Consider the following 227,217-nt stretch of genomic DNA (forward strand, 5'->3'; position numbering starts at 1 on the left):
GGCGCTCGCATAGCCCTTGTTGCGCTCCCACTGATATGCGGGATGCTGCTCGTGCAGCTCGACCATCAGCGTGTCCCTCGCGACCTTCGCGATCACGGATGCCGCAGACACCGAGGCGCAGTCGCGGTCGGCCTTGATCACCGGCCGCACCTGCAGCCGAGAGGGATGCACCGCCGACACGTAGTCATGGTTCCCGTCCAGGATCACCAGCGTCCGCTCGCTCACCGCGTCCGTGCCGAGCACGCCGATGATGGCGCGGGAGGCGGCGAGACCCAGCGCGCGCATGATGCCGACCTCGTCGATCTCGGCGGCGCTGGACCACCCGACCTCCGAGGCGACCACCCACGCGGCCGCGCGGGATGCCACGTCAGGGCGTCGTCGCTCGGTGACCAGTTTGGAATCGCGCAGTCCCTCGGGCACTCGCCGTCTGGCACCTGCGGCATCCATGACCGCAGCGCCGACGGCCACTGGCCCTGCCAGCGCGCCGCGGCCCACCTCGTCCAGCGCAATGATGAGGTCGTACTCCTTGAGCAGCGACCTCTCCAGCGTGAGCCGGGGCGCGACGACGGTCATTTCTTCGGCTCTGGCACTCCGGCGTACACGTCGTCCTGCGTGTCGATCAGGCCGAAGCGGTCCAGCGGCCAGGTGAGCAGGAAGGCACGACCCACGACGTTGTCGAGCGGCACGAAGCCCCCGCCGGGGAGCTCCTGGTGCGCGCGCGAGTCCTGCGAGCGGGTGCGATTGTCACCCATCACCCACAGCGAGTCCTCGGGCACGGTCACGTCGAACGGTGTGTCGGAGGCGCTCGTGTCACCGGGCGGCAGATTCAGGTACGACGACTCGTCGATCGGGGCGCCGTTGATCGTGATCTGCCCGACCGCGTTGCAGCACACCACGTGGTCGCCGGGCAGCCCGATCAGCCGCTTCACGAGGTGGTCCTGCGAGTCCGAGGCGGAGAGCCCGATGAAGGTCAGGACGCCGTCGATCGCTTTGACCAGCGGGGGCTGCGGCTGCTCGGCCGGGAGCGGCGGCAGCCATCCACCCGGGTCCTTGAAGACCACGACGTCGCCGTGGTCGTAGCCGGTCCAGCGGGGCGTGAGCTCATCGACCAGGATGCGGTCGTTGATCAGCAGCGTGCGCTCCATCGAGCCGGACGGGATGTAGAACGAGCGGACGACGAACGATTTGACGACGAACGACACGAGCGCGGCGATGACGATGATCACCAGCAGGTCGCGCAGGAAGACGAGAATGCCACGACGCCGCTTCGAGGGGGCGGCAGCAGGAGCGGCTTCAGTCGTCATTTCCATCCTTCGCGTCGGGTGCACCGTACGCAGACGGCAATAACAAGGGTCGCACATCCTGACACGACGAAAGCACCCCGGGACGCGTGTCCCGGGGTGCTTTCAGAAGAGCTGCGATCAGTTGTCGCGCTTCTCCTTGATCTTGGCCTTCTTGCCGCGCAGGTTGCGCAGGTAGTACAGCTTCGCGCGGCGCACGTCACCGCGGGTGACGACCTCGATGTGGTCGATCACCGGCGAGTGCACCGGGAAGGTGCGCTCGACGCCCACCTGGAAGCTGATCTTGCGGACCGTGAAGGTCTCGCGCACGCCGTCGCCCTGGCGGCCGATGACGACGCCCTTGAAGACCTGGACGCGGGAGCGGGTGCCCTCGGTGATGTTCACGTGCACGTTGACCGTGTCACCGGGGGAGAATTCGGGAATGTCGCTACGGAGCGAAGCCGCGTCGACGGCGTCGAGGATCTGCATGATCGTCTCTCTCTGCACTCGCCACAGGTCGGATGCATTTAGGAAGGAATACGTTGATGTGTGCCGAACGGCGCGCAAGGCGTCCGCGGGTTCCCCTGAGGCAGAACCGGGTCACGGCACGAGAATCTATTCTGCCATGGATCGCCGAGCGGGCAAAAACGAGTCAGTCCCTGCGGTCGTTCTCCTGCACGATGATCACGTCCGGCTCGCTCGCACTGCGCGCGCCCGGCGTGACGGTCGACCAGGTCGCTGTCTCGCGGATGCTGAATCCGCTGCCCTTCGCCTCGCTCCAGAGCTGCCACAGTTGAAGCCAGAACACGGCCAGCCAGGCGACGATCGCGCCGGTCAACAGCCACCCGAAACCCCCGTCGGGGAAGAACCCGACCGCGATCGTGAGGGCGTGCCAGACGCCGAAGCCCAGCACATCCCACCAGGAGACGGCGCGCTCCGCGCGCACCGACGGTCGCGCGCGGGTGAGGAGCGTGAGCACGATCTCACCGATCAGCACCGACGGCGCGGCGATGAGGATCACCCAGAGGAAGGCCCATCCCCCGGACTGGAAGACGCCCCAGCCGATCAGCAGCCACAGTGGCAGCACGATCGCCGCCGGGAAGAGCCACCGGAAGAACGCGCTGCGCAGCCACATACTCCGATGGTACGGCCGTGGAGGGTCACGGGGTTCTCCGTTCGCTGTGAGCATGGTGACATCCGGATCGGGGAGAATGGATGCCAGGCATCCTGACGATGTCCGAAGAAGGGACACCCCGATGATCGAACTGCGCACCCCCGCCGAGATCGATGAGATGCGCGCCGCCGGACGCTTCGTGGCGGAGACGCTCGCGACCCTGCGCGACGAGACGAAGGTCGGCACCAACCTGCTGGCGATCGACCGCCGGGCTCACGACCTCATCCGCAAGGCCGGTGCGGAGTCCTGCTACATCGACTACGCCCCCTCCTTCGGCAACGGTCCGTTCGGCAAGGTCATCTGCACGTCGATCAACGACGCCGTGCTGCATGGACTTCCGCACGACTACGTCCTCCGCGACGGCGACCTCGTCTCCCTCGACTTCGCCGTGTCCGTCGACGGCTGGGTCGCCGACTCCGCGGTGTCCTTCGTCGTCGGCACCGCGCGCGACGAGGACCTGCGCCTGATCGACACCACGGAGCGCGCTCTGGATGCCGCGATCGCCGCGGCCACCGTCGGCAACCGCATCGGAGACATCTCCGCGTCGATCGCCGAGGTCGCGCACGGCGAGGGCTACTCGATCAACACCGACTTCGGCGGCCACGGGGTCGGCCGCATCATGCACGGCGACCCGCACGTGCCCAACGACGGCCGCGCCGGCCGCGGCTTCCCCCTCCGCGACGGCCTCGTCATGGCCCTCGAGCCATGGTTCCTCGCGACGACCGATGAGCTCGTCACCGACCCGGACGGCTGGACGCTGCGCAGTGCGGACGGCTCGCGCGGTGCGCACTCGGAGCACACCATCGCCATCACCGCCGACGGCCCGATCATCCTCACCGACCGCAGTTTCCTCGGCGTCGACTGACACCTGCTGCGCGCCCCGCGCTGGTAACCTGGCGCCGTTCGTCCTCTCGGGACCGAGACAACCGCTAGGAGTGGTGCGTGGCTGACGTGGTGAACGATCGCGGGATCCCCCGCCGCACAATGCTACGCGCCGCCGCCTGGAGCGCACCGGTCATCACCGCCGCGATCGCAGTGCCGCTCGCCTCCGCGAGCGGCGAGCCGTCCATCGAATTCGGCGGTGTCCCTGCCGAGGTGGCGGTCGGCGACACGGTGGCGGACGCGCAGGTCGTGGCCGCCGACAACGCGGGCCTCGAGGTGACGGTGACGCTTCCCGCCGGCTTCGTCTGGGCCGACGGCGGTTCGGAGACCCGCACCGTCGGCACGGGCCCCGGCACTTTCGCGATTCCGGCGTTCATCGCGGCGTCCGCGTCCTCGGGCGGCTCGTTGACCGCCGCGACCGGCGGAGTGTCTGCATCCGCACCGATCGATGCGACAGCTGCGTACACGATGACCGGTCTGGGCGGAATGAACGTCATCACCGACGGGCCGGATGAGTTCCGCGCAGACCTCGCGATCCTGGTGCCCAAAGGCGTGCGCCCGACGGGTCTGTACTACAACTACTTTCCGACCACGGCGAACGCGACCACTGCACTGGCGCGGCAGGGCGGAGACAACAGCGCGGCGGTGCGCGATTCCGTGGGCGAGGCATACGGGATCCTCACAGTGCAGACCGTCGGTTCCGCGCACGAGCGGCTGTTCATCCATGCGCGTGGTGACTCCGACATCGGCGCGATCGCGACACAGGAACTGACCTGGATCCTCAGGGCGACGTGGTCCGGCCATGCGGACACCACCGTCACGCTGCCGCTGCTCAACGTTGATCGCCGCCCGAGCGTGGGCCGGCCTGTGGCCGTGAATGCATGGGACAGCACGACCAATGGCCTTCCGGGCTACATCGGCCCCAATGCCCAGGCCGGCTGGGGCAACTCCGTCCCCGTCTCCGGCGGCCCCCTCACGGCGAACGTGTTCCACCTCGATTCGCTGAACTCCGGGCGCGCGGCGGCGATCGGCAACGATCAGACCGTCACCGTGTACTACCAGTTCGTGCACGAGGACGGTGCCGCCGCCGCGATCACGCCGGAGCCCAGACCGGTGACCGTCCCCAACCACGCGAGCGGGGTTGCCGGCGTTCTTCTCGGCACGGCCGACCCGTCGCTGGGCGGCACGATCACGCTCGACAAGCCCGGGTACTGGAAGCTGCTGATCTGGCCGCAGAGCTCCAACTCGCAGCCCGCCAACCCCGCGACTCCCGGCGGGGTCGCCTGGAATCCGCAGGGAGACCCGGGAGCGCAGGTCGGGTCCGTGTTCTGGATGATCCCCACCGCCATCTGACGCCGGACGGCCCTGCAGGTCAGGGGCACGACGCCGTCAGCGCGCCCGCTCCCAATCGGCGATGCCGCCGGGCACAACGGTGAAAAGCGGATGCGGATCCGGCGCTTGAACCGAGCCCCACTTATCTGCGAGCTCCGGAATGCGCCCTGCGAGCTTGGCCACCAGATGGTGCCACTCGGCTTCGAGCTGACCCGAGGTCACGTCGAGGCTGCCGTCCGGATCGCCCGGAACGAGCACCCGCGCCCTGTCGAAGCGGTAGCCTCGCGCATCAGCTTCGACAGCGATGCCGGACAGGAACATCCCCACTGCCGCGAGGGGGTCGGGCCGCTCGCGGAAGCGCACCAACTGCGGATGGTTGCGATATCCGTCGGTCCTCCCGGCGAGCACCGCCTGCGCGAGCAGGGCCTCGCGCCAGCACGCGACGAGCGCCTGGCGGTCCAGATACCGCGGGTGCGGCGACCACAGCCTCACGAGACGCCGTAGATGTCGACGTCGGTCGGCTGCGGCGGGTCGAACTCGTCGCCTCCGGCCGCCTCAGGAGCGGTGTCGAGGACGCGCGCCACATCTGCGACCATCCGTGCGTCCTCATCGTCGGATGCTGCGAGGAAGGAACTCACGGGATCGAGCACGGCGCCCACAGGTGTCGGTACGGCGGCATCCGCGGCATCCGCGGGGAAGCCAGGACGGACGCGGTCGAAGTCCTCGCCGGCGTTGCGGAACGACTGCGCGGGAACCTCATCGACCATGATCCGACGCTAGCAGCCGTGCGCGAGCGCTGGAGAACGCGCGAGAACAGGACCGGATCCGCGCATCGCTCCTGTGCTCCGCGGTGCCCCCGTTTCTGGAGTCGGTACGACCAGCGCCTACTCGTCGAGCAGGTCGGGTCGCCGAGTGCGGGTGCGCTCGAGCTGCTGCTCGCGCCGCCAGGTGGCGATGGCACCGTGGTTGCCGCTGAGCAGGACGTCGGGCACGGCCCGATCCCGCCACACCGACGGCTTGGTGTAGGACGGGTACTCGAGAAGGCCGTCCTCGTGCGATTCCTCGACCAAGCTCTCGGGGTTGCCCACGACGCCCGGGATGAGCCGGCCGATCGCCTCGGTCATCGCCATGACGGCGACCTCGCCACCGTTGAGCACGTAGTCGCCGAGACTGATCAGGCGCACCTCGCCGAGTGACGCGGCGTACTCGAAGACTCGCTCGTCGATTCCCTCGTAGCGGCCACAGCCGAAGATCAGATGCTCGCGGGTCGCGAGGTCACGGGCGGTCGCCTGCGTGAACACCTCGCCGGCAGGCGAGGGGAAGATGATGGTGGGCCGCTCAGCGGTTCCTGAGCGAGCGGAGCGAGACGAAGGGCGCTCAGGAACCGAGGAAGAAGCGAGTTCGTCGAGCGCGGCGCCCCAGGGCTCCGGCTTCATGACCATACCCGCTCCCCCGCCGTACGGGGTGTCGTCGACGGTGCGGTGCCGGTCGTGCGTCCATTCGCGCAGGTCGTGCACCTGAAGGTCGAGGATGCCTGCGTCCTGCGCCTTGCCGAGCAGCGAGAGCGTCAGACCGTCGAAATAGGACGGGAAGATCGAGACGACGTCGATGCGCATGATCGCGTCACTCCGCGGCGGAGCCGCCGTCTGCGTCCGTCTCAGCGGCAGCATCCGCGGTCGGAAGCTCCTCGAAGAGTCCGGGCGGCGGGGTGACGACGATGCGCCCGGCACTCACGTCGACGGTCGGAACGATCGCCTTGACGAACGGCACCATCACCTCGCGGTCTGCGGCCCTGACGATCAGCAGGTCCTGCGCGGGCATGTGCTCGATGCGCACGACGCGGCCGATGACCTCGTCATCGCGCACCACGTCGAGACCGGCGAGCTGGTGGTCGTACCAGGCGTCGTCCTCGACCTCGTCCAGGTCCTGATCGATCCAGAGGATGGCGCGCACGAGCGACTCGGCGGCGTCACGGTCCTCGACGTCGTCGAAGAAGACGACGGAGCTGCCGTTCATCACCCGGTACTCACGGACGGTGAGGGTCTTGCCGTGCCAGACGGATGCCTCCGGCACCTGCAGCGTGAACTCGGCACCGCGCACGAATCGGCGGCCCGGGTCATCGGTGTAGAGCTCGAGCTTGAGCCCGCCCTTGAGGCCGTGGGCCTTCAGGAGACGTCCGACGCGGAGCTGGTTGCGTTCCTGTGCCACGTCAGTCGTCCGCGACGTCGACGCGAACCCGACGGCCGTCGGCGAGGGCTGCGATCAGCGTACGCAGCGCCTTGGCGGTGCGGCCGCCGCGCCCGATCACGCGACCACGGTCATCCGGGTGCACGTGCACCTCGAGGAGGTCGCCACGAGACGACGCGGATGCGGTGATGCGGACATCGTCCGGGTGATCGACGATCCCCTTGACGACGTGTTCGAGCGCGGCGGCGAGCACAGCGGATTACTCTGCGTCGGCAGCGGCCTCGGCCGCGTCCTCGGCGGGAGCCTCAACGGGCTCCGCGGCCTTCTTCTCGGCCTTGGGCTTGACGACCGACTTCTTCGAGGCATCGACCTCGAACGGCGTCTTGGGCTCGGCGACCTTGAGGGTGGACTTCGCGTCCTTGTCGCCCTTGAACTTGCCCCAGTCACCGGTGATCTTGAGGATGGCAGCGACCTGCTCGGTCGGCTGGGCGCCGACGGAGAGCCAGTACTGCGCACGCTCGGAGTCGACCTCGATGAACGAGGGCTCCTCGGTGGGGTGGTACTTGCCGATCTCCTCGATCACGCGACCGTCGCGCTTGGTGCGCGAGTCGGCGACGACGATGCGGTAGTACGGCGCACGGATCTTGCCGAAGCGCTTGAGACGAATCTTGACAGACACGATTCTCCTGAATGGTGTTGAAGGAAGACGAACCGGTCACCTGGAGCGTGGGGTGCACACCCGGTGGAAGCTCTAATGGGGGATGGCGCGCTGGATAGAGGGTCGAGCACGTCGTCCGACCCTCTATTCTGCCAGATCCCGGCCACTGTCGCGAACCGTCACAGTGTCGCGTGTCGGAGCACCCCCGCATGTCAGACTGTGCTCGTGACGATCGCCTTCGCCGATTCCGCGCGCTCGACTGTGGGGGTCGAGTGGGAGGTCATGCTCGCGGATCCCCAGTCCGGCGACCTCGTCGGCCGCGCACCAGAGCTGCTCGACGCTCTCGAGGCCGCCAGCGCGAACAGCCGCCACACCGTCACCGGAGAACTGCTCACGAACACGGTCGAGGTGACCAGCGGGGTCGGCGGCACGGTCGCCGAGGCGATCGGGGACATCTCGGAGGCGATCCGTGAAGTGCGTGCGGCCACGGACCCCGCCGGCATCGCGCTGCTGTCGGCCGGGAGCCACCCGTTCGCGCAGTGGTACGACCAGAAGGTCACCGACAAGACGCGCTACCACTCGCTCATCGAGCGCACCCAGTGGTGGGGTCGGAACATGATGATCTGGGGCATCCACGTGCACGTCGGAGTGGAGGACCGCGACAAGGTGCTCCCGATCGTGGGCGCGCTGGGCGCCTACCTCCCGCATCTGCAGGCTCTCGCGGCTTCCAGCCCGTTCTGGGCGGGCGAGCGCACCGGCTACGCCTCCAACCGCGCGCTGGTCTTCCAGCAGCTGCCGACGGCAGGACTCCCCTGGCCACTGCACACCTGGGCCGAGTACGAGGGGTACCTCGACGACATGGTCCGCACCGGCGTGATGTCGGACGCGACAGAGGTGCGCTGGGACATCCGCCCCGCACCGCGCTGGGGGACGATCGAGGTGCGCGCGTGCGACGGGATGTCCACGCTGCGTGAGCTGGCCGCCATCGCGGCGCTCACGCAGGTGCTCGTCGAGCACCTCTCCCGCCGTCTGGACGAGGGTGAGTCCCTGCCCGTTCTGCAGCCCTGGTACCACCGCGAGAACAAATGGCGCACAGCTCGCTACGGGTTGGATGCCACGGTCATCGTCGACTCCGCCGGCGCGCAGCGCCCCGTGCGTGAGCACCTGATCGAACTGCTTGAGACACTCGCGCCGGTCGCCGTCGATCTGCGCTGCGGTGCGGAGTTCGCGCGCGTCGGCTCGATCCTCGACACCGGGGCGAGCTATGAGCGCCAGCTGGCCGTCGCCGACACGACCGGCGGAGACCTGCGGATGGTCGTTCAGCACCTCATCGACGAGTTCCGCACCGGACCACACCATCACCTGAGTTGAAGGAGCACAGCATGCCGGACCACGTGATCGCGATCGATCAGGGCACGACCTCGAGCCGTGCCATCATCTTCGATCGTGCCGGACGCATCGTGTCCTCCGGGCAGAAGGAGCATCGGCAGATCCTCCCCCAGGCCGGCTGGGTCGAGCACGACCCCGCGGAGATCTGGCACAACGTGCAGGAGGTCATCGGACTCGCGCTCACGCGGGCGCACCTGACCCGGCACGACATCGCCGGTGTCGGCATCACCAACCAGCGCGAGACCGCGGTGGTGTGGGACCGCACCACCGGCAAGCCGGTGTACAACGCGATCGTGTGGCAGGACACCCGGACACAGGACATCGTCGAGCGCCTCGCGGGGTCCGAGGGCGTCGACCGGTTCAAGCCGATCGTGGGACTGCCCCTGGCCACCTACTTCTCCGGCACGAAGATCGTCTGGATCCTGGAGAACGTCGAGGGCGCGCGGGCCAAGGCGGAGGCGGGTGACCTGCTGTTCGGTACGACCGACACCTGGGTGCTGTGGAACCTCACCGGCGGCATCCACGGCGGGGTGCACGCGACTGACGTCACGAACGCGTCCCGCACGCTGTTCATGGACCTCGAGACGCTGGACTGGCGCGATGACATCCTCGCCGAGTTCGGCGTGCCGCGGTCGATGCTGCCGAGCATCCGCTCCTCGTCCGAGGTCTACGGAACAGCTGAGACGCACTCGCTGCTGCGCGAGACGCCGATCTCGGGCATCCTCGGTGATCAGCAGGCTGCCACCTTCGGCCAGGCGGCGTTCGCGGCCGGTGAGAGCAAGAACACCTACGGCACCGGATGCTTCCTGATCGTCAACACGGGTGAGGAGATCGTCCACTCCGCGAACGGGCTGCTCACAACCGTGGGCTACAAGCTCGGCGACGCGCCTGCGCACTACGCCCTCGAGGGATCGATCGCGGTGACCGGATCGCTCATCCAATGGCTGCGCGACCAGCTCGGCATCATCAAGTCGGCCGCCGAGGTCGAGGCCCTCGCCGCCGCAGTGGAGGACAACGGCGGCGTGCACATCGTGCCGGCGTTCTCGGGCCTGTTCGCGCCATACTGGCGGCCCGACGCCCGCGGCGCGATCGTGGGCCTCACGCGTTTCTCCAACAAGAACCACTTCGCCCGCGCCGCGCTCGAGTCCGTCGCATTCCAGACGCGCGACGTGCTGGACGCCGTCAACAGCGACACCGGCGCCGCTCTCAACGAGCTGAAGGTCGACGGTGGAATGGTCGCGAACGACGCGCTCATGCAGTTCCAGGCCGACATCCTCGGCGTGCCGGTCGTGCGCCCGGTGATCGCCGAGACGACCGCGCTCGGCGCGGCGTACGCAGCCGGTCTCGCCGTCGGCTTCTGGAACGGAGTAGACGACCTCACCGCGAATTGGCGCGAGGACCGACGGTGGACGCCGACGATGGATCAGGCCGAGCGCGAGCGGAGGCTGCGCCTGTGGCACAAGGCCGTGCAGAAGTCGATGGACTGGGTCGACGACGACGTGCGCTGAGCGATCCGCGCCGAGAACGGCGCCGGATGCGAGGATGGAGGGGACGAATCCGGGGAGGGACCGCCGTGGCCACGAGCGAGCGCACTGATGTCAGAGCAGCACAGGAGGTCGGGCGCGCGAGCGTCCTGATCATCGGCGGCGGGATCAACGGCATCTCCGCCTTCCGCGACCTCGCCCTGCAGGGGGTCGATGTGCTGCTCGTCGAACGTGAGGACTTCGCATCAGGAGCGTCTTCGGCCTCGAGCCACATGATCCATGGCGGCATCCGCTATCTCGAGAATGGTGAGTTCCGGCTGGTGAAGGAGTCGGTGCAGGAGCGCAACGACCTGCTGAAGACCGCCCCGCACTACGTGAGGCCGCTCGAGACGACGATCCCGATCTACTCGACGTTCTCCGGCATCCTCACCGCGCCGTTCCGGTTCCTGTTCCACGGGTCCGGAAAGCCGCGCGAGCGCGGCGCGCTGCTGATCAAGACCGGGCTGACGATCTACGACACCTTCTCACGCGACGGCGGCACGGTGCCGCGGCACCGCTTTCACGGCCGCAGGAAGTCGCTGGCAGCACTCCCCCATCTGAATCCGAGGGTGAAGTACACCGCGACGTACTACGACGCCTCGGCCCACGACCCGGAGCGGCTCGCCCTGGATGTGCTGCGTGACGGCGAGAAGGCCGGCGGCCGCGCGCTGAACCACGTCGAGGCGATCGGCCTGGACGGCGATGGCGTCCTGCTGCGCGACCGGGAGTCCGGCGAGCAGTTCCGCATCGCCGCGGACGTGGTGGTGAACGCCTCTGGGCCGTGGACCGACCTCACCAACGCCGCGCTCGGCACCGGCACCGCGTTCATGGGCGGCACGAAGGGTTCGCACATCGTGCTCGATCACCCCGAGCTGATGGCCGCGACAGCCGGCAGGGAGATCTTCTTCGAGCACTCCGACGGCCGCATCGTGCTGATCTACCCGCTGAAGGGCAAGGTGCTCGTGGGCACCACCGACCTCGAGGCCGACCCCCGAGAGCCGGCGGTGTGCACCGAGGAGGAGATCGACTACTTCTTCGATCTCATCGGGCATGTCTTCCCGGCGATCCCCGTGGACCGCTCCCAGATCGTCTACCGGTTCTCCGGCATCCGCCCGCTGCCGCACCACGATGACACCGCTCCCGGATTCGTGTCGCGCGACTACCGGATCGAGCGCCGGAAGGATGCCGGGCTGCCTCCGGTGCTCAGCCTGGTCGGCGGCAAGTGGACCACCTTCCGCGCCCTTGGCGAGTCGCTGTCCGACCGCGTGCTCGCCGAGCTCGGCCGCCCGCGGGTGAGCCGGACGAAGGGTGTGCGCATCGGCGGCGGCAACGGCTACCCGCGTACGCCGCGGCGAACCGTGGAATGGCTTCGACAGAACGTCGGCGACGACGCGCGCGGGCGCGTGCTGTTCGTGCGGTACGGCACGCGGGCGGCGCACGTCGCCGCGTTCCTCGCCGAAGAGCACGATGAGCCGTTGCTCGGCGATCAGCTGTCCACCCGGGAGCTGCTCTGGATGATCGAGAAGGAGCATGCGCGCCGAGTCTCGGACATCCTGTTCCGGCGCACGAACCTCGTGTTCACCGGCGACGCGGACGCCGCGACGGTGCGCACCGTCGCGGAGGCGATGGCCGCCGTGCTCGGCTGGGATGCGGCGAAGACGGATGCCGAGGTCGAGGAGACCGTCCGTTCGCTGCGCGAGCGCCACGGCGTGGACCTGGCCGCGGAACACGTGTCCCGCTGACCCCTTCGTCTCGCTTCACTCGCTCAGGAACCGGCTCCTGAGCGAGGAGCGCAGCGACGAGACGAAGGACGTCAGCTCTTTCCGAACAGCTTCTGGATCTCGGCCATGTCGGCCTCACTCGGGGCCTTCTGACCGCCGAGGCCGAACCCAGAGCCGGTCGCCTCGGCGGGCGCGACACCAACGCCGGCGTTCTCGGCCGCGCGCTTCGCGGGGTTGCCCGACCGCGAGCCGCTCTTGCCCTTGGCGCCCTTCTTGCCGCGCTTGGCGGAAGCGCCGGGCTTGCCCATCGGTCCCATGCCCGGGATCTGCGGGGTGCCGCCGCGGGCGACAGTCTTCATCATCTTCGCGGCCTGCTCGAAGCGCTGCACGAGCTGGTTGACATCGGTCACGGTCATGCCGGAGCCGCGCGCGATGCGCAGACGGCGCGAACCGTTGAGCAGCTTGGTGTTGCGTCGCTCGGCCGGCGTCATCGAGCGGATGATCGCCTCGGTGCGGTCGATCTCGCGCTCGTCGAAGTCGTCGAGCTGCTGCTTCATCTGGCCCATGCCCGGCAGCATGCCGAGCATCTTCTTCATCGAGCCCATCTTGCGCATCTGCTGCATCTGCTCGAGGAAGTCCTCCAGCGTGAACGCCTCGTTCGCGAGCTTCTCGGCGACCTTCATCGCCTCGGCCTCGTCGAACGCGGACTGCGCCTGCTCGATCAGGGTGAGGATGTCACCGAGGTCGAGGATGCGGCTCGCCATGCGGTCGGGGTGGAACTGCTCGAGGTCGTCGAGGTTCTCGCCGGTGGAGGCAAAGATGATCGGGCGGCCGGTGATCGAGGCGACCGACAGCGCGGCACCGCCTCGGGCATCGCCGTCGAGCTTGGAGAGCACGACGCCGGTGAAGTCCACGCCGTCCTGGAACGCCTTCGCGGTGTTCACGGCGTCCTGACCGATCATCGCGTCGATGACGAACAGCACCTCGTCGGGGTTCGTCGCCTTGCGGATGTCGCCGGCCTGCTTCATCAGCTCGGCATCCACACCGAGGCGACCGGCGGTGTCGATGATCACGACGTCGTGCTGGGTGCGGCGGGCGTGCTCCACGCCGTCTTTGGCGACCTTCACCGGATCACCGATGCCGTTGCCCGGCTCGGGCGCGTAGATCGCAGCACCGGCCTGCTCGGCCACAACGGTCAGCTGCGTGACCGCGTTCGGACGCTGCAGGTCGCAGGCGACGAGCAGGGGCGTGTGACCCTCACCCTGCAGCTGCTTGGCCAGCTTGCCCGCGAACGTCGTCTTGCCCGAACCCTGCAGGCCGGCGAGCATGATCACCGTCGGCGGGGTCTTGGCGAACTCGAGCCTGCGCTGCTGACCACCGAGGATCGCGACGAGCTCCTCGTTGACGATCTGCACCACCTGCTGGGCAGGGTTCAGCGCCTTGTTCACCTCGTCGCCGAGGGCGCGCTCGCGCACCTTCGCCGTGAAGTCCTTGACGACGGGGAGCGCGACGTCGGCGTCGAGCAGAGCGCGACGGATCTCGCGGACGGTGCCGTCGACGTCGGCGGGGCTGAGCTTGCCCTTCGTGCGCAGGTTGCGGAAGGTCTCGGTCAGCCGATCGGAGAGCGTGCCAAAGGTAGCCATGATGCCGTCAAGTTTACGGGAGCGGAACCGCGAACTCGGCCCTCAGACGCTCAGCCCCAGGGAAGATCGTGGATGCATCTCAGCGCGGCGTCGAACTGCGCCTCCAGAGAGGCCTGTCCTGCCCCCTTCTCGGCCCAGACTCTGATCGAGGACAGCACGGCGGCGGCGCACGCCGCGCCGAGGATGTCGGCCGGGATCTCCCCCACCCCAGACGCTCGCGCCGCCGACGCCACGGCAGAGGCGAGCCGCCCGTGCCGCACCCCCCGGTCGTGCTGAAGCTCCGTCTCCAACCCCATCGCCGCCTCGTTGCGGATCGCGAGTGCCAGCGGGTCTGGTGCGAAGTCCTTGATCACGTGTCGCAGCGACTCGCGGACGGCCGACCCCGTGGCATCCGTTCCCAGCGCGGCCAGTGCGACGAGCGCGTCGTCGATGCGTGCATCGAGCCCCGACCACAACACGTCGCTCTTCGAGGAGAAGTAGTTGAAGAAGCTGGAGCGGCTCACGCCGGCCCTCCGAGTGATGTCGGCCACCGAGGTCGCGTCGTAGCCCTGCTCGAGGAACAGCTCGCACGCGGCCTCCGCGAGAGTCTCCCTCGAGGATGCCCGGGGGCGGCCTGCTCGCGACGGTGAATCCATGTGCCACAGCGTATCGGTGCGCCGAGAACGCCGAACAGTTGTATTCTTGGACGCGATCCAATAACCGTGACCCGATGGAGCGTGCACATGCTCGACATCCAGATCGCCGGACTCGACCCCGAGTTCGTCCCCTACCTCGACGGCTGGGAGCTGCAGCGCAGTGTGCACCGTGACGTCGTCGCGGGCGACCGCCCAGACACCCTGCTCCTGCTCGAGCACGAGGCGGTCTACACCGCCGGCAAGCGCACCGAGCCGCAGGAGCGCCCGCAGGACGGCACGCCCGTGGTCGACGTCGACCGCGGCGGCAAGATCACCTGGCACGGCCCCGGTCAGCTGGTCGGATACCCGATCGTGCGTCTGCCCGAGCCGATGGACGTCGTCGCGCACGTGCGCCGCATGGAGCGTCTGCTGATCAGCATCCTGCAGCCGCTCGGGGTGGACGGCTACCAGGTCGAGGGGCGCAGCGGCGTGTGGGTGCGCCGTCCGCTCAGCGAGGACAAGGTGGCCGCGATCGGTGTCCGAGTGCAGCAGGGTGTGACCATGCACGGGTTCGCGATCAACTGCGACAACACGCTCGCGGGCTTCCGTGGCATCATTCCGTGCGGGATCACCGATGCCGGTGTCACGACCGTCAGCGAGGTCACCGGACGCGACGTGTCGCCGGGCGACATCGTGCAGGCCGTCTCCGACGCGTTCGCCGCGGAGTACGCGGAGGTGGCGGCATGAGCGCCGTGCCCGAGGGACGCAAGCTGCTCCGTCTCGAGGTCCGCAACTCCGAGACCCCCATCGAGCGCAAGCCGGAGTGGATCCGCACCAAGGCGAAGATGGGCCCCGAGTACCAGGCCCTGCACTCGTTGGTGAAGAGCGAGGACCTGCACACCGTCTGCCAGGAGGCCGGCTGCCCGAACATCTTCGAATGCTGGGAGGACCGCGAGGCCACCTTCCTCATCGGCGGATCGCAGTGCACCCGTCGCTGCGACTTCTGCCAGATCGATACCGGCAAGCCCGCCGACTACGACACCGATGAGCCCCGTCGCGTCGCCGAGAGCGTGCAGCGGATGGGCCTGCGCTACGCCACCGTCACCAGCGTCGCCCGCGACGACCTGCCCGACACCGGCGCCTGGTTGAACGCCGAGACCGTGCGGCAGATCCACGCACAGAACCCGAACACCGGTGTCGAGCTGCTCGCGAACGACCACGGCGGCAAGCCCGAGAATCTGAACCAGATCTTCGAGGCCCGCCCTGAGGTCTTCGCGCACAACGTCGAGACAGTGCCGCGCATCTTCAAGCGCATCCGCCCGGCGTTCACCTACGAGCGCTCCCTCGGCGTGATCACCCAGGGCCACGAGGCCGGACTGATCACGAAGTCGAATCTCATCCTCGGCATGGGCGAGGAGCCGGAGGAGGTCGTGCAGGCGCTGCAGGACCTGCGCGACGCCGGATGCGACATCATCACGATCACGCAGTACCTCCGCCCCTCCCCGCGGCACCTGCCCGTCGCTCGCTGGGTCAAACCCGACGAGTTCGTCGAGTTCAAGACAGAGGCCGAGCGGATCGGATTCCTCGGTGTGCTCGCGGGCCCGCTGGTGCGCTCCTCGTACCGCGCGGGACGCCTGTGGGCGCAGTCGATGATCTCGAAGGGCCGGGAGATCCCCCCGCACCTCGCGCACATCGCCGAGAGCGCCGACCTGGGCTTCGCTCAGGCGGTCTGAGAGTCACGCCCTTCGTCTCGCTTCGCTCGCTCAGGGTCCGGGAAGTTCACCCTCCGGGTCTTGAGCGAGGAGCGCAGCGACGAGCGCCGTGCTGAGCGAGGCGAAGTGACGAAGGACGTTCAGTCGCCGCTCATCACCGACAGCACAGAGCCGTCGGATGCGAGGTTCACCAGCAGCACGTCGTCCGCGCCGCCGGCGTCGAGCATGTACTCCAGCACGGCGAAGGGGTCGCTGCCGCCGTGCTCATCGACCAGCAGCGTCATGCTGACCAGCGTGAGCGAGCGGATGATGTCGACGGCATCATCACCTGAGATGTCGACCAGCACCTCGCCGAGCTGATCGCCGAACTCCTCCTGCTGCTGCAGGATGTACTCGGTCACCTCGCTGGTGCGATCGTCGAGCTCGGAGAGCATCGAGCGCCGGGCCGTGGCATCCACGTCCTCGAGTCCGCTGATGAGCGCCGCCGCGATGTCGAGAGCGTCGACTGACACGTCGTCTTGGTCCGGTGCGGTGAGGTCGACGGTGACCGACTGATCACCTAGGTCGACTCGTTCCGACCAGAAGATCGACCCGTCCGGCCCCGAGGACAGCAGTCCGAAGTAGTCGTGTTCGATCGCCATATCGCTATGCAACCAGCCTTGTGCGTCTTGCGCCAGCCCGACGCGCCAGTGTTGCGGCCGACTTCTGATCAGGCGCCGACGAGCGACTGCACGAACACGTGCGGGGTGAAGCCGGTGAGGTCGTCGATGCCCTCGCCCTGACCGAGCAGCTTCACCGGGATGCCGGTGCGCTCCTGCACGGCGAGCACGAATCCGCCCTTCGCGGAGCCGTCCAGCTTGGTGATCACGAGACCGGTGACGCCTGCGTGCTGCAGGAACGACTCGGCCTGCATGACGCCGTTCTGCCCTGTCGTCGCGTCCAGCACCAGCAGCACCTCGCTGATGGGGGCCTGCTTCTCGACGACGCGCTTGATCTTGCCCAGCTCGTCCATCAGGCCGCCCTTCGTGTGCAGGCGGCCGGCGGTGTCGATGATCGCGATCTCGATGCCGTTCTGCTTCGCGTAGTCCACAGTCTGGTAGGCGACGGATGCCGGGTCCTGGCCCTGCTGCTCGGGGCGGACGATCGCTGCTCCGGCGCGCTGCGCCCAGGTGCCGAGCTGCTCGACTGCGGCGGCGCGGAACGTGTCGGCAGCGCCGACGACCACGCTGCGCTGGTAGCCGCGCAGGAACTTGGTGAACTTGCCGATCGTGGTCGTCTTGCCGACCCCGTTCACTCCGACGACGAGGACGACGGCGGGTCGCTCGGAGAGCTTCAGCGTGGTGTCGAACTTCGCGAAGTGCTCCTCGAGGGTCTCGCGCAGCATCCGCTGCAGGTCCTTCGGGTCGGTGGTGCGGTAGCGCTCCACCTTCTCGCGCAGCTCATCGACGACGCGCTCCGTGATGTCAGGTCCGAAGTCCGCACCGATCAGCGCGGTCTCGAGGTCATCCCACGTCGTCTCATCGATCGTGGGCTTGACGAACATGCCGCGCAGCGCGCGACCGAGGGACCAGGACTTCTCCGCCATGACTCCAGCCTAGAGCGCGCGACGGCACAGACCCGGCGTGTTCGCCGACGGCTCAGACAGCCGCCGCTGCGCGGTCGCCGACGCGCTGACCGACGACCGCGGACACGCCGTCCTGCCGCATCGAGACGCCGTACAGGGCGTCGGCGATCTCCATCGTGCGCTTCTGGTGCGTGATGATCAGCAGCTGCGAGCTCTCGCGCAGCTGCTCGAACACGGCCAGCAGCCGGCCGAGGTTCGCATCGTCGAGCGCCGCCTCCACCTCGTCGAGGATGTAGAACGGGCTCGGACGCGCCTTGAAGATCGCGACCAGCAGTGCCACGGCGGCCAGCGACCGCTCGCCGCCGGAGAGCAGGGAGAGACGTTCGATCTTCTTGCCGACAGGTCGCACCGCGACCTCGATGCCGGTGGTGAGCATATCGTCGGGCTTGGTCAGCGAGATGCTGCCGGAACCGCCGGGGAACAGCACCGGGAACACCTCGGTGAACGCCTGTCTGGTGTCCTCGAATGCGGCGGCGAAGATCGTCTGCATCCGCTCGTCGAGCTCCGCGATGATCGTCAGAAGATCCTGCCTGGTCTTCGTCAGATCGGACAGCTGCTCGGTGAGGAATGCGTGCCGCTGCTCGAGCGCGGCGAATTCCTCGAGCGCGAGCGGATTGACCCGGCCGAGCTGGCCGAGCTTGCGCTCCGCGTCCTTCAGACGACGCTCCTGGATGCGGCGGTCGAACGGGATCGCGGCATCCGCGTCCTGCTCCTCCGCACCAGGATCCCGAGGAACAGGCTGATCGGGTCCATATTCCGCAACGAGAATATCTTCGTCCAGAGCGAGCTCGGACGACACCCGCTCGAGCAGGCTGGACAGGTGCAGCTTCTTCTCGTGGATCTGCAGCTCGAGTCCGTGCACGCTCTCGGTGAGGCCGGCCAGACGCTCCCGCAGCGCGCTCTCCTGGGCGCGCAGCGCGCTGAGTTCCTCGTTCTGGGCGGAGCGCTCCGCTTCCGCCTCGGCCAGCGCCATCCGCGCCTCGGTGACCGATCGGTCGATGGAGTCGAGCACTCGTGGCAGCTCCTCGGCGACGCCGCTCGCCGCCTCTCGCTGCGCACGCCGGATGACGGCCCGCCGGGCCGCCTCCTCGGCAGCGGCCCGCTCCGACTCCCGCTGCCGTTCGAGAGTCGCGACCCTGGTCTGCGCGGCGCGCACTCTCTCGCGCAGCGTCTCGATCTCGAGCCGCGCCCTGACCTCGCCCTCGCGAGCGGTCTCGAGCGCCTCGAGCAGACCGTCACGGGCCGAGGCGTCGAGCACGGGCCGGGGCTCGCCCTCGGCGCCCTCGAGCTCACCCTTCGCCTTCGCCATGGCCGCCTCGGCATCCGCCACCGCGGACTGCGCCTGCCCGAACCCGGACTCCAGCCGATCGCACTCGGCCACAGCCGCCTCGTGTCGCACTGTCACCCGATTCAACTGCTCTGCGTGCGTAGCCAGTGCGGCGTCGTGCTCACGCAGGCGCTGCAGCGCCTCCTTGGCCTCCCGCCGCGTGGTCTCGACGCGCTCCGTCGCCTCGGCGCGCTCCGCGCGCAGCTCTTCGACGGTCGCGCGGACCTCGTCCAGGCGCTCCACCGCGGCATCCCGCTCGGCGGCGAGCTCCAGCCGCGACCGCTCCCCCGACCCGGCCCGCAGCGTGTGCGCGGTGAGCACCTCGCCACCACGGGTCACGATCGTCGTCGTCGAGTCGCTCAGAGCGTCCAGCGCGGCTCGCGCGCTGCGCGCCGCGCCCAGGTCATCCACGATCAGCACGTGCGCGAGGATCCCCAGCACGCCGGCGGGCGCGGTCGCCACCTCGGTCGCCGGCACCGCCCCGGCGACGGCGGATGCTGCGCCGACCGACACGGTCGATCCGATCACGATGTCGATGGCACCACGTCCCTCGGCGTGCGGGACCAGGGCGAAGGCGTCGTCCACTGCATCCACCAGGACGCCCTCGGCGAGCGGGCCGAGGACCGCGGCGATGGCTGCCTCGAATCCGGCCTTGACCTGCACGGAGTCTCCGACGAGACCCTGCGCACCTGGTGCGCCCTCAGCCACCAGATCCGCGGCACCGCCGGAGAACGAGAGCGCGCTCGTCAGCGCCGCCGCCTTCGCCGTGAGCGCGTCGGCCTCGCGCTCCGCCTCATGAAGGCGCTCACGCAGTCCGTCACGCTCGGCCTCCGCCGAGGTCGCCGCCTGCTGCGCCGTCTCGTAGGCCGCGGCGTGCTCGGCAGCCGAACCCTCCGGCGCCTCGCCCTCCTCGAACGCCTCGAGAGCCTCGGCCGCCTCTCGGCGGCGCGTCTGCGCGGCCTCGAGCGCGTTCTCCTGTCGCAGCACTGCGCCACGCACGGCGGCCAGGGCCGATGCCGCGGCATCCGCGTTGCCGCGCAACGTGGTGAGCCGCATGTCGTAGGCCGACACGAGCGCGCTCTGCTCCGCGATGTCGACATCCAGAGTGTCCAGCTCGGCACGGGCCTGCACGACCTCACGGCTCGCGGCGGCCGCGGCGTCCTGCGCGTCACCGAGCCCCTCGGAGATGCGGGTGATCTCGTCCTTGGCGTCATCGATCGTGCTCTGCGTGACGGTGACCGCGGTCACCGCGTCGTCATCCTCGGTGCCGAGCAGTGCCAGGCGCTGGTTCGCGAGCGTGAACAGCCCGCGCATGCGCTCCTGCACCTGCTCCAGGCCGAAGGCCACGCGTCGGGCCTCGTCGACGGCGGCCGAGTTCTGCTCGGCCTCCAGCCGCAGGATTCCCGTGTGCGCGGAGTCGACCTGCTCGGAGAGCACGAGGCGCTCGGTGTGCCGCTCGTTCTCTGTGCGGGTGTGATCGGCGAGAGTGGTCCGCAGCGCGACGACGTCATCCGCGAACAGTCGCGCTTTCGCGTCCCGCACCACTGCGGCGATCGTCTGCGCCTCACGCGCGATCTCGGCCTGGCGTCCCAGCGGCTTCAGCTGGCGCCGGATCTCCCCCGCCAGATCACTGAGGCGGGTGAGGTTGGTCTCCATGGCGTCGAGCTTGCGGAGGGTCTTCTCCTTGCGGCGCCGGTGCTTGAGAATGCCGGCGGCCTCCTCGATGAATCCGCGGCGGTCCTCCGGCGAGGCCTGCAGCACTGTGTCGAGGCGCCCCTGTCCGACGATGACATGCATCTCGCGGCCCAGGCCCGAGTCGCTCAGCAGCTCCTGCACGTCCAGCAGCCGGCATCCGGTGCCGTTGATCGCGTACTCGCTCGACCCGTTGCGGAACAGGGTGCGGCTGATCGTGACCTCGGCGTACTCGATCGGAAGCGCGCCGTCGGAGTTGTCGATCGTGAGCTGCACCTCTGCGCGGCCGAGGGGCCCGCGTGTGGAGGTGCCGGCGAAGATGACGTCCTCCATCTTGCCGCCGCGCAGGGTCTTCGCGCCCTGCTCCCCCATCACCCAGGCCAGGGCGTCGACGACGTTCGACTTGCCGGATCCGTTCGGGCCGACGATGCAGGTGACGCCCGGCTCGAAGACGAAGGTCGTCGGCTGCGCGAACGACTTGAAGCCTTTGAGCGTGAGGCTCTTCAGATGCATGCAGGCGCCTTCGGGGTCGGGGGAATCACGCCCATACGCTACCGGAATCACGCGGCTCTTCAGGGGATTCCGCGCCGTCCCGCGACCGATCCGCCCATACGCGACACGCCGAGGACACACCCGAACGCTTGACTCGGCTGTGAATTTCCCGCTAGCGTGACTCACCGATCGCTTGAAGGAAAGGAGAGACCGATGATGATCACGAAGTTTGATGCCCGCCTCAATGGCCCAGCCGCGCGTTCGTTCGCGTGCTTCGCGCACTCGGTTTCTCCCGTCGGAGTCTCCGGGCTGAGTTAACAGGCGCCCCGCCCTCCTCGATCCTCCCGGCACCTCTGTGCCGGTATCCGATCGCCGCGTCCCTGTCGTCGCATCGACACCACAGGTCTGACGCCTCCCGCGCAACTCGCCGACCATCGGCAGCGCATCACCGGCATCCGCCGGCCTCTCCGGCCGGCAGACCGCCGGCTTCCGTGGATCCGTCCGCCGCTGAGCGCGCGACGACCACCCCAGATCGTCCCATCGATCGACCTTTAAGGAACCAATCACCGTGAATACCTCTTTGCTCACCCCCGGCACCCTGCAGCGTCAGGGGCACCCGCCGGATACCGAGGATCGCCAGATCCTCACCCTCCCCGACGCCGCTGAGCGTCAGTACCTGACTCCGGCCGATCGGCTGAGGCTGCGCATCGGCCTCTGGCTGCTGGAGCGGACACTGCGGCACGACGACCGCATCACCGAACAGGAGCGTCGCGAGCGTCTCGCCCTCGAGCGCGCGCGTCCCACCATCGAGGACGCCCAGGCGCCCATCTACGACCTGCAGCTCCGGCTGCGCTGAATCGAGATCATCATGACCGCCACCCCGCCTGTGCACGCGCTCCCCGCCGGCGCGACCCTGCGTCCGCTCGTTCTTCCGGAACGGGCGGACGCGGGGCCCACCCCGCTGATCCGCGAGTACGCGGAGGTGCGGAACCGCAGCATCCTCGAGAGCACGGGTCGCGACGACGACTCCCTCTCGGCGGAATCGCTGCTGCCGATGCTCTACAGCACGCCCGACAGGACGCGCCGCCAGTGGTACGTCGAGTCGGAGGGCCGGATCGTCGGATGCTGCGCCCTCGACATCCTGCAGGACGACGGCGGGCGCACGGCGTTCATCATCGTCGCGCTGCTGAAGGAGGCGCAGGACCGGGGCATCGGCCGCGCCGCCTACGAACAGCTCGAGACCGCTGCGCGTGCTGCGGGCGTGCGCAAGCTCGTGCACTTCGCCGAACATCATGACGACGGCTCCGGCCTCGACACCGTGCCGTCACCGACTGGCTTCGGATCGGTGCCCGCCGACCGCGCCGCGCGATTCCTGACACGCAACGGCTACTCGCTCGAGACCGTCGAGCGCGCCAGCCGCTATCTCTGGACCGACGACAGCGTCGCCCGGCTGGAGGCGGAGGCCGCGGAGGCGGCCGACCACGCATCCGCCTACCGCATCGTGCAGTGGATGCTGCCGACACCCGCAGAGTACGTGGACGGCTATGCGTGGATGAAGTCGCGCATGTCGACCGACGTGCCGGAAGGCGAGCTCGGCCTTCCCGAGGAGACTTGGGACGCCGCCCGCGTGGCGCAGCAGGACGAGCGCACCGCCGCACGCGGCTACCACCAGTTCGTCACCGCCGCACAGCACATCGAGACCGGTGAGCTCAGCGCGTTCAACGAGCTGGCGATCGGTCCCGACGCCGCCGGCGTCACCCATCAGTACGACACCCTCGTGCTCGCGCACCATCGCGGGCACCGGCTCGGCATGCTCGTCAAGACCGCAGGTCTGCTCGCCTGGCGCGAGCGGTACCCCGATTCGCCTCGGGTCATCACCTACAACTCCGAACAGAACCGCCCGATGCTCTCGATCAACGAGGACATCGGATTCACCGCCTTCGCCCACGAGGGCGCCTGGAAGAAGGAACTCCGATGAGCGACACGCTCACCATCGAACAGCTCGTCCTGCCCGCATCCGCCGAGGGCCCCGAAGCGGCGGATCTGCGCGCGCTGACCGAGCTGAACAACGCGATCTGCCGTGAGGACGCCGATCTCACCGACCTCGACTTCACGCCTGTGGAGATGCTGGCGGACCTGCGAGATGACGCCGACACCGTGCACCGAGTCTTCGTCGTCCGTGAGGGAACCAGGATCGCCGGCGCCTGCATCCTCAACCACGCTCTCGCGGAGCCGACCAGCACCGACTTCGATCTGATGGTGCTGCGGGCCGACCGCGGTCACGGCATCGAGGACGCGCTCCTCGCACGTGTCGAGGCGGAGACCAGAGCGCTGGGCCGCAGCATCATGCAGGCCTGGACACTGCACCGTGTCACGACCACAGGCGAGACCCTCGTACCTGCGACAGGTTGGGGCGCGATCGCGCGGTCCCCGCAGAGCGACCTCTTCCTGGCCAACGGATTCGTGCTCGAGCAGGTCGAGCGCAACAGCGCCTTCGACCTGACGGGGCCGATCGACGACGTACAGCGGGCGCTCGACGAATCGCTGGTCGCTGCCGGACCGGACTACCGCCTCGTGCTCTGGACGATCCCGACACCGCCCGAGCTGCGCGACGGATATGCCTGGGCCCTGTCGAGGATGTCGACGGATGCCCCGGCCGGTGCCATGGAGATCGACGAGGAGATCTGGGACGCCGCACGCGTCGCGCGCCGGGAGCAGAAGATCATCGACAGCGAGCAGACGCTGTCGGTCGCCGCGGTCGTGCACGAGCCGAGCGGGCAGGTCGCGGCGTTCAACGAACTCGTCATCGGCGCCGACCGGACGGAGCCGACGCACCAGTACAACACGCTGGTGCTCAAGGAGCATCGCGGTCACCGGCTCGGGATGCTGGTCAAGTGCGCGAACATCCTGCACTGGCGCGAGGTCGCTCCGGAGTCGCCCAGGATCACGACGTTCAACGTCGAGGAGAACAGGCCGATGCTCGACATCAACGAGGCGATCGGTTTCGTGCCGGTCGCATACGCCGGAGCGTGGCAGAAGCGCCTGGTCTGATCGTCGATCATCCCAGCGGATGATCCCCCGAGAGGTGGATCATCCGCTGGGCCGACGACTCGCGCCGGCGATCCGCGGATGCTGGAATCATGAGCACTCCGATCCTGCGCGCCAGCGCCCTCCAGAAGTCCTACGGTCCCACGCGTGCCCTCGCCGGCGTCGATCTGACCGTCCAGCGCGGCGAATCCGTGGCGATCATGGGCGCCTCGGGCTCGGGGAAGACGACCCTGCTGCACGTGCTCGCCGGGATCATCACGCCCGACAGCGGATCGGTGCAGTTCGCCCCTTCCACCGGTGAGGCCGTCGATGTGACCGCGCTCGGTGAGTCGGCGCGGTCGAGACTGCGGCGCGAGCGGTTCGGCTTCGTGTTCCAGCAGGGACTGCTGATCCCCGAACTCACCGCGATCGAGAACGTCGCGCTCGCCCTCATGATCAACGGGATGAAGCGCTCCGACGCTCTGCCGCATGCGGCCGCGTGGCTGCAGTCCCTGGGACTCGCCGGCATGGAGGAGCGCCGGATCGGCGAGCTCTCCGGCGGCCAGGCGCAGCGCGTCGCGATCGCACGCTCACAGGTGACCGGCGCCGAGCTGATCTTCGCCGATGAACCCACCGGTGCCCTCGATTCCCGTACCTCGTCCGAGGTGATGGACGCCCTGCTGTGGTCGACGACCGGTCAGGGACACACGCTGGTCGTCGTCACGCACGACCCCGGAGTGGCTGCGCGCTGCTCCCGCACGGTCGCGATGCGCGACGGTCTGATCGTCCCGGCGGAGCTGTCGGCATGAACGCCGGCGTGCTGCGCATGCTGATGCGCCCCGCGCCCGGGTCGCTCGGCGTGATCGCGATCCCCGCCGTCGCGTTCGGGATCGTCACGGCGCTGGTGCTCACTGTGCTCGGCGGCGCCCAGTCGTTCTGGACCTGGGACGACGACTACGGCTACCTCTACAAGGTGCTGGCTTCGGTCGCGCTGGTGCTGCTGATCGTGCCCCTGATGACGCTGGGCGGTGCTGCCGCACGGCTCTCCGCACGGCGCCGCGACGAGCGGCTGTCCACTCTGCGCCTGCTCGGGGTGACACCGGCGGGCGTCTCCTTCGCCACCGTCGTGGAGTCGGCGCTGATCGCCGCGGTCGGTGCGGTCGCCGGCATCCTGCTGTACTTCGCGATCACGCCCCTGATCGGGTTGATCCCCTTCCGGGGCGCGCCGCTCGGCGTGCTCGCGGTCATCCTTCCGGCCTGGCAGATCCTCGCCGTCCTCGGCGGAGTGATCCTGCTCGCCGTGCTCAGCGCAGTGATCGGTCTTCGCCGGGTCAACATCTCGCCGCTCGGAGTGCGGATGCGCTCCGACGCGCCGCGCATGGGCGTGCTGCGTGCAGTGATCGTCGCCGTCGCCGTGGCAGCGGCGTTCGTCGCGATCAAGGTCCTGCCGAGCATCGCCGGCGCGCTGTTCGTCACCGTCGGCATCGCCGCCGTGTTCGCCATCGTTCTCGGCCTGCTGAACCTCATCGGTCCGTGGGTGCTGGGTGTGCGCGCCCGTCGTCAACTGCGGAGGGCCGAGACGCCCGAGCGGATGCTCGCCGCCCGCATGGTGCTGGATGCGCCGAAGGCCGCATGGCGGCAGGTGAGCGGCATCGCGATGGCGAGCTTCATGGCCGTGTTCGCCGGGACCGGCGTCGCGCTCATGGATGTGATGAGCACGGGCGACGTACGGGCCGAGGATCTCGCACTCGTGACCGACATGCGCACCGGGCTGATCATCACCCTCATCGGCTCGTTCATCATGGTCGCGGCATCCGTCGGCGTGAACCAGGCATCTGCGATCGCGGACCAGCGTGAGCTGCACGCAAGCCTGCACCGGCTGGGCGTGCCGATGGAGACGGTGGATGCTGCGCGCACCCGCGCGATCATGTCGCCGCTGATGCTCACCGCGATCGGCTCCGCGCTCTGCGCGGCGATCATGATCCTTCCGCTTCTCGGCCTGACCATGATCGTCGCGCCGCTCTCGCTGGTGACCATCCTCGCCGTGCTCGCGGTCGGCATCCTGACGGTATGGGCGGCGACCCGCGTCACGCGCCCGCTGCTCGCGAAGTCCTTCACGCTGGCGGCATGACCCTGATCGAAGCGATCAGCGATGGGACGGCAGGACGCGCTTCAGCTGCTCCAGCCGTCCCATCCGTCCGCTGCAGATGCGGTGATGCGGTCTGAGGCGCACGCGCGGGTTCAGCGACGCCGTTGGCACTTCGGACAGTAATGGCTGGACCGATTCATGAACGCCTCACGGCGGATCGGCCCGCCGCAGCGCGGGCAGGACTGCCCGGTGCGCCCATAGGCGTTGAGCGAGTGCGCGAAATACCCCCACTACAGCAGCAATTAACGTTTACCCTCCTTAGTGGCACGGCAATGTTTGCTACTTCGGGCGGATTGAGTCCAACTGATCGCTACCGAGGAGCTGACGGGATTTACATACTGTCGCGCGAGCGAGCCTTCTCCGGGTGCATGTGATGTGATCACGCACAGGCAAAGGAACTCTGGAACGATGCCGCACTCGACATCACCGGATGCTCGTTGCCCACTGCGATCTGCTCGGCCGCGACACGGCCCATGCCAGCCGCTAGGTCTGCGACCTGAACGCGCCCGTCCGCGCTGGAGTCCACGAGGACGAAGTCCGCGACGTCGACTCCGCTTGCCGCCATGGATGCCGCTACCGGTCGGGGTGCTTCAGCTATTGGGTGCGAGCCGCAGCGAGCTCCTTCGGCTCTGAAGCCGGGCTGAGCACGGTCCAATCTATTGATGAGTGGAGTGTGCAAGGCCGACCTTCAGTTGCTTTGACGCTAACTTCGATATCTGGACAGTCGACCCTGCCAGGTGCTCAACATCCCTCCGGCACCGGCCTTTCAGTCGTAGGAGAGTGGCTGCGACCGAAGCACGCTGCGGCCCATTAGAATCGCGTGGCGACGGAGCGGCAGCGCACCCGCGCGGAATCAGACTAGGAGCGCAATGCTTACTGGGAGCACTGGCGGCTCAAGTAATGAACAGGGCAGCAGGCATCGAAGTGGGGCCGCTGCGTTCCTAGCTGTTCACGGGATGGTCGGCCAGGCAGTTGAGGGTCGCTCCGGAGCTGTCCCGTCACGTGTCTACTTGGAAGCATCAGAACATGTAGACGACATCGTCGTCCAGATGAGCGATGACACGAAGTGGTATCTGCAATGCAAACGCAAAGCGGGAGTCGACGCGCCTCTTCGAAAGACACTGGCGCAGTGGTGCAAGCAACCGTATATGCCCGGCGACCGACTCGGGCTCGTGTCCCGGGAATTTCGGGGCGCGCTGAGGGAAATCCAACCGGCTATCGACCAGTTGAACGACGAGCATGCCCCGCCCCTAAGCAAAAGTCAGCTTCGCGACCTAGGCATCGTCAAGTCCGAACTCCGGACTGCTGGATGCGAGGATCCGGACACACTGATTCGTAACGCGCTCTTCCTGCATTTGGAGACGGAGTTCGCACCGGATCCCCATCGACAGGTGGCCCGTGCATTGCTCTGCACGATCGTCCCTCCAGACAAAGCAGACTCGGCGTTTCGAGCGCTCGAGAGCCTGATGCAGGAGTCAGCAGCGGCGAAGCGCTGGACTGACATGACCGATTGGCTGGCGGCACTCGAAGGCGCGCACATCGAGGTCAGTTCTGACATCTCCGGGGTGCCGGCGGCTGCGGCCGAAGCGAAGCGTCAGGCAATCAATGCCTACCGCGAAATACTCGCACGACCTCTCGATCTTCTTACGCTCTCGACCCTTGCTCCTCGTCTCGGTGAGGTGCGCGTAGACGGGCTGCTCGAAGACTGGGAAGTTCGATGGGGCGACCGCAAGTCGGCTGATCTGCTGAGGGTCGCGCGACGCAACGCCAGGTTCATCCTGAGTGGTCTGCCAGGCATCGGGAAGAGTGAGGCGATGCGGCAGCTGGCCGCACACATCGCGTCGGAGACTGAAGCTCCTGTCCCAGTGCTCTTCAACGTGAAGGAATCGCTGGCAGCGATTCAGTCCGGTGGTTCGCTCACGCTTGAGACGATTCTTCGGCACGTCTCGGAGCGAATCGCCGGGGTCGACCCAGCCGTCGCGACGGCAGCTCTGAGGGAGGCGCTGTTCTCGGGGAATGCAGTCCTCATGGTGGATGGTCTCGACGAGGCTCGAAGCCATCTCGGTACAGTCGCCGCCAATCTCGCGCAGATCGTCACCGCGCTGCCCGCAGCGACGGGAATCATCCTCTCAACACGCCCAAGCGCCGAAGTGGCCACGCGTCAACTGAGCCTGCCCACAGTCAGCCTTGACTCGCCCCCGAGCCTGAAACGATCCCTCCCGCAGATCGTTCGAGCGTTGCTCCCCAAAGGTGTTCCTCACCCTGGGGGGTGGATCGAAGAACGCGTGCAGCGTGTGCACAGCGCGTCCGGACGCACGGACGACATCTGGAAGGTTCCCCTCCTCGCCACGTTCGCGACACTCCGTATCGCTGCCGATAAAGACGACGCTACGAATGCGGTCGAGCTCCTCAGCAACGTCATCGATGACAGCGTCACAGCATGGGAACATCTAAAGGCGAGCCACTCTGACGGACTCGACCCGCAGATGCGGCCGTCGATGTTGACCGAGGGCTTCATCACCATCGGACGCCTGATCAACACGAGCACCGCGACGGTCGATCAGGCTGAAGCTGAAGTCGCGCGCCAGCTCGAACCATGGGAGTTGGCTCTACCGCTCCGACGAGAGCTGGCACGGCAGGTGGTCCACTTCTGGGACGAACGAGTCGGCGTCTTCGTTGTGGATGGAGACCACCTAGTAGCGCGCAGTCGTCAGTTTGCCGAGCTTGCGGATGCGCGCCACGCCAGCCAACTACCGTTTCCGGAGAAACAGGATTGGATCGCGGCTGCCCTCACGGACCCTGATCTCAGACAGACCGTGCAGCTTGCCGTGCAGACAGACGAGGAGCTCCGAACGCTCCTGCTTCAGATGGCGGACCGCGGCGGGCACGTCGGCAACCGCAATCGGGCAGCTGAGTGGGTGGCAAGCTTCGCCCCGAACTGGAAAGGGACGTCACTCGAGGTCGAGCGGCGGGTGATCGATGTCATAGCGAACGCGGCCGAAGACTTACTGCCCGTGCCTGAACCCGGGACATCCTTCATAGAGCGAGTTCAGGCTCGCAGGAGCGACGGCGACGGGTGGCACTTCGCCGTCCAGCTCGCTCGCTACCAGGCCGCCCAGGAACTCCGCGACCATCAGCATGGGCGTCTTCAACAGCTTTCCCTTGCGCCGCAGCGACGTGCACTGATTGATCTCTTTGTCGGGCTCACGGAAGCCAAGCTTGAGCAGCGCCCGTTGAATGACCGAGAGCTTACGCTGCTCATTGGCCTTCTGGACTCACCCCGGCCCGAGAAGATCTCAAGCGGCTATCGAAAAGGGGTATTCGTGATCGATGCAGCAGAACGCTACATCGAGGGCACGAGCGACGTGATCGAGTTGGGGGTCGAGCACGTGGACCAGTTGCCAGCGGGAGCGAACGAGAAGTTCTTCGCCATAGCGAAGCGGCACTCGCATAGGACATTTGAGAAAGTAGCATCGGTACTCTCGGAGCGAGGCTACAAAGTCGACTTCTCCGGGCTACTTTCCGGTCTCAATCCGTTGCGAGAATTCAGTGACTTGTTCGCTGACAAGCAGGGCCTTGGATGGCTGCTCTCGCTCCTCTCAGACTCGCCGGTTGAAAGCGGTAATGGAGTGCCGCCCGAACCATGGCGATGGGGCGAAATCTCCGACCTTATTTCGGCTATCGGTTGGGCGGAAGGATCCATAGGCGATCTCAAAGCAGTGGCTGAAACCTCGGCCGATCTTCGGGAGACCTGGATTGACAAGATCGTCGTTGTATACGGCTTCGACCGTGGCAGGCTGGCCGCGGAAGCGCGCGCGATCCTGCGTCAGCACGAAGACAAGATGGACGAGACACTCTGGCAAATCTGCACAAACCAGTTGATCGAGCGCCAACCACTCAGCCAGCTCGATTGTAAAGACGCCACCGAACTGGCGGCGTGCTTCGCGTCCCACGCAGAAGGGATCGTATCTCTGACCGCCCAATTGACCGTGAACACAGGATGCCCCGGCGTCAGCGCCGTCATCGAAACTCTCGACACTCCGATGACATGGCGAAACCGATTCCTGGCCACTACCGTCTCGCTCGCGACCTCCACGGGAGATCCTGCGCTGGTCGAGCGCTATCGCAACGGCAGCAGTGCGTGCCGCGCGGGCCTCGCTCTGTTCGCTAAGACTGTTTCCGACAAGACTGACCTCCCGCTTGCTGCGCTTCGACAGGACCGTGACGCCGCCGTACGCCGTTACTGCGGCGGCAACCTCGACACAGCTGACATCTGGACTTGCGAACACTGCTGGACTGAGAATCGGATCACCAAGGACTCATGCGAAGAATGCCACTTACACCCTGGGTGGCTCGTTCGTGGAAGGAAGAACTAGCGCCACGGGGGCGTCCCACAGCGGCTTGTGGAACGCAACGAGGAGATCGAGCAACCGCCCTTGAAGCCCACCGTTAGCTACGGAGCTAAGTGGCACGACGTCCTCGAGCTGTTGCAACTGATTGACTGGCAAGTAGCTGACACGTTCGCGATCGTCGACACCGGGAGACCGAGATCGGAATGGTGACCGCCCTCCCACGACGTCGATAGGCTCGCCTCATGTCGCCGTCATCGACACCGTCTATCTCTCCGGTCGCGGGAGTAGCTATCAACTGGGACACCTTCCTGCCGGACCTCATAGTGGGTCTGTTTACCGGTCTCGTCGTGGGTGTGATCCTTGCGCTCCTGCAATCTCACGCCGCGCGAAAACGGGAGCGACGGGAAATCGAGCTGCGTTGGGAGGCGCTGCGGCCTCGGGTGGCGGCTCAACTTCTTGACCCCTGGGACCGTCGAGTCATGGGTCCAACGCTCGAAGAGTTCGCGAGCCGGACGGATGCACTGCGGGAGCTTATCGAGGACATCCCGCTAGGTAGCTGGGCCGAGATCCTGAAGAGCGACGAGTTGCGCAATCTCCACGAGTTCTTGAAAGCGTCAACTGAGTTGCACGGCGCGGCGCGTAAGTTCGACGGGTTTCTGCTGGACACCATCGCGCATCATCTAGTGGAGAATCCGTCGGCGGCAAATCTGTCTAGCTGGATGAACGCACATGAGGATGCCCGCCTGGTGGCACCGTTCGCCACCCAGGCGCTTTTCGCTCATTTTTCGTTTCCCTACGGAAGCGGTCAGTTCCGAGACATGCTGTACGACAGTCCCATCGTGCAGAAAGTGGTCGACAGTCCGCCAGTCACCTATACGGAGGTCTTGGCCATGCTCGAACGGGCTGAGGAGCATTACGCCGCCTGCACCGTGATCGTCGACGCCGAGATGACGCGCTTCTGGTACCACTAGCCAGCGAGGACCTCGCCGGCGAGCTTGCCTATCTTCCGCTCCAACTTCGTCTGCAGCGCCGTTGCATCGCCCGCGTCGCGGCGCAGTGCAGCGATCTCCTCCTCGAGACTCTGCTGCGTCTCCATCTCTGACTCACTCCGGTCATCCGCGATCAGGCAGAGAAGCCGGTCGAGACACCCTTGCCACGAGCGCCAAGAGGCAGGCGCTCGTCGGCGGCGTACCGGCAGCAGTCCGGCCCCGAACGCGGCTACGGTTTAGGCGGGTGAGGTCGCGCCGTCTTTGTCGGGGGCTCTGGATAGCATGGCAACAGACTCAACCGACTGAAAACACATAGCTCTACGCAAGAGAGCCTTACTCAGGAGAAGAAGAATGCCCAAGTGGCTCTTTGTTACGTTGCTGATCGCGTTGCCGTTGCTTCTCGGAGCGATTCACCCGATCCTCTTCGTTCTCGCCCTCGCCGGAGTCTTGATCGCGAATCCAATGATCTGGAAGTACCGGAAGAACAAGTACTTCAACGGTGAAGAGTTCCACGGGCTCCGCGCTCAAATTGCCTCGGTTGTTGCCGAGCACAACGAGGTCGTGAACTACGTCGCGGAAATTCGCGGCCAGGGCGCGTTCGAGCTGGGCGCGTCATCCACCGGTCAGTACGCACACCTCGCGAACTTCGAGAACACGTCTAACTGGAACTACCAGCGCGACCGCAACGTGGCCGAGTACGCGCCTCACGTCCACAATGCATCCCTGCAGGTCGTGCGAAACGCAAGCATGGATCCGATCAAGTACCTGATGAAGTACTTCCAGATCAAGGCGAACCAGGAGACGCTTGTCGACGTGCAGCGAGTAGCCGAGGACATCTCGCGGCTGGAAGAGGCCGTCGCCAACGTACAGCGCCGTGAAGCCGAGATTGTCACGATGATCAACCCGCCCGCGTTCATCCTTCAGCGATACGCGGACGAATTCTGGAGCCTCGTCGGTGTGCACCTCTCGCCGATCACTGTGCCCTACCCGAAGTACAAGTTCCAGTACGTCTCCGCCGGCGGCAACAGCGGCCAGACGGTCAACATCGAGCTGAACACCCCGACTCTAGATGCGCTTTCGGAGACGCTAGTTCAGAAGATTCGCTGGGCGAAGTCGGCTGCCGGTCAGCGCGCGCTCATGACAGCCCGCCTGCGTGGGTGGATCAAGGATCGCGACCGCCACACCTGCCAGAATCCCGCGTGTGGGGTCTCTGTCGCTGTCGAGCCGAACCTGCTGCTCGAAGTCGATCACATCGTGCCAGTCTCCAAGGGCGGTCTCAGCGAGCCCGACAACCTCCAGACGCTGTGCTGGCGCTGCAACCGCACCAAGGGCGCAAGGATGCCCGCGTAGCATCGCCTCCCGCACCCTGGCTCGGCCTGACAGAGAGACTTCCCCCGTCAGACGCCCAGCGTAGGCAGCTTCCGCTGCCCGGGCAGAGCGACCCGCACTCGGGCTATGGCGTTCTACTGGATGGCACGCCCGGGAGCTGACCACGCACGTTGACGTTGTCGACGGCGCGCTGGCCTCATACCAACGTTCAACCCTGCTGCACTGGAGAACCGTGACGAAGGCAACGATCACCCGCATCCGCAAAGTCCACGACTATCGCGTCTTTCAGCGCTGGACCGATGACCGGCGGGCGAATAACTTCGCCCGGGTCAATCTGCTCTATGGAACTAACGGCAGCGGGAAGAGCACTCTCGCTAGTCTTCTGCGATCCTGCGCAGCATCAGATGCCGCGGCTGCACGGGCTCAGCTCGAGCTCGCAGCGTCCATCGACGGCATCGAAAGCACGGTGACGCATACGACCGAGGGGTTCTGGAGCCGCGTTCAGGTTTTCAACGCGGAGTATGTCCGTGAGAACCTGCGGTTCGATGACAGCCAGGGCCCGCGCTCCGACAGCCTCCTTACGCTGGGCAAGGCGAACGTCGACGCGGAGCTCGAGCTGGCTGAAGTGGAGCGCCGCAGAGCCGAGATCGAGCCCAAGGCCGCTGAAGCACGAGCTGCTACTACGACCGCCGAAGCGGAGGTCGAACGACGCATGACAGAGGTCGCCGGACATATTGTCGACGACCTACGCAGTTCCCCCGTCGCCACCTATCGCGGAACGAACACCTATACCCGCAGAAACGTACGCAACCTGCTGGTTGGAGACCGGACAGTCTTCGACTCAGCATCAACTGACGTCGCGGCCGACAGAGGACTAGCCACATCGAGCGCACCCCGCTCGTACACAGCACTTTTCGGAGGAAGTCTGACGAGCATCGACAAGATCCTTCGAGAGTCAGAAGCGCTTCTGAAAGCTGACGTCACATCGCGACCTCTCGATCAGCTCGCCGAGAATGCCACCGGAGCCGAGTGGGTTCAGCGCGGCCTGCGACTTCATGAACACGAAACTGAATGCCTGTTTTGCGGCAACGAGATCTCACCGGAGCGTCGAGCCGCCCTCGCGGCTCACTTCGATCGGTCTGTGACGGACCTGCAAGCCCGCATCGACACCCAGCTTGCTCACTTGAAGGAATGCAGGCAGAGCGCGACCAAACTCGCGGACAGCATGCCTCGCGACGGCGATCTTTACCCCGACCTGGCGGGAGCATTGCGGACGGCGCGGAGCGAGGTCCAAGACCAGGTCGACCGCTACCAGCGGATCATCTCCGAGGTTGAGGGCCTTCTCAGCGCCAAGAGATCGAACCCTTTTGCCGTTCCAGAACAGGATCTCACTACGACAGACACGCTGGCCGAGATTTCCAGCCCCGGACCTGGAAGTACCGGCGCTTCCTTACCGCTTCGACCTACGCTGGCATTTGGGGCAGAAATGGCTCGAGCGGTTCATGAATTTCTCTCGCACAATCGGAGTGCCGCATCTCGGACAAGGTAAGCCAGTCCTGCCATATGAACGCAGTTCCCTGGCAAAATACCCCGCCTGCCCGTTGACGTTCACGTACTGCGCGTCGAAGCTCGTCCCGCCCTCGGCGAGAGCCTTCTCGAGCACGAGGCGCACCTCTCCGAGCAGCCTGCGCAGCGCCTGTGCCGAGAGCGCCCGCCCCTCGGTCTCCGGGTGGATGCGGGCGGCCCAGAGCGATTCGTCGGCATAGATGTTGCCGATCCCGCTGATCAGATTCTGGTCGAGCAGGATGCGCTTGATCGCGCTCGACCGCCGCCGGACGGCGGCGATGAATGACGCATCATCGAAAGCCGGATCAAGCGCATCTCGCGCGATGTGCGCCACCTGCGACGGCACCAGCGCCAGGTCGCTGCCCAGTCCCCCGGGACTCGAATCCGGCGTGTCGAACAGGTCGTCGACCGCCAGGGACCCGAAAGTACGCTGGTCCGAGAAGACGACGGCCAGCCGGCCGTGTGCCGGATGCTCGATGTGCAGCCGCACGCGTTCATGCCGCTCCGGCACGGCATCGGGCGTGCGCAGCAGCATCTGCCCGCTCATGCCGAGATGCGCGACCAGCGCCCGGCGGCGATCTGCCAGCGGCAGCCAGAGGAACTTGCCGCGACGCACTGCGGCGATGACGTTGGTGCCCTCGAGCTGCGCGACGAAATCAGCAGCGCCGGGTGCGTGGCGCGTCAGCGCGCGCTCGTCGAGCACCGAGACCGAGGTCACGGTGGCGCCGACAACCGCAGGCGCGAGGCCCGCACGGACGACCTCGACCTCAGGCAGTTCAGGCATCGACGTGCTCAGGCGCGGTCGCTGAGCAGCCGCCAGGCGCTCAGCGCGGCAGCCATCTCAGCCGTCTTCTTGCTGGTGCCCTCGCCGGTCTGTGCGAGTTCACCGACCAGCACCGTCGCGGTGAAGCGGCGATCGTGGTCGGGGCCCGTCGCCTTCACCGAGTAGCTCGGCGGCGTGGCACCCAGTCGAGCCGCGAGCTCTTGAAGACTCGTCTTCGGATCCATCGCCGCGCCGTAGCGCTCGGGGTCGGCGAGAAGCGGTTCGGTGAGGCGCAGCACGAGAGCCGTGGCCTCATCGGGGCCGGCCGAGATGTACGTCGCCCCGATGACCGCCTCCATGGTGTCGGCGAGGATCGAATCCTTGTCGCGGCCGCCGGTCTGCTCTTCGCCCCGGCCGAGCAGAAGGTGCTCACCCAGGCCGATGCCACGCGCGACCTCCGCGAGAGCCACGGTCGAGACGACGCTCGCGCGACGTTTCGCCAGCTCTCCCTCGTCGAGGTCGGGATGCGTGGTGAAGAGCATCACCGTGACTGCGAGACCCAGCACCGAGTCGCCGAGGAACTCGAGGCGCTCGTTGTGGGGCGAACCGCCGTGCTCGTACGCGTAGGAACGGTGTGTGAGGGCACGCGTGAGGAGCTGGGGGTCGATGTCGACCCCCAGCGTCTCATTCAGGGGCGCAGTCCCCCTCGCGACCCCGGTCACGATCTGTCGATCGCGATCAGATGTCAGCGACCTTGCGGCCCTTGTACTCAAGGAACAGCTCGGTGCCCTGCGAGTCGGTGACGACCTTCGCCTGGTGCGGGCGGCTGTAGACGGTCTTGCCGTTCTCGACGGTCTTCACCAGAGCGGTGGGCGTCGCCTTCCACTGCGCGCGGCGCGAGCGGGTGTTCGAACGGGAGACCTTGCGCTTCGGGGGGTTACCGGCCATGACTAGCTCTCTTCTTTCTCGGCGGCGCGGCTCTCTGCCGTGCCGTCCTGGTCTGTGATCTGCTGGAGCGCGCTCCACCGAGGATCGATGGGAGCGGTGCTCTCTGCGCCGGTGCTCGTGGTCAGTCTCTCGCCCGTGTTCGGGTCGAGACCCGGGCAGTCCGGCTGACACACCGGCTGGAAGGGAAGCGACAATACGACCGCATCCCTGACCAGAGTTTCAAGATCCACGTGGTCGTCTTGAACCTCGAAGTCAGTTTCTTCCTCTCCAGGATACGCGAAAAGCTCCTGGAACTCGACTTCGACAGGCGCAGAGATGTCAGTCAGGCATCGTCCGCATACGCCGACGTACTCGGCATCCGCTGTTCCGGACACCAGAATCCCCTCGTGCACGGACTCCAGACGCACGTCGAGGTCGACGATCTCGCCGGCCTCGACCGACACGATCCCCTCTCCCCAGCGCTCGGCCAGAGTGACCTCGAACGTATGCTCGCGCATCTCCCCCGGGCGGCGGGTGATGTCGCGCACGGGCAGGACGAAAGGACCGTTCAGTCGGGATTTCACTCAGCCATGCTACCCGGTGCAGGCTCCGTGCAGGCCGAAGGGCTCAGATGCCGCGTGAACCGGTGTCGAGGAACGCCGCCACCGACGGCGGGACGAACGGCGAGACGTCACCACCGAGTGAAGCGACCTGCCGCACCAGAGAGCTCGACACCAGCGCGTGCGCGGGGTCCGGCAGCAGGAAGACGGTCTCGATGTCGGCGAGGTGCCGGTTCACGATCGCCATGGGCGATTCGTAGGCGACGTCGACCTGCGAACGGATTCCCTTCACCAGCACGCCGGCGTTGACGTCGCGCGCATAGTCGACCAGCAGGCCCATGCTCCAGGACGCGACGATGATGCTGCCGTCCAGATCGGCGTCCGCGATCGACTGCTCGAGCAGGCTGAGGCGCTGCGCGATCGGCAGCATCGCCTCTTTGCCGGGGTTGTGCACGACCAACACGTGGAGCTCGTCGTACAGCCTCGCGGCACGCCGGATGACGTCGAGATGTCCGAGCGTGGGCGGGTCGAAAGAACCAGGGACGACGGCGATCCGGCTGTTCACTTCGACTCGCTCCGCTCGCTCAGCACGACGCACTTCGTCTCGCTCCGCTCGCTCAGCACGATGCACTTCGTCTCGCTCGGTACACGCATAGTCACACTGTAGAGGACGCTGTTCTCAGTTCTTGCTGAGAGCGGCCCTGTCCTCCTCCGTCACCCGGCGCGCGATCGTGTCGCGCAGCCCCGGGTGCTTCTCCAGCGCCGGGTCGTCCGACAGGATCTCCTCCGCGATCTCGCGTGCCCGGCCGATCAGCCCCGAGTCCTTCACGACCCGCAGCAGTCGCAGCGACGACTTCACACCGGACTGCGTCGAGCCCAGCACATCGCCCTCGCCGCGGAGCTCGAGATCGACCTCGGCCAGCGCGAAGCCGTCCAGCGTCGCGGCCACGGCATCCACGCGTTCCCGCGCGACCGTGCCCTCCTCCGCCTCGGTGACGAGCAGGCACAGACCCGGAACGCCGCCGCGGCCGACGCGGCCGCGCAGCTGGTGCAGCTGTGAGACGCCGAACCGGTCGGCGTCGAGGATCACCATGGTCGAGGCGTTCGGCACGTCGACGCCGACCTCGATCACGGTCGTCGCGATCAGCAGATCGATGTCGCCGCGCGCGAACGCCTGCATGATGGCGTCCTTCTCGTCGGAAGGCATCTTGCCGTGCAGCACCGCCCTGCGCGCCTTCGACAGGCCCGGATGCGTGAACAGCGCCTCCTCCAGCTGCACCACGCCCCAGCGCGGCCCCTTCGCCGCGCCCTCGAACAGCGTGCTCCCGGCATCCGCCTCCGCGGAGTCCTTGGTGGTGTCGATCGCCGCACAGACCGCGAACACCTGACGCCCTTGCGCGATCTCCTCGGCCGAGCGCTCCCACACGCGCTGCCACCAGCCGGGATGCTCGGCGAGCGGCGCCACGAACGTCTGTATGCCTGCACGGCCGGCGGGCATCGTGCGGATCACCGAGGTGTCCAGGTCGCCGAACACCGTCATCGCCACGGTGCGCGGGATCGGTGTGGCGGTGAGTACGAGCGCGTGCGGGCTGGACCCCTTCGCGCGCAGCGTCTCGCGCTGCTCGACGCCGAACCGGTGCTGCTCGTCGACGACGACGAGGCCGAGGTCGGCGAAGGTCGTCTTCTCGGACAGCAGCGCGTGCGTGCCGACCACGATGAGCGCCTGACCGGATGCCACGCGAAGCGCCGCCTTGCGCCGCAGCGGCGCGGACATCTGCCCGGTCAGAAGCGTCGGCATGAGCAGCGGGGCGAGCTCAGGGCCCAGCATCTTCGTGATCGAGCGCAGATGCTGCCCCGCGAGAACCTCGGTCGGCGCGATCAGCGCCGCCTGTCCCCCGGACTCCGCGACCTGCAGCATCGCACGCAAGGCGACGAGCGTCTTGCCCGAGCCGACCTCGCCCTGCACCAGCCGGTTCATCGGCCACTGCGCGACCAGATCCTGCTGGATCGATGCCCCTACCTCCTGCTGGTCGAGCGTGAGCGTGAACGGAAGATTCGCATCGAACCGCTCCAGCAGCCCACCCGGCTGCGCCGGACGCGGCGTGGCTCTGAGCTCGCGCACCGCGGCGCGCTGCTGCAGCAGCGCCGTCTGCAGAGTCAGCGCCTCATGCATCCGCAGCGTGCGCACTGCGGGATCGATGTCGTTGCGCGTGGGCGGCCGGTGCACGTTCTCGAGCGCGGTGCGCGCGTCGAGAAGCCCCTCCGTCGCACGCAGGTTCTCCGGCAGCGGATCGGGGATCGGCCCGAGATCGTTCAGCACCCGGCCGACGAGGTCGGCGATCTTCATGCTCGCCATCGAAGCGGTGGCGGGATAGATCGGGATCGGCACGGTGACGCTGGTGTCGGCGTGCTGGCGCGCCTCGAGCTCGTCGTCGAACATCTGGTACTCGGGATGCGAGAACTGCAGGCTGTCGCGGTACTCGGCGACCTTGCCGGAGAACACTCCGCGGCGGCCGACCCGCAGCTCGTTCTGCCGCCACTCGAGCTGCCCCGGCCCTTTGCCGAAGAAGGTCAGCGACATCCGCCCGATGCCGTCGCCGATCGTCACCTCGAGCATCGCTCCCTGCCGGTTGCGCATCCGCCGGATGCCGGTGGACAGCACCTCGGCGACGATCGTGACCGTCTCGCCGATCGGCAGGTCCAGGATCGGCGTGAGCTCGCCACGGTCGGCGTACCGGCGCGGATAGTGCGCCACGAGGTCGCCGACCGTCTTCAGCCCGAACGCCTTGTCGAGGGCCTTCGCGGTCGCGCTGCCGACAGCGACGTCGAGGGGCGTTTCCAGCGTGGACGGCATGCTCACGAGTCTAGAGAAGGGCTGCGACGTCACGTGTCGTATCGTGAACGGGTGACGAGGATCATCGCCGGGGCCGCCCGAGGTCTGCGACTGGACGTCCCGACCGCGGGGACGAGGCCCACCAGCGACCGCGTACGCGAGTCGCTGTTCGGCTCACTGGAGTCGATGGACGTCATCGACGGAGCACGCGTTCTCGACCTGTACGCAGGCAGCGGCGCCCTGGGCCTCGAGGCCTGGAGCCGCGGCGCGGCATCCGTCGACCTGGTCGAGAAGTCCCACGCGGCTGCCGGGATCGTCCGGCGCAACATCGCAACAGTCGCGAAGGCGCTCGGCGCACGTCCCACGGACGCCAGAGTGCACCAGAGCGCCGTGCACGGCTACCTGCAGCACGCTGCCGGGCCGTTCGACCTCGTGTTCACCGACCCGCCGTACGACCTGGACGACGCGTCCATGACTGCGGATCTGGCCGCGCTCACGCCGCTGCTCCCCCCCGACGCGATCGTCGTGATCGAACGCGCCAAGCGCTCCTCAGCGCCGGAACTGGATGGTGCGGGGCTCCGCCTCGTGCGCGAGAAGACCTACGGCGACACCCGGGTGTGGTGGGCGGAGCCGGCTCAGCTCGACTGAGAGGCGGGACGCGATCCGGCGCGCGCCATGACTCTGCTCACGCGGCGCGAATACGCGCAGCGCTGGCGAAGAAGCGGCGTGCGAGCTCACCGCCCAGCAGGAGAGGACAGCGCGAGCGGGGAACGGCAGCTGGTGGGCTGAGCCGGCTCAGCCGGCAGCCGCATCCCAGTCCCGATAGGGGTCCCAGCCGAGCGCGCCGACCGGCTCACCGTCACAGAGCACCGGATGCTCGGCACGGGCCAGCACCGTGCCGATCGCGCGGAAGCCCGGAGGAAGCGCGTCACCGCGGAACGTCGCGAGCAGCGCGTGGTCCTCTCCCCCGGCCAGCGCGCGGTCGGGGTGCGGGCCGAGGCTCGCGCGGTCCAGGGCGATCGTCACGTCCGAGGCATCCGCCATCCTGCCCGCGTCGAGGGCGAGCCCGTCCGAGACGTCCATCATCGCCGTGGCGCCTGCCAGGGCTGCGACGGGGCCGAGGCCGATCGGCGGGGCCGGCCGCAGCTGCGCGGCGACCGCCGAGCGCTCCTCGGCACTCAGCGCCGAGGCATCCACGGGGATCGGCGTCTCGCCGTCACGGAACCTTCCGAAGAGCACGCCGAGCCCCTGTGCGGCCAGCCCCATCTCGCCGGCGATCGCGACGACGTCTCCGGGGCGTGCACCCGAACGCGTGACCGCACGCACACTGCCCAGGTCGCCGAGAGCGGTGACGGCGATGGTGAGCACGTCGGACACCGTCAGATCGCCGCCGACGACAGCACAGCCGGGCGCGAGCGCGTCGCAGGCGGCTCGGAAGCCGTCCGCAAGATGCTCGACGAACGAGAGCCGCAGGTCCCGCGGAACGGCCAGCGCGACCAGCAGCGCCGTCGGCGTCGCACCCATCGCGGCGACATCCGCCAGGTTGACGGCCGCAGCTTTCCAGCCCAGATCGAAGCCGCTAGACCAGGCGAGCCGGAAGTCCGGCCCGTGCACGAGCGTGTCGGTCGTCGCGACCACCGCGCCGGAGGCGGCGGCGATCACCGCCGCGTCATCACCGGGACCGATGATCGTCGCAGCCGCGGGGTTCGTGCGGGAAAGGATGCTGCGGAGAATGGTGCCCTCCGAGACATCTCCCAGGCGCGGATCTTCGGAGGCGTGACGAGCGGGCATGAACTCAAAGGTAGCCTGGAAGCATGCCCTTCCGCCGTCTCGCCGCTGCCGTCTGCGTGCTCACGGCACTCGCCCTCAGCGGATGCTCGTCGACCGTGTCGATGACCCCCGCGAAGGATGCGAACAACCCGCTCTGCGCCGAGGTGACGGTTCGTCTGCCCGACGCCGTCGCCGGTCAGGACCGTCGCTGGACCGACGCCCAGGCCACCGGCGCCTGGGGCGATCCGACCACCGTGCTGCTCTCCTGCGGCGTGGCCGTTCCCGGACCCACCGCCGAACTGCAGTGCGTCACGCTCGAAGGGATCGACTGGCTGGTCGACCCCAAGCAGGAACCGTGGATGCGCATGACCACCTACGGGCGCGAACCCGCCGTGCAGGTGTTCGTCGACACCACCAAGGTGAGCGCCGACGCAGTGCTCTCGAACACCGGCATCGTCAGCGGTGTGCAATCCATCCCGAAGAAGAGCGAGTGCATCGCACCCGACGCCGAGCCGAAGGGCTTCGTCGAGTAACCCTTCGGCTCGGCGCTGCTCTCCTCGCTCAGGAGCCGGATTTCAGCGCTCGAGGCCTTTCTCGATGAGCTCCGTGATCAGCTCTCCGTAAGTGAGCCCGGATGCGATCCAGCACTTCGGGAACATCGAGATCGGCGTGAACCCGGGCATCGTGTTCAGCTCGTTCACCACGAGCTCACCGGCCGGGGTGACGAAGAAGTCCACGCGGGCGAGGCCCTTGCCGTCCACTGCCTCGAAGGCCCGAACGGCCGTGTCGCGCAGTCGGTCGATCAGGTCGGCGTCCACGTCGGCCGGGCAGACGATCTCGACGCCGTCTCCGCCGAGGTACTTGCCCTCGAAATCGTAGAAGCTGCGCGAGGTCAGCACCACCTCACCGGGCAGGGATGCCCGCGCGCGAGCGCCCTGGCGGCCGGCCAGCACGCCGACCTCGATCTCACGGCCTTCGACGCGCGACTCGATGAGCACTTTGGCGTCTTCGGCGAACGCGATCCGCAGCGCCTCATCGAGGCCCTCGCCGTCGTCGACGCGCGAGACGCCGACGCTCGAACCGGCGCTGGCGGGCTTGACGAACACCACGGAGCCGAGGTCGGCGATCGCCGAGCGGATGCTCTCCTGGTCGCTCTCCCACTGCGCGCTGCGCACGGTGATCCCGGGCGAGACCGCGATGCCGGCGGCCCGCAGGGCGAGCTTCGTGTAGTGCTTGTCCAGGCTCACTGCGGAGTCGAGGATGCCGCATCCGGCATAAGGCACCTCGAGGACGTCGAAGAAGCCCTGGATCGCGCCGTCCTCGCCGTGCAGGCCGTGCAGCAGCGGAAGCACCACGTCGATCGGTCCGAGATCGTCCACGGAGCCGTCGGCACGCGCCACTCGCAACGAGCGGTCACCATCCGGCTCCGGCCAGCGCACCCTGGTGCCGTTGTCGACCACCTCGGGCAGCTTCGCGGCATCCAGCTGGAACTTCGCCGGGTCGTCGTCCTCGAGGACGAAGGCCCCGTCGCGGGTGATCCCGACGGGAATCACCAGGTAGCGCTCACGATCGATCGCCGCCAGCACCCCGCCCGCCGTGGCGGAACTGATCGAATGCTCGCTGGAACGCCCGCCGAAGAGCACCGCCACCGTCTGCTTGTCCATGTTCGGTCCTCTCCCCCTGCGGGGTGTCGTCGTCCGTCGTCAGGTGGGGTGCGATGTCGCGGGGATCCATCTTCCCGTCCAGCACCATCTTCACCTGCTCGACGATGGGCATGTGCACCTCGGCCTCGTGGGCGAGCTGCAGCACGGGGGCGACCGAGGCCAGGCCCTCGGCGGTCTGGTTCATCTGCTTGACCACGTCCTGGAACTTGTACCCCTGGCCGAGCAGTCGGCCGGCCGTGTTGTTGCGGCTCAGCGGGGACTGGCAGGTCGCGATCAGGTCGCCGAGACCGGCGAGACCCTGCAGCGTGCTGGGCTGCGCCCCGTTCGCGACCGCGAAGTCGGTCATCTCGACCAGGCCGCGCGTGATGATCGACGCCTTCGTGTTCTCGCCGTAGCCGACGCCGTCCACGATGCCGATCGCCACGGCGATGAGGTTCTTCAGCACGCCGCCGAACTCCGTGCCGATCACATCGGTGTTCACGAAGGACCGGAAGTACCGGTTGCGCGCCGTGCGCGCGACCATGTCGGCGGTCTCCTCGCTGAGCGACGCGATCACCGCGGCGGTGGGCTGCTCACGGGCGATCTCGAGGGCGAGGTTCGGGCCTGATGCCACGGCGATCCGTGTGGGGTCGCAGCGAAGCTCCTGCTCGATCACCTGGCTCATCCGCAGGCTGGTCGAGCGCTCGACGCCCTTCATCAGGCTGATCAAGGGCATCTCCGTGCCCTCGAGCAGCGGGCGGAGCTCTTTCAGATTCTCGCGCAGAGTCTGGCTCGGCACCGACAGGTACACCTGCTCGGCGCCGTCCAGCGCCTTGGCGAGATCGGGAGTCGCATCCATCGTGCGCGGCAGATTGATGCCGGGCAGGTACTTGGAGTTGCGTTTGGCCTCGGCGATCTCGAGCGCGAGCTCGGGGCGCCGGGCCCACATGGTGACCTGGGCACCGCCGTCGGCGAGGATCTTTCCGAACGTCGTGCCCCAGCTGCCGGCGCCGATCACAGCGACGCGAGGGCCCGCCTGATTGCGCTTAGGAGTCAAGGCGACCGGTCTCCTTCTGGCCGTGATCAGCCGGGTTCCACCGCTCGGCGGGTGCCTTCTCGCCACGGAGCTCCTCGAGCAGCGCGGCGATCGCGTCCATCAGCCGACGGGTCGCCTCAGTGAGCGCCGCCTGCTCGCCGGCGCGGTCGCGCAGATCCGACAGGTCGACCGGATCACCGATGATGATCTGCACGCGCTTGCGGGGCGGCCAGAAGCTGATCTTCTTGCCGTACCGCGGCATGATCTCCTGGGCACCCCAGTGCGCCATCGGGATCAGCGGGATGTCGCCCGCCAGCGCGAGCCGCACGGCTCCGGTCTTGCCGCGCATGGGCCACAGTTCGGGATCACGTGTCAGCGTGCCCTCGGGGTAGACGATCACACCGCGACCGTGCTCGACGAGCTCCTTCGACTGCAGCATCGTCTGCTTCGCGGCGGAGGCCGACGAGGCGCGCGCGACCGGGACCATGCCGGTGTTCTTGAGCACCCACCCCACAACCGGCACACGGAACAGGCTCTCCTTGGCCATGAACCGCGGCAGACGATGCAGCCGCCACACCGCGAGCGCGACGACGATCGGATCGAACTCGGTGTAGTGGTTCGGCGCGAGCACGAATGCCCCCTCACGGGGCAGCTTCTCCCGGCCGATGTAGGTCAGCTTCGCAAGGTACGACGCGATGGGAACGACGACCGCGGCCAGCGGCCAGAACAGGCTCGGCCTGCCCTTCTCAGAGGCAGCCATCAGCTCACCGGATGACGTCGAAGTCCGCACCCAGAGCGGTGAGCTTGTCGAGGAACTTCTCGTAGCCGCGGCTGAGGATGTCGACACCGGAGACGCGGGACTCGCCCTGCGCGGTGAGCGCCGCGATCACGTGGCTGTAGCCACCGCGCAGATCGGGCACGACGATGTCGGCACCGTGCAGCGGGGTCGGTCCGGTGATCACCGCGGCCTGCTCGAGCTCGCGACGCGCGACGCGGCGCGGGCCGTCCTGCAGACCGTGCGGGTGCACCACGATGTCGGCGCCCATCTTGACGAGGGCGTCGGTGAAGCCCATCCGGTTCTCGTACACGGTCTCGTGCACGATCGAGCGGCCCTTCGCCTGGGTCAGGGCGACCACGAGGGGCTGCTGCCAGTCGGTCATGAAGCCGGGGTGCACGTCGGTCTCGACGACGACGGGCTTGAGCTCGCCGTCACGGCGGAACAGGATGCCGTCCTCCTGGATGTCGAACCAGCCGCCAGCCTTGCGGAAGACGTTGAGGAACGTCAGCATCTCCTGCTGACGGGCACCGCCGACGAAGATCTCGCCGTCGGTGGCCAGCGCCGCGCTCGCCCACGATGCCGCTTCGTTGCGATCGAAGATCGACCGGTGGTCGTAGCCGCGCAGCGTGTCGACGCCCTCGATGAAGATGACCCTGTTGGGCTCGTACGAGATGATCGCGCCCATCTTCTGCAGCACCGCGATGAGATCCATGATCTCGGGCTCGATGGCCGCATTGCGCAGCTCGGTCGTGCCCTTCGCCCGCACCGCGGTCAGCAGCACCTGCTCGGTCGCGCCGACGCTCGGGTACGGCAGGTGGATGCTGGCGCCGCGCAGCCCCTCCGGAGCGGAGAGACGGATGCCGCTGGGCAGCTTCTCCACGACGGCTCCGAACTTGCGCAGAGCGTCGAGATGGAAGTCGATCGGACGGTCGCCGATGCGACATCCGCCCAGGTCGGGGATGAACGCCTGGCCGAGCCGGTGCAGCAGCGGGCCGCAGAACAGGATCGGGATGCGGGAGGCACCGGCGTGCGCGTCGATCTCCTCCATGTGCGCCGACTCGACACCACTCGGGTCGAAGGTGAGCGCGCCGGGCTCGTCGCCCGCCTCGACGCGGACGCCGTGCACCTCGAGCAGCGAGCGGACCACGGCCACGTCGCTGAGGTCCGGGACGTCCCGCAGCGTGCTGGGCGTCTCGCCGAGGAGAGTGGCGACCATCGCCTTGGTGGCGAGGTTCTTCGCGCCCTTCACATCCACCCGGCCCCGCAGGGGTCGACCCCCGCGGATCGCGAGTTCGGATACGGTCACGTTCGTTCCTTCTCCTACGGCTACGCGCACGGGTGTCGACATTCGGGCCTCATCCTTCTTCGTTAGGAACGCGGGGCTTGTGGCCCCGGCCCACGGACCTCCCGGCGTCAGCGGACGGGGAGCGTGCGTGGCCGCCACGATTCGCGGCGGGCCTCGAACTGAGCGATCTTGTCTTCGTTGCGCAGCGTGAGCCCGATGTCATCGAGCCCTTCGAGGAGCCGCCATCTAGTGTAATCGTCGATCCCGATGGCGGTCTGGAAGTCGCCGATCGTGGCGGTTCGCGCCTCGAGGTCGACCGTGATCTCACGGCCGGGGTCCTCGTCGATCAGCGCCCAGATCCGCTCGATGTCGGCCTCGTCGACGGTCGCGGCGAGCAGGCCCTGCTTGCCGGAGTTGCCGCGGAAGATGTCGGCGAAACGCGGACTCAGCACGACCTTGAAGCCGTAGTCGCGCAGTGCCCACACGGCGTGCTCACGGCTGGAGCCGGTGCCGAAATCGGGGCCGGCGACGAGCACCGACGCCTTCTGGAACGGCTCCTGGTTGAGCACGAACTCCGGGTCCTGCCGCCAGGCGTGGAACAGCGCGTCGTCGAAGCCCGTCTTGGTGACTCGCTTCAGGAAGACGGCCGGGATGATCTGGTCGGTGTCGACGTTGGAGCGCTTCAGGGGCGCGGCGACACCGGTGTGCGTGGTGAACTTCTCCATGATTCAGACCTCCAGGGCTTCCAGGTCGCTCGGGCTCGACAGCGTGCCGCGGATCGCGGTGGCGGCGGCCACCAGGGGCGACACCAGGTGGGTGCGACCGCCCTTGCCCTGCCTGCCCTCGAAGTTGCGGTTGGACGTCGACGCACAGCGCTCACCGGGGGCGAGCTGATCGGGATTCATGCCCAGGCACATCGAGCAGCCGGCGAAGCGCCACTCGGCGCCGAAGTCCTCGACGATCCGGTCGATGCCCTCGGCCTCGGCCTCGAGGCGCACACGGGCCGAGCCGGGCACGACCATGACACGCACGCCGTCGGCCTTCTTCTTGCCCTTGATGACCGAGGCGAACGCACGCAGATCCTCGATGCGACTGTTGGTGCACGAACCCATGAACACCGCATCCACCTGCACGTCCTTCAGCGGAGTGCCGGGCTTGAGGTCCATGTACTCCAGCGCGCGCTCGGCGGCGGCGCGGGCGTTCGGGTCGGCGATCTCGGCCGGGTCGGGAACGGCAGACGACAGCGAGCTGCCCTGGCCGGGGTTGGTGCCCCAGGTGACGAACGGCTCGAGTTCGTTCGCATCGATGAACACCTCTGCGTCGAACTCGGCGCCGTCATCGGTCGGCAGAGTGCGCCAGTACGCGACGGCGTCGTCCCAGTCCTGCCCCTCGGGGGCGTGCGGGCGGCCCTTGACGTACTCGAACGTGGTCTCGTCCGGTGCGACCATGCCCGCGCGGGCACCGGCCTCGATCGACATGTTGCAGATCGTCATGCGGCCCTCCATAGAGAGCGCGCGGATGGCGCTGCCGCGGTACTCGAGCACATAGCCCTGTCCGCCGCCGGTGCCGATCTTGGCGATCACGGCGAGGATGATGTCCTTCGCGGTGACGCCGGGGCGCAGCGTGCCCTCGACGTTGATCGCCATCGTCTTGAACGGCTTCAGCGGCAGCGTCTGCGTGGCCATGACGTGCTCGACCTCGCTGGTGCCGATGCCGAAGGCCATCGCCCCGAACGCACCGTGCGTCGAGGTGTGCGAGTCACCGCAGACCACGGTGATCCCGGGCATCGTCAGTCCCAGCTGCGGGCCCACCACGTGCACGATGCCCTGCTCGGCGTCGCCCAGCGAGTGCAGCCGCACGCCGAACTCCTCGGCGTTGCGCCGCAGGGTCTCGATCTGGGTGCGGCTGGTGAGGTCGGCGATCGGCTTGTCGATCGCGAGGGTCGGGGTGTTGTGGTCTTCCGTCGCGATGGTCAGGTCGAGCCGGCGCAACGGGCGCCCCTCGGCGCGCAGGCCGTCGAAGGCCTGCGGGCTGGTGACCTCGTGCACCAGGTGCAGGTCGATGTAGATGAGGTCGGGCTCGCCGTTCTCGCCCTTGACGACGAGGTGGTCGTCCCAGACCTTCTCGGCCAGGGTGCGGGGGCGGGCGGATGCGTCTGTCATGCGATTCTCCACTGGATTCAGATGCGGCCGTGTCCTGTGAAAGACAGGGCGAGACTCCGCGGCGAGAGAGGCCTAGATCGAGGTCTCGCCGCGGCTGCTAAGGAGAAGCTGCACCGCCTGCATGCGGGTCAGTCTACATGCGCAGCATCCGCCCGACGCCGCCGGTGTCACTGTGTGACGGCCGCTTCGCGCTTGTCGCGGGCGGCGGCGATGAGGCTGGCCACGGTCGCCACGGTCATCGAGACCAGGATGACGCCGAGCGACATCCAGGTGCTGATGTCGGGAGCCCACTCGATCGGCTTGCCGCCGTTGATGAACGGCAGGGAGTTCTCGTGCATGGCATGCAGGATCAGCTTCACGCCGATGAAGCCGAGGATCACGGCGATGCCGTAGTGCAGGTAGCGCAGCTTGTCGAGCAGGTCGCCGAGCAGGAAGTAGAGCTGACGCAGCCCCATCAGGGCGAAGATGTTCGCGGTGAAGACGATGAAGCCGTTCGAGGTGATCGAGAAGATCGCCGGGATCGAGTCGATCGCGAACATCAGGTCGGTCACGCCGATGACGACGAAGACGAGCACCATCGGGGTGAACATGCGCTTGCCGTCGACCTCGGTGCGCAGTTTGTTGTCGTCGTAGTGATCGCTGATGTCGACGAAGCGGCGCACCAGGCGCACCATGAAGCCCTCACGCTTCACGTCGTCATCGTGGTCGCCCTCGGGCATGGCCTGCTTGATGGCGGTGTAGATCAGGTACGCGCCGAACAGGTAGAAGACCGGCGCGAAGTTCTCGATGACCGCGACGCCCAGCATGATGAAGATGCCGCGCAGCACCAGCGCGATGATGATGCCGACCATCAGCACCTGCTGCTGCAGGCGCCTCGGCACGGCGAACTGGGCCATGATCAGCACGAAGACGAACAGGTTGTCGATGGACAGGCTGTACTCCAGCGCCCATCCGGTGACGAAGTGCGCCGCAGTCTCGCCGTCGGAGACGATCCAGAGCAGCCCCGCGAAGGCCAGCGCGAGGGTGACGTAGAAGACCACCCAGAGCGTCGACTCCTTGGTGCTGGGGATGTGCGGACGCAGCCGCACCAGCAGGAGGTCGCCGATGAGGATGAGGACGAGGACCACCATGGCGGTGATCTCGAACCAGACGGGGATGAAGTCCACGGACAGGACGCCTTTCGAGAGGGTTCGGTGAAGACCGAAAGTCTCTCCCCCGCATTCTCATGCGGTGCGGGCCCGGAGCAGCGATGGCGATGCTCGTGATGACGGACGCGCGGTGGACGGGATACTCCCTCTCGCGGAGTCAATACTACCGGACGCCCGACTGCTCCGAGGCCAGGCGGCTTCCGCGACTTCCTTGATTTTCCGGGGTATACAAGAAGTCTTGTGAGATTCGCCGATCGCGCTTACGTTTACCTGCGTGGAACAGATCGACGTCATCACCGCCATCTCGCACCCGCTGCGGCGGCGCATCATCGACCGCCTGCTGCTGCACGGCCCCACTCAGGTCGGCACCTTCGCGCGCGCCTTCGACGTCCAGGTCGGCAGCATCAGTCACCATCTGCGGATGCTGCAGAAGGCCGGCGTCGTTGAGCAGGTCGACGACCCGTCCGGCGACAGGCGCACCAGCTGGTGGCAGCTGAGCCGGCGGTCCTTCTCGTGGTCCGCGGAGGACTTCGACTCGCCGTCGGAGGCGCTGCTGGCGCGCGAGGCGCAGCGTGCGAATCTGCGCAACCAGCTCGATCGGCTGAAGCGCTGGTACCGCGACACCGCTGACAGCGACTGGACGGGCTTCAACACCGACACGCTCGCCTGGGCCACGCAGGAGGAGCTGCTTGACCTTCAGGAGAGGCTGCTGCACATGCTGGACGACTGGAAATCGGGCATCGACAGGCAGGACGGGCAGGAGCGGGCGCCGATCTACTTCTTCGCCCACGGCTTCCCGACGGAGGTATGACATGACCACTGCGGCTGAACCCACGATGCTGCGCACTCCGCCGGCATTCGCCCGCGATCGGATGGTGCAGGCCTGGCTGGTCATCAAGGCGCTCTCGGATGCCGGCGATGCGATCTTCACGATCGCCTTCGCCTGGACCGCGGTGCAGATCGCCTCCCCGGCGGTCGCCGGCCTCGTCGTCGCCGCGGGCACCATCCCGCGCGCGGTGGTGCTCCTGATCGGCGGCGCCTACGCGGACAGGGCGGATGCCAGGCGGCTCATGATCCTGTTCAACGCATTGCGCGTGGTCGTGCTGGTCACAGTGGCCGTCTGGTGCCTCGCCGCACAGCCGACGGTCGCCCTGCTGCTGATCGCGAGCATCGCCTTCGGACTGTGCGACGCGTTCTTCGAGCCCGCGGCGGGAACCATGCCCCGTCAACTCGTCGCCCCTGCGGATCTGCCGGCCTACGCGGCCCTCAGTCAGACTCTCTCGCGCCTGGGCACGATGGCGGGCTCCGCCGCCGGCGGGTTCCTCGTCGCCGCCTACGGGATCACCGGGAGCGCCGGACTGAACACGCTGACCTACGTCGTCGTGATCGTGTTCATCGTGCTGTGGCTGCGGCCGAGGTTCGCACTCCCCCGGGCGTCCAGAGAGCAGAGCGTGCTGCGCGGTGTCGCCGACGGGTTCCGGCACCTCGGCCGGGAGCGTGCCACGCGCACGCTGGTGATCGCGCTGTCCGGCCTGAACCTCGCCGTGGGACCGGCGCTCGCCATCGGGCTGCCGCTACTGGCCACGTCGCGTGGATGGGGTGCGGGCGCCGTCGGCGTCTTCGAGGCGCTCGTCGGCGGAGGCGCGATGGTCGGAGCCCTCACGGTGGTGCGCTGGCGGCCACGCCACGAGGCGATCGGCGGGTTCGCCGCGCTGATGGTGCAGGGCGCGGGGATCGTCAGCCTCGGGCTCGGGAACCAGTTCGTCGTGGGTGCCGGATGCCTGGCGATCGGTTTCACCGCCGGTTACGCGTCCTCCCTGCTGGGAGCGACCTTCGCTGCGACCGCTGCGCCCGACTACCTGGGGCGGCTCGGATCGATCCTCCGGCTCGGCGACGACTGCCTCATGCCCGCGGGCATGGCGATCTTCGGCGCCCTGGCCGGCGTCCTCCCGCTGTGGGTGCCGTTCGCGCTCTTCGGCGGCGCAATGGCGCTGCTCATGATCATCCCGCTGCGCAACCCCCAGCTCCGCAGCCTGTCGCTGCGGACGGAGCCCGAGCCTGCGCCGGAGGCCTGAGCATTCCCAGGGCGGCATACGAGCCGCCCCTAGAATCTCGGCATGAGCAGCGCTGCCCAGACTCCGACACGCACCGTCCCCGCAGGCCGGGATCTCACGCTGGACCTGGTGCGCGTCGCCTGCGTGGTGCTGGTGGTCTTCGCACACATCCTGTTCAGCGGTGTGGGGCGCGGCGCCGACGGCTCGATCCTCATCGAGCGCACCGTCGAGCAGCAGACCTGGTTCGACGTCGCGAGCTGGATCGCCGACATCATGCCGCTGTTCTTCGTGGTCGGCGGCTTCGCCGCGCGTGCCGGATGGGCCTCATCTCTGAAGCGCGGCGGCACGGAGGACGAGTTCGTGCGCGTCCGGCTCGCGCGTCTGGCCCGGCCTGCGCTGCCGCTGTTCGTCTTCTTCACGGTGGCGCTCGGAGCCGCGCGGATGCTCGGGATCGATCCGGCTCTCGTCGACACGGTCGCGATCGGGGTCGGCTCGCCACTGTGGTTCCTCGCCGCGTACATCACCGCACAGGCGCTGGCGCCGACGATGATGCGCCTGCACACTCGGTACGGCGGGCGGATCCTCGTGGTGCTGTTCGCAGGCGTCGTGATCGTCGATCTGCTGCGGTTCGGACTGGTGCGCGGCGTGCTCGGTGTGCACTCGCTTACGCCCGACCACTACGGCGTGGGCGATGAGCTCGCCGGCATCCCGAACGTCCTGTTCGTCTGGCTGTTCTGCCAGCAGGTCGGCTTCTTCCTCTACGACGGCTGGTTCCGTCGCCGCAGAGCCTGGCAGCTCATCGCACTGATGGCCGGCGGGTACGTCCTCGCTGTGGCCTCCGTCCCTCTGATGGGCTACTCGTGGAACATGCTGGCGAACCAGTGGCCGCCGACGCTGCCGCTGGCGATCCTCGCCGTCGTCCAGGCCGCCGGGCTCACGCTGCTGCACAAGCCGCTCACCGCTCTGACGAAGGTGCGCGCCGTGCAGGGCATGATGCTGCTGATCGGGTCGCGTCTGATGACGGTCTACCTGTGGCATCTGCCGGTCGTCATGATCCTCATCGGCATCGAGCTGCTGCTCCCGATCCCGATGCCGGCCCCCGGCGGCGCCCTTTGGTGGTGGACGCGGGTTCCGTTCCTGCTGCTGGTGCTCGCCGTCGTCTGGCTGCTGTCGATCCCGCTTGCGCGGTTCGAGAAGGTGCCCCCGCTCGGCGCACCGCGTCTGCGGACGGCGACACCGCTGGCCGTGGTGCTCTTCCTGCTGCCGCCACTCGCGATCTCCGCCTACGGGCTGGATCTGCCCCTGGCTGCGGCCGGTCTCGTGCTGACCGGCGCCGCTCTCTGGCTGACCGGTGGGTTCGGGTCACGGGAGCGAGCCGTATCCTGACCGGATGCGGATCCTGATCGCCGAGGACGACGCGCGACTGCGCTCCCTGCTGGAGCGCGCTCTGCGCGAGAGCGGATACTCCGTCAGCACGCACGCCGACAGCGAATCGGCGCTGTTCGAGATCGAGACGGATGCTGCGGACCTGCTGGTGCTCGACATCATGCTGCCCGGCTCGATGGACGGCGTCGCCCTGTGCCGCCGCGTGCGCGAACGCGACACCGCCACGCCGATCCTGCTGCTCACGGCGCTGGATGCGCCCGCACACCGCGTCGCCGGGCTGGACTCCGGCGCCGACGACTACCTGACCAAGCCGTTCCATCTGCCCGAGCTGCTGGCTCGCGTGCGCGCGCTCCTGCGACGCGCCCCGCTCGCGGTGTCCCCCGTGCTCGAGGTCGCCGGGGTGTCCCTAGACCCGGCCAGCCGCACGGTGACCAGGAACGACAGGCCGATCGACCTGACGGCGCGGGAGTTCGCCGTCCTGGAACTGCTGATGCGCAACCCCGGGCGGGTCGTCTCGACCTCGGAGTTCATCGATCATGCCTGGGACGCCCACTACGACGGGTACAGCAACGTCGTCGCCTCGACGATCCGGCATCTGCGGGGGAAGCTGTCCTCCCCCGGCTTGCCCGACCCGATCACCACGCGCCGGGGCAGCGGCTACGTCCTGCACCCGGAGGGCGGCCCGCGATGATCATCCGCCGCGCGACCCTGCGCCTCACCGTGCTCTACTCGGCGATCATCATCGGGGTCGTCGCCGCGTTCGCGATCGGTGTCGCCGTGTACGCCACGATCGCCTTCGACGTGGAGATCCCCGGCGCGACCGAAGAAGCGCTCGATCGCGCCGATGCGACGCTGCGTGCCGCGCTGCTGATCTGCTTCGGGGCCGTCGTCGTGCTCGCCCCGCCGGTCAGTTACCTGCTCGCGCGGAACGCGCTGCGGCCGGTGCGCGCGAGCCTGGAGGCCCAGCAGGCCTTCGTCGACGACGCCTCGCACGAGCTGCGCACGCCGATCGCCGTCGCCCAGGGCGAGCTCGAGCTGGCGCTGCTGCGCCCGCGCGGCGGCGAGGAATACCGGACGTCGATCGGCACGGCGCTGGACGCACTGGGCGAGCTGGACGCGCTGACTCGCGACCTGCTGCTGCTCGCCCGCGACGAGCGCCTGCGAGAGCCCGGACCGGAGACCACACCGGACACGCTCGGAGAGCAGCTGATGCAGGCGCTCCCCGAAGACGTGCTCCGCCGCGTGCGGCTGCGCACTGAGGGTCAGGCGATCCGGCTCGCTCAGCCCGAGCTGGTCACCCGGGCCGCCGTGAACCTGGTCGAGAACGCCGCGAAGTACTCCGCGGCGGAGCATCCGATCGACGTGTCGTACACACGAGATCATGACGGCCTACGCATCGCCGTCACCGACCACGGCCCCGGGATGGCACCGGACGACGCCGCACGAGCCTTCGATCGGTTCTGGCGGGCGGACGCCGCACGAAGCACCCCCGGACACGGCATCGGCCTCTCCCTGGTGCGCCGGATCGCGCAGCTGCACGGCGGGCGCGCGCGCCTGCAGAGCGCGCCCGGCGCCGGGACGACCGCCATGATCACACTGCCCGACCGCGACGCATAGTCGCATCACAGCTTCCCGTCACGCTCCCGTCACGAACGCCTCCCTAGCGTGGGCTCTGCGGTCGTCCGAAGCGGGCGCCGGAGAAGGGAGCACTCATGATGGGCAGCACGCAACGCCGGATGCTGAACAAGGTGCCAGAGGTCACTCTGCTGTTCTGGCTCGTGAAGATGATGTCGACGACCGTCGGGGAGACGGGCGCGGATCTTCTTTCGGGAACGCTCGGCTGGGGCATGGGCGTCACCACCGTGGTCGTCGGCGCACTCCTGGCCGTCGCTCTCGTCGCCCAGTTCCGTGCCAGGGCGTACTCGCCGGTGCGGTACTGGATCGTGGTCGTGCTGATCTCGGTCGCGGGAACGCTGGCCAGCGACATGCTCACCGACGTCGCCGGTGTGCCGTTGGGCGTGACCACCACGGTCTTCGCCGTCGTTCTGGCCGCCGTCTTCCTGATCTGGTGGCTTCAGGAGCGCACCCTGTCGATCCACTCCATCGACACCCCGAAGCGCGAGGCGTTCTATTGGGCTGCGATCCTGGTGACCTTCGCGCTCGGCACCGCCGGCGGCGACCTGCTCGGCGAGGCGCTGAACCTCGGCTACGCGCTCTCCGCCGCGGTGTTCCTGGCCGCCCTGCTGCTCGTCGCCCTGGCCAGGTTCACATTCGGACTGAACGCCGTGCTCGCCTTCTGGACCGCGTACGTGCTCACCCGCCCGCTCGGCGCCTCACTGGGCGATCTGCTGTCGCAGCCGGTCGCCGACGGCGGGCTCGGGTTCGGGACGATCCCGGTCAGCATCGTGTTCACCGCGTGCATCGTCGCTGCCGTCGCCTGGTTCGCGCGCGAACAGCGCAGGGTCGTCACGCCGAAGGTCATCACCGCGTCTCTCGCGGCGGACCGGATGCCCGCGTGAGCACACGCACCGAACACCCCGTGCGGTCGCGACCCGATGCGGCCGCACGGGGGCGCGCACCCGGACTGCTCTGGCCCGGGTCCGTGCGCTCGCTGCGTCCTGCGGCATCCATCGCCGTAGCGGGCATCCTGCTGGCCCTGATCTGGGGGCTGCTGCTGCGCGGCAGCACCGCCGAGTTCGGAACCGTGCTCACACTGAACGCGCTTCGCTTTCCGGGTGCCGACAGCCTCGCGGAAGCCGTGGGCACCGGCCTCGGCCCGGCCTCCGCGATCGGGATCGGCGTGGCGTTCGCGGTGTTCACCTCGGCGTGGTCCCGGAGCGTCACGACCGGCCTCACCGCAGCGCTCGCCGTCGGGTTGAGCTGGGGTGGAGTCGGCGTGCTGAAACTCATCGTCGGCCGGCCGCGGCCTGACTGGCAGGCGCTCACGCGGCATCTGGGTGTCGCAGAGACCGATCCGTCGTATCCCAGCGGACACGTGGCGTTCATCGCGGCACTCTCGACGGCGTCCGTGCTCCTCGCCTGGCGCACACGAGCACGATGGTGGGTTCTCGCGGCAGGCGCAGCGGCCACGGTCACCGTCGCGTTCGCGCGCCTGCACGCGGGAGTGCACTACCCCTCGGATGTCGTGGCGGGGGCACTGTGCGGATCGTGCGGGGTGATACTCGCCTTCGTGCTGATCGACCTCATCGACGCGCGCGCCGGCCTGGCCGAGCGGATCGACGCTCTGCTTCCGCTCTCCCGCCGCGCCTGACACCGACGCCGGATACCCAGAAGGCCCCCGGAATGAACCGGGGGCCTTCTGCTGTTGTGTGACCCCAGCGGGATTCGAACCCGCGTTACCGCCGTGAGAGGGCGGCGTACTAGGCCGCTATACGATGGGGCCGTCTTGCGGAACTTTTCCGTGCCGCGACAACTGTTCAAGTATGACATGACGATTCGCACGCATCCAAATCGAGGCAGCCCGGAAGCGGATCACGGGCGTGTCGTGGCGTGTTTGCGCGATCGCCTGCGCAGGAGTTGACTCCTCTCATGCGCGTCACGAAGTTCGAACATGCCGCCCTCCGCATCGACGAGGGCGGGGACACCCTGATCATCGACCCGGGCTCGTTCACGGCCCCGCTGCACGACCTGCGAAAGGTCGTCGCGGTCGTGATCACCCACGAGCACCCGGACCACTGGACCCCGGAGCACCTCGACCGCATCCTGCTCGCGGCTCCCGGCACCCCCGTGTTCGCTCCCGCCGGCGTCGCGGCTGCGGCGGCGGGCTACGAGATCACTGTCGTCGCACCTGGCGACTCCGTGACCGCGGGTTCCTTCTCGCTGCGATTCTTCGGCGGCGAACACGCCGTGATCCACTCGTCGCTCCCGGTCGTCGAGAACGTCGGCGTGCTCGTGAACGACGAGCTGTACTACCCCGGAGACTCCTACACCGTGCCGGACGGCATCGACGTCTCCACCCTCGCCGCGCCTTTGGGCGCACCGTGGCTGAAGATCGGCGAGGCGATGGACTTCGTGCTGGCGGTCGCGCCCCGCCGCGCGTTCGGCGTGCACGACATGACGCTCTCCGTGATCGGCAAGAACATGCATCGCGGGCGCCTGCAGTGGTCGACGGAGCAGGGCGGCGGCGAGTTCTTCACGCTCGAGCCGAGCGACTCGCTCGACCTCTGAGCATGGCGGACTCCCCTGCCGCGGAGCACGCCCTCGAAGAGGGCGATGTCCGTGCCCTGCTGCGCTCCGACGCACCGCACCTCGCCGATCTGCCTCTGACCCTCGTCGCGGACGGCTGGGACAACGCGATCTGGCGCCTCGGCGAAGACCTCGCCGTGCGTGTTCCGCGCCGCGAGATCGCCGTCCCCCTCATCACGCACGAGCAGCGCGCACTGCCCGAGATCGGTCCCCGACTCGCGGCCGCCGGCATCCTCACGCCGGTACCGGTGATCGCAGGACGCGCGACGGCGGCATTCCCCTGGCCCTGGTCGGTGATCCCGTGGATCGACGGGACGCCCGCGCTCGGCGTCGCGCGAGCCGCGAACACGACCTGGGCGCCCGCGCTCGCAGCGGCGCTCGCCGCGCTGCACGTTCCGGCGCCCGCGGATGCGCCGCGCAATCCTGTCCGGGGCGTGCCGCTCGCCACCCGCGATGACGCCATGCGTGAGCGCCTGGCGCTCACGCCGACCGCCGATTCCCTCGTCGCAGCCTGGGAGGCGGGACTGAAAGCTCCGCAGGCCTATCGGCTGACCTGGATCCACGGAGACCTGCATCCCGGCAACATCCTGCTGCGGGGCGGTGGACTCGCAGCACTCATCGACTTCGGCGACGTGAGCGGCGGCGATCCCGCCTGCGACCTCGCCGCGAGCTGGCTGCTCTTCGACGTCGCCGGACGGCCCCGGTTCCGCAGCGCCACCGGCAGCCGCTACGACGAGGCGACCTGGGTCAGAGCTCGTGCGTGGGCTGCATACCTCGCGCTCATGTTCCTGACCCTCAGTGACGATCGTCCCGAACATCGCGCGCTGGGCGTCAGCACCGTCGCCGAGCTGACCTCGGCCGGCTGATCGACCGCCGAGACCGCGACGGGCCGCCGACGTCAGTCGGCGACCGGCTGCGCTGCGCGCACTCGCAGGTCGCGAGCGAGATGGTCGCGCTGCTCGATGACGATCCGGCGCAGCGAGGCCGGTGCGTCCTCGTGCGCGGCGAGCCAGGCGTCCACGGGCTCCAGCGAATCGGATGACGGGAACAGTCCCGTCACGAGTCGCTTGGCCAGCTCGATGCTGCGCTCGCTCCACACGGGTGCGAGCCGGTCGAAGTACTCGCCGTCGAAGCCGGCGATCAGGTCGCGCCGCCCTCCGGCGCGGAAGCCCTGGATCTCTGCATCCAGGTGGTCGTTCGTGAGCGCGTGGTCGTTCCAGGCGGCGTCCCAGGCCGCGGCGCGCACCTCGGCCGTCGGACGAGAGGCGAGAGCGCGCCTGGCGGCCGTGCGACCGGACGCCGTGTCATCGCGGCTCAGTTCCGCCTCGACCTCCTCCGGGCCCGCTGCACCGGTGGTGGTGAGAGCGGTCAGCAGCTCCCAGCGCAGGTCGGGATCGAGAGTGAGACCCTCAGGCGCCGCGCCGTCCAGCATCCGTCGCACGTCCTGGCCACGCGCGTCGTCGTAGGCGGCCGCCTCTGCGAACGCGCGTGCCCAGGCGAGCTGCGCGTCGCTGCCGGCGTCCGCAGCCTGCAGCGCCCTCCAGCTCAGCTCCAGCCAGGCGCCCTGCTCGGCCGAGCGCGTGTCGCCCGGCACGTAGTGGCGCACGGCGAACTGGGCGTTCATCAGCACGCCGGGGAGAAGCAGGATGCTGCTCTCGGCCTGCGCGTGCCGACGCACGATCGCGAGGTACTGCTGCGCGGACAGCTCGCCGTCGCGGGTCGCGTTCCACAGCGACGCCCAGATCAGACCTCGCGCGAGCGCGTCGTCGATCTTCGAGAGCGCCTCGGCCACCGTCGCGAGAGAGCGCTCGTCGAGGCGAGCCTTGGCGTAGGTGAGGTCCTCGTCGTTGATCAGCACCAGGTCGGCGTCGGCACGGTCGAACGGGGTGCGCTCATCGGCGACATCCAGTTCCACCCGATCCCGCAGCACCGGCGTCCCGTCCTTCACGTCGTAGCGGCCGACCCGCAGGCGGTGCGGGCGGGCATCGGTCTGCACGATGACGCTCTGACCGTCGGCATCCTCTTCCAGCGACAGCGTCGAGACACCGGAGGTCTCCAGCCACGCGGCGGACCAGGAGCGCACGTCGCGTCCCGAGGTCTCCTCGAGCTGCACCAGCAGGTCGTCGAGCGTGGTGTTGCCGTAGGCGTGCGCAGCGAAGTACCGGCGGGCGCCCTCGAAGAACGCGTCCTCGCCGACATAGGCCACCAGCTGCTTGAGCACCGAGGCACCCTTCGCGTAGGTGATGCCGTCGAAGTTCAGCTTCGCCGCTTCGAGGTCGGGGATGTCGGCGACGATCGGGTGCGTGGTCGGCAGCTGATCCTGCTGGTACGCCCACGCCTTGCGGCGGTTGGCGAACGACACCCACGCGTCCGTGAAGCGGGTCGCGGCGACCAGTGCGTGCGCGCCCATGTAGTCGGCGAACGATTCCTTGAGCCACAGGTCGTCCCACCAGCGCATGGTGACGAGGTCGCCGAACCACATGTGCGCCATCTCGTGCAGGATCGTGTTCGCACGCCCGGCGCGCTGCGCATCGGTGGACGCGCCACGACTGATGTAGGCCTCGGTGAAGGTCACCAGGCCCGGGTTCTCCATCGCGCCGAGGTTGTACTCGGGCACCAGGATCTGGTCGTACTTGCCCCACGGGTACGGGAAAGCGAACGCATCGGTGAAGAAGTCCAGCCCCTGCTTCGTGACGGTGAGGAACTCCTCGGACTCGAGGTGCTGCAGCAGCGATGCGCGGCAGAACAGGCCGAGCTCGACGACCTGATCGTCGCGGCGCCACTCGTCGTCGATGCGCGCGTAGGGACCCGCCGCGACTGCGGTGATGTAACTCGAGATCGGCAGCGTCGGGGCGAAGCGCACGGTCTGCACGCCGATGCCCTCGACTGTGTGCTCCGGCCGCTGGTTCGAGAGCACCTGCCAGCCGGCAGGCGCGGACACCACGAATGTGTAGGCGGCCTTCATATCGGGCTGCTCGAAGCTCGCCATCACGCGACGCGAGTCGGCGGGCTCGTACTGGGTGTACAGGTAGGTCTCGTTGTCGACCGGGTCGTGGAAGCGGTGCATGCCCTCGCCGGAGCGGCTGTACGCGGCGACGGCCTCGACGGTCAGGGTGTTCTGCGCGGCCAGACCGGTCACACGGATGCGCGCACCGTCCCACTCCACGTCCTGCTCGACGCCGTTGAGGACCACGCGGTCCACGCTTTCGCCGATGAAATCGACCCATGTCTCGGATGCCGTGGCGTCGAACTCCAGCGTCGTCGCAGTCGGGAATCCGGAGCGGGTGTGCTCGGGGGCGCCGGTGAGGTCGAGTTCGACGCGGACGCGGTGCAGCGTGATGCCCGCGGCCCGCTCGGCGGTCTCTTCCCTCGTGAGGTTCGCGGTGGCGTTCGGAGAGTTCATGGGTCCATCGTTCCATGGATCACAGTTGCGAAGAGTTCTTCGCAACATTAGCCTGACGGGCATGGCAACCGAAGAACTCAGCACCGCGCAACTGCGGGTGCTCTCGCATCCGATGCGACTGGCCTTCCTGCGCCGACTGCGCGAGGACGGCCCCGCGACGTCCCGCTCGCTCGGGCGCGAGTTCGACCTCGACTCAGGCGCGGCCAGCTACCACCTCCGTCGTCTGGCGGCCGGCGGACTCATCGCCGAGGACCCCGCGCTCGGCACGCAGCGCGAGCGATGGTGGCGGGCGGCCGAGGACTTCTCCCAGTTCGATCCCGCCCGACACGACGACGGGTCCGCGCGCACGTACATGCAATCGGTCGTGCTGGCCGCGGCGGCGGAGCTGCAGAGGGTCGCCTCCGCAGTGCCGAGCGCCGAGCCGGAGTGGCTGACGGAATCGGCGTTCGTCGATCAGCGGATCGCCCTCGACGGGGAACGACGGGAACGGCTCCGCGACGAGCTCATGGCCGTCCTCTCCCGATATCGCGAGGAGGGCGTCCCCTCGGCTGGACCGCTGACACAGGTGCGGTTCCAGATCTACGAGCAGCCGTGAGCATCGGCATCCGGCACGACGCGGTGCGCTGGGTGCTCGCATACACCCTCGCCGTCCTCGGCGACGTCTCGTACTACCTCGTCCTGACCTGGGCGGCAGCGGAGGCAGGCGGAGCGTCATGGTCCGGTCTCATCCTCGCCGCCGGCGCGGTCCCGCGACTGCTGCTCCTCCTCGCCGGCGGGATGCTGGCCGATCGGGTCGATCCGCGCAGGATCGCCACCTGGACCGACGCCGCCAGGGCGGTGACGCTCGTGGCAGCGGCCCTGCTCACCGTCGCGTGGGGATTGCTCCCCTGGTGGCTGATCATCGTCGCAGTGGTCTTCGGGATCGTCGACGCCTGCTTCATCCCGGCCGTCGGGGCGATGCCCGCCCGGCTCGTGCCGCAGCAGGATCTCACCCGTCTGCAGGCGTGGCGGATCTCCGGCCTGCGCATCGCGAACACCGTCGGTCCGGCGCTCGGCGCCGTGCTGCTGCTCGCCGGCACCGCCACTGCCTTCGGGGCCCTGGCCGTGATCTTCGCAGCCTCGGTGGTGCTGCTGCGCACCATCCGTCCCCGGCCCGCGGTCACCGTGCCGAAGGAGGACGAGACACGAGTCTCGGGCTGGCAGACGGTGCGGCGCCTGCGCATCGTGCCGCTCGTGATCGGTACTGCGCTCTCCGAGCTGCCGTTCTCCGGACCCGTCGCCGCCGGCATGGTTCTGCTCGTACAGGACCGAGGATGGGCTCCCGCGGCCGCCGGCGCCGTCCTGGCGGCGTTCAGCATCGGAGGGCTGGCGACGAGCGTGCTGCTGTCGATCCTTCCACGCACCGGCGGGCGGGCGACGGTACTCCTGTCCGTCGTCGCGACCGCGACGCTGCTGCTCGTGTTCGGGATAGCCCAGGACATGCTGTCGGCCGTGCTCTGCGGAGCCGGGATGGGAATCACCAGCGGCGTCACGATGGTGGTGTGCCAAGGGCAGGTGCAGCAATCCACACCACCGGCGATGCTCGGCCGTGTGACTGCTGTGCTCACGCTGCTGGCACTCGGACTGAGCCCACTCGCCTACGCGGGAGTGGGCCTGATCGCGGGCGCCGCGGGTCTCCCGGCGTTCTTCACCGCCGCGGCGGCGGTCGTCGCGATCTCCGCAGCACTGCTTGCGGTCGCGCGGTTCGGCCCGGCCGGCGCATCGGCCGGCTCGGGCCTGGAGTCACCGACCGTCAGTTGACGTTCGCCGCGTAGACGAAGCTGCCGATGATCAGGAGCACCACGAAGAACAGATACACCGCGCACGCCAGGTAGCCGAGCACCAGACCGATGATCGCGAACACCTTGCCGCCCTCGGCGGTGCGCTTGATCTGGCTGAGCGAGATGTGGCCGAGGATGACGGGCACGATCGCGAAGCCGAGCAGGCCGAGCACGAACGTGACGATCGCGAGGACGTTGGTCTTCGGTGCGGCTGGGGCCGCCGCGTAGCCCGCGTACGGTGCCGGATATCCGGCCTGCGGGGCCGTCGGATAGCCGCCCTGAGGCGGTGCTGAGTACCCGGCCTGCGGGGCGGGGGCGGCCTGCGCGGCCGGCGGCGTGTACCCCGGCTGCGGGGTGTAGCCGGGCTGCTGCGTCGGATCGGTGCTGTCGCTCATGCCTCCACCGTAGACGGTGCCGCCGCGTCAGCGCACCGACTGCGCGACCGCGGCGTCCGCCTTCGTCAGCGCCTGGTCCAGATCGGCGCGCAGGTCGTCGACGTTCTCCAGGCCGATCGACAGCCGCACGATGTCAGCACCGGGCCGTGCTTCCGCGGCGACGGGCCGATGCGTCAGCGCCGCCGGATGCTGGATCAGCGAGTCCACGCCGCCCAGCGACACGGCGTGCGTGAACAGGCGCACGGCGCCGGTGAGCGCCTCGGCCGCCGCGTAGCCGCCACGCAGGCGCACCGCGATCATCGCGCCGGGGCCGCGCATCTGGCGGTCGACCAGTTCGCGGTCCGCCGGGTTCGCGCCGGGGAAGTACACCTCCGAGACCGCGGGCTGATCGGCCAGCCAGCCGGCGAGGTCGATCGCGCCTGCCTGCTGCGCGGCCAGCCGCACCGGCAGCGTCGCGAGGCCGCGATGCAGCAGATACGCACCGAGCGGATGCAGCAGCGCACCGGTGATCGCGCGCACCTGACGAAGCGCCACCGCGGTGGACTCCGAGCAGGCGATCACACCGGCGATCACATCGCCGTGCCCGCCGATGTACTTGGTCGCGCTGTGCAGCGACATCGCGGCACCGAGGTCGAGCGGGTTCTGCAGCAGCGGCGTCGCGAACGTGTTGTCCACGAGCACCGGCACCCCGCCGGCCTGCGCCACGACCGCCGCGATGTCGACGAGGTTGAGGGTCGGGTTGGCCGGCGTCTCCAGCACGATCAGACCGGTCTCAGCAGAGATCGCTCCCACTACTTCGTGTGCATCGCAGAACGTGACCCGGGTGCCGAGCAGCGCGGAGTCGAGCAGGTGGTCGGTGCCGCCGTAGAGCGGACGCACGGCGACGACGTGGTGCTTTCCGGTCGGCTGCGTGTGGGAGAGGACCGCGGCAGTCATCGCCGCCATTCCCGATGCGAACGCGACGGAGGCCTCAGCGTGCTCGAGTTCGGCGAGCGCCTCCTCGAAGCGGGCGACGGTGGGGTTCCAGAGGCGGGCGTAGACGTTGCCGCCCGCCGGCACAGGGTGCCCGCCGGTGGCCATGGCCTCATACGAGTCCCCTCCGTGCAGGATGTCGGGCAGCGGGTTGGTCGTGGAGAGGTCGATCGGCGCTGCATGAACACCGAGGGCGGCGAAATCGGTGCGTCCGGCGTGGACGGCGATGGTCTCAGGATGCAGCGGCAGATCTGACATGCCTACAGAATGCTCCGCGACGCAGGATCAGTCCACCACAGTTGCTCCCGTGCGCATGTGAGCGGGATGATCTTGTTGTCTCAGCAAGACTCGATGTGGAACGAGGTGCCCGGATTGGCCGCACAACAGGCAGTCGCCATCGACCCGCTCGACCTGCGCATCCTCGGCGCGCTCGCCGAGCAGCCCGACACGACGGTCCGCGATCTCGCGCAGACTCTCGGGATCCCGGCGTCCACCTGCGCGTTCCGCCTGCGCTCGCTGCGCGCACGCGGTGTGCTGCTCGACGCGCGACTGCGCGTCGACCCGACCGCGCTCGGCTACCCGGTGCAGGCGGTCATCCGGGTGCGGCTCGGCAACCACAGCAAGTCCGGGGTCGACGCACTCTTCGACGCGCTGGCGGCCACACCAGGCGTTCTGCAGGTGTTCCACATCGCCGGTGCCGACGACTTCCTGGTGCACGTCGCGGTGACGGATGCCGCATCGCTGCGTGACATCGTGCTCGAGCACATCACCGTGCACGATGTGGTGCGCGCGACGGAGACACAGCTGGTCTTCGAGCTGCGCGAGGGCCCGGGCGTGCTCCCGTCAGCTCGCCTGCGGGACTGACGCCGGCGCCGATGAGGGAACCGAACCGAGCTCGGTGCCTTTCGGCGGACGCAGCGCGCGGAGCGCGTAGAGGATGGTCGCCAGGTCGACGAGCTCCTGGATCAGCGCGCCTGCCACCGCGGGGATGACTCCGGTCGTCGCGATGAGCATCAGGCCGACGCTCAGCACGATGCCGATCACGATCGCTGTGGTCGCGACGATCAGCGTGTGCCTGCCGATGCGCATCGCGTCGACCAGCCGGCTCAGCGAGTCGGCGACGATCACTGCATCCGCCGCCTCCCCTGCCGCGGTCGCACCCTTCGCGCCCATCGCCACGCCGACATCGGCCGCGGCGAGCACGGGGGCGTCGTTCACGCCGTCGCCGACCATCAGCATCGGTCGCGGGGTGATCTCGCTCGCCAACCGCACCTTGTCTGCCGGCAGCAGCTCGGCATGCACCTCGGTCACCCCGATCGACGCCGCCACCGACTCCGCCGTCGGCCGCGCGTCGCCGGTGAGCATCGCGATGCGCTCCACACCATGCTCACGCAGCCAGCCGACGACCGCGCCGGACTCCGGGCGCAGCGCATCCGACAGGATCAGCGCTCCCGCGTACCGCCCGTCGATCGCGACGTAGGCGGCAGCCTCCCCGGGCTGCAGATCCTCCCGCACGAGGTCCGGGGTGAGCGCATCGATGTATGCCGGCTTGCCGACGACGACCGTGCGCCCGTCGATCACCGCAGTGACGCCGTTGGTCGCCGCCTCCTGCGCCCGCGAGCCCGGCAGCAGCATCAGGCCGCGAGCCTCGGCCGCGGCGCGGATGCCGTCGGCCAGCGCGTGCGTCGAGTACTGCTCCGCGGATGCCGCATCCCGCAGCACGTCCGCCGCCTCGAACCCGGGCGCCGGACGCACGTCGATCAATGCCGGCCGACCCCGTGTCAGTGTGCCGGTCTTGTCGAAGGCCGCGGAGCGGATCCGGCCGAACTGCTCCAGCACCGCGCCGCCCTTCACGATGATGCCGCGACGCGAGGTCTGCGACAGGCCACCGAGGAAGGCCACGGGTGCGGCGATCAGCAGCGGGCACGGCGTCGCCAGTACGAGCACCTCCGCGAAGCGGGCGGCATCCCCCGCGACCGCCCAGGCGACGCCTGCGATCAGCAGGGAGACGATCGTGAACGGCACCGCGTACCGGTCGGCGAGCCGCACCACCGGCGCGCGCGAGTCCTCGGCCGCGGCGACCAGTTTCACGATCTGCTGGTACTGGCTCTGCTCGGCGGGGCGGAGCACCCGCAGCCGCACGGCGTCGTCGCCGTTCACCGATCCCGACATCACCTCGTCGCCCGCGGACTTCGTCACAGGAAGGCTCTCACCGGTCAGTGAGGACTCGTCGAACTCCGCGCTGTCATCGAGCAGCGCAGCATCCGCCGGCACGATCTCCGACGGACGCACCAGAAGCACATCGCCCTCGACGACCCGGTCGATCGGCACATCCTGCAGCGAGCCGTCGGCGGAGAGCAGGTGCGCGCGCTGCGGCGAGCGCTCCAGCAGTGCGTTCAGATCGCGGCGGGCGCGATAGGACGCGAAGTCCTCGAGCGCCTCACCGCCGGAGAGCATCAGCACGACGATCAGAGAGGCGACGTACTCCCCGACGGCGAGGGTCGCTCCCATGGCCACCACGGCGAGGATGTCGAGGCCGAACTGTCCCTTGAGCAGCGAGCGGACCATGCCCACGATCGTCCACAGCATGAACGCCGCGACGTACACGGTCGCGATCACCTGCGCGGCGAGCGCGGACCCCGTCGCGTGCAGGACGAGGACGACGATCGCGACCAGCACGGTGAGCGGAACCACGGGATAGCGCTTGACGAAGCGGAGGACGGTGCGCATGCCCTTCATTCTGGCCTGCACCCGCCTCGTCGAGCATGCTTTCATTGGGGACGAGGGCGTGTCCCCTCCGAAGGGAGCCCCCGTGACCCGCAACACCCCTGATGCAGCTCCTGACCAGCGACGTCGGCGATCGCCGCACAGCAGGGTGCCGACCTGGCTGCGCATCCTCGTTCCCGCCGCGCTGATCCTGGTGTGGTTCGCGGTGGCCGGTATCGGCGGGCCGTACTTCGGTCGGGTGAGCGAGGTCTCCTCCAACGAGCAGTCCGCCTATCTGCCGTCATCCGCGGAGGCGACCGAGGTGCAGTCGATGCTCAGCGGCTTCCGCGACTCCGACGCGATCCCAGCAGTCGTCGTGGTGTCCTCCGATCAGGAGCTGTCCGACGCCGATGTGAAGACCATGTCGGACGCGGTCGCCGCCCTTCCGGACGACGTCGACGGAGTGGGGTCGGACGTGTCGCCGCTGATCCCCTCCGAGGATGGGAAGGCCGCACAGGCCTTCGTGCCGATCACCGCCGAGAGCGGCGGCCTGCGCGCGGCGGTGGCCGGCGTCGACACGGCGCTGCGCGATGCCGCGCCGAACGGAGTGGAGATCCACGTCACCGGGCCGGCCGGGTTCACGGCCGACCTGGTCAACGGCTTCACCGGCATCGACGGACTGCTCCTGGGTGTCGCGCTGCTGGCGGTGCTGGTCATCCTCGTCATCGTGTACCGCTCGTTCCTGCTGCCCGTGGCCGTCCTCACCACGAGCATCTTCGCCCTCACCGCCGCTCTGCTGACGGTGTGGTGGCTGGCGAAGGCGGGCCTTCTGCTGCTGAGCGGTCAGACGCAGGGCATCCTGTTCATCCTCGTGATCGGCGCGGCCACCGACTACTCCCTGCTCTACGTCTCACGTTTCCGGGAGCAGCTGCGCGTGAACACCGACACCTGGGTGGCGGCGATGCGGGCGATCCGCGGCTCGGTGGAGCCGATCGTCGCGTCGGGCTGCACCGTCATCGCGGGTCTCCTCTGCCTGCTGCTCAGCGATCTGAAGTCCAACAGCGCACTGGGTCCGGTCGCCTCGATCGGGATCGTCTTCGCGATGCTGGCCGCGCTCACGCTGTTGCCGGCCTTCCTCTTCCTGTTCGGACGTGCCGCGTTCTGGCCGCGCCGCCCGCACTACGAGCCGGACGCGGTGAAGGCCGAGGACGGCATGCCGTCACGCGGACCGTGGGCCTGGCTCGCCGGGTGGATCCGGCGACGTCACCGCCCGATCTGGATCGTCACGGCCCTCGTGCTCGCCGCCGGCGTCCTGGGCGCGACCCAGCTGGACGCGTCCGGAGTTCCGCAGTCCGACCTCGTCCTCGGCACCTCCGAGGCGCGGGACGGGCAGCAGATCCTCGGCGAGCACTTCCCCGCGGGCTCCGGCAGCCCGGCTTACGTGATCGTGCCCGATGATGATCTGCAGGATGCCGCCGACGTGCTGCTCGCGGAGGACGGTGTCGAGAGCGTGAGCGTGGTCTCCGCCGACAGCCCGAGCGGCAGTGCACAGGTCACCGCGGACGGCGTCGTCGCATCCGGTCCTCCCGGCACCCCCGCTCCCGAGCCCACGGTGTCGGACGGGAACGTGCTGCTGCAGGCGACGCTCACCGACGCTGCGGACTCGGATGCCGCGGAGCAGACCCTCCGGGGCATCCGCAGCGACCTGCACGAGGCGGTGCCCGGCGCGCTCGTCGGCGGCGTGACGGCGACCGCGGTCGACACCAACGACGCGTCGATCCACGACCGCACGCTGATCATCCCGCTCGTGCTCGCCGTGATCCTCGTGATCCTGATGCTCCTGCTGCGCGCGGTCGTCGCGCCGATCCTGCTGGTGCTCACGACGGTGCTGTCCTTCGGCACCGCGCTCGGAGTCGCGGCGCTGTTCTTCAACCACGTCTTCGACTTCCCCGGTGCCGATCCGGCGGTGCCGCTGTACAGCTTCGTGTTCCTCGTGGCGCTGGGCATCGACTACAACATCTTCCTGATGACGAGGGTGCGGGAGGAGTCACTGGACCATGGCACCCGGTCCGGCATCCTGCGAGGTCTCGTGATCACCGGGGGTGTGATCACCTCGGCCGGCCTGGTGCTGGCGGCGACGTTCGCGGCACTCGGTGTCATCCCGATCCTGTTCCTCGTCCAGATCGCGTTCATCGTCGCGTTCGGCGTGCTGCTGGACACCTTCATCGTGCGATCGCTGCTGGTCCCTGCGCTGAGCTATGACATCGGACGGTCGATCTGGTGGCCGTCGAGGCTGTCGCATCGAGCCGCCGACGCGGCAGAAGACGAGTCACACACGCCTCATCCTTAACGGAGTACCCCCTGGTGAAACCCTATGAATTCGCCCTAGGGTGACGATCGACACCGAATCGCCAGGGGGCCCGGCAGATGAAGAGCCAGAACAGAGTTCTCGCGAGTTTCACGGCGCTGCTGTTCGCAGCCGCGTCGGTTTTCGTCGCCGCGGTTCCCGCCGCAGCCGCGGACACCGCGCAGTACGGGATCCAGAAGACGGCGATCGAGCCTGGGCCCTTCAGCCCCGGCGACACCGTCACCTACCAGATCGTCGTGAACTGCTCGTCGACGAACGAGGGCGGATGCGATGACACGGTGCTCAGCGATTCGCTGCCCGAACCGCTGATGTTCAACCCCGCGATCACCCCGGCAGTGACCGTCCAGCTCAACGCCCCCGCAGGACAGCCTGTGGGCGAGTACGACCGCACCATCGACACCGACGGCAACAGCTTCACTGTGACCCCCGCCACCGACCTGAGCGCGACGCCGAAGGTGTGGGCGGGCGGCAACAGCATGACGGTGACCGTGAATGCGATCGTGAAGCCCGATGCCGACGGCACCTGGGACGGCAAGACGGTCACCAACACCGCCAGCGTCGACGGCAGTAACGCCCCCGCTGCCAACGCCTCCGCGGATGTCACCCTCGACGTCGTGACGACGCTCGTACCCAGCATCGAGAAGACCGTCTCCCCCACGGGCACACTCCCCGCCGTCCCCGGACAGGCGATCGACTGGACCGTCACCCCCGGCAACGCCTCCAACCAGAACGTCGACACCATCGTCGTGCAGGATCCCGTGTCGCCGCCTGGCACGTTCGGCGGCTATCTCGACGTGACCGGCATCGATGTCACGGCCCCCGAGGGCACCACCGGCACCACGACCGAGTACTGGGTGAACGGCGCCTGGACGACGGCGGAGCCCGACCCGATCTCCGACGCGCAGGGCGTCCGGGTCACTTTCACCGGAACGTTCGCCCCCGGGGCATCCGGCAAGGTCGTCGTGCACACCGAGACGAACGACACCGTCACCGGCATCCCGGATGGAACCCAGCAGACGGTCACCAACGACGCATCCACGACGGTCTCGAAGGCGGGCGACACCAGCGAGCCCGTCACCGATGATGCGAGCATCACCCTCGCCCAGCGCAAGCCCGACGTGACGATCGAGAAGTCCTTCGCCGACAACACACTGGTGAGCGGCCAGAGCACGACCGCGAACATCAAGGCCACCGTCGGCGAGCAGAACGTGCAGACGCTGACCATCACCGAGCCGACGGCCGGCACGCCGACGTTCACGGAGCAGGGTCTCAGCTTCGACGGCTTCGCGGACGGAATCGAGTGGCCGGTGGCCGCGACCTCGGCCGAGATCACGTACACATACTCGGACTGCGCCGACACGACGGCGTCCACCACGACGAAGAACACCCTGCCGGCCGCGCAGGACGGCTGCACGGTGGAGGGTTTCACCGTGGTCTTCTCGGCCGCGGGCGACGACATCGTCTCGGGCGCGTATGCGGCCCTCCCGCTGAACGTCACCGCCCTGCCGACCGAGACGGCCATCTCCAGCACGAACGCCGTGGACACCGCGGTCGAGAACACCCAGGGCCAGACCGGCACCGACGACGCATCCGCCCCGTTCACCATCGACCCGCTGACGCTCGACACCAGCGTCACCAAGGAGATCACGCCCGAGACCATCTGGGGCGTCCCCGGCACCGACGCGAACATGACCCTGACCGGCAACGTCACACCCGAGTCGACGGCCGGATCCGAGAAGCTCGTCATCTCCGACCCGGTCGACCCCACCGCCGGTTCCGAGTTCTGGGACAACTTCACCGCGACGGAGATCGACAACACCGACATCCCGCAGTGCACGACGCTGACCGTGCGCTACTGGCCCAAGTCCACCGACGGGCCGTGGACGGACTTCCCGGGCGCCACCGCGGTTCCCGGCCCCCAGCAGCTCTGGTCGTACCAGATCCCCGCCGACCTGCAGGACGACATCGGCGGCATCCAGTTCGAGTACCTTCCGGCCGCGGGCGACGGATGCCCCGACCTGCTGCCGCCCGGCTTCACCGTCGTCACGCACGTCGATGTGGCCGTGACGCAGCCGCAGGACGCCGAGGTCACCTACGACAACGACGCGCAGTCGCTGGTCGACAACCCGGATGCGGGTGGCGAGAAGACCGACACCGCGACCGATGACATCCACCTGCTGCCGATCGACGGCGGCGGTACCGGACCGGACTTCCTCGAGAAGGCATGGACGCCGGATGACGACGTCCCCGCATTGTCCGGAGACGTGCGGACGGCTCGACTGCTGTGGTCGACGGACGGACTGAACATCTCCGAGATGACGCTGTCGGACATCTCGGAGACTCAGGACCCCACCGCCACTGTGGACTCGGTGTACGACGCATTCGATCTGGTGCGGATCGATCCGATCACGCCGCAGAGCGACCCCTTGATCGTGAACGACAGGATCACAGAGGTCTCGCTCTATCTCGACGGGCAGGGCTGGACCGACATCACCGGGCAGGCCTGCGGCAACGGCTGCGACGGACAGTTCGGCGGCTACACCCTGACGGACGAGCAGGCCGCGGACACGCTCGCGATGCGCATCGTGCTCACCGAGAAGACGCCAGGCGCCGGTGTCGGCTCCTCGTACGACCGCCGGCCGTTCGACCTCGACTTCCGGGTGCGCGACACACTGCGCAGCGATCCCACGCAGGCGGTGCTCGGCGACCTGCACCCGTACGGGTACAACACGGGCCAACCGGGCCTCGTCGACAACACCGCCAGCGCGCACGGTGTCAACACGTCGACGGGCGTCGACAGCACGGACGTCGCAGACGACACGATCCTCATCGTCGATGAGCCGATCAACGCCGAGACGACGAAGACGTTCGATCAGGATCAGCTGGGCCTGCCCGACCCCGCCCTCGGCGTCGACCCGTCGGAATACCCGCTGATCAGCGCGACCATCACCGCGACCAACACCTCCGCGGCGAAGGTGTCGGGCATGGTGATCGATGATCCCACCGACGGCGAGGCCCTGCCCGACACGGTGTTCGACACTCTCAACCTGTACGACATCGACGCGATCCAGGTGCCGAACGGCATCAGCGAGGACGAGACCACGGTCACGCTGTCACGCAGCGGCACCACGACCGACTACTCGTACGCGGAGGCGCTGGCACTCGGCCCGGATGACCTCGCCGACGTCACCGGCGTCTCGATCGCGTTCCGCTCAGCAGACGGCGGCGCCGTCATCCCGACGAACGGGACGGGCGGAGTCACCCTCACCTGGCAGCTGCGCGAAGAGCTGCGCTCCGCCCCCGGCACTCCCGTCACGGTCACTCCGGCCGGTGACACGATCGTCAACGACACACACACGCAACTGGAGAGCGCCGTGCTCGAGGACTGCGCCGACAACCAGTGCGGTACGGGAGCGGCGGATGCCAGCGACTCATTCATCATCGTCGGCGCGAGCTACTCGATCACGACCACCAAGTCGATCGACCCGGCGTCCGTCTACGAGGACGAGTCGAAGGACTACACGACGCAGCTCGGCGGGCGTCCGAACGGCACGGCCCGCGCGACATCCTTCACTCTGACCGACACCACGCCGACGTTCTGGAACACCATGGACTACACCGGCGCTCAGATCACCGTCCCGGCGCCCGTGAACCAGGTCGCGATGGACGTGCTCAGCGCCGGCGTCGCCTACACCCAAGGGCCTGGAGGCGAACTGCTCGCGCTGTGCAACGGCCTGCCCCTGACAGACACCTCCTCCTGCTGGGTGCAGGGCGATTGGGTGGACGCATCCCCTGGTGACACCGTCACGTTCGATCTGCCGACCGGTGTGACCGACCCGACCGCCGTCGTCGGCGTGCGGTTCCGTGCGCAGGAGGTCGACGGAGACGGGAACGTGCTGCAGTGGGAGCGACCGTACAACCCGCAGCTGACCTACTCCCTGAACACCGAGCGAAGGGAAACGCTGCGCAGCGACCCCAGCACCCTGGTGTCGACCACACGCCCCGATCTCGAGCCGAACCCCGGTGAGACCGATCTCGGCGTGATCAGCGACGACGTGCAGTCCTCCAGTGACGCGCAGTTCGGCCAGCAGAAGTTCACCGAGGAAGGTGAGGCCGCAGACGTCACGGTCGTGCAGCATCGCCCGAACTCGGTGAAGATCACCAAGACTCGCGGCTCGTCCGCGCTGGTCAGCCCGAGCGGCACGATCCCGTACATCGTCACGGTGACCAACACGGGCCAGTGGGACATGACCGGCTTCCACCTGGTCGACCAGGTGCAGACGGACGCGAATGGCTCTCTCCTGGTCGAACCCGATCCGCCGGCGTACACATTCACGCTGACCGGTAGCGGCGCGCCGTCGGGTGACCCCGGCTTCACCGCATCGCTGAACGAGCAGACCGGCGAGCTCACCGTCGACGGCCCGGACGATTTCGTCTTCATGCACGGCTGGACGCTCACGATGCACGCGCCGCTGAAGTTCCGCGATGACGTCACCCCGGACATGGTGGTGACGAACGAGGCCACGGTGACCTCCGACCGGCTCTTCGAGACCTGTGAGGGCACGACCGTCGTGAACGGCAGGGACCTCACCCCGAAGCCGGTCGAGAACACGCCGCCGGGAGTCGAGGACTGCTCGGCGGATACCTCGATCGCGCCGCTCGCGAACGCGACCATCGCGGCGAAGAAGTACGTGAAGGGCAATGACGGCGGCGACCCCGCGGTGGCCGGCGACGACGACCTCGGTGTGCTGAACGTGAACGGCGACGCCGCGGCCTGCGACGCGAGTAAGGGCGGCGTCACGAACGACGGCTACTACTCGTTCCCCTGTGCGCCGATCATCCGCCCCGGTGGCGTCGAGACCTGGCGCGTGGACTTCACCAACACCGGCAACACCGCGGCCAGGGTGCTGGCGGCAGTGGACGTGCTGCCGTCGGTCGACGACCAAGGCGTGATCGTGCCCGGCGACCGCGGCTCGCAGTACGGCGTGACACTCACCGGAACGATTACGGCGAACTTCGCGGAGCTCGCCGATCGGGCCAGCCTGGATGACGCGGGAATCTTCCTCTCGAACGTCGAGCTGAGTCAGTCCTGCAACGCGAACGCGATCAAGGTCTACACCGAGAATGCCGCACCCGATCCGGGGTGCCCGTTCAACTGGGTACGTGCGACGACATCCACCTCCCCTGAAGTGCTGAAAGCCGCACGAAGCGTGCTGATGGTACTGGAATACCAGAACCCGGACGGGGTCTCCCCCGCTCCCGGACTGCGCCCCGGCGAGACCCTGCGGATGACGTTCGACACGCAGACGCCGTTCCAGCTGCCCGCGGAGTCGGCGGTGCCGAACGGTCTGCCCGTCGCCTACAACTCGTTTGCGACGGCGTCCCGCTCCAACCAGACGGTGACCCAGCCGGAGCGCCCGTCGCTCGTGGTGGAGCCGCAGAAGGTCGGTGTCGCGACGGCGACCGGGCAGCTGCTCCTGTCGAAGTCGGTGACCGCTCCGGACTTCTCGACCGACGTGAACCTGCCTGACAGCTATCCGATGCTCGTGACCTGCACCTCGGGCGGCGAGGACGTGACGCTCGTGCACGCCGACAACTCGGATGCCAGCAGGCCGACGCTCGCGGCTGACGGCACTGTTCTCGTCTACGACAACACCACGGGGCCGGTGAACCTCCCGCTGTTCGCAGACTGCACGATCAAGGAGGATCCGGCGATCCCCGGCGTGACCGTGACGGTCGATCCCACGGACGGGGTGACGGCGGAGCGCGACCTCGGCGAGGACGCCGCTGTGTGGGATCCCTACGCCGGAGACACCGAACAGGCCTCCATCCAGGTGGCCAACGTCTATGCCGCGGGCGGCTTCACGGTCGAGAAGTCCGTGGACGCAGGCGGCGCCGAGAACCAGGACGGCGAGGCGATCGTCTACGACCGCACCTACGCGTTCGAGGCCAGCTGCACCTACCTCGATCAGGAGGTCGTGCCTGCGGCCGACCGCTCGTTCACACTCGACGACGGCGACAGCAAGACCTTCTCGAACATCCCCGCCGGCGCGGACTGCACCGTCACCGAGACGGATGCCGGTGGCGCGGCGACCACGAACGTGGTCGTCACCGAGAACGGGACCGCGGGTGACCCGCAGGCCTCATCGGCGGCATCCTTCACCGTCCTCCCCTACGAGGATGGGACGACGGCGCTCACCACCGTCGGATTCGAGAACGTCTACACCGTCGGCGCGGTCGAGGTGACCAAGATCGTCGCAGGCGCCGGCGGCGACACCTGGGGCGGCGCGACGTTCACCGTCGCGATGACCTGCACGCTCGACGGCGCGACGCCGAACCCGGTGTTCGAGGACACCACGACGCTGAGTCGAGACGACCCGACCTGGACCGTGACGAATCTGCCGACCGGCGCCACCTGCGTCGTGACCGAGACCGCGAACGGCGGTGCCAACGATTCCAGCGGCAGCGTCACCGTGACCGTGGGCGACGACCCCGCCGCGCCCGTCCAGGCCGACATCACCAACACATTCACGGTCGGCTCGCTGCAGGTGCAGAAGGAGCTCGAGGGCGCGCCTGCGAACACTCTCGACCCTGCGACCACCTTCGACTACCAGGTCAGCCTGGCCTGCACGCGCGAGGTCAACGGCGAGACCATCGACGTGCCGATCCCGGGCGGTGCCACGCGCACGATCACCGGTGCCGGCACGGCGCTCTACGAGGGACTTCCCACGGGGGCGTCCTGCACGGTCACCGAGCCGGATGCCGGTCACGCGACCGGGCACACCATCAGCCCGGAGCAGCCCGTCATCATCGGAGACGGAACCGATCCCGTGGTGGTCACCGTCACCAACGAGTTCGACAACGGGTCGGTCTCGGTCGAGAAGACGATCGACGCGCCCGACGGCTACCCCGTGCCGGCGTCGTTCACGGCGACGGTGACCTGCACCTGGCAGGGGGCGGCGGTGCCGCTGGCGAACGACGGAGTCGTGACCGTCGTCCCGGGTGAGGGTCCGGCACTGATCGAGGACGTGCCCGTCGGTTCCGTCTGCTCGGTCGCCGAGGACGACGCCGGCCAGACCGGCTCGACGGTCACACCGCAACAGGTCACGGTCACCGAGGCCGATCAGACGTTCGCCTTCGACATCGAGAACACCTACGAGTGGGCGTCCCTCGAGGTCGGCAAGCTCGTCGAGTCGGAGAGCCCGTACGTGCCGACCAACTTCACGTTCCACGTGGAGTGCCGCTACCAGGGTGAGACTGTCGTCGACGAGACGTTCACGCTCGACGCCGACGAGACGAAGACGATCACCGAGATCCCGGCGCGGTCCACCTGCGTGATCACCGAGACCGACGCGCGCAACGCCGATGCGACGATCACCGCGGCCGTCGTCCCCGGTGTCGACGGCGACCTCGCCCCCGTGATCGACCAGCGCACGCGACGAGTCGTCATCCCTGAGTTGCAGCCGGACAGCACCGCAACGGTGAACACCGTGACGTACACCAACCTGTACGACGCGACTGCGATGGTGCTGGTGAAGGACTTCGAGGGCGCCGGGGCCGAGCAGTACGGCTTCGACAAGACGTTCACCTTCACAGTGACCTGCACGTTCGCCGGGGAGACCGTGCTCGACAAGCAGGTGGAGCTGAGTGCCGAGAACGGCTGGAGCACCGCGATCCACGAGGTGATCCCGGGGTCGGAGTGCACGGTCGTCGAGAACGATCTGAACGGCGCCGATGCGGTGGTGATCACGCCGAACGACGGCGAGGACACCACCGTCGGCACGGGAACCGTCCCTGCGACCGGCGGTCTCGTGACGGTGACCGCGACGAACTGGTACCTGACCGGATCGGTGCAGGTCACCAAGACGTTCGCTGGTGACGGCGCCGAGAAGTACGGCACCTCCGCCTACGAGCTGCGTCTGCGCTGCGTGCGCGACGGCGAAGTCGTGGACATCCCCGACGGCATGATCCGCATGGTCAGCGCCGATGCCCCCACAGCCCTGTGGGAGAATCTGCCCACCGGTGCGAACTGCCGCCTGACCGAGGTCGACGACGGCGGGGCGAACTCCACGCAGATCCTGAACGCCGACGGCGACGTCGTCGCCGGTGACGGCGAGAGTTACGACTTCACGGTCGAGACCGATCCGACGATCCTGAGTGTCGACGACCAGCCGCAGCCCTCACTCACCGTCGAGAACACCTTCAACCTCGCGCAGGTGTCGGTGACCAAGGCCGTGGACGGCAGCGGCGCGGTCGATGCGAACGGCGACCCGATCGCGTACGGTCCGTTCCAGGTCACCCTGGCCTGCACCTGGGACGAGCAGCGAGTCACCGCTGCTGAGCCGATGACGCAGCAGATCGAGGACGGCCAGACCGTCACGTGGACGGAGCTGCCCGAGGGTGCGGGGTGCACGGTCACCGAGACTGACGCCGCCGGTGCGGAGTCCACGACGATGGTCGTCACCCAGGGCGGCGAGGACGGCGACGCGCAGGCGGCGACGACCACGCAGCTCGCTCCTCTGCCGAACACGGATGCCGCGGATCAGACATCCGTGGCGATCACGAACACGTTCGGGGTCAGCGCCCTGGACATCACGAAGATCGTTGACGGCTCCGGAGCGTCCGCCGTGACGCGCACCTTCCCGGTGGACGTGACCTGCGTGCTCATCGATCCGTCGCATCCGGCGCCGGGCCTTGTCGTCCGCGACGAGACCTACCAGATCGGCGGTCCGTCGCATTTGACCGCCGAGGTCTCGGATCTGCCGGCCGGCAGCGAGTGCACCGTCACCGAGACGGACGCCGGTGACGCCGACCGCACCACCATGACCGTGGACGGGAAGACGCAGAACGGCGCGTCCGGCACCGTGACGCTCACCTCGGGCACCGTCTCGATCGCGTTCACGAACACGTTCACCGCCCCGCTGCCCGCCACCGGCGCAGACACGCGCACTGTGGCGATCATGGTCACGGGCGGTCTCGGCCTGCTGCTCATCGGAATGATGCTCATCGCGACCGCCCGCCGACGCCGCCGGTTGAGCTGACGCCACGGGAGCGTTGCGGCCCCGCGGAGACTGCTCCCCGGGGCCGCAACGTGTCCAGCGCTGGTCAGCGGCCGTGCCGCAAGTGCCGCGCCAGATAGAGGCCGGTGACGGATGCCTCGGTGCCGGCGATCTGCTCCGGCGACCCGACGGCGACGATCCGTCCGCCCTCGCTGCCTCCGCCGGGCCCGAGATCGATCACATGATCGGCGTTCGCGATGAGATCGAGGTCGTGCTCGATCACGATGACTGTCGCCCCGCGGGCCGTGAGCCGGTCGAGGACGGCGACGAGCGTGCGCACGTCGAGCGGATGCAGGCCGACGCTGGGCTCGTCCAGCACGAACACCCCATCGGTCTGATCACGGTGCATCTGGGTGACGAGCTTCAGCCGCTGCGCCTCACCGCCGGACAGCGCCGGTGTCGCCTCCCCCAGCGTCAGGTATCCGAGTCCCAGCTCGTCGAACGCGACCAGACGGCGGTGCACCCGCGGCAGGTCGGCCGTCTTCGGCAGCGCCTCCCGGATCGTGCAGCGCAGCAGCTCCGGCAGTGTGACGCCGTCACGGACATATGCCTCCGCCTCCGGTGCGAAGCGGCCGCCCTCGCACTCCGGGCAGACGATGTCCACGTCGGGCAGGAACTGCACGTCGAGCGTGATCTCGCCGGTACCCTCGCATCTCGGGCATGCCAGCGAGCCGGTGTTGTACGAGAAGTCCGACGCGGTGAGCCCGGCGTCCCGTGCCGCGGGCGTGCCTGCGTAAGCCTTCCGCAGCTCATCCATCACTCCGGAATACGTCGCGATCGTGGAGCGCACGTTCAGGCCGATCGGCGTCGCATCGACGACGTGCACCTTCATCGCCGCCGGTGTCTCGAGCGAGCGCACGTGGGACGGCGGCCTGGCACCGTCGGCGGTGGCGACCAGAGCGGGCACCAGGGACTCCAGCACCAGCGTGGTCTTCCCCGAGCCGGAGACACCGGTGACGGCGGTCAGCCGTCCCGCAGGCACGTCGACCTCGAGCGGGTGCACCGTGTGGATCGAGTCGGTGCGCAGCAGGATCCGCCCCTGTTCGAACACGGCATCGGATGCTGCGCGGCCGCGGGCCTCGACGAGTTCGGAGCCGTCCAGGAAGCCCGCGATCCGGGAAGCGCCGTGCAGGGACTCCGGCTCGCCTTCGGCGATGACCCGTCCGCCCTCGGACCCCGAGCCGGGCCCGATCTCGATGAGCCAGTCCGCCTCGCGCAGGATCTGCACGTCATGGTCGACGAACACCACGGAGTTGCCGTCGGCGAGCAGATCGCGCATGACGCCCAGCAGCCCGTCGACGTTGACCGGATGCAGGCCGATCGATGGCTCGTCCAGCACGTAGAGCACTCCGGTCGTGCGGTTGCGCACCGCACGGGCGAGCTGCGCGCGCTGCCGCTCCCCCGTCGACAGCGTCGCGCCGGCGCGATCGAGCGAGAGATATCCGAGCCCGAGCTGCACCAGCCTGTGCGCCATGCCCAGCAGCGTGTCCACGAGCGCCTCCGCCATCGGGCGCATCTCGCGCGGCAGCTCGTGCGCGACATCAGGGGCCCACGCGATCACCTCGTCGAGGGTCATGGCCGTGACATCCGCGAGGCCCTGCTCGCCGATCCGCGGAGCGCGGGCGGCCGGACTCAGTCGGGTGCCGCCGCAGTCCGGACAGGCGCCCTCGGTGAGGAACCGGCTGACCCGCGCGAGCCGCTTCTCGTCTTCCGCGCGGCGCAGCTCCTCGGTCACCGTGAGCCTCGCGTTGCGGAACGTGAAGTCCAGCTCGTGCACGCCCTTCCTGCTGGTCACGGTGATGTGCTTCTTCTCCTCCGGTCCGTCCAGCACGATCTCCCGTTCGGCATCGGTCAGATCGCGCCACGGCACGTCGGTGCGCACGCCGAACTCACGGGCGATGTCCGGCTGCACGTTGAAGCCGAACATCTGCCACGGCGCGACGGCGCCGCCGTCGAGCGTCTTGGACGGATCGGGGACCAGTGCGACGTCGTCCACCGTACGCACGACCCCGGTGCCCTGACAGGTCGGGCAGGCCCCGGTGGAGTTGAAAGCGAGGTCCTCGGCGCCCGGCGCATGCACCTGTGCACCGCAGACCGGGCAGGAGAAGGGTGTCTCGGCCGCGACGTCGATGGTCGGCGGAACCCGATGCCCGTTCGGGCACATATGGGATGCGAGGCGCGAGAACATGAGCCGGATCACGTTCAGCAGCTCGGTGGAGGTGCCGAACGTGGAGCGCACGCCTGGAACTCCCGGCCGCTGCCGGAGCGCGAGCGCCGCCGGCACATGCTCGACCGAATCGACCGCGGCGCGCGGCGCCTGCGCCATCCGCCGCCGGGTGTAGGTCGAGAGTGCCTCGAGATAGCGCCGGGAGCCCTCCGCATAGAGCACGCCCAGCGCCAGCGACGACTTGCCGGAGCCCGACACTCCGGCGATGCCGACCAGCGCGCGCAGCGGGACGTCGACGTCCACGTCCCGCAGGTTGTGCACCCGGGCACCGCGGACGGCGATGCGCTCAGGCAGTACCGCTGCAGCATCCGGGTGCCGCTCCCGCGGCGTCATCAGGCCGTCGCGTCGGCGTCCCGGCGCGGCAGCACCCATCCCGCGCGCGGGAAGTGGCAGGTGTAGCCGTCGGGATAGCGGATCAGGTAGTCCTGGTGCTCCGGCTCGGCCTCCCAGAAGGGACCTGGCGCCTCGATGGTGGTCACCGCCTCGCCCGGCCACAGGCCGGAGGCGTCGACGTCGGCGATCGTGTCGCGCGCGACCTGCTCCTGCCCCGCATCCAGGGGGAAGATCGCCGAGCGGTAACTGGTGCCGATGTCGTTGCCCTGGCGGTTCAGCGTCGAAGGGTCGTGGATCTGGAAGAAGAACGCGAGGACGTCGCGATACGTGGTCTTCGCCGGATCGTAGACGATCTCGACGGCCTCGGCGTGCCCAGGGTGGTTGCGGTAGGTTGCGTGGTCGTTCTGACCGCCCGTGTAGCCCACGCGCGTGCCGAGAACGCCCGGCTGACGCCGGATGAGATCCTCCATGCCCCAGAAGCAGCCCCCGGCGAGGACGGCGGTCTCCGCGCCCTCCTGGCGTGTGATCGATCCGGTGTCGGTGATGCCGCTGGTCATGGCAGTGCTCCTTCGTCTGTGGTCATATCGATTCTCCCCCGTTCTCACCCTCGGGAGGCGATGTTCACCCGTGGTCTCTTGTCTGGGCGTGCCTGAAGTGGTTGCATCGGATCTCATGACAGATGAAACTCAGCACCTTCCCCAGGCTGAAAGTCCCGACATCAACCACGACCACCGTCCCGGCGTCAGCCGGCGTGGTTTCCTCACCGGCGTCACCGCCGCCAGCGCCCTCGCCGCAGCGGGCTGGGCGGCGTCCCCCGAGTCCGCCTCTGCCGCGCAGGGCGGCGTCGGCAAGTCGGTCACGATCACCGTGATGGGCTCGTCCGACATTCATGCGAACGCCCTGAACTGGGATTACTACAAGGACGCCGCGTACAGCGACAAGGCAGGCAACGCCGTCGGCCTCGCCCGCCTGTCCAGCGTGGTGAAGCAGGTGCGCGCCGACCGCGGCGCCGACCACACCCTGCTGTTCGACGCCGGCGACACCGTGCAGGGCACCCCGTTGGGCTTCTACTATGCGACCGTCGAGCCGATCACGAAGACCGGAGCCATGCATCCGATCGCCGCGCAGATGAACGCGATCGGCTATGACGCCGTCGCGCTCGGCAATCACGAGTTCAACTACGGCCTCGAGTTCCTCGACACGTTCATCTCGCAGATGAAGGCACCCGTGCTCGGCGCGAACGCCGTGCGCACCGGGACGACTGTGCCGGCCTACACGCCTTACGTGATCAAGACCCTCAAGATCAAGGGCCACAAGCCGATCCGCGTGGGCGTGCTCGGCCTGACCAACCCCGGAGTCGTGATCTGGGACAAGGCCAACGTCAGCGGCAAGCTCGACGTGCTCGACATCGTCGCGACCGCGAAGCGCTGGGTGCCGATCATCCGCGCGCAGGACGTCGACGTCGTCGTCGTCAGCGTGCACGCCGGTGACAGCGGGACCTCGTCCTACGGCGATGAGCTGCCCAACGAGAACGCCGCCGGCCTGCTCGCCGCGCAGGTGCCCGGCATCGACGCCATCCTGTTCGGGCACGCGCACAAGGACATCCCGGAGCGCTTCGTGACCAACGAGGTCACCGGCGAGCAGGTCGTGATGAGCGAGCCGATGTGCTGGGGCCAGCGCCTGAGCGTGTTCGACATCGAGCTGCAGCAGGTCAAGGGCAAGTGGAAGGTCGTCTCGAAGAAGGCGACGAACCTGCTCACCAGCACCGTCCAGGACGACCCTGCGCTGGTCGCAGTGGTCAAGGCGCAGCACGACGCCGTCGTCGGCTACGTGAACAAGGTCGTCGCGACCTCGACCGAGGAGCTCTCCGCCGCGGAGTCGTGCTGGAAGGACACCGCGATCCTCGACTACGTCAACAAGGTGCAGGTCGACACCGTGTCCAAGGCGATCGCCGGCACAGCCGAGGCGGCGCTGCCGATCATCTCGATTGCCGCACCGTTCAACCGCGCCGCGACCTTCCCGGCCGGCGAGGTGACGATCAAGGACGTCGCCGGACTCTACATCTACGACAACACCATGATGGCGTCGGTCCTCACCGGCTCGCAGATCAAGGACTACCTGGAGTACTCGGCGAAGTACTTCCAGCAGGTCGCGCCCGGCGCGCCCGTCGACCCCGCGAGCTGGACCAACGCGCTGAGCACGCCCGACTACAACTACGACCAGTTCTCGGGAGTGACCTACGACGTCGACATCTCGCAGCCGCAGGGATCGCGCATCGTGAACCTCGCCTGGGAGGGCGCTCCCGTCGGCGCCGATCAGAAGTTCGTGGTCGCGGTGAACAACTACCGTCAGTCCGGCGGCGGCGGATTCCCGCACATCACCACTGCGCCGGTGGTCTACAACGCACAGGTCGCGATCCGCGAGGCCATTGTCGCGTACGCATCGGATGCCGGGGTCATCGACCCGGCGGACTTCCACGTCGAGAACTGGCGGCTGACGCGCGCCGGGACGCCCGTGTTCTGAGTTCCCGATCCTGCGAGAAGGCCCGGAGCATCCCCTTTCGGTGGATGCTCCGGGCCTTCTCGGTGATACATTGCAGATCTAGGTACATAGAACTGCGAGGTATGTGATGCGGATCAGCAAGGACCTGGTCGCTGCTGCGGCGGCGCCACTCGTGCTCGGCATCCTCGCCGAGGGCGAGTCGTACGGCTACGCGCTTCGGCAGCGGATCGGCGAACTGTCCGAGGGGCGCCTCGAGTGGAGTGACGGGATGCTGTATCCCCTGCTGCATCGACTGGAGAGGCTCGGACAGATCGAGTCCTCATGGGCGGCATCCCCGGCCGGACGCCCGCGCAAGGTGTACCGGCTGAAGCAGACCGGCGCCGAGGCCCTCGCCGAGCACCGCAGGCAATGGGGCGTGGTCAGCGACGCGCTCGCCCGCATCTGGGACGATCGCGCGCCCTCGGCCGCCCTGAACCCGACGGGAGCCTGAGATGGATGCCGCACACTCCCCGGCTGCACCCGACAGCCAGGAGACCCTGAACACGCGGATCGCCGAATGGCGCCACTACGTGCAGCGCAGGGATGCGATCGGCGCCGACGTCGACGAACTCGAGTCGCATCTGCGCGATCAGATCGACGACCTCATGGCCGGTGGTCGCCTGGCGCCTGACGAGGCGTTCCTCGTCGCCGTCGGCAGGCTCGGCCGACTCGACGACCTGTCCCGCGAGTTCGCCAGGGAGCATTCGGACCGCCTCTGGAAGCAGCTGGTGCTCCCTGAGCCGGCGCGTCACGGCCGCGCAGGACTGCTGCTCGCGCTCGTCCTCGCTGTCGCCGGCGCGCTGCTGATCAAGCTCCCCGCTCTCTTCGGCGCCGCGCCGGACGAAGTCCTGCGCAACGCCGCTGTCCTCGGACTCGCGGCGCCGGCCGCATACTTCCTGATCCGACGCAGCGCGTCCTGGGCGATCCTCGTCACCGTCGGTGCCTCCTTCGCCGCGGCCGCGCTCGTGCTGAACCTCTATCCGTTCACCTGGGGCGACGACACCCTGATGCTCGCCGCCCTGCATTCGGTGGTCGCCCTCTGGCTCGTGATCGGCATCGTCTACACCGGAGGCGCGTGGCGTGTGCACGGCATGGACTTCGTCCGTTTCACGGGCGAATGGGTCGCGTACATGGCCCTGCTCGCGCTCGGCGGCGCGGTCCTCGCCGGCCTCACTGTGGGAGTCTTCTCCGCGGTCGGCGCCGACGCGACTTCCTTCGTCACGGACTGGCTCATCCCGTGCGGTGCCGCCGGTGCGGTGGTGATCGCGGCATGGCTGGTCGAGGCGAAGCAGTCCGTGATCGAGAACATCGCACCGGTGCTGACGAAGGTGTTCACGCCGTTGTTCACCGCCCTGCTGCTGGCCTTCATCGTCGCCTCGGGTGTTCAGCTCGCATCGGGCGCCCTCATCGACGGCAGTCGTGAGATCCTCATCGTCTTCGACGCCGTGCTGGTCATCGTGGTCGGTTTGCTGCTCTACGCCATCTCCGCGCGAGGCTCGGAGGCCCGCCCCGGCTGGTTCGACACGCTGCAGATCGTGATGGTGTGCGCAGCGATCGTCGTGGACCTCGTCGTGCTGTCAGCGATGATCGGAAGGATCGGCACCTATGGAACCAGTCCGAACAAGCTGGCCTCACTCGGCCTGAACCTCATCCTGCTGATCAACCTCGCGGGTTCCCTCGGACTGCAGCTGCGCTTCGTGCGCGGACGTTCGACTCTGGCCGCGCTGGAGCGCTGGCAGACGATCTTCCTGCCTGTGCTCCTGGTCTGGGCCGCTCTCGTCGTGGTGGTCTTCCCACCGGCGTTCGCCTTCGCCTGAGGAGCCGCCCCGTCCGCTCAGGTGAGCTGCGGCGCACCCTCGGTGATGATCCGCTCGAAGACGTCCCGATCGGCGGCGAACTGTGTATCGGGGATCGGCCAGTGCAGGACGATCTCGGTGATCCCGGCATCCTGGTACGCGCGAGCGGTGTCGAGGAACTGCTGGGCACCGTCCAGAGGCCGGTCGCCGGTGAACCCGGTGAGCAGGATGCGCTCGACGCTCGCCGGATCCCGGTCGGCCTCCTCGCAGGCCCGCTCGAGACGGGAGACCTGCTCGCGCACCGCCGCACGCGACTCGGCCGCGGTCTCGCCGTCGCCCGTCGTCACCCACGCCTGGCCGTACTGCGCCGCAAGACGATAACCCCGCGGTCCTGTCGCGGCGATGGCGAACGGCACTCGCGGGCTCTGCACGGACCCGGGGATGTTGCGCGCCTCGTGCGCGAGGTAGGCGCCCTCCGCCTGCGTGACTGCAGGTTCGGTCAGCAACCGGTCGAGGAGCATCGTGAAGTCGCGCAGCCGGTCGGCCCGTTCGCGCGCCGACCAGGGCTCCTGGCCGAGCACAGTCGCGTCGAAGCCGGTCGTGCCCGCACCGAGCCCGACCGTGATCCTTCCGCCGGAGAGGTCGTCCAGCGTCATCACGTCTTTCGCGAACAGCACCGGCTCCCGGTAGTTCGGCGAGGTGATCAGCGTGCCGAGCCGCACGCGCGAGGTGACCGTCGCGGCCGCCGCGAGCGTCGGCACAGCGCCGAACCAGGTGCTGTCGCGGAAGGACCGCCAGGACAGGTGGTCGTAGGTGTAGGCGGCGTGGAACCCGAGCTCATCGGCGGCCCGCCAGATCGCGGATGCCTCGCCCCATCGCCAGACGGGCAGGATGCAGGTGCTGGTTCGCATGAACCCAGGCTAGTCACGCTCGGGCACCGGACGTCACTGCACCGTCGGCGGAGCGGGGATCGCGTACCCCGACGGGGCGACGTTCGCGTCCAGCGACTTCTTCCAGGCACCGGACGAGATGTACTCCTTCAGCGCATCCCGCACCTGATCCAGGCGGTTGTCACCCTTCTTGAGCCCGATCCCGTAATTCTCATCGGTGAAGCCCTTGCCGACGACGCGCAGCACCCCCTTGTACTCGGGCTGCGACGCGAATCCGGCCAGGATGACGTCGTCCGTCGACACGGCGTCGACCGAGCCCGAGACGAGGTCGCGCACGCACTCCGACCAGGACGGCACCTTCACCACGGTGATCTCGCCGCGGTAGTGCTCGGTGAGGTAGTCGATCGACGTGGTGCCCGCGGCCGCGCACACCTTCTTGCCGTCCAGGGTCTCCGGCCCCGTGATGGTGTCGTCGTTGCGACGGATGAGCAGGTCCTGATGCGCCGTGAAGTACGGCCCGGCGAAGGCGATCTCCTTCTCGCGCTCCGGAGTGATCGAGAACGTCGACACCACCATGTCGACCTCGCCCGATGTCAGGGCACTCACCCGCTCGTCCTGATCGATGCGCTGCCAGGTGATGTTCTTCGTGGGCACCCCGATCTTCCCAGCGACGTAGTTCGCCGTGTCGATGTCGAAGCCGGCGTATCCCTCATCGGTCTTGAGGCTGACGCCGGGCAGGTCGTCGGCGATCCCGATCGTGAGGGTGGCCGACCCCGTGGCCTTGTTGTCCTCGGTGTTCCGCGGCGGCGTGGTGGAGCATCCGGCGACCAGCAGCGCGGTCGACAGCAGGGCCGCGGCGGCGATGAGACGACGCATCTCACCTGCTCCCTTCGGCATCGCCGTCCCCGGCATCCGGCGGGGGGTTCTTGTCAGGCTCATCGAGGTTGTCCCACTCATGCACCTCGAGGTGGAAGTCCTCCTCGTCGTCATCATCGTCTTCGTCATCGTCATCCTCGACGTACTCGAACTGCAGGGTGCCGAGGGCGGCGATCGACTCCGTTCGCGGACCGGGCGGCTGCGGCGGATAGCGCAGCCCGGTGTCGGTCCACTTGCCCAGCATCCGATCGCCGGTGTGCGCCGCGACGCGGCGCTTCACGATCAGCCAGCCGAGCTCGAAGATCAGGAACAGGGCGGGAATGCCGAGGACCACCACGACGAACCCGGTCTTGTGCCAGAAGTACGGCGAGGCCTGCCAGCCCGAGATCGCCATACCCACGATGACGAAAGCCAGGAACGCGAGCCCCAGGTAACTCGTCCACGGCGTGCCGGGCGCGCGGAACGTGCTGGCCGGCAGCACTCCCCTGTCGCTGAGTCGTCGCAGCCGCAGCTGGCAGAGGAAGATCGTCGCCCAGGTGAACACCACCGCGATCGACGCGGCCTCCAGAGCGATCTCGAAGGCGTCGGGGCTCACCGCGTTCAGGATCGAACCGAGCACGTAGACGACCGCGGTCATCACGATGCCGGCCCACGGCACGCCCGCCCCACTCATCTTCAGCGTGAATCCCGGCGCCTGCTTGGCCATGCCGAGGCTGCGCAGCACGCGGCCCGTGGTGTAGAGCCCCGAGTTCAACGACGACATGGCTGCGACGATGAGGATCGCCTGGATCACGTTCGCCATCCATGGCATGCCCATCTTGCCGAACACCGTCACGAAGGGACTGATACCCGCCGTGTACTCGCTGGTCGGCAGGATGCACACCAGCAGCAGCAGCGACCCGCAGTAGAAGACACCGATGCGGATGATCACCGCGTTGACGGCCTTCGGCACCTCGCGCTTCGGATTCTCCATCTCGCCGGCCGCGATTCCGACCATCTCGATGGCCGCATAGGCGAACACGACACCCGACATCACGATGATCGGCCCGTACCACGCGAACGGCGCCTCCGTCGGCCAGAAGCCGCCGGGATTCGCCCAGAGGTTCTGGATGCCGGCCCTGTGGCCGCCGACGTCCATGCTGAACACCACCACGACGGTGCCGACGACGAGGAAGATCACGATGGCGGCGACTTTGAGCACCGAGGCCCAGAACTCGAACTCGCCGAAGGCCTTCGCCGACAGCAGGTTGACGATGAGTACGACGGCCAGCGCGATCAGGACGGTCGCCCAGGTCGGCATCTGCGGCCACCAGTACTGGATGTACAGGCCGACGGCGCTCAGCTCGGCGATGCCGGTCAGCGCCCAGTTCGTCCAGTACATCCAGCCCGTGTAGTACGCCGCCTTCTCGCCGAAGAACTCTCTCATCCAGGAGACGAACGCGCCGGACGTCGTGCGGTACAGCACGAGCTCACCGAGCGCGCGCATCAGGAAGTAGGCGATCACGCCGACGAACGCATAGCTGAGCACGAGGGCCGGCCCGGTGCTGTTCAGCCTGGATGCCGAGCCGAGGAAGAGCCCCGTTCCGATCGCGCCGCCGATGGCGATCATCTGCACCTGGCGGCGGTTCAGGCTCTTCTTGTACCCCTCCTGCTCGGCGTCGTGCTCGGTATCGTGGCCGGCCTCGTGCGTGAGCTGCGTGGCATCCATCTGGGACATGCGATCCCCCCTGATCACCGCTTTCGCCGATGGGGCGGGTCGCGTGCGGCTCGGAGCAAGGGCGCTGATGTGCATTCGAGAATGGCACGTCCCCCACGACGACGGCAACAACATGGGACAGACTGGGGCCATGAGTCGACGAACCCGAAGGCGCCTGATCGTCGTGTCTGCGAGCGTCGTCGGGGCGCTCGGCATCCTCGCGACCCTGATCTTCACGGGCGTCCTCTGGCCGTCGCGGATGCTCGCCGCCGGATACTCCGTGCGCGGCATCGACATCTCCGCGTATCAGGGCGAAGTGGACTGGGAGGTTCTCGGCGCTCAGGACATCGACTTCGCCTACATCAAGGCGACCGAGGGCTCCTCGGCCGTCGACTCGCGGTTCGAGGCGAACTGGACGGGTGCGATGAAGACCGATCTGCTGGTCGGCGCGTACCACTTCGTGAGTTTCGAGAGCAGCGGAGAGGCGCAGGCCGCGCACATCATCGAGACAGTCCCCGGCGGCGCAACCCTGCCCATCGCTCTCGACCTTGAGTACTACGGCGACTTCTTCGCTCACCCGCCGACGCGGGCGGAGGTGGACGCGATCCTGGGCCCGCTGCTGGAGAGGCTGGAGGAGCACTACGGATCACCGCCGGTGATCTACGCGACATCCCAGGCCTACGACCGCTATCTGTCGGGCGCCTACCCCGACAATCCGATCTGGAGCCGCTCGCTGGCAATCCCGCCGCGGCTGAACGACGGACGGGACTGGACCATCTGGCAGTACTCCGATCACGACCGGCTCGACGGCTACGTCGGTGAGGAGCAATACATCGACATGAACGTGTTCAACGGCACGCGGGAGCAGATGGCGGAGCTCGCGAAGTGATCCCGTGACGCAGAAAACCCCCGCCGGAGCGGGGGTTTTCATTTCTGCTGGGGTACCTGGACTCGAACCAAGAATGGCGGTACCAGAAACCGCTGTGTTGCCAATTACACCATACCCCAAGGGCGAAACCGGAGCTCCGCACCGAGAGTCAAGCTTACCCGACGCACCACCAGGCGCCAAACCGGCTCGGATTCCCGCGCGCGTCGTGGGTCACAGCTCCCCCATGCGGGCGGGCTTGACCCAGCGCAGGAACACGGTCGATCGCGTGATGCGGGCTAGATCGGCGAGCAGCGCACCGACCTTCGTGCCGATGCTCAGACTGAGGAACATCATCAGCGCCGTCGTAACGGCCTGAGGGTCGAAGCTGGCCAGCGACACCAGGCCGATGGTGCCGGGCACCAGGAGCAGGAAGGCGGGCTGGAACGACACCGTGGCAGGCACCGCCAGCGTGACGCGCTCGAGTACGCGAGCGGCGACGAAGAGCAGTGCTCCGGCGACCCCGGTCGCCACGACGTTGCCCATCACCGGGCTGAGCAGCGCGAGCACGGCGTAGGTGCCGGTCATCACCACGACACACACGACGGTCAGCCGGAATCCCGATCCGAACGCAAGCCCGATGCCGATCGCGAGGATCACCACCGCGATCCACGCCACCCACAGCGGCGGCAGCGCCTGCCATCCGCCATGGTCGTTGGTCAGCTGCACGGCGTCGCCCACGAGTGCGGCTGATGCCGAGTCGATGTGCATCCCGGTCAGCGATGCGCCGGCGAACACGCCGGCCGCCATGAAGGCCAGCATGATCAGGCCGTACATCAGCCGGGATGCGCCGGTGACGATGTCCGTCGACGTCAGTTCCAGAAGGGCGTTCGTGATGAGTGCACCCGGAACCAGGATGGCGATCGGCGCGCAGACGGCGAACAGCGGGACCGGCCCGAGATCCAACCCGCTCGCCACGGCGCCGACGAGGATCGTCGAGACGAACGCCGACACGAAGGGCGCCACCGCGGCCGCGGCGCGCACCCGCATCATCAGCAGGGTCAGCCCACCGACCAGCAGGCCCACGACCAGCGCGAGCACGATCGCCCACCACGGGCAGCGGAACAGGGTGGCCAGCGACCCGGCCAGAAGCCCGCAGCCGATCAGGCTCTGCAGTGCCGGCATCCGCCTCGGCGTCGCGCGGATCGCCGCGATCCGCGCCGGCGCCGCCGTCAGCGGCTGCGCGCCCGACTCGAGGTCGCGCACGAGCCGGCTGGCCTTCGCGGACTGCCGGAACGTGAGCGCCGCGCCCTTCCCGATCACGGTCGTCGTCGATGATGCCGCGCCGGGACGGCTCACCATGACCATCTCGGGCAGGATCGCGAACTCGACCGGCGAGTCGGGCAGCGCCCGTCTGCTCACCTGCTCGAGCGTGCCGCGCACGTCGGTGACCGACGTGCCGCACTCCAGCAGCAGCACGCCGAGGTCGCCGAGGATCACGTCCGTACCGGACTCCGAGGTCGCGACATCCGTCACGTCCGGTTCCCTCCTCGAGGTTCGAGCGGATCAGTCCGCGAGCTTCTCCCCCAGTGCCCGCAGCCGGCGCAGCGACTCGTCCTTGCCGAGCAGCTCCATCGACTCGAACAGCGGCGGCGAGACCCGGCGGCCGGTGATCGCGACGCGCGGCGGACCGTAGGCCACCCGCGGCTTCAGCTCGAGGCCATCGATCAGCGCGGCGGACAGCGCCTCCTGGATCGTCTCGGGCGTGAACGACTCGAGCGGCTCGAGGGCGGCGACGGATGCCTGCAGCACCTCGGCCGCGTTCGCGGGAAGCCCCTTCATCGCGTCGTCCTCGTAGGAGACCTCGTCGGCGAACAGGAAGCCGAGCATGCCGGGCGCCTCGCCCAGCAGCTGCATGCGCTCCTGCACCAGCGGCGCCGCGCGGAATGCCAGCACGATCTGCTCGTGCGTCGGCTCCGCGCCGCCGAAGACGTCGGCCGCCGCGAGGTACGGCAGCAGCCGCTCGGCGAAGTCCTTGCCGTCGAGCATGCGGATGTGGTCGCCGTTGATCGACACGGCCTTCTTCTGGTCGAAGCGGGCCGGGTTCGGATTGACGTCGGCGATGTCGAACGCGGCGACCATCTCGTCGCGCGAGAACACGTCGCGATCGGGACCGATCGACCAGCCGAGCAGCGCCAGGTAGTTCAGCAGCCCCTCAGGGATCATGCCGCTGGAGCGGTGCAGGAACAGGTCGGCCTTCGGGTCGCGCTTGGAGAGCTTCTTGTTGCCGGTCTCGCCGAGCACGAGGGGCATGTGCCCGAAGCGCGGGATGAACGTGGTGACGCCGGCGTCGATCAGCGCGGCATACAGCGCCAGCTGGCGTGCGGTCGACGGCATGAGGTCCTCGCCACGCAGCACATGCGTGACGCCCATCAGCGCGTCGTCGACAGGGTTCACGAACGTGTACAGCGGCACGCCGTTCGGGCGCACGATCACGTAGTCGGGGAAGCTGCCGGCCGGGAAGGTCACCTCGCCGCGGATAAGGTCCACGAAGGTGAGGTCGTGGTCGGGAACGCGCAGGCGCAGCGCGGGCTGGCGACCCTCGGCGCGGAACGCGGCCTTCTGCTCGTCGGTGAGGTCGCGGTCGTGGTTGTCGTAGCCGAGCTGCTTGGCGCGACCGGCCGCCTCGTTGCGGGCGTCGATCTCCTCGGCGGTCGAGAAGCTCTCGTAGACGAGCCCTGCGGCGACCAGCTTGTCGAGCACCTCGCGGTAGATGTCGTGGCGCTGCGACTGACGGTACGGTCCGTTCGGGCCGCCCACCTCGACGCCCTCGTCCCAGTCGATCTCGAGCCAGCGCAGCGCGTCGAGCAGCTGCTGGTAGCTCTCCTCGCTGTCGCGAGCGGCGTCGGTGTCCTCGATGCGGAAGACGAGCTTGCCGCCGTTGTGCCGCGCGTACGCCCAGTTGAACAGGGCCGTGCGGATCAGGCCGACATGCGGCAGACCGGTCGGCGACGGGCAGAAGCGCACGCGGATATCGGCTCCGGTGGCGGTGGTGGTGCGGGGATCAGGAGTAGCCATAGCCCTTCGATTCTACTGAGAGCGGATGCCGCTCCACGGCGCGTCAGGACGCGGCATCCTTTCGCCACACGGAGACGTGCGACTCGCTCTCCGAGGTGAACGGCGCGCCGCTCCAGTCCGCGTGCCGCGACTCGAACGACATGCCCGCGAGGCGCGCCATCAGGTCGAGTTCCGAAGGCCAGACGTAGCGGAACTGAAGCGCGCCGTACCGGTAACTGCCGTCGTCCTGACGGGAGTAGTGGTGCGAGATCGCGCGCTGGGTGACGAAGTCGTAGGTGTCGATGCCCATGTGCTGCTCGGAGACGTCGAACGGCGCGGCGGTCTGCCCCGGCGGCATCCTGCGCACCGCCGGAACCCCGACCTCGACGACGAACCTGCCGCCGGGCACGAGGTGGCGCGCGGCGTTGCGGAAGCACTCCACCTGTGCGTCCTGTGTCCAGAGGTTCCCGATCGTGTTGAAGACCAGGTACACGAGACCGAACTCGCCCGGCACAGTGGCGGAGGACATGTCGCCGATCACGACCGGGATCGCCTCCGTCTTCTCCCGCAGCCGCGCGGCCATTGCCGGCGAGTACTCCAGACCGCTCACGGGGATGCCGCGCTCGTGCAGCGGTATCGCGACGCGCCCGGTGCCGATCGCGAACTCCAGCGCAGGCCGTCCCTCCGCACGCTCGGCGAGGAAGGCGGTCGTCGCCGCGAGAAGCTCCGGTGCGAACATCGGATCGTCCGGGTCGTCGTAGCCGTCCGCGGCCGCCTTGGTCCACAGGTCGCTGGGCACGTCGCTGTCGCTCATCCCGACAGCCTAGGGTGCGACCTCGACGCGCTCCCGTCCGGTGCGCGCGAGCGGCGACAGCGCGGTGATCGCGATGACGATCACGAGAGCGGTCGCGCCGAGGCCCCCGTAGCCGAAGTTCGTCAGCACCAATCCGGCCAGAGCGGCACCGACGGCGGCGGTCAGGCTCATCAGCGAGTCGCTGATGCCCTGCCTTCGTGGTCGCTGCAGCGTGGTCGACGACTCGGTCAGCAGCGCGGCGCCCGCGACGGTCGCCGCACTCCAGCCGAGGCCCAGCAGGATCAGCGCGACCATCACGCCGACCGGATTCTCGCCGGCGAAGATCGCCGTGAGCAGGGATGCGGTGAGCAGCGCCTGGCCGAGCAGTACGACGCGCACGCGCCCCCAACGGTCGGAAAGGATGCCGAACACCGGCGACAGCCCGTACATGCCGGCCACGTGCAGACCGATCGTCAGCCCGACGAGCGTGGTGACATCCGTCTCGGTGGTCTCCATGCCGTGCATGCCGTGTGCCATGTGCGACAGATGGATCGGGGTCATGGCCATGACCGAGGCCATCACCGCATGCGAGCCTGAGACGGCGAAGATCGCGTAGCGCGCGGCGACGGGGCGGTCCACAGAGGAGCCGAGCGCCGCGGTCCTGGAGCCGTCCGTCGCCAGCCGCAGCGCGAGCAGCAGCGGATCCGGCCGCAGCGCGATCAGGTACAGCACGAGGGCGAGCGCCTGTGCGATCAGTGAGAAGACGTAGGAGCCGGTGAGGTGCGGCATCCCGAGCGCCTGCCCGACCACCTCACCCGGAGTGAGCAGGAACGGACCGGCTACGCCGCCGATCGTCGTGGACCAGACCACGATCGACAGGTCGCGGCCGCGGTGCTGCGCCGAAGCGAGGTCGGTCGCTGCGAACCGGGACTGCAGGCTGCCGGCGTTGCCCATGCCGATCAGGATGACGCCGACCAGGAGCACCGGGAAGCTGCGGACGGACGCCGCTGTGATCACGATGCTCACCCCGACCAGGGCGAGCAGGTTGCCCGCGGTCAGCGAGAGCCTGCGGCCGAACCGGCCGGCGAACCGGGCCAGCGGGATGGCCGCCGCCGCGGCACCGAGGGTGACAGACGCCGTCGCAAGACCGGACAGCGCGTCGTCACCGGAGAGATCGGCGGCCAGCAGCGCGCCGAGCGACACGGTGGCGCCGAAGGCGATGCCGCCGAGCACCTGGCCGAGCGCGAGTATGCCGACGGTGCGGCGCTGGATGCGCTCCAGATCGCCCTGCTCGAGTGCGGTCGTGGTCACGAGGCGTCGCGCACAGGGTTGCGGAGCGTGCCGATACCGGACACCTCGACCTCGACGGTGTCGCCGGCGACGATCGGGCCGACGCCCGCCGGGGTGCCGGTCATGATCACGTCGCCCGGAAGCAGCGTGAACACGGCGGATGCGTAGGCGATGATGTCGGCGACGGAGTGGATCATGTCGGACAGCGGCGCGTGCTGACGCACCTCGCCGTTCACTCGCGTCTCGATGGTCGCCGTGGCGTCATCGAACTCGGTCTCGATGAGCGGTCCGAGCGGGGCGAAGGTATCGAAGCCCTTGCCGCGCGTCCACTGGCCGTCCTTGCGCTGCAGGTCGCGCGCGGTCACGTCGTTGCCGACGGTGTAGCCGAAGACGTGCTCGAGTGCGTTCTCGACGCTGACGTTCTTGGTGACCTTGCCGATCACGGCGACCAGTTCGCCCTCGAACTCGACACGCTCCGACAGCGCGACGGGGCGCACGATGGCATCGCCGGGGCCGACCACCGCTGTGTTCGGCTTCAGGAACAGCAGCGGCTCCTCGGGGGCGACGTTGCCGAATTCGGCCGCGTGATCATGGTAGTTGCGGCCGACGCAGAGCACCTTCGACCGTGGGATCACGGGCGCGAGCAGCGCGGCGTCCGCAAGCGGAACGCGCTCCCCCGTCGGCTCGTAGCCCGCGAACATCGGGTCGCCGTCGAGGACGACGAGGTCACCGTCATCCACGATGCCGAATCGGATGCTGCCCTGGTGACTGAAACGCGCGATCTTCACCCGAGCAAGCCTAGTCAAGCGCCCTTCGTCACTTCGACTCGCTTCGCTCACTCAGTACGACGCTCGCTTCGCTCGCTCAGGACCCGGTGGTCGGATCCTGAGCGAGGAGCGAAGCGACGAGACGAAGGGCGGCGACGGGTCAGGCGTCCAGGCGGACGAGCCAGCCGTGCTTGTCCTCGCGGCGGCCGTACTGGATGTCCGTGAGCTCTTCGCGCAGCGACATCGCCAGCTCGGTCGATTCGGGACCCTCGTGCACGATCTCGAAGTCGGTGGCCATCAGCTTGCCGATCGGCACGACCACCGCGGCGGTGCCGCAGGCGAATGCGCCGACGATCTCACCGGATGCCGCGCCCTCGCGCCACTCGTTGATCGACAGTTTGCGCTGCTCGACCTTCAGACCGCGGTCCTCGGCGAGCTGCAGGATCGAGGCGAGTGTGATGCCGGCCAGGATCGAGTCGGACTCCGGCGTGAGCAGGCGGCCGTCGCTCGTGACGAGCACGAGGTTCATGCCTCCGAGCTCCTCGATGTACTCGCCGTCCAGGAACAGCACCTGCTGGCATCCCTTGGCGTAGGCCTCCTCCTGCGGCAGCAGGCTGGAGGCGTAGTTGCCACCGGTCTTGGCCGCGCCGGTGCCGCCGTGGCCTGCGCGGGCGTAGTCGGTGGAGAGCCAGATGTTCACCGGCTGCACGCCGCCCGGGAAGTACGCACCGGCGGGGCTGGCGATCAGGTAGTAGCCGACCTTCTTCGCGGCCCGCACACCGAGGAACGCCTCCTTGGCGAACATGAAAGGCCGCAGGTACAGACTCTCCTCGGGGTTGCTGGGCACCCACGACGAGTCCACCGCGATGAGCTGCTTGAGCGACTCGACGAAGAGCTCCTCGGGCAGTTCGGGCAGGGCGAGTCGCCGCGCCGAGCGCTGCAGTCGCGCGGCGTTGCGGTCGGGACGGAACGTCCACACCGAGCCGTCCGTGTGCCGGTAGGCCTTGAGACCCTCGAAGATCTCCTGCGAATAGTGCAGCACCGCGGCGGCGGGGTCGAGCGGGATGGGCCCGTAGGGCTGCACGCGCGGGCGGTGCCAACCGCCCTTCTCGGACCAGCACAGGTCGACCATGTGGTCGGTGAAGTACACGCCGAACCCGGGGTCGCGCAGGATCTCCTCGCGCTCGGCGTCGGAACGGGCGTTCTCGTTACGGGTCACCTGCCAGATGAGGCCGGCGGGAGAAGGAGCCTGAAGGGGAAGTCCGATGGTCATGATGTGGTGTCCTGACAGGTCGAAAGCTGGGCGAGTAGTGCGCCGGAATCCAGATTACGCCCGCAGTCGGGCGATGATCGCGTCGCCGATCTGCGCGGTGGTGCGCGGGGCATCCCGCTCGGCGATGTCCTGCTCGACCGCCTGCTGGATGCGGGCGGCCTCGTCGCGCAGCCCGAGGTGGTCGAGCAGCAGGGCGACGGACAGGATGGCCGCGGTCGGATCCGCCTTCTGCTGACCAGCGATGTCGGGGGCCGAGCCGTGCACGGGTTCGAACATCGAGGGGAAGGCGCCGGCGGGGTTGATGTTGCCCGAGGCGGCGAGTCCGATGCCACCGGTGACGGCGCCGGCCAGATCCGTGAGGATGTCGCCGAAGAGGTTGTCGGTGACAATCACGTCGAAGCGCGAAGGGTTGGTGACCAGGAAGATCGTGGCCGCGTCGACGTGCAGATAGTCTACGGCCACGCCGGGGTGCTCCTTCGCCACCTCGTCGACGACGCGCTTCCACAGCCCGCCGGCGTTCACCAGCACGTTGGTCTTGTGCACCAGAGTGACGCGGTTGTCGCGCCGCTCGGCCAGTTCGAAGGCGTAGCGCACGACGCGCTCGACGCCGTAGGCGGTGTTCACGCTCGTCTCGTTCGCCACCTCGTGCGGCGTACCGCGGCGGATGCTGCCGCCGTTGCCCACGTAGGGCCCCTCGGTTCCCTCTCGGACGACGACGAAGTCGACCTCACCCGGCTCGGCCAGCGGGCCGGGAGCACCGGCGAACAGCTTCGACGGCCGCAGGTTGACGTAGTGGTCCAGCTCGAAGCGCAGCTTCAGCAGCAGACCTCGTTCGATGTTCGCATCCTTGAGCCGCGGGTCGCCGGGCTGACCGCCGACGGCGCCCAGCAGGATGGCGTCGTGCGTGCGGATCGCGTCGAGGTCGTCGTCGGTGAGCGTGTCGCCGGTCTCGAGATAGCGGGCGGCACCGAGCGAGAAGCGGGTCTTCTCGAATGTCGTGTCGCCACCGGCGGTGACGGCATCGAGCACCTTCTCCGCCTCGGCGATGACCTCGGGTCCGATGCCGTCACCGGGGATGACGGCCAGCTTCACGACACGCGACATGACACTCCTTGCTCGGGGACCGCCCCGCCACGCCTCAGGAGCGGGTGCGTGTTTTCAGCGTAGTCGCCGCGATGACCGCCGCGAGCACCACGAGACCGGCACCGATCATCGAGGTCACGCCCACGCCCGACCCGAAGGCTGCGGTCGCGGCATCCCAGACCTGCGTGGCCAGAGCGTCCGGCAGACCGTGCGCGACGGTGTACGCACCGGCCAATGTCTCGCGGGCAGCATCCGCGGCCGAGGCGTCCAACCCCTCGGGCAGGACCAGCGCGCCGCGGTAGAAGGCGGTGATGATGCCACCCAGGATCGCGGTACCGAGGACTGCGCCGAGCTCGTAGGCCGTCTCGGAGACGGCGCTGGCGGCTCCCGCCTTCTCGGGGGGCGCGCTGGCCAGGATCAGCTCGTTCGAGATGGTCTCGGCAGCGCCGATGCCGATCCCGAGCGAGACGAAGGACAGCACGAGCGCCGCGATCGACCCGCTCGTGAAGGCCACCAGCAGGTAGCCGAGCACCGAGAACGCCAGCGCAGCGGGGATGAGGATATGCGGCGAGACGCGACGCGAGACCGGCACGATCGCCAGACCGGACACGATCATGGCGGCCATGCCCGGCACCAGGGCGAACCCGGCGACCATGGGCGTCAGGCCCAGCACCAGCTGCAGGTGCTGCGACACGTAATAGAGGAAGCCGACCAGCGCGACGACGCTGAGCAGGTTCACCAGGATGGCGCCCGAGAAAGAGCCCCGCCGGAACAGAGCCATGTCGAGCATGGGGATCTCAGCGCGCAGCTGACGGCGCACGAACAGCGCGCCCATCAGGATGCCGAGTGCGGCCCACGCCCCTCCTGCCCAGGTCGGGCCGTCGACCGCGAAGGACTTGATCGCGTACACGACGGGGATCATCGCGGCCATCGACAGCAGGATGCTGATCGGATCGATGCGGCCGGGGTTCGGGTCACGGCTCTCGGGCACCAGCAGCGGCGCGCAGATCAGCAGCGGGATGAGCACGGGGACGGCGATGAGGAAGACGGAGCCCCACCAGAAGTGCTCCAGCAGGAAGCCGCCCACGATCGGCCCCAGGGCAGAGCCCGCCGAGAACGCCGATGCCCACACCGCGATGGCCATTCGGCGCTGATCGCGGTTCGTGAAGATGGAGCGCAGCAGCGACAGCGTCGACGGCATGAGCATGGCACCGAAGAAGCCGAGCAGCGCGCGGGCGCCGATCAACGTGAGCGCGGTGGGCGCGAAAGCCGCGAGCACCGAGACGGCCGCGAAGCCCGTCGCGCCGATGAGCAGCATCCGACGCCGGCCGAACCGGTCGCCGAGCGTGCCCATCGTCACGAGGAGCCCGGCCAGTACGAGCGGATAGACGTCGATGATCCAGAGCTGCTCAGCCCCGCTCGGCGAGAGCGCCAATGAGATCTCGGGCAGCGCGAAGCTGAGCACGGTGTTGTCGACCGAGACCAGCAGCACCGGCAGCATGAGCACGATGAGCGCCCACCAGCCGCGCGCTCCGACGCGGGGTCCGTCGGTCTCCTGCACGGGGATCGATGCGGTGGTGGTCATGCTGTCACTTCTCCTTGTCTCGCGGACGACCAGATAACTATACCGTCCGGTTGGTATAGTAATGGAAGAACGACTGAGCATCCACTGAGCAGAGGAGTCCCGATGCCGCGCCCGCCCCGCGCCAAGGAAGGCGTGCTCGACGCCTACGAGCGCCTCCTCATCGAAGAGGGCGAACGCGCGGCGACCCTCGACGCCACCGCCCGCGCGGCCGGTGTGTCGAAGGGCGGCCTGCTCTATCACTTCGGTTCGAAGGACGATCTCGCCGCCGGGCTGATCCAGCGGCTCTCCGACCTCGTCGACGCGGACGTGCAGCGCATGGAGACCGCCGATGAGGGCGCCGTCGCCTACTACCTGCGCACCTCGGTCGCGATCGACGACCCGCTCGACCGCGCCCTCATCGCCACCTCACGACTCGCCCAGGGCGGGCACGCAGCGGCGGTCAGCGCGCTGAACGACGTGCGCCGGCGCTGGTCGGCGACCATCGCCCCGCGCGTACGCGACGAGGCGGCCCTGGACCTGGTGATGATGCTCAGCGACGGCCTGTACTTCAACAACGCGCTCGGCGGAGACGGCGGCGACCGTCTCGTCCCCGACGAGGAGCGGATGCGGGCGCTCATCGCTCTGGTGCTGAAGGCGACGGCGTAGCCGGGAACGTTCTCCACGCAGGATGATCGAGGCCAGCCCTGCCGAAGGCGATGGCCGCAGCGCGACGAGCCCGTCGCAGCGCGGCCTGAGCAGTCATACGACGCAACTGACGAGGACCGGCATCGCGACGAGAATGTCGTCGTTGGAGAGGCCAGGAGCGAGGCGGTTGAAATAATCGATCGCCACGGGCCCGCTCGAGGTCGCGGTGTACGTGAAGGTGAAGGTGTTCCACTGTCGACTTCCGCTGGTGCCCATTGAGATCTGCGTGCCCCCGGACCAGGCAGCTCTCGTCGTGTAGTCCTGGACGCTGATCCCGTTGAGCCGGATCTGGATCGACTGGCCGCCGATGTTCATGTTGCCCGGGTTCGGGGGCGTGTTGTTGAGGTAGTTCGCCGCCACCTCGATCATGAATGTGTACGTCGCACCAGACACCATGTCGATTTCGGAGAAGGTCTCCGCGAACGCGTCCTGAGTGGCGCTCCTGTTGTCCTTCGAGAGCTGCCAGGCGGATCTTCCGTCGATGCTCACCCACGCCGCGTTCCCGGACGTGGTGAACTCTCCGCTGGTGTCCCGTGCCGGTATGGCGACCGCCCACTCGGCCGCAGCCGACACCGGAGGACAGGTGAAAGCCGAGGCAGCAGTCGCCGGAGCTGCCACGGCCACCGCGATGACGGGCACAGCCCACGCGGCACCCCTGATGACGGTGCGACGACGGAGCCGGGTGACACCTTCGGCGTCGTCGACCTCGTTGCCTGCATCCATCACAGCCTGCCCCTCGCATCGTTGACGGAACCGCACGCGGAAGGATCCCGTGGGTGCGATTATCGCAGTTGTCGGACTCGCCGTTCCAGATATCGCCGCACAGCCGGCGCGGACGAGAGCCCGATGGCCTCCTGCAGATCGTTTCGCGCGCCCTGCGGATCGCCGCCGCGGAGTCTGAGTTCGGCGCGCACCGCAAACGCCTGCGCGGCGAGTGATCCCCGGAACAACGCCTCGTCAGCATCCAGCTCTAGGCGCGCACCTTCGGCACCGATCCCATCCGCGTAACCCCTGGCGACGATCCTGGCCAGCCTCGCCGAAGGCGATGGCCACTGCGCGACGAGCCCGTCGTAGAGCCGGGCGATCGCCGGCCAGTCCGTCGCATCCCAGTCCGCCGCGATCGCGTGCACCCCGGCGATGCCGGCCTGCAGGGCGAACCGGCCGGTGCCGGCGGTGAGGGCATCTGTGGCGAGAGCCTCCCCCTCGGCGATCAGCGCCCGGTCCCACAGCGCACGATCCGCCTCTGAGAGAGAGACCAGCTCCCCTGCAGGATCGACGCGGGACGGATGCCGCGCCTCGGTGAGCAGCAGCAGAGCGAGCAGCCCCAGAGCCTCGGAGTCGTCACCGGCGATCCGCCGCGCATCGCGCGCGAGCTCCACGGCATCCGTGCACAGCCGTCGCCCGCCCTCGGTCGTCGGCGCGGCATACCCGGTCGTGTACAGCAGCGAGATCACCGAGAGCGCGTCGGGCAGCCGGGAACGCATCTGCCCGGCATCCGACATCGCGAACCGGATGCCGGAGTCGCGCAGCCGCTTCTTCGCCCTGGTCAGCCGTGCCGCCATCGTCGACTCGGACACCAGCAGCATCGCCGCGACGTCGCGCGTGGCGATGCCGCAGGCGAAGCGCAGGGCGAGGGCGAGCCGCGTCTCCTCGGTGAGGTCGGGATGGCACACGGTCAGGATCAGTTCGAGCCGCTCATCGCCGCTGAAGGCGAAGCCTGCGGCATCCGCCGTGACGGTCGCGGTGTCGGCGGCAAGCGCCGGCAGAGCCTTCGCTGCCGTGCGCGTCCTGCGGATCGAGTCGACGGCGGCGCGACGCGCAGCGGTCGTGATCCAAGCCGAGGGGTTCGCGAGCGCGACGCCCGCCTTCTCCTGCGCGATCGCGCGCAGGAACGCCTCCTGCACGGCGTCCTCGGCGAGCTGCAGGTCACCGGTGTAGGCGGCGACAGCACCGAGGATGCGCCCCGCGTCCGCGCGGAACGCATCCTCGATCCGATCGGTCATCGTGTCAGGACGCGGGCCGGGCTGCGGCCATGTCCAGCACCGGGTGCACATCGAGCCAGCCTCCGGTGGGCACGAGTGCCGCGAGTTCGCGGGCCTGCTCCACCGAGTCGGCCGTGAAGACGTAGAACCCGGTGACGACCTCGCGGGTCTCGCCGAACGGTCCGTCGGTGAAGACCGGGCCATCGGCACCGGGCTGAATGCGGAAGGCCTCGGCCTGCGCGCGCAGCGGCACGCCGGCCGTGACCCGCTGGCCGGCGGCCGCAACAGCCGCCTGGAACGCCTTGTGGCCTGCGAGATCGGCCTCCATCTGCGCCGGCGAGCTGCCGGAGTAGTCCCATTCCGGTTCGCGGATGATGATCATGTACTCGTCGGACATCGTTACTCCTTCGTCGGGCGGGCCTGCGGCCCGCTGAGGTGTCGAACACCGATACGACGTGGAGCATCCTTCGAAATCGACAGCTCGCCCAGATTCTTTCAGAACTTCCTCGCGGGCGGAACGACGAACGGCCCGCCCCTCGCGAGGACGGGCCGTTCGGTGCCGGTGTCAGATCTCGGTGATCTCGATCTGGCGGAACAGGTCGGCGTCGATCGCGGTGCGGATCTCGTCGATCAGGTCGTCGCCGACCGGCGAGTCGAGAGTGAGAACGCTGAGCGCCTGGTCGCCCGCGGCGCGGCGGGCGATCTGCATGCCGGCGATGTTCACGCCGGCCTCGCCGAACTTCTGGCCGTAGACGGCCACGATGCCGGGGCGGTCGGTGTACAGCATCACCACGTGGTGCTGGCCGAGCGGCAGCTCGAGGGCGTGGTCGTTGATGCCGACCAGCTTCTCGATCTGCTTCGGACCGGTCAGGGTGCCCGAGACCGACAGCTGCGATCCATCGGAGAGGGCGCCGCGCAGCGTGATGACGTTTCGGTACTCCTCGCTGACGTCGTCCTTCAGCAGCCGCACCGCGACGCCGCGCTGCTCGGCGAGCAGCGGGGCGTTCACGTACGAGACGGTCTCGCTGACGATGTTCGCGAACACGCCCTTGAGGGCGGCGAGCTTGAGGACGCTCACGTCGTAGTCGTTCAGTTCACCGTGGACCTCGACGTCGAGGCTGGTCAGCGGCGACTGGGCCAGGCCGGAGAACACCTGGCCGAGCTTCTCGACCAGCGCGATCCCGGGACGCACGTACGGGTCGATCACGCCGCCGGCGACGTTGACCGCGTCGGGAACGAGGTCGCCGCCGAGCGCAAGACGAACGGAGCGGGCGACCGAGATTCCGGCCTTCTCCTGCGCCTCCTCGGTGCTGGCGCCGAGGTGCGGGGTGACGACCACGTTCGGCAGCTCGGTGAGCGCACGGGCGGTGCTACCCTCTGCCGGCGGCTCCGAAGTGAACACGTCGAGTCCGGCGCCGGCGATCTCACCGGTCTGCAGCGCCTCGAGCAGCGCCTCCTCGTCGATCAGGCCGCCACGGGCGACGTTGATGACGTAGGCCGACGGCTTCATGGCCTTGAGCTGCTCGGCGCCAATCATTCCGGTGGTCTCGGGGGTCTTCGGCATGTGGATGGTGAGGAAGTCGGCCTCGGCCAGAAGCTCCTCGAGCGACACGAGCTGCACGCCGAGCTGCTGCGCGCGGGCGCTGGTGACGTAGGGGTCGTAGGCGACCAGGCGCACGTCGAAGCCGCTCAGGCGGGCGGCGATCAGGGCGCCGATGCGGCCGAGGCCCACGATGCCGACGGTCTTCTCGAGCAGCTCGGTGCCGGTGAAGCTGGAGCGCTTCCACGCACCGGCGGCCAGCGAAGCGTGTGCGGCGGGGATATGCCGCGCCAGGCTCAAGACGTGACCGACGGTCAGCTCGGCTGCCGAGACGATGTTCGAGGTGGGCGCGTTGACCACCATGACACCAGCGGCCGTGGCCGCCTTGATGTCGACGTTGTCGAGGCCCACGCCCGCGCGGGCGACGACCTTGAGCTTCGGCGCGTGCGAGAGCGCCTCGGCGTCGATCTTCGTGGCCGAGCGGACCAGCACCGCGTCGGCATCGGCGAGCGCGGCGAACAGCGCCTCGCGGTCGGTGCCATCGACGTCACGGACGTCGAAATCGGGCCCGAGGGCATCGATCGTGGCAGGAGAGAGGACTTCGGCGATGAGCACGACGGGCTTCGGCACAGTGGATCCTTCGGGGCAGCGCGGCAGGGCGGGAGAGAGCCGATGCGCCGCACACCGTCGGGGGCGCGATCGAGCACCACTGTACCCGAGCCGACTCGTTGCTCCCGACCGTGTGACGTCCCGCGAGTCAGCCCATGGCGATGCTGCGCATCATGTACGACAGCACGTTCAGCCAGAACACCGCCGAAAGACCCAGACCCGCGAGCAGCACGATGACGCACTGCCACAGCGTGCGACGGCGTGCGAGGACGATGGCCGCGGTGAAGACCAGCGCCGGCAGCACGGCGGCGAACAGCAGCGCCACCCAGTCCATCGCCGCGAGACCCAGCGGCGCGACTCCGATGAGGAACGCGATGGCGTTCCAGATCAGATAGGCGTATGCGAGCCCGGCGAGCCCGGTGATGAACCCGGACAGCGCGGAGCGGAAGCCCGAGGGCGCAGACTCGACGGTGTTCTCTGCGGCGGTCATGCGGCCACTCCCCCGGTCATCACGAAGGGCCAGGGCACGAGGAACACGACTCCGGCGATCAATGCGGTCATGCGCACCCAGCTGCGCGCGTTCCGGGTGAGCATCCAGGAGGCAGCGAACCACAGCGCCGGCGCCGCCACCGCGATCACGAGCGTCGCGGTGTACATCACGCTCGGGATCAGGAACAGCGCGCCGGCCTGCATCCGCAGCCCGCCCACCAGCCAGCCGACCGTGTACAGCAGGTAGATGCCGCCGACGGCACCGAGAGCGAGCAGCATCCCGGTGGAGAGCCCTTCGAACTCCTCGTCATCATCGTCCTCTGCCTCCGCAGCCGGGGCCGAGGACGCGGCCTCCGGCACTGCGGGGGTCTCGGGCGAGGCATCCAGGGCGGGTGCAGGCTCGACCAGCTCGCTCCCCCGGCCGACGGCCTGCCAGCCCTTCGGCAGCGTGGGGCGCTCCGCCTCGGAGTCGCCGTCCCAGCTCAGGGCGTCATCGTCGGGATCGGATGTCATGTCTCCAGCGTAGCGATCGGAATCATGCGCCCAGTAGGCTCGGGGCGTTCAGGAAACACTCAGGAGGGGAGCCATCGTGGCGGAGAGCGGCGAACAGGCAGTCGAGACGGATGCGCCGGGCTGGAAGCCCACGCCCGAAGCGAAGAAGAAGGCCACCACGTTCCGCTGGATCGCCGCGGTGCTGTGGGCGCTCGCGATCGTCGGCGAGGCGGTCGGCATCTTCTGGCTGCTGCGGCAGCGTGTGTATGTCGGCGAGGCCGGCACGTTCACCCGCGACCCCGACACAGGGTTGGTGACCGAGAGCGGTGCGACAGCGATCTTCCCGCAGTGGGCGTTCATCTCACTGCTCGTGCTTCTCGTGGTCATCGCCGCACTGTCGATCACCGGATCGGTGCTCTGGAAGAAGGCGAACCGCCTCGACCCGGCGCGCAAGTCCGACAAGGCACGCTTCTTCGTGCAGAACCAGCTCGGCGCCATCATCGCGATCGTCGCGTTCCTGCCGCTGGTCATCCTGATCTTCCTGAACAAGGACATGGACAAGGGGCAGAAGGCCACTGCCGGCATCGTCGGCGTCGTGCTGGCTCTGATCGCAACGTACATCGGCATCGACTTCGCCCCGGCCTCGGTCGAGCAGTACAACGCCGACCAGTCCACGGTCATCCAGCTGCTCGGCAAGGACCAGGTGGTCTGGGTCGAAGGCGGCAAGGTCTACCACGTGTGCGACCAGGTGCCCGACATCCAGACCGGCAGCGAGAAGATCACCGGCACCACGGCCGAGGCCGTCGCTGCGGGCAAGCAGCGCCTCACGCTGCGCTTCGCTTCCGAGCTGAAGACCTGCGGGCTGCCCGTGCCCGAGAACTCCGAGGAGATCGCCGCCGCGCTGCGCGAGATCCAGGCGGGCAACGAGAGCACGCCGCTGCCGAAGCCGGAGTGGGCCGATCCGTCTGAAGCGCCGATCGTCGTGAAGGACGAGGTGCCCGCGAACTGACGGCGCGAGATCCCAGGAGAGAGACATCCCTTCGGGGGTGTCTCTTTCTTGCGTCTGGGGGCGAGCCACCTCGGTAATTCGCCAGTAAGAGATCGTCGATACCGTGTCGCCATCCCGCGTGCGCCGACGTTGCCGCAGGCGGGACCTGCCGTCAATCGCCCCGAAGGAAATGACATGCACCTCCCCAGAACCGCCCGAGCGTGGGTGGCGACGCTGGCCGCAGCAGCCGCGGCCTCAGCGTTCGTCATCACCGCACCTCCGGCACTAGCCGCCCCTGCCGATCGTGGCGCGGACAAGATCGACCGGAGCGTTCTCGCCGCGGCGCAGAAGGGCGAGGAAACCCCCTTCTTCATCGTGCTGACGGAGAAGGCGAACCTCAACGGCGCCCGCAAGGCCAAGGGTCACGACAAGAAGGCGACTCTCGCCTACACGGAGCTGACCACCACCGCGGCGAACACGCAGCGCCCGCTGCGCAACTACCTCGACAAGAACGGCGTCGACTACGAGCCGTACTGGATCACGAACGCGATCCGTGCGACCTCATCGGACGTCGACCTCATCGAGGACCTCGCCGCCCGCAAGGACGTCGCCGAGATCATCCCCGAGCAGAGTTACACACTCGACGACACCGTGGTCGAGGGCACGACTTCCGCCGCAGCGGTCACCGCCGATGCCCCGGTCGAGTGGGGCATCTCCGACATCAAGGCCGACCAGGTGTGGTCGCAGTACGGCGTGAAGGGCGAGGGCATCGTCATCGCCAACATCGACAGCGGCGTGCAGTACAACCACCCGGCGCTCGTCGGCAACTATCGCGGCAACCTCGGCAACGGCACGTTCTCGCACGACTACAACTGGTTCGATCCCACCGGTGTCTGCACCGGAGGCGTGCCGTGCGACAACAACAACCACGGCACTCACACGATGGGCACCATGGTCGGCGCCGGCGGTATCGGCGTCGCGCCGGGCGCGACCTGGATCGCAGCGAAAGGCTGCGAAGGCCGTTCCTGCAGCGACCCGTACCTTCTCGCGGCGGGTCAGTGGATGCTCGCTCCGACCGATCACAACGGGCAGAACCCCCGACCCGACCTCGCACCCGACATCATCAACAACTCCTGGGGCGGCAGCGATGACCAGTCCTTCTACACCGACATCATCGCGGCGTGGAACGCGGCCGGCATCTTCGAGGCCTTCGCAGCAGGCAACGACGGCGACGGTAAGACCTGCATGACGACCGCCGCGCCCGGCGGCCGCGGCGACGTCTACGGCGTCGGCGCGTACGACATCAACGGCAAGATCGCGAACTTCTCGGGCTTCGGCCCGTCGCCCGTCGACGGCTCGCTGCGACCCGACATCACCGCGCCCGGCGTGAACGTGCGCTCCGCGATCCCCGGCAACAACTACACCGCCATGAACGGTACGTCGATGGCCACGCCGCACCTCGCCGGCGCCGTCGGACTGCTCTGGGCCGAGGCCCCGAGCCTGATCGGCGACATCGCGGCGACCCAGGCGCTGCTCAACGGCACCGCACGCGACGTCGACGACACCCATTGCGGCGGCACCGCCGGCCGCAACAACGTGTGGGGTGACGGCAAGCTCGACATTCTCGCTGCAGTAGACGCCGCGCCGCACACCCGCTCGATCGTCACCGGCACGGCGAAGGATGCCGCGACCGGTGCCATCCTGCCGAACCTGACTGTGCACGTCACTGGCACGGGCTTCGACCGCACCACGACGACCGACGCAGCCGGCGCCTACCGCGTCGTGATGCCCGCTGGGACGTACCGATTCGAGCTCAGCGGCTACGGCTACGCGACGCTCGTCGATGACGGCTACGTCGTGGCGGCCGGCACCGACGCCGTCCACGATCTCGCTCTCAGCGCCGTCGCGCATCACCGCGTATCCGGAGTCGTTCGCGACGTGGTCGGTGCTCCGCTCGCCGGCGTCACGGTCGCCGTCGAGAACACCCCGGTGCCATCCGTCAAGACCGACGCCCAGGGCCGCTACACGCTCCCCGACGTGGCGGCGGGGTCCTTCTCACTCGCCGCGTCGCCCGCGGCCCCGGTGCTGTGCAACGGCGTCGCCCGCGGACCGATCGCGGTGAGCAGCGATCTTGTGAAGGACCTTGATCTGCCCGCGCGCACCGACGCGGCCGGCACCACCTCGTGCCTGCCCGCCTCCTACTCGTGGATCAAGGGCGCGACGAAGGTCGCGGTCTCGGGCGATGAGGATGCCGCGACCGTGGCGCTTCCCTTCCCAGTGAGCTTCTACGGCACCACCTACACCTCGGCGTCGGTCACGACCAACGGCCTTGTGAACTTCGCGGCCCCGCGCCTCGGCGACTACGCGAACTCGGCTCTGCCCACTGCGGCTGCGCCGAACAGCATCATCGCCGCTTATTGGGACGACCTGGTGATCGACAAGAAGGCGAGCGTGCAGACCGCGCTGACCGGCACCGTCGGCGCTCGCAAGTTCGCCCTGGTGTGGAACAACGCCGCCGTCGCCGCCGACACCACCGTGCGTCTGTCGTTCGAGGTCGTCTTCGATGAGAAGACCGGCGCCGTGACCCTGCAGTACAAGGACGTCGCGGGTAACGCGCTCGAGCGCGGATCGTCGGCGACGATCGGCGTCGAGAACGCCACCGGCACCGACGCACTGCAGTACTCGTTCAACCAGGCCGTCCTGACCGACGGCTCTGCGATCCGCTTCATCCGAAAGGGAGCATGATGTTCACCCGCAACAAGCGCCGGGTCGTCGGCGTCGCCGCCACCTGCGCCGCCGTGGCGATGACCGTCGGCATGGTCAGCCCCGCGTTCGCTGCCGACAGTGCAGAGCCGCCGCTCGTGCTCACGCCCGAGCAGGTCGATGCACTGACCGCCCACGCGACATCCAACCTTTACGGCGAGGAGGGACCCGCGGTCTCGGCCGATGAGGGCTCCGCGACCGGGACTGAGCCCGAGACATCCGAAGGTGGCAATACCCTGCAGTCCGAAACGGATGCCGCAGCGTGGAAGCTCACCCCGCATGCCGCGGTGGAGGGCGATTACGGCATGACCGCGACCGTGCCCGTCCCCGGTGCCGGCGACGACTACTTCGCGATCGATTCCCTCGGCCTGGTCCAGCGTCGCACTGCGGCGGGTGCCGAGGTCTGGCGCCGCGACAACTCGTCGTGGTACGCGGACTGGGCGGTCAAGCCTGTTCGTGTGTTCCAGCCGGAGGCCTACCCGGCTCGCATCGTGGTCGGTTACAACGCTGCGAGCCCGTTCAGCCCCGCGTCCGAGAACGGCTACGCCACGGGCGATCTCACCGGCGACGGCGTCGCCGACCTCGTGTTCACCGCGGAGGTCGGGGCGAACCCGTATCGGCCGATGCAGGGGACTCCGTCGACCGGCACGTTCGTGACGATCGTGGACGGCGCGGACGGCCACACCCTCTGGTACAAGCTGTACAACGCCGTCTACGGCCTTGCGCTGGTCGACGGCACGCTGGTCGTCGCCGACTCACCCTTCTTCAACATCAACTCGCCTGCCGGATCGAAGATGCTGCTGCACGGCCTCACCTTCGAGTCAGCGGGTGCGGCGCTCAAGACGGCCTCTGAGTGGATGTACGACCCGGGTGCTCCGAAGGCGTCGGGCTGGGCCGACCTCGAGGCTGTCGGCGATGGCCTGCTCGCGGTGTCGTGGGATCGCCGGAAGGATGCCGCAGCGACGGTGCCGAGCGGCAACACGCTGGTCATCGACGCCGCGAACGGCGACGTGAAGTGGACCGCCACTGACCGCCTGTACTCCCGTCAGCTGCGATTGGACGCCTCGAGGAACCACCTGGTCGCCCTCGAGCAGTCCGACCCGAATGAGGGCGTGAAGTACCAGGTCGTCACCTACGACCTGGCTGACGGCACCCGCAAGGTGCTCGACACCCGGGTGAACGCCTTCCCCCTCGCCTCGGCGATCGGCGACCTCGGCGGCAGCAAGGCATCCGAGATCGTCGTGAGCGAGGCGACGCTCGATGACGTGCTGAAGTTCAACACATCAACCGTTCGTGCCATCGACGGCGATTCGGGTGCCCAGAAATGGTCGCGGACGCTGAAGCGCGATGCGGCGAGCGGCGGCGACGGCCCGCTCGCTTGGGGTGTCACGATCGCTGGAGACCGTGTCATCGTCAACTACCGCGATGACCTGAGGTCCGACACCGCCGAGAATCGCAGCAGCACGTGGTTCGGACGTATCAGCGCCCTCGCCGCAGGCAACGGCGCCCTCAAGTGGGAGCACACCGGCACCGCGGCATCGCAGTTGTGGTCTCAGGTGCTGGTGAACGGAAAGGACGTCCGTGTCCGTACGGTGGACACGCTCGAGAACGTCCGCACCTACAACGTCGGCTCGGGCAAGCTCACCGGTCTCACCCCGCTGCAGGCAGACTCCTCGTCGGCGGTCGCGACGGACATCAACGGGGATGGCGCGGAGGACCTCATCGTCGGCGGCAACTCCCAGGGGCTGTTCGCCTACGACGGGCCCTCACTCGTCCGCGGGGAACGAGTGCTGCTGTGGACGGCCACCGTTCCGGGTTCCGTGCAGAAGCTCGTCCTCGCCGATGTGAACGGTGACGGTCGCGACGAGATCGTCGTGGCCGCCGACACCGCCGCCGCGATCGTCGACGCCCGCACGGGCAAGGTGGTTCGGACGATCGACGGTGCGGGACAGTTCGTCCGCACGGTCGGCGCCTCCGACCTCGACCACGATGGCAAGTCCGAGATCGTCCTGTCGACCGACTCTGTGCGGGCCTACCACGGCGACGGAAAGCTCGCCTGGGCGTACAAGCCGCAGGACGGCGTCGTGTTCGGCGACATCTCCTTCGGCGACGGCAAGGTGTACGCGGAGTATTCCTCCCGCGAGTCGCTCACGCTGGACCCTGACGATGTCGCGCTCGGCGCGGTCGCTCTCACGGGGTCGAGCGGCGCAGTCGCCTGGGAGCAGACTCCCACCGCAGCCGAGAACCTCGGTCTCGACGGGCTCGTCTACGGGGCGACACAGCGGGCCGCCACGTTCGCCTCGCCGGAGATCCCGTACGCCGATGGGCACGCGGTCGTGTACACGTGGCTCGGTCGAGTCTCGCCGACCACGCCGCCGGCCATGTTCATGGAGATCCGCGACGGCCGAACCGGTGACGTGCTGCACAGCGCACGCCTCGGTGGTCCGCACAACCTCGGTTCCTGGTTCACCGGTCCCGAAGGTCTGATGGCGGTGACGACCGGCGCGATCACGACGTTCGCGGCCGACGGCGCCTCGACCATCATGCGGTCGGTCCCCACTCTGCAAGACGCCGGGTTCGCCATGACCCCCGCGGGCGAGCGCATCGTGGTCGCCGGATCGGAGAGCGGCCTCGCGTCGTATCCGGTATCCGCGCTCACGGAGAATTCGACCGGGTTCCTCGGGTCGAGCGCGTCGTACACCGCGATCGCCGGGGCGGAGCTCCTCCTCGCCGACCTCGACGGTGACGGTCGCGTCGAGGCGGTCTCGCTCAACCCCAACGGACGGGGCACCGACCGCGCTGCAGGCCTGTTCGGTTCGGCCATCTCGACCCCGTTCACGGCGATGCGCAAGTTCGCCGTCACGACGGTCGACGCCCCCTGATCGCCACGCACGTCGATCGCTGATCTCGGCCCCCGCCTACCCAGGCGGGGGCCGAGTCGGTGCGCGACCGACTACCCTCGGATGAATGGCCAGCGCACAGGTTCCCGCGACGGATGCTCCCGCTGCGCCACGCCTCCGGCTACACCTGCTCGGGGGTTTCCGTGCGACTCGGGACACGGAGCCGGCCCTGCCAGAGGCATGGCCGCGGCCCAGCGCCCGCATCCTGGTGAAGCTGCTCGCCGTGGCTCCTGGCCACCGTCTGCACCGCGATGAGATCATTGCGGTGTGCTGGCCGGACGCGACGCCCGATGCGGCGACGCGGAGCTTCGGCGTGGCACTGCATGCGGCCCGCCGCGCCCTCGAGCCCGAACTCGCCGCGCGCCGACCGTCGAGCTATCTCACGACGGAGGGCGCGATGCTGCTCCTCGAGCCCGGCACCGTCGATGTCGACACCGATGACGCGGAGCGCCTCGCCACTGCTGCGCTCGACGCTGATGACGCGATCGCCCTCTCGTCCGCGGCCGCCGCGCTCGAGGGAGAGGTGCTTCCCGAGGACCGCTACGCGGCATGGTCGCACCCGTTGCGCGACCGCCTGGCCGATCTGCGAGTCCGCGTGACTCTGCACCTTGCCGAGGCGCTCCTGGCCGCCGACCGCGCCGACGACGCGGTCACCGCAGCCCGCGCTGTGCTAGACGTGCACCCAGCCGAGGAACGGGCGCACCGTACGATCATGCGCGCATTCCTGGCGCAGGACCTGCGTCGGCAGGCGATCCACCAGTACCACGCCTGCCGTGAGTCGCTCGATGAGGAGCTTGGCGTGCGCCCGGGCGCTGAGACCGAGGCGCTCCACCTGCAGGCGCTCGATGTGAACCATGGCGGTGCGCGCCCGGCGGACGACGCCGTACTGCCACCTCCGGTTCTGCGCGTACCCCTTGCCACGCCCACCCATGGTCGTGCGGATGTGATCGAGCGGCTGGCCGCATCGGAGTCCCCGCCCGTCGTCCTCGTCACCGGCGAGGCCGGCATCGGCAAGACCAGAGTCGTCATCGAGGCAGCGCGACGGATGCTCGACGTCGGAGCGGTCGTGTTGTGGGGTGCCGCACACGATTCCGAAGGGCATACGCCCTACGGCGCGATCGTCGAGGCACTCGACGGCTGGCTGGCGGGACGCTCCGCGGCCGAACGCGCGCGCGTAGGCGGCGAGTATCCCGAGCTCGCAGCCCTGCTCCCCAGCCTCGGATCGTCTGCCCCCGGGCTGCAGCGCAGCCCGGATGACGAACGGCGTCGCCTGTTCCAGGCGGTCGACGCCCTGCTCGCCGACCTCTCCACCTCCGCACCCGTGCTGCTCGTGCTCGACGACCTGCATGCGGCCGACCTCGGCACCGTGCAGCTGCTCAGCGGCCTCGCGCGCCGCAGGCCGCTTTCGGACAGCGGATGGCGCACCATCGCGACCGTCCGCGATGATGAGTTGAACGCCGGCGATCCTCGGCGCAGCATCCTCGACGGCTTGCGACGCGAAGGCGTCGCGGCTACGGTGCCGGTGGATCGACTTGATCGCGAAGCCTGCCGAGCGCTCGCTCTGGACATCGGAGGTGACGCAGAGGCAGACCGCGTCTGGGAGCTCTCGCTCGGGCATCCGCTGTTTGCCGTGGAACTCGCGCGCGGCGCAGGCGAGACGCGCGACGACCATGACCGCTCCGCCGGGGTGCGTCAGCTCGTCGCTGCCCGCCTCGCGCGGCTGCCACTCGCCGCACGGCGCGTGGCCGAGGTCGTTGCGACTGCCGGCGGCGAAGCCGCGACCTCCGAGGTGCTCGACGTCGCGACACACGTGCTGCACCCGCCGCTCTCGAGCGGCGAGGCGGCCGAGGCCGTCGACGCCGCGCTCGGCGCCTCGGTGCTGTTCGAACGCGACCTCGTCATCGACGGCAGGCCGGTACCGGGCCTGGTGTTCCAGCATCCGCTGGTGCGGCTCACCGCGTACGACGAGCTCTCCCAGGCTCGTCGGCAGGTGCTGCACGGCGCTCTCGCCGACGTGGTGCTGCGCAGACGTCCACACGCGATCGACACACTGGCCACCCACCTCGCCCGGGCGGACGACCCGCGCGCCACGACCTATCTCCGTCAGGCCGCCGAGCGCGCGGCCGCGTTGAGCGCGAACGACACGGCGGACCTGTACTACTCAGAGCTCATCAGCCGGTTGGACGCTGTCAGTGCGGAGGCGTCGTGGGTGCGGCTTGAACGCAGCGTCGTTCTGCAACGGACTGGCCGCTTCGACGAGGCGCTCGTCGTGCTGACGGAGGCGCTAGGCGATCTGCGGCGGCGAGGCGATCGCGACGGGACCGTGCTCGCCACCGCGCGTATCGCGGAAGTGCTCACCAGCACAGCGTCACCACAAGAGGCGCTGTCGACCCTCGACACCGCCGCGGTATCGAAGACCTCCGGCGCACTGGCCGCGACCACCCACCATCTCGCACGCACGAGAGCGCTGCTGGTCACCGGCAACTACGCCGACGCCGTCGAATACGCCCGGCGTGCCGAGCAGGTCGCCGGTCAGGTTCCGGAGGAGCGCCGAGGAGGACTGATCGCGCGCGCTCTGCAGTATCAGGCCGTATCCCTCGCGCTCGACGGCCGCGTCGCCGAGGCCGGCCCGGTCGCACAGCAGGCGCTCCCCCACGCCGAGGCGTACGGCGACCCGCAGATCCTCGCCTCGGTGCTCTCGGTCGGACGCGAGCAGGCACGCCGGAGCGGGCGCCTGCACGAGGCCATCACGATGGGCAGGAGCGCCTTGGAGCTCGTGGCGCGTTCGGGTGAGCGACTGTCCCAGGCGTTCGAACAGGCCAACCTCGCCGAGCTCCACCTACTCGTGGAGGAGGTCGATCTCGCGTCGGAGCTCGCAGAGGCCGCAGCAGCGGCACCGGCCGATCAAGCCGGGCTCTCCACTTCGTACGCGCACGTCGCCCTCGCTCTCGTGCGGATGAGGCGCGGCGAGGATCCCGGCTCCGCTCTGGATACCGCCCAGAGGGCCGCTGAGGAGGCCGCCGACCGCCAGGCCCTTGACGAGGTCGGGCGGGCCAGAGCCCAATGGCTCATCGAGACCGGCGCTCCAGAAGCCGCCCTGCAGGTGCTCGCCGGACTCACCCGCGGTTCGGCGACCGCCGAGGCATGGGCGCACCTCGGACTCGGCGATGCTGACGTCGCGGAGCGCATCGCGGACGCCGAGGTCGAGAGGGCCAGGTCCGGAGGCGAACGGCTGAGCGAGGTCGACGCGCGCATCGTCCGAGCGGCGGCGCTCGCCCGGCTCGGCCGTACGCGCCGAGCCGAAGCGGAGTTCGCAGAGGCTGAAGAGCTCGCCGCGCGTCTGCCATACCCGGCCGGGCTCACCGGGCTCGCCAGAGCACGGATCGACACAGCCGGCGCAGACAGCTGAGCACTCGGTTCGACGGTCCGTGAGCGCTGGCGTCAGGGCGCGGGGATCGCCTGATCGAGGGCCGCACGCGCGGCGGCGACGATCGCCGCGTCCGTCACATCGAACCCGGATGCACCGCCGCCGGGGCCGCTGGGAGAGGTGTCGCCGGACGGCCGCCGAGCGGAGAGATGCACAGCGTCCGCCCCCGCTGCCACGAGCGCGGGGATGTCTTCGACTCGCACTCCCCCGCCGGGCATGATCTGCACACGCCCGGCGGATCGGCGGACGAGCTCCTCGATAGTGCCCAGTCCGTCGATGCTCCGCGCCGCGCCGCCGCTCGTCAGCACGCGGCGAACGCCGAGCTCGGCGAGCTGATCGACGGCGCCGACGGGGTCCGCGAGGGTGTCGATGGCCCGGTGGAAGACGATCTCGGAGCCGCCCGCAGCGTCTGTCCAGCGTCTCAGCGCCTCGATGTCGACCTGTCCCGCGGCATCCAGCGCCCCCACGACGACCGCTCCTGCTCCGCGGCGCACCATGTCGCGGACATCCGCCGCGACGACGGCGACCTCGGTCTCGTCGTAGACGAAGCCGCCCGGCCGCGGCCGGACCAGCACCGCGAGACGGTCCGCGCTGCCCGCTTCCGCGAGCACTGCGTCCACGGCACCCGCGGAGGGCGTGAGACCGCCTGTCTCCGCGAGGGCCTGGCACAGCTCGACTCGGTCGGCTCCCGCCGCGAGCGCGATGCGCGCGCCCGCGGCATCCTGCACGGCGATCTCGAGCTGCGCGGTACGCCGCGCCCTCGGCGCGGTCATCCGACCGTGGCCACGGCGACAGCCGCGCTGCGCAGGCCTTCGGGGATGCTCAGCGTCACGGTGCCGTCCGGATGGGAGATCGACCGGGCGATCGACCCGTCCGCCCAACGGGCCTCGCGGCCCGCCAGCTCGGCGGGCAGCGCCACGTCGCCGGTCGCCGGGTCGAGCGCGTGCACATGCACTCCCGCCGACGACGCCGTGTACCGCACCGGAGCGAGCGGCTCGCCGAAGCGGATCCACGGACGGGTGCCGTAGATCGCGGCGCCGTTCTCCGTCAGCCAGGTGCCCATCGCGCGCATAGCAGCCAGCTGCAGCGCCGGGATCGTCCCGTCGGCAGCCGGACCCACGTTGATCAGCAGATTGCCGTTCTTCGACACCACGTCGACGAGCATCCGGATCAGTGCATCGCCCGAGAGCGACTGCCGGTGGTCCTCCGCCTGGTTGAAGCCGAAGGAGTAGCCCAGACCCCGCGTGGACTCCCACGGGTGCTCGAGGATGTCGGGGATGTTGCGGTACTCGCGCGTGAGGAAGCCGTGGTACGGCACTCCCCAGCGATCATTCACGACTCCCTCCGGCACGGCGTCGAAGTAGCGCTTCAGCAACGCGGCGACCGCGAAGTCGTCGTCGCCCTTGCCCCCGTCGGGCCATTCGATGTCGTTCCAGAGCACGTCCGGCGAGAACTGCGCGACGAGCTCCTCGAGCTGTGCGGCCGAGTACCGCGAGAAGTGCTCGTCGTTCCTGCGGAAGCGGAACAGATCCGTGTCGGACTCGATCGGCGGGAAGTCGCTGACATGCCAGTCCAGCGCTCCGGAGTAGTACACCCCGAAACGCGCTCCGGCGCGACGGGTCGCGTCGTGGAACTCGCGGATGAGGTCGCGGCGCGGACCACGCGCGGCCGCGTTGAACCTCGTCGTCGCGGTGTCCCACAGGCAGAAGCCCTCGTGGTGCTTGGTCGTGGGGATGACGTACTTCGCACCGGCGCCGACCAGCTCGCCGACGAAGGCGTCGGCATCGAAGGCCGAGACGTCCCAGTGATCGGCGAGATCCTCGTAGGAGGTACCAGGGCCGTAAAGCTCCTGATGCCGCAGCCAGGTGGGGCTGCCCGCGATCCGCACGGTGTTGCCGTACCACTCGGCGTACTGATGCCAGGCGTAGGCGTCCTCGGTCGGGATGTTCACGTCCTCGCCGTGCTGCACGGCCCACGCCGGCACCGAATACAGGCCCCAGTGCACGAAGAACCCGAGCTTCGCGTCGCGGTACCACTCGGGGACGCCGTTCGCCGGATACTGAGGGGCAGCGGCGCCGAAGTCGGGGCCGGTGCGCATCTCGAAGTTCAGCATGCGGTGCTCTCCTCTCCACGGCGGCCCACGACGGCGGTGAGCGTCGGGACTCCGGTGGTGTCGAACGGGTAGACGCCGGGCTGCAGATGGCTGTGCCCCAGCCGGAGGAGGTCCTGGTCGACCCCGCCCGGCGTCAGTGCGAGGGTCCAGTCCGCGGCCAGATCGTAGAGCTCGGGCTCCAGATAGCCGATCTTCACCACGACGATGTCGGCCGCCTCAGGATCGAGCCCGAGCATCCGGAAGTCGTCCAGGTGGTGGAAGGGCTTGCGCCGCGACGTGATGATCGCGTGCAGGCCGCCGACGGCGATGACGGCCTGAGTGCCGGCATCCGGGTCGCCCTCGGTGATCGAGAAGACCTGTCCGGTGATCCGCACGGGGCCGCGCGGTCCGTGGTCGACGCGTGCCCCGGCGTCCAGCGTCACGGTCGCACCGACACCCGCGGCGTCCGCGGCGGCGACCGCCTCGGCGTCGAAGATCGACGCGACGAGGGTGGTCCGCGTGCCGTCCGTCAGCTCGGGCCGGGCCAGCAGCTCAGCCAGCGTCCACGTGACGTCGCCGGCGCCGCCGGCCGTGGGGTTGTCGCCGGAGTCGGAGATCAGATAGGGATGCGCGGCATGCGGCGCGAGCGCCTTCTCCAGGGCCCCCTCCAGGGTGGCTGTCTCCGCCACGAAGACGAAGTCCTCTCGGGCATCCCAGAACATCCTCGCGATGCGCTCCGACTCGGCCGTGATGAGCGCGCGATCGTCACCGGTGACCACGACGTAGGCCTGGCAGCGCGGCTCATCCGCCCAGGCGTAGCCGATCCACACCGAGGCGTCCACGACGCCGTCCAGGGACTCGATGCCGGGCAGCTCGGCGTAGATGCCGCGGGCCGGCTCCAGCCTGGTGCTGGTCTTCTCGCCGGGAAGCAGCACCGGCACCGGCACCCACGCCTTGTACGGCCGGCGCAGGACGGGGTCGGAGCCGTGCTGCCCGCGCAACCGGTCGAGCAGGTTCCAAACAGCCCGCTCCTTGGTGTTCATCCAGTCCTCGTGCGGAGCCATGCGGTAGCACGTGAGCAGGTCCACCTCGTCGCGCAGCACCTCGGAGACGTTCCCGTGCAGGTCCATCGACGTGGTGATCAGCGTGTCCGGGCCGAGTTCGGCACGGACGGCGCGGGCGAGGTCGCCCTCGGCGTCCTGCATGCCGATCACGCTCATCGCGCCGTGGATGTCGAAGAAGAAGCCGTCGAACGCGCCACCGTCCCGGATGGCGTCGCGGATGCCCGTGACGATCGCGTCCTTCATGCGCCGATACGTCTCCGGTGCGACCGCGCCGCCGGGCAACGAGCGCCCGTGGAAGATCGGCACCCAGCGGGCGGCCGCACGCAGCTCCCGGCCCGCGTCGAGGAAGGGGTAGTACCCGATCAGGTCGTCGCCGGTGCGGATCGTGAACGCCTCGTCGCCGGACACGTGCGGCGAGAACGTGCTCGACTCGATCGAGATGCCGGCGATCCCGATACGCGGGGCGGTCAGCCCTCCATCGGAGAGCGGGGCCAGCGGCCCCATCCAGATCTCACTCGCTTCCGGACGGTCGGTCATGTGTCCTCCTGTACGACTCGGTTCAGTATGCGGGAACAGCGTGTGCGCGCCGTGCGGATTCGATGGCGCCGAGGGCGACCGCATCGCCGCCCTTCGACGCGGGGATCACCCGCAGCGGGATGCCGGTGATCGGCGCATCGGTGCGCAGCGTCTCCTCGACGGCCGGGGCGAGCAGGTCCCAGGCCCGGGCCACTCCCCCTCCGACGATCGCCACCGGCACGTCGAGCAGCGTCGCCGCACTCGCACAGGCCAGCGCGAGAGCCCTGCCGGCGTCACGGAACACCGCGATCGCATCGGCGTCGCCCGTCCTGGCGCGATCGGCCACCTCTCGCGAGTCCAGTGATGCGCCGGTGCGGTCGGCGTAACGGGCGCCGATCGACGTGCCCGAAGCCAGGGTCTCCAGGTGCCCGGTCTGGCCGCACGTACAGCGCAGGTCGCTGTATCCGGGCGTGTGCCCGATCTCGCCGGCCGCACCGTGCGGTCCGTGCCGCAGGTCGCCGTCGACGATGAGCGCCCCTCCGACGCCGGTGCCGAGCATCACGCCGAGCACGTCGCGGTCGTCGCGGCCGGCCGCTTCTCCGAGCAGAAAGGCGTTCACGTCGTTCTCGATCCGCACCGGCACACCCAGACGTGCCGACAGCTCATCAGCCAGCGGGAAGCCGACCCAGTCCACGAACGTCTCGGATGCCGCACGGATGGTCCCGGAGGCGTGGTCGACGACACCCGCCGCGCCGACACCCGCGGCGCGCAGCGAGGCGCCCGCCTCGAGGCTCAGCCGCGTCACCAGAGCTGCGGCGGCATCCGCCATCGCGGCGCCACCCTCTCTGGCGGGCGCCGGGGAGCTGCCCCGTGCCAGAACGGTCCCCTGCTCGTCGACGATGAGCGCGGCGATCTTGGTGCCGCCGATGTCGATACCGGCGTCCGCGGGGATGCCCGCGGGCACAGCGGTGCCCTGGTCCTGCGTCATGCTCACCTCAGCGACCGCCCAGCCCCGCCATGGCGATGCCCTTGACCAGATGCTTCTGCAGCGCGATCACGAGGATCGTGGTCGGGATCATCGAGATGATCGATGCCGCCATCTGCAGGTCCCAGCGCGTGCCGGTCAGACCCGAGAAGCTCGCGAGACCGACGGGCAGCGTGCCGTGCGCGTTGTAGTCGACCGTGACGATCAGCGGCCACAGGTAGCTGTTCCAGAACGACAGGAACGTGAACACCGCGAGGACCGCGACCGCCGAGGTCGACAGCGGCAGGATGATCCGCAGGAACGTCCGCACCGCACCGGCGCCGTCGACCCGGGCCGCCTCCTCCAGCTCATAGGGGATGCCGCGGAAGAACTGCCGCATCAGGAATGTGCCGAAGGCGGTGAACGCGAACGGGAAGATCAGCGCCTGGAAGGTGTCGACCCATCCGGCCCACTGCATCACCTGGAACATCGGGATGACGAGCACCTCGGCCGGGACCATCAGGGTGGCCAGGAACAGCACGAAGACGGCATCCCGGCCCTTCCAGCGCAGGCGGCCGAACGCGTAACCGGCTGTCGTCGAGACAACGAGCACCACGAGGGTGCCCGCGACCGAGACGAACAGCGAGTTGAAGATGTACGTCCAGAACGGGCCGTACTCGAAGACCTCGGCGAAGTTCGACCATCGCACCTCCGAGCCGATCAGGCGAGGCGGCATGGCGAACATCTCGCCGTTCGGCTTGAGCGCTGAGAAGAACGCGTAGATCAAGGGCAGGAGGAAGATACCGGCCGCGATGTAGACGGCGATGTGCGCGAACACCAGCCGGACGCGGCCGGCAGTGCTCTGCGGCGCGCGACCGCGGGTGCGCTCCACCTCGACCTGGCCGTCGTCGCCGGAATCGCCGAGCACGAGGGGCTCCATGACATCAGTGCTCATAGTGCACCCACTTCTTCTGCGCGCCGAACTGCAGCGCGGTGATGATGATGATCAGCGCGAAGAGGATCCACGCACCGGCGGCGGCGAGGCCCAGGTCCTGGAACTTGAAGCCCTGGTTGTAGATCCACATCACCAGCGGCATCGTGGCGTTGCCCGGTCCGCCGCCGGTGAGCATCTGGGGCTGCACGAACACCTGCAGCGAGGTGATCATCGTCATGATCGTGGCGAAGAAGATCGCCGGTGAGATCATCGGGATCATCACGCTCCAGGTGAGGCGGAACCCACGTGCGCCGTCGATCACGGCGGCCTCCATCACGCTCTCCGGGAGCTGCTCGAGCGCGGCCGAGAAGATCAGCATGTTGTAGCCGATCCCCTGCCACACGCTCATGACGACGACCATGATCATCGCCCAGTTCTTGTCGGCGAGGAAGTTCGGCAGCTCGACGCCGAACCAGGTCTGCGCCAGACCGTTGAAGAGCCCCTGCGGCTGCAGCAGCATCTTCCAGACCAGCACGTTCGCCACCATGGGGGTGACGACCGGGATGAAGAACAGCACGCGCAGGGCGCCACGACCACGGATGCGCGGCCCGAGGGCGAGTGCCATCAGCAGCGACAGAGCGATGCTGGCGGGGACGTACAGCAGCGTGAACACGATCGTGTTCCGCAGGGCGGGCAGGAAGTTCGGGTCCTGGAAGAGCCTGGCGTAGTTCGCGCCGCCGTTGAAGGTGCGCTCGCCGAACGTCGGCCAGTCGAAGAAGCTCATCACGATGGACAAGACGACCGGCACGATCGTGAACAGGGCGAGGCCCACCAGGGCCGGGCTTGCGAAGCCCAGCGCCTGGCGCGCCTCGACCTTGGCGAGCGACCCGCGACGACGGCGAGGAGCGGTCGTGGTGGTCATCTCTGTGTACATCCCTTGGTGTTGTGCGTGGCTCAGTTGCCGAACTGCTGCTGCGCGGACTCGAGCACCGTCTTCATCGGCTCCTGGCCGTTGTAGACGCTGACGAGCTCCGGCTGCACGTACGTGCCGACCTTGGCCCAGTTGTCGGAGACGTTCTGTCCTTCGACGTTCTTGAATGCGGCTTCGAAGACCGACTTCACCTGGTCGCGGTACTGCGGGTCGAGTGACTCGAAGTACAGCGGCTGGCTCTCGGCGCGGGCCGGGTAGCTGCGACCCGAGGAGGCGATGTAGTCCTGCGAGTCCTTGCTGAGCAGCGAGCCGAGCACCTTCAGCGCGGCGTCCTTGTTCTTGCAGGTCTCCGCGATGCCGAAGCCCGAGCCCAGCACGAGGCTGAGGTCGCCCTTGGCGCCAGTGGGCAGCGGGGCCAGGCCGGCCTTGAACCCGGCGTCGTTCTTCAGGTAGCCGACCGCGTTCCAGGTGCCGTCGACGGCCATCGCGGCGTTCTCGCTGGTGAACTGGTTCTCGCCCCAACCGCCTTCGGAGGCGGATGCCACGGGCGCGGCCACCTTCTGGTCGGTGACCAACCCGGCGTACCACTCGGATGCCTTGAGGAAGCCGGGGTCGGTCAACTGCAGCTTGCCGTCGGCGGACACCGGCTGCGTGCCGGACTTCGCGATCGGCAGCGCCTGCCACTGGAAGTCGCCCATGCCGATGCCGAAGCCGAACTTGCCCCCGGTCGTCGCCTTCTTGGCGGTCGCCTCGAAGTCCTCGAAGGTCCAGTCGTTGGTCGGCAGCTCGGCGCCGGCCGCCTTGAGCTGGTCCTCGTTGTAGTAGGTCACCATGGTCGACACGTCGAAGGGCAGGCCGTACAGGTCACCCTTGTTCTTGAGGATCTCGGTGGCACCGGCCGCGAAGTCGCTCTCGGCGAGGCCCGCGGTCTTCAGGTCGGCGTCGGTGAGCTTCACGAAGCCGTCTGTGTAGCTGGCGAGCATCCCGGAGTTCATGCCGGTGACGCACGCCATGTTGCCGGAGGCCATGTTGGTGGTGAGCTTCGTGAAGAAGTCGCCCCAGGGCGCCGTGCGAAGCTCGATCTTCAGGTCGGGGTTCTGCTTCTTCGCGACGTCGATCTGCGCCTTCAGCGCGGCGGTGTCGTCCGCGCTGCCCGCCCACATGTCGACGACGATGGCGTCGCTGTCCGCAGAACCGCCGGTGCTCGGGCCGTTCGAGCATCCGGCCATCGCCACGGCGACGCCGGCGACCGCGATCACGGCCCCCACGCGCTTGATCTTCATTGATTGCCTCCTAGCAGGAAGGTTACTTCGACTCCCGAAACAACCTAGTAACGTCTTGAACGAAGTTACCGTGCCATACTTCGTACATCGACGCAAGCGGAACATCCGATGTCTACGGAGCACCGCGATGCTCCGCGGACACCCAGGAGACAGACATGCCGCCCTCAGACGAAGCCTTCGGCCGCCGCATCGTCGAGCTCATCGCGGGTGGTGACGCGCGCTCCCGCAGTGAGCTCGCCGCACAGCTCGGCGTCGCCCCCTCGACCGTGGGAATGCGCGTGCAGACGCTGCTCGACGCCGGCATCCTCCGGGAAGCCGGCGACGGCACCTCACGCGGCGGCCGGCGGCCGCGCGTGCTGCAGCTCGCCGAAGCCGGGACGATCCTCACGGCGGACCTCGGCGGCGGCCACGCCCGCATCGGACGGCACACCCTCGGCGGAGCCCTCGACCGGGTGGAGACGATCGCCGTCGACCTCGCCGACGGCCCCGAGGCCACGCTGGAGCGGGTGAGCGCGGTCTTCGACCGCTTCGGCGAGAACGCGTCGGTGCGCGCCATCGGAGTGGGCCTGCCCGGCCCCGTCGACATCACGACCGGTGCGGTGGATCAGCCGTCGCGGATGCCCGGCTGGCCGGGATTCCGCGTCGGCGAGCACCTGCGTGCCCGGCACGGCGTACCCGCGGCCGTCGACAACGATGCGAACCTGGCGGCGCTCGGCGAGCACACCATGCAGTTCGGCGCGGAGAAGCACTCCATCACCGTCAAGGCGGGCACAGCGATCGGCAGCGGCATCATCGTGGACGGCAGGGTGCACCGCGGTGCCACTGGCGCCGCCGGCGACATCACGCACACCCGCATCGACGGCAGCGGCGACATCCCGTGCTCCTGCGGCAACACCGGATGCCTCGAGACCGTCGCCAGCGGCGCGAGCCTGGTCCGGCAGATGCACGAGCGGGGGTTCGGCTCCGTGCACACCACGGAGGACGTGCTGAGCATGGCGAGGGACGCGCACCCCGGGGCCACCACGCTGGTCCGCACCGCGGGGACGCACCTCGGCCAGGCGCTCTCCGGAGTGGTGAACTTCTTCAACCCGCATGCTGTGTTCCTCACCGGCAGCATGAGCGCGTCCGAGCCGTTCCTGGCCGCGGTGCGGAGCCGGGTCTACGAGGCCTGCCACCCCCTGGTCACGCAGACCCTGCGGATCGAGGCGGCGCGCACCGGAGCCGACGCCATCCTGCAGGGTGCCGCGCGGCTGGCGATGGACGGCCTCGAGCTGCGGGCCCCCTGACCCTCAGTCGCCGGTCAGAGTCAGTTCGATCACCGGGATCAGCACGTCGGGGCGCTGCACCGGCAGGTGTACGGTCAGGGTGCCCTCGGCCTGTCCGGCGGGCGTCATGTTCACCGCCTGCTGACCGGGATCGATCACCGATGTGCGCAGCCAGGAGCCGTCGTTCAGCAGCCGCGCGAAGCTCACGCGACCGCCCAGGTCCGGCAGGTGCACGAAGCCGAGCGGCCAGGAGAACAGGTGCAGGTAGAGCCGATCGCCGCGGCGGGTGTAGACACCCTCACGGGGCGGGACGAAGTCGGCGTGGCCCGCTCCGACGATCGCGTCACGGTGCAGTCGCATCCACTCGCCGATCTCGGCGAACGTCGCCTCGTCGCGCGGCGCGATCTCCCCACGGCCGTTCGGGCCGACGTTGAGCAGCATGTTCCCGTCCATCGACACGGAATCCGCCAGCATCTGCGTGAGCAGGGTTGCGGACTTCTGGTCGTGATTGTCGCGGTGATACCCCCACGACCCGTCCAGCGTCTGGCAGGCCTCCCACACCTGAGGCACGCCGTTCCGGTCCACCAGGGGCGAGGTCGGCTGGTACTGCTCGGGCGTCACCAGGTCGCCGGGGATGCCCAGCCGGTCGTTGATCAGCATGTCCGGCTGCAGCTCGCGACACAGAGCGAGCAGCTCCTCGGATCCCCAGTCCTCGGGGCCCTTGCCGGCCCAGCCGTCCCGGCTCTCCGGGTAGTTGAAGTCGAAGAACAGGTAGTCGACGGTGCCGTAGCGCGTCAGCAGCTCCCGCACCTGAGCGTGCATGTAGGCGCGGTAGCGCGCCATGTCCCTGCCCTCGTTGAGCGCGACGGCGTCGACGTCATCGCGGCGCGGGTGGTTCCAGTCCACGGTGAAGTCGGGATGATGCCAGTCGAGGAGCGAATGGTAGAAGCCGACCTGGAGCCCCTCGGCGCGTACCGCGTCGACGAACTCGCGCACCAGATCGCGCCCGCAGGAGGTGATCGACGAGAAGTCCGTCTCGTCTGTGTCCCACAGGCAGAACCCGTCGTGGTGCTTGGTGGTCAGCACCACGTAGCCCATGCCGGTCTCCTTGGCGCGGCGCGCCAGCGCGCGGGCGTCGAAGAGGTCGGGGTCGAAGTGCTCGGTGTAGGGCCGGTACTCCTCATCCGTCAGGCGCTCGTAGTTCTGCACCCACTCGTGCCGCGCCGCCACACTGTACGCACCGAAGTGCACGAACATCCCGAACCGGGCCTCATCGAACCATTCCTGCCGCATACCTCTCATCCTGGCACAGACATCGGATGTCTGGGGACGAAAGAAGCGGATGCCGCCCCAGGGCGACATCCGCTTCTTCAGAAACGACGGGTCAGCGCGCAGCGCTGCCCTCGACGTAGTCCTCGTCGGACTGCTTCCAGGCGAACAGAGCGCGCAGCTCCTTGCCGGTCGCCTCGATCGGGTGACCCTGCTCCTTCTCGCGGAGGGCGAGGAACTCGGCGCCGCCGTTGTCCTGGTCCTCGATGAAGCGCTTCGCGAAGGCGCCGGACTGGATGTCGGCCAGCACCTCGCCCATGCGAGCCTTCACGCCGGCGTCGATGATGCGCGGGCCGGACACGTAGTCGCCGAACTCGGCGGTGTCGGAGATCGACCAGCGCTGCTTGGCGATGCCGCCCTCCCACATCAGGTCGACGATGAGCTTCAGCTCGTGCAGCACCTCGAAGTAGGCGATCTGGGGCTGGTAGCCCGCCTCGGTGAGGGTCTCGAAGCCGGCCTGCACCAGGTGGCTCATGCCACCGCACAGGACGGCCTGCTCGCCGAACAGGTCGGTCTCGGTCTCCTCGGTGAAGGTGGTCTTGATGACGCCGGCGCGGGTTCCGCCGATCGCCTTCGCGTAGGACAGCGCGGTGGCCCAGGCCTGGCCCGACGCGTCGCGCTCGACGGCGATGATGTCCGGGATACCGCGGCCGGCGACGAACTCACGACGCACGGTGTGGCCGGGAGCCTTCGGCGCGATCAGGATCACGTCGACACCCTCGGGTGCGTCGATGTAGCCGAACCGGATGTTGAAGCCGTGCGCGAAGGCCAGCGTCTTGCCCGGGGTCAGCTTGTCCTTGATCGAGTCGGCGTAGATGCCGCGCTGGTGCTGGTCGGGCGCGAGGATCATGATCAGGTCGGCCCACTCGGTGGCATCCGCCACGTTCTTGACCGGGAAGCCGGCCTCCTCGGCCTTGGCGATCGACTTCGAGCCCTCCTTGAGGGCGATGGCGACCTCGACGCCCGAGTCGCGAAGGTTCATCGCGTGCGCGTGGCCCTGCGAGCCGTAGCCGACGATCGCGACCTTCTTGCTCTGGATGATCGACAGGTCGGCGTCAGCGTCGTAGAAGATCTCGGTGCTCACTTGTATTTCTCCTTGCTAGTGGTACTTCTTCTCGCTTCGCTCGCCCAGCAGACGAGCGGGCGAACATGGTTCGGTGTGCTCAGCCGCGCAGCACTCGCTCGGTGATGCTCTTGCCGCCGCGGCCGATGGCGACCAGGCCGGACTGCGCCAGCTCCTTGACGCCGAAGGGCTCGAGGGCGCGCAGCAGGGCCTCGACCTTGCCCTTGTCGCCGGTGACCTCGATCACCAGGGCGTCGGGAGCGTAGTCGACGACGGAGGCGCGGAACAGGTTCACGACCTCGAGCACGTTCGAGCGGGTGTTGTTGTCGGTGCGCACCTTGATCAGCATGTGGTGGCGCTGCACCGAGGCCGACTGCTCGAGCTCGACGATCTTGATCACGTTGATCAGCTTGTTCAGCTGCTTGGTGACCTGCTCCAGGGGCAGGTCCTCGACGTCCACTACGACGGTGATGCGCGAGATGCCCGGCACCTCGGTCACCCCCACCGCGAGGGACTCGATGTTGAAGCCGCGGCGGGCGAACAGCCCCGCGACACGGGTCAGCAGACCCGGACGATCCTCGACGAGCAGGCTCAGCACGTGCTTCGACATGATCAGTCCTCCTCGTCGAACGCCGGGGCGTGGTCGCGTGCGTACTGGACGTAGCTGTTGCTGACACCCTGAGGCACCATCGGCCACACCATCGCGTCGGCGCTCACCACGAAGTCGATCACCACGGGGCGGTCGTTCGTCTCGAGGGCCGTCTGGATTGCGGCATCCACGTCCTCCTCCTTCTCCACCCGCAGCGCGAGGCAGCCGTAGGCCTCGGCGAGCTTGACGAAGTCGGGGATGCGGGCGGTGCCGTGCCCGGTGTTCAAGTCGGTGTTCGAGTGACGGCCGTCGTAGAACAGGGTCTGCCACTGCCGCACCATCCCGAGCGACGAGTTGTTGATGATCGCGACCTTGATCGGGATGTTGTTGATGACGCAGGTCGCGAGCTCCTGATTTGTCATCTGGAAGCATCCGTCACCGTCGATCGACCACACGACGCGGTCGGGCTCGGCGACCTTCGCGCCCATCGCCGCCGGGACCGAATAGCCCATGGTGCCGGCGCCGCCGGAGTTCAGCCACGAGTTCGGCCGCTCGTATTTGATGAACTGCGCGGCCCACATCTGGTGCTGGCCCACGCCTGCGGCGTAGACGGCCTCGGGGCCGGTCAGCTCGCCGATCCGCTGGATCACGTACTGCGGCGACATCAGGCCGTCCTCCGGCTGCGTGTAGCCGAGCGGGAACTCGGTGCGCAGGCCGTCGAGGTACGACCACCACTCCTCGATGTCGGGCTTCGCCCCCGAGGTGATCCCGCGATATGCGGTGTCGAGGTCGACGAGCACGTCGCGCAGGTCGCCCACGATCGGCACGTCCGCAGTGCGGATCTTCGAGATCTCGGCGGGGTCGATGTCGACGTGCACGACCTTCGCGTTCGGCGCGAACAGCGACGCCTTCCCTGTGACGCGATCGTCGAACCGCGCGCCGAGCGACACGATCAGGTCGGACTCCTGCAGCGCCAGCACGGCCGGGACCGTGCCGTGCATGCCGGGCATGCCGAGGTGCTGGGTGTGCGAGTCGGGGAACGCGCCGCGCGCCATCAGGGTGGTCACGACCGGTGCCCCGGTCGACTCGGCCAGCGTGTACAGCTGCTCGGACGCCTTGCCGCGGATCACACCGCCGCCGACGTACAGCACCGGCTTCTTCGACTCGGCCAGCAGTGCGGCCGCGGCCTGGATCTGCTTGCCGTGCGCCTTGGTCACCGGGCGGTAGCCCGGCAGGTCCACCTTGGGCGGCCACACGAACGGCGCGACCTGCTGCTGCGCGTCTTTGGTGATGTCGACGAGCACCGGGCCGGGCCGGCCGGTCGACGCGATCTCGAACGCCGCGGCGATGGCACCGGGGATCTCGGTGGCGTCCTTCACCAGGAAGGAGTGCTTGGTCACCGGCATGGTGATGCCGACGATGTCGGCCTCCTGGAACGCGTCGGTTCCCATCAGCGTGGAGAAGACCTGTCCGGTGATCGCCACGATCGGGATCGAGTCCATGTACGCGTCGGCGATCGCGGTCACGAGGTTCGTCGCTCCGGGACCGGAGGTCGCGATGGTCACGCCGACCTTGCCGGACGCCGTGGCGTAGCCCTCGGCCGCGTGGCCGCCGCCCTGCTCGTGCCGGACGAGCACGTGGCGGACGCCGGTGGAGTCCATCAGCGGGTCGTAGACGGGCATGATCGCGCCGCCCGGGATGCCGAAGACGTCGGTGACGCCGAGCTTCTCGAGCGAGCGGACGACGGCCTCGGCCCCGGAGATCTCCGGGGCGGCGGCGGGACGGGCGGGTGGCCGTGGCACGGCCGGGGCGGAATCAGCAGTCATGTGTCATTCCTGATGTGATCTGGCGGAATCGTCGGGATGCCGGAGCACTCAACCGGTCGTGGCTCCTTCTGCAGCGGAGCGCACGAGTCGGGAGTACTTGGCGAGAACGCCTCGGGTGTAGCGCGGGGGAAGCGGCTCCCAGCCCTCACGGCGGGAGCTCAGCTCGGACTCGTCGACGAGTAGGTCGAGAGCACGAGCCGCGATATCGACCCGAATAAGATCACCATCGCGCACGAAGGCAATGGGACCAGCGTCCACCGCTTCGGGTGCTATGTGGCCGATGCACAGGCCGGTTGTGCCGCCTGAGAATCGTCCGTCTGTCAAGAGTAGTACATCTTTTCCGAGCCCCGCGCCCTTGATGGCGCCGGTGATCGCGAGCATCTCCCGCATGCCGGGGCCGCCCTTCGGGCCCTCGTAGCGGATCACCACGACGTCTCCGGCGCTGATCTCGCCCGCGGCCAGGGCGTCCATCGCGGCGCGCTCGCGCTCGAAAACCCGCGCCGGGCCCTCGAAGACGTCGGCATCGAAGCCGGCCGACTTCACCACGGCGCCCTCGGGTGCCATCGATCCGTGCAGGATGGTGATGCCGCCCGAGGAGTGGATCGGGTTGTCGAAGGTGTGGATGACCTCGCCGTCGACGGCGTCGGGGTTCAGGTCGCGCAAGTTCTCGGCGACGGTCTTGCCGGTGACGGTGAGCGCGTCGCCGTGCAGCAGGCCCTCGTCGAGCATCGCCTTCATGATCACAGGGATGCCGCCGTGGCGATCGACGTCGTTCATGACGTAGTTGCCGAACGGCTTCATGTCGGCGATGTGCGGTGTCTTGTCGCCGATGCGGTTGAAGTCGTGCAGGGTCAGGTCGATGCCCGCCTCACGGGCGATCGCCAACAGGTGCAGCACGACGTTCGTCGAACCGCCGAGCGCCATGGCCAGTGCGATGGCGTTCTCGAACGACTCCTTGGTGAGGATGTCCTTCGTCGTGATGCCCTGACGCAGCAGGTTGACCACGGCCTCGCCGGAGCGGTGCGCGAAGTAGTCGCGTCGGCGATCGGCCGAGGGCGGCGCCGCCGACCCGGGCAGGCTGAGGCCGAGGGCCTCGGCGACGGATGCCATGGTGTTGGCGGTGTACATGCCACCGCAGGCGCCCTCGCCGGGGGCGAATGCACACTCGATGCGCTTGAGGTCCTCCTCGGTCATGCGACCGGCACGACACGCGCCGACACCCTCGAAGGAGTCGATGATCGTGATCTCCTTCTCGGTGCCGTCCGAGAGCTTGACCCAGCCGGGAGCGATCGAGCCGGCGTAGAGGAAGACGCTGGAGAGTCCGAGGCGGGCGCTCGCCATGAGCATGCCGGGGATCGACTTGTCGCAGCCGGCCAGCAGCACGCTGCCGTCCAGGCGCTCGGCCATCATGACGGTCTCAACGGAGTCGGCGATGACCTCTCGGGAGACCAGCGAGAAGTGCATGCCCTCGTGGCCCATCGAGATGCCGTCCGAGACGGAGATCGTGCCGAACTGCAGCGGGTAGCCACCGCCGGAGTGCACGCCCTCCTTCGCGCCCTGGGCGAGGCGGTCGAGGCTGAGGTTGCAGGGCGTGATCTCGTTCCAGCTGGACGCGATTCCGATCTGCGGCTTGTCCCAGTCCGCGTCGCCCATGCCCACGGCACGGAGCATGCCTCGGGACGTGGTGGCCTCGATCCCGTCGGTGACGACGCGGCTGCGGGGCTTGATGTCGATCTCTGGAGCGGCGCCGGGCGCGCCTGCGTTGGCTTCGTGGGAGGACATGACGGAAGTCTATTCCCGACCGGCGCCCCGCTCGTCCGCGATGACGCCGAGGAGCGCCGCGATCTGTTGTGGGTTCTCCACACGCAGGTCCGCCGCGCTCTCCCCCGGTCCGACCCTCACCCCGAGGTCGCCCGGATGCAGCGAGCGCAGTGCGTCCTCGTCGGTGACGTCGTCCCCGGCGAACACGACCGCGGTGGCTCCGAAGCGCTCGCGGAGTGCGGCGATGGCGGCATCCTTCCCCTCCTGCCGGGAGGAGAACTCCAGAATGCGGCTGCCTGTCCTGCGCCGCCAGTGCGGGGCGCGACGCGCCATCAGCTGATCGACGGCGGAGAACGCCCGGGCCTCCACCGAGGGGTCTGCGGGGCGTCCGTGGATGCCGAGGCCGTAGGTCTTGCGCTCCAGCTCCACGCCCGGAAATGCGTCGAGGAGCTCCTCGACGTCCACCCAGAGCTGCTCGCGCAGCGCCCGCTCCTCTGGCGGGTCGACCGGATCGGTCTCCCCCGTGCCGGGAATCCATTCCTGAGCTCCGTGGGAGCCCGCGAGTGCGACCGGCGAGTCTTCGCTGTGCTCGGCGATGATCCGCAGATGGTCGAGGCTGCGCCCGGACACGAGCGCGACCAGTGTGTCCGGAAGCACCGCGAGACGCTCGACCGCGGCGGCCGCCTCGGGCACGGCGCGGGCGCTCATCGCATCGACGACGAGCTCCGAGAGCGTGCCGTCGAAGTCGAGGGCGACGAGCAGCCGCGGCGTGCGGGCGATAGCGGAGAGCGCGGCATCCGCTGCTCCCGGCGTCCAGTCCGTGGTCATTCGGTCCCCCCCTCGAGCAGCGTCTTCCGCACGTCGGCGGCTGCGCCCTTCTGCTCCGGGCACAGGTGGGCCGCGATGCTCTCGACCTGATCCGCCGCGGCCTTCCTGGCCGTCGCCTTGTCGACGCCGGCCTTGATCAGCTGCGGCGAGAGCTCGAAGATCCAGTCCCGCTCGTCCTGCTCGAGGTCGGTGCAGACACCGTCGTAGACCACCCTGAGGGTGGAGGCGTCCCCTGTGCCCGCCTTCCACTGCTGGGTGAGATGCTCCTCGAGATCCGCTCTGATCGGCTCTCCCATCGACTCCTGGCCCGCCTCCGCGGCGATCGTCCAGAACTCGATGTGCGTGTCCAGATAGTCGTCCTCCGTCGGTTCATACGGAGAACAGCCGACCAGCGCTCCCGTCAGGATCACACCGATGCCACATGCCGTCGCCCACCTCGCCGTCATGCCTCCACCCTAGGAGACTCCTGCGGGCGGGACCAGGACCCCCCTTACGCCAGGCGCTTGGCGCGCGCCTCGGCGAGCGCGTCGAGGAACGACGTGGACCAGGCGTCGACGTCGTGCTCGAGCACGCGCTTGCGCAGTGAGCGCATCCGTCTGCCCTGCTCTGACGGCGGCATCTCGATGGCCGTCATGATGGCCTCCTTGAGCCCCTCGATGTCGTGCGGGTTCACGCGAACGGCCTGGCGCAGCTCGTCGGCGGCGCCGGTGAACTCGCTGAGCACCAGCGCTCCACGGTTGTCGAAACGAGTGGCCACGTACTCCTTGGCGACGAGGTTCATGCCGTCCCGCAGCGCGGTGACGAGCATGACGTCGGCGGCGAGGTAGAGGGCGACCATCTCCTCGCGCGGATATCCCTGGTGCAGGTAGCGGATCGCCGTGTGCCCCGTCGTGTCGTAGTCTCCGTTGATGCGCGCGACGGCGAGCTCGATCTCGTCGCGCAGCTGCATGTAGGCGTTGACGCGCTCCCTGCTGGGGCTGGCGACCTGCACGAAGGTGACGTCCTCGACCGAGAGACGACCCTGATCGAGCAGCTCGCCGTACGCCTTGATCCGGTGCCGAATGCCCTTGGTGTAATCCAGCCGGTCCACGCCCAGCAGGATGCGCTTCGGATGCCCGAGCTCGGCCCGGATCTCGGCCGCCCTGGCCCGGATGTCCGGGCGCTGCGCGAGCTCGCGATACGGCGTGGTGTCGATCGAGATCGGGAACGCCTTGACGAGCGGGGCGTGCCCGTCAGCCTTGGTGACGGTGGAGGCCTTCACCTCGTGCCGCAGCCGGCGGCGCACGGCGGTGAGGAAGTTCGTGGCGTCCTGCGCACGCTGGAAGCCGATCACGTCGGCGCCGAGCAGTCCGTGCAGCACCTGGTCGCGCCAGGGCAGTTGCGCGTACAGACCGTGGGTGGGGAACGGGATGTGGTGGAAGTAGCCGATGGTCACATCGGGCCGCATCTCACGGATCATCGCCGGAGCGAGCTGCAGCTGGTAGTCGTGCACCCAGATGGTGCCGTTCTCGGCGCAGGCGGCGGCAGCGGACTCGGCGAACCGGCGGTTGACCCGCACATACGCCTCCCACCACTCGCGGTGGTACTGCGGCGGCGCGATGACGTCGTGATACAGCGGCCAGATCGTGTCGTTGGAGAATCCCTCGTAGTACTCGGCGATCTCCTCGGCGCTGAGCGCGATCGGGATCAGCCGGATGCCGTCAGCCGTGAACGGCGCGATCTCCAGGTCGGGCTGGCCCGCCCAGCCCACCCAGGCACCGTCGACGCGACGCATCATCGGCTCCAGCGCAGCCACCAGACCGCCGGGCGACGTGCGCCAGCTCTCCTCGCCGTCGGGGGTGACGACCCTGTCCACGGGCAGCCGGTTGGCCACCACCACGAACTCCGCCCGTTCGCTTCGCGACACGGATCCTCCCGTCCTGTCGCCTGCGACGGCGACCTCCCTTACAGGTCTACAGGCTATCGAGCGAGGCGGCGGGGCGAGTTCAGGGCGTGATTGACGACGCCTGCGACGACCACGATGGCCGCGGCGACGATCGGCAGGTACAGGGCTTCGGTCGTCCCGGCGGTCTCGGCCAGCCTGCCGGTGATCGCCGCTCCCAGTGACTGGCCCACGATGATCGAGGATCCGAGCATCGTCATCACCGTCGCCGATCGACCGGCGGGCGTGTGCGCGGCGCCGAAGCTGTACTGGGTGACCAGCGTCGGCCCGATGCCGATGCCCATCAGTCCCAGCGCCAGGCTCATGCTGGGCACGTCGTGCACGACGAACAGCAGCAGCGTGCCCGCGAACAGGATGCCGGAGAAGACCAGCCATCGGTTGCGGAGGCTGAAGCTCGGCGGCAGGAAGGCGACACCGAGCGCGAGCACTGCCGAGCCGACGCCCATCACACCGTAGAGAAGCCCCGCCTGCTCCGGGTGGCCACGATCCTCCATGAAGCTCGTGAGCGCGGTGAGCATGGTTCCGAAGAACAGCCCGACGCCGAACATGCCCACGACGACGACGAGCAGGCGCGCGCGGAACAGCTCGCGCACGGGCGCGATCGCGGAGCCGTCCACCGTGCGCGCGGCGGCGATGTGAGAACCGCTCGGATGCAGCGCGAACGCGCCGACGAACAGGATCGTCAGCGCGGCGCCGATCACCAGCGGCGCCCACGGGGCGATCATCGAGGCGAGCAGACCCACCAGGAACGGTCCGAACACGAACACCGTCTCATCGGCGGCGGACTCATAGGCCATGGTTCCGCCGATGACCTTCGGCTGGCGCGCCTTCGGCATATTCTCCGTGATCATCGTGACCAGGCGGGAGCGCGACATCGGCGCGACCTGCGGGGCGGTCGCACCGATCGCGAACGCCGCGATCAGCATCACGGCGTCCGGCGCCTCGCTGTACGCGGCGAGTGTGAACAGCACGAGCGCTGCCGCGTTCGCGACGGCGATGATCAGCAGCACGGGGCGCTGGCCGAACCGGTCGGCGGCCGCCCCCAGCAGCGGACCGATGCAGGCGGTGCCGAGACCGACGGCCGCAGAGGTGAGCCCGCCCAGAGAGATCGAGCCGCGCACCGCGACCGCCAGGGTGAGCACGCCGACGACCATCATGGCGAACGGCAGCCGCGCGATGAACGCGATGAGGAAGTACGGAAGGCCTGCCAAGCGGAGCAGGCTCGGTGACGATGTGGTCTGTGTCATGGCTCTCGCGCGCCGGATCAGCGCGGGGTCGGGTGCCGCCGCTATCCGTCGGGGTGCCGACGGCCGGAAGATACACAGCTGGCGGATGCGTGGCATCCGACCGTCATTCTACCGGGCGCGCCGTGCGGGAACCCGCTAGCGTGGATCCATGCGCTACCTGTTCAGCACCGGCCTGTTCGCCGCGATCTCCGCAGGGATCTCGCTGCTGCGCGGCACCCGCGACGTGCCGATCACCTGGCGGGCGCTGCTCGCCTGGGCGAGCTGGGCCATCACACTCGCCTTCGCGATCGGCGCCGTCGTCGACATGCGCCGCGACGAGCGCGGCGTCGCCGTCGCGGTCGACTCCCCGCTCGCCCCTGTCCAGGCGAAGCGGGCCAAGAAGCAGGCGAAGCAGCTCGAGAAGACCGCGAAGGCGACGAAGCGCTGACCGTCAGCGGGTGAGGATGAGCGCCTCGCCCTGACCGCCGCCGCCGCACAGGCCGACGGCGACCGTGCCGGAGCCGCGACGCACCAGTTCATGCGCCATGTGCGCGACGAGCCGGTTGCCGCTGGCGCCGATCGGATGCCCGATGGCGATGCCTCCGCCGTGGATGTTGACGATGTCCTCGCTCAGCCCCAGTTCGTCCTGCGAGCGGGCGACGACGGCCCCGAAGGCCTCGTTGATCTCGACGAGGTCGAGATCGGCGGGCGTGATGCCCTGCTTCTCGCAGGCGCGGCGGATCGCCTGCGCCGGCTGCGCCTGCAGCGAGTTGTCCGGGCCGGCGGTCTGCCCGCTGGCGCCGACGACGGCGAGCACCGGCCATCCCTTGGCCTCGGCGTTCTCGCGGGTGGTGAGGATCACCGAGGATGCGCCGTCTGAGATCTGCGAGGAGTTGCCGGCGGTGATCGTGCCTCCTTCGGCGAAGGCCGGACGCAGCTTCGCCAGCGTCTCCATGGTGGTCTCAGGGCGGACGCCCTCGTCTCTGGTGAGCACGATCGGGTCGCCCTTGCGCTGCGGAACCTCGACGGCGACGATCTCGGCGTCGAAGACACCGGCATCCGCGGCTGCGGCGGCGCGCTGGTGCGAGAGCTCCGCGACCCGATCCTGGGTCTCGCGGGTCTGTCCGTACCGTGGGTTCTGCCGTTCGGTGGACGCGCCCATGCTCTCCTTGTCGTAGACGTCCGTGAGGCCGTCGTACGCCATGTGGTCGAGCACCTCGACGGTGCCGTACGTCCAGCCGTCGCGCGATCCCATCAGCAGGTGCGGCGCACGGGTCATCGACTCCATGCCGGCTGTGACGACGGTGGTCGCGTCGCCGAGTCGGATCATCCGCGCGGCGTCGATGATCGCCGTGAGGCCGGACAGGCACACCTTGTTGACCGAGCTGGCGGGGACGTCCCATCCGATGCCGGCGCCGATCGACGCCTGACGAGCGGGGTTCTGGCCGGAGCCGGCCGGCAGCACCTGACCGACGATCACGGCGTCGACGTCGGACGGGTCGATGCCGCCCTGCGCCAGTGCGCCCCTGATGGCCAGCGAGCCCAGCTGCGGGGCGGTGAATCCGGCCAGCTGGCCCTTGAGCCGTCCCTGCGGGGTGCGGGCGGCGGCGACGATGACGATGTCGCTCATGAGTTCTCCTTCAGTCCTTCTGAGACGATCAGTTCGGGTTCGGTCGCCTCGATAACATCCGCCACCGAGACACCGGGGGCGGTCTCGACCAGCACCAGACCGGCATCCGTGACGTCGATCACGGCGAGGTCGGTGATGATCCGGTGCACCACTCCGCGTCCGGTCAGCGGCAGCGAGCAGTCGTCCACGATCTTCGCGCTGCCGTCCTTGGCGACGTGCTCCATGAGCACGATCACCCGGCCGGCGCCGTGCACGAGATCCATCGCGCCACCGGGCCCCTTGACCATCTTGCCGGGGATCATCCAGTTGGCGAGGTCACCCGCGGCTGACACCTGCATGGCACCGAGGATGGCGGCGTCGATCTTGCCGCCGCGGATCATGCCGAAGCTGGTCGCCGAGTCGAAGTAGGCGGCGCCGGGCAGCGTGGTGACGGTCTCCTTGCCGGCGTTGATGAGGTCGGGGTCGACGTGCTCCTCGGTCGGATACGGACCGACGCCGAGGATGCCGTTCTCGGACTGCAGCACGACGGTGACGCCCTCGGGCACGTAGTTGGGCACCAGGGTCGGCAGGCCGATGCCGAGGTTGACGTAGGCGCCGTCCTGCAGCTCCTGCGCGGCTCGGGCGGCCATCTCGTTGCGGGTGAGCGCCATGATCAGTTCCCCTCTCTGACGGTGCGCCGTTCGATGCGCTTCTCGACGCCGGTGCCGACCTCCACGATGCGGTGCACGTAGATGCCGGGCAGGTGGATGCCGTCGGGGTCGAGCTCGCCCGGTTCGACGAGCTCCTCGACCTGGACGATGCAGATCCGCCCCGCCTGTGCGGCGAGCGGGTTGAAGTTGCGCGCGGCCTTGTTGAAGACGAGGTTGCCGTGCCGGTCACCGCGCCAGGCGTGCACCAGGGCGAAGTCGGTGACGATCGACTCCTCGAGCACGTAGTCGTGCGGAGTGCCTGCGGGCGCGAAGTTGCGCACCTCCTTGGCCGGTGATTCGACGGCGACGCCGCCGCTGCCGTCGTAGCGGCGCGGCAGACCGCCCTCGGCCACCTGCGTGCCCACGCCGGTCTGCGTGTAGAACGCCGCGATGCCGGCGCCTCCGGCGCGCAGCTTCTCGGCGAGCGTGCCCTGCGGGGTGAGCTCCAGTTCGAGATCCCCCTCGAGGAATTGCCGCTCGAACTCCTTGTTCTCGCCGACGTACGAGGACGTCATCTTGCGGATGCGCTGCGCGCCGAGCAGGATGCCGAGTCCCCAGTCGTCCACGCCGCAGTTGTTGCTGACGATGCTGAGGTCGGTGGTGCCCTGCGCGTGCAGGGCCTCGATGAGCTTCATCGGGTTGCCGGACAGGCCGAATCCGCCGACTGCCAGTGAGGCTCCGTCGGGGATGTCTGCGACCGCCTCCGCAGCCGACGCCCATTGCTTGTCGATCACGCGTCACTCCTCTGTGATGGGGTACTCCCCCAGCATCCGCCTCCGCCGCGGGCGACGACAACCGGATGCTTGCGATGTGGTCGCCGCGACGACTAGCGTCCACATTATGGAATCGACATCCTCGTCGAGGCGCACGGTGCCGGGCGCGCAGGCGATCGCCAGGGCCTCGCGTCTGCTCCGCCTGGTGACCGCGGCGGCCGACGGCGCATCGCTGCAGACGCTCGCAAGGGACGCCGACCTCAGCCGGTCCACCGCGCACCGTCTGCTGACCGCCTTGCAGGTGGAGGGCCTGGTCGACCAGGATCGCGCGACAGCGCTGTGGATGCCCGGTCCAGAGCTGTATCTGATGGGAACCGTCGCCGCAGCGCGCTACGACGTGACCGAGCTGGCACGCGACATCGTGCGGTCGCTGGCGGTGAAGACCGAGGAGAGCGCGTTCCTCTCCGTGCGGCGCGCCGACGAGACCGTCTGCCTGCTGCGCGAGGAGGGGTCCTTCCCGATCCGGTCGTTCGTGCTCAGCGAGAGCGTTCGGTTCCCGCTCGGAGTGGCCAGCGCCGGCCTGGCGATCCTCGCGTTCCTTCCTGACCACGATGTGGATGCCTACCTCGACCGGCATCCCGAGCTGCCGGAGCGGTGGGGGCGCGTGCACGGCATGCAGCCGCTGCGCGCCAGACTCGCCGAGACCAAGGCCCGCGGCTACGCCGTGAACCCCGGTCTGATCGTGGAGGGGTCGTGGGGCATGGGCGCCGCGGTCTTCGACCGTGACGGCCGTCCGGAGTGGGCGCTCAGCCTCACCGGCGTCGAGTTCCGCTTCGGCCCTGATCGACTGCCCCAGCTCGGCCGCACGCTGCTCGCGCACGCGCACCAGCTCTCCTCGCGGATCGCCGGTTCGCGGCGCTGACTGCCTGCCCCTTCGTCTCGTCGCCGCGCTCCTCGCTCAGGAGCCGAGCTTGCGGAGTCCCGGGTCCTGAGCGAGCGCAGCGAGACGAAGGGCGCTCAACGAGCGGGGCGCGGCAGGTGCGGCGCCAGCGCCTCCGCTCCCCGTCCGCTCATCACGACCGTGTAGTGGTTCAGGTCGTCCAGCGCGACGTGACGCACCTGCGGGAACGCCTCCAGCAGCCGCCCCAGATGCGCGGGCGGATACAGCCCTGGCGTCTCGTTCTGCAGTCCTCGTGGCACCGTGAGCAGCAGCGTCGGCTTCGACAGCGCCGCGAGCGCCTCTGGAAGCGCCGTGCCGGTGTTCATGTCGAGCGTGTCGTCGACCGTCGTGCGGTAGCTGGTGGCCGGGCGGTACGCGTCTCCGTCGGGGACGAGGTCGTAGGCGACGTACTCCTCGAGCGCGGTGCTCCAGTCCTCGGCGAACGCCGGATGCGGGCGCCAGAACTCGTCGGTGTACTCCTCGACCCCCGACCAGCGTCGTGACAGCCGTTCCGCGGTCGGCCCGAGGATCAGCTGCACCAGCACCTCGGGGTCGATGCCCGCCGGCACGTCCAGCGGCAGACCGCCGTCGATGAGCAGCAGTTCGGTCACCCGCTCGGGATGCCGGTGCGCGAGCACCACCGCGACGAAGCCGCCCATCGAATGCCCCACCACCGGCAGCTCGTCGACGCCGAGCGCGTCCAGCACGGCGACGAGGTCGTCGGCGTGCGCGCTCATGCCCGCCGGGCCCTCGATGTCGTTGCTCGCGCCACGACCGCGCAGGTCGGGAGCGATGACACGGATGCCGGGCAGCTGGTCGACGACGAACGGCCAGGCGAGGTGCGAAGCGGTGACGCCGTGGATCAGCAGGACGGATGCCGGGTCCGCGACCCCGGCAGGGTCCCAGATGCCCACGCGCAGCGCGCCCCCGGACACGGGCACGTCGATCGTTCGGTAACTGTGCGATGCAGGCATCAGCGTGCGCTCCATCCGCCGTCCATGGTGTACGAGGCGCCGGTGACCATGCCCGAGCGCTCCGACGCGAGCCATCCGGCCAGCGAGCCGACCTCGACGGGATCGACGAGCCGCTTGATCGCGCTCTCGGTCAGCATCACCTTCTCGACCACCTCGCTCTCGGGGATCCCGTGCACCTTCGCCTGATCGGCGATCTGCTTCTCGACCAGGGGCGTTCGCACGTAGCCGGGGTCGATGCAGTTGCTGGTCACGCCGCGCGGCCCGCCCTCGAGTGCGGTGACCTTCGACAGCCCCTCCAGCCCGTGCTTGGCCGCGACATAGGCCGCCTTGAACGCGCTCGCCCGCAGCCCGTGCACGCTCGAGATGTTGATCACCCGCCCCCAGCCCCGCTCGTACATACGGGGCAGTGCCGCCCGGATCAGCAGGAACGGCGCCTCGAGCATGATGCGCTGGATGAGGCGGAACGCGGCGGGATCGAATTCCTCGATCGGCGCGACGCGCTGGATGCCGGCGTTGTTCACCAGGATGTCGGCGTCGAGGCGGAGCGTCTCCAGCGGCTCGGTGTCGGAGAGGTCGACGACCCAGGCCTCTCCTCCGATCTCGGTCGCCGCGGCCGCGGCGGCCTCACCGTTCAGGTCGGCGATGACGACGTGCGCGCCCCGGGAGGCGAACTCCCGTGAGCAGGCGAGACCGATCCCGCTCGCGCCGCCGGTGACGACGGCGCGCCGTCCGGCCAGATCCTGCTCGGTCATCTGCTCTCCCCCTTCGATGCGGCGCCCGTATCAGGCCGCAGCGCCCTGTTGATGAACCCGCTCATCCCGTCCAGCACCGCCGGGTCGATGGCGGCCGGCGGGCGGCCCGCCTCGCCGCGCTCCCAGAGCAGGTAGCGCATGCCGATCAGCTCACCGGCACCCATCAGGGCCCACGCGACGACCTCGGTGTCGAGCTCCTCGGCGATCTCGCCCTGCTGCTGAGCGGCGGCGAGACCGTCGCGATAGCCCTCGACGATCCGCTCGTAGTGCAGGCGCAGCACCTTCGGAGAGACGAACTCGGCCTCGCGCACCACCCGGTAGAGCGCCGGATGCTCGGCGGTGAAGCGGAAGAACCCCTCGAAGCCGCGGCGCTCCGCCTCGATGCGATCGGACGCCCCCTCCATCGCCTCGGACATCGAGTGCCGGACACGACGGTTCAGATCGACGACGAGCGCTTCGAAGATCGCCTGCTTGCTGTCGAAGTACAGGTAGAACGTGCCCAGCGCGACGCCGGCGTGCTCGGTGATCTTCACGATCGACGCCTCGTGGTAGCCGTGCTCGGCGAACACCGCCTCGGCGGCCTCGAGCAGCCGACCACGCGTGGCCTCGCCGCGCTTGGTGAGCGGGCGGCCCGTCGCGGGCGAGACCGGGGTCTCCTGGGCGTCAACGGATGCGCTCATGGGCGTCGTCCTCTCTCAGCTGCTGCGCCATCGCCCGCAGTCGCGGACGGGCGATCTTCTCGATCGTCGACCGGGGCAGGTCGTCGACGAACGCGACGCGCACCGGAAGCTTGAAGGCTGCGAGCCGCTCCCGCGCGAACGCGAGCAGTTCATCGGCCGAGAGCGGGGCACGGGCGACGACGAACGCGACGCCCCGCTCGCCCCACACCGGATCGGGCACGCCGACGACTGCGCAGTCCTGCACCAGCGGATGCCCGCGCAGCGCGCGCTCCACCTCGGCCGGCGCGACGTTCTCACCACCCGACACGTAGATGTCCTTGACCACGCTGTGCACCCCGTGCTCGTCGCGGTGCACGAGGTCGCCGGTGCGCAGCCAGCCGTCCGCGAAGGCGCGCGTGGCGGCATCCGGATCGTCGAGGTAGCCGGAGAAGACGCTCGGGCCGCGCACCTGCAGCTCACCCGAGCCTGCGCCCTCGAGCTCCAGCCCGCTCGTCGGGTCGATGAGGCGCACCTCGACCGACGGGTACGGGCGTCCGACCGCGCCGCGGTGCCGGCCGGTCTCGGCCGCGTCGAGGAGCAGCACGTTCGGACCGGCTTCGGTGAGCCCGTAGCCCTGGGTGAGCGGCACTCCCCTCGCTGCCCAGTCCTCGGCGAGATCGGCCGGCATGGTCGCCCCTCCCACCACGACGCGACGCAGCGAGGAGAGGTCGGCGTCCGCCCAGCGCGGGCTGTCGCACAGCATGCGGTACTGGGTGGGCACGCCCATCATCGTGGTGACCCCGCGCTCGGCGACCAGCTGCAGCACGCGACCGGGGTCGAACGAGCGCTCCAGAACGACTGTGGCCCCGGTCCACCACGCCAGCAGCGGCTGCACGTTCCACGCCGCCACGTGGTACTGCGGCAGGATCGACAGCACGACGTCGTCGGCCGTCAACGGCATCGCCTGACCGAGAGCGAGGTTGTTCCAGAAGCAGTTCTCATGGCTGAGCACGACGCCCTTGGGCGCGGCCTCGCTCCCCGAGGTGAAGATCACCAGCAGCGGGTCGCCGTCGCGCACGGGCCGAGGGACGACCGGATGCCGCGCTGCGGGGCCGTCGGTCTCGACGCCCGTCGCACCCAGACCGGCGACCTGCGGCCGCTCCTCGTCGTCGACATGCCTGACCGCCGCCGCCGCGAGCGCCGCATGCTCATCATCGACGAGGAGCAACGCGGGCTCGGCGCGCTGCACGAGCGCTCCGAGCTCGACCGGGGTGAGACGCCAGGACAGCGGCACGAAGGCCATGCCCGACATCGCGCAGGCGAAGAACGCCACGACGTGGTCCGCCGAGTTGCCCGAGACCGTCGCGATGCGCAGGCCGGGGCCGTAGCCGGCATCCGTCCAGCGCCGCGCGAGCCGCCCGGACCGGGCGGCCAGCTCGCGGTACGTGGTCGTCACGCCGCGGTCGTCGATCGCGATCCGCTCCGGCATAGCCGCCGCGCGATCGCGCAGCCAGCGGCCCAGGGTGTGCACGCCGTCCGCGGTGCTCATCGACTCACCTCCGCGGGCTGCGCCCCGAACGCCTCGCCGCCCTCCAGGGCGGTCAGTCCCGCCGCATCCGTCCTCCCACCGCGTCGGCGGCGCCAGCCGTCGACCGTGCCCGCGATCCCGCCGGGCAGGAACATGACCACGAGGATGAAAAGCACTCCGAGCAGGAAGAGCGGCTCGGACAGCGGCACCCGCAGCACGTCGGGCAGCTGCTGGATCGCATCGGCTCTGGCGAGCACGGTGAGTCGCTGATCGAGGATCGTGTAGAGCACGCCACCAACGATGGCACCCCAGCGGAAGCCGACGCCACCGAGCACCACCATGACGAGCACCGTGATGGTGAGATCGGCGCCGACGGCGCTGGGCTGCGTACCCGACTGCAGCAGCAGGTAGGCGATGCCGGCGAGGCTCGCGCACACCCCGGCGATGACGAAGACGATGAGCTTGGCGCGGCCCGGCCGCAGGCCGAGCACCCGCACGCGCAGCTCGTTCTCGCGCGCCGCGGCGGCGAGATGGCCGAGTCGGGAGCGGTCGACCCACAGCACCACGAGGTACACGAGCACCACGACGACGAGCGAGATCCAGTACAGGTTGCGCGTGTTCACCACGCCGACCAGGAAGTCGGGCACGTTCCGCGTCTCCAGCGCGAGACCCTCCTCGCCACCGGTGATCCGCTGGTTGCGGCGCACCAGCACGGAGCCGGCCTGCGCGAACGCGAGGGTGACCATGGCGAACGGGATGCCGTCCACGCGCATCGCGATCGCCCCGGTCACCAGTGCGATCACCATGCCTCCGATCAGCGCCGCGAAGACACCGGGCACGAGCGGCAGATCGATCGCCTTGAGCAGGATGCCGAGGCCGTAGGCGCCCGCACCGAAGTACAGCGCGTGGCCGAAGGAGAGCATGCCCGCGGTGCCGAGCAGCAGGTTGTACGACAGCGCGAGCGCCGCGAAGACCATGCACAACGACAGCAGTGCCAGCGTGCCCGGCGTGTACGTTGGGCCGGGCAGGATGCCGGGCAGCTGCAGGTTCAGCAGCGGGAGCACGGCGAGCAGCACCACGAAGGCGGCGCCGATCGCGATCGGGAGGAACCGGGCCGAGCGGGTCATGCCGTCCTCCCCATCAGTCCGCGCGGGCGCACCAGCAGCACGACCGCCAGCAGCACCACGACGATGAAGTCGCCGGTGCCGCCCAGGTAGGTGTTCGCGACCTGCTGCAGCACCGCCACGAGCACGGATGCCACGGCCGCGCCCGCCAACGAGCCGAGGCCGCCCACCACCGTCACGATGAACGCGAAGATCAGCAGGGTGGACCCCAGGTGGGCCGACACGTAGGTGAGCGCGTGCATAGCGAGTACCCCGCCGATGCCGGCCGCCGCACCACCGATCGCGAACACCAGGGTGAACGAGCGGCGCACGTCGATGCCGAGCGCGGTGACCATGGCGCGGTTCTCGACGCCCGCCCTGATGATGAGCCCGTACCGGGTCTTCTTCAGGAACAGCACCAGGCCGGCGAGCACGAGCACCGCCGCGATGATGAGCACCCAGTACTTGTTCGGGATGCTGGCACCGAGGATCGATGTGGTCTGCCCGAGCCACGCCGGTCCCTTGACGTTGACGGCATCGGTGCCCCAGATGCCCTCGAACAGGGCGACCGCAGCGAACGAGAGCCCGACGGTCACGAGCACCTGCTCGATGTGCCGCTCGTACAGCGGCCGGATCAGGACGAGCTCCGTGAGTGCGGCGAACACCGCTCCGACCAGCCCACCCACCAGGATCGAGAGCAGGAACGACCACCATGAGTCTGTGCCGAGCGCCTGCGCGACTGCCCAGCCCACGAACGCGCTGAGGGTGAGGAAGGCTCCGTGCGCGAAGTTCAGCACGTGCATGAGGCCGTAGATCAGGCTCAGGCCACTGGCGACGAGGAAGTACAGGGCGCCGAGACCGACGCCGATCACGAGGGTGAGGATGAGAGTGCTCACGAGACGGCCTCCGCGCTGACGCCGAGCAGGCGACGGGTGAGGTCGGCGTCGTCGAGCACGTCGGACGCCGGGCCGGTGTGCACGACGCGTCCACCGGCGATCACGACCGCGCCCGCGGCCAGGCGCCGCACGACGTCGAGGTTCTGCTCCACGAGCAGGATCGGCACGGTCTTGGCCGCCTCGGCGAGCGCGTCTGCGACCTCGGTGACGATCTTCGGCGCGAGGCCCTTGGTCGGCTCGTCCACGAGCAGCAGTCGGTTGTCGTTCAGCAAGGCCCGCGCTACCGAGACCATCTGTTGTTGGCCGCCCGAGAGTGTGCCGGCGCGCTGGTCGCGCCGCGCGACGAGATCGGGGAACAGCTCGGCGACGAACTCGCGACGCGGAGCGGACTGCCGCTCGGCGAGGGCGAGGTTCTCGGCGACGGTGAGGGCGGAGAACACCTCGCGGTCCTCGGGCACGTAGCCGACGCCGCGGCGCACGATGCGATGGGTCGGCAGGCCGTCGATGCGCTCGCCGTCCAGCAGCACCTCGCCACGGCGCTGGATCAGGCCGAGAACGGCGCGAAGGGTGGAGGTCTTGCCGACGCCGTTGCGGCCGAGCACCGCGGTGATACCGGTGGCCGGCACCTCGAAGCTGACGTCCTCGACGACCTGCTGGCCGTTGATCGACGCCTGCAGTCCTCTGACCTGAAGGATCGGGGCGCTCATGCCGCCGTGCCCAGGTACGCGCTCTGCACGGTCGGGTTCTCCATGATGCGCTGCGGTGTGTCCAGCGCGATGATCGTGCCGAAGTACATCACCGCGACGAGATCCACCAGGCCCATCAGCGCGTCGATGTGGTGCTCGACCATCAGCACGGTGCATCCGGATTCGCGGTGCAGCTCGCGGATGTTCTCGACCAGGCCGGCGACGTCGCCGGAGGCGACGCCGGCCATCGGCTCGTCCAGCAGCACCAGCCGTGATCGGGTGGCGAGCAGCACGGCGATCTCGAGTTTGCGCTTGTCGCCGTGGCTGATGTCGCCCGCCCTGGCATCACGTCGGTGCTCGAGGCCGACGGCCAGCAGCAGCTCGACGGCGCGCAGCGTCTCGGCATCGGTTCGCCGGGGGAAGCGGAACAGCGAGTAGCTGCCGCCCTCCGTGGCCTGCACGGCCAGCCGCACGTTCTCGAGGACGGTGAGGCTCGGAAACAGGCTCGAGGTCTGGAACGTGCGCCCCAGTCCCGCCCGCGCCCGCTGCGGCACCGGCATCCGGGTGATGTCGTCGCCGTCTAGCAGGATGCGGCCCGACGTCGGCGTCAGCACGCCGGAGATCGCGTTGAACAGCGTGGTCTTGCCGGCTCCGTTGGGGCCGATCACGCCGACGAGCGCGCCGGGGGCGATGTCGAGTGCGACGTCTTGGAGGATCGTGGCTCCGCCGATGCGGAGCCCGAGCCCTTCGACGCGCAGCGCGGCGCCTGCGGGCGGGGGCGGGGCGGGTTCTGTCATGCTGCGCGGATCACTTCTCTGCGGGAGCCACGTCGGCGCCGGGCACGGTCTTCACGAGCTCGGGCACGAACGACCCGTCCTTCGCGACGAGCTTCGCCTGGTACATGTCCTGGATCAGCGCGTGGTCCTCGGCGCGGACGGTGTTCTTGCCCTTCGGCCCGTCGAACTCGAAGCCCTCGAGCGCCTTCACCATCTTGTCGACGTCGCCGTCGCCCTTCTTGACGGCCTGCACGAGCATGATCGCCGCGTTGAAGCCGTCCGGGCTGAACAGGTCGGGCGTGCCGCCGGATTTCTCGATCGCCTTCACCATCGCGGTGTTGACCTTGTTGTCGGGTGCGCCGGGGAAGTAGTGATTCAGGAAGCTGATCTTCTCGGATGCCTCGCCGTACGCGCCGAACGTGGGCGAGTCGCCGAGGCCGGTGACGACGGGGATGTCGTCCAGGACGCCCTGCTGGCTCATCGCCTGCCACATCGCACCGGATGTCGCGCCGGCCCAGGCCACGAAGACCAGGTCGGGCTTCGCGGTGAGCACCTGCTGCGCGAAGGGCGTGAACTCCGTGACGTCCTCGGCGACGAGCACAGGCTCGACGGTGGCGCCCTGGCCACCCAGGATGTCCTGCACGGCCGTGACGTTGCCCTGGCCGAACGCGTTGTTCTGGGCGAAGACGACGACCTTCTTGCCGTTAAGGTCATCGAGGAAGGTTCCGGCGGTCGCGACGTCCTGCGCGGACTGACGGCCGGAGCGGAACGTGTACCCGTTGATGCCCGTGATCGCGTCAGCCGCGGCCGGGCCCGAGATGAACAGCACCTTGTTCTGCGCGGCCTGCTCGGCCACGGCGAGGGCGACGCCCGAAGAGGCACTGCCGAGCAGGATGTTGACGCCGTCGCCGATGACCTCCTTGGCCGCGGTCACCGCGGTGTCCGGGTCACCGGTGTCGTCCCGGTACTCGACGACGATCTTCGTGCCGTCCACCTCTCCGGTGCCGTCGGTGGCGTAGTCGAGGCCGGCCTTGAATGCGTCGAGGTACTGCTTGCCGTACCCCGCCAGCGGGCCGCTCTCGCTGGTGATCACGGCGGCGCGGACCTCTGCCGGCCCATCACCTCCGGTCGCGGCACCGGGCTGCGGCGCGCAGGCCGACATCACGAGGGCGGCGCTTGCGAGCACCGATCCCAGGAGCAACTTCTTCGTAACCCGCATGGGGACGCCTTTCAACAGTGGAAGGTCGGGACACCTGAAAGGTGATTCAGATATCTGGAATGCTACGAGCCCATCCTTCGATCCGTCAAGCGCATCCATATACATACCAGTCGGTATATACTCCTTGGTATGGATCGTGACGAGATCATCCCGACGATGGTGCTGTCGTCGTACGCACTCGGGCGGATCGCCGCCCAGGATGCACGCAACGAGGCCCCCGCCGCTCAGTGGCGGGCGCTCAGCCTGCTCGAGGAGAGACCGGCGCAGCGCATCGGCGCCCTTGCCGCTGCCGCGCGCACGACCCAGCCCGGGATGACGCGGCTCATCGGCGACCTCGAGCGTGCGGGCCTGGTGGTGCGCACGCACGATCCGGAGGACTCGCGGGCGACGCTCGTCAGCATCACCGACGCGGGGCGTAACGCGATCCAGGCCTGGCGGACGACTTTCCGCGCAGCCCTGGCGCCGCGCTTCGCCGGTCTCGCCGACGAGGACTGGGACATCCTCGCCCGCGCGGCGCAGATCTTGCACGACCACAGCAGAGAAACAGGAGAATCTGAATGAGTACGACCACAGGATCGGTCTGGAGACAGCCCGCGCAGGTATGGGCGGTGGCGTTCGCCTGCGTGGTGGCGTTCATGGGCATCGGCCTCGTCGACCCGATCCTGCCGGCGATCGCCGACTCGCTCAAGGCGACCCCGGTCGAGACCGAACTGCTGTTCACGAGTTACCTGCTGGTCACCGGCCTGGCGATGCTCATCACCAGTTGGGTGTCCAGCCGCATCGGCGCCAAGGCCACACTGCTCACCGGACTCGGCCTGATCGTCGTGTTCGCCCTGCTCTGCGCCACGAGCGGCAGTGTCGAGGCCGTGATCGGCTTCCGCGCCGGCTGGGGTCTCGGCAACGCGCTGTTCATCTCCACGGCGCTCGCGACGATCGTCGGCGCAGCATCCGGCGGCAGCGCCGCGGCCATCGTGCTCTACGAGGCCGCCCTGGGTCTCGGAATCGCCGTGGGCCCGCTGCTGGGCGGTCTGCTCGGCGAGGTCAGCTGGCGCGGCCCGTTCTTCGGCGTCGTCGTCCTGATGGCCATCGGCTTCATCGCCGTGCTCACCCTGGTGCGCGGCAAGGGCGAGAAGCGCGAGCCGGTGCCCTTCTCGGCGCCGTTCACCGCGCTGCGTCGGCCGGCGCTCGCGATCCTCGCCGTCGCCGCCCTGTTCTACAACATCGGCTTCTTCGTGCTGCTCGCATTCTCGCCCTTCCCGCTCGGATTCGGCGCGATGGGCATCGGCTTCACGTTCTTCGGCTGGGGTGTGGCCCTGGCAGTCACCAGCGTCTGGGTCGCACCGGTGCTGATGCGCCGGATGCGTCGCACCACGATCATCCTCACCGTGCTGCCGCTGCTCGCGATCGACCTGATCGTCGCGGGCCTGGTCGTGACCAGCGCCGTCTGGCTCGTCGTCTGCATCATCGTCGGCGGCCTGTTCCTCGGCATCATGAACACCGTCCTCACCGAGGCGGTCATGGAGGCCACCGATCTGCCTCGCGCGGTGGCATCGTCGTCCTACTCCGCCGTGCGCTTCCTCGGCGGCGCGGCCGCCCCGCCGCTGGCGGCGCTGCTGTGGCACCACTACAACGCGACGGTGCCGTATCTGTTCGCCGCCGCGTCCGTCCTGATCGCCGCGCTCACCGTCTTCCTCGGCCGCAGGGTGCTCGCGCACATCGACGACGAGGGCGAGGGCGCGGGAGAGGACGCCGAGGCTATCCTCGTGGGGGATGCGGCCTGAGCCGCATCTCCCCCGAGCCGAGGAGACGATGACGTCGTGACCACCGAGCAGCCCCTTCCCCCGCGCACGCGCATCGTGGTCGAGCATCTGGCCGCGGCTGGCGTCGACACCCGCGTCGTCGTGCTGCCGGACTCGGCCCGCACCGCGGCCGAGGCCGCACGGGCCGTGGGCTGCGAGGTCGGCGCGATCGCGAACAGCCTCGTGCTCACGGCGGACGGCGACCCGGTCCTGGTGATGACCAGCGGTGCGCACCGGGTCGACTTCGCCGTCCTCGCACATGCGCTTGGCGCGGCCGAGGTCGCCATGGCTCCCGCTTCTCTCGTGCGAGAGGTCACCGGTCAGGCGATCGGCGGGGTGGCCCCCGTGGGCCACCCCGCCCCGCTGCGCACGTTCCTCGATGAGGATCTGCAGCGGCATCCGCAGATCTGGGCGGCGGCGGGCACGCCGCACTCGGTGATGCCGCTCACGTTCGAGCAGCTGCGCACGATGACCGGCGGATCGCTCGTCCGCGTGGCGTGAAGCCCTACTCGACCATCAGGTCGTCGATCTCCAGGTCGTCGTCGAGCAGGCAGTAGACGGTCGTGTCGGGGAAGTTGTCGGTCGCGACGTAGAGCAGCGTGATGCCGCCGTCGCCGAAGACGACGACGCCGTCCAGGGCGATGTCGTCGGCGAGGTCGACCAGCAGGTCGTCGAGATCGGACTCGTCGTCCTCGGCCGCTGCCTCGGCGAGGGCGCGCACGACCTCTCGCTCGATGCCGTCCAGCGTCTCCTCGCTCAACCGCGCGAGTGCGTGCTCGGCCGTGGCCTGCATCTCGTCGAGGTCCGGGAGGTTCTCCGGATCGATGCCTCCCCCTCCTCCGTCGTCGTCCTCCTGGTCGTCGAGTTCGTCGTCGTCCCCCTCATCGAGGTCGAAGTCGTCGTCGAAGTCGTACTGCACAGTGACGCGCCGTCCGCCCGGAAGCTCGGCGATCGCCGTGAGCGCGCCGTCCTCGTCGGTGTCGATCTCGTCGAGTTCGATCATGGGAGCCTCCTCGTGAGTGCCATGATCCCACCAGGATGCGCGGGACGGAAGAGCCGGGCGCGTCGTCTGCCAGACTGCTCGGATGGATCGACTCCTCCTCGTGCGCCATGCCCAGGCCGAAGGTCACGATGACGCCGACCCCGCACTCAGCGCCGTCGGCGAGGGCCAGGCCGGCCTTCTCGCGGATCGACTCTCGACCCAGCCCGTTGTGCGGGTCTTGAGCAGCCCACGGCGACGTGCCAGGCAGACGGCGTCCGTCGTCGCGCACCGTCTGGGCCAGGGGTACGAGACCCAGTCCTTCCTCGACGATCGCACGCCCATGCCCTCGGCGAAGCGCTGGAGCGACTATCCGGAGCACCGGTGGGAGTGGCTGCGCGAGACCCCTGCCGAGGAGCAGGACGAGGACGGCTCCGCATTGCGCGCCGGCTGGCATCGTCTCACCGGGATGCTGAGCGGCGAGACGGGTGCGCTCGTTGTCGTGACCCACGCGTTCGTCATCGGCAGCTTCGTCGCATCCGCACTTTCCGCGCCGCCCTCGACCTGGATGCTGCTTCCCGTCGGAAACTCGACCGTCACAGAGCTCCAGCGCCGTGCGAACGGTGAGATCGCGCTCACACGGTTCAACGATGATGCGCGCCTCTGAGCCGTGGCACGACGACGCGCCCGGGAGTGCTGCACGGATTTGTCCAGGACCCCCGCGACTGGTAACGTAATTCCTCGTTGCCGGACAAGCAACACGCACCTCTAGCTCAATCGGCAGAGCAACTGACTCTTAATCAGTGGGTTCTGGGTTCAAGTCCCAGGGGGTGCACCAAATACCCCGTCTCATCAGGTTCTTCGATGAGGCGGGGTTTCTCGTTGTCAGGCTGTTCTCACGCCTCGCCCACTAGTCTGAGATCGTGACCCTCTCCTCTGCGGACCGCTCCCTCGACGCCGACCTCGAGCTCGCCCTCCGGCTGGCCGATGCGGCCGATGCGCAGTCGCTGCCGCGGTTCGACGCCGCGGATCTCGAGGTGTCGCTGAAGGCCGATCGCTCGCACGTGACGGATGCGGATCTCGCCACCGAGCGCGCCATCCGCGACATCATCACGACAGAGCGCCCCGGCGACGGCATCCTCGGTGAGGAATTCGGCGCCGGCGGCGACACGCACCGCCAGTGGATCATCGACCCGATCGACGGCACCGCGAACTTCCTGCGCGGTGTGCCGCTGTGGGGCACCATGATCTCGCTCGCGATCGACGGCGTGCCCACGGTCGGCGTCGTCAGCATGCCCGCGCTGGGGCGCCGCTGGTGGGGCGTGACGGGCCGGGGCGCGTGGACCAACGCCGACGGCGGCTACCGGCCGATCACGGTCTCGGAGGTCGACTCCCTCGATGACGCGAGCGTGAGCTTCCAGAGCATTACCCAGTGGGCGAATGCCGGGCATCTGCCCGAACTCCTGGCGCTCGCCGAGCGCGTCTGGCGCGACCGCGCCTACGGCGACGTCTACAGCTACATGCTGCTCGCCGAGGGACGCCTGGAGATGGTCGCCGAGTTCGACGTCAAGGAGTACGACATCGCGGCCGCCGTGGCGATCGTCCGTGCCGCAGGTGGCCGCTTCAGCGCCTTCGACGGCTCCGACTCGATCACCGACCGCTCCGCACTCGCGAGCAACGGCGTGCTGCACGACGCCATCCTCGATTTCACTCGCAACGCCGCGAGCTGAACCGCCTCGGCGATGCCCCCGCATCCCGACCGAACCGACGAAGAGACGATGAACCCCCGCATCCCCCTCGCCGCCACCGGCATCCTGGCACTCGCTCTCGCGATCACCGCCTGCGCGCCCTCGCCCGAACCCGCGCCCACGAAGAGCGCAGCGGAGAAGCCCGTGGAGACCCCGGTGGCGACCGCAGCGGCCGAGGAGCCGGAGCCCGCGCCCACGAAGGGCGCCGACCCGACCTGCGAGACGATCATCTCCGAGGGCACCGTGAAGGGCCTGGAGGACCAGGGCTGGACCGCCGAGTCCGCCGACTTCACCATCGGTGAACTCGTCCTCGACGGCGGCATCCTGTGCAGCTGGGCCGACTACTCCACGGCATCCGACCATGGCCAGCAGTACGGCTGGGCGCCCATCGACGCGCAGACCGCGTCAAAGGCGCAGTCGACTCTGATCTCCGAGGGCTGGCAGCGCGTCGACGGCGAGGACGGCGTCATCACCGAGGACCCGAAGTATGCCTTCGCGACCGATGACGACGGCTACGGACTCACCTACCAGTTCGGTGACGGCTGGGTGAAGTACGCCGACACCAAGCAGGGCCTCGTCCTCATCGACTGGAAGTGACCCGCCCGGACACGAAGAACGCGCGACGGCCGATGGCCGTCGCGCGTTCGATGTCAGTGGGTCAGCTGTCCTGCGACCAGTTGTTCGAGCGACGCGTAGCGGAACCGCGCTGGCGCATCAGCATGCCGAGCGCGATGCTGACGAGCAGGATGCCCGCGATGAAGACCAGGGCCTGGTAGGCCGTGAGGCTGAATGCCGCACCGAGCAGGTAGATTCCGCCGACGAACATGATGATGAAGGCGATGAATGCGGCCATGACGGTCCTCTCGGATTCGGGCAGTGTCCCTCCAGCTTAGCGCCGTCGGCCCGCTACGTTTGATCCAGGATGCTGACGCGCTGACGCGTATGCGCACGGAGGGAGCCCCGCGATGACCGCACCGCAGACCGCGCGCCGCGGACGCCCCGGCTACAGCCGGGAGCAGGTGCTGCAGATCGCCGTCGATCTGTTCAACGAGCAGGGCTACGACGCGACCTCGGTCGCCGACCTCGCCACTCGCCTTGGTCTCACCAAGTCCGCGCTCTACCACCACTTCGATTCGAAGGAGCAGCTGCTCGAGCTCGCACTCGACAGCGCGCTGGGCGGGCTCGAAGGCGCTCTGGACGAGGCGATGGAACGCGGTACCGTCGCCGCACAGCTCGACGAGGGCATCCGGGGCGCCGTCCGCGTGCTCACCGCCCAGCAGCCGCAGGTCACGCTGCTGCTGCGCCTGCGCGGGAACAGCCCGATCGAACTCGCGGCACTGCAGCGTCGCCGCGCCTTCGATCAGCGGGTGTCCTCGCTCGTGCGCAGGGCGCAGGACGAGGGGCTGCTCCGTGACGACATCGGTGCCGGCACCATCACCCGCCTGATCTTCGGCATGATCAACTCGATCGTCGAGTGGTACCGGCCCGACGGTGCCATCGATCCGGAGGGCTTGGCCGATGACGTGCTCTCCGTCGCGATCGACGGGCTGCGGCGGCCTACTTCCCGGTGAACACCGGCGGCCGACGGGCGAGGAACGCCTCGACCGCATCGCGGTGGTCCTGCGTCGATCCGCTGCGCTCCTGCGAGACGGCTTCGGCCTCCAGCGCCGCCTCCAGCGCCTCGGCATCCACCAGCAGACGCTTGCTCTCGCCGTAGGCCGTCGTCGGCCCCTGTGCGAGCAGCCCGGCGATCTCGCGCGCCCGCGCGCGGGGGTCGTCGGCGATCTCGCCGGTGATTCCCCAGTCGATCGCCTCCTGAGGCCCGAACATCCGCGGCAGCAGGATCAGCTCACGAGCCCGCGCCTCGCCGATCGAGCGAGGCAGCGTGTAGGACAGCCCGGTGTCGAAGGTCAGCCCGATACCCGTGAAGGCCGTGCCGAGCTTCGCGCCCGCGCCGAAGACGCGCAGATCGCCGGCCAGCGCCAGCCCGAGCCCGGCGCCCACGCACGCGCCGTCGACAGCCACGACGACCGGCTTCGGCATGGTCATCACACCGCGCACCAGCGGCGAGTAGTGGTCGCGAACGGTGCTGATCGCGGCCGCCGCTCCCCCGCCGCTCGCCAGCTGCGTCGCGTGCTCGGCGAGATCCTGGCCGACGCAGAAGGCCGGACCGTTCGCCTCGAGCACGACGGCGCGCACCGCCTCATCCGCCGCGACATCCTGCACCGCAGCCACCAGGGCGGTCTTCAGGGCGACGTTCAGCGCATTGCGGCCCTCGGGGCGGTTCAGCGTGATGACGGCGACGCCGCCGTCGCGCTCGAGCAGGACCGGGTCGGTCATGAATCCTCCAGTACCGGACGGCCGAGGGAGCGGCTGCGCCCTCGGAAGACGGCGACGACGGTCTCGTCGCGGCGCACCACCACATCGTAGATGCCCGATCTGCCGCGCAGCACGGTCTCGCGCCCTTCGGCGACGAGCCGCTCGCCGAGGGCGACGGGCGCGATGAAGTCCACCTCGAAGCCGGCGGCGACGGTGACCGTGCCGCGGCTGTTGCAGGCGAAGGCGAAGGTGCTGTCCGCGAGTGCGGAGATCAGCCCGCCGTGGCAGATGCCGTGACCGTTCACCATGTCCGTGCGGACGGTCATCGCGAGCGTCGCGGCGCCGGGCCCGACGCCCTCGATGCTCATCCCGAGCGCCTGGCTCGCGGCATCCGTGGACCACATCCGCTCCGCGCATGCCTCGGCGAGCTGCTGCGGGTCCATCTCACTCACCATTCGTAGAACCCCCTGCCCGTCTTGCGCCCGAGCTCTCCTGCGGCGACCTTGTCACGCAGCACCTGCGGCGGCGCGAAGCGCGGTCCCAGCTCGCGCTCGAGGTGCTCGGCGATCGCCAGCCGCACGTCCAGACCGACGATGTCGGTCGTCTTCAGCGGACCGGTCGGATGCCGGTATCCGAGAGTCATCGCGGTGTCGATGTCTGCGGCGTCGGCGACACCCTCCTCCAGCATCCGCATCGCCTCCAGGGCGAGCGCGACACCCAGCCGGCTGCTCGCGAACCCCGGGGCGTCCCGCACCGTGATCGCCGTCTTGCCGAGCCCTGCGACCCACTCGCGAGCCCTGACGACCAGCGCATCCGGAGTACGCGCACCGACCACGATCTCGACGAGATCGCTCACCGGTACGGGGTTGAAGAAGTGCAGCCCGATCAGGTGGGAAGGGTCGGGCAGCGCACCGGCCAGCTCGTCGATAGAGAGCGAGCTGGTGTTGGTCGCGATCGCAGCATCCGGGGCGATCTGAGCGATCCGCGCCAGCACCTCGCTCTTCAGGTCGATGAGTTCGGGCACGGCCTCGACGACCAGCGCGCAGTCGCTCAGCGCGGACGGCTCGATCACCACGGCGGCCGTGCCATGGACCTCGGCACCCTTCTCGACGGCTTTGGTGAGGCTCGCCGCGATGTGGTCGCGGGCGGCGTCCGCCGCATCCGTGCCGTTCTCGACGACCGTGACGTCCGCGCCGGCGATGGCGAACGCGTGCGCGATGCCGGCGCCCATGCGCCCGCCGCCGTAGACACCGACCCGTGCGGGAACCGTCATGAGCGCTCCTTCTTCGCGCGGCGTTCCAGGAACGCCGTCATCCGGTCCTGCTTCTCCTGCGTCTCGAAGAGCACCGCCTGCGCGAGGTCGTCGATCAGCGGGTGCGCCTCGCGCGGCGCATGGAAGGCCGCCTTGGTGAGCTGCACCGCGAGCGGCGCCTGCGCGGAGATCCGGTCGGCGAGGCGGTTCCCGGCATCCTCCAGCTCGCCGGCGGGGACGACGTCCGTGAGCAGGTGCACGTCGCGCGCCTCATCCGCGGTGAGGACGCGGCCGGCGAGCAGCACCTCCTTGGCGAGCGGCTCGCCGATCAGCTCGCGCAGCCGCCAGGACGCCCCAGCCGCCGCGAGGATGCCGAGACCGGGCTCGGGGTTGCCGATACGGGCATCCGGGGTGCCGATGCGGAAGTCGCATGCATAGGCGAGCTCCGCACCGCCGCCGAGCGCGTATCCGTCGATCAGGGCGATGGTCGGCATCGGCAGGCGCTGGATCCGGTCGAAGAGGCCCGAGTTGATGCCGGCGAGGGCGTCATCGCGGCGCCGCTCGCGCAGCTCGCCGATGTCGGCGCCCGCGGCGAACGTGCCGCCCGAGCCGATGATCAGCGCGATGCGCGGTTCGCGCTCCAGCATCCGGCAGGCCTCGTGCAGCGCGTCGACGGTGGCGAGGTCGATGGCGTTGCGCACCTCCGGCCGGTTCAGTCGGAGCACGACCCGATCGTCGTGCTGCTCGATGATCACCGGCGCACTCATGCGCGCTCCATCAGCAGCGCGGTGCCCTGACCGACGCCGACGCACATCGTCGCGAGCCCGCGGTTCAGGTCGTCGTGCTCGAGACGGTTCAGCAGCGTCACGACGATGCGGGTTCCGGAGCATCCCAGCGGATGCCCCAGAGCGATCGCCCCGCCCCACGCGTTCACCTTCTCGGGGTCGAGCTCCAGGCCGCGCATGCAGGCGAGGGACTGGGAGGCGAACGCCTCGTTGAGCTCGACGGCATCGAGGTCTGTGCCGTCCCAGCCCACACGGTCCAAGGCCACCCTGGTGGCCGGGATCGGTCCCAGGCCCATCAGGTGCGGCGGCACGCCGACACTGGCTCCGCCGACGATGCGCGCCCGCGGCTCGAGCCCGTGCCGGTCGACGAAGCGTTCGCTGACCACGATCACCGCCGCGGCGCCGTCGTTCAGCGCGCTGGAGTTGCCCGCGGTGATGACTCCGCCCTCGCCGTGGATGGGCCGCAGCGCTGCGAGCCGCTCCGCACTGGTGTCTCGCCGCAGACCCTCATCGACCGCGACCTCCCCCACGGCGACGAGCTCGGGCTCGAACAGCCCGGCATCCTGCGCCGTGATCGCACGTTGATGCGAGCCGAGCGCGAACTCGTCGAGCTCTGCCCTCGACAGCCGCGAGAACTCCGCGACCCGCTCGGCGGTCTGCGGCATGGTCAGCGTCGTCTCGTCGTCGAAGCGCGGATTAGTGAACCGCCAGCCGATCGACGTGTCCCAGCTGCGACCGGGCCGGCCCCACGCCTTCGACGGCTTCTCGGTGACCCAGGGCGCGCGGGTCATGGATTCCACTCCCCCGGCGATGACGACGTCGGCGTCGCCCGCGGCGATCATCTGACGGGCGGTCTGGATCGCCGTCATGCCCGAGGCGCAGAGCCTGTTCACTGTGAATCCGGGCACGCTCACCGGCAGCCCCGCGAGCAGGGCCGCCATGCGTGCGACGTTGCGGTTGTCCTCGCCGGCCTGGTTCGCAGCGCCGAGGATCACCTCGTCGACGTCGGTCGGATCGATCCCGGTGCGCTCCACGAGCGTGCGGATCACCAGGGCGGCCAGGTCGTCCGGCCGCTCTGCGGCGAGCGCTCCGCCGTATCGGCCGATCGGCGTGCGGATGGCATCGAGGATGAAGGCGTCTGTCATGTCCGCTCCGTCAGCTGTCGTAGTCGACCGTGACCTCGTCGCTCACCGGGAACGACTGGCAGGTGAGGATGAATCCGGCCTCGACCTCGGCGGGTTCGAGGGCGTAGTTGCGCACCATGTCGACCTCTCCTGCGCACAGCTTGGCACGGCAGGTGCCGCACACGCCGCCCTTGCAGGCGAACGGCACGTCTGTGCGAGTCTGCTGCGTGGATTCCAGGATGGTGGTGCCGCGCGACATCGCCGTGGTCGTGCGGCGCCCGTCCAGCACGACGGTGACATCGCTGGTGAGGCCTTCGATGACGGCATCCGCATGCCGCAGCTCGGGCGGGGGCTCGTCGACGTAGAACAGCTCGACGTGCACGCGGTCGCGCGGCACCCCGAGCTCGTCGAGCACGGCACGGGCGTCGGTGAGCATGCCGAACGGCCCGCACAGCCAGACGTGGTCCATGTCGCCGATCGGCACGAGGGTGGTGAGCAGCGTGCGCAGCCGATCGGCGTCGAGCCGCCCGGAGAACAGCTCCACGTCGCGCGGTTCGCGGGAGAGCACGTGCACCAGGTCGAACTGCCGTGCGTGCGCGTTCTTCAGGTCGGCGAGCTCCTCGGCGAACATCACCGAGGTCGTCGTGCGGTTGCCGTAGATGAGCGTCACGTCGGATGCCGGGTTCGTGAGAACCGTGGCGGCGATGGAGAGCATCGGGGTGATGCCCGACCCCGCGGCGATGCAGAGGTGTCGACCGCCCTGCGATGCCTCTGCGCGGAAGCTGCCGCTCGGCGTCTGCACCTCGACCGTGTCTCCTGGCCGCAGCTCGTGGGCGAGCCAGGGCGAGAACAGGCCGTCGGGGATGACGCGCACACCGATGCGCGGTGCAGTGCCGGCCGGCGAGCAGATCGAGTAGGTGCGGCGCTCCTCGACCCCGTCTATGAACCGGCGCAGGGTCAGCGACTGCCCGGCGACGAAGTCGTACTCCGCCCGAAGATCTTCCGGCACAGCGAAGGTCACGGCGACGGCGTCGTCGGTGAGGACGTCGATCGCGGTCACGGCGAGGGCGTGGAACGCTCCCCTGGTGGCGGTTGCTGCTGCCGTCACGTCAGATCTCCTTCACGTGGTCGAAGGGCTCCAGGCAGGAGCGGCACCGGTACATAGCCTTGCATGCCGTAGATCCGAACTCGCTCGACAACGCGACATCCGCACTGCCGCATTGCGGGCAGCGCACATCCCGTCGCGTGGGGCCGAGCCGGATCGCGACCGGCCCGGTGTGCACGGGTGCCTTTCCCGGCGGCGAGATGCCGGCCGCGGCGAGCGCTGCACGCCCCTCGGGTGAGATCCAGTCCGTGGTCCAGGCCGGTTCGAGGGCGATGCGGATGCGCACGGCGGGGAACCCGGCCTCCTGCAGCTCGCGCTGCAGGTCGTCGCGCATCGTCGCCATCGCCGGGCATCCGGAGTACGTCGGGGTGATCGCGGCGACCACCGTGCCGTCGTCGTCGACGGTGAGGTACCGCAGCACGCCCAGGTCGACGAGGGTGAGCATCGGCAGCTCCGGGTCCACGACGCGGGACGCCGCCGCCCAGGCCCGGGTCAGGAGGTCGGTGCGGTCCAGGACGACGGGCATGCTCACCACCGTCCTTCCGGGTGCGCGCGGGCGACGACCTGCATCTCGGCGAGCATGCGGCTGAGCGCCTCGGTGTGGCTGCCGTCACGCCCGCGACGCCCCTGCACGCCGGCCAGCGCTGCCCTGTCGGGTCGATCGACGCTCGCGGCCGCGAGCACCTGGTCGAGAACGGCATCGGCTTCGTCCTGCACCTGGGCGGGATCGATGCCGACACCGGCATCCGCGACCGTGCGCTCCACCGGATGCGTCTCGAAGAGCTCGGCGCGCAGCGGCCAGAGGCCGTCGAGGGCGGCGAGGAGACGTCGGCGGGACTCCTCGGTCCCCTGCGCGAGGGTGACGAACCAGCGTCCGGCGAAGTCGCGGTGGTACGCGAGCTCTTTCGCGCCCTTCGCGGCGACGGCGGCGAGCACGGCGTCCCTGCTGCCGGAGAGCCGGGTGAACAGCGCATAGCGCCAGGTCGAGAAGATCAGGATGCGGGTGATCGTCTCGGCGAAGTCGCCATTCGGCACCTCGGCGAGGCGGACGCTGCGGAAGGCGCTGTCATCTCGGAAGAAGGCGAGCCGATCCTCATCCGGCACCGGCGAGCCGTCCGGGAGCGCCGGTACGACGGACGGATCGGCGGCAGCGGCGCGCGCCAGCAGCAGCCTGGCCTGACCGAGCAGGTCGAGGGCGATGTTCGCGAGCGCGATGTCCTCCTCGAGATCGGGCGCGCGGCTGCACCACTCCGAGAGGCGCTGCGAGAGCACCAGCGCATCGTCGCCCAGCATCAGGCAGTACGCGGCGAGCGCGCTGGGGTCGACGCCGTCCGGGACGGTCGTGTCGACCCCCGCGAGCGGATCCTCGAAGTCGGTGCCGAACGCCCAGTGGGCGTCGTTCACCAGCAGACCGGCGTAGGCGTTGTCGTGGAACTCGTCTGTCATCGTCGTCGCCCTCACATGTGGGGCACGTTGTCGGGGATCACGTAGAACGTCGGATGCCGGTACACCTTGTCGCCTGCGGGGGCGAACATCGGATCCTTCTCGTCCGGGCTGGACGCGGTGATCTCGCTGGAGCGCACCACCCAGATGCTGACGCCCTCGTTGCGCCGGGTGTACACGTCGCGGGCATGCCGGAGCGCCATCTGATCGTCCGCCGCGTGCAGCGATCCGACGTGCACGTGGTTCAGCCCGCGCTTGCCGCGGACGAACACCTCGTACAGCGGCCACTCCGCTCTGACATCGCTCATGCCGCCGCCTCTTCCTTCGCCGCATACGCCATGGCCGCCTCGCGCACCCACGCCCCCGCTTCCCAGGCCTTGCGGCGATGCTCGATGCGCTGGGTGTTGCACGGGCCGTTGCCGCCGACGACCGCCCAGAACTCGTCCCAGTCCGGGGTGCCGAAGTCGTAGTGACCGCGCTCCTCGTTCCAGACCAGCTCAGGATCGGGCAGTGTCACGCCGAGGGCCTCCGCCTGCGGCACGGTCATGTCGACGAACTTCTGGCGCAGCTCGTCGTTGGTGTGGGTCTTGATGCCCCAGGCCATCGACTGCGCAGTGTTCGGCGAGGAGTCATCGGGTGGGCCGAACATCATCAACGACGGCCACCAGAACCTGTTCACTGACTCCTGGACCAGCTCGCGCTGGGCGTCGGTGCCGCGCATCATCGTCATGAGCAGCTCGTAGCCCTGCCGCTGGTGGAAGGACTCCTCCTTGCAGATGCGGATCATCGCGCGTCCGTAGGGACCGAACGAAGTGCGGCACAGCGGAACCTGATTGCAGATCGCGGCGCCGTCGACCAGCCAGCCGATCGTGCCGACGTCGGTGTACGACAGCGTCGGGTAGTTGAAGATCGACGAGTACTTCTGCCTGCCGGCGATGAGGTTCTCGGTGAGCTCGTTCCGGGAGACCCCGAGGGTCTCGGTCGCGGAGTACAGATACAGTCCGTGGCCTGCCTCGTCCTGCACCTTGGCGAGCAGGATGGCCTTGCGCCGCAGTGAGGGTGCCCGCCCGATCCAGTTGCCCTCCGGCTGCATCCCGATGATCTCGGAGTGCGCGTGCTGGGCCACCTGGCGGATCACCGTCTTGCGGTACGCCTCGGGCATCCAGTCGCGCGGCTCTATGCGGTCGCGGCGCGCGACGATCTCCTCGAAGCGTCCTTCGAGCTCCAGGTCGTCCTCGACCTTCATGCTGCACCTCCGTCGGAGCATCCGGCCTATTTACTGACCGACCGTTCTGTACTACTCTGACACACGGATGCGGGTGGCGCAATGCTCCCGCGCGCCCTCGACGACGAGGAGAGGAAACCCCGTGAGCCCACTTCTGGAGAGCTACGCCGCCGGCGCCTGGTTCCGCGCGGACGACGACGGCACGCCCCTGCTCGACGCGGCCACCGGCGAGGAGATCGCCCGCATCTCGAGCTCCGGTCTCGACACCGCCGCGATGGTCGACTACGCCCGTCGAGTCGGCGGCCCGGCCATCCGTCCGCTGACCTTCCATGAGCGGGCGACCATGCTCAAGGAGCTCGCGCTGATGCTGAATCAGCACAAGGACGAGTTCTATGCGCTGTCGGCGCGCACCGGTGCGACGCGCCGCGACTCGGCGGTCGACATCGACGGCGGCATCGGCACGATGTTCTCCTATGCGAGCAAGGGCAAGCGCGAACTGCCGAACGACGTCGTGTATCTGGACGGCTCCGTCGAGCAGCTCGGCAGAGGTGGCACGTTCCTGGGACAGCACGTCTACACGTCGCGTCCGGGCGTCGCGGTGCAGATCAACGCCTTCAACTTCCCGGTCTGGGGCATGCTCGAGAAGCTCGCCCCCTCATTCCTCGCAGGTCTCCCCACGATCGTCAAGCCGGCGAGCCAGACCGCGTACCTCACCGAGGCCGTCGTGCGCAGGATCGTCGAGTCCGGCATCCTGCCCGAGGGCGCCCTGCAGCTGATCTCGGGCGGCGTCGGCGACCTGCTCGCCATGCTCGACGCGCAGGACTCGGTGTCGTTCACGGGCTCGGCCGCGACCGCCGACCTGTTGCGCCGCGATCCCGCCGTGCAGGAGCGCGGCGTGCGCCTGCAGGTCGAGGCCGACTCGCTGAACGCGTCGGTGCTGGGCACAGACGTCACTCCCGAGGATCCCGAGTTCGAGCTGTTCGTCAAGGGCGTCGTCGCCGAGATGACGGTCAAGGCCGGTCAGAAGTGCACGGCGATCCGTCGGGCGATCGTGCCGGAGGCGATGGCGGATGCTGTGATCGCGGCCGTGTCCGCCCGGTTGGCACGCACCGTGGTCGGCGATCCTGCCGACGAGCAGGTGCGCATGGGCGCGCTCGCCAGCATCGGCCAGCGCGAAGAGGTGCGCAGGGCGGTCGCAACGCTGCGCCGCAGCTCGGATCTCGTGTTCGGCGATCCTGAGCATGTCGAGGTCGTCGGAGCGGATGCCACGACGGGCGCGTTCCTGTCGCCGATCCTGCTGCGTGCGCATGCGGGCGCGTCCGAGCCGCACGATGTGGAGCCGTTCGGGCCGGTGAGCACGGTGATCACCTACCGCACCGTCGATGAGGCTATCGCACTCACCGCTCGCGGACGGGGCAGCCTGGTGGCATCCGTCGTGACACACGACCCTGCCTTCGCACGCGAGATCGTGCTGGGTCTCGCGCCCTGGCACGGCCGGGTGCTGGTGCTCGACCGCGACGACGCCGCCGAGTCCACCGGTCACGGCAGCCCACTGCCGATGCTCGTGCACGGCGGACCGGGGCGCGCAGGCGGCGGCGAAGAGCTCGGCGGCATCCGCGGGGTGCTGCACCACATGCAGCGCACGGCGGTGCAGGCCTCCCCCGACATGATGACCGCGATCACCGGCCGCTGGACGACCGGCTCGGCGCGCCGCGTGGAGGACGTGCATCCGTTCCGGAAGAGCCTGCGCGAGCTGCGCATCGGCGACAGCGTCGTCTCGGAGCCGCGCACGGTTACGCTCGCCGACATCGACCATTTCGCCGACTTCACCGGTGATCGTTTCTACGCGCACACGGACCCGGAGGCGGCAGCGAAGAACCCGCTGTTCGGCGGCATCGTCGCGCACGGCTATCTCGTGGTCTCGCTGGCAGCCGGGCTCTTCGTCGATCCGGATCCCGGTCCCGTGCTCGCGAACTTCGGCGTCGACGGGCTGCGCTTCCTGACTCCCGTGAAGGCCGACGATTCGATCCGCGTGACGCTGACGGTCAAGCAGATCACCCCGCGGAGTTCCGCCGACTACGGCGAGGTGCGCTGGGACGCGGTCGTCGTCAATCAGGACGACGAGCCGGTGGCGACCTACGACGTCCTGACGCTGGTCGCGAAGGAGTGGCCGCCGGCGGAGTGACGCCGGGCAGCTCTGTCGGCTCAGCGCTTCGGCCGCTGATCGATGAGCCGTCGGGCCTTGCCTGCGGAGCGCTCGACCTCGCCCGGGGCGCGAACATCGACGGAGACCGTCACTCCGATGCGGGCCTTGATCAGATGGCGCAGCCGCTCCGCGGCATCCGAAGCGGTGTCCGCGGCGCCCTCGCGCGGCTCGACGAGCACAGTCAGCTCGTCGAGTTGGCCGGGGCGCGTGAGCACGCACTGGAAGTGCGGTGCGAGCGCCGACGTCTGCAGGATGAGCTCCTCGATCTGGGTCGGGAACAGGTTCACGCCGCGCAGGATGATCATGTCGTCGGTGCGGCCGGTGATCTTCTCGATGCGGCGCATCGAGCGGGCGGTGCCCGGCAGCAATCGGGTCAGATCACGCGTGCGGTAGCGGATGATGGGCATCGCCTGCTTGGTGAGCGAGGTGAACACCAGTTCACCCTCCTCGCCGTCCGGCACCGGCTGCATCGTGACAGGGTCGACGATCTCGGGGTAGAAGTGGTCCTCCCAGACGGTCAGTCCATCCTTGGTCTCGACGCATTCGCTGGCCACGCCGGGGCCGATCACCTCGGAGAGCCCGTAGATGTCGACGGCGTGCATGTCCAGGCGCTCCTCCATCTCCCGGCGCATGTCATTGGTCCACGGCTCAGCGCCGAAGATACCGACCTTCAGCGAGGTGGACCGCGGGTCGATGCCCTGCCGCTCCATCTCGTCGATGATCGACAGCATGTACGACGGCGTGACCATGATGATGTCCGGCCGGAAGTCCTGGATCAGCTGCACCTGTCGCTCGGTCTGACCACCCGAGACCGGCACCACAAGGCATCCGAGCTTCTCGGCGCCGTAGTGCGCGCCGAGCCCGCCGGTGAACAGCCCGTAGCCGTACGCGTTGTGCAGGATGTCGCCCGCCCTGCCGCCGGCAGCACGGATGCTGCGCGCGACGACGGTCGCCCAGACGTCGAGGTCGGCTCTGGTGTAGCCCACGACGGTGGGCCGCCCCGTGGTGCCTGACGAGGCGTGCACGCGCACGACCTGCTCGCGCGGCACGGCGAACATGCCGAACGGATAGTTCTCGCGCAGGTCGGACTTCGCGGTGAACGGGAATCTCGCGAGATCGTCGAGACTCTTCAGGTCATCGGGATGCACGCCCGCGGCGTCGAAGGCGGCCCGGTAGTGCGGCACGTTCCGGTATGCGTGCTCCATCGTCCAGCGCAGGCGCTCGAGCTGCAGCGCGCGAAGTTCGTCTGCGGAAGCGGTCTCGATCGGGTCGAGATCGCCGGGGTGCGGTGACAGGTCCTGCATGTCCACGTCCTTGTGCTCACGCCACGGCCGGGCTTCCTGACCGACCGTTCAGCACACTACGCGGCGACGCGGTCTGCGTCCAGCGCGCCGATCATGCCTGCCGGATCACGAAGAGCACCATGCCGACCGGGATGCTCACGACGACAAGCACGAGCAGCAGGCGATACCCGATCAGAAGCATCCGATCCTGGGTCCGCGCGCCTCGCAGGGTCGCGAGGAACGCGAGCGCCAGCGCCGCGACCAGCGCGGCTGAACCGACGAAGACCAGGGCGGGCGAGGCGAGGAGTGTGCCAAGGATCACCGCGGCGTTGCCGAGGTTCCAGAGCACGAACTGCCACCACGCAGCGCCAACGCGCCCACCCCATCGGCGCAGCGCCACACCCATCGCAACCTGGGTCACGCCGGCTACGAGCACGAGATACGCCGCCGCCCAGCTGCCCTTCGCGAGCTCGAGCGGACCCGTCACGGCCGCGAGCAGGCCGCCGAGGACGACCATCACGACGCCGACGACAGCAAGCCCCAGGACGACTTCCGCCCGCGATCGCTCGTCGTCCCGCACGCTCCCACCCTACTCGCGGGCAATGAGCGGATCAGCGGCACGTTCACTCGAGAAAGTCGAGCCAGATGGTCGCGCCCACGTCAGCCAAGCGCCGCAGGGTCGACGCGCTGATCGTCTCAGCACCATGGGGGAACGTGATGAAAAGGCGGGTGAAGACCTCCTCAGAGCGGAGGAGCTCCGTGGGCGCGCTGTCGAGACGATCGATGAGGGTGAGGATCGTACGATCCAGCTCCTCCGCTCGTCGCGCAGCGTCCTTCTCCGAGAACGACAGCGTTCCCAACTGGTACCAGTGCGAGCCATCCGTCACCCGCTCGTAGAACGTCTCGTACACGGCCAGCTCTGCGATCGGATCCGCATGCACCACGGTCAGACTCACGATGACGTAGCCATCGGCGCTGTCGTCTATCTTCATGTGCACGCTCAGAGCTTCGCACAGTCGCCGTGACGGTGCGCGCTCAGGCGATCATGTCCTTGACCATCGGCACGACCTTCTCGCCGTAGAGCTCGATCGAGCGCTGGTGGGCGGCGTGCTGCACGGGCTGGTCGTACTTGAAGTCGAAGCGGTCGACCTTCAGCACCTGCAGGGTCGCCGCGATCTTCCGGGCGACCGTCTCCGGCGATCCGACGTACAGCGCGCCCGTCTCGATCTCGCGCTCGAAGTCGCCCACGGCGGGCGGCGGCCAGCCTCGCTCCTGGCCCATCCTGGTGCGCATCGCGAACCAGCCGTCGCGCACGAGGGCGTGCGCCTTCTCGTCGGTCTCGGCGACGAGCCCCGGCGAGTGCACGGCCACCGGCTGGCGCTCCACGCCGAACTGGTCCTGCGCACGTTCGAACAGGTCGATGTACGCCGCGAACCGCGACGCGGGCCCACCGATGATCGCGAGGAACAGGCCGAGACCGTGCCGCGCGGTGCGCACCACGGAGTCCGGGCTGCCGCCGACGCCCACCCAGGCCCGCAGCCCGCGCTCGGTCGTCGGGAAGACGCGCTGGTCGGTCAATGCGGCACGCGTCGAGCCCTGCCAGGTCACGGGCTGCTCCTTCAGCAGAGCCGCGAGCAGGTCGAGCTTCTCCTCGAAGAGCACCTCGTAGTCCTGCAGGTCGTAGCCGAAGAGCGGGAATGACTCGATGAACGAGCCGCGCCCCGCGACGATCTCGGCACGCCCGCTCGAGACCGCGTCGAGCGTGGCGAAGCGCTCGAAGACGCGCACCGGGTCGTCGGAGCTCAGCACAGTGACGGCCGAGCCGAGCCTGATCCGCTCGGTCTTGGCGGCGATGGCGGAGAGCACCATCTCAGGACTCGACACCGCGAAGTCGGGGCGGTGGTGCTCGCCGACCCCGAAGAAGTCCAGTCCCGCCTGATCGGCGACCACCGCATCCTCGATCAGATCCCGAATCACCTGCGGATGCGGCAGACTCCGCCCCTCAGCGTCCTTGGTGACTCCCCCGAACGTGTCCAGCCCGAACTCGATGTCGCTCATGACAGTCTCAACCATCCATGCATCCGAATGTATTCCGCCGAGCACGCGCGAGCAGGTGACCTTGACATGGTGACAATCTCAGCGGTGGAATATGAGAATGCTCATCGGCGAGGTCGCGGCGCGGACCGGCATCAGCGCGCGGATGCTGCGCCACTACGACAGCATCGGACTGCTGTCCCCGAGCGAGCGGACTGCCGGCGGATATCGCCGGTACTCCGAAGCCGACGTGCTGAGGCTGTTCCGTGTCGAGGCACTGCGCGCACTCGGCCTGGACCTGCCGGAGGTCGCCGAGTCGCTCGATGACCCGGCGACCACTCCTGCCCAGGTCGTCGACAGGCTCACCGCACTGACCCGCGAGCGGATCCATCATGAGCTGCAGCTGCTCCATCTGCTGGAGCGGGTCAGCGACAGCGGTCTCGACGGCGGAACCGAAGCACTCGACATCGTCGGGCTGCTGCACGGCCTGCCGTCGGACGAACCGGCGGCGAGCGGGCCGACGACACCACCGGCGCCACCCGCCGCAGTGACCCCGATCGCGCCTCGCCCCTCGGCGCCGGAAGAGTCCACGCCCGAGGAGCGCGACCCGAACGCCCCCGGCGCACTGGACTGGGCCCTCGCCCGGATCGGCGACCGCGCCGTCCCGCTGCTCAAGGCGTCCCTGGAGTCCCCGGATGTCGCTCAGCGCCGCAAGGCGGCGGTGACCCTGGAGAAGATCGGCAGTGCGCGAGCACTCGCCGCACTCGCCGGAGCGCTCGCCGACTCCGACACGGTCGTCCGCGCCAGAGCGGCGCTGATCCGCGGGCGCCGCGGCGATCTGGACGCCGTTCCCGCGCTCGTCGACCTGATCGTGCATGGCATCGACGACGTCGAGGCGATAGAGCTGCTCGTCGGTCTCGCCGCGTCGCCTCAGGCGGCGTCCGAGATCATCGGGATGATCTCGGAGCGCATTCCGTCGGCCGACGCGGACGGGCGCGGACGGCTGACCGGTGCCCTGGCAGAAATGGAGAAGCCCACCTCTTGAAGAGGCGGGCTTCTCACTTGCGACAGCGGTCAGTGGAGCTGGGGGGAATCGAACCCCCGTCCGACGCTGAGTCTCCACGCCTTCTCCGGGCGCAGTCTGTGCAGACGTTCTGCTCGGCTCCGACCTTTGTCACAGACACCTAAGTCGACAAGCCCAGCCTGGGAAGAGTCCCGTGTGACGTCCAGACGCCGTCACACAGCAAGATTCCTAGATGACGCCAGGATCCGTATCGGAATCACATACGGTCTGACGGACTATCGGGCTCGCTTACGCAGCGAGGGCGAAGTCAGTGCGCTTTGCATTGGCACTTATTGTTTTGCAGGGAGCGTTCACGAGATAACCCTGCATCCTCGGCCCGCTTCTCGTGGATTCACAGGCGCCGTCGAAACCGATCAGCCCCGTGGACCTTCTTGCAAAGGAGCCGCTGTCGCACTGTTGATTTACCAGCTCGGATGCATCGCAGCCGAGCACTACAGACTACAACGGATGTCGCCCCTGCGCCATTCCGCGTCAGTTCGACGACGTGCGCACGAGCGCCACCAGTCCGAGCGCGATGAGGGACAGCACCGCGCAGAGCGCGAACACCCCCTGGAACCCGAGTTCCGTCATCCCGCCGAAAGCGATCAGGCCGCCGGACAGGACCGCACCGCCACGTCGCGCGTTGGCCGCGACGCCGGTCGCCAGACCCGGACGACGGATGATCTGCTGGAACCAGGTCATCCCTACCCCGGCAGTGACGCCGACGAGCCACGCATTGAACACCTGCAGCGCGACCAGGGCGACCGGCTCGGTCACGAAAGTCATCCCGCCGTAGTAGAGGATGCCTGCGACGCATCCCGTCGCGATCAGGAGCCTGTTCGAGAATCGCCTCGTCAGCCGTCCGATGATCAGCAGCGCGGGGATCTCGCAGCCCGCGGCCACACCGAGGGCGATGCCCGCCCAGATCAGCGGCAGGCCCAGCCGTTCGGTCACGACCAGGCTCATCGCAGCGACCGCTGCATTGTTCGTGGCGGCGAGCAGGGCCGAGATCAGCACGACCACGACGAGCGACCAGGGCGTGACCGGCTCATGCTCGATCCCCGGTTTCGGTGCAGCATCCGGTTCCTGCCTGCGGCGGCGGCGATGCGCGATCATCGCAAGGGTCGTCGAGATGTTGGCAAGGGAGACCACGGCGAGCGCGATCAGGATCGACCTGTTGCCGAAGGTGCTCATGATTATCGTCGCGACAGGAGGCCCTGCGACCCACGCGAACGAGAACAGCGCGCGCGTGTTGATGATCGTCTCGCGCGAGTCGCCCGCTGCCCTCATCTCGGCGAAGAGCATCGACACACCGACGCTGGCGGGTCCGCCGAGCACCACCAGGGCGAGAGCCGCCATCGGCAGCGTGGTGATCAGGGCGAGCGACAGCGTCAGCGCACCGGTCAGCGCCGCGCTGCACAGCAGTGGCACGAGATAGTCGCCTGTGCGGTCGGCGATCGCTGGGATGACCAGCGCAGCGATGAAGCCGCTGACGTTGAACACGGCGAGCGTCCAGCCGACCTCCGCGGCCGTCGCGCCGTAGAGGGTTACCAGCAGCAGCGCGAGCACCGGGTTCAGGAACGAGAACTGCACCCCCCACATCAGGGCTGACGTCGACGTCAGGATGCGAGCGCTGCGCCTTGGGAGCAGTCCGTGGCGTGTCGTCGCGTTCATCCTGTCGCCGAGCATAGCGAGGAGCGCCGAGACACTCGTCGCGTATGACTGTCGGTCGGATCCCGCTCAGGCCCGGCGTCGTCGAGCGATCAGCAGCACGACTGCGCCCGCGAGCAGCAGCACGATGCCGGTGCCGATCACCGGGCGCGGGTCCGCGCCCGTCGTCGCGAGACCGCCCGTGCCCTGCGCATGCTCGGGATCGGCCGGAGCGGGTGCGGGCGTGTCCGACGGCACGGGAGTCGGCGTCGGCGTGACCTGCTCCGGGGTGAGCACGAAGTCCTGGTCCTCGATCAGCTCGCCCGCCGCGGTGAGCGTGATCGTTCGCGAGGGCGGCGATGCCGAGACGAATCCGTCCGGCAGCACGATCTCGATCTCGTACTCCCCTGGGGGCAGGTCACCGAGGCCGTAGCCCCCGTCGGGTCCCGTCGTCGCCGTCACCGTGCCGTCCGGTCCCGTGATCCGCACGGTCGCTCCGGGCTGAGGGGCACCGGAGGTGGTCGTGACCGTGCCCGCGACGGCTCCGAGGCGGGACAGCACGAAGTCGACGCCCGTGATGTCGGTGGCGGCAACGGTCTCGTCGCGGACGGCCGGCCCCGAGACGACGTACCCGTCCGGAGCCTCGAGGCGCACCGCGTACTCACCGGCCGGGAGATGCGGGAACGAGTAGCTGCCATCCGCGGCGGTCACCGTGCGCATCGTTCCGCCTGGGCCCTCGGCCGTGACCACGACGCCGCCGATCCCGGAACCGGCCGCCGTCACGATCCCCGACAGTGCCGGGAGCTCCTGGAGCACGAAGTCCTTCCCCGTGATCGGGTCCTCGGAGTTCTCGGGAACGGTGAACGGTGCCGGTGAGGAGATCACCGTGTACCCATCCGGCGCAGTCACGGTGAGTGTGTGCGCTCCGACCGGCACTCTGTCGATGAGATAGGAGCCGTCGGCCCCGGTCCGCACCGTCGTGCCGTCTTCGAGGGTCACGCTCGCGCCGCTGACCGGCTGGCCATGCTGATCTCGGACCGTGCCGGAGACCGCGACGGGCACGATGTCGCGCACCGAGAAGTCGGCGACGCCGTCCTGCGCGATCAGATCGACGGGGCGGCTCGGTTCGTCGCTCGTCTTCCCTACGGGAGGCACGATCTCGACGGTGTAGCCGTCGGTCGCCACCGCGCTCGGGAACGAATAGGTGCCGTCCGCCGCGGTGACGGTCTCACCGATCACCGCGCCGTTCGCGTCGGTGAGGCGAACCGGCACTCCGGCGATCGGAGCGCCCGCGGTCGTGTCCTGCACCGTTCCGGTCACGCCACGGGTGATCGCGGAGAACCAGGTCTGGTAGACCGGGAAGCCGGCGCGACGGGTGAAGGTGAAGGTCAGCGAGGAGATCGGAGCGTTCGGCTGGAACCAAGCGGCAGCACCCTGGGTGTCGAGCGCAGCCGCATTGCCGGTCAGGGTGAAGCTGCCCGCATTCCAGATCGGGATGTCGGCTGCGTCCCCCGTACAAGAGGGCTTTCCCACGACCCCAGGGGCGCAGTAGTTGAATCCGCCCTGGAAGCCCAGCTGCGCGGCGGTGAGCGCAGTGCCGTCGGGGCCGAGCGCGCGGATCTGCACGGCATCGGCATCGATGTCACCGAGTGTGAACGCCCAGCCTGAGGACGGAGTCGGCTGCTCGAAGGTATAGCTGGTGATCGAGGGTGACGTCGCGTTGTCCGCGGCCGGACGGAGGTTCAGGTACGGCTGGTTACGGCTCGAGCCGTACACCGCGCCGACAGGTGTGCCCTCCGAGAGCCAGGTGCTGGCTCCGGAGATCACACCCACCTGACCGGAGCGCGAGCTGCTCGAGTACGTCGCGTCGAGCTGCGGAGACGATGAGATCGACACCTCGCCCGTGTAAGCCCCGGATGCTCCGGCCATAGGCGCCCATTGCGCCCAGGACGCCCCGGTCGCGGCGCTCGCGGTCATCGTCGTCGTCAATACGGCGGCAGCGGCCAGCAGGCCGATGACGCTCCCCCTCATCAGTCGCACGAGGAACATCCTGGCACGCGAGAAGGACTATCGATAGGCCGTCCTCCCGTTTCCGGCATCCGCGCCGTGCCGTAGAGTCCCCCTCATGAGCGACGTCATCATCACGGTCCGGGGCGAGAACGAGGCGCGCATCGCGCCGGAGCGCGCGGTCATCCATCTCACGATCCGTGCCGAGGGCCCCGAACGCGCCTCCGCGGTCGACGAGGCCACCCGTCTCGCCGAGCCGGTCCGCCAGAGCATCGTGGCTCGAAACGACTCCGACACCGTCGTGGAGTGGTCCAGCACCCGCATGACGGTGCACGCGGAGCGTCCGTGGAACAACGAGGGCAAGCGGCTCGCGCCGGTGTACCACGCGGCGATCTCATTCACTGTGACCTTCGCCGAGGCATCCGAGCTCTCGCTCTGGGTATCGGACGTCGCCGTACGCGACGGCGTCGAGATCGGCGGCGTCGACTGGCAGCTCACCCCGCAGACCAGGGCGCGCACCGAGCGGGACGTCGCGGCCGAGGCCGTCTCCGTCGCTGTCGCGCGTGCCGAGGCCTACGCGGCCGCCCTCGGGCTGCACACGGTCACCCCCGTCGAGATCGCCGACCTGGGACTGATCTCCCGTCAGGAGTCGGCCGCACCGCCGCAGGGCAAGATGCTCATGCGTGCGGCCGCCTTCGATGCCTCAGGCGGTCCCGGCATGGTCTACGAGGCCGAGGACATCGTCGTGTCCGCGACCGTCGAGGCGCGGTTCAGCGCGAGCTGACGCCGCCGTGCCCGCGGTTCCTGAGCGAGGAGCCCAGCGACGAGACGAAGGGCACTCAGGAGCCGGAGAGGTGCGGCCCGCCGTTCCCGAGCGAAGACGCGCGAAGCGCGGCTGAGACGAAGGGCGCTCAGGCCCCGGAGGCGTAAGGTGCCAGCTCGGCCGCGAGACGCTCGGAGACGTGCGCGTGGATCGCGGTGCCGTTCTCCTCGTGCTCGGCGGAGATCAGCACGCCGTGCTCGTGCACAGCTGAGACCAGGTCGCCGCGATCATACGGGACCAGGGCGCGCACCTCGACGGCCGGCATCGGCAGCGCCTCGTCGATCGCCGCGCGCAGCTCCTCGATGCCCTCGCCGGTGCGCGAGGACGCGAAGTGCGCGCCCGGCACGAGCCCGCGCAGCACGAGCCGCTCGTCGTCTGACAGCAGATCCGCCTTGTTGAACACGACGATCTCGGGGATGTCGCGCGCGCCCAGGTCGCCCATCACGTCCCGGACGGTCTGCAGCTGGGCGGACGGGTCGGGGTGCGAACCGTCCACGACGTGCACGATCACGTCCGACTCGGCAACCTCCTCCAGTGTGGAGCGGAAGGCCTCCACGAGCTGGTGGGGCAGATTGCGCACGAAGCCCACGGTGTCGGTGAGCGTGTACACGCGACCGTCAGCCGTCTCGGAGCGCCGCACCGTGGCATCCAGCGTCGCGAACAGCGCGTTCTCGACCAGTACCCCGGCGCTGGTGAGCGCGTTGAGCAGACTGGACTTGCCGGCGTTCGTGTACCCCGCGATCGCGACCGACGGGATGGCATTGCGGTGCCGCTCGGCGCGCTTGGCCTCGCGCGCGGGCGCGAAGTCCCGGATCTGCTTGCGCAGCAGTGCCATCTTGGTGCGGATGCGGCGGCGGTCCAGTTCGATCTTGGTCTCACCCGGTCCGCGCGAGCCCATGCCTGCCCCGCCCGCGCCGACCTGGCCGCCGGCCTGACGGCTCATCGACTCGCCCCAGCCGCGCAGGCGCGGCAGCAGGTACTCGAGTTGCGCGAGCTCGACCTGCGCCTTGCCCTCGCGGCTCTTGGCGTGCTGACTGAAGATGTCGAGGATGACGGTGGTGCGGTCGATCACCTTGACCTTGACCACGTCCTCCAGTGCGCGCCGCTGGCTGGCGGCGAGCTCGGTGTCGGCGATGACGGTGTCGGCGCCGACGGCGCGCACGATGTCGCGCAGTTCCTCGGCCTTGCCACGGCCCAGGTAGGTCGCCGGATCCGGATGGGGGCGGCGCTGCAGCAGTCCGTCGAGGACGACGGCGCCGGCGGTCTCCGCGAGGGCGGCGAGTTCGCGCAGCGAGTTCTCCGCGTCATCCTGCGCACCCTGCGGATACACGCCGACGAGCACGACGTTCTCGAGCCGCAGCTGGCGGTACTCGACCTCGGTGACGTCCTCGAGCTCCGTCGACAGCCCGACCACGCGGCGCAGCGCATGCCGATCCTCGAGGTCCCACTGGTCGCCGTCGGCGGAGCCGTATCCGGCCGTCGCCGAATCCTGCAGCGCCTGCGCGCCGCCGAAGACGATCGGGGCGATCCGCTGCTCGGCGTTGGCGAGCACCCGGTCCAGGGAGTCCTGCGTGTTGTCGTCGTTGTTGTTGGGGTTCGTCATCCGGTCCGGATTCCTGCTTTCTCAATAGAGCGTCTTAACCCTAGCCCGCTGCGTCCGCTACGCTCGCGGTATGGGGTCCGACCATTACTTCACCGCGACCCCGGCCAGTGCGGAGAACCTGCGGAACATCCGCGTCACCCTCGCCGGCCGTGATCTCGAGGTCACGACCGCCGGCGGTGTCTTCAGTCCCGACCGCCTAGATGCCGGAACCGCTGTGCTGTTCGCCAACATGCCGCCGCTGCCGCCGAGCGGGGATTTCCTCGACCTCGGATGCGGGTGGGGACCGATCAGCCTGACGATGGCGCTGTCCGCGCCGCATGCAACGATCTGGGCGGTAGACGTCAACGAGCGCGCCCTCGATCTGACGCGCCGCAACGCCAAGGCGCTCGGGCTCACCAATGTCAACGCCGTGCTGCCCGATGATGTTCCCGATGACGTGCTGTTCCGCACCATTCGCTCGAACCCGCCGATCCGCGTGGGCAAGAACGAACTGCACGGCATGCTCGAGCGCTGGATCCCGCGGCTCGACGAACGCAGCGACGCCTGGCTGGTGGTGCAGCGCAACCTCGGCGCCGACTCGCTGCAGCGCTGGATCGATGCGACGTTCGACCCGGGGTACAGCGTGTTCCGCGCGGCGACGGGCAAGGGTTACCGCGTGCTGAAGGTGCGCAGGCACGGAACTCCGCCGACCGAACCGGTGGTGCTCCCCTCCTGAGCGCGCAGGGCGCGGTTCAGGCCAGATCGATGTCGCCGGTGTACACCAGCTGCGCCGGACCCGACAGCGCGACGTGCTCGCCGTCCTCTGCAGGGAACATCCGCACACCGAGCTTTCCGCCCGGCACCTCGACGCGCCAGTCGTTCGGGGCCTTCTCCCCCGCCCAGTACCGTACGGCAAGGGCTGTGGCGGCGACGCCGGTGCCGCAGCTGAGCGTCTCGCCCACGCCACGCTCGTGCACTCGCATCCGCACGTGACCGATGCCGTCGCGCACCAGCGGTTCACCTGGGACGACGAACTCGACGTTCGCACCGGCAACTGGCGCGGGGTCGAGGATGGGCGTCGCGTGCAGGTCGAGTTCGTCGAGCTCCTGCTCGGAGGCCAGCGCGACGACCACGTGCGGGTTACCGACATCGATGCCGGTGCCCGGACGCGGAACCGACAGACCGCGAGCCCGCACGAGCGGGTCGCCGTCGACGAGCCGCCAGCGACCGAGGTCGACCTGGTAACCGGTCTCACTGCGCATCACATCGCGAACGCCGGCGCGCGTGCCGACGGGCAGCGTGGAGCCGGGCTCCAGCGTCGCCAGCCCGGAGCGCACCAGGTAATGCACGAAGACCCGGATGCCGTTGCCGCACATCTCGGCGATCGAGCCGTCTGCGTTGCGGTAGTCCATGAACCACTCCGCGTCGGGCTCCTCGGCGAGCGCGGCCGCACCGTCGGCGATGGCTGAGGAGCGCACGACCCGCAGCACGCCATCCGCGCCGATGCCGAAGTTGCGATCGCAGAGCACGGCGACCTGTTCGGGGCTCAGCTCGAGCGCGCCGTCAGGGTCGGCGATGATGACGAAGTCGTTGCCGGTGCCGTGCCCCTTGGTGAATGCGACCATGTGCCCAGTCTATTCAGCCTCGAAGAGTGACCCGTTCAGACGACGGCCGCCGCCGCCGGAGCATCGACGATCAGCCGCTTGCCCGTCATGCCGATGTCGAAGCGCTCGTAGCCGATCCGGTCGTAGAAAGCGAAGACGATCTCGTTCCCCGGGCGCACCATCAGCTGCACCTTCGGACACCCCAGCGCGATCAAGCGGCGCTCCGACTCCTCCACCAGCATCCGTCCGATTCCCTCTCCGCGACGATCGCCCGCGCTGACGAGGTAGTAGATCCATCCGCGGTGACCGTCATAGCCCGCCATCACGGTGCCCACGATCCGTCCGGCGTCCTCGGCGACGATGAGCAGATCGGGCCAGACGGCGAGCATCCGCTCGATGTCGGCATGCGGATCGTTCCACGGCCGGGTCAGACCGGCCTCGTCCCACAGCGCGATGACGGCGCCCTCATCCGCCCTGTCGAACGTCCTCAGCTGCGCGGTCACTGGTGTCTCCGATCTGCGCGCCCTTGAGCACGCGATAGCGCGTGCAGGCGAACGCCCGGTTGCGCGCGACGTCGATGAGTTCGAGATCAAGAGTACGGGGCAGCAGCGGCGCACCGGATCCCAGAGTCACCGGTGCGTACTGCACCCAGACCTCGTCGAGCAGACCCGCATCGGCGAACTGGCCGGCCAGTTCGCCCCCGCCCACGACCCACAGGTCCTTCCCGGGCGCCGCCGCGGTCATCGCCTCATGCACCGCGCGCACATCGCCGCGCGCGAACCGGATGTCGGCGCCCGGGATCGCTGTCAGGTCGCGATGCGTGAGCACCCAGGTCGGCTGCACGTAATTCCAGACTTCGCCCTCGTGGCGGCGGATCCATTCGTACGTCGAAGCGCCCATCACGAGGGCTCCGATCTCGGCGATGAACCCCGGGTACGCCATCGGCCCCTCCATGTCGATGTCCTGGCTGAGCAGCCAGTCCAGGGAGTGATCGGCAGTGGCGATGAAGCCGTCCAGTGACGAGGCGGTGTAGAAGTGGGGGCTCATGCCCCTATCGTGCCTCCGGCCACGGACACTCGAAAGCCCTCGCCACGCGCAACGATGTGGTCCAGACTCGGAGCATGGGATGCGACGCGAAGTCCGAGAAGAAGCAGATCAGCGCCGGTGGAAAGGTGCTCCTCACGATCCTGGGCATCGTGCAGATCGCGTTCGCCGCACTGGCGTTCTGGGATCTCGCCGCTCGCGACGCCCGTCAGGTGCGGGGGCCGAAGCCCGCGTGGATCCCCGTGATCCTGGTGAACTGGATCGGTCCTGCGAGCTACTTCGCGTTCGGCGTCAAGCCCGACGAGCTGTCAGTCAAGGACTGATCCCGCTCCCGCACCCGGCTCGATCCATCGGATGCCCGGGTACCGCTTGAACCACGACACCTGGCGGCGCGCGTAACGCCGGGTCAGGGCCTGCGTCTCGGCGATGGCCTCGGCCTGCGACATCCGTCCGTCCAGCTCGGCGAGCGCCTGCGCATAGCCGATCGCCCGGCGCGCCGTGACGCCGTCCTCGAGGCCGTGCTCACGCAGACCGCGCACCTCGTCCAGGAGCCCGTCGGCCCATATGCGCTCGACTCGACGGTCGAGGCGCTCGACGAGCATCGCGCGGTCGATGTGCAGGCCGATGATGCGGGTGTCCGGCTGCCACAGCTCCGGCGCATCCGGCAGCGCGGCGCCGTGCGTCGCAGAGCCTTGCGCGAGCACCTCCAGCGCGCGCACGAGTCGTCGGCCGTTCTTCGGATCGATCTTCGCGGCTGTGGCTGGGTCGAGCGACTGCAGCCGAGCGAACAGGGCGCCGGCGCCATGCGCCTCCAGCTCCGCCTCGAGCTCTGCGCGCAGCGCGGCATCCCTCGGCGGGAACCGGAAGTCGAAGATCACGCTGGACACGTACAGTCCGGAGCCGCCGACCAGGATCGCGTCGCCTCCGCGGGCGAAGATCGCCTCGATCGCAGAGCGAGCGAGTGGCTGGTACCAGGCGACCGCGGCCTCCTCGGTGACCCGGCGCACGTCGAAGAGATGGTGCGGGATGCCGCGCCGCTCGTGCTCGCCGAGCTTCGCCGTGCCGATGTCCATGCCGCGGTACAGCTGCATGGCGTCGGCGTTGACGATCTCCGCCGGGTTCCCCTGCGCGCGCAGCCGTTCGGCGAGATCGAGCGCGAGATCGCTCTTGCCGGTACCGGTCGCGCCGACGACCGCCCACAGTCGCGTCATGAAGAGCGGATGCCGGTCACACGCCCACGCGCAGCGTGGGCGTGCCCAGACGCACCGTGCCTGCGGTGCTGGATGCGCCGGTCTCGGGCAGTGCACAGCTCTCGGCCTGTGCGCGGTCCCACGCGTCGCCGCCGCGGGTGCGCCGGATGCGCAGCGGGGCCCCGGTCGGATCGTCGGCGAGCAGGTGGAACGGCGCGCCGTGGGTCACCTTCACCGTCACGACGTCACCGGGGCGCGGCAGGTCCGAGCCGGGCGTCACCTCGAAGTGCACGAGCCGGTTGTCCTCGGCACGTCCGGTGAGGCGGTGCGTCTCGGCGTCCTTCTTGCCCTCGCCGACCGAGACCAGAACCTCGACCTCGCGGCCGACCTGCTTCTGGTTCTCCTCGAGCGAGATGCGCTCCTGCAGGGCGATCAGGCGGTCGTAGCGCTCCTGCACGACCTCCTTCGGAACCTGATCCTCCATCGTCGCGGCTGGGGTGCCCTCGCGGATGGAGTACTGGAACGTGAAGGCCCCCGAGAAACGGGCCTTCTCGACGACGCGCATCGTGTCTTCGAAGTCCTCGTCGGTCTCGCCGGGGAAGCCCACGATGATGTCGGTGGTGATCGCCGCGTTCGGGATCTTCTCGCGCACCCGATCGAGGATGCCGAGGAACCGCTCGCTGCGGTAGGAGCGGCGCATGGCGCGCAGGATGCGGTCGCTGCCGGACTGCAGCGGCATGTGCAGCTGCGGCATGACTGCGGGCGTCTCGGCCATCGCGTCGATCACGTCGTCGGTGAAGGCAGCCGGATGCGGGCTGGTGAAGCGGATGCGCTCGATACCGGGAATCTCTCCTGCGGCGCGCAGCAGCTTGCCGAAGGCCTGACGGTCGCCGAACTCGACGCCGTAGGAGTTCACGTTCTGGCCGAGCAGCGTGACCTCGATCGCGCCGTCGTCGGCGAGCAGGCGCATCTCGTTCAGGATGTCGCCGGGGCGACGGTCCTTCTCCTTGCCGCGCAGGCTGGGCACGATGCAGAACGTGCAGGTGTTGTTGCAGCCGACCGAGATCGACACCCAGCCGCTGTGGGCGGAGTCGCGCTTCGTGGGCAGCGTCGAGGGGAACACCTCGAGCGCCTCGAGGATCTCGAGCTCGGCCTCGCCGTTGTGGCGGGCGCGCTCGAGCAGGCTGGGCAGCGAGCCCATGTTGTGCGTGCCGAAGACGACGTCGACCCAGGGCGCCTTGTCGAGCACGGCGTCCTTGTCCATCTGAGCGAGGCAGCCGCCGACGGCGATCTGCATGCCCTCGTGCTTGTCCTTCTTGGACTTCAGATGCCCGAGCGTGCCGTACAGCTTGCCGGCGGCGTTGTCGCGCACGGCACAGGTGTTGATGATCACGACGTCGGCGTCCTCGCCGTCGGCGGCGCGGACGTAGCCCGCGCTCTCCAGAGAGCCGGAGAGGCGCTCGGAGTCGTGCACGTTCATCTGGCACCCGAAGGTGCGCACTTCATAGGAGCGGTGATGTCCCAGGGCATCGATCGCCGCCGACGACGGCGCGATGATCGTCGGTTCGCTGCGCGGAGTAGTCATGATGACTGCCATTCTACGAGCCGCGATCTTTATCCGGCTCAAAGGAAGCGCAACGGCCGCACTCCGCCCTGCTTCGTACTTTCGATTCATCGGGCTCGTCACGAAGGCGGTGCCCCCTGACCCGACAGGAGCACAGCCCTGAGATGAGCCCACGAACGTTCCTCGCCAGATTCCGCACCCGGACGAAGGTCCTCACCTCCGTCGGCCTCGTGCTCGTCGCCGCAGCGGCGATCTGGGTGTTCGCCTTCCTCCTGCCCGCCCAGAACGCGAAGGCCGAGACGATCACCCGCACCGTGACAGCGAGCCTGGAGACGCTCGAGAAGACCGTACAGGGAACAGGTACCGCCACCCCCGCGGTGCAGGAGGACGTGAGCTTCACCGTCTCCGGCACCGTCACCGCCGTCAAGGTCGCCGAGGGGCAGACCGTCGCCGCCGGCGATGTGCTCGCCACTGTCAACACGCTGCAGCTGAACGCCGACCTGCTCGAGGCCAAGGCGACGCTCGCCGATGCGAAGTCGTCGCTCTCCGACGCACAGGATTCCGGCGCTTCGGATGCCCGCATCTCGGCGGAATCCGCGGCGGTGGATGTCGCACAGGCCGATGTCGAATCGGCGACCGGCGCCCTGTCCGATGCCACGCTCAAGGCCCCTGCCGCCGGGCTCGTGACCAGCGTCGGGATCGCCGTCGGCGACAAGATCACCGGCTCCGGTTCATCCTCCTCCTCATCCTCGTCGAACTCGTCGTCTCCGGCGTCCTCCTCCGGCGGCAGCAGCCCGTTCGGCGGCGCGACGAGCACCACGTCCAGCGACTCAAGCACGAGTTCCGCGGCATTCACGATCGTCAGCACCAGCTCCTGGTCGCTCGACGTGTCCGTCGGCGAGACCGACATCGCGAACGTGAAGAAGGGCCAGCAGGTCGAACTCACCACCGATGACGGCGACGAGTACTTCGGTGTCGTGGCCGAGGTCGGCGTCCTGCCGAGCACCACGTCCGGCTCCGCGCAGTACCCGGTCACTGTCACCGTGACCGGCGACGGCAAGGGCCTCTACGACGGCGTCTCCCTGACGGCATCGATCGTCTACGAACGGCGCGCGGATGTGCTCTCCGTTCCTTCGGCAGCGGTCACGACCGCAGACGGCAAGAGCACCGTCACCGTCGTCGCCGATGACGGGACCCAGGCCGAGAAGTCCGTCGAGGTCGGCGAGACGAGCGGTGGCTACACCGAGATCACGTCGGGTCTGTCGGAGGGCGACAAGGTGGTGGTCGCCAGCTTCACTCCCGGCGAGGGCAACTCGGGCCAGTTCCCCGGCGGCGGGCAGATGCCTGGGGGCGGCCAGATGCCCGGAGGCGGCCAGTTGCCCGGCGGCGGCGAGTTCCCCGGCAGCGGGAACGGAGGCCAGCGATGAGCGAACCCGTCATCGAACTGATCGGCGCGCGCAAGACATACCGCTCGGGCGACCTCGAGTTCGAGGCCCTGCGGGGAATAGACCTGCAGGTGCACGAGGGCGAGTATCTCGCGATCATGGGACCGTCCGGCTCCGGCAAGTCCACGCTCATGAACATCCTGGGATGCCTCGATGTGCTCACCGAAGGCGAGTACAGGCTCGGCGGCGAGGACGTGTCGCAGCTCAGCGAGGCCGCCCTGGCACAGGTGCGAAACCAACGGATCGGGTTCGTGTTCCAGCAGTTCCACCTGCTGCCGTCGCTGTCCGCGCTGCGCAACGTCGAGCTGCCGCTCGTGTACGGCGGCGTCGGCAAGGCCGAGCGGCACGATCGCGCCGTCGCGGCGCTGACCAGGGTCGGTCTCGAGCAGCGCCTGCACAACCGACCGGGTGAGCTGTCCGGCGGACAGCAGCAGCGTGTGGCCGTCGCTCGGGCCCTGGTCGGCGAGCCGACGATGATCCTCGCCGACGAGCCGACCGGAAACCTCGACTCCACCTCCACCGAGGACGTGCTCGGTCTGTTCGACGAGCTCAACGACGCCGGGCGCACCATCGTGCTGATCACGCACGAGCACGACGTCGCCCAGCGTGCAGAGCGCATCGCGCTCGTGCGCGACGGGCAGATCGCCGAGGCCGCGGAGGTGGCCGCGTGAACTGGTCCGAGACTCTCAGCACCGCCTGGCATGCGATCCGCTCGCACACCCTCCGATCTCTGCTCACCGTGCTCGGCATCCTCGTCGGCGTCGCCGCTGTGGTCGTCACGGTCGGCCTTGGCCTCGGCACGCAGAAGGATGTCAGCGAGCAGATCAGCTCGCTGGGAAGCAACCTGCTCATCGTCTCGCCCGGATCAAGCACCGATTCCACCGGCATCCGCGGCGGGTTCGGCACGTCCACGACCCTGAAGGCGACGGATGCCACGGCGCTGCAGTCCGAGGTCGCGGCTCCGGACGTGAAGAGCGTGGCGCCCGAGAAGACGTCCTCCCTGTCACTGGTCGCGAACGACACGAACTGGACCACCACCGTCACGGGGACGACGACGGACTGGCCCGAGGTGCGCTCCCGCACTCTGTCCGCCGGGTCGTTCTTCACCGAGGAGGACTACGCGTCGAACGCGCATGTCGTCGTGCTGGGTTCCGAGACCGCCTCCGAGCTGTTCGGCCGCACGGGTGTCGTCGGGCAGTCCGTGACGATCGACGGGACGGCCTTCGACATCGTCGGTGTGCTCGACTCCGCCGGTTCCAGCTCTTCATCCAACCTCGATGATGCCGCGATCATCCCGCTGTCCACCGCGGCCAGCACGGTGATGGGCGGCACGAGCTCGTCCGCCGTGAACACGATCTACGTCAAGGCGGTCTCCGACGAAGTGCTCTCCGGCGCCTATCAGGAGGTGCAGTCGATCCTGCTGAACCTGCACGGCATCACCGACGCCGACAGTGCCGACTTCACGGTCGAGAGTCAGGACGCCCTTGTCGACACCGCGACCGCGGTCTATCAGACCCTCACGGTGCTGCTGGCCGGTGTCGCCGCACTGTCGCTGCTGGTCGGCGGAATCGGCGTGATGAACATCATGCTGGTCTCGGTGACCGAGCGCACCAGGGAGATCGGGCTGCGCAAGGCACTCGGCGCCCCGCCCGGGGCGATCCGCAACCAGTTCCTGCTCGAAGCGACTGTGCTCGGCTTCGGCGGCGGCATCGTCGGGGTAATCCTCGGCATCGTGGTCGCGCTGGTGCTCCCGGCGCTCATCGGCAGTTCCGTGGTGCTCTCCCTCCCGATCGTGTTCCTCGCCATGGGCGTGGCCGTCGCGATCAGCCTCATCTTCGGGGTCTACCCCGCCACCAGAGCTGCCCGGCTCGTGCCCATCGACGCCCTCCGCAGCGAATGACCTCCCCCTTCTCAAGGAAAGAACACATGACACTCACCGCTTCTCGACTTCGTACCGCGCTGGTCGCCTCGTCCCTCCTGGTCGCGGGTGGGCTTCTGCTGGCCGGCTGCTCTTCCGCGGATGCTTCCGCCGATTCATCGAAGGGCGGCGGCTCGTCATCGAATGCCGGGCAGCAGCAACGGCAGCAGCAGTCGCCGCGCGGCGTCAGCGGTCTGATCGCCTCGGCTGACGACGGGCTGCTGCAGGTGCAGAGCACGAACGAGCAGACCTCGGTGCGCTACTCCGACGACACCACGGTCACCACGCGGGTCACCGTGGACGCGTCCTCGATCGCCGTGGGCGACTGCGTGATGATCATGACGGATGCGGATTCCGACGCCAAGACCGCGACCTCGGTGACGGTCACCGAGGCATCGGACGACGGGACGTGCGGCATGGGCGGCTTCCCTGGCGGAGCACCGTCCGGCGAGCGGCCGGAGGGCATGCCGACGGACATACCCAAGGACCGCCCCACCGACATGCCGACGGACGGACCCGGTGGCCGAGGCGGCTTCGGATCGATGGTCTCCGGGGCCGTCACCGGGGTCTCCGCTTCGAAGGTGACCGTCGACGCCGTGTCGTTCGGCGAGGATCAGAAGACGACGAGCACCGAGGTGGCGCTGAACGCCGATACCACGATCACCGGCACGGCGGCAGCCACGACTGCCGATATCAAGACCGGTCTGTGCGTGATGGCGACCGGCAAGGCCGATGACGCCGGCGGGTACGACGCCACCGCCCTCGCGCTCTCCGACCCGGACGACAGCGGCCAGTGCAGCGGCGGATTTCCCGGTGGGCGGACGCCCGGCGGCCAGGCTCCCGAGGGTAACGGCGGCGGACAGAGCGGAGACTCCGAATGACCGCTGACGACGATCTGTTCGACCTTTCGGAGAGCGACGACATGCGCGCCGACAAGGCACCGGCCGCGACCACCAGGGCGCGACATGGAGCCGGTGCGTTCTTCAGCCGACGCCGCAACCGCGTTATCGTCGGTGTCACCGTGACAGTGCTGGTCCTGGCATCCGGTACGACCGCCGTCTACGCGGCGACCCGAGGAGCCGACGGCGACTACCGCACGGCCGTCGCCGCGAAGGCGGACGTCACCGAGGCGCTCGATCTCTCCGGACAGCTCGCGTCCGCGAACAGTGCCGACGCGTCGTTTCAAGTGGCGGGCACCGTCACGTCCGTCACCGCCTCCCTCGGCGATGAGGTGGCCGCCGGTCAGGCGCTCGCCGCTCTCGACACCGGTGATCTGAAGGATGCCGTGACCAAGGCCGAGGACACCGACGCGTCCGCTCAGCAGACGCTGGAGGACGACCTGGACGCGCAGGCGAACGGCACTACCTCGTCATCAGCATCGGGCAACTCGTCCGGTTCGCTGACGCCGCCGTCGAGCGGCGGCTCCCCGCAGAGCACACCAGGCGGATCCACGCCGGGCGGATCGACACCGGGCGGATCCGCACCGGGCGGATCCACGCCGGGCGGATCGACACCGGGCGGATCGACACCGGGCGGTGACAACGACTCCGGCAACGACGGGTCCGGCGACAACGGATCCGAACCCTCGGACGACGAAGCGACGAAGGCCGCGATCGCCGCCGTCACCGACGCCCAGCAGAAGCTGCTGAACACGTACGAGCAGTCCGTGACCGCCGGTGAGGCGTCCCGTGCGGCGCTGACCTCGGCGCAGCAGGTGTGCGCACCGTTCCTGGACGCGAAGCTGGAAGTGCCCGCAGAGAACGGCGACTCAGACGGCGGGAACGCCGCAGCGCTCGACGAGGCCGCGATCGCGGCGCTTCAGATCGCGCTGAAGGACGCCCAGGGGCAGCTCACCAACTGCCAGGATGCGGTCTCCGCGACGCAGTCGGCGCAGCAGACCACCGAGACCGCCAATGGCGCCGTGTCGGATGCCGCGAAGGACCTGAACGACGCGGTCGCGGCTCTGCAGGAGCAGCTCTCGTCCTCTGACGGGCCCGGCACGGGCTCTGCAGACGACGGTTCCGCGCAGACCGGGACGACCGCCAGCACCAGCGCGTTCAGCTCGACTCTCGTGATCCGCACGGCCGCCGTGACCAGAACGGCGACGCCGGACGGAATGACCGGCGGCTCAGGCTCGTCCGGCACGATCACCGCGGAGAAGATCCTCGCCGATCGGGCGGCGATCGACGCAGCCGAAGCCGAACTTGCGATCGCGAAGCAGGACCTGACGTTCGCCACGCTCACGAGCCCGATCGACGGCACGATCGTCTCGGTCGGGATGGTCCCCGGCGACACGGTGAGCGCCGGTTCGGACACCGCCGTGATCACGGTGCAGAGCACAGGCGGCTACGTGGTCGAAGCCGGCGTCGGGCTCTCCAAGATCGGCAAGGTCGAGGTGGGACAGGATGCCAAGGTCGTGCTGCCCGCGTTCGGGGCGGAGTACGACGCCACAGTCGCGTCGATCGGCGTGCTGAACACGTCGTCGACGTCCACACCGTCATACACGGTGACTCTGGCTGTGGATGCCGGCGGCGACACACCGCGCATCGGCGCGACCGCGACGGCGACGGTACAGCTCGCCGCTGCGAAGGACGTACTCACGGTGCCCACGTCGGCAGTGACCCGCGCCGGCTCCACCTCGACCGTCGACGTCCTGGTTGACGGTGCTGTGAAGAAGACAGCCGTCACTCTCGGCGCGATCGGTGCGGAACGCACCGAGATCGCCAAGGGGCTCAGCGCCGGCGATGTCGTCGTGCTCGCCGACCTCGACCAGGCGATCACATCGAACGACACCTCGAGCAGCACGCGTCGCGGTTCGAGCCGGTTCTCCTCGGGTGACTTCCCCTCTCCCGGGTCAGGCTCTGGAGGCGGCGATTTCCCGGCACCTCCGGGAAGCTGATCCGCCCGACCGAGTGAGCCGAGGGACGGACGTCGCTCGGCTCACTCGGATTCGATGAAGCGAACCCTGGACGCGGAACCGGTCGAGGATGCCTCGCGCAGCGCCGTCTTCGCGGCATTCATTGCGACGGAGCCGCCATAGCCGCGGCGCGACAGCTGCCCGACCAGTCGCCGCAGCGCGGCATCCGGATCGAGCCTGGTCATGCTGCGTGCCTTGCCTCTGGCGTACTCGAGCGCACGCTCCGCATCGTCGTTGGGCAACTCGGCGAGAGCCTCGTCGACGATGTCGCGCGGGATGCCCCGCTGCGCGAGCGCTCGGGAGAGCGCAACGCGACCCTGCCCCTTGCGCTCGACCCCGGATATGACGAGATGACCCGCAAGCGTGCGATCGTCGAGATACTTGCGACGCTCGAAGTCGTCGATCACCTGATCGATCTGGTCGCCGGGGAGTCCTGCGGTCCGCAGGACGGTCCGCGCCTCCGACACCGACATCGCATGGCCGCGGAGCTTGCGCACAAGCGCGTCCTCCGCCGCGGAGCGAAGCTGATCGGGATCGATCGCGCCCTCATCATCCTCGTCAGCGGGATCCACTCCCTGTGCGGGGCGAAGCGCGCGCAGGCGCGGGGCCTTGCCCGGTTCGTCCTCGCCCGGCGCTCCCGCATGCGCGCCATACGCGGGGTGCCGCGTGCCCGGGTCGGCGGGGCGCTCCGCCCCGCCTTCATCCCAGGTGGAACGCCAGAGCCCGTCCTCGCCGGTGCGCCGAGGCACGACGTCGGTCTCTCCCGTTTGTGCCGGAGCGGTGCCGAACAGTGGGATCACGGGGGCGAGACGATCGTCGTCGCGCTCACCCCCGCTCGTGTCCGTCATGATCAGGCCGGACGGCGCTGTGCCAGCTCGTCGGCCACGGGTTCGGCCGGAGCAGCAGCCCCGCCGATGCCGAGCTTCTGCTTGATCTGCGTCTCGATCGCCAGAGCAATGTCGTCGTTCTTGATCAGGAAGTTGCGGGCGTTCTCCTTGCCCTGGCCGAGCTGGTCCCCGTCGTAGGTGTACCAGGAGCCGGACTTCTTGACGATGCCGTGCTCGACACCGAAATCGATCAGGCTGCCCTCGCGCGAGATGCCGACGCCGTAGAGGATGTCGAATTCGGCCTGCTTGAACGGCGGCGCCATCTTGTTCTTGACGACCTTGACGCGGGTGCGGTTACCGACCGCGTCGGTGCCGTCCTTCAGGGTCTCGATGCGACGGATGTCGAGACGCACCGACGCGTAGAACTTCAGCGCCTTACCACCGGCAGTGGTCTCGGGCGAGCCGAAGAACACGCCGATCTTCTCGCGCAGCTGGTTGATGAAGATCGCAGTGGTCTTGGTCTGGTTGAGCCCACCGGTCAGCTTGCGGAGCGCCTGCGACATCAGGCGAGCCTGCAGACCGACGTGCGAGTCGCCCATCTCACCCTCGATCTCGGCGCGCGGCACCAGGGCCGCGACGGAGTCGATGACGACAAGGTCGATCGCGCCGGAGCGGATCAGCATGTCGGCGATCTCGAGCGCCTGCTCACCGGTGTCGGGCTGCGAGACCAGCAGCTGGTCGATGTCGACGCCGAGCTTCTTCGCGTACTCGGGGTCGAGCGCGTGCTCCGCGTCGATGAACGCGGCGATCCCGCCGGCGCGCTGCGCGTTGGCGATCGCGTGCAGGGTGAGCGTGGTCTTACCCGAGGACTCGGGACCGTAGATCTCGATGATGCGGCCGCGCGGCAGTCCCCCGATACCGAGGGCGACGTCCAGCGCGATCGATCCGGTGGGGATGACCTCGACCGGCGCACGCTCGTCGCTGCCCAGTCGCATGACCGAGCCCTTTCCGAACTGGCGGTCGATCTGGGAGAGGGCGGATTCAAGGGCCTTCTCGCGGTCTGCGGGTGAGGGCATGACGTGCTCCTTCGTACTCGAGTTCTGCCGCCTGTAGGCTGTCGCGTCCGACCCCGGCGGGGCTGGATCTGAGACAAGGCGTATGGCTCAGGCCATGTCTTTCACCGTAGGAGGGGCCACCGACATCGAGTCGGCGATACCCCCTCCTGTGGGAAGATTCCGGCCGGAATCCATCTGTGCAGAACGATACGCGCCTATCGAACACTTCTTCGATGACACGCCGCCCGGGTATCGATCAGAAGTGCGGATCGAATCGTCAGTGCTGTCGAGGCTCGAGGCGACCCACGCCGTAACGACGGATCGCCGGCACATCGGCCTCTTCGCACAGCGCCAGCCAGATCTCACGCGGTGACACGCCGTCGTCCAGCGCCTCTATGGCGGTGCGACCGATGCTGCTCAGGACCAGGTCCTGGGTCAGCGCCGTGGCGCGCGCGCCGAACTCGTCGTCGACGGCGCGCAGGAACTCACTGCGTCGCATCCGCGATCAGCGCAGCGAGAGCTCGGGCTCGACCGATGCGACCAGATCGTCGGGAACCACGTCGGGGAAGACCTGCATGCCCTCCAGCACCGAGATGCGGTCGCCGACCTCGCGCATGATCGTCGAGATGGGGACGTCGAGGGCTTCGGCGACCGATGCGAGGATCTCGCTGGACGCCTCCTTCTGCCCGCGCTCCACCTCACTGAGGTAACCGAGAGCGACGGATGCCTTGCCCGCGACCTGCCGGAGGGTACGCCCCTTCTGCAGGCGGAAGTCCCTCAGCACATCGCCGATCTCCTGTCGTACAAGGATCATCGGAACCTCCCCTCCATCGTCTCCGCCGGCTGTTGCGCCGAACGGATCGCCAGTCTAACCCCACCTGGCGTCTTCAAATCTACTGTTTCTCTCTGTGGTTCAGTTGTGAGCGTTCGCTCCGTCATCAGCACATCAGGGAGAACCGGCGCCGCGCCGTCGCTATTCCCGAACCAGTTCGAGTGCCGCCGCGATCGCTGCGTCCACGCTGCTGCGGCGCACCTGCGCCCGGTCGCCGTCGAACACGAACGACCGCACGGACTGCGCGAGCGGGGTCACGACGCCGATGTGCACGGTGCCGACCCGCTGCCCGTCCGGGGAATCTGGACCGGCGATGCCCGTGGTGCTGATGCCCACGTCGGCGGGACGCCCGGCGACCTGCACGGCAGCCCGTACGCCGGCGGCCATCTGCGCGGCGACCTCCGGATGCACCGGCCCGTGCGTGTCGAGCAGCGCCTGATCCACGCCCAGAATGCTGCTCTTCACCGGGGTCGCGTACGCCACGACCGCACCCAGCAGCGCATTGGACGCACCGGGCACCGACACCAGTTCCGCCGACACCGCTCCCCCGGTCAGCGACTCCGCGACGCCGAGGGTCCAGCCACGACGCCGCAGGGCGGCGATCAGGTCGGCAGCGTCGCTCATCGGCGCGCCGTGCGGGATCCGCGCACCTGCGCGACAATGTAGTCGACGCCGCTCGCGACAGTGAGCACCAGAGCGGTGATCATCAGCGTCTGCGTGACGATGATCCAAGCCGGCATCCCGACCAGCACGTGCAGCGGCAGCAGCGCCCAGCTCAGCGCGACACCCTGCACGACGGTCTTGATCTTGCCCATCCACGCGGCCGCGACGACGTGCTCGCTCCTGATCATGAGCCGGTGCACGGTGATGCCCCACTCGCGGATCAGGATGATGATCACGATCGCCCACGGTACCTCGGCAAGGATCGCCAGCCCGATGAACCCTGCGCCGGTGAGGAGCTTGTCGGCAATCGGATCCCAGAGCTTGCCGAAGTCGCTGACGATGTCGTACTTGCGGGCCAGGAAGCCGTCGACCCAGTCGGTCGAGATCGCGATCACGAACAGGATCGCGGCGACCCAGCGCAGCACAGGCTGAGTCTCGCCGTAGGTGCCGCCCATGAGCAGCAGCACGAAGAACACCACCGCGAGCGGGATGCGGGCGATCGTGATCGCGTTGGGGAGCTGCCTGGGAATCGCCACGAACCGATCCTATCGATCAGTCGCGCCCGGTCAGCCCCCAGGCGTCCTCGTCGCCCTCGCTCTCGACGACGGGCAAGCCGTCGTACTGCGCCTCGATGGGGTCGGTCGGGTACGGGTCTCCGGCATCCGGAGCCGGAGGTGCGGCGTGCGCAGCGGACGCCGCGGGCGCTGCGGCCGGCGCGGGCGCGCCGCGCAGCCGGGCGATCACCTCGGGCAGCTGCTCTCCTGTGACCAGGACGTCGCGAGCCTTCGAGCCCTCGGAAGGGCCGACGATCTCACGCGACTCCAGCAGGTCCATCAGGCGGCCGGCCTTCGCGAACCCGACGCGCAGCTTGCGCTGGAGCATGGAGGTGGAGCCGAACTGGGAGGTGACGATGAGCTCGGCGGCGGCCAGCAGCAGCTCGAGGTCGTCGCCGATGTCCTCGTCGACCTCCTTCTTCGCTGCAGCCGCGGCTTCCTGCACGTCGGGACGGTACTCGGGGCGGGCCTGGCCGGTGACATGCTTGACGACCGCGTCGATCTCGCTCTCCTGCACCCAGGCGCCCTGCAGCCGGAACGGCTTGGACGAGCCCATCGGCGAGAACAGGGCGTCGCCCTGGCCGATCAGCTTGTCGGCGCCCGGGCTGTCGAGGATGACCCGGCTGTCGGTGACGCTGGTCACGGCGAACGCCAGACGCGATGGCACGTTGGCCTTGATCAGACCGGTCACGACGTCGACGCTGGGTCGCTGCGTGGCCAGCACCAGGTGGATGCCGGAGGCGCGGGCGAGCTGGGTGATGCGGACGATCGAGTCCTCGACGTCGCGCGGGGCGACCATCATCAGGTCGGCGAGCTCGTCGACCACGACCAGCAGGTACGGGTACGGCTTGAGCACGCGCTCACTGCCGGCGGGGACCTCGACCTCGCCGGCGCGCACGGCGCGGTTGAAATCGTCGATGTGACGGAATCCGAACGACGCGAGGTCGTCGTACCGCATGTCCATCTCCTTCACGACCCACTGCAGCGCCTCCGCAGCCTTCTTCGGGTTCGTGATGATGGGCGTGATCAGGTGCGGGACCCCGGTGTAGCTGGTGAGCTCCACACGCTTCGGGTCGATGAGCACCATGCGCACGTCGGCAGGACGCGCCCGCATCAGCAGGCTGGTGATCATCGAGTTCACGAAGCTGGACTTACCGGAGCCGGTGGAACCGGCCACCAGCAGGTGCGGCATCTTCGCGAGGTTGGCGACGACGAAGTTGCCCCCGACGTCCTTGCCGACACCGATCGTCAGCGGATGAGTGCTCTTCTGAGCCGCAGGCGAGCGCAGCACATCACCGAGCGAGACCGTCTCACGGTCGGTGTTCGGGATCTCGATGCCGATCGCACTCTTGCCGGGGATCGGCGACAGGATGCGCACGTCGTTCGAAGCCACCGCGTACGCGAAGTTGTTGCTCAGCTGCAGGATCTTCTCGACCTTGACGCCGTGGCCGACCTCGACCTCGTACTGCGTGACCGTGGGGCCACGAGAGAAGCCGGTGACCTTCGCGTCGACGTTGAACTGCGTGAGCACGTTCGTGATCTGCTGCACAATGCGGTCGTTGGCCTCCGAGCGCGCCACCGAGGGCGGCCCCTCCGCGAGCACGGCCGCGGGAGGCAGCACATACGGTGCGGCGGGCGGCTGCGGACCGTTCTGGCCGGGGCCCGCGGTGCCGAAGCCGTCGAAGCCGGGCAGCTCCCCCGTCGTGCCGGAGTCGTCCAGCAGCGCGGTGGCGCTGTTCTGCTCGTCGAGCAGCTGAGTCAGGGCGCTGACGTCGGTGAGCACCTCGGTCGCGGCATCCGACGGGTCGTCGACGATGACGGCCTGATCGTAGGCGGCCTTGGCGGTCGGCTCGTCGAGCAGCTTGGTGATGGCCTTGGAGTCGACGCCGTCGTCGGGGTCCTCCTCGCGGCCGGTCTTGTTGCGCCGCCACCACGGCAGCACGCCGTCGTCCTCATCGGGCGTCTGCTCGGAGGCATCCGCCGTCTTCTCCACCTTCTCGCGGCGCTCCGCGCCGAACATCCACGCATACAGGTCGCCGAGGCGCTCGCCGATGCGGTTCGGCGGTGTCTTGGTGATGATCAGCAGACTCAGCGCGATGAGGAGTCCCAGCACGATGTACGCGAAGACCTGGCCGAGGAACAGCAGCGGCTGACCGATCATCCAGCCGAACAGTCCGCCCGCCTCGCTGAGCGCGGGCATGCCGTCGCGGGGCTGCGGCCAGACCATCTCGCCCTTGGGATTCAGGCTGCCGGAGGCGACGTGGCAGATGCCGGCGATGCTCAGGATCAGCAGGCCGAAGCCGATGCCGATCCGCCCGTTGTCGTGCACCGACGACGGATGCCGGAACAACCAGCCCGCCAGGAACAGCAGCAGCACCGGCATGAGGAAGGCGGTGCGACCGACGAGGCCGCCGACCGAATAGGCCGAGATCTGCGCGGCCACGTCGTTGCCGATAAAGAACCACTCCACCACCGCGCCCATGCAGGCGAGCAGCACCAGGAAGAACGGGAAGCCGTCGCGGCGCTGATCCTTCTCGAGAGTCTCGGGACCGAAGGCGCGGAACAGCCCGCCGACGCCGTGCGCGACGCCCATCCACATGCGCAGACCGACCGATGGCTTGTCGAGCTCGTCGGCGTACTTCTTCGGCGCGGGAGCCGCCTTCTGCGATCGGGACGACGAGGATCGCGAGGAGGACTGCCGCGGAGCGCTCTTGGGAGCGCTCGCGGACGCGCGCTCGGACTTCGTGGTGCTCCTGGCCATGTCTCTACGGTATTCCCGGGCACCGACAATACCCCGCAATGACGCGGGTGAGGCCGGGATTCGATGCGCGATCGCGACCGAATCCCGGCATCCGATCCGGGTTACGCCTCGATGACCAGCGGGACGATCATCGGGCGACGACGCAGCTTCTGGTTGACCCAGCGGCCGATCGTGCGGCGCACGACCTGCGAGAGCGCGTGCGTGTCACGCACGCCGTTGCCCGAAGCCTCCTTGAGCGCGGCGACGATCTTCGGTGCGACGTCGTCGAACACCGCGTCGTCCTCGGCGATGCCTCGCGCGTGGATCTCCGGGCCGGAGATGATGCGGCCGGTCGTGGCGTCCACGACGACGATGACCGAGACGAAGCCCTCCTCGCCGAGGATGCGGCGGTCCTTCAGGTCGGCGTCGGTGATCGCGCCGACGGTGGAGCCGTCCACGTAGACGAAGCCGAGGTCGAGCTGGCCGGCGACGCGGGCGACGCCGTCCTTGAGGTCGATCACGGTGCCGTTCGAGGCGATGATCGTGCGCTCCTCGGCGATGCCGGTGTCCTGCGCGAGCTTCGCGTTCGCCATCAGGTGACGGTACTCGCCGTGCACGGGAAGCACGTTGCGGGGCTTCAGGATGTTGTAGCAGTACAGCAGCTCGCCGGCGGCGGCGTGCCCCGAGACGTGTACCCGTGCGTTGGCCTTGTGCACGACGTTCGCACCGAGCTTGGTCAGGCCGTCGATCACGCGGTAGACGGCGTTCTCGTTGCCCGGGATCAGGCTGGAGGCCAGGATCACCGTGTCTCCGGGACCGGGCTCGATCGCGTGGTCGAGGTTGGCCATGCGGCTCAGCACCGCCATCGGCTCGCCCTGCGATCCGGTCGACATGTAGACGATCTTGTCGTCGGGCAGGTCGCGCGCCTTCTTGTAGTCGATGAGCACGTTGTCGGGCACCTGCAGGTAGCCCAGCTGCTCGGCGATCGTCATGTTGCGCACCATGCTGCGCCCGAGGAAGGCGACCCGGCGCCCGTGGGCGTGCGCGGCGTCGATGACCTGCTGCACGCGGTGCACGTGGCTCGAGAAGCTCGCCACGATCACGCGACGCGGCGCCTTGCCGATGACCTGGTCGAGCACCGGGCCGATCGAGCGCTCGGTGGGAGTGAATCCGGGCACGTCCGCGTTGGTCGAGTCGACCAGGAACAGGTCGACGCCCTCCTCGCCCAGACGCGCGAACGCGCGCAGGTCGGTGATCCGGCCGTCCAGCGGCAACTGATCCATCTTGAAGTCGCCGGTGGCCAGCACCATGCCGGCCTCCGTGCGGATCGCGACGGCGAGCGCATCCGGGATGGAGTGGTTCACCGCGACGAACTCGAGGTCGAACGGGCCGACCTGCTCGCGGTCGCCCTCCTTCACCGTCAGGGTGAAGGCCTTGATGCGGTGCTCCTTGAGCTTCGCCTCGACCAGTGCGAGCGTGAGGCCCGAGCCGATCAGCGGGATGTCCTGCTTCAGGCGCAGCAGGTAGGGGACGGCGCCGATGTGGTCCTCGTGGCCGTGCGTCAGCACGACCCCGACGATGTCGTCGAGGCGATCCTTGATGGGCTCGAAGTCGGGCAGGATCAGGTCGACGCCGGGCTGGTGCTCCTCAGGGAACAGCACGCCGCAGTCGACGATGAGGATCTTGCCGTCGATCTCGAAGATCGTCATGTTGCGGCCGACCTCACCGAGGCCGCCCAGCGGGGTCACCCGCAGAGTGGCGTCGGCGATCGGTTCCGGGTCGGCGATGGGGATGGACATGGGTGCCTCCTAGGCGGGGCGCGCTGCGCGCCCGGTGATCTGCTCCCTGTGCCCGTCGACGGGCCGCCGACGAACGACCGTCATCTGGTCGTGCCGTGCACCTTGGGGAGTGCGCCGCCTGCGGCGGCATTGCGGTCGGGGCGGAAGTCGGAGAAGTCCGCACCCGGGATGTCCTTGACGAGCGCGAGCTCGTCCTCGATGGCGGCCGCCTCCCACTCCTCCGGCCCGACGAGGGGCAGGCGGACGCGGGGGCTGTCGATGCGGCCGAGGCCGTGCAGGATGTACTTCGCCGAGACGGTGCCCGGAACGTGGGTCATCGCGGCGCGCACCAGCGGCTCGAGTCGCTTGTGCTCGGCGGTGGCCGTCGCCAGATCACCGCGGTTCACCGCGTCGACGATGGTGCGGTACGGCGCGGAGGTGATGTTGGCGGTGACGCCGATCATGCCGGTGGCGCCGATGGCGAGGTGCGGCAGCACGTTCGAGTCATCGCCGGAGAAGTACATCAGGTCGGTCTGGTTGAGCACCCGACTGACCTCGGAGAAGTCTCCCTTGGCGTCCTTGACGGCGAGGATGTTCGGGTGCTTGGCGAGCCGCAGGATGGTCTCGTACTTGATCGGCACGCCGGTGCGGCCGGGGATGTCGTACAGGATGACCGGCAGGTCGGTCGCGTCGGCGACCAGCCGGAAGTGGGTGAGGATGCCGGACTGGGTCGGCTTGTTGTAGTACGGCGTGACGATCATGATGCCGTCGGCGCCGGCCTTCTCGCTGGCCTTGTACAGCTCGATGGCGTGCGCGGTCTCGTTCGACCCGCCGCCGGTGATGATCTTGGCGCGTCCTGCGGCGACGTCCTTGCCGACCTCGACCAGGCGGAGCTTCTCCGCGTCGGTCAGGGTCGAGGTCTCGCCGGTGGTGCCGGTGACGACGATGCCGTCGGCGCCGTCGGAGATCACACGGTCCATGTGCTTCTCGACGGAGGGCCAGTCGACCTCGCCGTCGGCCGTCATCGGAGTGATGAGGGCGACGAGCACCTGTCCGAAGGGGTTGCCCGTGTGCGTCATGCTTCCCAGCGTATAGGTTCGGGATGCCGCATTGCGCGCCGGATGCGTCAGACGCGGCCTCGACGCGCGGCACCCGCGGTCAGCGAGCGCGGCAGGATGCCGGTGAGCGCGACCGCTGTCTTGTAGCGCAGGGACGGGATGGAGACTGCCTTGCCTCGCGCCGCATCGCGCAGTCCTTCGCGCACGACGTCCTCGGCATCCAGCCATCCGATGCCGGGCACACCCTCCTCCCCCATGGCGAGACCCATCCGCTCGTGGAAGGTCGTGTGCGTGAATCCGGGGCACACGGCCGTGAAGCTGACCCGGTCCCTGGCGTACTCGGCGTTCGCCCAGCGGCTGAACGCGATCAGCCATCCCTTGCAGGCCGAGTAGGTAGATCGGGAGATGAACCCGGCCACGGACGCCACGTTGATGATGCGACCGCCGCGGCCGCGCATCGTCTGCAGTGCGGCGTGCATCAGCCGCATGGGCGCCTCGACGTGCACGCGCAGGTGACGCACCTCGGCGTCGACGTCGTTGTCGGCGAACTGCAGCGGCAGTCCGAAACCGGCGTTGTTCACGAGCAGATCGACCGGATCGTCCGCGTCACGCAGACGGGCGGCCACGATGTCGACGTCGGCCTCGACCGACAGATCGGCCGCGATCACGTCGGCGGAGACGCCGTACGCACTGCGCAGCTCGGCGGCGAGCGCCTCGAGCGCGTCCACCCCACGGGCGACGAGGATCAGATCGGCACCGCGCGCCGCGAGCTGACGCGCGAACTCCGCGCCGAGTCCGGCGCTCGCACCGGTGATGAGGGCGGTGGGCATCAGCGTTCGTAACGCAGGAACCGATAGCGGATGCCGGTGCGAGAGGTCTGCCACTCCCCTTCGGAGACCAGGCGCCAGCCGGCCTTCGATGGAGCGTAGGCGTCGCCGGCGACCTCGAGATCGAGCTCGGTGACCTCCAGCCGGTCGGCGTCGGCGACGACCTGGGTGAAGATCTCGGCACCGCCGATCACCCAGACCTCGTCGAGGCCGCGCGCGGCATCCTGCACGCTCGCGGCGCGGCGCGCCCCATCGGCCGTCCAGTCCTGCTGCCGGGTGATGACGATGTTCTCGCGTCCCGGCAGCGGCCGGAACCGCTCCGGAAGGGAGTCCCAGGTCTTCCGCCCCATGATCACGGGGGCACCGAGGGTGATCTCCTTGAAATGCGCCATGTCCTCCGGCACGTGCCAGGGCATGCCGCCGGAGGCACCGATCACGCCACCGTGCGCCTCGGCCCAGATGAGCCCCACCCAGGTCATACCGCCACCGCAGCCTTGATCGAGGGGTGGTGCTGGTAGCCCTCCACGACGAGGTCGTCGTAGGTGTAGTCGAGGATCGTCTCGGGTTTCCTCGCGAAGCTCAGCGTCGGGTACGGGTACGGCGCGCGCGTGAGCTGTTCGCGCACCTGCTCGACGTGATTGTCATAGATGTGGCAGTCGCCGCCGGTCCAGACGAAGTCGCCCGGCTCGAGTCCGGTCTGCTGAGCGACCATCATCGTCAGCAGTGCGTACGAGGCGATGTTGAACGGGACGCCGAGGAACAGATCGGCGCTGCGCTGGTAGAGCTGGCAGGACAGCTTGCCGTCGGCCACGTAGAACTGGAACATCGCGTGGCACGGGGCGAGCGCCATGTCGGGGATGTCGGCCGGGTTCCAGGCCGAGACGATGAGCCGGCGGGAGTCGGGCGTCGCCCTGATCTGCTCGATCACCTGGGCGAGCTGGTCGATGTGCCCGCCGTCGGGGGTGGGCCAGGAGCGCCACTGCACGCCGTAGACGGGGCCGAGGTCACCCTCGGCGTCGGCCCACTCGTCCCAGATGGTGACACCGTTCTCCTGCAGCCAGCGCACGTTCGAGTCGCCGCGCAGGAACCACAGCAGCTCGTAGGCGATCGACTTGAAGTGCACGCGCTTGGTCGTGATGAGGGGGAAGCCCTGAGCGAGATCGAACCGGATCTGGCGGCCGAACACGCTGGTCGTGCCGGTGCCCGTGCGGTCGTCCTTGTGGGTTCCGTTCGCGAGGACGTCGCGGAGCAGATCTTCGTACGGCGTGGGAACGGTCATGACAGACACGATACCGGCGGGGCGCGGGGGCGGGCCCGTCATCGTGGGACACATCCGGCCCTCTCCCCCACGGCCCGCCGTACTCTCTGATCATGGATCCGATCGCCGCACTCGCCGTCGCAGGTGTGCTGCTCGTCGGCACCCTCGTGGCCGGATTCGTCTGGCATGCCAGGGACGGCCGCCGGCGCGCCGGCCGCAGCGAGACTGTGGATGCCGCCGATGTCGGCAGCCTGGGCCCGCTTGCCACCCTCGTCCAGTTCAGCACCGAGATGTGCGCACGCTGCCCTCAGGTGCGCCGGATGCTGGGGCAGGTGGCGGACGGGCACGAAGGCGTGCTGCACGCTGACGTCGACCTCACCCACCGCACCGACCTGGCGTCCAAGTACCGGGTGCTGCAGACACCGACCACGTTCCTGGTCGACCGCGCCGGCATCGTGCGGGCACGGTTCAACGGCGTCCCCCGACGCGCAGACGTCGAAGAGGCGCTGGGCGCGCTGCCCGCACTGCAGGAGGCACGATGAGCACCCCGACCGGCATCGACCCGCGCGGGCCGCGGTTCGCGGCATCAATCACGTCTGTACTGCTGCTGATCGCGGTGCTGCTGGGACTTGTCGGATTGTCGACGGTGCAGCTCTCCCTCTCGGCGGAGCCGGCTTCCTTCCGCTGGCTCTCGATCTGGCCCGGCGGCGGCGCCGTCAGCTTCGGGTATGTCGCCGGCCAGACGCCCTGGCTGATCTCCTTCGCCTCCCCGCTGCAGCGGATGCTGGACCCTGCGTTCGTCCTGCTGTTCGTGATCGCGCTGTTGTTCCTCTGGGGCGTGCTCTCGCCGCGGACCCAGCCGTGGAGCGTGCTGTTCCGCACGCTCGTGCGTCCGCGCCTGGCTCCGCCGACGGAACTGGAGGATCCCCGCCCGCCGCGCTTCGCGCAGGGCGTCGGTCTGTTCGTGGTCGGTCTCGGTCTCCTGCTCCATCTGCTGGGCGTGCCGTGGGCACTGCCGATCGCGGCCGCCGCCGCGTTCATCGCCGCGTTCCTGAACGCTGTGTTCGGCTTCTGCCTGGGCTGCCAGCTCTACCTGTTGCTGCGACGGGCCGGCATCCTGCGCGGCGCGACCGCCTGACCCGCCCACGGCGGGCCTGCGCTGGGTAGGCTGGCACGATCGACCCCCGACAACAGGAGGAACCATGCCCGTCACCAGTGAAGCCGCCAGCACCTGGACCGGATCCCTGATCGAGGGGTCGGGCACCGTCGCCTTCTCCTCGTCGAACCTCGGCACCTTCCCGATCGACTGGAAGGCCCGCAGCGAGGGGTCGGACACGACCACCACTCCCGAGGAGCTCATCGCCGCCGCCCATGCCTCGTGCTTCAGCATGGCGCTCTCGAACGCGCTCGCCGAGAACGGCACCCCGCCCGAGCGCGTGAACACGACGGCGTCGGTCACCTTCAAGCCCGGCACCGGCATCACCGGCAGCCACCTGAACGTGAACGCGACCGTCCCGGGACTCACTCCCGAGCAGTTCCAGCAGTTCGCCGAGGGCGCCAAAGCCGGATGCCCGGTCTCGCAGGCACTCGCCGGCATCGAGATCACCCTCGAGGCCGCGCTCGCCTGAGCCGACCGACGCCGACGTCTTCGTCCTCGACGCGGGCGTCGGCGTTTCTGTGCGCGGGCAGCACCGCCCGACGTGCTCAGCTTCGGGTCACGCGCCCGACACGCCGACGAGAACCGGCGACACACCGCCGCGCACATCGCGGTATCCGCAGTTGAGTACGCCGCACCTGCTCGGCTCCGGCGCCAGCCGTATCCGACACGGCGGATCACACACCGAAACACGCCGCGGAGAACGGCAACGCGCCACCGAGCGGTGCTTCAGCTCCGAAGCTGGGCACGCAGCCCGATGTCAGGCAGCGGCCTTCGCGATCCGGATCGCCTCGCGGATGCTGGCCCTGGCGTCCTTGCGGCGCCCCGCGGCATCCTGCACCACGCCGAGCCGGTATCGCGCGCGCCAGTCCTGCGGCGCAGCATCCGCAGCATCCGTGTATCGGGTGACGAGAGGTTCGATGTCGTCCTTCATCAGGCGCCCGCTGGGCATGAGCTGCTCAGGCGCCTCCGGCATCCCGCCCTCGCCGTCGAGCAGCCGGCCGAGCCGATCCGCCGCCAGGCCGAAGGCCAGCTCGCGGTACATCGCCCAGGCGCCGATCGGCGCGATCACGATCAGCGCGATGCCCATCGCGATCCCCGCACCCGTGCCGCTGCGCAGGAACAGCACCGCGAGCCAGACGACGATCACGATGTACAGCAGCAGCGCGGCGGACATGACGGCGACGCCGATGCGAGAGGTCATGCCTCAATCCTAGGAGCGTGCGAGTGTCCGCTCGTTCGCGCCGACAGCGCCTGAAAGCGACAGACAGCGCCACGACAGTGCGCCGACAGCGGCCCGGTGGATGCTCGTCCCATGACGAACTCCACCTCAGAATGGGCCATCGCGGCCGACGGACTCGTGAAGGTGTTCGGTGCGAACCGCGCGGTCGACGGCGTCGACCTGCGTGTGCCCGCCGGCACCGTCTACGGAGTCCTCGGCCCCAACGGCGCCGGTAAGACCACCACCATCAACATGCTCGCGACGCTGATGCGACCGGACGGCGGCAGTGCCCGCGTCTTCGGCCACGACGTCGTGCGCGAGCCCCACGTCGTCCGTCAGCTCATCGGAGTGACCGGTCAGTTCGCGTCGATCGACGAGACCCTGTCGGCGAATGAGAACCTCATGATCTTCGCGAGGCTTCTCGGGCTGACCCGCGCGGAGGCCCGCGCGAAGTCTGCGGATCTGCTCGAGCGATTCGGGCTCACCGAGGCGGCGCGCCGCCCGCTCGCCCAGTTCTCCGGCGGCATGCGCCGTCGCCTCGACCTGGCTGCGTCCCTCATCGCCCAGCCCCCGCTGATCTTCCTCGACGAGCCCACCACGGGTCTCGACCCGCGCACCCGCGGCCAGATGTGGGACACCATCCGCGAGCTCGTTCGCACGGGCTCCACGGTCATGCTGACCACGCAGTATCTCGACGAGGCCGATCAGCTGGCCGACCGCATCGCGGTGATCGACCGGGGTCGCGTCGTGGCGGAGGGCTCTCCCGACGATCTCAAGGCCTCCGTCGGAGCGTCCTCGCTGCAGCTGCGGCTCACGGCACCCGCGGATGCCGAGGACGCGCTCCGCGCGATCGAGCGGGTGCTCGGGGTGCAGGGCGTGCTCTCCCCGGAGGCTGCTCGCATCACCGCTCCCATGACCGACGCCGATCGTGTCGCTGACCTGCTCATCGTGCTCCGCGAGGCCGGCATCGGCCTCAGCGAGATGCGCGTGCAGAAGCCGACGCTCGATGAGGTCTTCCTCACCATCACCGGCCACTCCGCCGAGGACGAGAACGACGATCCTGCGGCCACGGCCGCCTCACAGAAGGAGGAGGTGCGCGCATGAGCACTCTCGCCCCCGCGGCCACCCGCATCATCCCGGCATCCGACCGGTCTCTGAAGAACCACGCGGGTCTCGGACTCGCGCTGCGCAACACCCTCACGATGGCGGGGCGCGGCCTCATCAAGATCCGGCGCACGCCGGAGCAGCTGATGGATGTCACGCTGCAGCCGATCCTGTTCACCCTGATGTTCACCTACATCTTCGGCGGCGCGATCTCGGGCGACGTGCAGTCGTACCTGCCGGTGATCATCCCCGGCATCCTCGTGCAGACCGTGATCACCACCTCGGTCGTCACCGGCGTGCAGCTCCGCGAGGACATGGACAAAGGCGTGTTCGACCGGTTCCGGTCGCTGCCGATCGCCCGCATCGCCCCGCTGTCCGGTGCGCTGCTGGCCGACACGGTCCGCTATGCGATCGCCACAGTGCTCACGTTCACCATGGGTGCGCTGATGGGCTTCCGCCCGGGCGGCGGGCTCGGATCCGTGGTCGCCGCGGGACTGCTGGTCGTCCTCTGCTCGTGGGCGGTGAGCTGGATCTTCGCGTTCTTCGGGGTGATCGCTCGCACCGCATCGAGTGTTCAGGGCATCTCGATGATCATCCTGTTCCCGCTGACGTTCCTCTCGAACGCCTTCGTCCCGGTCGACACGATGCCCGACTGGATGCAGTGGTTCGTGAACGTCAACCCCGTCTCGCATCTCGTGACGGCCGTCCGCGACCTCACCTCGACCGGTGCCTTCGGTGCTGATGCGTGGATCTCGCTGCTCGGCGCTGCCGTGATCGTCGCGATCTTCGCGCCGCTCACCGTGCGGGCGTACATGCGGAAGGCCTGATCCTTCACGCGCTCAGGGGCGTCCGCCGATGGCGGGCGCCCCTTCCGCATGCCGGGTCAGTGGCCGGCGAGCACGGCCAGGCCGCGTTCGAGCCTCTGCTCGGGCGCCAGCGCGGCGACCTCGGCGCGAGCCTGCTCCACGACATCGGTGCCGGCGATGCGCTCGGCATCCGCCAGGTGCGCGGCGAGGTCCAATGTCGGCATGTTCTGCCGGCCGCCGAGGACCTCGGACAGCGCGACCGCCTCAACACCGCGCTCGATCCGGCCCGGGCTGCGAAGCGCCCACGCCGACCAGCCCATCAGTGCGGTGCCCAGCACAGGACGATCCACCCCCTCGCGGCGCTGCCTGCAGGCGGCGATCGTCCTGGTGCGCAGCCGACGCTCCCAGACCGCCACTTCGTCGGTCGTGAGCCCCAACGAGCGCACGGCCGCCGCGAGGTAGCCAGACATCGCCATCAGGTACCACGGCGAACGCCGTGTCGCCGGTTCGGCGAACGCACGCATGGCGGCGGCGAAGTAGTCGGATGCGGAGACGAGATCGCCGTCCACCAGATCGGCTTCGGCCAGACCGTACACGCCGATGGAGGTGAGCTCCAGGCCGTCCTGGCTGAGCCCTCCCTCGTCTACGAGCCGCTGGAACAGGGGCCTGGCGTCTGCTGTTCGTCCGAGGCAGAGCAGTGCGCCGCCGCGCACCCACTCCTGCTGACTGAGCTGGTCCTGCGCGTCGTACTCCCGGAACACCTCGGCTGCGCGATCCAGCCAGACCAGCGCGTCATCGGCGTCGCCGGTCTGCGCGGCCAGCTGCGCGGCGAGGTCGGCGGCCATGCCCTCGGCCCACCGCTCGCCGATCCGCCGCGCACGCTCCCATGCGCTGCGAGCGGCGCTCATCGCCGCATCCGGTTCGCCGTCGTTCTCCGCGGCCTGCGACATCAGGATGTCGGCGGCCAGCTGCGCGCGAGGATCCGTCTCACCCGCCGTGATGTCCGCAGCGCCAGCGGTTCCACCCCGGGCCGCCGCGTCCAGTGCCTCGGCCAGCAGCCGCCACGCGGGTGCCAGGCCGTCGCCTGCCGCTTCCCTGCGCTGACGCAGCACCGCCAGACCCCGCGCGGCGCCCGAGTCACCGCTGATCATGCATCCCAGCACGCCCATCGCGAGGGCGATGACGATGAGGTCTGCGCCGATCCTGTCGCGCTCGGCCCCGGCCGCCGCGCCGATCATCCCCGGGGCGTAGCCGATGAATTCCGTGAACGAGCCACGGATGAACCAGGACTGCCCGAGCACGGCGAACAGCAGCACGGCATCGGCATCACGCTCCTCGGCGAGGAGGTGGCGCAGGACATGGACCAGATTGTCGTGCTCCCGGCTGATCGACAGGTGCTCCGACGCGGTGAGCCCGGCCGGGAACCGCCTGCTCCCCTCGCCCTGCGCAGCGGCGAACGTCGTCGCCCAGGTGATCACGGCCTCCCACGCCGCCTCCTCGCTGCCGGCGTCCTGGAGCCGCCGCTGACCGAACTCGCGCACGGTCTCGAGCATCCGGAAGCGCACCTCCGCACCCTCGGTGCTCTCGATCACGCCGAGCAGGGAGTGCGAGACCAGCATGTCGAGCACGTCGTCGGCCGGCACGCCGAGAACCGCCTCGGCAATCGAGGCGGAGAATCCGCCCGGCAGTACCGAGAGCAGGGCGAGCGCACGCTGCGCCTCCGGCGCCAGCAGGTCCCAACTCCACTCGATCACCGCCTGCAGCGTGCGATGCCGTTCCGGCGCCGACCTGTCACCGGTTGTGAGCAGCGCGAACCTGTTCTCGAGTCGCAGCTCGATCTGCTCGGGCGTCATCGTGCGCACACGTGCGGCAGCGAGCTCGATCGCCAGCGGCAGTCCGTCGAGGTGCCGGCAGAGACGCGCGACCGTCTCGAGGTCGAGTGTCGCGCCCGGACGGGCGGCACGCGCCCTCTCGATGAACAGCCGGACGGCGGGGGCCCCGGGATCGGCGTCGATCGTCAACGGTTCCAGCGGCAGCACCTGCTCGGCGGCGATCGCCAACGGCGTACGGCTCGTGGTGACGATCCTCAGCGTCTGCACGGCTGCGAGCAGCTCTGCCGCGCACTGTGCGGCGCCGTCGATGACCTGCTCGCAGTTGTCCAGCACGAGCAGTGTGCGCCGTTCGCCCAGCACCGCGATGACGCGCGCCATCAGGTCGGGGCGCGGCACCGCATCGTTCAGCCGGCGACCGGGCGTGATCTCGCTGATGCCGAGGGCTGCGGCGACGGCGATCGGGACTCCCGCGTCCTCCCGCACACCTGCGAGAGGAACGACGACCACCGCGGGCGCATCTGCGTCGAGGGCGATCGCCTGCGCCAGCCGCGTCTTGCCCAGACCCCCGGCGCCGAGGATCGTCAGCAGTCGCGTCCGCTCCAGGAGGGCCGACGCGTCGCGGAGGACCTCGTCCCTGCCGATCAGCTCATTGGGTGCGGCCTGGACTCCGATGCGCACCCGTGGCCCGACCTGATCCGAGGTCTGCAGCAGCCGCGTGTTGAGCTCCACCGCAGTCGCGGACGGCGAGGTGCCGAGCTCGTCCCTCAGCCGGGATCGCAAGTCGGCGAAGAGCGCGAGAGCCTCAGGCGTTCGGCCGGCGTGCGCCAGCGACTCCATCAGCGCAACGTGGACGCCGTCGTCGAGAGGGTGCTCCTCGGCCGCTGCGGTCAGCAGCGCGATGGCCTCGGCATCTCGACCGGCGTCCGCGTAGGCGGCGGCGAGCCCGGAGCGGATCTCGTCGAGCAGGGCGACCGCAGTGCGAACCAGCTCGCCGGCCACGGGTGCGTCGCCGAGATCGAGTCCCGGCTCGCCGCGCCACAGCGCGACCGCGGATTCGAGCAGGTCGACCCGCTGCGCATCTCGGTGCCCACGATTCGTGGCCTCCAGGGCGATTTCCCTGGCACGCTGCAGATCCGTCGCATCAGTGCGGAGCCCATAACCGCCCGGTGCACTGCGCACGAGATCCGAACCGCCGGCGGCACGAGCCCTGGAGACCAGCGTCTGCAGCGCCGCCTTCGGATTCTGCGGCTGGTCCTCGCCCCAGATGTCGTCGGCGAGGGCTGCAACCGAGCGGACCGAACCGCTGCCGGCCAGAGTGAGCGCTGCCAGCAGCGCACGCATGGCGACGCCACCCGCATCGCGACCGGCGAGCTGGACGGGGCCGAGCACGCCGACCCGGAAGGTCATGCGTTCGGGCGCAGGCCGAGGTCGATGATGTTCTCCAGACCGACGATCACGCCGCGCACGTCGCGCGCGTAGGGCAGCGCCAGACGGATGCCGGGCGCATAGGCGGCCGCGGAGTCGACGGTGTCGTGGGTGATGGTCAGCGACTCCCCCGCGCCCGACAGGATGACCTCCTGCTTGGCGATGACGCCGGGACGTCGCAGCGAGTGCACCGGCACCCCGGCGACCCTCTGGCCGCGGGCGCGCTGGTCCGCGTGGGGTGCGGAGACGGGGCCCTGACCCTCTCGGGCTTCGGCCATCAGTTCGGCGGTACGCACCGCGGTGCCGCTGGGCGAGTCGATCTTCGTGTCGCGATGCGCCTCGATGATCTCGGCCGAGGCGAAGAACGGCGCGGCCGCCGCCGCGAGAGCCGAGCCGAGTGCTGAGCCCAGCGAGAAGTTGGGGATGAAGACGACGCCGGTGTCTGCGGCATCCACCAGGGGCCGGACGAGAGCGATCCGCTCCTGCGACCATCCGGAAGTGCCGACGAGCACGTTGATGCCGCGTTCGATCGAGGCGCGGACGACCTCGACGCTGACCGAAGGGGTGGACGCATCGACGACGAGGTCGGCGCCGTCGAGTTCGGAGAGGTCGCTGGATGAGCCGAGCACCCGACTCACCTCGAAGCCGTCGAGCTCGTCGATCACCGCGCGGATGATGCCGCCGAGCTTGCCGGATCCGCCGACGAGAGCAACCTGTGTGGTCATGATTCCAGTTTAGGTATATGTCCGCGGTGGCGGCCGTGAACCTGCCGTGACCGGCGATACCGTTGCTCCATGGTGACTTTCCGCGCCGTCCCGGCCACAGACCCCGCGGCGGTCGCCGTGCTCACCGACTACTTCGCGATGCGGGCGTCCGCGTTTCCCGGCGAGTACCGCCCGGCCTTCCCGGGCCCGGATGCCTTCCGAGAGCCGGACGGCGTGTTCCTGCTCGCGCTGGACGACGGCGGCGCGGTGCTCGGATGCGGCGCTGTGCGGCGCCTCACCGACGGCGACTCCGGTCCGCGCTTCGAGATCAAACACCTGTTCGTGCAGCCCGCGGGGCGCGGCGCAGGCACCGGCCGCGCGATCCTCGAGGAGCTCGAGCGCCGAGCGGCGGGCTGGGGAGCGACCGAGTTAGTGCTCGACACCCATCACACGCTGGAGGCAGCCGGTGGCCTGTACGCGCGCAGCGGGTATGCGCAGATCGAGCCCTACAACGAGAACCCGAACGCGACGCGCTGGTACGGCAAAGCGGTCAGACCGTCGGTCCACGCCACCGTGACGTTGTTCACGACGGATGGTGGCGGGCGGAGTGCTCCGGCGGGTCTGCTCGGCGAGTATCGACCGCACGTTCGCGTGCGGGGCGGTGACGCCTACCTGGGCGTGATCTTCCTCAGCGATGCGACAACGCTGCTTCAGCCAGGCGACACAGCGAACATCGAGATGGTGCTCGCCTACGATGTGGACTACAGCGCGCTGGAGTCCGGAGCCGCGTTTGAGGTATTCGAAGGGTCACGTGTCGTCGGTGAAGGCACCGTGAACTGACATCGGTGTTCGGCGCTTCCTGTCACCTTCACGCATTGCTCACGTGTTCTAGCATCGTCCGGTGAGCAGATTCTCGGTCATCCCGGCGTCCTACGTCTTCCTGCGCAGCGACGAGGGCGTGCTCCTGCAGCTGCGCCAGAACACCGGCTACATGGACGGCATGTGGAGTGCCGGCGCGGCCGGCCACATCGAGCCCCGCGAGACCGCGACCCTTGCGGCCGCGCGGGAGGTCGCCGAGGAGCTCGGCGTCACCGTCGCCGAGCTGGACTTCATCCCGATCTGCGTGCTCCAGCGCACCGACGGCACTGACAACCCCATCGAGCAGCGCGTGGAGTGGTTCTTCACCTCTGATTCATGGACCGGGGAGCCCACGATCCAGGAGCCTGAGAAGTGCGCCGAGCTGCGCTGGTTCCCGATCGACGACCTTCCGCCGAACATGCCCCCGCACGAGCGGCACGCGCTGGACTGGCTGCGAGAGCACGCCGAGATCGGCGTCCTCGCACTCGGATTCGAGACCGATCAGACCGACGCGTAGTCGGGCAGGCCGGTGCGCAGTTCCATCGGCAGATGCCCGAGGTCGTTGTGCGTGAGCAGCGACCACGGTCGACCCTGTTTCTGAGCGATGACCGTCAACCCGCAGTGCGCCTGGTTCAGCGTCATCCAGCGCCATTCGGGGGCGCCGAGAACCTCGCGCACGAACCACGAGATCACGAAGTTGTGCGTGATCAGCACCTCGTGCACCTCTCCGTTCTTGCGCATGAGGAACTCGTTCACGGCATCCGACATCTGCGCCTTGCCTGCGTCGATCTCGGCATCCGTCACCGAGCCGAAGAACGGCTCGAACACCGCAGGCGTCTCCTCCGTCATGCCCGTGGGGACGCAGTCGAAAAGCAGCGCGGAGGGCGCGGGGTCGACCGAGGGCAGACGCGCGGCGACCGCCCGCGCGGTCTCAGCAGCACGCAGCAGCGGCGAATGCCAGACCGCATCCAGAGGCAGTCCGGACAGGCGATCCGCGATCAGCTCTGCCTGACGCTGACCTCGCGGCGAGAGGGGTCCGTCGTCGACGCCGTGCTCGGCATCCTGATGTTCACCGTGTCTGACCAGATAGATATAGTGCGTCACAACCCGCTCGCTTCATGCCCCCTCATCGGGGCACCACCAGCCTATGCCACCCCGCCGACGCCGGACTCCGTCAGCTCGCCGCTCGGGTGAGATCGGAGATCTGTGTGCGCGACAGCGTGACCCCGGCGCCCTGCATCAGTTCGTCGACCTGTTCGGGCGCGAAGGTGTTCACGATAGGCGCAGCGATCGTGCGCTGCGCGAGCAGCCAGGCGATCGACACCGCCGCGACCGGCACGCCGAGCTCCTGCGCCACCAGGTCGAGGGCCCGCAGGATCTTAATGCCGCGCCGGTTCAGATGCGAGCGCAACTGCTCGCCGCGCACCCCCGTCGCGGACTGCTTACTGCGGTGCCGGCCGGACAGGAACCCGTGCTCGAGCGCGTGGGATGGAGTGACCGCCAGGTTCTGTGCCCCGGCCACCAGGCGGAGGTCACCCTCGAAGGGCTCGCGCCGCACGAGGTTGTACGGCTCGTCGATGACATCGATCCGCGGGTAGCCGGCGGATGCCAGGATGCGGCCTTCCACCAGACGCTCGGCGGCGAACCGGAAGGCGCCCACCGCGCCGATCTTGCCGGTCTCGCGCAGCCACTCCACGGTGGCGAGGGTGTCTTCGAGGTTCGTGGTCTGGTCGAGGGTGCCATCCAGGTACAGCACATCGATGTGTTCGGTGCCGAGCCGGCCCAGCGAGGCTTCGACGGCACGGACGAGGTTGACCGAGCCGAGGCCGGGGTTGTCGGGGTGCGCACCGACGCGCGCCCCGAGAACGATGCGATCGCGCACGCCGCGCGATGACAGCCACTGCCCGACGATATGCTCGCTTCGTCCGCCGGAGTATCCGTCGGCGGTGTGCACGGCGTTGCCGCCGAACTCGAGGTACCGGTCCAGGATGGCGTGGCTGGTGTCGCGGTCGACGTTCCAGCCGAACTCGGCGGCGCCGAGCATGAGCGGGAAGGTTTTCAGTCCGGTCTCGCCCAGCTCTGTTCGGATGCTCTCACCGACGCCGGGACCTACGACGGGAATCGGAGCGGAGGGGTGCTCGTCGATCCGTTGCGGGGCGCGCTCCGCTTCGGCTGGTGTGCCGACGCTGAAAAGACGCATACTCTAAAACCCCCGCGGATCCTCTGACCCGTTCGTTTTCAGCACCCCCCGGTGCGTACTTCGAGGGTAAGCGACGTTTTCCACGGGTCCTGCTGATTTGCTGGGAACCGGCGAAAAGTTGCCGTAACGGTTTGGTCACATCAGATACGACCGAGGTCCGGCCCCGCAAGCGGGACCGGACCTCGTGAGCGGATGCCGGGGCTCAGCCCTCGACGACCTCTTCGACCTTCTCGTCGGCCGCAGCCTCCTCGAGCACGGGCTCGAGGGACAGCTTGCCGCGGTCGTCGATCTTGGTGATGCGGACCAGCAGCTTCTGGCCGACCGAGAGCACGTCGTCGACGTTCTCGACACGCTTGCCACCGGCGAGCTTGCGCACCTCAGTGACGTGCAGCAGGCCGTCCTTGCCGGGCAGCAGCGAGATGAAGGCGCCGAAGGTGGCGATCTTCACGACGGTGCCGAGGAACTGCTCGCCGACCTCCGGGTTGGTGGGGTTGGCGATCGCGTTCACCTGGGCACGAGCGGCCTCGGCCGACGGGCCATCGGTCGCGCCGATGTACACGGTGCCGTCCTCCTCGATGGAGATCTGCGCGCCGGTCTCATCCTGGATCGCGTTGATCGTCTTGCCCTTGGGGCCGATCAGCTCACCGATCTTGTCGACCGGGATCTGCACGCTGATGACACGCGGCGCCGTCGGCGCCATCTCGTCGGGAGCGTCGATCGCGGCGTTCAGGACGCCGAGGATCGTGAGGCGAGCCTCCTTGGCCTGGGTCAGGGCACCTGCCAGAACCTCGGACGGGATGCCGTCGAGCTTGGTGTCGAGCTGGATCGCCGTGACGAACTCACTGGTGCCGGCGACCTTGAAGTCCATGTCGCCGAGCGCGTCCTCCGCGCCCAGGATGTCGGTCAGCGCCGCGTAGCGGGTCTGACCGTCGACCTCGTCGGAGACCAGGCCCATGGCGATGCCGGCCACAGGTGCGCGCAGCGGCACACCGGCGTTCAGCAGCGACAGGGTCGAGGCGCAGACGGAGCCCATCGAGGTGGAGCCGTTCGAGCCGAGGGCCTCCGAGACCTGACGGATCGCGTAGGGGAACTCCTCGCGGGTGGGCAGCACCGGCACGAGGGCGCGCTCGGCCAGGAAGCCGTGCCCGATCTCGCGACGCTTCGGCGACCCGACACGGCCGGTCTCACCGGTCGAGTAGGGCGGGAAGTTGTAGTGGTGCATGTAGCGCTTGCTGGTCGTGGGCGACAGCGAATCGATCTGCTGCTCCATCTTCAGCATGTTCAGCGTGGTGACGCCCAGGATCTGGGTCTCGCCGCGCTGGAAGATCGCCGAGCCGTGCACGCGCGGGATGACCTGAACCTCCGCGTCCAGCGGACGGATGTCGGCCAGGCCGCGCCCGTCGATGCGGATGTTCTCGCTGAGGATGCGTCCGCGGACGATCTTCTTGGTGACCGACTTGTACGCGGCCGAGAACTCGAGGGTCGCGACGGCCTGCAGTTCGCCCGCCTCGACGGCGGCGACGAGCTCGGCGTGGACGCGCTCCTTGATCGCGTCGTCAGCGGTCTGACGCTCGATCTTGTCGGCGATCTGGTAGACGCCGACGAGCTCGTCGTAGGCGCGCTTCGCGACGAAGTCGTAGGTCTCCTGCGAGTAGGGCAGGAACACCGGGTAGACGCCCGGCTCCTTCGACGAGTGCGCGGCCAGCTCTGCCTGAGCCTTCACCAGCTGGGCGATGAACGGCTTCGAGGCCTCGAGGCCCTGGGCCACGATCTCCTCGTTCGGCTTGGTGGCGCCGGCCTTGATCAGGTTCCAGCTGCCCTCGGTCGCCTCGGCCTCGACCATCATGATCGCGACATCCTCGGTGCCGTCGGTCTTGGTCACGACGCGACCGGCGACGATCAGGTCGAACACGGCCTCGCTGACCTGCTCGGCAGTCGGGAACGCGACCCACTGGTCTGCGTGCTCGCCGTGACCGGGCATGAACGCGAGGCGCACGCCGGCGACGGGGCCCGAGAACGGCAGACCCGAGATCTGAGTCGACGCGGACGCCGCGTTGATCGCGAGTGCGTCGTAGAACTCACCCGGTGCGATCGAGAGCACCGTGATGACGATCTGGACCTCGTTGCGCAGACCGTCGACGAACGACGGACGCAGCGGACGGTCGATCAGGCGGCAGACGAGGATCGCCTCGGTGGAGGGACGACCCTCGCGCCGGAAGAACGAACCCGGGATCTTGCCTGCAGCGTAGGAGCGCTCCTCGACGTCGACCGTCAGCGGGAAGAAGTCGAAGCCCTCACGCGGGTGCTTGCCCGCGCTGGTGGCCGAGAGAAGCATGGTCTCGCCGTCGAGGTAGGCGGCGACTGCGCCCTGAGCCTGCTGCGCAAGGCGGCCGGTCTCGAAGCGGATGGTGCGGGTGCCGAAGCGGCCGTTGTCGAGAACGGCCTCGGTGGCGGTGATTTCAGGACCTTCCAAGAGGTCTCTCCTTCTTTGTTTAGGCTCGCGCGTCCGTGTGACGAGCGAGCATACGTACCTGTATGCAGATGCATGAATGGCACAGGCGACCGCATCAAGACTATCAGTGGCAGCTGCACTAGGCTGGCGCCATGAGTACCGAAGGCAAAGACGCCGCGTCCGAAGAGATGAAGCGCAAGTTCAAAGAGGCGCTCGACAAGAAGAATGCGCGAGGACGCTCAGGGCAGGCACACCTCGACGGCGACTCAGCCGTGCACGCCACCAATGCCCCGCAGATGAAGCGCGAGTTCCGCCGCAAGAGCGGCTGAGCAGAACACCAGCACGGGAGCACGCTCATGACAGACAAGAAGCCCCAGGGGCCCGACGACGAGAAGGAGACCCTTCGCGACGACGAGGCCTTCGAGACGGCGCAGACCGAGGCCGAGCAGCAGCTCGAGATCCGTCGGGGCCTCGGCGCAGAGGCGTTCGAGGGCGGCATCGAGGGCTGAGCCCCTCGTCGCGCGGCGGTGCTGCGGGTCAGCGGATCCGCAGCACCGCCGGCACCCTGAGCGCGACCGTCCCCACCGAGAGCACGAGCAGCACCGCCGCCCAGAAGGTCACCGGCGCGACGCCGAAGGTCTGGGCGAGCACACCCAGCAGCAGTGAGCCGATCGGGATCATCCCTATCGCGAGTTCCTGCAGGCCGAGCACACGGCCGTGCAGCCGCTTGTCCGTCACGATGAGCAGAAGCGTCGTCTGCAGCACACCGAAGGCGGCGCTGGCGAATCCCGCCACCGCGAGCACCGCGAATCCGGCCGGCGCCGAGGTGAGCAGCGCGAAGACCGCCCACAGCGCACCCCAGATCATGGTGCCGAACACGAACAGCGCCCCCTTGTTGCGGAAGTCGCCGAGGGCGGCGATCACCACGGAGCCGACCAGTCCGCCGATGCCCGAGCAGGCGAGCATGATGCCCAGCCCGTCGGCGTCGAGTCCGAAGCGCTGGTCGGCGAACACCGGCATGAAGGACTGGTAGACCGGCCACAGGAAGGTGTTGGCGACCACGGTCACCATGAGCACGCCGACGGCGAGCCTGTTGCGTCCGATCAGGCGGAAGCCGCTCACCAGCATCCGCAGCACCGGCTCCGGCTCGGCATGCGCGACGTGCGGGATGCGGCGCAGCGGAACGAGCAGCGCGAGTGAGATGGCGTACCAGGCGGTGGACACCCACAGCGCGGCGGGGGCTCCGAGCCCGGCGATCATCGCACCGCCGATCGCCGGTCCGACGACCTGCGTCATGTTCATGGCCAAAGAGTTCAGCGCATTGGCGTTGGACAGGTTCGCGGGGCCGACCAGATCGAGGGCCAGCGAGGCGCGCGCCGTCTGCGACGGCGACTGCGCCAGCCCGATGGCCAGTCCCCCGGCCAGCAGCGCCCAGTAGGACAGCATCCCGGCGGATGCGAGGAACGAGACGACGGCGATCGACACCGTCGCCCAGCCGCAGGCCAGCAGCAGCAGGCGCACCTTGTCGAATCGGTCGGTGAGCGCACCGGCGATCGGGCCGAGCAGGAGCGGGGCGAGCCGCACTGCGGTGAACAGGGCGACGAGGAACTCCGAGCCGGTCATCTCGAAGGCCATCCAGCCCAACACGAGCGTCTGGGTCCAGACCCCGCCGAAGAAGAACAGGTTCGAGGTCCACAGCAGCTGGAAGTCGCGATTGCCCCGCAGAGAAGAGACCGCCGTGGCCAAGCCGATCCGCTGCGTGGGGCGGGTATCGGCTTCGGTCACGACGGTCTCCTTCAGTCAGTCCAGACTGAATGGTATACCATTTCGGATCACTCCCCGGCGAGGCCTCCGAGCAGGTGTCCGAACGAGCGCCCCTTGCCCAGATAGGTCTCCGGATCGAATGGGTCGGCGTCCGAGGCCGGCTCGCGGCGGGCGATCGCCTCGGCCAGCTCACGCGCGCCGCGCTCGACCCTGGCGCTGAGTGGCGCCACGTCGTCGGCGTTCGCACCCCAGTCGCTGGATGCCGCGAACACACCCGTCGAGACGGGTTCGGCGTGGAGGTAGGTGAACAGCGGCCGGATGGCGTAGTCCACGGCCAGCGAGTGCCGTGCCGTGCCGGCGTTCGCGCCGATCAGCACGGGCTTGCCGGTGAGGGCGTCCGGGTCGAGCACGTCGATGAACGACTTGAACAGCCCGGAATAGCTCGTCGAGAAGATCGGTGTCACGGCGATCAGTGCATCCGCCGAGACGACGGTGTTGATCGCCGTCTCGAGCGCAGGCGGCGCGAAGCCGGTCAGCAGGTTGTTCGTGATGTCATGCGCGAGGTCGCGCAGCTCGATCACGTCCACGGTCACCGGGATGTCCTGCCCACGCAGGACCTTCACGGTCTCCGCGGCCAGCCGGTCGGCCAGCATCCGCGTCGAGGACGGGTTCGACAGGCCGGCCGAGATCACGGCGATACGACGCTCGGTCATGTCAGGCTCCCTTCGTCGCTGCGGCGCCGAACGCCGAGCCGATCGGCGCAGCTCCGCCGTCCTGGTAGGGCGATCCGGCGGTGAGGTTGTCACCGCGGTTCGCACCGGGGCGTGCCTCGCGCGCCGGGCCTTCGCCGTAGACCGCCTTGACGCGGGCAGCGTGGGTCGGGGCATCCGGCACGTTCGCCGGGCGGTCCTTCGCGAGCTCCTTCCGGAGCACCGGGACCACCTCACCGCCGAGCAGATCGATCTGCTCCAGGACGGTCTTCAGCGGCAGGCCGGCGTGGTCCATGAGGAACAGCTGGCGCTGGTAGTCACCGAACGTGTCGCGCATGCCGGCGTACCTGTCGATGACCTGCTGCGGCGAGCCGACGGTCAGCGGCGTCATCTCGGTGAAGTCCTCCATCGAAGGGCCGTGACCGTACACCGGACCGTTGTCGAAGTACGGACGGAACTCGTTCACGGCGTCCTGCGACTTCGGACGGATGAACGCCTGACCGCCCAGACCGACGATCGCCGTCTCCGGCGCGCCGTGGCCGTAGTGCTCCCAGCGCTGGCGGTACAGCTCGATGAGGCGCTGGTAGTGCTCCTTGGGCCAGAAGATGTTGTTCGCGAAGAAGCCGTCGCCGTAGTACGCGGCCTGCTCGGCGATCTCGGGCGTGCGGATGGAGCCGTGCCAGACGAACGGCTTGATGCCGTCGAGGGGTCGCGGGGTCGCGGTGAAGCCCTGCAGCGGAGTGCGGAACTTGCCTTCCCAATCCACGACGTCCTTGGTCCAGAGCTCGTTCAGCAGCGCGTAGTTCTCGATCGCGAGCGGCAGACCCTGGCGGATGTCCTGGCCGAACCACGGGTACACCGGCCCCGTGTTGCCGCGGCCCATCATCAAGTCCATCCGGCCGCGCGAGAGGTGCTGCAGCATCGCGTACTCCTCGGCGATGCGCACCGGGTCGTTCGTGGTGATCAGGGTCGTCGACGTCGAGACGATCAGACGCTCCGTCTGCGCGGCGATGTACGCCAGCAGCGTGGTCGGGCTCGACGAGAAGAACGGCGGATTGTGGTGCTCGCCGATGGCGAAGACATCCAGCCCCGCCTCCTCGGCGTGCTTGGCGATGGTCACCGCAGCCTGGATGCGCTCCGCCTCACTCGGGGTGACTCCCGTGGTCGGGTCCTGCGTGATGTCGCTCACCGACATGAGACCGAACTGCATACCGCTCTGCTCGTTCACGATTTTCTCTCCAGATCGGGATGCCGTGGCATCCGGGTTTATTCAAGTGAATGTATCTCGTACAACGCCCAGACCGCAAACATATTCCCGCAGGTAGCCTCGACAGATGAGCAGTGCCGCTGTACCCCCCGTTCGCGTTCGAAGAAGAGTCCCGTTCTGGGACAACGCCCGCTTCGCCTGCATCGTGCTGGTGGTCCTGGGACACGGCATCCAGCGACTGATCTACGACTCCGACATCTCGTACGCCTTCTACCTGACGATCTACGCGTTCCATATGCCGGCGTTCGCGATCATCTCGGGCTACTTCTCGAAGGCCTCCAGCCCCACCCGCCGCCAGATGGCGCGGGTGATCACCGACATCCTGGTGCCGTACGTGATCTTCGAGGGCCTCTGGGCGCTGACCAAATGGCTGGTCGAGGGCCAGGCGAAGCCCAACCTGACCCAGCCGTCCTGGACGCTGTGGTTCCTGCTCGCACTCGGCATCTTCCGGCTGGTGCTCCCCTACCTGGCGCTGCTGCGCTGGCCGCTGATGTGGGCATTCCTGATCTCGATCGGCGTCGGCTACATGTCCAACGTGGACAGTACGTTCTCGCTGTCCCGCACCCTCGGACTGATGTTCTTCTTCACCCTGGGTTGGTGGCTGCGCGAGCACGACATCGTGCGGCGCTTCCGGCTCATCGAGTTCCGCCCCTGGTGGCTGCGGCTCTGCGCGATCGCCGCGCTCGGCGCCTGGGCGCTGGTGTGCTGGCGATGGCTGCCGTTCTGGGATGAGGTCGACCTGCGCTTCTGGTTCTTCTACGACGACTCCTACGCAGGCCTCGCCGCAGACCAGTGGTGGGCCGGCGGCATCCGCATCGCGCTGATGGCGCTCGCCATCGTGCTGAGCGCGGCGTTCTTCGTGCTCATCCCCCGCCGCGCCACCTGGTGGACTCACTTCGGGCAGTACACGATGTACGTCTACCTGCTGCACTCCTTCGTGCTGTACCCGTTCCGCGAATCCGGAATCCTGCGCGGACTCGACCCGACCTGGATCTGGCTGCCGCTGATCACGGTCGTGGCAGTGCTGATCGCGCTCGCCCTGTCCACCCGGCCCGTGCGGCGAGTGTTCCGCCCGCTCATCGAGCCGCGGCCGCGCTGGCTGTTCGCCGATCCTGCGCTGGTCTCGGCAGAGGATCACCGCAGCGACCCCACTGGCTCGCGCCGACGGCCCGAGTGAGCACGGAAGGCGCCCATCCCCGCTCGGGGACGGGCGCCTTCCGTGACGCGAGGACAGCTCAGGCAGCAGGCTCCTCGTGATCGGTGGGGGTGTGGATGATGTCGAAGTAGACCTCGGTGTTCTCCGGATCGGGGAACACGCGGTAGGTGAACTCCTCATCGGTCAGAGTGACGATGTCGGAGTCGCGCTCGAACAGCACCTCGCCGGCGTCGTCCTTCGCGACGATGTGACGGGTCTTGCCGGCCTCCGTCACTGTCCAGTCGCCCTGCATCTTCGGGGAGTCGTCGAGGTTGTACATCGTGAACGACCCGCCGTCCTTGAAGTACGCCCAGCCGACGAAGTTCTTCACGTTCTCGTCGTCGAGCGCGACGTCCGCACCTGCGGCGTCGGTCGCGCCGGTGGTCTCCCACGCGGTCGACGCGAGAACGTCGGAGGGAGACTCCGCCGCCGCCTCTTCGGAGGCCGAGGCACCGGAGGTCGGCGCACTGTTCGGCCCGGCAGGCGCGCAGCCTGCCAGCAGGCCCAGGGCGATGAACGCCGAGGCGGTGATCATGATCGGCTTCTTGAGCTTCATCTGGATGTCCTTCGTTTCGTGGTCGCAGTGGACCGGTGTGCGAGCACCGACCCGTTGCATCCATGCTCTTTCCCGGACCCGCAGGCGGTCATCGGCCGGCAGGGTGCGAACGAGTAGCCGATCGGATGATGTCGGACTCGTCCCGCCCTGCGAACGTGGATGGGACGCTGACCATCGGAGGCACCATGACCGCTCGACCTGCACGCCACCGCGACCGCCGCCTGACCGGACGTCTCGCCGCGCTCGCTGCCGCCCTCGCGACAGCGGCGCTCGTGATGACCGGGTGCACTGCGTCACCGGCATCCGACGCCGCAACCGCCGACGACGCTCCCACCGCGGCGCTGTGGCAGGCTGTCCGCGACGGAGATACGGGGGCTGTCCGCGCAGCGATCGACGACGGCGCCGACCTCGAATCTCGCCGTGACGGCGATGCCACGCCGGTGGTCGCCGCGACGAAGGACGAGAAGACCGACATCGCGCTGATCCTGCTGGATGCCGGCGCGGATCCGAACGCGAAGGACGATATCGAGGACTCCGCATTCCTGTACGCCGGAGCCGAGGGACTGGACGAGATCCTGACCGCCACGATCGAGCACGGAGCCGACGTGAGGAGCACGAATCGCTACGGCGGAACGGCGCTGATCCCGGCCGGCGAGCACGGGCACGTCTCCACGACGCGAATCCTCATCGCCGCTGGCGTACCGCTCGACCACGTCAACGACCTGGGCTGGACCGCGCTGCTCGAGGCGATCGTGCTCGGCACCGGTTCTGCCGATCACATCGAGACCGTGCGCCTGCTGCTCGAGGCCGGTGCGGATCCGAGCATCGCGGACGGCAACGGCGCGCTGCCCCGTGAGCTCGCCGAGCAGGCGGGCTACGACGAGATCGTCGCCCTGATCGACGCGGCGTCCTGAACCGGTGTCGGGGCTACGCGAACAGCGGTGCCCCGACGTAGGACCCTGCCACGGCGCCCGGCGGGATCGCCCACAGTCCCGAGCCGACGTGCCGGACGTACTCGTTCATCAGATCTGTGGAGAGGCTGCGCTGCAGAGTGATGAACTGCGCCGGATCTCGCTGGTACGAGATGAAGAACAGCCCCGCGTCGAGCCGGCCCAGTTCGTTGTTGCCGCCGACGTAGTTGAAGCCGCGGCGAAGGATGCGGGTGCCGCCGTTCGAATCCGGGTGCGCGAGCCTGACGTGGCTGCGGCCGTCGAGCCCCGCGAGCTTCGGCTCGGTGAACTCGGTGCCGCCGGACAGCGGTGCCCCTTCGCCCTTGTCACGGCCGAAGGTGCGCTCCTGCTCGGAGAGCCTCACGCGATCCCAGGTCTCGATGATCATCGCGATCTTCCGCGCGACCAGGTACGAGCCTCCAGCCAGCCAGGCCGGCTCGTCGGACTCCGCCACCCACACGCTCTTGTCGAGAGCGTCGGAGTCGTCGGCCAGGATGTTCGCCGTGCCGTCCTTGAACCCGAACAGGTTGCGCGGGGTCTGCTGGTCGGACGTCGTGCGCGAGGTCTTGCCGTAGCCGAGCTGTGACCAGCGCAGCCGCGCCCGGCCGAAGGCGATCCGGCTCAGATTGCGCACTGCATGCACGGCGACCTGCGGATCGTCCGCGCAGACCTGGATGCACAGATCTCCGTCAGAGGATTCCGGCGCGAGGTCGTCGCCGAGGAACGCCGGCAACCGCTGGAGTGCGGCGGGACGCATGTCCCGAATGCCGTAACGGTCCTCGCCGTCCTTCTCGAACAGCGTAGGGCCGAAGCCGATCGTGACCGTGAGCCCGTTCGCATGCAGACCCTGCGCCTCGCCGGTGTCGTCCGGCGGAGACTCGGGCGAGCCGTCCACCGCGCCGGTGGCTGACACGTCAAGTCCCTGCGTGATCCGGGAGGAGGCATAGGACCAGTCCTGCAGCAGCTCGATGAGGTCGGCGCGATCGGTGCGCGGCATCATGTCGAAGGACGCGAAGTGCAGGTGCTCCTGCACTGGCGTGATGATGCCGGCCTGGTGCGCGCCGAAGAACTCATGCGGCGCCTCCTCGTTCGGGCCGCGCTGGGATGCCGCGACCGCGTACCCCGCTCCGGCGCCCGCAACGAGTGCTGCGGCACCCCCGCCGACGGCCAGGCCGAGCAGGCCACGCCTGCTCAGGCCGCGCTGCGACCGCGCGTCGGGAGCATCCGTTCCGGTTTCCGCGCTCTGCTGCTCGGTCACTTCAGCCCCACCCGCGCTCAGGAGAGCGTCGTGCCCGTGAGCTGCGAGAGCGGCTCGGCGAGGGAGTTGATCAGGTCGACGAGCTCGCGCTTCTGCACGTCGGTCAGCTTCTTGAAGTCTGTGAAGCCGTCCTTCAGCGATCCGTGCTGCGCGAGTGCGGCATCGAGGTCGGCGTAGCCGGTCTCGATCTGCTTCACCAGCGCGGCGCCATCCTTGCCCTGGGCCGCGGCGAACTCGCTCACCAGCGAGAACGCCATCTTCGACCCCTCGACATTCGCGGCGAAATCGTTCAGATCGGTGCCGGACCACCAGTCCTCCTCGCCGGTGATCTTGCCGGTGGCGACCTCGTCCAGCAGCGCGATCGCGCCGTTCGAGACGCCCGAGATGCCCTGGTCCTCGAGGTTCTTCACGAAGTCGTCGGAGTGCACGTAGTCGTACAGCTCCTGCACGTCGGCGATCAGCTGGTCGCCGTAGTCCGCCCGCTCTGCCGTCGTCGACGGCGCCCAGTCCTTCCAGGCGGAGGTCTCGTGATCGGCGTTCAGCGCGTCCTTCGCGGGGACCCAGAGGTCCTTCTCGATGCGGTGGAACCCGGTCCAGTCCAGTCCCTCCGCGACGGCGTCGACCTCGCGGTAGTCGATCCGCGGGTCGAGGTCGCCGAGCGCCTCGGCCACCGGCTCGATGCGCTCGTAGGATGCGCGGGCGGTCGGGAACAGCTGCCGCGCCTTCGCGTCGTCGCCGTTCTCGTAAGCGGTGACGAACTCGTCCACGGCCGGCACCAGCTGGCCGACCTGGTCCTTCACGAATGCGGCGTAGAGGTCGACCGCCTTCTTCTTCTGCGCGGCATCCGGCCCGTCCACGGCGACCCGGTCACCGGTGACGGTGAACGCCGCCTTGCCGACGCCGTCGCCGACCATGCCGGGCTTGCAGACCGTGAAGTACTTGCCCGGCTGAACGGTGACGGTCAGTGCGCGCGAGGCGGACGGCGCGACGTTCTCGACCTCACCGACGATCCGCAGACCGTCGTCGGCGAGCAGGTAGAACTCGGTCACCTGATCGCCGCCGTTCGTGATGTCGAAGGTCAGCGTGCCGCTCTTCGCGGTGTCCGTCGAGACGGCGCACTCCGACCCTGTGGACGAGACGGTGAAGGCCGCGGAGGGGTCGGCGTCGGCCTTGGCCACGCAGCCGCTGAGCAGGAGCGCGGCCGCGCCGGTGGCGGCGATGGCGCTGAGGACGCGGGAGGAGGAGGTCATGCTGTTCCTTCAGAGGTCGTGACGGGAAGTCCGGGTGCCGGAGCGGATGCCGCGGACGCGGGGTCCGCGCGGGAGGAGGTCTGTGCGGGGGCGGTCGCGGATGCCGCAGTCTCGGCCGTCTTCGCGGTGCGGCGGCGCGGAAGGCCGCGCAGGAAGAACGTGCCGACGATGACGATGTACAGCAGCCAAGCGATGACCTGCAGCCAGCTCATCTGGGGCATGAAGCCGAGGGTCGCCTGCAGAAGCACCGCCCAGAGACCGGTCGGTGCGATGACACCACTCAGATCGAATGCCCAGCCGAACGGGAAACCGGCCCAGCCGATCAGCACGGCGCCGGTGGCGGGATCGAGCGGTGCCATGGCGCTGAACGGACCGGGGAGAACACCGGCCTCCTGCAGGTCCTTCACCGCATAGGCGAGGACGCCCGCAGCGACGATCACGAGAAAACCACCGGTCCAGGCGAAGAATCGCCGCAGGTCGAGCTTCACCGCGCCACGCGCGAGCAACCAGCCGACGATCACCGCGACGACAAGTCCGAGCCCGGCGCCGAGGAGCACCGACGGATCGCGACCGAAGGTCTGCGACATCGACCACAGCAGCAGGGTGGTCTCGATGCCCTCACGCGCGACCGAGACGAATCCGACGGCCACCAGCGCCCACACGGTTCCGGCTTCGAGGGCACGGTCCACGCCGCCCTGAAGCGAGGCCTTCATCGTGCGGCCGGCCTTCTGCATCCAGATGATCATCCACGTGACCATGACTACGGCCAGCAGCGAGAACAGCCCACCGATCAGCTCCTGCGCCTGGGAGGTGAGAGCGTACGCGCCGAACGTGAGGATCGCACCGATCCCCAGCGCCAGCGCGACGGCCAGTCCGATGCCTGCCCACATCTTGGGCAGCACGTCGGCGCGTCCGATCCGCTTGAGGTAGGCGACGAGGATGCCGACGACCAGCGCGGCTTCAAGGCCTTCACGCAGGCCGATGAGGAGTGATGCGAACACGCGGGGCGACTCCGAGGACGGACGAAAGTAAGGAATGCCTTACCTATGAAACTCTAGCATCCGGGTAACCCCGCGCAATATTCGTGACGCCGTGTGAAACGGCGTCTACCGTCTTTCCATGGCCGAATTCTCCCTTCCTGTCCTCGACCTCTCCCGCCTCGACGCCGGGCCAGAGGCCGCCGAGCGCTTCCGTGCGGAGCTGCGCGCGGCCACCCACGACGTGGGCTTCTTCTATCTGACGGGCACCGGCATCTCCACTGAGCTCGAGGCGCGTCTGCACCGCGCGGCGCGGGACTTCTTCGCACTGCCCGAGGCCGACAAGCTCTCGATCGAGAACGTGAAGAGCCCGCACTTCCGCGGGTACACCCGCATCGGCGGCGAGCGCACGCAGGGCAGGGTCGACTGGCGCGAGCAGATCGACATCGGCCCGGAACGCGAGTCGATCGAGGGCGGCCCGGCTTTCAATCGCCTCGTCGGCCCGAATCTGTGGCCCGAGGCCCAGCCTGAGCTGCGTGAGGTGGTCGAAGAGTGGCACGCCACGCTCTCCGAGGTGTCGCGCCGGCTGCTGCGAGCCTGGGCGGAGGCTCTGGGCGCGGAGTCGTCGTACTTCGACGAGCACTTCGGCGAACCGCAGACCCTGATCAAGATCGTGCGCTACCCCGGCAAGGCCGATCCCGAGCCGCAGCAGGGTGTGGGCGCGCACAAGGACTCCGGCGTGCTGACGCTGCTCTGGGTGGAACCGGGCAAGGGCGGACTCCAGGTGCGCCGCGACGGCGCGTGGGTGGATGCCCCGCCGGTGCCCGGTGCGTTCGTCGTGAACATCGGCGAGATGCTCGAGTACGCCACCGGCGGGTACCTGAAGGCGACCGATCACCGCGTGATCTCGCCGAAGGCTCCGGACGAGCGGATCTCGATCCCGTTCTTCTTCAACCCCGCACTCGACTCGCGCCTACCGCTGATCGAGCTGCCGGCCGAGCTCGCCGCCGAGGCGCGCGGGGTCACCGAGGACCCGGCCAACCCGATCCACGCGCTCTACGGCGAGAACGCGCTGAAGTCGCGACTGCGCGCGCACCCGGATGTGGCAGCGATCCACCACGCCGATCTGGTCGGGGTCTAGACCGTCGGGAACACCGGCGGGAACAGCTCCTCCACCGTGCCGCCGCCATGGTCGCGGAGGGCGTATGCATCCCGCATCCTGTCGAACAGCCGCTGCGCGTCGCGGCGGATCGCGTCGAGGTCGATTCCGGGGATCTCACCGTCGCGCATGACGACCCGGCCGCCCACCATGGTCAGGCGCGCGTCGCGTGCGGAGCCTGCGAGGACGAGGGCCCGGATCGGATCATCGATCGGTCCGGTGCGCACATCGTCCAGACGGAACGCGGTCAGATCGGCGGCGGCGCCGACGGCGATGCGCCCGAGATCAGGCCGGTGCAGGGCGTGCGCACCGCCCACGGTCGCGGCATCGATGTAACCCGCGACATCCCCCATCGAGAGGTCGCCGTTCTGCACCTTCGCCGCCGAGACGCCCACGTCGATGCCGCGGATGAGATCGGGCGGGAACGAGTCGGTGCCCATCGCGAACACGATGCCCGCGTCCCGGTAGCGCGCGAAGGTCTGCAGCTCGGAGCCGTACCGCGCGTTCGTGAGCGGGCAGTGCACCAGGGCGACGCCGGCGTCGGCAAGAGTGGCGAGGTCGCCGCGGTCCTCGCCGTGCACGCGCGGATCGATGTCGATGACCACGCCGTGCGGCACGATCAGACGGTCGTGCAGCAGCCCGGTGCGCTCGATCAGTTCGAGCGGCGTGCAGCCATGGGTGCGCAGGATCTCGTCGCGCTCCCCCACTCCCTGCAGCGCGTGCAGCCGCACCAGGGCGCCGCGTTCGGCGGCGGCCTGCGCGGTGGCGACCATCAGCTCGGGCGTGAGCGTCTCGATGCGGCAGGGCAGGAACACGGGCGTCAGCAGCGGATCGCCCCAGGACGCGACCGCGTCGTGGAATCGGATCGCGTCGGCGAGCCCCGCCTCGCCCTCGGACGCCACGAAGCGGAATTCCCTGGCGTCGCCGGAGATCACCGGCACAGCGGAGCGGTAGGACGGGCCGAGGAATCCGCGCAGTCCGAGTCCTCGGGAGAACTCCGCCATCGCGAGCAGGTCCTCCGCGCTCTCGGCCCACTCGGAGTGCACTTCGGAGGCGATCGGCATGTACGAGGTGATGCCGTGCAGCGCGAGCTGCACGAGCGCGATCTCGCGCACCCGTTGCCGTTCCTCGGCCGTGAACACGTGACGACGCTGCGCGAACCACTCCGCGGACCAGGTCAGCCGCCTGCTGTGCGCGCCGTCCCACCAGGAGTCGAGCTGCAGGTGGTCGATGTCGGTGAGAGCGTCCAGGTCGATGAGCCCTGGCATCAGCAGGCTCTGGCCCAGGTCGATGCGCTCCGCGGCATCCGCTGGTGCACTTTCTGTCGGCCCCGCGTACACGATCATGTCGTCCTCGACGACCACGGCGCCGTCGCGCAGCTCACGGTGCGTGCTGCCGTCGTGCACCAGCACATGGTCGGCGGTGATCAGGGTGCGTCGGAGCATCGGTGGTCCTTCCATCCTGATCTGGTATACCAGAATTGTGCTGATCCGAGATGTGCGCCCGTGGGGCGAACCTGCTTCCGATGTCCTCCTCGACGGCGACCGCATCGCCGAGATCCGCGCGCACGATCCGGCGGCCCCGGCGTCACCGGGGGATGTGGACGGTCGCGGCCGCCTGCTGCTCCCCTCGTTCAGCGACGTGCACGTGCACCTGGACTCCTCACGGATCGGCCTGCCGTTCCGCGAGCACACCGGCGCCCCGGGCGTCTGGGGCATGATGATGAACGATCGGAACAACTGGCGCAGCACCGATGTCCCGCACGCCGAGATCGTGGCCGGCACCCTCGAGGCGATGATCGCCCGCGGCACCACGCGGGTGCGCTCGTACGCGCAGGTCGACGTGGACTGCAAGCTGGAGAAGTTCGACTCGGTGATGGCGGCGAAAGAGAAGTACGCCCGGCAGGCCGACGTGCAGGTGATGACCTTCCCTCAGGCCGGCATCCTCCGCGAGGAAGGCACCATCGAGTACCTCGAGGAGTCGCTCAAGCAGGGCGCCGACGTGATGGGCGGCATCGATCCGTGCCAGCTCGACCGCGACCCCGCCCGTCACCTCGACATCGTGTTCGGACTGGCCGAGAAGTACCAGGTCGAGATCGACATCCACCTGCACGAGCCCGGCGCCCTGGGCGTGTTCAGTACCGATCTCGTGATCGAGCGCGTGAAGGCGCTCGGCATGCAGGGCAAGGTGACGATGGCGCACGCATACGACCTCGGCGCGGTGAACGATGCCACCACTCAGCGCCTCATCGAGACGTTCGCCGAGCTGGACATCTCGATGGCTTCGGTCGCCCCCGCCGCCCCGAACCAACTCCCGCTGGTCCGGCTCATCGAGGCAGGCGTGCGCTTCGGCCTGGGCGAGGACGGGCAGCGCGACTACTGGAGCCCGTACGGGAACTGCGACATGCTCGACCGCACCTGGCAGCTCGCGTTCACGAACGGCTATCGCCGCGACGACCACATCGAGCTCGCCCTCGCTGTGGCCACCATGGGCGGCGCGAGCATCATGTCGCACGACGTGCCGCGCGTGACCGGTGTCGGCGATCGCCCCGGGCTCGGGGTCGGCGACCGCGCCGACCTGCTCCTCGTGGACGGCGAGACCCCATCCAGCGCCGTCATGGACCGTGGCACCGACCGCACGGTGCTGCACGACGGCCGTATCGTCGCAGACGGACTCCGTGTCGTCGCGGGCTGAGGCCACGGGCGGGCTCAGCCGAGCGATCGCCCTCGGTGCGGCCCTGCTGGTCGGCATCAATCTCCGCCCGGCGATCACATCCGTCTCCACTCTGCTCGACCACGTCTCGGCGGCATTCGCCCTCGGCGATGCCGGCACCGGCGTGCTGGCCACACTGCCGATCGTCGCATTCGGCGTCACCGCACCCCTCGGCCCCCTGCTCGCGCGGCGGATCGGCACCTCGCGTGCGCTGCTCGTCGCGATGCTCGCGCTGGCGGCCGCGCTCGCGCTGCGGGTCGTCAGCGGATGGATGCTGGTGCCGGGAACCTTCATCGCCGGCGCCGCGATCATGATGGGGGCCACGCTGATCCCGCCGTTCTTGAAGTCGCTGGGCGCGTCAGGGCTGTGGGTCGGTCTGAGCACGATGTCCTTCGGCGTGGGAGCAGCCCTCGGTGCCGGTCTCTCGGTGCCGCTCGAGGACGCCCTCGGCGGCACAGCGGCAGCGCTGGCCAGTTGGGCGGTACTCGCCCTGATCGCGGCTCTCGCCATGCTCTTCGCCGGTCGCACCGCCGGCGGTGACCCGCAGCACAGTCCCCGGATCGCGATCACACGCGACAACCGCTCGACCATGCTGATCATGACCGCCGTGTTCTCGCTGCAGTCCCTGCTCTACTTCGCCGTCACCACCTGGCTCCCGTCCATGCTCGCCGAGCGCGGCACGGATCCGGCCGCTGCGGGGTGGCTGCTGGGCTGGTTCAGCCTGATCGGTCTCGTGCCCTCACTGCTGGCGCCGGTGATCGCCCGTCGGCGGCGAGCCCTGACCTGGTTCGGACCGGGTCTGGGTCTGGCGATGGCGGCGGGCTACGCGTGGTTCGCGCTCAGCTCCGGAATGGACTCTGCAGTCGTGTCCTGGCTCGGCATCGTGCAGAACGCCGGCTTCGGCCTGGCCATGGGCCTGCTGGTCAGTCTCTCGGCCGACGCGCCGTCCGCCGGCATCCTGTCCGCGATCGCCCAGGGCGTCGGGTACGCCGTCGCCGGTGTCGGCAGCCTGCTGCTCGGCCTGCTGCATGATGCGACAGGCGACTGGACCGCCAGCATCCTGGTCATGGCAGTCCTCGGCGTGGCACTCAGCGCGTGCACGATGCTCGTGATCCGCAGACAACCGATCTCGCTGATCGCCGGCTGATCCGGCGCGGACACGATGAAGGCCTCCCCACACCGTGGGGAGGCCTTCTCAAGAATGTTCTGCGCGATTGAACGCTCGGAACGCGGTGCCCTTGCTTATCGGCGAAGTCCGAGACGCTCGATCAGCGAGCGGTAGCGCTCGATGTCGACGTCCTGGAGGTAGCCGAGCAGACGGCGGCGCTGACCGACGAGCAGGAACAGGCCACGACGCGAGTGGTGGTCGTGCTTGTGCTCCTTGAGGTGCTCGGTGAGGTCCTTGATGCGCTGCGTCAGCATCGCGACCTGCACCTCGGGGGATCCGGTGTCACCGGGGTGCGTCGCGTACTCTTCGATGATCGCCTTCTTGACGTCTGCTTCCAGTGCCATAGATTCGATCCCCTCTCACTCATTGCGCGGTGCCCGGCGCCTGATGCGCGAGCTCTCTTTATCCGCGGCCGATCTAACGGCAACCTGAAGAGTCTACCAGTGATCCGGGGCGCCGACCGACCGCCGGTGCGGACCCCTCGGATACGCTCGGATGATGCAGTACGGAACGCACGCGTGAGCCATTTCATCGACCTCTCCCCTCTCAAGGCTTCTCCGGCGTTCGCGCGGATGTGGATCGGCTCGACGCTGGCCGGCATCGGTGGCCAGCTCACGATGGTCACCGTCATGCTGCACGTGTTCGCCATCACGCAGAGCACCTTCGCCGTGTCGATGATCGCCGTCGCCGGACTCGTCCCGATGATCCTCGCCGGGCTGTACGGCGGCATGCTCGCCGACGCCTTCGACCGCCGCCTCGTCGCCCTGATCGCGGCGACCGTGACCTTCGCCGCCACTGCACTGCTGGCCGTGCTCACCTGGACGCACAGCGAGACGATCTGGTGGCTGTACGCGCTGAGCATGATCATCGCCGCGGCGAACTCGGTCGGCATGGCCACCCGCACCGCGATCGTGCCACGTCTCATCTCCCGCGAGAAGCTGGCCGCAGCGTCCGCGCTGAACGGCGTCGCGTTCGGGCTGACCGTGATGGCGGGCCCCGCACTGGCGGGTCTGCTGGTCGCCCTGACCGGCTACGGATGGACGTACACGATCGACGTCGTGCTGATGCTGGCGATGTTCCTCGGACTGTGGACCCTGCCCGCACTCGTGCCGGAGGGGGAGATCGTGCGGCCGGGCCTCGCCTCACTGGTCGACGGCTGGCGGTTCCTGCGCCGCGCCGGCAACATCCGGATGCAGTTCATCTGTGACATCCTCGCGATGACGTTCGGCCAGCCGCTGGTGCTGTTCCCGGCGCTGGGCACCGTGATCCTCGGCGGTGGCGCGTTCACGACCGGCATCCTCACCGCGGCGGTCGCCGTGGGCACGTTCGCGTCCAGTCTGCTCTCCGGGCGAGTGGTGCAGTACCGCTGGCACGGCCGCGGCATCGAACGGGCGGTGCAGGCCTACGGCCTCGCGATCCTGCTGTTCGGCGCGGTGCTGCTGATCGGATCGTTCACCTCGTCCGCCGACGCGAGGACGGCGGACGTCGGGCTGATCATCGCCGCCTGCCTTGCGCTCGCCCTGTCGGGCGCGTGCGACAACGTCAGCTCGATCTACCGCAACACGATGATGCAGGCGGCCGTGCCCGACACCATGCGCGGACGACTGCAGGGCGTGTTCATCATCGTGGTGGCCGGCGGGCCGCGCATGGGCGCGCTGTACGCCGGCACGCTCGCGACACTCACGGCGCTGTGGTTCCCGCCGCTGCTCGGCGGCTTCCTGGTGATCGGAC

Annotated in this window: 209 protein-coding genes, 3 tRNA genes, 1 other RNA gene and 1 pseudogene (2 of these 214 cut by a window edge); 77 read left to right on the plus strand and 137 right to left on the minus strand. The window is 68.7% G+C overall.

Going from position 1 to position 227,217, the window contains the following annotated elements; all coding sequences use genetic code 11:
- The 4 genes from ACFVDO_RS03325 to ACFVDO_RS03340 form a co-directional block, all read right to left on the minus strand.
- Positions 1–573: the 5' portion of a ribonuclease HII gene (locus ACFVDO_RS03325; RefSeq protein WP_378857604.1), read on the minus strand. Its footprint begins 87 nt before the window's first position; the window shows 573 of its 660 coding nt (coding positions 1–573); the start codon lies at positions 571–573; its stop codon lies off the left edge, out of view.
- The gene (gene lepB / locus ACFVDO_RS03330; RefSeq protein ID WP_378857606.1) at positions 570–1,304 is read right to left on the minus strand and encodes a signal peptidase I; all 735 of its coding nucleotides are present in this window, start codon (positions 1,302–1,304) and stop codon (positions 570–572) included. The genes ACFVDO_RS03325 and lepB overlap by 4 nt, the downstream gene beginning before the upstream one ends.
- 117 nt (positions 1,305–1,421) lie before the next feature.
- Positions 1,422–1,769 (minus strand): 50S ribosomal protein L19, encoded by a 348-nt coding sequence (gene rplS, locus ACFVDO_RS03335; RefSeq protein WP_378857608.1) that lies wholly within the window; start codon positions 1,767–1,769, stop codon positions 1,422–1,424.
- A 163-nt stretch (positions 1,770–1,932) separates the two neighbouring features.
- The gene (locus tag ACFVDO_RS03340) at positions 1,933–2,415 is read right to left on the minus strand and encodes an MFS transporter permease (protein ID WP_378857610.1); all 483 of its coding nucleotides are present in this window, start codon (positions 2,413–2,415) and stop codon (positions 1,933–1,935) included.
- A 121-nt stretch (positions 2,416–2,536) separates the two neighbouring features.
- Between ACFVDO_RS03340 and map the strand changes: the two genes are divergently transcribed.
- On the plus strand, positions 2,537–3,319 hold the full coding sequence (gene map / locus ACFVDO_RS03345) for a type I methionyl aminopeptidase (protein WP_378857612.1): 783 nt from the start codon (positions 2,537–2,539) through the stop codon (positions 3,317–3,319).
- A 77-nt stretch (positions 3,320–3,396) separates the two neighbouring features.
- Positions 3,397–4,689, plus strand: coding sequence for a hypothetical protein (locus ACFVDO_RS03350; RefSeq protein WP_378857614.1), 1,293 nt, complete (start codon positions 3,397–3,399; stop codon positions 4,687–4,689).
- A gap of 36 nt (positions 4,690–4,725) precedes the next feature.
- On the opposite strand, the gene ACFVDO_RS03355 is transcribed toward ACFVDO_RS03350, so the two are convergent.
- The 6 genes from ACFVDO_RS03355 to rpsP all read right to left on the minus strand — a co-directional run bounded on the left by ACFVDO_RS03355 (position 4,726) and on the right by rpsP (position 7,534).
- Complete coding sequence (locus ACFVDO_RS03355; protein ID WP_378857616.1) at positions 4,726–5,160, minus strand: pyrimidine dimer DNA glycosylase/endonuclease V; 435 nt, start codon at positions 5,158–5,160, stop codon at positions 4,726–4,728.
- Positions 5,157–5,435 (minus strand): hypothetical protein, encoded by a 279-nt coding sequence (locus tag ACFVDO_RS03360; RefSeq protein ID WP_378857618.1) that lies wholly within the window; start codon positions 5,433–5,435, stop codon positions 5,157–5,159. Before ACFVDO_RS03360 ends, ACFVDO_RS03355 begins: the two co-directional genes overlap by 4 nt.
- Positions 5,436–5,552: 117 nt before the next feature.
- Positions 5,553–6,284 carry a tRNA (guanosine(37)-N1)-methyltransferase TrmD gene (gene trmD / locus ACFVDO_RS03365; protein WP_378857620.1) on the minus strand — a complete coding sequence of 244 codons (732 nt, stop codon included), beginning with the start codon at positions 6,282–6,284 and terminating at the stop codon, positions 5,553–5,555.
- Positions 6,285–6,291: 7 nt separating this feature from the next.
- Entirely contained in the window at positions 6,292–6,876 is a 585-nt protein-coding gene (gene rimM / locus ACFVDO_RS03370) for a ribosome maturation factor RimM (protein WP_378857622.1), read from the minus strand.
- A gap of 1 nt (position 6,877) precedes the next feature.
- The gene (locus ACFVDO_RS03375) at positions 6,878–7,108 is read right to left on the minus strand and encodes an RNA-binding protein (RefSeq protein ID WP_116242719.1); all 231 of its coding nucleotides are present in this window, start codon (positions 7,106–7,108) and stop codon (positions 6,878–6,880) included.
- A gap of 6 nt (positions 7,109–7,114) precedes the next feature.
- Positions 7,115–7,534: a 30S ribosomal protein S16 gene (rpsP, locus tag ACFVDO_RS03380; RefSeq protein ID WP_378857624.1), complete on the minus strand. Its 420-nt coding sequence runs from the start codon at positions 7,532–7,534 to the stop codon at positions 7,115–7,117.
- A gap of 204 nt (positions 7,535–7,738) precedes the next feature.
- Between rpsP and ACFVDO_RS03385 the strand changes: the two genes are divergently transcribed.
- Genes ACFVDO_RS03385 through ACFVDO_RS03395 form a run of 3 tightly spaced genes read left to right on the plus strand, consistent with a single transcriptional unit; the run spans position 7,739 to position 12,167 of the window.
- Positions 7,739–8,884, plus strand: a complete 1,146-nt coding sequence (locus ACFVDO_RS03385; RefSeq protein ID WP_378857626.1) for a glutamate--cysteine ligase — start codon at positions 7,739–7,741, stop codon at positions 8,882–8,884.
- Between the two features lie 11 nt (positions 8,885–8,895).
- Positions 8,896–10,410 (plus strand): glycerol kinase GlpK, encoded by a 1,515-nt coding sequence (glpK, locus tag ACFVDO_RS03390; protein WP_378857628.1) that lies wholly within the window; start codon positions 8,896–8,898, stop codon positions 10,408–10,410.
- Positions 10,411–10,436: 26 nt separating this feature from the next.
- Positions 10,437–12,167, plus strand: coding sequence for a glycerol-3-phosphate dehydrogenase/oxidase (locus ACFVDO_RS03395; protein ID WP_378857630.1), 1,731 nt, complete (start codon positions 10,437–10,439; stop codon positions 12,165–12,167).
- 71 nt (positions 12,168–12,238) lie between these two features.
- Here ACFVDO_RS03395 and ffh read toward each other — a convergent pair whose 3' ends face one another.
- The gene (ffh, locus tag ACFVDO_RS03400) at positions 12,239–13,789 is read right to left on the minus strand and encodes a signal recognition particle protein (RefSeq protein ID WP_378857632.1); all 1,551 of its coding nucleotides are present in this window, start codon (positions 13,787–13,789) and stop codon (positions 12,239–12,241) included.
- A gap of 50 nt (positions 13,790–13,839) precedes the next feature.
- Entirely contained in the window at positions 13,840–14,424 is a 585-nt protein-coding gene (locus ACFVDO_RS03405; protein ID WP_378857634.1) for a TetR/AcrR family transcriptional regulator, read from the minus strand.
- A gap of 66 nt (positions 14,425–14,490) precedes the next feature.
- On the opposite strand from ACFVDO_RS03405, the gene lipB reads away from it, so the two are divergent.
- Both lipB and lipA read left to right on the plus strand, forming a co-directional pair.
- Positions 14,491–15,150 (plus strand): lipoyl(octanoyl) transferase LipB, encoded by a 660-nt coding sequence (lipB, locus tag ACFVDO_RS03410; protein WP_378857636.1) that lies wholly within the window; start codon positions 14,491–14,493, stop codon positions 15,148–15,150.
- Positions 15,147–16,136 carry a lipoyl synthase gene (gene lipA, locus ACFVDO_RS03415; RefSeq protein ID WP_378857638.1) on the plus strand — a complete coding sequence of 330 codons (990 nt, stop codon included), beginning with the start codon at positions 15,147–15,149 and terminating at the stop codon, positions 16,134–16,136. Before lipB ends, lipA begins: the two co-directional genes overlap by 4 nt.
- Before the next feature lie 119 nt (positions 16,137–16,255).
- Here lipA and ACFVDO_RS03420 read toward each other — a convergent pair whose 3' ends face one another.
- The 3 genes from ACFVDO_RS03420 to smc all read right to left on the minus strand — a co-directional run bounded on the left by ACFVDO_RS03420 (position 16,256) and on the right by smc (position 21,271).
- On the minus strand, positions 16,256–16,756 hold the full coding sequence (locus ACFVDO_RS03420; protein WP_378857640.1) for a DUF2004 domain-containing protein: 501 nt from the start codon (positions 16,754–16,756) through the stop codon (positions 16,256–16,258).
- A 68-nt stretch (positions 16,757–16,824) separates the two neighbouring features.
- Positions 16,825–17,700: a signal recognition particle-docking protein FtsY gene (ftsY, locus tag ACFVDO_RS03425; RefSeq protein WP_378857642.1), complete on the minus strand. Its 876-nt coding sequence runs from the start codon at positions 17,698–17,700 to the stop codon at positions 16,825–16,827.
- A 52-nt stretch (positions 17,701–17,752) separates the two neighbouring features.
- On the minus strand, positions 17,753–21,271 hold the full coding sequence (smc, locus tag ACFVDO_RS03430) for a chromosome segregation protein SMC (protein WP_378857644.1): 3,519 nt from the start codon (positions 21,269–21,271) through the stop codon (positions 17,753–17,755).
- A 547-nt stretch (positions 21,272–21,818) separates the two neighbouring features.
- On the opposite strand from smc, the gene ACFVDO_RS03435 reads away from it, so the two are divergent.
- The 5 genes from ACFVDO_RS03435 to ACFVDO_RS03455 all read left to right on the plus strand — a co-directional run bounded on the left by ACFVDO_RS03435 (position 21,819) and on the right by ACFVDO_RS03455 (position 26,408).
- Positions 21,819–22,106 carry a hypothetical protein gene (locus tag ACFVDO_RS03435; protein ID WP_378857646.1) on the plus strand — a complete coding sequence of 96 codons (288 nt, stop codon included), beginning with the start codon at positions 21,819–21,821 and terminating at the stop codon, positions 22,104–22,106.
- A 12-nt stretch (positions 22,107–22,118) separates the two neighbouring features.
- The gene (locus tag ACFVDO_RS03440) at positions 22,119–23,228 is read left to right on the plus strand and encodes a GNAT family N-acetyltransferase (RefSeq protein ID WP_378857648.1); all 1,110 of its coding nucleotides are present in this window, start codon (positions 22,119–22,121) and stop codon (positions 23,226–23,228) included.
- A complete protein-coding gene (locus ACFVDO_RS03445; RefSeq protein WP_378857650.1) occupies positions 23,225–24,301 on the plus strand; it encodes a GNAT family N-acetyltransferase in 1,077 nt (358 codons plus the stop codon). The genes ACFVDO_RS03440 and ACFVDO_RS03445 overlap by 4 nt, the downstream gene beginning before the upstream one ends.
- Before the next feature lie 89 nt (positions 24,302–24,390).
- Positions 24,391–25,086 carry an ABC transporter ATP-binding protein gene (locus ACFVDO_RS03450; protein WP_378857652.1) on the plus strand — a complete coding sequence of 232 codons (696 nt, stop codon included), beginning with the start codon at positions 24,391–24,393 and terminating at the stop codon, positions 25,084–25,086.
- A complete protein-coding gene (locus ACFVDO_RS03455; RefSeq protein ID WP_378857654.1) occupies positions 25,083–26,408 on the plus strand; it encodes an FtsX-like permease family protein in 1,326 nt (441 codons plus the stop codon). Before ACFVDO_RS03450 ends, ACFVDO_RS03455 begins: the two co-directional genes overlap by 4 nt.
- A gap of 110 nt (positions 26,409–26,518) precedes the next feature.
- On the opposite strand, the pseudogene ACFVDO_RS03460 reads toward ACFVDO_RS03455, so the two are convergent.
- A pseudogene (locus ACFVDO_RS03460) lies at positions 26,519–26,653 on the minus strand (zinc finger domain-containing protein); the annotation flags it as partial.
- 152 nt (positions 26,654–26,805) lie between these two features.
- Positions 26,806–26,991 carry a hypothetical protein gene (locus tag ACFVDO_RS03465; protein WP_378857656.1) on the minus strand — a complete coding sequence of 62 codons (186 nt, stop codon included), beginning with the start codon at positions 26,989–26,991 and terminating at the stop codon, positions 26,806–26,808.
- A gap of 484 nt (positions 26,992–27,475) precedes the next feature.
- Between ACFVDO_RS03465 and ACFVDO_RS03470 the strand changes: the two genes are divergently transcribed.
- Complete coding sequence (locus ACFVDO_RS03470) at positions 27,476–30,802, plus strand: NACHT domain-containing protein (RefSeq protein ID WP_378857658.1); 3,327 nt, start codon at positions 27,476–27,478, stop codon at positions 30,800–30,802.
- 218 nt (positions 30,803–31,020) lie between these two features.
- The gene (locus ACFVDO_RS03475) at positions 31,021–31,749 is read left to right on the plus strand and encodes a hypothetical protein (protein ID WP_378857660.1); all 729 of its coding nucleotides are present in this window, start codon (positions 31,021–31,023) and stop codon (positions 31,747–31,749) included.
- Here the strand turns inward: ACFVDO_RS03475 and ACFVDO_RS03480 are convergent.
- On the minus strand, positions 31,746–31,874 hold the full coding sequence (locus tag ACFVDO_RS03480; protein ID WP_378857662.1) for a hypothetical protein: 129 nt from the start codon (positions 31,872–31,874) through the stop codon (positions 31,746–31,748). The genes ACFVDO_RS03475 and ACFVDO_RS03480 overlap by 4 nt on opposite strands.
- A gap of 244 nt (positions 31,875–32,118) precedes the next feature.
- Here ACFVDO_RS03480 and ACFVDO_RS03485 point away from each other — a divergent pair, with 244 nt between their 5' ends.
- Both ACFVDO_RS03485 and ACFVDO_RS03490 read left to right on the plus strand, forming a co-directional pair.
- Positions 32,119–33,117 (plus strand): HNH endonuclease, encoded by a 999-nt coding sequence (locus tag ACFVDO_RS03485; protein WP_378857664.1) that lies wholly within the window; start codon positions 32,119–32,121, stop codon positions 33,115–33,117.
- A gap of 211 nt (positions 33,118–33,328) precedes the next feature.
- Entirely contained in the window at positions 33,329–34,645 is a 1,317-nt protein-coding gene (locus ACFVDO_RS03490) for an AAA family ATPase (RefSeq protein ID WP_378857666.1), read from the plus strand.
- Here the strand turns inward: ACFVDO_RS03490 and mutM are convergent.
- The 6 genes from mutM to ACFVDO_RS03520 all read right to left on the minus strand — a co-directional run bounded on the left by mutM (position 34,547) and on the right by ACFVDO_RS03520 (position 39,766).
- The gene (gene mutM / locus ACFVDO_RS03495; protein ID WP_378857667.1) at positions 34,547–35,446 is read right to left on the minus strand and encodes a bifunctional DNA-formamidopyrimidine glycosylase/DNA-(apurinic or apyrimidinic site) lyase; all 900 of its coding nucleotides are present in this window, start codon (positions 35,444–35,446) and stop codon (positions 34,547–34,549) included. The two genes, ACFVDO_RS03490 and mutM, sit on opposite strands and share 99 nt — an antisense overlap.
- A gap of 8 nt (positions 35,447–35,454) precedes the next feature.
- A complete protein-coding gene (gene rnc / locus ACFVDO_RS03500; protein WP_378857669.1) occupies positions 35,455–36,147 on the minus strand; it encodes a ribonuclease III in 693 nt (230 codons plus the stop codon).
- Positions 36,148–36,163: 16 nt separating this feature from the next.
- On the minus strand, positions 36,164–36,373 hold the full coding sequence (rpmF, locus tag ACFVDO_RS03505; protein ID WP_378857671.1) for a 50S ribosomal protein L32: 210 nt from the start codon (positions 36,371–36,373) through the stop codon (positions 36,164–36,166).
- 2 nt (positions 36,374–36,375) lie between these two features.
- On the minus strand, positions 36,376–36,924 hold the full coding sequence (locus tag ACFVDO_RS03510) for a YceD family protein (protein WP_378857730.1): 549 nt from the start codon (positions 36,922–36,924) through the stop codon (positions 36,376–36,378).
- Between the two features lie 55 nt (positions 36,925–36,979).
- Positions 36,980–37,477, minus strand: coding sequence for a pantetheine-phosphate adenylyltransferase (gene coaD / locus ACFVDO_RS03515; RefSeq protein WP_378857673.1), 498 nt, complete (start codon positions 37,475–37,477; stop codon positions 36,980–36,982).
- A 114-nt stretch (positions 37,478–37,591) separates the two neighbouring features.
- A complete protein-coding gene (locus ACFVDO_RS03520) occupies positions 37,592–39,766 on the minus strand; it encodes an ATP-dependent DNA helicase RecG (protein ID WP_378857675.1) in 2,175 nt (724 codons plus the stop codon).
- Positions 39,767–39,817: 51 nt separating this feature from the next.
- On the opposite strand from ACFVDO_RS03520, the gene rsmD reads away from it, so the two are divergent.
- Positions 39,818–40,393 carry a 16S rRNA (guanine(966)-N(2))-methyltransferase RsmD gene (gene rsmD, locus ACFVDO_RS03525; protein ID WP_378857677.1) on the plus strand — a complete coding sequence of 192 codons (576 nt, stop codon included), beginning with the start codon at positions 39,818–39,820 and terminating at the stop codon, positions 40,391–40,393.
- Between the two features lie 147 nt (positions 40,394–40,540).
- On the opposite strand, the gene thiL is transcribed toward rsmD, so the two are convergent.
- Complete coding sequence (gene thiL / locus ACFVDO_RS03530; RefSeq protein ID WP_378857679.1) at positions 40,541–41,536, minus strand: thiamine-phosphate kinase; 996 nt, start codon at positions 41,534–41,536, stop codon at positions 40,541–40,543.
- Between the two features lie 23 nt (positions 41,537–41,559).
- On the opposite strand from thiL, the gene ACFVDO_RS03535 reads away from it, so the two are divergent.
- Entirely contained in the window at positions 41,560–42,048 is a 489-nt protein-coding gene (locus ACFVDO_RS03535) for a DUF3515 family protein (protein ID WP_378857681.1), read from the plus strand.
- A gap of 42 nt (positions 42,049–42,090) precedes the next feature.
- Here the strand turns inward: ACFVDO_RS03535 and ACFVDO_RS03540 are convergent, their stop codons facing one another.
- The 7 genes from ACFVDO_RS03540 to ACFVDO_RS03570 all read right to left on the minus strand — a co-directional run bounded on the left by ACFVDO_RS03540 (position 42,091) and on the right by ACFVDO_RS03570 (position 49,585).
- Positions 42,091–43,179 (minus strand): D-alanine--D-alanine ligase family protein, encoded by a 1,089-nt coding sequence (locus ACFVDO_RS03540; protein WP_378857683.1) that lies wholly within the window; start codon positions 43,177–43,179, stop codon positions 42,091–42,093.
- Positions 43,079–44,215 carry an NAD(P)H-dependent glycerol-3-phosphate dehydrogenase gene (locus ACFVDO_RS03545; protein WP_378857685.1) on the minus strand — a complete coding sequence of 379 codons (1,137 nt, stop codon included), beginning with the start codon at positions 44,213–44,215 and terminating at the stop codon, positions 43,079–43,081. Before ACFVDO_RS03545 ends, ACFVDO_RS03540 begins: the two co-directional genes overlap by 101 nt.
- Complete coding sequence (locus ACFVDO_RS03550; RefSeq protein ID WP_378857687.1) at positions 44,205–44,954, minus strand: lysophospholipid acyltransferase family protein; 750 nt, start codon at positions 44,952–44,954, stop codon at positions 44,205–44,207. The genes ACFVDO_RS03545 and ACFVDO_RS03550 overlap by 11 nt, the downstream gene beginning before the upstream one ends.
- A gap of 4 nt (positions 44,955–44,958) precedes the next feature.
- Positions 44,959–46,320, minus strand: coding sequence for a UDP-N-acetylglucosamine 1-carboxyvinyltransferase (gene murA, locus ACFVDO_RS03555; protein ID WP_378857689.1), 1,362 nt, complete (start codon positions 46,318–46,320; stop codon positions 44,959–44,961).
- 65 nt (positions 46,321–46,385) lie between these two features.
- Positions 46,386–46,982 (minus strand): 3-isopropylmalate dehydratase small subunit, encoded by a 597-nt coding sequence (gene leuD / locus ACFVDO_RS03560; RefSeq protein WP_378857691.1) that lies wholly within the window; start codon positions 46,980–46,982, stop codon positions 46,386–46,388.
- A gap of 3 nt (positions 46,983–46,985) precedes the next feature.
- Positions 46,986–48,419, minus strand: a complete 1,434-nt coding sequence (gene leuC / locus ACFVDO_RS03565) for a 3-isopropylmalate dehydratase large subunit (RefSeq protein WP_378857693.1) — start codon at positions 48,417–48,419, stop codon at positions 46,986–46,988.
- 167 nt (positions 48,420–48,586) lie between these two features.
- On the minus strand, positions 48,587–49,585 hold the full coding sequence (locus ACFVDO_RS03570) for a TerC family protein (RefSeq protein WP_378857695.1): 999 nt from the start codon (positions 49,583–49,585) through the stop codon (positions 48,587–48,589).
- A gap of 256 nt (positions 49,586–49,841) precedes the next feature.
- On the opposite strand from ACFVDO_RS03570, the gene ACFVDO_RS03575 reads away from it, so the two are divergent.
- The 7 genes from ACFVDO_RS03575 to ACFVDO_RS03605 all read left to right on the plus strand — a co-directional run bounded on the left by ACFVDO_RS03575 (position 49,842) and on the right by ACFVDO_RS03605 (position 56,278).
- Positions 49,842–50,378, plus strand: coding sequence for an ArsR/SmtB family transcription factor (locus ACFVDO_RS03575; RefSeq protein ID WP_378857697.1), 537 nt, complete (start codon positions 49,842–49,844; stop codon positions 50,376–50,378).
- A 1-nt stretch (position 50,379) separates the two neighbouring features.
- Positions 50,380–51,642, plus strand: coding sequence for an MFS transporter (locus ACFVDO_RS03580; RefSeq protein ID WP_378857699.1), 1,263 nt, complete (start codon positions 50,380–50,382; stop codon positions 51,640–51,642).
- A 42-nt stretch (positions 51,643–51,684) separates the two neighbouring features.
- Complete coding sequence (locus tag ACFVDO_RS03585) at positions 51,685–53,007, plus strand: acyltransferase (protein ID WP_378857701.1); 1,323 nt, start codon at positions 51,685–51,687, stop codon at positions 53,005–53,007.
- 4 nt (positions 53,008–53,011) lie between these two features.
- A complete protein-coding gene (locus tag ACFVDO_RS03590) occupies positions 53,012–53,698 on the plus strand; it encodes a response regulator transcription factor (RefSeq protein ID WP_378857703.1) in 687 nt (228 codons plus the stop codon).
- Positions 53,695–54,624, plus strand: a complete 930-nt coding sequence (locus tag ACFVDO_RS03595) for a sensor histidine kinase (protein WP_378857705.1) — start codon at positions 53,695–53,697, stop codon at positions 54,622–54,624. The genes ACFVDO_RS03590 and ACFVDO_RS03595 overlap by 4 nt, the downstream gene beginning before the upstream one ends.
- 98 nt (positions 54,625–54,722) lie before the next feature.
- Complete coding sequence (locus ACFVDO_RS03600) at positions 54,723–55,526, plus strand: hypothetical protein (RefSeq protein WP_378857707.1); 804 nt, start codon at positions 54,723–54,725, stop codon at positions 55,524–55,526.
- Complete coding sequence (locus tag ACFVDO_RS03605) at positions 55,523–56,278, plus strand: phosphatase PAP2 family protein (RefSeq protein ID WP_378857709.1); 756 nt, start codon at positions 55,523–55,525, stop codon at positions 56,276–56,278. Before ACFVDO_RS03600 ends, ACFVDO_RS03605 begins: the two co-directional genes overlap by 4 nt.
- Before the next feature lie 59 nt (positions 56,279–56,337).
- On the opposite strand, the gene ACFVDO_RS03610 is transcribed toward ACFVDO_RS03605, so the two are convergent.
- Positions 56,338–56,410 (minus strand) — tRNA-Glu (locus tag ACFVDO_RS03610).
- 146 nt (positions 56,411–56,556) lie between these two features.
- Here ACFVDO_RS03610 and ACFVDO_RS03615 point away from each other — a divergent pair.
- Together ACFVDO_RS03615 and ACFVDO_RS03620 are read left to right on the plus strand one after the other, a co-directional pair.
- A complete protein-coding gene (locus tag ACFVDO_RS03615; protein ID WP_378857711.1) occupies positions 56,557–57,195 on the plus strand; it encodes an MBL fold metallo-hydrolase in 639 nt (212 codons plus the stop codon).
- A 2-nt stretch (positions 57,196–57,197) separates the two neighbouring features.
- A complete protein-coding gene (locus ACFVDO_RS03620; protein WP_378857713.1) occupies positions 57,198–58,079 on the plus strand; it encodes an aminoglycoside phosphotransferase family protein in 882 nt (293 codons plus the stop codon).
- 32 nt (positions 58,080–58,111) lie between these two features.
- Here the strand turns inward: ACFVDO_RS03620 and pepN are convergent, their stop codons facing one another.
- Positions 58,112–60,616, minus strand: a complete 2,505-nt coding sequence (pepN, locus tag ACFVDO_RS03625) for an aminopeptidase N (RefSeq protein ID WP_378857715.1) — start codon at positions 60,614–60,616, stop codon at positions 58,112–58,114.
- Positions 60,617–60,677: 61 nt separating this feature from the next.
- On the opposite strand from pepN, the gene ACFVDO_RS03630 reads away from it, so the two are divergent.
- Positions 60,678–61,211 carry a winged helix-turn-helix domain-containing protein gene (locus tag ACFVDO_RS03630; RefSeq protein ID WP_378857717.1) on the plus strand — a complete coding sequence of 178 codons (534 nt, stop codon included), beginning with the start codon at positions 60,678–60,680 and terminating at the stop codon, positions 61,209–61,211.
- Positions 61,208–62,416, plus strand: coding sequence for an MFS transporter (locus ACFVDO_RS03635; RefSeq protein ID WP_378857719.1), 1,209 nt, complete (start codon positions 61,208–61,210; stop codon positions 62,414–62,416). Before ACFVDO_RS03630 ends, ACFVDO_RS03635 begins: the two co-directional genes overlap by 4 nt.
- Here the strand turns inward: ACFVDO_RS03635 and ACFVDO_RS03640 are convergent.
- Positions 62,409–62,831: a DUF4190 domain-containing protein gene (locus ACFVDO_RS03640; RefSeq protein WP_378857720.1), complete on the minus strand. Its 423-nt coding sequence runs from the start codon at positions 62,829–62,831 to the stop codon at positions 62,409–62,411. The two genes, ACFVDO_RS03635 and ACFVDO_RS03640, sit on opposite strands and share 8 nt — an antisense overlap.
- 27 nt (positions 62,832–62,858) lie before the next feature.
- Positions 62,859–64,061: a trans-sulfuration enzyme family protein gene (locus tag ACFVDO_RS03645; RefSeq protein WP_378857721.1), complete on the minus strand. Its 1,203-nt coding sequence runs from the start codon at positions 64,059–64,061 to the stop codon at positions 62,859–62,861.
- Between the two features lie 93 nt (positions 64,062–64,154).
- On the opposite strand from ACFVDO_RS03645, the gene ACFVDO_RS03650 reads away from it, so the two are divergent.
- Positions 64,155–64,667, plus strand: a complete 513-nt coding sequence (locus ACFVDO_RS03650; RefSeq protein WP_378886829.1) for an Lrp/AsnC family transcriptional regulator — start codon at positions 64,155–64,157, stop codon at positions 64,665–64,667.
- Here the strand turns inward: ACFVDO_RS03650 and ACFVDO_RS03655 are convergent.
- Complete coding sequence (locus tag ACFVDO_RS03655; RefSeq protein ID WP_378857723.1) at positions 64,647–66,533, minus strand: heavy metal translocating P-type ATPase; 1,887 nt, start codon at positions 66,531–66,533, stop codon at positions 64,647–64,649. The genes ACFVDO_RS03650 and ACFVDO_RS03655 overlap by 21 nt on opposite strands.
- A gap of 82 nt (positions 66,534–66,615) precedes the next feature.
- Between ACFVDO_RS03655 and ACFVDO_RS03660 the strand changes: the two genes are divergently transcribed.
- Together ACFVDO_RS03660 and ACFVDO_RS03665 are read left to right on the plus strand one after the other, a co-directional pair.
- Positions 66,616–68,859, plus strand: a complete 2,244-nt coding sequence (locus tag ACFVDO_RS03660; protein WP_378857724.1) for an MMPL family transporter — start codon at positions 66,616–66,618, stop codon at positions 68,857–68,859.
- A 77-nt stretch (positions 68,860–68,936) separates the two neighbouring features.
- Positions 68,937–77,918 carry a DUF5979 domain-containing protein gene (locus ACFVDO_RS03665; RefSeq protein WP_378857725.1) on the plus strand — a complete coding sequence of 2,994 codons (8,982 nt, stop codon included), beginning with the start codon at positions 68,937–68,939 and terminating at the stop codon, positions 77,916–77,918.
- A gap of 64 nt (positions 77,919–77,982) precedes the next feature.
- Here the strand turns inward: ACFVDO_RS03665 and ACFVDO_RS03670 are convergent, their stop codons facing one another.
- Both ACFVDO_RS03670 and msrA read right to left on the minus strand, forming a co-directional pair.
- Complete coding sequence (locus ACFVDO_RS03670) at positions 77,983–80,496, minus strand: excinuclease ABC subunit UvrA (RefSeq protein ID WP_378857726.1); 2,514 nt, start codon at positions 80,494–80,496, stop codon at positions 77,983–77,985.
- On the minus strand, positions 80,496–81,053 hold the full coding sequence (gene msrA, locus ACFVDO_RS03675; RefSeq protein WP_378857727.1) for a peptide-methionine (S)-S-oxide reductase MsrA: 558 nt from the start codon (positions 81,051–81,053) through the stop codon (positions 80,496–80,498). The genes ACFVDO_RS03670 and msrA overlap by 1 nt, the downstream gene beginning before the upstream one ends.
- 115 nt (positions 81,054–81,168) lie before the next feature.
- On the opposite strand from msrA, the gene ACFVDO_RS03680 reads away from it, so the two are divergent.
- From ACFVDO_RS03680 to ACFVDO_RS03690, 3 genes are all read left to right on the plus strand, one after another.
- Complete coding sequence (locus ACFVDO_RS03680) at positions 81,169–83,019, plus strand: 5'-nucleotidase C-terminal domain-containing protein (RefSeq protein WP_378857728.1); 1,851 nt, start codon at positions 81,169–81,171, stop codon at positions 83,017–83,019.
- 106 nt (positions 83,020–83,125) lie between these two features.
- Positions 83,126–83,488 (plus strand): PadR family transcriptional regulator, encoded by a 363-nt coding sequence (locus ACFVDO_RS03685; RefSeq protein WP_378858515.1) that lies wholly within the window; start codon positions 83,126–83,128, stop codon positions 83,486–83,488.
- A 1-nt stretch (position 83,489) separates the two neighbouring features.
- The gene (locus ACFVDO_RS03690) at positions 83,490–84,854 is read left to right on the plus strand and encodes a permease prefix domain 1-containing protein (protein WP_378858514.1); all 1,365 of its coding nucleotides are present in this window, start codon (positions 83,490–83,492) and stop codon (positions 84,852–84,854) included.
- A gap of 17 nt (positions 84,855–84,871) precedes the next feature.
- Here the strand turns inward: ACFVDO_RS03690 and ACFVDO_RS03695 are convergent, their stop codons facing one another.
- From ACFVDO_RS03695 to ACFVDO_RS03705, 3 genes are read right to left on the minus strand one after another with little or no spacing between them, the layout of a single operon-like run.
- Complete coding sequence (locus tag ACFVDO_RS03695; RefSeq protein ID WP_378858513.1) at positions 84,872–85,744, minus strand: LLM class flavin-dependent oxidoreductase; 873 nt, start codon at positions 85,742–85,744, stop codon at positions 84,872–84,874.
- A gap of 33 nt (positions 85,745–85,777) precedes the next feature.
- On the minus strand, positions 85,778–86,599 hold the full coding sequence (locus ACFVDO_RS03700; RefSeq protein ID WP_378858512.1) for a glutamate ABC transporter substrate-binding protein: 822 nt from the start codon (positions 86,597–86,599) through the stop codon (positions 85,778–85,780).
- A gap of 1 nt (position 86,600) precedes the next feature.
- Positions 86,601–88,316: an amino acid permease gene (locus tag ACFVDO_RS03705; protein ID WP_378858511.1), complete on the minus strand. Its 1,716-nt coding sequence runs from the start codon at positions 88,314–88,316 to the stop codon at positions 86,601–86,603.
- 130 nt (positions 88,317–88,446) lie between these two features.
- Between ACFVDO_RS03705 and ACFVDO_RS03710 the strand changes: the two genes are divergently transcribed.
- Positions 88,447–89,184, plus strand: a complete 738-nt coding sequence (locus ACFVDO_RS03710) for a GH25 family lysozyme (RefSeq protein WP_378858510.1) — start codon at positions 88,447–88,449, stop codon at positions 89,182–89,184.
- A 47-nt stretch (positions 89,185–89,231) separates the two neighbouring features.
- On the opposite strand, the gene ACFVDO_RS03715 is transcribed toward ACFVDO_RS03710, so the two are convergent.
- The 9 genes from ACFVDO_RS03715 to ACFVDO_RS03755 form a co-directional block, all read right to left on the minus strand.
- A tRNA-Gln gene (locus tag ACFVDO_RS03715) sits at positions 89,232–89,303 on the minus strand.
- A 91-nt stretch (positions 89,304–89,394) separates the two neighbouring features.
- Entirely contained in the window at positions 89,395–90,696 is a 1,302-nt protein-coding gene (locus tag ACFVDO_RS03720; RefSeq protein ID WP_378858509.1) for a threonine/serine exporter family protein, read from the minus strand.
- 30 nt (positions 90,697–90,726) lie between these two features.
- Positions 90,727–92,238: a glutamate--tRNA ligase gene (gltX, locus tag ACFVDO_RS03725; RefSeq protein WP_378858508.1), complete on the minus strand. Its 1,512-nt coding sequence runs from the start codon at positions 92,236–92,238 to the stop codon at positions 90,727–90,729.
- 43 nt (positions 92,239–92,281) lie between these two features.
- Positions 92,282–93,031 (minus strand): class I SAM-dependent DNA methyltransferase, encoded by a 750-nt coding sequence (locus tag ACFVDO_RS03730; protein WP_378858507.1) that lies wholly within the window; start codon positions 93,029–93,031, stop codon positions 92,282–92,284.
- A 9-nt stretch (positions 93,032–93,040) separates the two neighbouring features.
- On the minus strand, positions 93,041–94,321 hold the full coding sequence (locus tag ACFVDO_RS03735) for an MFS transporter (protein WP_378858506.1): 1,281 nt from the start codon (positions 94,319–94,321) through the stop codon (positions 93,041–93,043).
- Positions 94,318–95,088 carry a fumarylacetoacetate hydrolase family protein gene (locus tag ACFVDO_RS03740; RefSeq protein ID WP_378858505.1) on the minus strand — a complete coding sequence of 257 codons (771 nt, stop codon included), beginning with the start codon at positions 95,086–95,088 and terminating at the stop codon, positions 94,318–94,320. Before ACFVDO_RS03740 ends, ACFVDO_RS03735 begins: the two co-directional genes overlap by 4 nt.
- A gap of 139 nt (positions 95,089–95,227) precedes the next feature.
- Positions 95,228–96,340 (minus strand): branched-chain amino acid aminotransferase, encoded by a 1,113-nt coding sequence (locus tag ACFVDO_RS03745; protein ID WP_378858504.1) that lies wholly within the window; start codon positions 96,338–96,340, stop codon positions 95,228–95,230.
- Between the two features lie 54 nt (positions 96,341–96,394).
- Positions 96,395–97,444 carry a 3-isopropylmalate dehydrogenase gene (locus ACFVDO_RS03750; protein WP_378858503.1) on the minus strand — a complete coding sequence of 350 codons (1,050 nt, stop codon included), beginning with the start codon at positions 97,442–97,444 and terminating at the stop codon, positions 96,395–96,397.
- 34 nt (positions 97,445–97,478) lie between these two features.
- Positions 97,479–99,008 carry an MFS transporter gene (locus ACFVDO_RS03755; RefSeq protein WP_378858502.1) on the minus strand — a complete coding sequence of 510 codons (1,530 nt, stop codon included), beginning with the start codon at positions 99,006–99,008 and terminating at the stop codon, positions 97,479–97,481.
- 102 nt (positions 99,009–99,110) lie between these two features.
- Between ACFVDO_RS03755 and ACFVDO_RS03760 the strand changes: the two genes are divergently transcribed.
- On the plus strand, positions 99,111–99,653 hold the full coding sequence (locus ACFVDO_RS03760) for a TetR/AcrR family transcriptional regulator (RefSeq protein ID WP_378858501.1): 543 nt from the start codon (positions 99,111–99,113) through the stop codon (positions 99,651–99,653).
- 93 nt (positions 99,654–99,746) lie between these two features.
- Here ACFVDO_RS03760 and ACFVDO_RS03765 read toward each other — a convergent pair whose 3' ends face one another.
- The 6 genes from ACFVDO_RS03765 to ACFVDO_RS03790 all read right to left on the minus strand — a co-directional run bounded on the left by ACFVDO_RS03765 (position 99,747) and on the right by ACFVDO_RS03790 (position 104,825).
- Positions 99,747–100,418 carry a hypothetical protein gene (locus ACFVDO_RS03765; RefSeq protein WP_378886830.1) on the minus strand — a complete coding sequence of 224 codons (672 nt, stop codon included), beginning with the start codon at positions 100,416–100,418 and terminating at the stop codon, positions 99,747–99,749.
- A 56-nt stretch (positions 100,419–100,474) separates the two neighbouring features.
- Positions 100,475–101,695 (minus strand): RNA polymerase sigma factor, encoded by a 1,221-nt coding sequence (locus ACFVDO_RS03770; protein ID WP_378858499.1) that lies wholly within the window; start codon positions 101,693–101,695, stop codon positions 100,475–100,477.
- 4 nt (positions 101,696–101,699) lie between these two features.
- A complete protein-coding gene (locus tag ACFVDO_RS03775; RefSeq protein ID WP_378858498.1) occupies positions 101,700–102,071 on the minus strand; it encodes a YciI family protein in 372 nt (123 codons plus the stop codon).
- A gap of 168 nt (positions 102,072–102,239) precedes the next feature.
- Positions 102,240–103,844 carry a phosphoglycerate dehydrogenase gene (gene serA / locus ACFVDO_RS03780; RefSeq protein WP_378858497.1) on the minus strand — a complete coding sequence of 535 codons (1,605 nt, stop codon included), beginning with the start codon at positions 103,842–103,844 and terminating at the stop codon, positions 102,240–102,242.
- Positions 103,845–103,971: 127 nt separating this feature from the next.
- Positions 103,972–104,313 carry a hypothetical protein gene (locus ACFVDO_RS03785; protein WP_378858496.1) on the minus strand — a complete coding sequence of 114 codons (342 nt, stop codon included), beginning with the start codon at positions 104,311–104,313 and terminating at the stop codon, positions 103,972–103,974.
- On the minus strand, positions 104,310–104,825 hold the full coding sequence (locus tag ACFVDO_RS03790; RefSeq protein ID WP_378858495.1) for a hypothetical protein: 516 nt from the start codon (positions 104,823–104,825) through the stop codon (positions 104,310–104,312). The genes ACFVDO_RS03785 and ACFVDO_RS03790 overlap by 4 nt, the downstream gene beginning before the upstream one ends.
- Positions 104,826–104,901: 76 nt before the next feature.
- On the opposite strand from ACFVDO_RS03790, the gene ACFVDO_RS03795 reads away from it, so the two are divergent.
- From ACFVDO_RS03795 to ACFVDO_RS03810, 4 genes are all read left to right on the plus strand, one after another.
- Entirely contained in the window at positions 104,902–105,813 is a 912-nt protein-coding gene (locus ACFVDO_RS03795) for a hypothetical protein (RefSeq protein WP_378858494.1), read from the plus strand.
- Between the two features lie 174 nt (positions 105,814–105,987).
- The gene (locus ACFVDO_RS03800) at positions 105,988–108,537 is read left to right on the plus strand and encodes a S8 family serine peptidase (RefSeq protein ID WP_378858493.1); all 2,550 of its coding nucleotides are present in this window, start codon (positions 105,988–105,990) and stop codon (positions 108,535–108,537) included.
- Positions 108,537–111,437: an FG-GAP-like repeat-containing protein gene (locus ACFVDO_RS03805; protein WP_378858492.1), complete on the plus strand. Its 2,901-nt coding sequence runs from the start codon at positions 108,537–108,539 to the stop codon at positions 111,435–111,437. Before ACFVDO_RS03800 ends, ACFVDO_RS03805 begins: the two co-directional genes overlap by 1 nt.
- 85 nt (positions 111,438–111,522) lie before the next feature.
- Positions 111,523–114,864 carry an ATP-binding protein gene (locus tag ACFVDO_RS03810; protein WP_378858491.1) on the plus strand — a complete coding sequence of 1,114 codons (3,342 nt, stop codon included), beginning with the start codon at positions 111,523–111,525 and terminating at the stop codon, positions 114,862–114,864.
- 32 nt (positions 114,865–114,896) lie between these two features.
- Here the strand turns inward: ACFVDO_RS03810 and ACFVDO_RS03815 are convergent, their stop codons facing one another.
- Genes ACFVDO_RS03815 through ACFVDO_RS03845 form a run of 7 tightly spaced genes read right to left on the minus strand, consistent with a single transcriptional unit; the run spans position 114,897 to position 122,666 of the window.
- Positions 114,897–115,655, minus strand: a complete 759-nt coding sequence (locus ACFVDO_RS03815; RefSeq protein WP_378858490.1) for a copper homeostasis protein CutC — start codon at positions 115,653–115,655, stop codon at positions 114,897–114,899.
- The gene (locus tag ACFVDO_RS03820; protein WP_378858489.1) at positions 115,652–116,995 is read right to left on the minus strand and encodes an alpha-L-fucosidase; all 1,344 of its coding nucleotides are present in this window, start codon (positions 116,993–116,995) and stop codon (positions 115,652–115,654) included. The genes ACFVDO_RS03815 and ACFVDO_RS03820 overlap by 4 nt, the downstream gene beginning before the upstream one ends.
- A complete protein-coding gene (locus ACFVDO_RS03825) occupies positions 116,989–118,575 on the minus strand; it encodes a M81 family metallopeptidase (protein WP_378858488.1) in 1,587 nt (528 codons plus the stop codon). Before ACFVDO_RS03825 ends, ACFVDO_RS03820 begins: the two co-directional genes overlap by 7 nt.
- Before the next feature lie 22 nt (positions 118,576–118,597).
- Positions 118,598–119,542: an ROK family protein gene (locus ACFVDO_RS03830; protein WP_378858487.1), complete on the minus strand. Its 945-nt coding sequence runs from the start codon at positions 119,540–119,542 to the stop codon at positions 118,598–118,600.
- A gap of 7 nt (positions 119,543–119,549) precedes the next feature.
- A complete protein-coding gene (locus ACFVDO_RS03835; protein ID WP_378858486.1) occupies positions 119,550–120,473 on the minus strand; it encodes a carbohydrate ABC transporter permease in 924 nt (307 codons plus the stop codon).
- Positions 120,463–121,374, minus strand: a complete 912-nt coding sequence (locus ACFVDO_RS03840) for a carbohydrate ABC transporter permease (protein WP_157311944.1) — start codon at positions 121,372–121,374, stop codon at positions 120,463–120,465. The genes ACFVDO_RS03835 and ACFVDO_RS03840 overlap by 11 nt, the downstream gene beginning before the upstream one ends.
- A gap of 32 nt (positions 121,375–121,406) precedes the next feature.
- The gene (locus ACFVDO_RS03845; protein WP_378858485.1) at positions 121,407–122,666 is read right to left on the minus strand and encodes an ABC transporter substrate-binding protein; all 1,260 of its coding nucleotides are present in this window, start codon (positions 122,664–122,666) and stop codon (positions 121,407–121,409) included.
- 155 nt (positions 122,667–122,821) lie between these two features.
- Here ACFVDO_RS03845 and ACFVDO_RS03850 point away from each other — a divergent pair, with 155 nt between their 5' ends.
- Entirely contained in the window at positions 122,822–123,952 is a 1,131-nt protein-coding gene (locus ACFVDO_RS03850) for an ROK family protein (RefSeq protein WP_378858484.1), read from the plus strand.
- A 3-nt stretch (positions 123,953–123,955) separates the two neighbouring features.
- Here ACFVDO_RS03850 and ACFVDO_RS03855 read toward each other — a convergent pair whose 3' ends face one another.
- From ACFVDO_RS03855 to ACFVDO_RS03895, 9 genes are all read right to left on the minus strand, one after another.
- On the minus strand, positions 123,956–125,233 hold the full coding sequence (locus tag ACFVDO_RS03855; RefSeq protein WP_378858483.1) for an alpha-L-fucosidase: 1,278 nt from the start codon (positions 125,231–125,233) through the stop codon (positions 123,956–123,958).
- An 82-nt stretch (positions 125,234–125,315) separates the two neighbouring features.
- A complete protein-coding gene (gene ilvC, locus ACFVDO_RS03860) occupies positions 125,316–126,344 on the minus strand; it encodes a ketol-acid reductoisomerase (protein WP_378858482.1) in 1,029 nt (342 codons plus the stop codon).
- A 79-nt stretch (positions 126,345–126,423) separates the two neighbouring features.
- Positions 126,424–126,933 (minus strand): acetolactate synthase small subunit, encoded by a 510-nt coding sequence (gene ilvN / locus ACFVDO_RS03865; protein WP_378858481.1) that lies wholly within the window; start codon positions 126,931–126,933, stop codon positions 126,424–126,426.
- Between the two features lie 2 nt (positions 126,934–126,935).
- Entirely contained in the window at positions 126,936–128,738 is a 1,803-nt protein-coding gene (locus ACFVDO_RS03870) for an acetolactate synthase large subunit (protein WP_378858480.1), read from the minus strand.
- A gap of 48 nt (positions 128,739–128,786) precedes the next feature.
- Complete coding sequence (gene ilvD, locus ACFVDO_RS03875) at positions 128,787–130,520, minus strand: dihydroxy-acid dehydratase (RefSeq protein ID WP_378858479.1); 1,734 nt, start codon at positions 130,518–130,520, stop codon at positions 128,787–128,789.
- Positions 130,521–130,529: 9 nt separating this feature from the next.
- Positions 130,530–131,327 carry a trehalose-phosphatase gene (gene otsB / locus ACFVDO_RS03880; protein WP_378858478.1) on the minus strand — a complete coding sequence of 266 codons (798 nt, stop codon included), beginning with the start codon at positions 131,325–131,327 and terminating at the stop codon, positions 130,530–130,532.
- On the minus strand, positions 131,324–131,773 hold the full coding sequence (locus ACFVDO_RS03885; protein WP_378858477.1) for a hypothetical protein: 450 nt from the start codon (positions 131,771–131,773) through the stop codon (positions 131,324–131,326). Before ACFVDO_RS03885 ends, otsB begins: the two co-directional genes overlap by 4 nt.
- A gap of 44 nt (positions 131,774–131,817) precedes the next feature.
- Positions 131,818–133,233, minus strand: a complete 1,416-nt coding sequence (locus ACFVDO_RS03890) for a trehalose-6-phosphate synthase (RefSeq protein WP_378858476.1) — start codon at positions 133,231–133,233, stop codon at positions 131,818–131,820.
- A gap of 53 nt (positions 133,234–133,286) precedes the next feature.
- Positions 133,287–134,480: an MFS transporter gene (locus ACFVDO_RS03895; protein WP_378858475.1), complete on the minus strand. Its 1,194-nt coding sequence runs from the start codon at positions 134,478–134,480 to the stop codon at positions 133,287–133,289.
- A 184-nt stretch (positions 134,481–134,664) separates the two neighbouring features.
- Between ACFVDO_RS03895 and ACFVDO_RS03900 the strand changes: the two genes are divergently transcribed.
- The gene (locus tag ACFVDO_RS03900) at positions 134,665–134,943 is read left to right on the plus strand and encodes a hypothetical protein (RefSeq protein WP_378858474.1); all 279 of its coding nucleotides are present in this window, start codon (positions 134,665–134,667) and stop codon (positions 134,941–134,943) included.
- A gap of 3 nt (positions 134,944–134,946) precedes the next feature.
- On the opposite strand, the gene ACFVDO_RS03905 is transcribed toward ACFVDO_RS03900, so the two are convergent.
- From ACFVDO_RS03905 to ACFVDO_RS03915, 3 genes are read right to left on the minus strand one after another with little or no spacing between them, the layout of a single operon-like run.
- Positions 134,947–136,125, minus strand: coding sequence for an acetyl-CoA C-acetyltransferase (locus tag ACFVDO_RS03905; protein ID WP_378858473.1), 1,179 nt, complete (start codon positions 136,123–136,125; stop codon positions 134,947–134,949).
- A complete protein-coding gene (locus ACFVDO_RS03910; protein ID WP_378858472.1) occupies positions 136,122–136,775 on the minus strand; it encodes a CoA transferase subunit B in 654 nt (217 codons plus the stop codon). The genes ACFVDO_RS03905 and ACFVDO_RS03910 overlap by 4 nt, the downstream gene beginning before the upstream one ends.
- A gap of 2 nt (positions 136,776–136,777) precedes the next feature.
- On the minus strand, positions 136,778–137,548 hold the full coding sequence (locus ACFVDO_RS03915; RefSeq protein WP_378858471.1) for a CoA transferase subunit A: 771 nt from the start codon (positions 137,546–137,548) through the stop codon (positions 136,778–136,780).
- Between the two features lie 106 nt (positions 137,549–137,654).
- Here ACFVDO_RS03915 and ACFVDO_RS03920 point away from each other — a divergent pair, with 106 nt between their 5' ends.
- A complete protein-coding gene (locus tag ACFVDO_RS03920; RefSeq protein ID WP_378858470.1) occupies positions 137,655–138,449 on the plus strand; it encodes an IclR family transcriptional regulator in 795 nt (264 codons plus the stop codon).
- 95 nt (positions 138,450–138,544) lie between these two features.
- On the opposite strand, the gene ACFVDO_RS03925 is transcribed toward ACFVDO_RS03920, so the two are convergent.
- Genes ACFVDO_RS03925 through ACFVDO_RS03965 form a run of 9 tightly spaced genes read right to left on the minus strand, consistent with a single transcriptional unit; the run spans position 138,545 to position 147,060 of the window.
- Positions 138,545–139,408: an alpha/beta fold hydrolase gene (locus tag ACFVDO_RS03925; RefSeq protein WP_378858469.1), complete on the minus strand. Its 864-nt coding sequence runs from the start codon at positions 139,406–139,408 to the stop codon at positions 138,545–138,547.
- A gap of 32 nt (positions 139,409–139,440) precedes the next feature.
- The gene (locus tag ACFVDO_RS03930; RefSeq protein WP_378858468.1) at positions 139,441–140,193 is read right to left on the minus strand and encodes a 3-hydroxybutyrate dehydrogenase; all 753 of its coding nucleotides are present in this window, start codon (positions 140,191–140,193) and stop codon (positions 139,441–139,443) included.
- Complete coding sequence (locus ACFVDO_RS03935; RefSeq protein WP_378858467.1) at positions 140,190–140,873, minus strand: TetR/AcrR family transcriptional regulator; 684 nt, start codon at positions 140,871–140,873, stop codon at positions 140,190–140,192. The genes ACFVDO_RS03930 and ACFVDO_RS03935 overlap by 4 nt, the downstream gene beginning before the upstream one ends.
- A complete protein-coding gene (locus ACFVDO_RS03940) occupies positions 140,857–142,401 on the minus strand; it encodes a class I adenylate-forming enzyme family protein (RefSeq protein WP_378858466.1) in 1,545 nt (514 codons plus the stop codon). Before ACFVDO_RS03940 ends, ACFVDO_RS03935 begins: the two co-directional genes overlap by 17 nt.
- Positions 142,398–143,507: a branched-chain amino acid ABC transporter permease gene (locus tag ACFVDO_RS03945; RefSeq protein ID WP_378858465.1), complete on the minus strand. Its 1,110-nt coding sequence runs from the start codon at positions 143,505–143,507 to the stop codon at positions 142,398–142,400. The genes ACFVDO_RS03940 and ACFVDO_RS03945 overlap by 4 nt, the downstream gene beginning before the upstream one ends.
- Entirely contained in the window at positions 143,504–144,379 is an 876-nt protein-coding gene (locus ACFVDO_RS03950) for a branched-chain amino acid ABC transporter permease (protein ID WP_378858464.1), read from the minus strand. The genes ACFVDO_RS03945 and ACFVDO_RS03950 overlap by 4 nt, the downstream gene beginning before the upstream one ends.
- Complete coding sequence (locus ACFVDO_RS03955; protein WP_378858463.1) at positions 144,376–145,086, minus strand: ABC transporter ATP-binding protein; 711 nt, start codon at positions 145,084–145,086, stop codon at positions 144,376–144,378. Before ACFVDO_RS03955 ends, ACFVDO_RS03950 begins: the two co-directional genes overlap by 4 nt.
- On the minus strand, positions 145,083–145,862 hold the full coding sequence (locus ACFVDO_RS03960; RefSeq protein WP_378858462.1) for an ABC transporter ATP-binding protein: 780 nt from the start codon (positions 145,860–145,862) through the stop codon (positions 145,083–145,085). The genes ACFVDO_RS03955 and ACFVDO_RS03960 overlap by 4 nt, the downstream gene beginning before the upstream one ends.
- A 10-nt stretch (positions 145,863–145,872) precedes the next feature.
- Positions 145,873–147,060 (minus strand): substrate-binding domain-containing protein, encoded by a 1,188-nt coding sequence (locus ACFVDO_RS03965; RefSeq protein WP_378858461.1) that lies wholly within the window; start codon positions 147,058–147,060, stop codon positions 145,873–145,875.
- 129 nt (positions 147,061–147,189) lie between these two features.
- On the opposite strand from ACFVDO_RS03965, the gene ACFVDO_RS03970 reads away from it, so the two are divergent.
- Genes ACFVDO_RS03970 through ACFVDO_RS03980 form a run of 3 tightly spaced genes read left to right on the plus strand, consistent with a single transcriptional unit; the run spans position 147,190 to position 149,360 of the window.
- A complete protein-coding gene (locus tag ACFVDO_RS03970) occupies positions 147,190–147,621 on the plus strand; it encodes a MarR family winged helix-turn-helix transcriptional regulator (protein ID WP_378858460.1) in 432 nt (143 codons plus the stop codon).
- A complete protein-coding gene (locus tag ACFVDO_RS03975; RefSeq protein WP_378858459.1) occupies positions 147,618–148,841 on the plus strand; it encodes an MFS transporter in 1,224 nt (407 codons plus the stop codon). Before ACFVDO_RS03970 ends, ACFVDO_RS03975 begins: the two co-directional genes overlap by 4 nt.
- A 36-nt stretch (positions 148,842–148,877) precedes the next feature.
- Entirely contained in the window at positions 148,878–149,360 is a 483-nt protein-coding gene (locus ACFVDO_RS03980; protein WP_378886831.1) for a YbaK/EbsC family protein, read from the plus strand.
- 4 nt (positions 149,361–149,364) lie between these two features.
- Here the strand turns inward: ACFVDO_RS03980 and ACFVDO_RS03985 are convergent, their stop codons facing one another.
- Positions 149,365–149,862, minus strand: coding sequence for a hypothetical protein (locus ACFVDO_RS03985; RefSeq protein ID WP_378860140.1), 498 nt, complete (start codon positions 149,860–149,862; stop codon positions 149,365–149,367).
- An 82-nt stretch (positions 149,863–149,944) separates the two neighbouring features.
- Here ACFVDO_RS03985 and ACFVDO_RS03990 point away from each other — a divergent pair, with 82 nt between their 5' ends.
- From ACFVDO_RS03990 to ACFVDO_RS04005, 4 genes are all read left to right on the plus strand, one after another.
- On the plus strand, positions 149,945–150,505 hold the full coding sequence (locus ACFVDO_RS03990) for a histidine phosphatase family protein (protein WP_378860141.1): 561 nt from the start codon (positions 149,945–149,947) through the stop codon (positions 150,503–150,505).
- Positions 150,506–150,600: 95 nt separating this feature from the next.
- Positions 150,601–150,676, plus strand: a tRNA-Lys gene (locus tag ACFVDO_RS03995).
- 85 nt (positions 150,677–150,761) lie between these two features.
- Positions 150,762–151,568 carry an inositol monophosphatase family protein gene (locus ACFVDO_RS04000; RefSeq protein WP_378860142.1) on the plus strand — a complete coding sequence of 269 codons (807 nt, stop codon included), beginning with the start codon at positions 150,762–150,764 and terminating at the stop codon, positions 151,566–151,568.
- Between the two features lie 48 nt (positions 151,569–151,616).
- Positions 151,617–152,183 carry a hypothetical protein gene (locus ACFVDO_RS04005; protein WP_378860143.1) on the plus strand — a complete coding sequence of 189 codons (567 nt, stop codon included), beginning with the start codon at positions 151,617–151,619 and terminating at the stop codon, positions 152,181–152,183.
- 61 nt (positions 152,184–152,244) lie between these two features.
- Here ACFVDO_RS04005 and ACFVDO_RS04010 read toward each other — a convergent pair whose 3' ends face one another.
- Positions 152,245–152,439 (minus strand): hypothetical protein, encoded by a 195-nt coding sequence (locus ACFVDO_RS04010; protein ID WP_378858857.1) that lies wholly within the window; start codon positions 152,437–152,439, stop codon positions 152,245–152,247.
- Between the two features lie 112 nt (positions 152,440–152,551).
- Between ACFVDO_RS04010 and ACFVDO_RS04015 the strand changes: the two genes are divergently transcribed.
- Entirely contained in the window at positions 152,552–153,157 is a 606-nt protein-coding gene (locus ACFVDO_RS04015; RefSeq protein ID WP_378858856.1) for a TetR/AcrR family transcriptional regulator, read from the plus strand.
- On the opposite strand, the gene ACFVDO_RS04020 is transcribed toward ACFVDO_RS04015, so the two are convergent.
- The 10 genes from ACFVDO_RS04020 to paaA are packed head-to-tail and all read right to left on the minus strand — an operon-like array spanning position 153,144 to position 160,860.
- Positions 153,144–153,926: an enoyl-CoA hydratase/isomerase family protein gene (locus tag ACFVDO_RS04020; protein ID WP_378858855.1), complete on the minus strand. Its 783-nt coding sequence runs from the start codon at positions 153,924–153,926 to the stop codon at positions 153,144–153,146. The genes ACFVDO_RS04015 and ACFVDO_RS04020 overlap by 14 nt on opposite strands.
- Positions 153,923–154,348 carry a hydroxyphenylacetyl-CoA thioesterase PaaI gene (paaI, locus tag ACFVDO_RS04025; protein ID WP_378858854.1) on the minus strand — a complete coding sequence of 142 codons (426 nt, stop codon included), beginning with the start codon at positions 154,346–154,348 and terminating at the stop codon, positions 153,923–153,925. The genes ACFVDO_RS04020 and paaI overlap by 4 nt, the downstream gene beginning before the upstream one ends.
- A 5-nt stretch (positions 154,349–154,353) precedes the next feature.
- The gene (locus tag ACFVDO_RS04030) at positions 154,354–155,178 is read right to left on the minus strand and encodes a 3-hydroxyacyl-CoA dehydrogenase family protein (RefSeq protein WP_378858853.1); all 825 of its coding nucleotides are present in this window, start codon (positions 155,176–155,178) and stop codon (positions 154,354–154,356) included.
- Positions 155,175–155,924, minus strand: a complete 750-nt coding sequence (locus ACFVDO_RS04035) for an enoyl-CoA hydratase/isomerase family protein (protein WP_378858852.1) — start codon at positions 155,922–155,924, stop codon at positions 155,175–155,177. The genes ACFVDO_RS04030 and ACFVDO_RS04035 overlap by 4 nt, the downstream gene beginning before the upstream one ends.
- Positions 155,921–157,087, minus strand: coding sequence for a thiolase family protein (locus tag ACFVDO_RS04040; RefSeq protein ID WP_378858851.1), 1,167 nt, complete (start codon positions 157,085–157,087; stop codon positions 155,921–155,923). Before ACFVDO_RS04040 ends, ACFVDO_RS04035 begins: the two co-directional genes overlap by 4 nt.
- Positions 157,088–157,097: 10 nt before the next feature.
- Complete coding sequence (paaE, locus tag ACFVDO_RS04045; protein ID WP_378858850.1) at positions 157,098–158,174, minus strand: 1,2-phenylacetyl-CoA epoxidase subunit PaaE; 1,077 nt, start codon at positions 158,172–158,174, stop codon at positions 157,098–157,100.
- Position 158,175: 1 nt separating this feature from the next.
- Positions 158,176–158,697: a 1,2-phenylacetyl-CoA epoxidase subunit PaaD gene (paaD, locus tag ACFVDO_RS04050; protein ID WP_378858849.1), complete on the minus strand. Its 522-nt coding sequence runs from the start codon at positions 158,695–158,697 to the stop codon at positions 158,176–158,178.
- Positions 158,698–158,699: 2 nt separating this feature from the next.
- Positions 158,700–159,617: a 1,2-phenylacetyl-CoA epoxidase subunit PaaC gene (gene paaC / locus ACFVDO_RS04055; RefSeq protein ID WP_378858848.1), complete on the minus strand. Its 918-nt coding sequence runs from the start codon at positions 159,615–159,617 to the stop codon at positions 158,700–158,702.
- Between the two features lie 11 nt (positions 159,618–159,628).
- Positions 159,629–159,922, minus strand: coding sequence for a 1,2-phenylacetyl-CoA epoxidase subunit PaaB (gene paaB, locus ACFVDO_RS04060; protein WP_378858847.1), 294 nt, complete (start codon positions 159,920–159,922; stop codon positions 159,629–159,631).
- Positions 159,919–160,860: a 1,2-phenylacetyl-CoA epoxidase subunit PaaA gene (gene paaA, locus ACFVDO_RS04065; RefSeq protein WP_378858846.1), complete on the minus strand. Its 942-nt coding sequence runs from the start codon at positions 160,858–160,860 to the stop codon at positions 159,919–159,921. Before paaA ends, paaB begins: the two co-directional genes overlap by 4 nt.
- Before the next feature lie 67 nt (positions 160,861–160,927).
- Between paaA and paaZ the strand changes: the two genes are divergently transcribed.
- The gene (gene paaZ, locus ACFVDO_RS04070; protein WP_378858845.1) at positions 160,928–163,024 is read left to right on the plus strand and encodes a phenylacetic acid degradation bifunctional protein PaaZ; all 2,097 of its coding nucleotides are present in this window, start codon (positions 160,928–160,930) and stop codon (positions 163,022–163,024) included.
- Between the two features lie 20 nt (positions 163,025–163,044).
- On the opposite strand, the gene paaK is transcribed toward paaZ, so the two are convergent.
- The 4 genes from paaK to ACFVDO_RS04090 form a co-directional block, all read right to left on the minus strand.
- Positions 163,045–164,349 (minus strand): phenylacetate--CoA ligase PaaK, encoded by a 1,305-nt coding sequence (gene paaK, locus ACFVDO_RS04075; RefSeq protein ID WP_378858844.1) that lies wholly within the window; start codon positions 164,347–164,349, stop codon positions 163,045–163,047.
- Positions 164,350–164,440: 91 nt separating this feature from the next.
- Positions 164,441–164,908, minus strand: coding sequence for a hypothetical protein (locus ACFVDO_RS04080; protein ID WP_378858843.1), 468 nt, complete (start codon positions 164,906–164,908; stop codon positions 164,441–164,443).
- Positions 164,909–164,951: 43 nt separating this feature from the next.
- A complete protein-coding gene (locus tag ACFVDO_RS04085) occupies positions 164,952–165,326 on the minus strand; it encodes a hypothetical protein (RefSeq protein ID WP_378858842.1) in 375 nt (124 codons plus the stop codon).
- Positions 165,327–165,363: 37 nt separating this feature from the next.
- Positions 165,364–166,401 (minus strand): Atu2307/SP_0267 family LLM class monooxygenase, encoded by a 1,038-nt coding sequence (locus ACFVDO_RS04090; RefSeq protein WP_378858841.1) that lies wholly within the window; start codon positions 166,399–166,401, stop codon positions 165,364–165,366.
- Between the two features lie 82 nt (positions 166,402–166,483).
- On the opposite strand from ACFVDO_RS04090, the gene ACFVDO_RS04095 reads away from it, so the two are divergent.
- Positions 166,484–167,407, plus strand: a complete 924-nt coding sequence (locus tag ACFVDO_RS04095; protein WP_378858840.1) for a MerR family DNA-binding transcriptional regulator — start codon at positions 166,484–166,486, stop codon at positions 167,405–167,407.
- A 30-nt stretch (positions 167,408–167,437) separates the two neighbouring features.
- On the opposite strand, the gene ssrA is transcribed toward ACFVDO_RS04095, so the two are convergent.
- The 3 genes from ssrA to ACFVDO_RS04110 form a co-directional block, all read right to left on the minus strand.
- Positions 167,438–167,807, minus strand: a transfer-messenger RNA (tmRNA) gene (ssrA, locus tag ACFVDO_RS04100).
- Between the two features lie 110 nt (positions 167,808–167,917).
- Entirely contained in the window at positions 167,918–169,099 is a 1,182-nt protein-coding gene (locus tag ACFVDO_RS04105) for an MFS transporter (protein ID WP_378858839.1), read from the minus strand.
- Between the two features lie 66 nt (positions 169,100–169,165).
- Positions 169,166–171,124, minus strand: coding sequence for a collagen binding domain-containing protein (locus tag ACFVDO_RS04110; protein ID WP_378858838.1), 1,959 nt, complete (start codon positions 171,122–171,124; stop codon positions 169,166–169,168).
- Between the two features lie 76 nt (positions 171,125–171,200).
- Here ACFVDO_RS04110 and ACFVDO_RS04115 point away from each other — a divergent pair, with 76 nt between their 5' ends.
- Positions 171,201–171,866 carry an SIMPL domain-containing protein gene (locus tag ACFVDO_RS04115; protein ID WP_378858837.1) on the plus strand — a complete coding sequence of 222 codons (666 nt, stop codon included), beginning with the start codon at positions 171,201–171,203 and terminating at the stop codon, positions 171,864–171,866.
- A 127-nt stretch (positions 171,867–171,993) separates the two neighbouring features.
- Here ACFVDO_RS04115 and hflX read toward each other — a convergent pair whose 3' ends face one another.
- Positions 171,994–173,328, minus strand: a complete 1,335-nt coding sequence (hflX, locus tag ACFVDO_RS04120; protein ID WP_378858858.1) for a GTPase HflX — start codon at positions 173,326–173,328, stop codon at positions 171,994–171,996.
- A 250-nt stretch (positions 173,329–173,578) separates the two neighbouring features.
- Between hflX and ACFVDO_RS04125 the strand changes: the two genes are divergently transcribed.
- Positions 173,579–174,223, plus strand: a complete 645-nt coding sequence (locus tag ACFVDO_RS04125; protein ID WP_378858836.1) for a class I SAM-dependent methyltransferase — start codon at positions 173,579–173,581, stop codon at positions 174,221–174,223.
- A 16-nt stretch (positions 174,224–174,239) separates the two neighbouring features.
- On the opposite strand, the gene dapF is transcribed toward ACFVDO_RS04125, so the two are convergent.
- From dapF to ACFVDO_RS04140, 3 genes are read right to left on the minus strand one after another with little or no spacing between them, the layout of a single operon-like run.
- On the minus strand, positions 174,240–175,112 hold the full coding sequence (dapF, locus tag ACFVDO_RS04130) for a diaminopimelate epimerase (protein ID WP_378858835.1): 873 nt from the start codon (positions 175,110–175,112) through the stop codon (positions 174,240–174,242).
- Positions 175,113–175,147: 35 nt separating this feature from the next.
- Positions 175,148–175,594, minus strand: a complete 447-nt coding sequence (locus ACFVDO_RS04135) for a GNAT family acetyltransferase (RefSeq protein WP_378858834.1) — start codon at positions 175,592–175,594, stop codon at positions 175,148–175,150.
- Positions 175,557–176,138: a dihydrofolate reductase family protein gene (locus ACFVDO_RS04140; RefSeq protein WP_378858833.1), complete on the minus strand. Its 582-nt coding sequence runs from the start codon at positions 176,136–176,138 to the stop codon at positions 175,557–175,559. Before ACFVDO_RS04140 ends, ACFVDO_RS04135 begins: the two co-directional genes overlap by 38 nt.
- A gap of 74 nt (positions 176,139–176,212) precedes the next feature.
- On the opposite strand from ACFVDO_RS04140, the gene ACFVDO_RS04145 reads away from it, so the two are divergent.
- Positions 176,213–176,458, plus strand: coding sequence for a PLDc N-terminal domain-containing protein (locus ACFVDO_RS04145; RefSeq protein WP_378858832.1), 246 nt, complete (start codon positions 176,213–176,215; stop codon positions 176,456–176,458).
- On the opposite strand, the gene miaA is transcribed toward ACFVDO_RS04145, so the two are convergent.
- Both miaA and miaB read right to left on the minus strand, forming a co-directional pair.
- A complete protein-coding gene (miaA, locus tag ACFVDO_RS04150; protein ID WP_378858831.1) occupies positions 176,444–177,346 on the minus strand; it encodes a tRNA (adenosine(37)-N6)-dimethylallyltransferase MiaA in 903 nt (300 codons plus the stop codon). The genes ACFVDO_RS04145 and miaA overlap by 15 nt on opposite strands.
- Positions 177,347–177,362: 16 nt before the next feature.
- Positions 177,363–178,910 carry a tRNA (N6-isopentenyl adenosine(37)-C2)-methylthiotransferase MiaB gene (gene miaB, locus ACFVDO_RS04155; RefSeq protein ID WP_378858830.1) on the minus strand — a complete coding sequence of 516 codons (1,548 nt, stop codon included), beginning with the start codon at positions 178,908–178,910 and terminating at the stop codon, positions 177,363–177,365.
- A gap of 143 nt (positions 178,911–179,053) precedes the next feature.
- Between miaB and ACFVDO_RS04160 the strand changes: the two genes are divergently transcribed.
- The 5 genes from ACFVDO_RS04160 to ACFVDO_RS04180 are packed head-to-tail and all read left to right on the plus strand — an operon-like array spanning position 179,054 to position 185,151.
- Positions 179,054–180,316 (plus strand): efflux RND transporter periplasmic adaptor subunit, encoded by a 1,263-nt coding sequence (locus ACFVDO_RS04160; RefSeq protein WP_378858829.1) that lies wholly within the window; start codon positions 179,054–179,056, stop codon positions 180,314–180,316.
- Positions 180,313–181,005, plus strand: a complete 693-nt coding sequence (locus ACFVDO_RS04165) for an ABC transporter ATP-binding protein (protein ID WP_378858828.1) — start codon at positions 180,313–180,315, stop codon at positions 181,003–181,005. Before ACFVDO_RS04160 ends, ACFVDO_RS04165 begins: the two co-directional genes overlap by 4 nt.
- Complete coding sequence (locus ACFVDO_RS04170) at positions 181,002–182,234, plus strand: ABC transporter permease (protein ID WP_378858827.1); 1,233 nt, start codon at positions 181,002–181,004, stop codon at positions 182,232–182,234. Before ACFVDO_RS04165 ends, ACFVDO_RS04170 begins: the two co-directional genes overlap by 4 nt.
- Before the next feature lie 26 nt (positions 182,235–182,260).
- Positions 182,261–183,133 carry a hypothetical protein gene (locus ACFVDO_RS04175; RefSeq protein WP_378858826.1) on the plus strand — a complete coding sequence of 291 codons (873 nt, stop codon included), beginning with the start codon at positions 182,261–182,263 and terminating at the stop codon, positions 183,131–183,133.
- Complete coding sequence (locus tag ACFVDO_RS04180) at positions 183,130–185,151, plus strand: HlyD family efflux transporter periplasmic adaptor subunit (RefSeq protein WP_378858825.1); 2,022 nt, start codon at positions 183,130–183,132, stop codon at positions 185,149–185,151. Before ACFVDO_RS04175 ends, ACFVDO_RS04180 begins: the two co-directional genes overlap by 4 nt.
- A gap of 41 nt (positions 185,152–185,192) precedes the next feature.
- Here the strand turns inward: ACFVDO_RS04180 and ACFVDO_RS04185 are convergent, their stop codons facing one another.
- The 12 genes from ACFVDO_RS04185 to ACFVDO_RS04240 all read right to left on the minus strand — a co-directional run bounded on the left by ACFVDO_RS04185 (position 185,193) and on the right by ACFVDO_RS04240 (position 196,782).
- On the minus strand, positions 185,193–186,017 hold the full coding sequence (locus tag ACFVDO_RS04185) for a regulatory protein RecX (protein ID WP_378858824.1): 825 nt from the start codon (positions 186,015–186,017) through the stop codon (positions 185,193–185,195).
- A gap of 2 nt (positions 186,018–186,019) precedes the next feature.
- On the minus strand, positions 186,020–187,072 hold the full coding sequence (recA, locus tag ACFVDO_RS04190; RefSeq protein ID WP_378858823.1) for a recombinase RecA: 1,053 nt from the start codon (positions 187,070–187,072) through the stop codon (positions 186,020–186,022).
- A 256-nt stretch (positions 187,073–187,328) separates the two neighbouring features.
- A complete protein-coding gene (locus tag ACFVDO_RS04195) occupies positions 187,329–187,550 on the minus strand; it encodes a DUF3046 domain-containing protein (protein WP_378858822.1) in 222 nt (73 codons plus the stop codon).
- A gap of 6 nt (positions 187,551–187,556) precedes the next feature.
- Positions 187,557–187,865 (minus strand): helix-turn-helix domain-containing protein, encoded by a 309-nt coding sequence (locus ACFVDO_RS04200; RefSeq protein ID WP_157311904.1) that lies wholly within the window; start codon positions 187,863–187,865, stop codon positions 187,557–187,559.
- A 159-nt stretch (positions 187,866–188,024) separates the two neighbouring features.
- Entirely contained in the window at positions 188,025–188,507 is a 483-nt protein-coding gene (locus ACFVDO_RS04205; protein WP_378858821.1) for a CinA family protein, read from the minus strand.
- Positions 188,504–189,082 (minus strand): CDP-diacylglycerol--glycerol-3-phosphate 3-phosphatidyltransferase, encoded by a 579-nt coding sequence (pgsA, locus tag ACFVDO_RS04210; protein ID WP_378858820.1) that lies wholly within the window; start codon positions 189,080–189,082, stop codon positions 188,504–188,506. The genes ACFVDO_RS04205 and pgsA overlap by 4 nt, the downstream gene beginning before the upstream one ends.
- 16 nt (positions 189,083–189,098) lie before the next feature.
- Positions 189,099–191,861, minus strand: a complete 2,763-nt coding sequence (locus ACFVDO_RS04215; RefSeq protein WP_378858819.1) for a DNA translocase FtsK — start codon at positions 191,859–191,861, stop codon at positions 189,099–189,101.
- A 101-nt stretch (positions 191,862–191,962) separates the two neighbouring features.
- A complete protein-coding gene (locus ACFVDO_RS04220) occupies positions 191,963–193,639 on the minus strand; it encodes a ribonuclease J (protein WP_378858818.1) in 1,677 nt (558 codons plus the stop codon).
- 80 nt (positions 193,640–193,719) lie between these two features.
- A complete protein-coding gene (dapA, locus tag ACFVDO_RS04225; protein ID WP_378858817.1) occupies positions 193,720–194,697 on the minus strand; it encodes a 4-hydroxy-tetrahydrodipicolinate synthase in 978 nt (325 codons plus the stop codon).
- A gap of 47 nt (positions 194,698–194,744) precedes the next feature.
- A complete protein-coding gene (locus tag ACFVDO_RS04230; protein ID WP_378858816.1) occupies positions 194,745–195,506 on the minus strand; it encodes an SDR family NAD(P)-dependent oxidoreductase in 762 nt (253 codons plus the stop codon).
- Positions 195,506–195,982, minus strand: a complete 477-nt coding sequence (locus tag ACFVDO_RS04235) for a dihydrofolate reductase (protein ID WP_378858815.1) — start codon at positions 195,980–195,982, stop codon at positions 195,506–195,508. The genes ACFVDO_RS04230 and ACFVDO_RS04235 overlap by 1 nt, the downstream gene beginning before the upstream one ends.
- Entirely contained in the window at positions 195,979–196,782 is an 804-nt protein-coding gene (locus ACFVDO_RS04240) for a thymidylate synthase (RefSeq protein ID WP_378858814.1), read from the minus strand. The genes ACFVDO_RS04235 and ACFVDO_RS04240 overlap by 4 nt, the downstream gene beginning before the upstream one ends.
- 92 nt (positions 196,783–196,874) lie before the next feature.
- Here ACFVDO_RS04240 and ACFVDO_RS04245 point away from each other — a divergent pair, with 92 nt between their 5' ends.
- The 3 genes from ACFVDO_RS04245 to ACFVDO_RS04255 all read left to right on the plus strand — a co-directional run bounded on the left by ACFVDO_RS04245 (position 196,875) and on the right by ACFVDO_RS04255 (position 198,389).
- Positions 196,875–197,303, plus strand: coding sequence for a thioredoxin family protein (locus tag ACFVDO_RS04245; protein WP_378858813.1), 429 nt, complete (start codon positions 196,875–196,877; stop codon positions 197,301–197,303).
- Positions 197,300–197,899, plus strand: coding sequence for a DUF4395 family protein (locus ACFVDO_RS04250; protein WP_378858812.1), 600 nt, complete (start codon positions 197,300–197,302; stop codon positions 197,897–197,899). The genes ACFVDO_RS04245 and ACFVDO_RS04250 overlap by 4 nt, the downstream gene beginning before the upstream one ends.
- Before the next feature lie 64 nt (positions 197,900–197,963).
- Entirely contained in the window at positions 197,964–198,389 is a 426-nt protein-coding gene (locus ACFVDO_RS04255) for an OsmC family peroxiredoxin (RefSeq protein ID WP_116241690.1), read from the plus strand.
- Positions 198,390–198,677: 288 nt separating this feature from the next.
- On the opposite strand, the gene ACFVDO_RS04260 is transcribed toward ACFVDO_RS04255, so the two are convergent.
- Positions 198,678–199,121, minus strand: coding sequence for a hypothetical protein (locus tag ACFVDO_RS04260; protein ID WP_378858811.1), 444 nt, complete (start codon positions 199,119–199,121; stop codon positions 198,678–198,680).
- Between the two features lie 111 nt (positions 199,122–199,232).
- Here ACFVDO_RS04260 and ACFVDO_RS04265 point away from each other — a divergent pair, with 111 nt between their 5' ends.
- Together ACFVDO_RS04265 and ACFVDO_RS04270 are read left to right on the plus strand one after the other, a co-directional pair.
- Entirely contained in the window at positions 199,233–200,243 is a 1,011-nt protein-coding gene (locus ACFVDO_RS04265; protein WP_378858810.1) for an ATP-binding cassette domain-containing protein, read from the plus strand.
- Complete coding sequence (locus ACFVDO_RS04270; protein WP_378858809.1) at positions 200,240–201,070, plus strand: ABC transporter permease; 831 nt, start codon at positions 200,240–200,242, stop codon at positions 201,068–201,070. Before ACFVDO_RS04265 ends, ACFVDO_RS04270 begins: the two co-directional genes overlap by 4 nt.
- Positions 201,071–201,126: 56 nt before the next feature.
- Here ACFVDO_RS04270 and ACFVDO_RS04275 read toward each other — a convergent pair whose 3' ends face one another.
- Both ACFVDO_RS04275 and dapB read right to left on the minus strand, forming a co-directional pair.
- Positions 201,127–204,288, minus strand: a complete 3,162-nt coding sequence (locus tag ACFVDO_RS04275) for an ATP-binding protein (protein WP_378858808.1) — start codon at positions 204,286–204,288, stop codon at positions 201,127–201,129.
- A complete protein-coding gene (gene dapB / locus ACFVDO_RS04280; RefSeq protein ID WP_378858807.1) occupies positions 204,285–205,031 on the minus strand; it encodes a 4-hydroxy-tetrahydrodipicolinate reductase in 747 nt (248 codons plus the stop codon). The genes ACFVDO_RS04275 and dapB overlap by 4 nt, the downstream gene beginning before the upstream one ends.
- Before the next feature lie 69 nt (positions 205,032–205,100).
- Between dapB and ACFVDO_RS04285 the strand changes: the two genes are divergently transcribed.
- Together ACFVDO_RS04285 and ACFVDO_RS04290 are read left to right on the plus strand one after the other, a co-directional pair.
- The gene (locus tag ACFVDO_RS04285; protein WP_378858806.1) at positions 205,101–205,850 is read left to right on the plus strand and encodes a GNAT family N-acetyltransferase; all 750 of its coding nucleotides are present in this window, start codon (positions 205,101–205,103) and stop codon (positions 205,848–205,850) included.
- A 61-nt stretch (positions 205,851–205,911) separates the two neighbouring features.
- A complete protein-coding gene (locus tag ACFVDO_RS04290) occupies positions 205,912–206,385 on the plus strand; it encodes an NUDIX domain-containing protein (protein WP_378858805.1) in 474 nt (157 codons plus the stop codon).
- On the opposite strand, the gene ACFVDO_RS04295 is transcribed toward ACFVDO_RS04290, so the two are convergent.
- From ACFVDO_RS04295 to ACFVDO_RS04305, 3 genes are all read right to left on the minus strand, one after another.
- Complete coding sequence (locus ACFVDO_RS04295) at positions 206,370–206,972, minus strand: histidine phosphatase family protein (RefSeq protein ID WP_378858804.1); 603 nt, start codon at positions 206,970–206,972, stop codon at positions 206,370–206,372. The genes ACFVDO_RS04290 and ACFVDO_RS04295 overlap by 16 nt on opposite strands.
- 70 nt (positions 206,973–207,042) lie before the next feature.
- Entirely contained in the window at positions 207,043–208,068 is a 1,026-nt protein-coding gene (locus ACFVDO_RS04300) for an aldo/keto reductase (RefSeq protein WP_378858803.1), read from the minus strand.
- Positions 208,069–208,270: 202 nt separating this feature from the next.
- Positions 208,271–210,541: a polyribonucleotide nucleotidyltransferase gene (locus tag ACFVDO_RS04305; protein ID WP_378858802.1), complete on the minus strand. Its 2,271-nt coding sequence runs from the start codon at positions 210,539–210,541 to the stop codon at positions 208,271–208,273.
- A gap of 131 nt (positions 210,542–210,672) precedes the next feature.
- Here ACFVDO_RS04305 and ACFVDO_RS04310 point away from each other — a divergent pair, with 131 nt between their 5' ends.
- A complete protein-coding gene (locus ACFVDO_RS04310) occupies positions 210,673–210,849 on the plus strand; it encodes a DUF5302 domain-containing protein (protein ID WP_378858801.1) in 177 nt (58 codons plus the stop codon).
- A gap of 27 nt (positions 210,850–210,876) precedes the next feature.
- Entirely contained in the window at positions 210,877–211,029 is a 153-nt protein-coding gene (locus tag ACFVDO_RS04315) for a hypothetical protein (protein ID WP_378858800.1), read from the plus strand.
- Between the two features lie 28 nt (positions 211,030–211,057).
- Here ACFVDO_RS04315 and ACFVDO_RS04320 read toward each other — a convergent pair whose 3' ends face one another.
- Genes ACFVDO_RS04320 through ACFVDO_RS04330 form a run of 3 tightly spaced genes read right to left on the minus strand, consistent with a single transcriptional unit; the run spans position 211,058 to position 214,204 of the window.
- Positions 211,058–212,305, minus strand: coding sequence for an MFS transporter (locus tag ACFVDO_RS04320; protein ID WP_378859868.1), 1,248 nt, complete (start codon positions 212,303–212,305; stop codon positions 211,058–211,060).
- Positions 212,306–212,352: 47 nt separating this feature from the next.
- Entirely contained in the window at positions 212,353–212,997 is a 645-nt protein-coding gene (locus ACFVDO_RS04325) for an FMN reductase (protein WP_378859867.1), read from the minus strand.
- 1 nt (position 212,998) lies between these two features.
- Positions 212,999–214,204 carry an LLM class flavin-dependent oxidoreductase gene (locus ACFVDO_RS04330; RefSeq protein WP_378859869.1) on the minus strand — a complete coding sequence of 402 codons (1,206 nt, stop codon included), beginning with the start codon at positions 214,202–214,204 and terminating at the stop codon, positions 212,999–213,001.
- 124 nt (positions 214,205–214,328) lie between these two features.
- Here ACFVDO_RS04330 and ACFVDO_RS04335 point away from each other — a divergent pair, with 124 nt between their 5' ends.
- Positions 214,329–215,438, plus strand: a complete 1,110-nt coding sequence (locus ACFVDO_RS04335) for an acyltransferase family protein (RefSeq protein WP_378859866.1) — start codon at positions 214,329–214,331, stop codon at positions 215,436–215,438.
- Positions 215,439–215,496: 58 nt separating this feature from the next.
- Here the strand turns inward: ACFVDO_RS04335 and ACFVDO_RS04340 are convergent, their stop codons facing one another.
- Positions 215,497–216,012 (minus strand): DUF4822 domain-containing protein, encoded by a 516-nt coding sequence (locus tag ACFVDO_RS04340; RefSeq protein WP_378859865.1) that lies wholly within the window; start codon positions 216,010–216,012, stop codon positions 215,497–215,499.
- Between the two features lie 185 nt (positions 216,013–216,197).
- Between ACFVDO_RS04340 and ACFVDO_RS04345 the strand changes: the two genes are divergently transcribed.
- Positions 216,198–216,926 carry an ankyrin repeat domain-containing protein gene (locus ACFVDO_RS04345; RefSeq protein ID WP_378859864.1) on the plus strand — a complete coding sequence of 243 codons (729 nt, stop codon included), beginning with the start codon at positions 216,198–216,200 and terminating at the stop codon, positions 216,924–216,926.
- A gap of 13 nt (positions 216,927–216,939) precedes the next feature.
- On the opposite strand, the gene efeB is transcribed toward ACFVDO_RS04345, so the two are convergent.
- The 3 genes from efeB to efeU are packed head-to-tail and all read right to left on the minus strand — an operon-like array spanning position 216,940 to position 220,471.
- Positions 216,940–218,220 carry an iron uptake transporter deferrochelatase/peroxidase subunit gene (gene efeB, locus ACFVDO_RS04350; protein ID WP_378859863.1) on the minus strand — a complete coding sequence of 427 codons (1,281 nt, stop codon included), beginning with the start codon at positions 218,218–218,220 and terminating at the stop codon, positions 216,940–216,942.
- Positions 218,221–218,237: 17 nt separating this feature from the next.
- Positions 218,238–219,470, minus strand: coding sequence for an iron uptake system protein EfeO (efeO, locus tag ACFVDO_RS04355; protein WP_378859862.1), 1,233 nt, complete (start codon positions 219,468–219,470; stop codon positions 218,238–218,240).
- A complete protein-coding gene (gene efeU, locus ACFVDO_RS04360; RefSeq protein WP_378859861.1) occupies positions 219,467–220,471 on the minus strand; it encodes an iron uptake transporter permease EfeU in 1,005 nt (334 codons plus the stop codon). The genes efeO and efeU overlap by 4 nt, the downstream gene beginning before the upstream one ends.
- Positions 220,472–220,589: 118 nt before the next feature.
- On the opposite strand from efeU, the gene ACFVDO_RS04365 reads away from it, so the two are divergent.
- Entirely contained in the window at positions 220,590–221,588 is a 999-nt protein-coding gene (locus ACFVDO_RS04365; protein ID WP_378859860.1) for an isopenicillin N synthase family dioxygenase, read from the plus strand.
- On the opposite strand, the gene ACFVDO_RS04370 is transcribed toward ACFVDO_RS04365, so the two are convergent.
- Positions 221,585–223,051: a chlorohydrolase family protein gene (locus tag ACFVDO_RS04370; protein ID WP_378859859.1), complete on the minus strand. Its 1,467-nt coding sequence runs from the start codon at positions 223,049–223,051 to the stop codon at positions 221,585–221,587. The two genes, ACFVDO_RS04365 and ACFVDO_RS04370, sit on opposite strands and share 4 nt — an antisense overlap.
- Positions 223,052–223,088: 37 nt before the next feature.
- Here ACFVDO_RS04370 and ACFVDO_RS04375 point away from each other — a divergent pair, with 37 nt between their 5' ends.
- Both ACFVDO_RS04375 and ACFVDO_RS04380 read left to right on the plus strand, forming a co-directional pair.
- On the plus strand, positions 223,089–224,300 hold the full coding sequence (locus tag ACFVDO_RS04375) for an amidohydrolase family protein (protein ID WP_378859858.1): 1,212 nt from the start codon (positions 223,089–223,091) through the stop codon (positions 224,298–224,300).
- Positions 224,284–225,465, plus strand: a complete 1,182-nt coding sequence (locus ACFVDO_RS04380) for an MFS transporter (protein WP_378859857.1) — start codon at positions 224,284–224,286, stop codon at positions 225,463–225,465. Before ACFVDO_RS04375 ends, ACFVDO_RS04380 begins: the two co-directional genes overlap by 17 nt.
- A 95-nt stretch (positions 225,466–225,560) precedes the next feature.
- Here ACFVDO_RS04380 and rpsO read toward each other — a convergent pair whose 3' ends face one another.
- Entirely contained in the window at positions 225,561–225,830 is a 270-nt protein-coding gene (rpsO, locus tag ACFVDO_RS04385; RefSeq protein WP_116241715.1) for a 30S ribosomal protein S15, read from the minus strand.
- Between the two features lie 174 nt (positions 225,831–226,004).
- Here rpsO and ACFVDO_RS04390 point away from each other — a divergent pair, with 174 nt between their 5' ends.
- Positions 226,005–227,217 carry the 5' portion of an MFS transporter gene (locus ACFVDO_RS04390; RefSeq protein ID WP_378859856.1) on the plus strand. 68 nt of this gene lie beyond the right edge of the window, so the window shows 1,213 of its 1,281 coding nt (coding positions 1–1,213); the start codon lies at positions 226,005–226,007; its stop codon lies beyond the right edge, outside the window.

Origin of the sequence: Microbacterium sp. NPDC057741 (assembly GCF_042798735.1) — a bacterium.
Taxonomy (GTDB): Bacteria; Actinomycetota; Actinomycetes; order Actinomycetales; family Microbacteriaceae; genus Microbacterium.

Excerpts from the sequence above, each read along its gene's own strand:
- lepB (WP_378857606.1), bottom strand. The coding sequence starts at position 1,304 with ATGACGACTGAAGCCGCTCCTGCTGCCGCCCCCTCGAAGCGGCGTCGT.
- rplS (WP_378857608.1), bottom strand. The coding sequence starts at position 1,769 with ATGCAGATCCTCGACGCCGTCGACGCGGCTTCGCTCCGTAGCGACATT.
- ACFVDO_RS03340 (WP_378857610.1), bottom strand. The coding sequence starts at position 2,415 with ATGTGGCTGCGCAGCGCGTTCTTCCGGTGGCTCTTCCCGGCGGCGATC.
- map (WP_378857612.1), top strand. The coding sequence starts at position 2,537 with ATGATCGAACTGCGCACCCCCGCCGAGATCGATGAGATGCGCGCCGCC.
- ACFVDO_RS03360 (WP_378857618.1), bottom strand. The coding sequence starts at position 5,435 with ATGGTCGATGAGGTTCCCGCGCAGTCGTTCCGCAACGCCGGCGAGGAC.
- trmD (WP_378857620.1), bottom strand. The coding sequence starts at position 6,284 with ATGCGCATCGACGTCGTCTCGATCTTCCCGTCCTATTTCGACGGTCTG.
- glpK (WP_378857628.1), top strand. The coding sequence starts at position 8,896 with ATGCCGGACCACGTGATCGCGATCGATCAGGGCACGACCTCGAGCCGT.
- ACFVDO_RS03395 (WP_378857630.1), top strand. The coding sequence starts at position 10,437 with ATGCGAGGATGGAGGGGACGAATCCGGGGAGGGACCGCCGTGGCCACG.
- ffh (WP_378857632.1), bottom strand. The coding sequence starts at position 13,789 with ATGGCTACCTTTGGCACGCTCTCCGATCGGCTGACCGAGACCTTCCGC.
- ACFVDO_RS03405 (WP_378857634.1), bottom strand. The coding sequence starts at position 14,424 with ATGGATTCACCGTCGCGAGCAGGCCGCCCCCGGGCATCCTCGAGGGAG.
- lipA (WP_378857638.1), top strand. The coding sequence starts at position 15,147 with ATGAGCGCCGTGCCCGAGGGACGCAAGCTGCTCCGTCTCGAGGTCCGC.
- ACFVDO_RS03420 (WP_378857640.1), bottom strand. The coding sequence starts at position 16,756 with ATGGCGATCGAACACGACTACTTCGGACTGCTGTCCTCGGGGCCGGAC.
- ftsY (WP_378857642.1), bottom strand. The coding sequence starts at position 17,700 with ATGGCGGAGAAGTCCTGGTCCCTCGGTCGCGCGCTGCGCGGCATGTTC.
- smc (WP_378857644.1), bottom strand. The coding sequence starts at position 21,271 with ATGCATCTGAAGAGCCTCACGCTCAAAGGCTTCAAGTCGTTCGCGCAG.
- ACFVDO_RS03440 (WP_378857648.1), top strand. The coding sequence starts at position 22,119 with ATGACCGCCACCCCGCCTGTGCACGCGCTCCCCGCCGGCGCGACCCTG.
- ACFVDO_RS03445 (WP_378857650.1), top strand. The coding sequence starts at position 23,225 with ATGAGCGACACGCTCACCATCGAACAGCTCGTCCTGCCCGCATCCGCC.
- ACFVDO_RS03450 (WP_378857652.1), top strand. The coding sequence starts at position 24,391 with ATGAGCACTCCGATCCTGCGCGCCAGCGCCCTCCAGAAGTCCTACGGT.
- ACFVDO_RS03455 (WP_378857654.1), top strand. The coding sequence starts at position 25,083 with ATGAACGCCGGCGTGCTGCGCATGCTGATGCGCCCCGCGCCCGGGTCG.
- ACFVDO_RS03465 (WP_378857656.1), bottom strand. The coding sequence starts at position 26,991 with ATGGCGGCAAGCGGAGTCGACGTCGCGGACTTCGTCCTCGTGGACTCC.
- ACFVDO_RS03470 (WP_378857658.1), top strand. The coding sequence starts at position 27,476 with ATGAGCGATGACACGAAGTGGTATCTGCAATGCAAACGCAAAGCGGGA.
- ACFVDO_RS03475 (WP_378857660.1), top strand. The coding sequence starts at position 31,021 with ATGTCGCCGTCATCGACACCGTCTATCTCTCCGGTCGCGGGAGTAGCT.
- ACFVDO_RS03480 (WP_378857662.1), bottom strand. The coding sequence starts at position 31,874 with ATGGAGACGCAGCAGAGTCTCGAGGAGGAGATCGCTGCACTGCGCCGC.
- ACFVDO_RS03485 (WP_378857664.1), top strand. The coding sequence starts at position 32,119 with ATGCCCAAGTGGCTCTTTGTTACGTTGCTGATCGCGTTGCCGTTGCTT.
- mutM (WP_378857667.1), bottom strand. The coding sequence starts at position 35,446 with ATGCCTGAACTGCCTGAGGTCGAGGTCGTCCGTGCGGGCCTCGCGCCT.
- rpmF (WP_378857671.1), bottom strand. The coding sequence starts at position 36,373 with ATGGCCGGTAACCCCCCGAAGCGCAAGGTCTCCCGTTCGAACACCCGC.
- ACFVDO_RS03520 (WP_378857675.1), bottom strand. The coding sequence starts at position 39,766 with ATGCCGTCCACGCTGGAAACGCCCCTCGACGTCGCTGTCGGCAGCGCG.
- thiL (WP_378857679.1), bottom strand. The coding sequence starts at position 41,536 with ATGCCCGCTCGTCACGCCTCCGAAGATCCGCGCCTGGGAGATGTCTCG.
- ACFVDO_RS03535 (WP_378857681.1), top strand. The coding sequence starts at position 41,560 with ATGCCCTTCCGCCGTCTCGCCGCTGCCGTCTGCGTGCTCACGGCACTC.
- ACFVDO_RS03540 (WP_378857683.1), bottom strand. The coding sequence starts at position 43,179 with ATGGACAAGCAGACGGTGGCGGTGCTCTTCGGCGGGCGTTCCAGCGAG.
- ACFVDO_RS03550 (WP_378857687.1), bottom strand. The coding sequence starts at position 44,954 with ATGGCTGCCTCTGAGAAGGGCAGGCCGAGCCTGTTCTGGCCGCTGGCC.
- murA (WP_378857689.1), bottom strand. The coding sequence starts at position 46,320 with ATGTCGACACCCGTGCGCGTAGCCGTAGGAGAAGGAACGAACGTGACC.
- leuD (WP_378857691.1), bottom strand. The coding sequence starts at position 46,982 with ATGGAGAAGTTCACCACGCACACCGGTGTCGCCGCGCCCCTGAAGCGC.
- leuC (WP_378857693.1), bottom strand. The coding sequence starts at position 48,419 with ATGACAGACGCATCCGCCCGCCCCCGCACCCTGGCCGAGAAGGTCTGG.
- ACFVDO_RS03580 (WP_378857699.1), top strand. The coding sequence starts at position 50,380 with ATGACCACTGCGGCTGAACCCACGATGCTGCGCACTCCGCCGGCATTC.
- ACFVDO_RS03585 (WP_378857701.1), top strand. The coding sequence starts at position 51,685 with ATGAGCAGCGCTGCCCAGACTCCGACACGCACCGTCCCCGCAGGCCGG.
- ACFVDO_RS03590 (WP_378857703.1), top strand. The coding sequence starts at position 53,012 with ATGCGGATCCTGATCGCCGAGGACGACGCGCGACTGCGCTCCCTGCTG.
- ACFVDO_RS03595 (WP_378857705.1), top strand. The coding sequence starts at position 53,695 with ATGATCATCCGCCGCGCGACCCTGCGCCTCACCGTGCTCTACTCGGCG.
- ACFVDO_RS03600 (WP_378857707.1), top strand. The coding sequence starts at position 54,723 with ATGGGCAGCACGCAACGCCGGATGCTGAACAAGGTGCCAGAGGTCACT.
- ACFVDO_RS03615 (WP_378857711.1), top strand. The coding sequence starts at position 56,557 with ATGCGCGTCACGAAGTTCGAACATGCCGCCCTCCGCATCGACGAGGGC.
- ACFVDO_RS03620 (WP_378857713.1), top strand. The coding sequence starts at position 57,198 with ATGGCGGACTCCCCTGCCGCGGAGCACGCCCTCGAAGAGGGCGATGTC.
- pepN (WP_378857715.1), bottom strand. The coding sequence starts at position 60,616 with ATGAACTCTCCGAACGCCACCGCGAACCTCACGAGGGAAGAGACCGCC.
- ACFVDO_RS03630 (WP_378857717.1), top strand. The coding sequence starts at position 60,678 with ATGGCAACCGAAGAACTCAGCACCGCGCAACTGCGGGTGCTCTCGCAT.
- ACFVDO_RS03640 (WP_378857720.1), bottom strand. The coding sequence starts at position 62,831 with ATGAGCGACAGCACCGATCCGACGCAGCAGCCCGGCTACACCCCGCAG.
- ACFVDO_RS03645 (WP_378857721.1), bottom strand. The coding sequence starts at position 64,061 with ATGTCAGATCTGCCGCTGCATCCTGAGACCATCGCCGTCCACGCCGGA.
- ACFVDO_RS03650 (WP_378886829.1), top strand. The coding sequence starts at position 64,155 with ATGTGGAACGAGGTGCCCGGATTGGCCGCACAACAGGCAGTCGCCATC.
- ACFVDO_RS03655 (WP_378857723.1), bottom strand. The coding sequence starts at position 66,533 with ATGCGCACCGTCCTCCGCTTCGTCAAGCGCTATCCCGTGGTTCCGCTC.
- ACFVDO_RS03665 (WP_378857725.1), top strand. The coding sequence starts at position 68,937 with ATGAAGAGCCAGAACAGAGTTCTCGCGAGTTTCACGGCGCTGCTGTTC.
- ACFVDO_RS03670 (WP_378857726.1), bottom strand. The coding sequence starts at position 80,496 with ATGACGCCGCGGGAGCGGCACCCGGATGCTGCAGCGGTACTGCCTGAG.
- msrA (WP_378857727.1), bottom strand. The coding sequence starts at position 81,053 with ATGACCAGCGGCATCACCGACACCGGATCGATCACACGCCAGGAGGGC.
- ACFVDO_RS03680 (WP_378857728.1), top strand. The coding sequence starts at position 81,169 with ATGACAGATGAAACTCAGCACCTTCCCCAGGCTGAAAGTCCCGACATC.
- ACFVDO_RS03685 (WP_378858515.1), top strand. The coding sequence starts at position 83,126 with ATGCGGATCAGCAAGGACCTGGTCGCTGCTGCGGCGGCGCCACTCGTG.
- ACFVDO_RS03690 (WP_378858514.1), top strand. The coding sequence starts at position 83,490 with ATGGATGCCGCACACTCCCCGGCTGCACCCGACAGCCAGGAGACCCTG.
- ACFVDO_RS03695 (WP_378858513.1), bottom strand. The coding sequence starts at position 85,744 with ATGCGAACCAGCACCTGCATCCTGCCCGTCTGGCGATGGGGCGAGGCA.
- ACFVDO_RS03700 (WP_378858512.1), bottom strand. The coding sequence starts at position 86,599 with ATGCGTCGTCTCATCGCCGCCGCGGCCCTGCTGTCGACCGCGCTGCTG.
- ACFVDO_RS03705 (WP_378858511.1), bottom strand. The coding sequence starts at position 88,316 with ATGTCCCAGATGGATGCCACGCAGCTCACGCACGAGGCCGGCCACGAT.
- ACFVDO_RS03710 (WP_378858510.1), top strand. The coding sequence starts at position 88,447 with ATGAGTCGACGAACCCGAAGGCGCCTGATCGTCGTGTCTGCGAGCGTC.
- gltX (WP_378858508.1), bottom strand. The coding sequence starts at position 92,238 with ATGGCTACTCCTGATCCCCGCACCACCACCGCCACCGGAGCCGATATC.
- ACFVDO_RS03730 (WP_378858507.1), bottom strand. The coding sequence starts at position 93,031 with ATGAGCGACAGCGACGTGCCCAGCGACCTGTGGACCAAGGCGGCCGCG.
- ACFVDO_RS03745 (WP_378858504.1), bottom strand. The coding sequence starts at position 96,340 with ATGACCATCGGACTTCCCCTTCAGGCTCCTTCTCCCGCCGGCCTCATC.
- ACFVDO_RS03750 (WP_378858503.1), bottom strand. The coding sequence starts at position 97,444 with ATGTCGCGTGTCGTGAAGCTGGCCGTCATCCCCGGTGACGGCATCGGA.
- ACFVDO_RS03755 (WP_378858502.1), bottom strand. The coding sequence starts at position 99,008 with ATGACCACCACCGCATCGATCCCCGTGCAGGAGACCGACGGACCCCGC.
- ACFVDO_RS03760 (WP_378858501.1), top strand. The coding sequence starts at position 99,111 with ATGCCGCGCCCGCCCCGCGCCAAGGAAGGCGTGCTCGACGCCTACGAG.
- ACFVDO_RS03770 (WP_378858499.1), bottom strand. The coding sequence starts at position 101,695 with ATGACCGATCGGATCGAGGATGCGTTCCGCGCGGACGCGGGGCGCATC.
- ACFVDO_RS03775 (WP_378858498.1), bottom strand. The coding sequence starts at position 102,071 with ATGTCCGACGAGTACATGATCATCATCCGCGAACCGGAATGGGACTAC.
- ACFVDO_RS03785 (WP_378858496.1), bottom strand. The coding sequence starts at position 104,313 with ATGACCGCCGCAGAGAACACCGTCGAGTCTGCGCCCTCGGGCTTCCGC.
- ACFVDO_RS03790 (WP_378858495.1), bottom strand. The coding sequence starts at position 104,825 with ATGACATCCGATCCCGACGATGACGCCCTGAGCTGGGACGGCGACTCC.
- ACFVDO_RS03800 (WP_378858493.1), top strand. The coding sequence starts at position 105,988 with ATGCACCTCCCCAGAACCGCCCGAGCGTGGGTGGCGACGCTGGCCGCA.
- ACFVDO_RS03805 (WP_378858492.1), top strand. The coding sequence starts at position 108,537 with ATGTTCACCCGCAACAAGCGCCGGGTCGTCGGCGTCGCCGCCACCTGC.
- ACFVDO_RS03810 (WP_378858491.1), top strand. The coding sequence starts at position 111,523 with ATGGCCAGCGCACAGGTTCCCGCGACGGATGCTCCCGCTGCGCCACGC.
- ACFVDO_RS03815 (WP_378858490.1), bottom strand. The coding sequence starts at position 115,655 with ATGACCGCGCCGAGGGCGCGGCGTACCGCGCAGCTCGAGATCGCCGTG.
- ACFVDO_RS03820 (WP_378858489.1), bottom strand. The coding sequence starts at position 116,995 with ATGCTGAACTTCGAGATGCGCACCGGCCCCGACTTCGGCGCCGCTGCC.
- ACFVDO_RS03825 (WP_378858488.1), bottom strand. The coding sequence starts at position 118,575 with ATGACCGACCGTCCGGAAGCGAGTGAGATCTGGATGGGGCCGCTGGCC.
- ACFVDO_RS03830 (WP_378858487.1), bottom strand. The coding sequence starts at position 119,542 with ATGACGCAGGACCAGGGCACCGCTGTGCCCGCGGGCATCCCCGCGGAC.
- ACFVDO_RS03835 (WP_378858486.1), bottom strand. The coding sequence starts at position 120,473 with ATGAGCACTGATGTCATGGAGCCCCTCGTGCTCGGCGATTCCGGCGAC.
- ACFVDO_RS03840 (WP_157311944.1), bottom strand. The coding sequence starts at position 121,374 with ATGACCACCACGACCGCTCCTCGCCGTCGTCGCGGGTCGCTCGCCAAG.
- ACFVDO_RS03845 (WP_378858485.1), bottom strand. The coding sequence starts at position 122,666 with ATGAAGATCAAGCGCGTGGGGGCCGTGATCGCGGTCGCCGGCGTCGCC.
- ACFVDO_RS03850 (WP_378858484.1), top strand. The coding sequence starts at position 122,822 with ATGCCGCCCTCAGACGAAGCCTTCGGCCGCCGCATCGTCGAGCTCATC.
- ACFVDO_RS03855 (WP_378858483.1), bottom strand. The coding sequence starts at position 125,233 with ATGAGAGGTATGCGGCAGGAATGGTTCGATGAGGCCCGGTTCGGGATG.
- ilvN (WP_378858481.1), bottom strand. The coding sequence starts at position 126,933 with ATGTCGAAGCACGTGCTGAGCCTGCTCGTCGAGGATCGTCCGGGTCTG.
- ACFVDO_RS03870 (WP_378858480.1), bottom strand. The coding sequence starts at position 128,738 with ATGACTGCTGATTCCGCCCCGGCCGTGCCACGGCCACCCGCCCGTCCC.
- ilvD (WP_378858479.1), bottom strand. The coding sequence starts at position 130,520 with ATGTCCTCCCACGAAGCCAACGCAGGCGCGCCCGGCGCCGCTCCAGAG.
- otsB (WP_378858478.1), bottom strand. The coding sequence starts at position 131,327 with ATGACCACGGACTGGACGCCGGGAGCAGCGGATGCCGCGCTCTCCGCT.
- ACFVDO_RS03885 (WP_378858477.1), bottom strand. The coding sequence starts at position 131,773 with ATGACGGCGAGGTGGGCGACGGCATGTGGCATCGGTGTGATCCTGACG.
- ACFVDO_RS03900 (WP_378858474.1), top strand. The coding sequence starts at position 134,665 with ATGCGCTACCTGTTCAGCACCGGCCTGTTCGCCGCGATCTCCGCAGGG.
- ACFVDO_RS03905 (WP_378858473.1), bottom strand. The coding sequence starts at position 136,125 with ATGAGCGACATCGTCATCGTCGCCGCCGCCCGCACCCCGCAGGGACGG.
- ACFVDO_RS03910 (WP_378858472.1), bottom strand. The coding sequence starts at position 136,775 with ATGGCGCTCACCCGCAACGAGATGGCCGCCCGAGCCGCGCAGGAGCTG.
- ACFVDO_RS03920 (WP_378858470.1), top strand. The coding sequence starts at position 137,655 with ATGGAATCGACATCCTCGTCGAGGCGCACGGTGCCGGGCGCGCAGGCG.
- ACFVDO_RS03930 (WP_378858468.1), bottom strand. The coding sequence starts at position 140,193 with ATGACCGAGCAGGATCTGGCCGGACGGCGCGCCGTCGTCACCGGCGGC.
- ACFVDO_RS03935 (WP_378858467.1), bottom strand. The coding sequence starts at position 140,873 with ATGAGCGCATCCGTTGACGCCCAGGAGACCCCGGTCTCGCCCGCGACG.
- ACFVDO_RS03940 (WP_378858466.1), bottom strand. The coding sequence starts at position 142,401 with ATGAGCACCGCGGACGGCGTGCACACCCTGGGCCGCTGGCTGCGCGAT.
- ACFVDO_RS03945 (WP_378858465.1), bottom strand. The coding sequence starts at position 143,507 with ATGACCCGCTCGGCCCGGTTCCTCCCGATCGCGATCGGCGCCGCCTTC.
- ACFVDO_RS03955 (WP_378858463.1), bottom strand. The coding sequence starts at position 145,086 with ATGAGCGCCCCGATCCTTCAGGTCAGAGGACTGCAGGCGTCGATCAAC.
- ACFVDO_RS03960 (WP_378858462.1), bottom strand. The coding sequence starts at position 145,862 with ATGACAGAACCCGCCCCGCCCCCGCCCGCAGGCGCCGCGCTGCGCGTC.
- ACFVDO_RS03965 (WP_378858461.1), bottom strand. The coding sequence starts at position 147,060 with ATGCGGGTTACGAAGAAGTTGCTCCTGGGATCGGTGCTCGCAAGCGCC.
- ACFVDO_RS03970 (WP_378858460.1), top strand. The coding sequence starts at position 147,190 with ATGGATCGTGACGAGATCATCCCGACGATGGTGCTGTCGTCGTACGCA.
- ACFVDO_RS03975 (WP_378858459.1), top strand. The coding sequence starts at position 147,618 with ATGAGTACGACCACAGGATCGGTCTGGAGACAGCCCGCGCAGGTATGG.
- ACFVDO_RS03985 (WP_378860140.1), bottom strand. The coding sequence starts at position 149,862 with ATGATCGAACTCGACGAGATCGACACCGACGAGGACGGCGCGCTCACG.
- ACFVDO_RS03990 (WP_378860141.1), top strand. The coding sequence starts at position 149,945 with ATGGATCGACTCCTCCTCGTGCGCCATGCCCAGGCCGAAGGTCACGAT.
- ACFVDO_RS04005 (WP_378860143.1), top strand. The coding sequence starts at position 151,617 with ATGAACCCCCGCATCCCCCTCGCCGCCACCGGCATCCTGGCACTCGCT.
- ACFVDO_RS04010 (WP_378858857.1), bottom strand. The coding sequence starts at position 152,439 with ATGGCCGCATTCATCGCCTTCATCATCATGTTCGTCGGCGGAATCTAC.
- ACFVDO_RS04015 (WP_378858856.1), top strand. The coding sequence starts at position 152,552 with ATGACCGCACCGCAGACCGCGCGCCGCGGACGCCCCGGCTACAGCCGG.
- ACFVDO_RS04020 (WP_378858855.1), bottom strand. The coding sequence starts at position 153,926 with ATGACCGACCCGGTCCTGCTCGAGCGCGACGGCGGCGTCGCCGTCATC.
- paaI (WP_378858854.1), bottom strand. The coding sequence starts at position 154,348 with ATGGACCCGCAGCAGCTCGCCGAGGCATGCGCGGAGCGGATGTGGTCC.
- ACFVDO_RS04030 (WP_378858853.1), bottom strand. The coding sequence starts at position 155,178 with ATGACGGTTCCCGCACGGGTCGGTGTCTACGGCGGCGGGCGCATGGGC.
- ACFVDO_RS04035 (WP_378858852.1), bottom strand. The coding sequence starts at position 155,924 with ATGAGTGCGCCGGTGATCATCGAGCAGCACGACGATCGGGTCGTGCTC.
- ACFVDO_RS04040 (WP_378858851.1), bottom strand. The coding sequence starts at position 157,087 with ATGACAGACGCCTTCATCCTCGATGCCATCCGCACGCCGATCGGCCGA.
- paaD (WP_378858849.1), bottom strand. The coding sequence starts at position 158,697 with ATGCCCGTCGTCCTGGACCGCACCGACCTCCTGACCCGGGCCTGGGCG.
- paaC (WP_378858848.1), bottom strand. The coding sequence starts at position 159,617 with ATGACAGACGAGTTCCACGACAACGCCTACGCCGGTCTGCTGGTGAAC.
- paaB (WP_378858847.1), bottom strand. The coding sequence starts at position 159,922 with ATGAGCGATGTCAGAGCGGAGTGGCCGCTGTACGAGGTGTTCGTCCGC.
- paaA (WP_378858846.1), bottom strand. The coding sequence starts at position 160,860 with ATGAAGGTCGAGGACGACCTGGAGCTCGAAGGACGCTTCGAGGAGATC.
- paaZ (WP_378858845.1), top strand. The coding sequence starts at position 160,928 with ATGCGGGTGGCGCAATGCTCCCGCGCGCCCTCGACGACGAGGAGAGGA.
- paaK (WP_378858844.1), bottom strand. The coding sequence starts at position 164,349 with ATGCAGGACCTGTCACCGCACCCCGGCGATCTCGACCCGATCGAGACC.
- ACFVDO_RS04090 (WP_378858841.1), bottom strand. The coding sequence starts at position 166,401 with ATGGTTGAGACTGTCATGAGCGACATCGAGTTCGGGCTGGACACGTTC.
- ACFVDO_RS04095 (WP_378858840.1), top strand. The coding sequence starts at position 166,484 with ATGCTCATCGGCGAGGTCGCGGCGCGGACCGGCATCAGCGCGCGGATG.
- ACFVDO_RS04105 (WP_378858839.1), bottom strand. The coding sequence starts at position 169,099 with ATGAACGCGACGACACGCCACGGACTGCTCCCAAGGCGCAGCGCTCGC.
- ACFVDO_RS04110 (WP_378858838.1), bottom strand. The coding sequence starts at position 171,124 with ATGTTCCTCGTGCGACTGATGAGGGGGAGCGTCATCGGCCTGCTGGCC.
- ACFVDO_RS04115 (WP_378858837.1), top strand. The coding sequence starts at position 171,201 with ATGAGCGACGTCATCATCACGGTCCGGGGCGAGAACGAGGCGCGCATC.
- ACFVDO_RS04125 (WP_378858836.1), top strand. The coding sequence starts at position 173,579 with ATGGGGTCCGACCATTACTTCACCGCGACCCCGGCCAGTGCGGAGAAC.
- dapF (WP_378858835.1), bottom strand. The coding sequence starts at position 175,112 with ATGGTCGCATTCACCAAGGGGCACGGCACCGGCAACGACTTCGTCATC.
- ACFVDO_RS04140 (WP_378858833.1), bottom strand. The coding sequence starts at position 176,138 with ATGAGCCCCCACTTCTACACCGCCTCGTCACTGGACGGCTTCATCGCC.
- ACFVDO_RS04145 (WP_378858832.1), top strand. The coding sequence starts at position 176,213 with ATGGGATGCGACGCGAAGTCCGAGAAGAAGCAGATCAGCGCCGGTGGA.
- miaA (WP_378858831.1), bottom strand. The coding sequence starts at position 177,346 with ATGACGCGACTGTGGGCGGTCGTCGGCGCGACCGGTACCGGCAAGAGC.
- miaB (WP_378858830.1), bottom strand. The coding sequence starts at position 178,910 with ATGACTACTCCGCGCAGCGAACCGACGATCATCGCGCCGTCGTCGGCG.
- ACFVDO_RS04160 (WP_378858829.1), top strand. The coding sequence starts at position 179,054 with ATGAGCCCACGAACGTTCCTCGCCAGATTCCGCACCCGGACGAAGGTC.
- ACFVDO_RS04165 (WP_378858828.1), top strand. The coding sequence starts at position 180,313 with ATGAGCGAACCCGTCATCGAACTGATCGGCGCGCGCAAGACATACCGC.
- ACFVDO_RS04175 (WP_378858826.1), top strand. The coding sequence starts at position 182,261 with ATGACACTCACCGCTTCTCGACTTCGTACCGCGCTGGTCGCCTCGTCC.
- ACFVDO_RS04180 (WP_378858825.1), top strand. The coding sequence starts at position 183,130 with ATGACCGCTGACGACGATCTGTTCGACCTTTCGGAGAGCGACGACATG.
- ACFVDO_RS04185 (WP_378858824.1), bottom strand. The coding sequence starts at position 186,017 with ATGACGGACACGAGCGGGGGTGAGCGCGACGACGATCGTCTCGCCCCC.
- recA (WP_378858823.1), bottom strand. The coding sequence starts at position 187,072 with ATGCCCTCACCCGCAGACCGCGAGAAGGCCCTTGAATCCGCCCTCTCC.
- ACFVDO_RS04195 (WP_378858822.1), bottom strand. The coding sequence starts at position 187,550 with ATGCGACGCAGTGAGTTCCTGCGCGCCGTCGACGACGAGTTCGGCGCG.
- ACFVDO_RS04200 (WP_157311904.1), bottom strand. The coding sequence starts at position 187,865 with ATGATCCTTGTACGACAGGAGATCGGCGATGTGCTGAGGGACTTCCGC.
- ACFVDO_RS04205 (WP_378858821.1), bottom strand. The coding sequence starts at position 188,507 with ATGAGCGACGCTGCCGACCTGATCGCCGCCCTGCGGCGTCGTGGCTGG.
- ACFVDO_RS04215 (WP_378858819.1), bottom strand. The coding sequence starts at position 191,861 with ATGGCCAGGAGCACCACGAAGTCCGAGCGCGCGTCCGCGAGCGCTCCC.
- ACFVDO_RS04220 (WP_378858818.1), bottom strand. The coding sequence starts at position 193,639 with ATGTCCATCCCCATCGCCGACCCGGAACCGATCGCCGACGCCACTCTG.
- dapA (WP_378858817.1), bottom strand. The coding sequence starts at position 194,697 with ATGACGCACACGGGCAACCCCTTCGGACAGGTGCTCGTCGCCCTCATC.
- ACFVDO_RS04230 (WP_378858816.1), bottom strand. The coding sequence starts at position 195,506 with ATGCCCACCGCCCTCATCACCGGTGCGAGCGCCGGACTCGGCGCGGAG.
- ACFVDO_RS04235 (WP_378858815.1), bottom strand. The coding sequence starts at position 195,982 with ATGACCTGGGTGGGGCTCATCTGGGCCGAGGCGCACGGTGGCGTGATC.
- ACFVDO_RS04240 (WP_378858814.1), bottom strand. The coding sequence starts at position 196,782 with ATGACCGTTCCCACGCCGTACGAAGATCTGCTCCGCGACGTCCTCGCG.
- ACFVDO_RS04245 (WP_378858813.1), top strand. The coding sequence starts at position 196,875 with ATGGATCCGATCGCCGCACTCGCCGTCGCAGGTGTGCTGCTCGTCGGC.
- ACFVDO_RS04250 (WP_378858812.1), top strand. The coding sequence starts at position 197,300 with ATGAGCACCCCGACCGGCATCGACCCGCGCGGGCCGCGGTTCGCGGCA.
- ACFVDO_RS04255 (WP_116241690.1), top strand. The coding sequence starts at position 197,964 with ATGCCCGTCACCAGTGAAGCCGCCAGCACCTGGACCGGATCCCTGATC.
- ACFVDO_RS04260 (WP_378858811.1), bottom strand. The coding sequence starts at position 199,121 with ATGACCTCTCGCATCGGCGTCGCCGTCATGTCCGCCGCGCTGCTGCTG.
- ACFVDO_RS04265 (WP_378858810.1), top strand. The coding sequence starts at position 199,233 with ATGACGAACTCCACCTCAGAATGGGCCATCGCGGCCGACGGACTCGTG.
- ACFVDO_RS04270 (WP_378858809.1), top strand. The coding sequence starts at position 200,240 with ATGAGCACTCTCGCCCCCGCGGCCACCCGCATCATCCCGGCATCCGAC.
- ACFVDO_RS04275 (WP_378858808.1), bottom strand. The coding sequence starts at position 204,288 with ATGACCTTCCGGGTCGGCGTGCTCGGCCCCGTCCAGCTCGCCGGTCGC.
- dapB (WP_378858807.1), bottom strand. The coding sequence starts at position 205,031 with ATGACCACACAGGTTGCTCTCGTCGGCGGATCCGGCAAGCTCGGCGGC.
- ACFVDO_RS04285 (WP_378858806.1), top strand. The coding sequence starts at position 205,101 with ATGGTGACTTTCCGCGCCGTCCCGGCCACAGACCCCGCGGCGGTCGCC.
- ACFVDO_RS04300 (WP_378858803.1), bottom strand. The coding sequence starts at position 208,068 with ATGCGTCTTTTCAGCGTCGGCACACCAGCCGAAGCGGAGCGCGCCCCG.
- ACFVDO_RS04310 (WP_378858801.1), top strand. The coding sequence starts at position 210,673 with ATGAGTACCGAAGGCAAAGACGCCGCGTCCGAAGAGATGAAGCGCAAG.
- ACFVDO_RS04315 (WP_378858800.1), top strand. The coding sequence starts at position 210,877 with ATGACAGACAAGAAGCCCCAGGGGCCCGACGACGAGAAGGAGACCCTT.
- ACFVDO_RS04325 (WP_378859867.1), bottom strand. The coding sequence starts at position 212,997 with ATGACCGAGCGTCGTATCGCCGTGATCTCGGCCGGCCTGTCGAACCCG.
- ACFVDO_RS04330 (WP_378859869.1), bottom strand. The coding sequence starts at position 214,204 with ATGCAGTTCGGTCTCATGTCGGTGAGCGACATCACGCAGGACCCGACC.
- ACFVDO_RS04335 (WP_378859866.1), top strand. The coding sequence starts at position 214,329 with ATGAGCAGTGCCGCTGTACCCCCCGTTCGCGTTCGAAGAAGAGTCCCG.
- ACFVDO_RS04340 (WP_378859865.1), bottom strand. The coding sequence starts at position 216,012 with ATGAAGCTCAAGAAGCCGATCATGATCACCGCCTCGGCGTTCATCGCC.
- ACFVDO_RS04345 (WP_378859864.1), top strand. The coding sequence starts at position 216,198 with ATGACCGCTCGACCTGCACGCCACCGCGACCGCCGCCTGACCGGACGT.
- efeO (WP_378859862.1), bottom strand. The coding sequence starts at position 219,470 with ATGACCTCCTCCTCCCGCGTCCTCAGCGCCATCGCCGCCACCGGCGCG.
- ACFVDO_RS04365 (WP_378859860.1), top strand. The coding sequence starts at position 220,590 with ATGGCCGAATTCTCCCTTCCTGTCCTCGACCTCTCCCGCCTCGACGCC.
- ACFVDO_RS04370 (WP_378859859.1), bottom strand. The coding sequence starts at position 223,051 with ATGCTCCGACGCACCCTGATCACCGCCGACCATGTGCTGGTGCACGAC.
- rpsO (WP_116241715.1), bottom strand. The coding sequence starts at position 225,830 with ATGGCACTGGAAGCAGACGTCAAGAAGGCGATCATCGAAGAGTACGCG.